We start from the raw sequence: 230,686 nt of genomic DNA, 5'->3' as shown, positions 1-230,686 counted from the left end.
TTCTGAAGGCTTTGTATCAGGATTTACCAATGCTTGGATCGTTTTAGAACGGTCACTAGCAGAAATACCCGTTGTACATCCGTGTCCAATAAGGTCTACAGATACGGTAAATGGTGTCTCATAAGTAGCCGTGTTTTTTCCGACCATAAGCTCAAGACCAAGTTCTTCACAACGGTCTTCGACAATGGCTGCACAGATCAATCCACGACCTTCCTTTGACATGAAGTTGATGATTTCTGGTGTCACTTTTTCTGCAGCACAAATGAAGTCTCCCTCATTTTCACGGTCCTCATCATCTACTACAATGATAATTTCGCCATTTCTAATGGCTTCAATTGCGTCCTCTATTTTGTCGAGTTTGAATGTTTCTTCAGACATTGAGATGCGTATTTAAAAGGTAGTTATATTCGTCAGCTAACTGACATAACTTTGATTCTGAACAAATGTTTGTTGCAAAAGTAAGAGAAAATTTTACACAAACGAACCTTTCCACTATGGATTAATAAGGAAGTAAGCCACATATAAGTTTACAAAATGAGTATTTTTTTAGATTTTTTTTGTTGATATTAATGTAAATGTGACATTTATTAACTGTACTAATGTTCAGCATAAAGTGTGAATGTACTTCAGGTGCCGAAAATTTCGGATGATTTGTATGCTATTATTCTCAATCTCACTCTAAAAAATACACGCATATGCACAAAATTGGTGACCCTTCTACTATCGAGCTCTACGTAAGAAAAGATGAGTACAAAGACAAGCAAACCATAGCTCTAGCAAAGTCTTTGGGAAGAAATGTACATGTCCATGATATAGGGACAGATGCTTTTACGAAAACGATTTGGAAAGACATTCTGAAAAAATTGAATCTTACCCCCAAAGAGTTGATGAACAAAGCCAACCCTTATTATCAGAAAAATATACGAGGAAAAGATTTTGATAGTGAAGGATGGTTAGATGTTTTAATGCACCATCCTTTCTTGATAAAAGCTCCGATCGCGGTTTGGAAGAACAAAGTAAAACTATTGAACAGTCCTCAAGATTTACTTAAAATATAGTTTACTGAAAGTAAATTCCAAGCCTCAAGTTCAATGACTGAGCTTCAAAAGCTAAGTTTTCCCCTTCCGGATCGGATGGGGATTTTATTTTAGCATAGACCTCGCCACCATATTCTAAGCCAATATATAAAGTCTGACTCAAATAATAATCAAAGCCAGTGAGAAGAGAAGTTCGTATAAATTCTTGGTTTACCTTCTCTTTCAAGGTAAAACCTTGGTCATCTCTGTAGTTGATTTGATCTTGATTTAGGTAGCTTCCTTGCAAAGCTGAATACATAATAAACTGCTTTTTTCTCCATAAGACTCTTTCTAATCCTAAAGATATAGCCGTAGAACTCAATGTCTGTATTCGCTTCTTATCCTTATACTTTTCAGTATCATAAAGTTCTACACTTGTCCTTACGCCCCAATTTTTATGAAAAGTTGTGCGAAACTTTACACCTGTAATGAACATCGGAATTCTGCTGTTTTTCTTGAAATCAAATTGGTGTAGTGTTTCTAACCGCCATTGGAGAATACTGCCTTTAGACTGAGCATTGGCATAAAATGATAGAATAGTAAATAGGGTAGAAAGAGCTATTAGTTTCATTTGTTCTAGGGTTTAGAAGAAGTTATTCATTTTCTATCAGCTATTGCATAGTCTATATTATTGTCGATTCTTCTGCATGTAAGTTTTAAAGCTTAACTAACTAAAAGTGTTAGATTGATATTTTTTGTAGGTGAAAAATGAAAAGTATGTTAAATTGGTAGACTAAATAGTGTAAATAAATAAGTTGATGTGAAATGATTGGTTTTTTGTCCTTATTTGTTTTTGTTTTAAATAAATTCAGTTAGATATTTGTAGCGTAAAGGAAATGACACTTCTTAAGTGAAAGGAATTTCTTTTTATGTTTTCATTTAGGATACGACCAACAATTAAACGTTAGCACATATGGCAATTATGATTACGGACGAATGCATCAACTGTGGTGCATGCGAACCAGAATGTCCAAATACTGCAATTTACGAAGGAGGAGTTGAATGGACTTGGGCTGGCGGTACGTCTCTTAATTCAGTAGAATTAGAAGATGGCTCATCAATTGATGGTGAGGCAGAACAAGAACCATACAGCGAAGAATTTTACTATATCGTTTCTGATAAATGTACAGAGTGTGTAGGTTTCCATGAGGAGCCGCAATGTGCAGCAGTTTGTCCAGTAGACTGTTGTGTAGATGACCCTGATTACAGAGAGTCAGAAGATGAGCTTGTAGCTAAAAAAGACTGGTTACACGGGGCTTAATAGTAACTATCTTTCAAAAGATTGTTAAGGAGGCTGTTTTTCTGAGGGAAAACAGCCTTTACTATTTAGAACTAAATGGAAACAAGCAATATGTGGTGGAAAAACTTAATAGATAAGACAAAGAATATTTTTCAGAGTGAAGAGGAAGATGTAGTAGTTTGGGAGGAAGGGTTGAATGCTGAGAATGTAGCCGAACGTTTTGAATTGATAAAGCAAAGCTATCTTTCAGCATACGATCATTACAACAAAGATATTTTCAAGTCTCATATCAAAATAGCGCCAGAATTAGTAAAAGGAAATTATGCGGTAGAAGGGCATAACCCTGTAGAAGCTGAAAATAGTTATTTTGGGCATATCTCGATTAGAGTGTATGATCATAATCTGGTGGATGCTACTTGGAAAATAGGATTCTCTGAACAAGGACAGTATGGTTCTGGTTTTATGACTGATGAGTATATAGCGATGAACTTTAGTAGTTCTCCGATAGCAGAATCGGCTGATGGTTTTGTCATCTTTAAAATGAAAGATCGTGAAACACTGGAAGGTTTGTGGCTCGAATCAGGTTGTTTTTTACCGGGTTATGAAATCTGTAAATTGAAAAATAGATTAGAAGATTAAAAATTCGAATGAGAATCGATAAATGTTTGTGGGCTTTACGCCTTTTTAAATCAAGAACAATAGCTACGGAAGCTTGTAAAAATGGACAAGTGAAGCTGAATGGTGCTTTTGTAAAACCTTCAGCAAAAGTAAGTGAGGGTGATCATGTAGAAATCTTTAAGAAGCCTATATGGAGAGAGTACTTGCTTAAAGAGCTTGTTGAAAAGCGTGTTGCAGCATCTATAGCTGTGGAATGTTATGAGGAAATGACAAGTGAAGAAGAGTTGAAAAAGCTTCAAGATTTTATAGATGAAAAACAGTTTTATCTGGGCAGATAGTAATTTTCTTACTATCTGTTTTTTTATACAATGATTCTTCGAAATATAAGGCTAATGCTATTATGATAGATGATGTATTTGAAACTTGAGATTCACTTTTCTGAGAAGACTAATTCTTGAAGTATTTAAATGGATGTGAATTCTTTTAATCTGAATTACGGTTAAGGAAATAGGTAAAAGTCAGATTAAAAGAAACTTCTATGGGATTAAATAGAAAAGAAGTATTTGAATACATCATCAATACGCTAGATAAAAACTTGATAGAACGTAGAGAATTGAATAAAAAGTCTATTCAAGATATGGTAGAAGATGATGATAATAACTTAAATCATTTTGAAAGTAACACCGAAAATGAAATAGCAGACCTTTCGAGAGAAACCATGAGTCTCGATTATTTAGCCTCTTGTTTAGATGCCATGAATGAACTTGTGTTGTATGAAAATACGGGTGAAAAGATCGGGAAAGGTACAATAGTAGACACGAATGGTTTTATTTTTATAGTAGGAACAAGTTTGCCGAGTTTGAATTACGAACAAAAGAAAGTGGTAGGTGTAGCTCCTGATGCTCCAGTTTATGAGACATTGCTTTCTAAAGGTGTAGGAGAAAACTTACAATTAGGAAATACACAAGAAGCTATTTTAGGTATTTATTGATATAGAAAATGAATTCTGATTCAGAACCCTACAGCTCAATTGTTGTAGGGTATTTTTTGTTCGGTTATTTTTTGAAATAAAGTTGGTATTATTTTCTATACTTGCCACAGTAAACTTCCCATCAAGCTTAATTTCACTAAATCTTATCCGTCAAGCTCAAGTATTTAATTTTATTGATTAAATAAAATTCAATTAGCAAGAGGCTTAGTGATATTTTTGCGTTAGGGGAGATGTTACTTCTTTTGCAAATGATCTACTAATGTATATAAAATCCTTTCTTCTGACTTGAAGAAAACTGTGGAGAACAGAAAAGTACTATAAAATAAAATTTTATGAATAGTTGCTTTAATATCTCCCTAATTATAGAGAAATTTGAAGAGGTGTGGTAAAGGTTCTGTGAAAACTAACTTTAAGGGCTCACTCTGGTAACCTTCCTATATAGATAGAATATAAGACATTTAACATATAAACTGAACTGTTGTAATGGGTCTGTTTGACTTTTTATCAAGCGATTTGGCAATCGATCTTGGAACTGCCAATACTCTTATCCTTCAAAAAGGGAAAATTGTTGTAGATGAGCCTTCAATCATTGCTTTGGATCGTGCCACTGGAAAAACGATTGCAGTAGGTGCTAAGGCAATGCAAATGCATGAGAAAACGCACGAAAATATCAAGACAATTCGTCCGCTTCGTGATGGTGTAATTGCCGATTTCCATGCTGCTGAACATATGATCAGAGGATTGATCAAAATGATAGATGGAGGTAATCGTTTTATGACACCTTCTCACCGTATGGTGATTTGTATTCCTTCAGGGATTACTGAGGTAGAAAAAAGAGCGGTTCGTGACTCTGCCGAACACGCAGGGGCAAAAGAAGTTTATATGATTCCTGAGCCACTAGCTGCAGCTATTGGTATCGGTATTGATATTGAACAACCAATGGGTTCAATGATTGTCGATATCGGGGGTGGTACAACTGAGATTGCAGTAATTGCACTTTCTGGTATTGTATGTGATCAGTCGGTAAGAACGGCAGGTGATGTATTTACTCGTGATATCTTAGATTATATGAGACGTCAGCATAACCTTTTAATTGGTGAAAGAACGGCTGAACGTATCAAAATTTCTGTCGGTGCGGCAATCTCTGAGCTTGATACTGAACTTGAGCCAGAAGATATGGAAGTACGTGGTCGTGATTTGATGACTGGTATTCCTAAGGTAATCAAGATTTCTTATACTGAAATTGCTTTTGCAATTGATAAGTCGATCTCTAAGATTGAGGAAGCGGTACTAAGAGCATTGGAAACTGCTCCACCAGAGCTTTCAGCGGATATTTATGACAATGGTATTCACTTAACAGGTGGAGGAGCCTTGTTGAGAGGTTTAGACAGACGTCTTTCGATGAAGACTAAACTACCAGTTCACGTTGCAGAAGACCCATTAAGAGCGGTTGTTCGTGGTACAGGACAAGCATTGAAGAATTTAGATAGTTATAAATCGGTATTGATGATTTGATCAATTTCGTAAGTCATCAGACCATTTAACATACAAAAAGCAAGATCTTAGCAATTTTTTAAAAGATCTTGCTTTTTATTGTTTCAATATCCCCTTACTTTGCAATTTCCAAAGATTTATTGGTAAATAATAAACGGCATTGAGTTGCCCACTTGTCCTCTTCGTCAAATGATAAATTCTTGTTCATTTCCGAAAAGCCCTGATGAGTGTTAAATACTCAGTGCGCAAAACAAAAAACAATGGCAAATCAAAACAATCAGGAAAATCTCTTCCAAAAAGTAGTAGCTCATGCTAAAGAGTATGGCTTTGTTTTCCCTTCATCAGACATTTATGGAGGTCTTCAAGCAGTGTATGACTATGGTTCAAACGGTGCTGAACTAAAAAACAACATCAAGAAGTATTGGTGGGCTGCTATGGTTCAAATGCATGAAAATATTGTAGGGCTTGACTCTTCAATTTTCATGGACTCAAAAACATGGAAAGCTTCTGGACACGTTGACGCCTTCAACGATCCATTGATCGATAACAAAGACTCTAAGAAAAGATACAGAGCCGATGTATTGATTGAAGACCACATGGCAAAATACGAGGCTAAAATTGAGAAGGAAGTAGCAAAAGGGAAGAAGCGTTTCGGAGATGACTTCGACACAGAGCAATTTTTGGCTACAAACCCTAATGTGCTTCGTAATAAAGCGAAGATCGAGGAAATTGAGACTCGTTTCAAAAAAGCTTTGGAAGCAGAAGATTTAGCTGATATTAAGCAAATCATTCTTGACAACAATATCGTTTGCCCGATCAGTGGAACGGCAAACTGGACTGATGTTCGTCAGTTCAACTTGATGTTCTCTACAGAAATGGGATCATTGGCAGACGATTCTAATAGAATTTACCTTCGTCCAGAAACAGCACAGGGTATCTTCGTGAACTTCTTGAACGTATTGAAGACTTCACGTATGAAAGTGCCTTTCGGTATTGCTCAAATTGGTAAGGCATTCCGTAACGAGATTGTTGCTCGTCAGTTCATTTTCCGTATGAAGGAATTCGAACAAATGGAGATGCAATTCTTCGTGAAGCCAGGTACTGAAATGAAATGGTACAACTACTGGAAAGATGCACGTATGAAGTGGCACCATGCCATTGCAAATGATAATGAGGATTATAGATACCACGATCATTTGAAGTGTGCTCACTATGCAAATGCGGCAGTTGATATCGAGTTCAAATTCCCATTTGGTATCAAAGAGCTTGAAGGTATTCACTCACGTACAGATTACGATTTAGGGGCTCACCAAGACCTTTCTGGTAAGAAGTTACAGTACTTCGATACAGAGGAGAACAAAAACTTGGTTCCTTATGTAGTAGAAACTTCAGTTGGTTTGGATCGTATGTTCTTGTCAGTTCTTACTGCGGCTTACACAGAAGAAACTGTAAAAGACGGAGACAAAGAAAAACAACGTACATACTTGAAAATCCATCCTGCTTTAGCACCTACAAAAGCAGCGATCTTCCCATTGACGAAGAAAGATGGTTTACCAGACAAAGCTCGTGAAGTAATGAAAGAGTTGAAGTATGACTTCAATGTTTCTTACGAAGAAAAAGATGCTATTGGTAAGCGTTATACACGTCAAGATTTGATCGGTACACCTTACTGTATAACTGTTGATCACCAAACATTGGAGGATAACACAGTAACAGTTCGTGAGCGTGATACAATGGATCAATTCCGTATGCCAATCGCAGAACTACATAGCTTCTTAGATAAGAAAGCTTCGCTAAGACACTTGTTGAAAGAGTTGGAGGCTTAATTGTTTCTAATTTTGTAGCTATAAAACTCCCTCACATTACTTTTAAAAGTGAATTGTGAGGGAGTTTTTTATTCTGTTTTGTTTAGTAAACCCCATTCGCATTTGCTACTTTTCCACCAGTCAACCAAAAGAAAAATCGCATGAAACCATTCATTGGTTGAAGAGTGTCCCAGTGTTCAACAATGAGGTTGTTCTGTATCTTCCAAGTATCACTTACATTAATCCCTTTTTTATCATTTCCTCTATCTTTTTTGCTAGTCGTGATTTGTGAGTGAAAAATGACATAGTCTCCATCGGCATGAACGTGTTTCACATCATAAGAATAATCAGGAAATCTTTTCACAAAGCCTTTTACATAATCAATCAGCGCTTCCATACCATCAGGAATACTTCTGTTGTGTTGAGTATAGTATGAATTTCCAAATTCTTTAAGTACATGATCAAACTCATGGTTGTTCATGAGTTTCTGCATAAAATCGATGACAAGCTGAACATTTTGAGTTTCTGTCGTTGACCAGCTGTCTTTTCTGAGTTTATCAAAGTCAATTTTTGGTGTATCCATTGTTTCAGTTTTTTATTGTTTTTATTTAACTTGCTTTTTGCAAGCGAATGTAAAATTATTCATTTACTTGCAAAAAGCAAGTAAGTAAAATAAAAAAGTTATGAGATCAGACTGCCCAATTAGTTATGCATTAGATTTTTTCGGTGATAAATGGACTTTATTAGTGATTCGGGATCTGATACAAGGCAAAAAATTTTATAAAGATTTCTTGAGTTCAAAGGAGGGGATAGCAACAAATATTCTGTCCAACAGATTAAAGCAATTGGAAAGTAACGGGGTTATTACATCAAAAGTGTATGAGAAACTTAGAACCAAGAAAGAATATTCTTTGACAGAAAAAGGCTTAGACCTTATTCCAATCATAGTGGAAATGATGGTTTGGTCAAATAAATATCAAGCAGACTTAGATATCCCTGAAGGTTTTATGGAGAAAGTGGATCAGGATAGAGAAAAAGTGATAGCTGCTATTAGGTCAAATTTAGAAAGTTAGTTTTCTATTGATCTTCTGTATTTATACAGTATTTATGGATTAGTCTTTTGATGAAAACTTCTTCAAAAGATCGTTCTTTAAGGTCTTTATTACCTGCTAGACGTTCTTTATTCGAGTATCGATTTGCAGGTAATATACGACTTAAAAGAAGAGATATTTGAGGATTATAAGAGATGATTGAATCATTGATCGTCCATGGTAATGAAAGATCATAAGGATAATCTGTGACTACTTTTATGGTATCCTTTGAAGTGATGAATTCTAGTTTCACATTAGGATAATCATATGTGTTTTTGAGAGAAATGAAAGCAAGACTTGAACGAACAGCTTTCAAGCTGTCTTTAATACAGGAAATACAATAAGCTTTGTCTATGGCGTCATCTTGATGATTAGGTTTATATGTATCAAATAACCTTTCAGCATTCTTATCAATCCATACAGAATCCATTCCAAGTCGATTTAGGATCATAAATGGATGTCTAGTGTCGTTGTTGTTTATTTCATCTATCAATTTATAAATGATAGACTTATCGATGTTATCCACTTTTACCCTTTTATCAGATGGTTTAAATTCAATTATATCAAACCACTCTTTTCGTTGTCTACTAATAACGCTATTAGCTAATTTAATATAACCTAATTGACTGAAAGTACTGTCATACCCGAATGGATAACTTTTCTTTGCCTGTAAAAATAACTCAAACGTTTCCTCTGATTTAAGAATTTCATATGAATATTCACAAACCCATTCATAATTAAAGTTCTGCTGATCAATAATATTGATTTTGACTAGATTAGCTTCATCGATCAATTTTGATTCTTGAGCAAATAAAAAAGAAGAATAACTAATCGATAAGGTTAGAGTTAAAAAAAATTTCATAAAGATTAGACTTAAGCATTTGATAAGAACTTTAGGCAAGAAAAAAGATGAAATGACTATTCTACTTCTTATTAAGATTAAAGTTTAGTTTCAATATATAAATAACAGACTAATTTATTGGCGAGTAGTATATTTTTGATTTAATTATATTTATACTTTAACTTTTTAATGTCTCATTTATTTTTTCATTTCTTACGATTATGTTAAAAGATCAAGTGCAAGTTTCTGAGACCTTCAAGAAACAAGCTTCCAAATCAATTGTCTCTATTGCTCTTTTCGTTATAGTGTATTTATTTCTTATCGTATTAGCTGTTGGTCTTACTGCGCTTTGTGTGACAGGAGGGTTCATGTTAATAGCGGTTCGTCCAGGACTTCTAACGATACTTTTAGGATTAGGATTGGCAAGTGTGGGTCTGATGGTCTTGATTTTTCTCCTAAAATTTATATTTAAATCTCATAAAGTAGACCGGTCTCATTTGGTCAGAATTACAGCAAAGCAAGAGCCTAAGCTTTTTGAGGTTCTTCAAGAGATTGTGACCGAAGTAGGAACGACCTTTCCTAAGAAAGTCTATCTATCCTCAGATGTAAATGCCTCTGTATTTTATGATTCTAGTTTTTGGAGTATGTTTCTACCAATCCGAAAGAATTTACAAATAGGGTTAGGGCTAGTGAATACCGTAACGGAAACAGAGTTGAAAGCGATTCTTGCGCATGAGTTTGGACATTTTTCACAAAGAACCATGAAAGTGGGGAGCTATGTGTTTAATGTTAATCAAGTAATTTATAATATGCTCTATGAAAATGAATCATTTGATCGTATGATTCAGACTTGGGCAGAGATTAGTAACTACTTCTCCATCTTTGTGCTCATTGCCGTTAAGATTGTGAATGGAATTCAGTGGGTGCTTCAAAAGATGTATACTTTTGTGAACTTGAATTACATGGCACTTTCAAGAGAAATGGAGTTTCATGCAGATGAAATTGCAGCACATGTTTGTGGTGGAGAACCTTTGCAAAATTCCTTGATGCGAATGTCTTTGGCTGAACATGCCTATACTGAAGTGTTCAACTATTATGAACGACATTTTAAAGACAATTTCAAGAGTCAGAATATTTATCAGGAACAAAGGGCACTTGTACATTTTTATGCAAAAGAGAGTCAGCTGAGTTTTGTGAAGAACTTACCACAAGTGCATTTATCTGATATGAATAAATACAATAAATCAAAATTGGTTATCAAGGATCAGTGGGCTTCACATCCTAGCTTAGAAGAACGTGTGGAGCGTTTACAACACTTAGGAATTCAATATGATAATGCCTTAGATCGTGACGCTGAAGTATTGTTTGTTGATATCGAAAAGACACAGAAAGAACTGACAAAACGTATTTTTGAAACTGTAGCATATCAAGGTAGTGTAAAAGTACTTGATCTTAACGAGTTCAAAACTTCCTTTGAAAAAGAGTTTTTGGAGAGTTCATTCGATAAACGCTATAATGGCTATTATGATGATAAAAATCCGACAGCTTTTGATTTAGATGATATTTCCAAAAGACAGGAAGTTATTGAAGATCTGTTTAGTCAAGATAACTGTAATTTGGTCTATCACTTTATTGGACTTTCAAATGATCTTGAAGGTATCAGACAAATTTCACTAGGGGGTATAGACATTAAATCTTTTGATTATGATGGAATAAAGTATACCAAGAAGGATTGTGAATCCTTGATCGTAATTCTGTCTCAAGAATTGGAGGATTTAAAAACGAAAATCGAGCAAATTGATAAAAATGTATATAGTTACTTTAGGTCATTAGAAGCAGAGGATAACTCGTCTTCAGTATTAAAGGAGAAGTATACACGTTATTTTGAGTTTGATAAGTCGTTAGAAGCAAAAGAGGATATTTATAATAGATTGAGTGAAGCTGTTCAGTTTATCAATTATACAACTCCATTTGAGGAAATAGAAAGTAATTTCAGAGGCATCAAGCCTTTAGAGAAAATTTTGAAAGCTAATATTGAAGAATTGTTAGCTGATGAAAGTCTTAAGGGAATTCTTACTGAAGAAGTAAAAACAGATCTTGAAAAGTATATTTCCAAAAATTGGATTTATTTTATCGGTGAACAATATCGAGATGATCATTTACAAATCTTGTTTACAGCAATGCATCAGTATATGTATGTTCTATCTCGAGCATTTTTTACTTTGAAGCAAGATTTATTGACCTACCAAATTGGCTTAGAAAAAGATAAGGTAGTAAATGCCTAACCTGAAATATGATTTAAGTAAAAGCCGGCTCTCTTTGGAATAAGGAGATCCGGTTTTTTATACTTGAGGAGAAGTACAACTCATATAGAATATATCGTTTGAGGTTATATCCTTTTGATGATGGGTAGGTGAGGTTTCAAAAGGAATCTAAATATTCCTTATCAAGATTAAACAGATTGCACTCATTTAACTATAAAATTCAACTTTTGGGCAGCTGATTATAAGCTTTGAAATCAGTGTAGAGGGTCCTGCGTAGAGGACTGAATTTTTAATCATATTGAATTATAGTTTGAGAGTATTGCGATGACTGCTTTAGAAAGAGTAAAGAAAGATTTCATAAAGAACCGTAGATATGAGGCGTTTATTTTTTTGATTGTATTTTTTGGTGTGTTTGGCTTTTTAGCAAACAAAATGGGAGCCGCCAATCTTTTACAGACCTTGATGAATTCCGCATGGGATTTACTTACCAATACCGTGTTCTATATTATGGGGATTACGGTATTGTCTGGAGCCTTAGGTAAGTTGTTCGTAGAGTTTGGAGTAATACGATTATTGGAATTAGTTCTTGCCCCACTTATGCGTCCTTTATTTGGACTTCCTGGAGTTGCCGCATTGGCTGGGGTGATGACTTTCCTTTCAGATAATCCTGCAATTATTAGCCTAGCAAAGGATAAAAGTTTTAGCAAGTATTTCACCAAGTCTGAGTTGCTTTCATTGACAAACTTTGGTACTGCGTTTGGAATGGGATTGATCGTGATAACTTACATGATTGGTTTTGGTTATTTTGGAGCAGCCATGATTGGTTTGGTAGGAGCTGTTTTTGGTTCGATCATTTCAACGAGGTTAGTGCAATATCTATTGAGAGATGTTTTTAGCAAAGATGAAACAACTCAAGAAAATGGAGCTACACCAGAGCATGTAAAAGCATTACCTGTTTCTTTCAAGTCTGAAGGAGGAGTTTTTTTGAGAACCATAAATGCAATCTTAGACGGTGGGAAGAATGGTGTTGATCTGGGCTTGGCTATCATACCGGGAGTTTTGGTGATTAGTACAATGGTTATGATGTTTACGAATGGTCCACAAGATAGTGCCATTGGTTATCAAGGGTTAGCTTATGAAGGCGTTCCTGTTTTACCTTGGATAGCAGGTAAGTTTTCCTTCTTATTTAAGTTCTTGTTTGGTTTTGAACATGGGGAATTAATCGCCTTTCCTATAACAAGTTTGGGTGCTGTTGGTGCTGCATTATCTATTCTGAAGTCATTTGTAGCTCAAAATATGATTACAGGAAACGAAATTGCGGTCTTTACTGCGATGGGAATGTGCTGGAGTGGCTATTTGAGTACACATACCGCTATGTTAGATACTTTAGGACATAGAGAACTGACCTCAAAAGCATTGATTGCTCATACTGTTGGAGGATTGTGTGCGGGAGTTATTGCACATTACTTATTTCTAGTTTCTCAATTTATTTAGAATAAAACAGCCCAATAGATTCCATTTTTAGTGGGCTGTTTTTTTTATAATTGGAGGCCAATGAATAGTACATCATCTGTTTGGGCTTTTCCTCCTTTCCAACTGAAGAATTGGTATCTGATGACATTTTCTTGCATCTTCATATCTCTAAATTCCATTTCCTTCAGCATATTAATCATTTTGCTCTTTTGAAAACGACTATCATCTACGCCTCCAAACTGGTCTTGATATCCATCGCTGAATAGGTAGATTTGGTCTCCTTTTTGGAATGGAATGTTTTGTTTGGTGAAAGACTTATTTTCTTTTTTAGGGATATAACCAATCGTGGTAAGACTTCCTTTATGGACTTCTATTTCATTTTTTTGATTACGAATAACAAGTGGCCTTTTAGCCCCTGAAAATCGTATCTTTTTAGCTTCTTCATCTATCCTCACAACCGCAATGTCCATTCCGTCTCTTAGTTTCTCATGACTTTTGGTATTGAGGAATTCATATAGTTTCTGATCCAATGCTTTAAGAATAAGATCAGGTTCATGGATTTGATTGCTAATGATGATTTCATTCAGCATTGCGTTACCGATAACCGTCATAAAAGCTGCTGGTACACCATGTCCTGTACAATCTGACAGAATAATGAATTTGTATTGTGGTGTTTGATGGAACCAATAAAAATCTCCAGAGATAATATCCCTAGCTTCATTCATAATAAAGCCATCATCAAATTCAGAAATAACACGATCTCGGTTGAGTACCGTAGCCTGCTGAATCTTTTTGGCATAATTGATACTCTGAGTTACTTTCTTGTAGAGTTTTCCGAGTTGTTGATTCTGTTCTGTAATTTTTTCATTCTGCTGTTCAAGCGCTTCACTTTTCTGAACAATATCATGATGTTGTTCTCTGATTTGCTCAGTTCGAGCTAGAATTTCCTCTTCAAGACGTTGGTTGGCGTGTAGTTGTAAATTATGGTTTTCTCTTAATGTTTTGATAAGGTCATCTTGTACTTTTTTCTTTTGCTCATTGCTCAATATCACTTCCTGATGTGCTTCTTCAAGTTCTTTATTTTGATCTTGAAGTAAGGTCATGTAGCGAGAAATAGCATTTACAGCTGGTCTAAATATTACAAGGGCTTCAAGAAATAAGCAGAAGATAGTTATGGAAAGGAGAATCAGTTCTAGGTTCTCTACTTCTTTTACTCTGAGTGCCGATTCTTTATCATATTGGAAAGTAATGGTATTCATGATGGTTAGGAAGCGATCTTCATGAGCTAAGATATTTTGTACAGCTTCCGAAATGTCATCGCCAAATTTACTCTCAGCGATTTGAGTAGTGGCTTGATCAAAAACGATGTAATGTGGTTCTAACTCTTCAAAGTATTTCAAGATAACGGGGCTGTTATCTCCACCCAGATTGAGTAAGGAATCTCTATGGAGTAGCCCTAAGTGAGATGATTTCCAAAGGTGAATGATATTATTAAATGTATCGAGAAGGCTTGCATAGTCTGCTTCATTTTTGGCAGTATGAAGTTGTAAGACAAGCTTACTGATTTTTTGGCTCAACATTCGTTGTCTACCAGATATATTGATAACACGGCTATCTTCTTTCTGATCTCCCAATACATTTCTTATGATAAGTTGAGAGGAAATACTAAGAATAGCGACAAAGCTCAGTGCGACTACGTAAGAGAGAGTAAGTTTTTTCTTAGGGTTATTAACTAGGTTATTCATACTAAGGTCGATTTCTACTAACTACAAAATTAAAGTAGAACAGACTTAGATTTTTTTACTATGTAGAAGTTAACTTACACAAAAAAGGAATTCAGCAAATCTATTTGATTAAAAGTAAAGCTCCCCGAATTTGATCGAAGAGCTTTAGCTGTTGTTTAGTCTTCACATTCGTATTCAAATGTGGTGATTATTGTAGTGACAGAGTCAATGTCAAAAATACTGCTTTCAAGAACCGTCTCTTTACTAGGTAGTCCTTTATCATTGAATTCATATTCATAATCAGTAGTGAACACTAAGGTGTCTATAAAATTGATACTATTTGTTTCACTTCTGATTAATAGGTTTTTACTCAAGTTGGGAGTTGAAAGGGCTTCTACCGCGAAGTCGCTACCAAAGGTAAAGTTTAAGGAGTCCGAATAAGTGTAGAAAGTTTCGGAAGAAAGATTTGTACCTCCAATGATGGGGATGTTTGTAAACTCTCTTTCTGTAATAACATTTCCATCTAACCACTCCAATTCAATAAAACTACTTTCAGTAAGAGAATCTGTGAAAAGTGAATCAAGAGTAGAGATTCGAGTGACACGATCTTCTGTATACTCGTAATTCTGTTTTGTGAGAAGTAATCGATTATCTAGACTATCAATGATGAAGCTAGTTGACATAATTAGGCGTGAGCTGTCATACATATACTCTCTTTCTATAAAACCGACAGTGTCACCTTCTATCGTAGTGGTTATTCTTTGTAATTGGAGTCTGTTTTCCGCATCATAGAAATATTCTACAAAGACATCATCTGTAGGATCGTCTAAAGTTGAGGAATCTGACACAATTGTTAGGACAAGCAGACTGTCCATATATTCAAAAGTAGAAATAATAGAATCGGTTTGTGTACTGATTAGAAAGCAACCGCTATCGTTTATTGTATTGGGTGTGGGAGTATTAGTAACATTTACATTCTCATCATCGTCACAAGCCATAAAGCCAATTAATAGAAAAGTTGAGATTAGTAGTTTTAGAAGTTTAGTCATGAGCTTAGCATTTGTTTTCGTGCTCAAAAACATGAATCCAAGTGCTTAGATTCAAGAAATAAGAATGAGTGTAAGTTGTGTTGCTAAAATAGAGGATTAAACAGCGAATCGAGCATTCGTCTTTCCCCTCGATTTTTCCTAATTTGAGAAGAAACTAACTCAATTTTTTATGTCAGCACAAGAGTCCAAAAAACTAACAATAAAGCCTGTACCACATTCGGCTGCAGGAATGAACGCGGTTTTTATTGCCTTAAAAATGGCGAATAAAGCCATGTCTCCTTCTAAAGCATTTAAGATATTAAATAAACTCAACCAGAAAGATGGTGTAGACTGTCCAGGTTGTGCTTGGCCAGATCCTAAAGACCGTTCAAAACTAGGAGAATATTGTGAGAATGGTGTAAAAGCAATAGCAGAAGAAGCACAGGATAAAAAAGCAAATGAGGGCTTTTTTGAGAAATATTCAGTAGCCGAACTGTTGGATAAAGGTGATTATTGGCTTGGGCATCAAGGTCGATTGACTCACCCAATGGTCATCAGAAAAGGTGAATCGCATTACCAACCTATAAGTTGGGAAAAGGCTTTTCAAATGATTGCAACCGAGTTGAAATCTTTACCAAATCCTGATGAGGCTATATTTTATACTTCGGGGCGAACTAGTAATGAGGCTGCTTTTTTATATCAGCTTTTTGTGAGGATGTATGGCACGAATAATTTGCCAGACTGCTCAAATATGTGTCACGAATCTAGCGGTGTAGCACTTTCAGAAACGCTTGGGATTGGGAAAGGCTCTGTAACTCTTGATGACCTTTACCATGCTGAAGTTATTTTGATCGTTGGACAAAACCCAGGAACTAATCATCCGAGAATGCTTTCTGCATTAGAAAAAGCAAAGAAAAATGGCGCAAAAATAGTAACGATAAATCCTTTAAAAGAGGTTGGTCTTCTCAACTTTAAAAATCCGCAAACTGTAAAAGGTGTTCTTCAAGGCGGAACAGATTTGACAGACTTATATCTTCAAATTAATATTAATGAAGATGTCGCTTTATTGAAAGCATTGTTGATTGGTTTATTAGAAAAATCAAAAATAGAACCTTCAGTCATCGATCAAGAATTTATCAATTCCAAAACAAGTGGTTTTGAAGAATTGGAAAAAGAGCTTTCAAACTATGATTATCATGAATTGATAGAAAGAACAGGTTTAGAGTTAGAGATGGTAGAACAACTATTGGATTTACTTTCTTCTTCCAACAAAATAATTGCTTGTTGGGCAATGGGGCTGACTCAACATGTAAATGCTGTAGATAATATTCGGGAAATAGTTAACCTTTTACTTCTGAAAGGTAGTGTGGGTAAAAAAGGGGCAGGTACTTGTCCGGTGAGAGGGCATAGTAATGTTCAAGGAGATCGGACAATGGGAATCCACGAAAGGCCCTCAAAAGCATTACTTGATAAACTAGCTGAGCGTTTTGGTTTTATACCTCCTAAACAAGCAGGTTATAATGTAGTGGAGGCAATTGAAGCAATGCACGAAGAGAAAGGAAAAGTATTTTTTGCAATGGGAGGGAATTTTTTACCAGCAGCACCAGATACGGCATTTACAGCTCAAGCTCTCCAAAATTGTAAAATGACGGTGCATGTATCTAACAAACTTAATCGTTCTCACTTGGTGCATGGCGATATCGGAGTCATTCTACCGACGCTAGGACGTACCGATAAATTATTAGAGCAAGGAAAACCACAGTTGGTCACTGTTGAGAATTCGATGGGTGTGGTTCATACTTCTCAAGGGATGATTAATCCACCTTCTGATACTTTGATGAGTGAACCCGCAATCATTGCTCGGCTTGCTAAGAAAACGCTTGGTAGTGAAAAACTAGATTGGGATGAATTGATTCGGGACTATAATAATATACGAAAGTTGATTTCTCAAACGATCAAAGGCTTTGAGGAATACAATGAAAAGATCGAACGATCGAGTGGATTTGCCTTACCAAATGGCGCTAGAGAAGGCGTGTTCAATACCGATACCAAAAAAGCAAAATTCACGATCAACGCATTGTCAGAAGTCAAGTTATCAGCTGATGAATTTATGATGATGACTATCCGATCACATGACCAATTCAATACCACGATCTATGGTCTTAATGATCGATATAGAGGTGTACACAATAGTCGTAAAATTATCTTTATGAATAAAGAAGATATGAATGAGCTTGGTCTGAAAAAGGAACAAAAAATCACTTTATTCAACGAATACGAAGGGAAAAGAAGAGAAGTAGATAGCCTTAGTATCATACCTTATGATATTCCGAGAAAGTGTTTGGCAACTTATTTTCCAGAATGCAATCCTCTAATTCCAATTACTGAAATAGCAAGAGCAAGTCATACACCGGCTTCAAAGTCAGTAAAGGTGAAAATAAAAGCTTAATAGCACACCTGTCAACTCTGAAATTAAAAGCTAAGGAAAACTTCATCCTTAGCTTTTAATTTATGTATTTAACAATACCCACTTTTTCATCGTTTTTATATTATGACTTGCTACTCAGATTGATATGAAAATTCTGTTGACAGGAGCTACTGGCTATATTGGAAAAAGAGTTTTGCCCACTCTTATCAAAAAAGGACACGAAATTATCTGTTTGGTTCGAGACCCAAGACGTCTATATGATGATAGCATGTATCATCATCCGAATGTATTTTTAATGAAGGGCGATTTATTGAATTTAGAAAGCCTTGAAGCTATTCCCAAAGATATAGATGCTGCATATTACTTTGTACATTCTATGACTAATTCTCCGACGGGTTTTAGTGAAATGGAGGAAAAGTGTGCTAAGAATTTTTCGGTAGCTATTAAAAATACTTCCTGCAAACAAATTATCTATCTAGGCGGGATATCCAATTCAGCAGAATTATCAAAGCATTTGTCTTCTCGTCAGCACGTTGAATGTATCTTGAAAGAGTCGGGAGTGCCGTTGACAGTACTCAGAGCTGCAATTATTATAGGTTCGGGAAGTGCCTCTTTTGAAATCATAAGAGATTTGTGTGAAAAATTACCAGTTATGGTAGCTCCTAAATGGTTAAAGACCAAGTGTCAGCCCATTGGAATTCGGAATGTGATATGTTATTTGGAAGGTGTTTTAGGGAATGAAAAAGCTTACAATCAGATTTTTGATATTGGCGGTCCTGATATTTTGACATACAGAGAAATGTTGATGCAGTATGCAAAGGTTAGAAAGCTAAAAAGATATATCATTTCAGTACCTGTGTTAACCCCGAAGTTATCTTCTTATTGGTTGTATTTCATTACATCTACCTCGTATAGCTTAGCAAGCAGTTTAGTGGATAGTCTGAAAAATGAAGTGATCTGTGAGAAGAAAGGAATTGAAGAGATTGTACCTCAAAAGCTATTGACCTATGAAGAATCTTTGGAGCTCGCATTTATGCGTATCCGTCAGAATGAAGTAGTATCATCTTGGATTGAAGCTTTAAGAGGACCAATTGAGAAAAACTTCATGGATTACATCCAAGTACCAGAATATGGCTGTTTGAAAGATCATCGGGAATTTGCCTTTAAACGACCAGTAAAAGAAGTGATTGACAATGTATGGCAGATTGGAGGAGAGCGAGGTTGGTATTATGGGAATTTTCTTTGGGAAATTCGTGGATTGATTGATAAAATGGTAGGAGGTGTTGGGGTAAGAAGAGGACGCCGATCTCCTTATGATTTACAGGCAGGGGATGCCTTGGATTTTTGGAGAGTCTTGGTAGCAGATAAAGAGAATGGACGATTACTTTTATTTGCTGAGATGAAGTTACCGGGAGAAGCGTGGCTTGAGTTTAAAATCACGCCATCAAAACAAGGTACACACAAGCTTACTCAAAATGCGACTTTCAGACCATTGGGGATTTGGGGAAGATTGTATTGGTATATCGTATTACCATTTCATGGTTTTATTTTCCCTGGAATGGTTAGAGGGTTAATTGATTTTGAAAAGAATCAACCTGAAGTGAAGAAGGAAAAAGTATGAGGGGATTAAACCACCCATACTTTGATTTTATCTTCCGCAACATTTCTTGTATTTCTTACCACTGCCGCAAGGACATGGATCGTTTCTACCTATGGTTTTATTAGATGCTCTCTGAGGATTGAAATCGCCATCAGTATAAAGCCATTGATCGCCTTCTTTTACAAAGTTAGAACGCTCATGTAAGTTTTGTTCTTTACCATTTTCATTAAAGAAAGCCTTGAATTCAACAATGGCAGTTGTACTATTTTCTGTCCATTGATGGTCTAAAACGTCAAGTCTAGTCCAGTCTGTATTTTTAGCGGAATGGCTAATTGCTTCTTTCGTAAGTCCAGCTCTATAATTGGGGTGATGTGTTTCCCATAAGTAATCAACCTCATTTAGTGTATATGCGCTGAAACGAGAACGCATCAATTGTTCTGCCGTATGTGGTTTAGAAGTTCTACGAATAAAAGGTTCACAACATTCTGAGAATGCTTTACCCGAACCACAAGGGCATGTATCCATACTTTCTTTCATACTGCAAACTTCAGAAAAGGAATTTGATTGGGCAAGAAGTTTGGTCTATGATTGCTGTTCTATCTGATGTAGGCTGAGAATATCCTTACATGTGTAAGATTCGGCTATGAATGATAGCCCTTCCTTCTCTTTAATTTATCTTAATTTATGAATCTGTCCATTGCGCAGTTTGTGCTTTTGGTACAGAATTTTCTGACATACTCTTCGGATTAGATTAGCGTATTAAAGACTACATATAACTTGCGGATGAAGACATTTACCTCTAGAGCCCTTCTTTTTTTTAGTATCAGTTTTTTATGGCTGTTTACCCCGTCTTTCGGACAATCTAAGAAGGCAGAGAAGTTGGTGAAAAAGGCAGAAGAAGCGTTTAATGAAAGAGATATGGCTTCTACGGAAAAGTACCTATCACAATCTATTCAACTAGACCCTAATCTTCCCGATGCCAATTACTTTTTGGGGAAGCTCAATTATATCAAAAGGAATAAACCGAAGACTGCTTTTCATTTCCAAAAAACGGTACAGTATGCGTCTGAAAATCCAAAGTTCAAATTGGCACACATCTTTTTAGCCAAATATGAGCTGTCAACAGGGAATTACAATCAAGCCGTAAAATATGCCAATAGTTTTCTAAGTGTAGCAACAGATGAAAAGTTAGATCACAGAGATCGTAAATCAGCAAAGCATATTATTGAAATTTGTGAGTTTGCTAAATCTCATATGGAAAATCCTTTGGAGATAAAACCTGAGCCATTGGAGGGTGAGGTCAACTTTATGCCACAACAATACTTTCCTGTGATTACCGCAGATCAGCGAGAAATGTATTTTACAGGCAGACCAGATGGTTATGGGGAAGAAATCTATGTGAGTCGTTTTGAAGAGGGGAAATGGCAAAAGCCCGAAGCTGTAGAAGAGTTGAATACTCCTTTTAATGAAGGAACTTGTACAATTTCGGCAGATGGTAGAATCATGATTTTTACTGCCTGTGAGTCTTTTGAAGGACGACAAACTTTAGGTGGATGTGATCTTTTTATGTCTAAAAAAGTTGGTGATAAATGGACTCCAGCAGTAAATCTAGGCCCTAATGTGAATACTAAAGCATGGGAGTCTCAACCTTCATTATCGGCAGACGGTAGAACACTTTACTTTGTTTCAGATCGACAGGGTGGAGTTGGGAAAAAAGATATTTGGGTGACTAAATTGGAAGGCGATGTTTGGGCTCCTGCACAAAATTTAGGAGCAGAGATCAATACTTCATATGATGATATTTCTCCTCACTTGCATGTAAACGGCAGAGACTTGTTTTTTGCATCTGAAGGTCACTTAGGTTTTGGTGGTTTAGATTTGTTTGTGTCACATAGAACAGAAGATGGTAAGGGGTGGACGACAGCAGAAAATCTTGGGTATCCTATCAATAACTATTCAGACCAAGTATCGTTATTTGTCACTGCAGATGGGAAGAAGGCTTATTTTGCTAGTAATATCAATGAAAAAGGAGAGGAGAGCCAATTCAATAAACTGATGACTTTTAGTTTACCGAGTGATTTCATTGAAGAACGCAGTGGCTTTGTCACAGGAACGGTCTATGATGCAGTAACGAAAGAAAGAATCAGTGCACATATAGAATTGAAGGAATTAACTACAGGGAACTCTATTTCAGTTGTAGATTCTGATCCTGTAAACGGGAAGTACCTAATTGTACTTTCTCAAGGGCATGAATATGGTCTTTTTGTTTCTAAACCAGACTATCTTTTCCATACTCTTTCTTTTGATTATCGTAATGTATCGGCAGGGAAGCAGATTTATATCGATGTATATCTAGACCCAATTAAAAAGGGCGTTTATACACAGCTCAATAATATCTTCTTTGAGAGTGGTTCTTATGAACTTCAGTCTAAGTCAAGAACTGAACTTATTGGCATTGCAAATTACTTAAAACGCTATCAGAAGCTTAAAATTGAGATAAGCGGACATACCGATGATGTCGGGAGTCATGATGCTAATGTGGCACTTTCAAATAATAGAGCGAAAGCAGTTGTTGATTATTTGGAGGAATTGGGTATCGCAAGGGCAAGAATGGAACATAAAGGCTATGGAGAAGAAAAACCAATTGTTCCTAACGATAACAACCAAAATAGGGCGCAGAATAGAAGAATTGAATTTAGGGTTTTATAAAGAATTCTTTTTTCCTACTCTTTGATTTTTAGATGATCAGAATATCTTTGTGAATTAAATTTTATTAGCAGATTTTTGTTGTCTAATTACTCACTATTATGAGAAAACATTCTTCATCGCACATTTTGATGGTGCGTCCTAACTTTTTTGCATTTAATGCTGAAACTGCGAAAGACAATGCTTTTCAGTCTGAGCCTTCAATGACCCAAAATGAAATTACCTCAAAAGCTGTAGCCGAATTTGATGAATTTGTAAGCCGATTGAGAGCAAAAGGCATTCAGATTACGGTAATTGAAGATACACCAGAACCACTAACACCAGATGCCGTTTTTCCTAACAACTGGTTTACCACTCATCCAGAAGGTAAGGTAGTTTTGTATCCAATGAAGGCTGAAAACAGACGATTAGAACGTAGAACAGATATTCTAGATCAATTGGCGGAGTCTTTAAAGTTGGACGAAGTTCAAGATTTCAGTAAGTACGAAGCTGAGAACCGCTTCATGGAAGGGACTGGAAGTATGATTTTTGATCATGATAATAAGATCTGTTATGCGGCAAAATCAGAACGTACAGATAAAGGAGTACTTGAAGAAATAACAGCATCATTAGGATATGAAACGGTTTTCTTTTCTTCATTTGACCAAAATGGAGGTTCGATTTATCACACCAATGTGATGCTTTCTGTCGGAAGTAAATTTGCAGTTCTCTGTGATCAATCTGTAACTGATGCAGAGGAATTGGCAACGCTAAAAGCTTCATTTGAGAAAACAGGTCGTACTTTGATCTGTGTAAACTTTGAGCAAATGAATAGCTTCTGTTGTAATATCCTTGAGGTACGAAATGAGAAGGACGAGCTATTTGTAGCTATGTCCGATACAGCATTCAATGCTTTTACTGAGGAGCAAAAAGCAGTAATTAATCAAAGTGCTGAGATTATTCATGCACCTTTAGCAACAATCGAGTCTATTGGTGGTGGCGGTGCTCGCTGTATGATGGCTGAAATATTCTTACCAAAAAAGTAGAATATCAATCTGATTATAGACAAGAAAAGGAAAAAACTAAGCTAGTTTTTTCCTTTTTTATTTGGTCATAATTGTTAGTAACAATGAGAGCTATCTTTCCTTTCCCAAGAAAGATGTATCCATGAATAATAATTTCCCTTTTGGGTTATCTAGGTCTTTGTGCGGTTAATACTTGTGAATAGTTTAGTTCTTCTTCAAGATTTTTTTCGTTAAAAGATAAAATGATCGTTTAGCGCCTTTATTGTATGGTTTTAGTTGAAAAAAATAGAGAAAGATAATCGATCATTTAAAAGCACCAAATCCATCAATAATTATTAGGAAAGTTCATATTTAGGAAACATTAGAATGGAAAAGGTCTATTTTAAGACCGATTTAACATTTCTCTCTCAAAAACTCCGATATAATCATAAATTATGTTTCGTTTTTTTATCTACTAACTACTTATAAGTGTGTATTTTACGTTGGGTTGTGAGTGAATATTATATAGCGCTTCTGGATAATCTTCAATTGTATTAATCTTCATTTTCCTTCATTTAAAATTGTTATGGTTTTTATCGTAAAATTCAAATAAAAGACTGTTTTCGTAACATTGAAACTTTTTGTTTTGTAGAAAATTATGCCCCACAAAGGTGTGGTTGTGAATTAGTATCATTCAAACTATCAACAAACAAACTTAATTAATCTACTAATGAAAAAGTTTCTCTTGTTCACAGCATGGATGTTTGCAGCAATGTCATTTTCATATGCGCAAACGACCATTACTGGTAAGGTGATCGATGAAGATTCTCAAGAAGAAATTATTGGTGCTGCCGTTATTCTAAAGGGTACCACTATTGGTTCTTCTACGGATATTGCAGGTGAATTTGCAATCCAAACCAATAATGAAGGGCCTACTACTTTGGTTGTTTCATTCATCGGAATGAAAACAAAAGAAGTTGAAGTGGTATTGGAAGGAGAAAAAGTAAACGCAGGTACTATCGCTTTAGCAAGTGATGTAATGAACTTGAAAGAGATTCAAGTACTTGCAGACGTTGCCATTGACCGTAAAACGCCTGTTGCGGTATCTACAGTTACTCCAGAAATCATTGAGACAAAGCTGGGTAACCAAGAATTCCCAGAAATCATGAAATCTACTCCTGGTGTATATACTACCAAACAAGGTGGTGGATGGGGTGACTCTCGTATCACTATTCGTGGTTTTGGAGACGATAACACTGCGGTTATGATTAATGGTATTCCTGTAAACGACATGGAAAACTCTAGAGTTTATTGGTCAAACTGGGCTGGTCTTTCAGATGTTACTCGTAACATTCAGATTCAGAGAGGTATGGGAGCATCTAAATTGGCTCTACCAACTGCTGGTGGTACAATGAACATCCTTACTCGTTCTTCTGATGCCGAGAAAGGAGGAAGTATTTCATCTACAATTGGTAACGACGGATACGCAAAATTTGCATTTGATGTGTCTACAGGTTTGAATGATAAAGGATGGGCTTTGACAATCGCAGCCTCTCAGACATCAGGTAATGGTTTCGTAGATGGAACATCTTTCGAGGGGTACTCATACTTTGCGAACATTACAAAAGTGATTAACTCAAATCACACACTTTCATTGAATGCTTTTGGTGCTTCACAGACTCACGGACAGAGAAGAACAAGACATACAATTGAAGATGCTGAGAAAGTAGGGAACAGACATAACTATGACTGGGGTTACTTACAAGGTGAAGAGTTTCATGCCAATGAAAACTACTACTCTAAGCCTTTATTCTCATTGAATCACTACTGGACAATCAATGACAGAACTAGTTTGAATACTTCTGCTTATGCGTCATTTGGTAGAGGTGGCGGATCATCAGTTTATGGTGATGTTGATAGAATTGGTGGAGACAAATATGCGCCTTTAGATTTTGATGCTGTTTATGAGCGAAATGCACAACAAGGACAGTCATCAACAATTATGAGAGCAGGTGTAAATAACCATGACTGGTATGGTGTTATTTCAACTTTAACTCATGAGTTGAATAGTGATTTCACGTTGACTGGAGGTATTGACGGACGTTACTACTATGGTGAGCACTATCAAGAAGTGGATAACCTAATTGGTGGTCAGTATTTTATTACTGAAAGAACGATTGGTGGTGAGAAGCAAAGAGTTGTAGCAAGAGAAGGAGACAAAGTAGGTTATGACAATGATGGTCAAGTAATTTGGGCTTCTGCTTTCGGTCAGGTGGAATATGACAAGAATGATCTTTCAGCTTTCCTTAATGCAGCAGTTTCAAATGTAAACTACCAACGTATTGATTATTCTGCAGCAAACCCTTATTCAGAGCATGTAAATGCACTAACTTATAGTTTGAAAGGGGGAGCAAATTACAGACTTACTGAAAAACACAACGTATTTGCTAACGCAGGTTACTTCCAACGTCCTCCAATGTTCAATGCCGTTTATCAAAACCACACAAACAACATTAATACTGACGCAGTGAATGAAAGTATTATGAGTTTTGAACTTGGTTATGGTTATAGATCAGCAAAATTTGCAGCTAATGCAAACATCTACTACACAAAGTGGATGGACAAATCAATGACAAAATCTCACCGTCCTGAAGATGGAAACCCTGATGGTTCTGATGATTTGTATGCTAACATTTTGGGTATTGATGCAGTCCACAAAGGTATTGAAGTTGACTTTGAATACCGTCCTACACTAAGATGGACAATCACAGGTATGATCTCAGTTGGTGACTGGAGATGGGCAAACAATGTAGATGCAACATTCTTTGACCAAGACCAAAACCAAATTGGAGATGAAGAAACACTTTATATCAAAGACTTGAAAGTAGGTAACTCAGCGCAAACAACTGCAGCATTGGGTACAAACTACGAAGTGTTGAAAGACTTTAAAATTGGTGTTGACTACGTATTTGCAGGAAATAACTACTCTGATTATGATCCTACAAAGAGAACTGACTCAGCTACAGAAGGAGTACAGTCATACAAATTACCAAACTTTGGTCTTGTTGATATTTACGCGAACTACAACTTCAAAATGGGTAAGCTAGATGCTTCTTTGTTCGGTAAAATCAACAACGTAGGAAATACTTCTTACATCGCTGATGCTACTGACTTCAATGGTACTTGGCAAGGCGCTCAAGTTTACTATGCAATTGGTAGAACTTGGTCAGGAGGTTTGAAAGTTAAATTCTAATCTAGTTTAGCACCTATAACATTAATCAAGAAATGAAAAATCTAAGTTTATATACGCTGTTAGCTCTTTTGGTAGGACTTTTTGCATGTGATCCTTTATCAGAGTATTCTGATGCAGTAGATAAAATCAAAGAGGAAGAAGCAGATTGGTATCTATTTATTGAAGGTAAAACAGCAATTTCTGGTTCAGAATATACAGAAGATGCTCCTTATACATTAACTGAAGATGATTATGCATTAGACTCTCTTGCATCTAAGTATAATAATTTTTCAGCATCAGTACCTGTAGATGAACATTTGCCAAATACACTAGGTAACTTCTATGGTTCTCAAAGTGCAGGAATGTGGGTTGAGTATGACTTCTACACAGGAAGTGCTACAGTTCAAGATACTTCTTTAGCAGTTTATGACCTAGATAATAGAACTTGGACAATTGTACCAAACTTCGTTATTGTAGAAACTGAAGCATCTGATCTTGCAATTGAGTACACGCTTACTCCTGCTGATTATGCAGCAGTAGAAGGTACTGGTTATAACAACTTCAATATGTATGACAACAGCCGTGAGAGTGCTGTTCAAAAGATTGTTGAAGCATTGAAGATTAATTTCTTATTAGAAATGGAAGAAGGACAAATTTACAAAGTGAACTTTGCAACATATCCTAGTCCATCAGATAAGATTTCTTCTCCACTATACTTTGAAGTAACACTTTAAGTATTTCGTGTTTGAAGGCAAATATAAAGGCCATCCAATTAGTGGATGGCCTTTTTTTATACGGTATCTTTTTTTAAAATCATTCTTTTGTGAGAAGCAACGTAACCATACTCATTTTTGAGTTTGGAAGAAATAGTCTTGATTGACTTAAAGCCTTTTCGAAGGTATAGTGATTCTGCTTTTGGGTTTTTAACCGAAACATCAAGGCCTATAGGCGCAGAAGAATCACTTTCTTCAATCAGTTGATCTATGAGTTTAGACCCAATTCCTTTTCCTCTAAAATCTGGAGTAACACCTAAATGAGCTAAAAGTTGCTCTTTTCCTTTCGGTGGTTTGATGATATTTTCAGTACGAAGTCCTCTTAACAGTACTCCGAAACCATTCCAAAAACCATAAAAGGAAAAGATAAGCTGAACGGCATCGAGGGTGTTTTTTACGAGATTTTCTGCTTTTAAAACAGTTCCTGTGGCTACAACTTCACCATCTATTTCTCCGATAAGATGATTTTTATGTGAGAAATTGCTCTTTTCAGATTTAAATGCAAATCGTAAGAAGTCGAGTGCACTGATTTCTTTTCGACCAAAAACATATTCAAAAGACTTTGGTCCAGAGCTATAAATAAGACAAACCGTCTTTTTGTAGTCTTCTGGCGTAGCAGTTCTGAATGTCAATGGTTGAATTGCGGTAATTTCAGCATTCATAGTAAATGAAAAAATATTCCTTTTTAGACTTGGGCAAAATAAGAAGAAGGAATAAGAATGAAAAGAATAAATGTTTTATTCAAACATGTGTTAAGGTAGGAGTAATCCCGTATTTCTACGGGATTGTATTGTATCGTTTTACTTTTTATCTAGTTCAAAAGGGTAGATCGTATTCCAGTCCTTCTGCATATCGATGACTGTCCAATTTCTTTTTAAAGCCTCATCTAAACCTTTATCAAGTCTACCAATAGGAGAGTTGCGATCGTAAGCATATTCTCTTTCTTTATCTGTGTGGTGTAGGTAAATGGCTAAATGAGGATTACTATTTGAGGCCGCCCATTGTAGCATTTCTAAATCGCCATCAGAATTACCTACTGCTATCACAGGTTTTCTACCAATGTGTTTATGGATGGCAAGAGGTTTCCCTTCATGATCATCAATAAAGTCAATTTCAGGAATCTTTTGAATGTATGCTTTTCCTTTATCATAAAAGAACTCAGACTTAATGCTGCTGCCTATAATCTGATGTTTAGGAATGTCGTAAGTATCTTCACCCCAAACTCTGATAAAATCAATACCTCCTCCAGACACAATAAAAGTTTGAAATTCATTATCTCTGAGGTAATCTAGAAGTTCTAACATCGGTTGATAAACCAATTGATTGTAAGGTTTTTGAAATTTAGGATGCAAGCTGTTTTCTAACCAATCTCTGATGATTTTATTAAACTCTTTTGTTGTCACATTTGCATGAGTGGTCATGACAAGCTGTAAAAGCTCTTTTTTACTCAGTTTGGTAAGTTTTTCATGGTCATTTTCCAAAATGGTTTTATAAGGTTCTTCATTTTTCCATTCGGGATTGTCCTTTGCTAATTCTTTGATACGGTCAATAGTGAAGAACAATTGAAAGTAAAGTGGTTGCTCTGTCCAAAGTGTACCATCATTGTCAAATGTAGCGATCCGTTCTTTTACAGGGATAAAGTTGATGTTATTAGGATCAATGGCTTCTGTTACAAAATTAATGATGTCGCTTTTTGCTTTTCCATCTTCCCAAGATGGCAGAGGATCAAATATTTCATTCCTTTCGGAAGTATTTTCTTTTTGGCAAGAGAAAATGAAAATGGCCAAAATGATTAATAAATGAGGGGTTTTAATTTGATTTTTCATGGATTAAGTAGGTTAATATAGGTTGATTCTACAAAACTATAGATAGTTCTCATTCCCAACCTATACTTTCACACATATTAAAAAATAGATCCTCTTCCGCATTATTTTTATACCTAATAATAATTTCTACTAGCGTAAGACAGCCCCAACCTTGATAGCTGACTTTAAAGCCATCGGATAAATCTGTACCCGTACGTCCTTTAATTTCAAAAGAGCCGTGATTGAACACATAATGTACACTCTCAATCTCTTCCATAACATCTGGGTCTGAAGAAACCCAAATTGAAAATAAGTACAATTCCTTTTCTGCATCTATTACCCTAAAATTGGCATGAGGTGTGATTTCTAAGTTTCTGAAATTATTGACTTTACTTGCAAGCTTGTCAAGTAATCTATTTTTATTATTCAATTCAGACTCTAATCGACTAAGAGAGTCTCGTAATGAATTATGTTTTTCCTTAGCAGCATTCATACTTATGATAGACGGTCTGATTTGGTTGTATAAAACGAGGATTGCAATACATGAAATGGAAAGCAGACTGACTTGAAAAAGCGTGATGTACTTCAAGTGTGATTTCATTTCTTAACTATTAAATGGGTTGTACTTTTGTAGGCTATGTGTAAACAAATAGTGACTGGAATGATCACTTTTGCAATGTTTAGGTTATCGAGTTTAAGAAATAGTTCAGGAGATATATTTCCATTCAGACTACCTATCATGAGTTGAGCGTATATAAAAATGAGTAAAATGAAGACGCTAGTACAAATACACAGAGTGTATACAATATGGATTGCTAATTTCACAGGTTAATGAGCTTGTTATAATGGGTTTATTGTAGAATTTTAATCTGTATTCAAATTAATCATCTTGAATGATCTGCAATGATTTTCAGAAAATAACATTGTAGAGACGATTTCTAAAGTAGAAAAAATACTATCTGTTGAAGTCAAAAAACTATTTAGCTATGATGAAAAAAGACAAAGCCACTTGATCAACTAAGTCAAGTGGCTTTGTCATTTATTGAATAATCAGATACTGATTTAGTTCTTTACTTTAAGACTGTCAGAGGCAATTGAATCGGTATTTGTGAAAATATCATCAAAAGTTTCTTCTATCTCCTCCTTGATATCAGAAAGGCTAGACCAACTATTCCAATCTGATTTGAGTGAATCAATATCATTCCATATCAGTTCTAAAGAGTCACTTTTTGGGTGAAGTTCAAAGTTGGTTCTTTCAAAATTGGAGGCCATTCGGATACGACTTTCTAAATCTGGATGAGAACTTAAGTATTCAAGGATATCATTTCCTTCAACCTCTTCCATCAAATCTTCAAATATAGTAGTTGTGGTATCGTTGTCTTCGAGCTCTACATTTTCTTGATAAAGTGAGTCTGTAGAACTAATTTCTTCGATATCTGAATGATCTACTGATTGAAGTGTTTGAAAGAGATCTGTCATTCCTTGAGGATCAATTCCTTTTTCATTCAATAAACTTAATCCAAATAGGTCCGCTTCTTCTTCTAATTTTCTACTATAAGAAAGTCTTTTAAGCTGCTGTCCTTGTTCTGTAATTACTGATGTGATACCATTGATGTCATTGAAAACAAGCGAAATAATGATATATCCTGCAAGGCTCTCAAGGGTAGATTTTGTTGAATGTCTTAATTCTATATGAGCCAACTCATGACCAAATAAAGCAGTGAGTTCTTCTTTCGACTCCATTTCGTTTAGCAGCCCAGTAAAAAAGACCATGTTTCCTCCAGGAACAGCAAAAGCATTTTTGATAGGAGATTTTACGACTGTAATATTGATTGGGTATTCAGATTCAACATCTAGTGTTTTTATATATCTATTGAGCAGTTCAGAGGCTTCCTCATCTACATTCATGTTTTTAATATAGCTCACATAGATCGAATTACCCCACATGACATCGTAGTTGGTCGGAAGTACATTTACCACTTTATCAACGAGAAATGGAATGCCTTTAAAGTAGGCAAGTGCCATCACTCCCATGAAAATAACTCCGAGCGAAATTGATTTCCATAACGAACTAAATTTATAGCCAGGATGATCTCCTTTTATGTCTAGGTCAGAATACTTGAGTTGTTCTACAAAATGGGCGTCATCTACTTCAAGAGTTGGGTGTGGAAAATCATTAAATTTGACTTGTACTTTAGTAGTGGTTACTCTTTCAATTTCGTAGATACCTTCATACTCAAATGGGACTAATACAAGTTCTCCATCATCGTCTAAATCTTCGTAAGAAAAAACAAGCTGATTTCGGTTAAGTTGGATTTTTGCCTTGTATTGCTTGCTTGATTTACCTGTGTAAAAAATTCCAGAATACATGATTAGTTTTTAGATATAAAAAAATACTACCCCAAATTTCCTTTAAGGTAGTATTTAAAATCATATTAAGCTACACGATTAGAATGCATCAATTTCTAACATGTCTGCAAGGTCTTCGCCTGTAGCATCTTTGTATTGCTCTTCTGTTTGCTCAATTGCATCTAGGTTTAGAGTTCCTCTAATACCCGTGTTTTCGATTACAAATGAAAGCATACGAATAATCGCAATTGGAGTACCTAGACCAAAAGTGAAAACAACGATTAAGAAGTTACCGATAAGCGTTTTGAAGAAACCACCTGCTGTACCTGTAAATTCCATCTTGATTTCACGACCATCTTGAATAACATAAGTGTTATCCCAGAAGAAACGGTACAAGTCTCTCATCCACCAGAAAGAGTAAATACCTAAAGTAACTGTTGATAGGATATATCCGAGGAAGAAGGTTCCAAAGTAAGTAGAACCATCACCTTTGAATTCCATCTCAAGATTACCAAGTCTTACATTTTTGAGAATGTATTTTCTCAATTCAACCTCAAACCAGAAAGAGTAGATACCTAGTGTAACTATTGAAAGAAGTATACCTTTTACATATATCTTCATAAGGTCAGATAGTTTTCCTCTGTAGCCCATGTGAACAGTTCTCCATGTTGTACGAGACAAACGATATTTTAGACCTCCGTGAATGGCTACAGGAACAAGGAAAATTACTCCTAATAACATGATTAATGCCCCAGCTAAAATAAGAGATGGTTCTTGAGAAAAGATTCCTGCAATATAGACTGCATACAAAGCTCCGATGATAAGAACAGCTTTGATAAATCCTTTGAACATTTCTTTACCTGTACCAAGAAAAGCAAATGAAGAACCTGCAAATTCAGTATTCCCATAAATATACTTTAGTCGGTTAGCTTTAGCCCAAGGGTAGTAAAGCCCCAAAGTGATGAATGTGAATACAATGTTTAGAATTTCAATCCCGAAAAACTCTCCTTTTTTACCAACAAATCGGAATTTTTGATCTGTATTTTCCATAAAAAATGATGATTAAAAAAATTACTAATTAAAGAATGAAATGTAAAATAGAGTTAATTATAGTAAATACAAAAGTAATCGTTTAGTTCTCAATTGATTTAATAGTTGATTAACGAATGTTATACAGTTTAACAGTGATTCTAGGACTTTTCCATAAGACTATTGAGTAGATTGGAAGTATGGAATAAGACTCTGAATTCGTTGAGAATTAGGTAAAGTACGTAAGGCAGAATCAAGGATTTTTTTAGCATCAATTCTCTGATTATTCTTCATGAGGGTGACAATCAAATTGTAGGTATAGGTTTCATTTTGAGGAGCTATTATAGCAGCTTTTTTTAGATGCTTGATAGACATTGGAAAGTCATTAAGTTCACCGTATAGGAGTCCTAAGTAATAATGTGCCGTTTCATTGTTTTCTTGAATTTCTACTGCTGGTTTGAGTACTTCCAATGCATCATATGAACGACCTTGATTACTAAGAATGATCGCAAGATTCAATCTGACAGGAATTTGTAGGCTATCCATTTTCAATGAGTACTGATAAGCTTTAATAGCTTTTTGTGGTTCTCCCATTCTTTGGTGATAATCTCCTTTCTGAACTTGACCATTTACCATGTCTGCATTAGCAAACAGCATTTCTTCATATTCTTTTTGTACTTTGTTATAGTCTTCTTGATAAGAAGTAGGAATATTTAAATCAGCAATAAGGCGGAAACTTGCAATACGTACGGCTCGAATAGAATCTTTAAGACCTTGCCAAGCTGTTTCTGTTTGTCTGAGTTGTGGTACTTGAAGCGAATGCGTATACGCAGCTTGTCTGAGTAAAGGTGTGTTGGGCTTGGTCATAGCCTCAATAAAGATTGGTAAATGCGCTTCTGTCATTATGTATGAAAGGTATTGCAATGCTGTAGCCCTTACCAAATCAGTTTGAGTGGAATCAGCAATTAACTTGACCAAATGTGGAGCTGATTTTTCATCAAGTTTACTTCCCGGAAGTAAGTCATCTGAAAAGTGATATTTTCTTTCTTTCCCAAAATGCTTTTCGATGGCTTCCTTAGCCCATTTGTCACTTTTATCTTCATGACAACTCGTACATGCGTTAGGTGTACCGTATGTTATACTTTGGTCTGGTCTCGGGATTCTAAAACTATGATCTCTTCTGTAGTCATTTCCCATATATTTTTTCCCATCCATATGACAGTTTATACATTGCGCCCCTTCACTATCCATAGGGTGAAAGTGATGCTCTTCTAGTGCATATGACTGTTCATGGCATTGCGTACAAAGTCGATTGTCATTGAATTTTAGTTTTGTGGTATGAGGGTTATGACAACTTGTACATCTCACATTGTTTTGGGACATTTTACTAGACAGAAATGAACTAAGCACATAGTCTTCATTGTCAATTTGCCCATCAGGATGGTAATTGTCTTTTGTAATAAGTGCAGGGAAGAAGCGACTTAAATATTCTGGGTGAGGGTTATTGTCATTGGTTAGCATTGTTCTTCTAGCATGGCATGAGCCACAGACGCTTACTTGAGTTTGTTGAGCAGATAAATTCCATAGCTTTTCATCGTACTTTTCTCCGTTTTTCATTGCATTAGCATGCTTTTCTCCTGGGCCATGGCAAGCTTCACAAGCTACATTAATTTCAGAAAATGTAGTGTTATAGGCAAACTGATCTTCATTGAAATTTTTTTCTAGATTAGTACTGTGACAAGAAGCACACATGTTATTCCAATTCTGAGCATTTTCGGTCCAGTGTAGCCAATCTCCTTGTGGAATGATTGTGTCTGGGTACTGATGAAACCACTTTTTCTCCTCTGTATCCCATGAAGCTCTTAAAGTTTGGTATTTTCCATTAGGGAATTCAATAAGGTATTGTTGAAGAGGTTCCCATCCAAATGTGTATTTGATAGGGTAGTTGTTCGTTGAGTTTTCTTCCGTAATCTGTACAAAGTAAGTTGAGTCTTTTTTATAAAAGAGATATTTCATACTATCTTCTTCCCACTGTACATCATTGAAATCTCCTCTTATAAATTGGCTATTTGCTTCTTTCATTGCTAAATCATGATGAGAATTCATCCATTCATCATGCTGTTCTTTATGGCAATCGATACAGTTTTTACTACCTATATATCCGTGTTGAGAAAGTGTTTCTGAAGAATGAACGTAGGTTGTTTCAGTTTGCTCTTCTGGTTTTTCGCATCTGAGAAGAAAAATGCTTACGCCTAAATACATGCAGCAGACTGAAAGAAAAACTAAAAAGTTACGTTTCATTTGGATGAATTTAAAAATGAATGCCTTTACAGAAATAGGCTTTATATGTATAAAATGTAAAAGTGATCTGAAGCTTTAATAGCTCTATCTTCAATTTAACTTTAAAATATTCGCATCGCAATTCGCTCTTTTGATTTTTAAAGTAAAATGCTCTTTAAGTTTAGTTTGATACAGTTTGCTACCTCTCTTTAGTTTGTGAATATTTACATAAATGACTGAATTATAGATATTTTTAAAATAAGTGTTTCAATGGTAAAATAAGTTAAGTCTAAAAAAACGCTCCAACCTTTTTCAACAGAATGCCCTCTTATATATCGAAAGCAAGTAAAAAACTTTAATAATCAAATAAACTAAGAGATATGAAAAAGGTATTCAAATTAATCATCGCACTTTCAGCATTGGTAGCATTTTCTTCATGTGACAAAGACGACAATGACGAAGTAGGACCAGATCCAGTAGTAGGACTTTGGGTTCAAACAGAACTAGAAGTTTCACCAGCTGAAGAGGAGGCAAAAGTTGAATTAAGATTTAATGCTGATGGTAGTGTAACTGCCAATTTTGATGACGAAAGAAACGGAATCGCTTTTGGTACTTGGGAAAGAGCAGGTGAGCAAGTTATCGCTGACTTCAAAGGTATCAAAGAGCCAAGAGATGTAAATGAGTCTGTAGAATTGGTATTCGAGTTTGAAGGAAACTCTCTAATCTATACTGACCTTTCAGCAATCTCACCTCTAGATGTGATTTCTAACAAAGTATACTTTACGAACAAATTACCTAAATAAGCATATATATTCATTTTCCCTTATCACTTACTTATAAATCCTCGGCAATAGCTGAGGATTTTTTTTGTGCGAATAGTGTATAGGTAAATAAAAAAGCGGAACATAGGTTTTGGCCTAAGTTCCGCTTTTTATATTGTTAGAGAAATAAATTATAGTTGTTTCTCTTCATATTTAGAAGGACATTTCATCAGAATTTCGCTAGCAACAAAATCACCTTTATCTCCAGCTCGTCCGATAACAACTACTTTCTCTGATTTTTCAAAATCTCTCATTGATGGAGGAGGGTTGTAACATACCACTCTTCTTACAATCTTATCTTCATCTTCCAGCATAAATGCCAAGAAGTTAGGATCTTTTGCTGGGTTGTACTCAATTCCTGTAACAACTCCACCTTCTTTTGTAAGTTCTCCAATTACGTGAATTTTTGCATTGTCACCATCGGCAGCAAGTGCTTCTGCTTTCGAGAATGTTACATACTGACTTGCATTTCCCGCTGTCGAAACAATCAATCCGATACCAATAGCAATAATTGCTAAGAAAAATATGTGTAATTTTTTCATGATATTAAGCCTCTTGTTCGTTCACCATTTCTTCTAACTTTGCAACTTTTTTGTCGATTGCATAAAGATAGACAAACATTCCTCCCAAAATAGTTGCTACAACAGCTACAACCACATAGATTTTTCCGTTGTCACGCATTTGATCGGCCATTTCAACAGATTGGTTGGAATAATCTTCTTCAGTAATCGCAATTTTATCTTGCGAAAATACAGGTAATGTAACTAAAAAGGTAAAAACGAATTGTAATATAATTAGTAATTTTTTCATGACTTCAGATTAATTGCTTGAGTTCTCCAATAGTTTTAATTCTAGTAGGCGTAGGCGAATACGAGCATTGGCCATCCAAACCCCTAATAAAGTCCAACCAATAACAGCAGGATAAAATACTTTACGTAAAGATACGTCAAGTTCGTAGGCGTTAAAGCCTGGGTTTCCACCATTTCCTGGGTGAAGAGAATCGGTCAATCTTGGTAAAACAAAGATGAGAACAAGGAAATTGACAAAGGCAAAGATATTATAAATCGCACTGATTCTAGCTCTTCGGTTTTCGTCTTGGAAAGCCCCTCTAAGTAAAAGATATGCGAAATAAATCATCATACCGATAGCTGTAGAGTTCAATTTTGGATCACCTGTCCATGGTGTTCCCCAAGTATAATTTGCCCAAATCATTCCAGTAAGTAATCCTAGAATACCAAAGAAAACTCCAGCGTTTACAAACTCAACGGCTTTAATATCATTTTCAGGACGTTGATGTCTGAGGTATTTAATTGAATGGATTACTCCTACAAGCAATAGAATGACCATTCCAAACCACATTGGAACATGGAAAAATAAGTTCCTAATTGTTTCGTTTAGAATATTCAATCTAGGGACTTCAAAAATTAGTCCTCCAACCACTACATACAGAAGAATAAAGACTGTAAGTAGTTTCCAACCTTTTTTTATCATTATCAGAAGATTATAAAAACAAAGTGCTGTAACTTCCCTCAAATTGGGAACTATTTATTAATCGACATAAATTTAACAAATCAAAGGGAGAATAGTTATTTTTTGTAGCCTATTAACTTCTCCATAAGTAGGGAAAAAGTAGTATTGATATGGCTACTACTATAAAATCAACCCCAATTAGCGTGACTACTTCATCTTGACTCGCACTCCAAGCCAAACCATCAATGGCATTTTTTGAGGCTTTTACCAATAATAAGATCATTGGGAGAATTACAGGGAATCCGAGTACAGCCATTAAACTACTGCTGTTACTGGCTTTTGATGCAATACCAGCAATCAAAGTTAAACTTGTTGAAAAGCCAATGGCCCCTAGTAGTAATACAAAGCTAAAGAGTGTCAGATCCTGCACAGGGTTATCCATCACAAATGAGTAAAGTACAAAACCAACCAATGCAATGATGGAACTTAAGAATGCATTATAAATGATCTTTGACAAGATGAGTGCTTGTGGACTTACCAAACTATAATAAAAGAAATAGCGTCCTCCTTTTTCTTGGTCAAAGCATTTTGCAATGGCATTTGTGACCGTGAAGAGTTGTATGATCCAGAATAATGTATTCCAAGTAATCTGATGAAGATGTACTTTTTGTTGGTTAAAACTTAGGTAACACACAAATACAGTACTGAAAGTATAGAGTAAAATACCATTGAGCGATGAGCGATCTCTCCACTCTAAGGTCATTTCTTTTTGAACTAATACTCGTACTTCTTTTAATAAGTGATTCATAGGTGAATTTGGAAACGAACTTCCTTTAGAATAATGCTCTATTTTGCTGTGAAGTAAATAAGAAAATTTTGAATTAAAAAGAGAGTGATTTGTGTTATTCTAATGACAGGGCAGATTTTAATATAATATCGTTAACAGACATATTAATTTTTATTAGCAATATAAATTCTACCTTGTCTTAGAAGATTACTACTTTTGAGTATCGAAAAAAAACAAAGATATAAAGAGGCTTTAAGCCCACAAGATATATAAGATTATAGTAGAAAGTAGCAATGAGTAATAGTTAGTTTTTGGGTTACAAAAGAAGTTCACCTTTGGTGGGCTTTTTTTTTGCATTAAACTAAAAATCCCTTTGACTTATTTTTATGTGTTTTTATAATATTCTAAGAAGTTAGTTTGATTGAATGTCAAATCATTAGGAGTGCTTGTCGTATAGAAGAATCTAATGATGATGTGCTATGAAACTTTATAAAAAACTACTCTACTTACTTTTTTTTAGTTCAACACTTACTTCCTGCTACATCGATATGGGTGAGGAGGAAGATGATGTAGTAGTTGACCAATGGGGTGGAGATTACTCAGAATACGAACCTATTTACATGACAAGAACGGAATTGGAAAGTTCAGTCAAGAAGATGGGCCCTCAAGAAATTATTCAACCTGGTAAGCTGTATATTTTTGGAGATTATATTTTTCTAAATGAAAAGTATAAAGGAATCCATATTATCAACAATACCGACCCAATTAACCCTCAAAGAACAGGCTTCCTCAAAATCCCTGGAAATGTTGATATAGCTGTAAAAGGAAATGTAATCTATGCAGATAATGCGGTGGATATGGTTAGTGTAAGTCTGAATATAGATGGTTCAATTGCTGAAATAAATAGGGTCAGAAATATTTTTCCTGGGCTAACTCCTCCAGACTTGGATTATGTCCCTTACAATTATGACCGATCTCAATCAAAAGAGCCTGAATATATTGTTGCTTGGGCTAGTAATAATCCTGCCAGTTAAAAACTAACATCATGAAAAAATACATTTTATACTTTTCAGCTTTTTTGTTAGCTACACTTATTTCTTGTGAAGGTTCTGAAGATGCTTCACTGTCTCCTTCAGGAGATTTAGTCTCAAGCGGAAAAGGCGGTTCTTTAGCTCGTTTTGCAATCACTGGAAATCATCTGTATACTGTTGATCAATACGATATGCAGGTATACAGCCTAGAAGATCCTGCAAAACCAGTACTGACCAATTCGATTTATATCGGAAATGATATCGAAACTATTTTTCCATTAGGAGATCAACTTTATATTGGCTCTCAGTCAGGGATGTATATCTATGATATTTCTAATCGAGAAATTCCATCTTTCTTAGGTGTCTATCATCATATTGTAAGCTGTGATCCTGTAGTTTCTGATGGTGTCTATGCTTATGTGACGCTAAGAAGTAGTGAAACGTGGTGTAATAGAGGGCTTAATCAACTAGATATAGTGAATGTTTCTGACCCAACCAATATTCAGTTAGTTTCTGAAGTAAATATGGATGGCCCCAAAGGTTTGGGCGTAAGTGGGAATACACTCATGGTTTGCGATCAAAGTTTTATTAGAGTTTTGGATGTAGAAAATAGAAAACAGCCAAAGCATAAATTTACCATTGATTTGGTGGCAAATGATGTAATACCTAATAATGGTAACTGGATAGTTTCTTCACCAGAAGGCTTATTCCAGTATAGGTTAAATGGTGAGAGTTTTGAGAAACTCAGCGCCATCTACTAATAGTTAAATGATGGGAAATTGTATCACTTCAGAATATTATTCTGAAGTGATTTTTTTTGCTCTTAATAAGAGTAGAAGGAGTTGATGTAGAAAAAAAATATTGTTTTTAAGTGCAATTACTTGAATCCCTTTAAGACTCAATGTTTTATTAAGTGTTTGAATAACAGTTGTATTTTTTTGCTTTTTATCTGATAGGCAATCTTTTTCAGCTTCTATAGATTTTTTTCAGTACCTAAAAAACTTTTTAAATTTCAAGTCAAGGGTTCGCTCAAATCACTAGATCTTATTTCATAGACTTAACGAATATGTCCTTAAATGATTGAAATGACCTAAAAGAAACATTAGACCTTCTCAATTGAAATAATATTCATCTAGCTTATTCAGCGAACTTCCTAACTTTATTCATTATCCTAATTCAAACTTGTTTACTTATAAATTCTATTTGGTATTGAAAATGGATATAGCACTATAAAACTGAAAACAATAACATACTCATATATAAAAGGAAATATCTCTGTCTAAGATGAATTCCTTTATTACCATTTTTAACTATGAACAAAGACAGCAACAAATCAATCTTAATGATTATTACAGCCCTATTTTTTATGTGGGGTTTCTTGACTTGTATGAATGATATTCTCATTCCATACTTAAAAGATTTATTCGATTTGAAGTACTGGCAAGCGATGCTAGTACAGTTCGCATTTTTTGGGGCTTATTTTATTGGTTCTCTTATTTACTTTTTATTGTCACTCAAATTTGGAGACCCAATCAATAAAATTGGTTACCAGAATGGAATTGTAATCGGTTTAGTGATTTCTAGTGTAGGCTGTTTCTTATTTTATCCTGCAGCTCAATATGCCATGTATGGATTCTTTCTTTCTGCACTATTTATTTTAGGACTTGGGTTCACGATGCTACAAATTGCGGCAAACCCTTATGTTTCTATTCTTGGCCCTGCTGAAACGGCTTCATCAAGATTAAATATGTCACAAGCATTCAATTCGTTAGGAACTACTATTGCTCCTATTCTTGGTGGATATTTGATTTTTGACCTCTTTTTTTCGGAAGCAATGTCAGGTGATGCGGTAAAAGTCCCTTACTTGGTTTTTGGAGCGTTATTTCTTCTGATGGCTATTGTTTTCAAATTGATTAAGCTACCTAATTTTGTGAATGACTCTGAGATTGTAAAAGGAATTGGAGCTTTGAAATTCCCAAATCTTTCGTTGGGTACAATTGCTATTTTCACTTATGTAGGCGGTGAAGTTGCGATTGGTAGTTTTCTAATCAATTTCATTGGCCTTGAAAATATCATGGGATTAGAAGAAGCTACAGCTAAGAACTTTCTTGCTTATTATTGGGGTGGTGCAATGATTGGTCGTTTTTCGGGTGCAATATCTTTGAGTGATATGCCACAAAGTAAGAAATACCTTTATATGGTTTTGGCTTCTAGCTTATCATTTGGGTTAATCTTTGCAATTGCAGATGTTAGCTTCGAAACTGTTATTCCGTATTTATTTATTATAGGAATAAACTTTGTTGCTTTTATTTTGGGTAAAAGTGTGGCAGGTAGAACACTTGGGATTTTTGCATCGGTAAGTGTGATTCTTATTCTTGTAGCGATGTTTACAAATGGAAATATTGCAATGTGGGCATTAATTGGAGTTGGGATTTTTAATAGTATCATGTGGCCAAATATTTTTACATTGGCTATTAAAGGACTCGGGAAATATACAGGTCAGGCATCTTCACTTTTGGTAATGGCAATCTTGGGTGGAGCACTTATTCCTTTGGTTCAAGGTTATTTGGCTGATATAATTGGTGTGCAAATGTCCTTTATCATTCCTGTAGTTTGTTATCTTTATATTCTTTTCTACGGCTTTTATAATTCTAGAAAAGAAGAAGAAACAAGTGAAGAGGAACAGGAGGAGCAAGCTGTCGGTATGATGCACTAAGCATAATTTATACATAAAAAAAAGTCTCAGACAGAGCTAACTGTTTGAGGCTTTTTTTTATTTCTGATAATTCCTTTCAATAAAGTCAATGACCCAATCTTGAACTTCGGATCGTTGTGTTTCGGTAATCCCTCTAAAAGTATGATCAACACTATCAAGCAAATGAATTTCATTTTGTATACCAATGCTATCAAGTAAATGTTGAAAATCTAGACTTTGAGAAACGGGTACCACTTGGTCATTTTTTCCATGAATAATGAGTACAGGAGGACAGTTTTCATCAGTATATCTGATCGGAGAATATTTCTCCATAAAGAGTTTTGTTTTCTCTGGATCTACTTTTGGGTCAAATCCAAATAAATGCTTTGTGATATCGAAGTTAGAGCGAAATGATGCAGGAACACTTTCAAGCATTTTGTAGGCAGAATCAACAAGTGGCATATGGTATAAAGCATCAAGGTTGTTCGGGCCGTAAATATCTACAATGTACTGAGCTTTCAATTTTGTATCGTGAAAACCTTTCCCTTGCGCAAGAGCAGTCATCATTGCAATCTGTGCTCCAGCAGATTCACCAAATACACCAATATTGTTTAGGTCAAAGGTGTAGTTTTCTGCATTATTTTTTATCCATTGTAGAGCATCAATCCCATCGTTAATACAATTTGGAAAAGGTGAATGCCCATTTTGAGCGAGTGTGTATTCAGGGCTTACAACCGCATATCCTTTATCTCTTAACTTATTGATCGCACCATGAAATCTGTTAAGGTTTATGGTTTCTTTTCTCCCAACCATCCAAGCACCACCATGTATAAATAAAATAACAGGACTTTTGGAGTAAACTTTATTTGTTGGGAGGTATAAATCTAAGGTTAAATCTTTTTTGTATTTGATATGATGAATGACCTCGCCTTTTAGAATTGGAGCATCTTTTGATTTGAAAAAGTAGAATAAGCCTAGCGTAAAGGAGATTGTAAGGATGAAAAGGAGAATAAATGTCTTTTTGAAGAATAGTTTGGCGGCTCTCATTGAAATGAACAGAAGATGATTGATACGGACATAAAAAATCCTCTAGGAAAGATTTAACTTAAATAGAGGATTAGACTAAATGTTTTATTAGTTGTTTTCTTTAATTCCGAAAGCATCAAAGATAAAACCTTGGGCAATGCTGTAGAAAATACTAAACCCAAGTGCAGCCCACATACTTTGAACATCAAAACCATCTACCAATGAGCCTGTCCAATAAAACATCAAGGTGTTGATGAAAATTAGAAACAGACCAAATGTCAAGATTGTGACAGGGATGGTAAGTATTGTTAAGATTGGTTTTACAATGGCATTAAGGAAGCCTATAATAATGGCAGCGATTAGAGCCGTCCAGTAGTTATCAATTGATACACCCCAGTTAAAATAGTCCATAAGCCATGCTCCAGCATAAACGGCTAAACCTGAGGCTAAATATTTTGCAATCATCTTTTGTTTCGTATTTTGATTTTCTTTGAATAAGAATTACAATATGGTTTAACGCTTAATGATGAATTCAGGTTTCATATTTTAATCTTCAAAACGATTAGGGTTGTAGAGCAGGTATCCAAAATTAATGTAGAAAGACCATTCCATCTGAGGGTCACTTGAGTAGTTTGTACTCAGTGACAAAGGTCCCACAGGGGTTTGTGCAACAAAAGAAAAGTCTATAGCAGTATCGGAGTTATTGTTGTTGTATTCTATAATTGGAATTTCACTGAATTCTCCATCTTCTTCCACTCTTCCCCAACCTGTAAAAGAATGGACAGATGCTCTTAATTGGGTCGTCTTTGATAATTTGTAATAAAGAGTAAGTGATCCTGCTAAATACGAGGAAGCTCTAAATGCTTTAGAAAAGTTGAAGAAGCTGTTTTTCAAGGGGTAGTAAACAGGTGTGTGTAAAAGTGTCGCAGAGTAAGTACCAAATTCGGGTACTGTAGAGAATAGCGCTTCTGCTGAAAATCCCCATCCCCATTTTACCTTTTCATAATACTTTTCTGCTCGACCTTTTACTTGAAACCAATTCCTACTAGCATCAGTGTCTATTTGTACGCTATCATCAGTGACTTTTGAATCTTCGTGACCAATGATCAGTTTACCTTCTGCTAAATATTTAGCACCATTTGTAGGGTAGTTGGGGTCGTTGAGTTTATCATATAGATAGCCGACTGCAAATAAGCCGGCATTGTATCTTACATTTCCACTGATATCTAAAGCAAAGTTTTCAGAAGGCTGTGTATTATCTCTGAAAAATGTATTCTTGGCATTGTAGCTACTAACTCTAAAATAAAGAATATCTCTTTTTTCTAATTCTTTGTCTATGCTAGCATTTATAAAGTTTTCACTTCTTTCAACCAACGTGCTTTGGCTAATATTACTTGTTAATAAGTTATCGGTTCGGGTGTAATCTCTTTCGATATGGGTGAAATCAAGTGTGAGTTTTAGACTCTTTTTATCGGGAAAAAGAGCAGAGCCTTCAAACTTACTCGATTTGTAGAAAATGCCTGCAAAAAGGTTAAGACCTAGATTATAGAGGTTTTGGCTTAGGAAATCCATATTGATATCAAAGTAAACCTGACTATTGGCAAAAGTAGCCACATTACCACCAAGGTTTAAGTTCAGTTTGCTTTCGGGATTAAAGTCTAAATAAAATTTTGGTAGTCCTGTACTTATATCCGTTATGAAATATGGATTTATGTCCTTAAAGTATGTTGTTGAAATCAGTTTATTATATCTGTCATTTGTTTGTTGAAGAGAAATCAGGTCTTCATTTTTATCTTTAATGATTCTTCGAACAAAACGTTGTTGTCTTTTTGTCATTCTTAAGTCTGTGACAACTTTTTGTACGATTTCCTTATCATGGTCATAATCTACTAAAGACTCTCGATAACGTGATCGGTCTTCGGGAAGTGGACCTACTTTTTCTAGAATTTCATCAATGTAGCTCTCGGTCTGTTCTGTCCCTATTTTGATAAGTGAATCTACAGGGGAAAAATCTAGCTGAAAATAATCATCTACAGGAAGCGGAATGTAAATATCTTTCTCTTTGAGATATTTGGTGGGTTTGGACTTATCTGACATCAAGAAGGTAATGACATTCATACTGTTCTTGATTAATTCTTCATCTTGTCCTTCGGGATAGCCTTCAAAACCTTCTTCTGTACCTAGGTTCACGCCAATAATCACATCAGGGTTGAATTCATCAATCATCACACTTACTGGAAAGTTATTGTAGACTAATCCATCAAATAAATATCGATTATCGATTTTCACAGGTCTATAAACCAAAGGGACAGCCATTGATGCTCGTATAGACTGTGCTAAATCTCCTTCTTTTAGGATGACCTGTTTTTTGGAAAAAACATTTGATGCAACACATCGGAATGGGATGGGCAGACTATCAAAGTTGTAATTCGATTTGTCACTTGCTTCAAATAAGAATGATGATAAAGCAAAATTTAGAGAAGCATCACTTAGAAAACTACGTTGGAAAGTGGTTTGAAGAGATGAATCTAATGAAACTTGTAAATCCACCCAACCAGGAGATGGAGGTTTGCTCCAAAATAAATTTCGTTCTTGTAAAGGAAGGTCGCCACTTGTCCAAATTTGAAAATCTTCAGAACGAATTATACTGTCTAATTCATGGGCGTTATAGCCTGCGGCATAAAATCCTCCAATGATAGCACCCATTGAGGTTCCTGTGATGTAGTCGATAGGGATTCCATTCTCTTCTAGCACTTTTAGTACTCCAACAAGGGCAATGCCTTTTGCGCCTCCACCACTGAATACCACACCAACAGATTTTCTTTTTTGTGGGAGCTCTGTTTGAGCATTCAAATTTGCAGAGAATAATAAAGATAAAAGGATGGTGGTAAGGGTCAGATAGATCTTCATGCCACTTGTAAGTAACTTTTCTTGGTTTAGTAAATTAGCTGATTTGATTCACTCTTAATAAAGAGCTGAAGTAAAACTATTGAAATCATACAATCTGCTAAAGAGAAAAGTCTTAAAGCGACTTAATATGAAGTTAAAGTATCGTTTTTAGAGGATGGAAAGATGGATATCTCAGAAATAAAAACTGTCAATTCCCTTAAATAGTCTAAGGAAATTGACAGCTAGTTTTAAAAAGTAGAACTGTTGTTCTCAGCTTATTTGGTATTTTCTCCAATGGCTTTTATCACATCTTGAATTTTGTCATTCGGTACAGTGACCGTAAGATTGTATTGTTCGATGAGCCATTCTCCGTTTTCAAACTTCAAAACTCCTGAACCTCTACAAGTTCCCATCCATGTATCCAGAAGTTCATCAAACCAAGCATATTTATTGTTTTCACCAAAGACAATATCTCTTTTTGTCGCTTTAAAGTCCCATGCTTTTCCTTTGTCAAAGTAGGGTTTTGCAAAGCTCCAAAATTTTTCTTTTGTCCAACGCTCAGTTTTATCTGTTCCTAGGTAAATTCCAGACTCAGCAATTTTTCCAAAATATGCATCAGCATCAGCTTTCGCAGCAGCTTTATGCCAATTGTCCAATAGAAGATCAAGTTCTTTGGTTAGTTGCGAATTGTTAGTAGGCTCAGTTTTACAATCGTATTTTTTTCTTGTGTCTGTAATCTGCAGAATAAGCCATTCTTCATCTGCTTTGTATAGTTGGAATGCATTTACACCACAATGACTCATGTGCTCTCCAAGAAAGAATGTATATTCTGTCCATGCTGTAGCCAACATCCCATCGGTTTCTATTTTGTAAGACCAGATTCTTTCATCAAAAACTAGCTCGTGAGGGGCTGCGATTGCATTTAAAAAATCTTCAAGCTTTCCTTTTCTTACATTGGTTTCACCTTCTCCACCAACTATTGTGAATAATTGAGCATTTGGTGCAAAAACATTTTCAACAGCCGTTTTATCACTTGCTCTCATCCCATCAAAAAGCTTTTGTATTGTTGCTTTGATTTCTTGTTTGTCGATATCTTGTGCTGAGACAAAGAAAGAAGTGGAGAGTAATAGTGTGATTATTGCTATGAATTTTTTCATATTTGACACGATATAGTTTAGTCTGTTGACAATTAAATATTTATGATAAAAAGTGAATTTCAGTTTGATCTGAGTTCTCTTTTAAGGCTATATAAAAGTAGTTCTTCAGTTTCGGTTGGAAGAATTTGAGTACCTATTTGCTTTAGCCCTAACCTTTCTAATAACTTTTGAGAGGCAAAATTCTCTTTTGTAGTAATTCCACTTATTGTAGTAATTCCAAATGCTTCAAAAGCCACTTCCTTTAGTTTAGAGGCAGCTTCGAAAGCATAACCTTGCTTTTCGAATTGGGGTAAAAATCCAAAACCAATATCTATTCCTTCAATCCCGATTCGGTCATACAATCCGCAAGTACCTATTTTTTTACCATCCGATTTTCTGATTACCGTATAAGCGGAGTACCCCAATCGTTCATACTGCGGATAGATTTTTTCTCTGATATAATCAATAGCATCTGAAACAGACCTTACATTACGATCACCAATAAATTCAATGTACTTTGGTGAATTCATCAGTTCAAGGTAAAAAGTTGCATCCTCTTCGTTTGCAGGTCTGAGAAAAAGTCGCTCCGTTTCAAAAATGGTTTGTACTTGCATAGCCTATTATGTAAAAGAAAAACGGTTGGAGTATAAAGAAAGCTTTAAAAATCCAACCGTAATATATCCTAGAATTTAGAAAGTTACTAGCAAATAATTAGGCTTCAACAACTTCTGAAACAGGTTCTGTAGTACGTTCTTCTTTTAGCCTTTTGATCTTTATTTTGAAAGTTATGAAAAGCATTGTCATAATAGGACTCATCATATTAAAGAAGCAATAATAGAAATATTCTAGTGTAGGTACTCCTAAAACTCCTGCTTGTGTTGCTCCACATGTATTCCAAGGTACAAGAACTGAAGTTACAGTACCCGTGTCTTCTAAGGTTCTACTCAAGTTTTCTGGTGCTAAACCTTTTTCTTTGAAGGCATCAGCATACATCTTTCCTGGTACCACAATAGACATATACTGATCTGAGGTTGTAACATTTAGAAAAATACAACTAAAAGCAGTGCTTCCTACTAATGAAGTCTCTGAACTTACAAGCGTAAGAAGACTATCTGTAAGTTTTTTAAGTAAGCCTCCTGCATCCATTACCCCACCAAATGCCATAGCCATCAAGATTAGCCAAACGGTGTTTAGCATACCTGCCATACCACCAGCAGAGAGAAGATCATTGACCATGTCACTTTCTGTAACCAATGAAATATCTCCGAATAAGGCTTGCATTCCACCTCTGAAATAAGCGTGGTCTACATTTTCACCGGCAACTTCTAAAAGGCTATCTCCTTGAAAAATAAAAGCCCAAACAATCCCTAGTAAAGAGCCGATCAAAAGCACAGGAGCTGCAGGCATTTTTTTCAGAATTAGTATAAATACAATTACAGGAACTAGAAATAGGGCAGGAGTAAGGTTAAATTTATTTTCTATGGCAGAAAGAACGCCACTTACTTGAGCTGTAGGATCAATATCTCCATTTCCATTTAAGCCAAGTACCAAGAAAATTATTAAGGTTATGATAAATGTAGGCACTGTTGTGTAGATCATGTATCGGATATGTGTAAAAAGATCAGTGCCCGATACAGCAGGTGCTAAATTCGTTGTATCTGATAGTGGAGAGATTTTGTCTCCGAAATAAGCTCCAGAAATGATTGCTCCAGCTATCAATCCTTCACTAAAACCCAATGCTTTTCCGATACCTAAAAGAGCAATTCCGACAGTGGCAACAGTAGACCATGAGCTTCCTGATACAACAGATACCAATGCACAAATCAAGCAACTTGCAACAAGGAAAATGGTAGGGTTCAATACTTTAAGGCCATAATAAATCATGGCAGGAACTATACCACTCACCATCCAAGAACCAGCTAAGGCCCCGATTAGTAAAAGAATGAGGATAGAAGGATAAGCAGACATAGTGCTTTTGACAATTCCACTTTGTAATTCTTCCCATGAATACCCTCTTCTTAATAAAATTATAGAGGCAATTGCGGTTGAAAAAATCAGGATAATCTGAATGGAACCATCCATTCCTGCATCTCCAAAAGTAAGTACATTGAGAATGAGCATTCCAATTAGGAAAACAATCGGAATGAGTGCTTCCCATATTGTTGGTTTCCTTTTAGTTTCTGGTTTGTTAAATGTGTTCATCGTTTTTAGTTAGATCGCAAGTCGTAATTTCATAAAGAATTAAAATTTAAGATAAAGAAAGTACAAAAACAAAAGTGGAATATAAACGGGTAGTTCTGTATAATGGATTTTTAAAGACTTTATAGGAAGATAGGATGAAAGTGAATCTATTCTCGAATTAAAAGGGTATAGATTTACTTTATAGAGATGAAAGAAAAGGTACTACTGTACTAAAAAAACTAACTCAGCTAAAAAATCATTTAACAAACAACTTCTCTATGAGCTTTAATAATATACCCCTTGATTTTAGAATTGAATTACTTTTAGATTATGGTTATTTTTTGGCAGAAACTAAGTACGGAGATCGAAGAAAAGTTCTTTTTTCATTGAACAATTCGTATATAGAGGTTACATATCGTAATATGCTAAAAATCGAAAGTGTATTAGAAGTAAAAGAAGACCAACAACTGCTACGCTATTTGGAGAATGTAAGTTTTCCACTTAAAGCTCTGAGTATGCGATCAAACAAAAGTTGAGGGTCCGCTTAAACCATTTAAGACTCCTTTATTTTCCTTAACTATTATGTTCGTATCATCTATTGAGTACTTCAACAAACAGCCCATAGAAAGTAAATATCTATGTGTATCAAGCTACGGTGAGAAATTAATAGAGATCGTATGCAAAACTAACAAAAAAGCGCTCTATTATATGAGACAGATTTTCGTAGAAGTAATTTATGATCATAACTCTGAAGAACCAGATGAAGTACATGAAGTTACTTTCAAAGAATTGACTCCTTATATCAAAGCGATTCGATTGCCTAAAGAAATTTAATTGTAAAAAGAAATCCTCATACAACAACGTGTATGAGGATTTTTTAATGTTGAAAATCTATATTCAATTACAAGATATCTTCATCTTCATCATCTACATCAGATGGAATAAAGTACTCTTGCTTTTGAGAATCTACTTCTTGCACTAGAGAATCATTTTCTACTAAAGCAGAATCTGGAGCAACAATCAATTCATCAATACAATCTAAACGTACGCTTAAAGGTCTTGAAGGTTTTGCAAAGTCTGCTCTTGTATAATTTAAGTCTGAGCATAAAGCTGAATCAGCATAAACTTTGTCCATAAAGATTGCTGCAGCAGGCATAGCTTGTCTAGCACCTTGACCATAAGTGATTGATCTGAAGTGAATACTTCTGTTTTCTCCACCACTCCATACACCAGTCATAAAGTCACTTGTAGCTCCAACAAACCAAGCATCCGAGAAGTTTGAGGTGGTACCTGTTTTTCCTCCTACTTGATATACCTGACCAGTTTCTTTATCCTTTTTGAAGTTGTAACGGTGCAAACCAAGTGTTGTACCACCTGATTCTTCGTTAGATCCTCTTAGCATATAAGTCATCAAGTACGCTTTTTCTTCCGAAAGAGCTTCAATCTTTTGAGGAGTAAACTCGGCAATTACACGTCCATGTTTATCTTCTATTCTCGTAATGAAAAGCGGTTCAGTCCAAACTCCTTTATTGAAGAAAGTACCGTAAGCAGCTGTTAGTTCATAGATAGAAACATCTTCAGTACCCAAACATAGTGCAGGGACAGCATTGATTGGCTTTTTATTATATCCAGAAACACCATCAGCTCTTTCAGATTTACTCAACATGAAGTTAAAGTGCTTATCTCTCATGTATTTGAATCCGAATTTATCTCTAGCGTAAGAAACTAGCCTTTGTGGTGTTAATTCTTTTACCAATTTAGCCGCAGCTGTATTCACTGATCGAGCCATTGCTTGACGAAGAGTCATTTCTTCTCCAGAATAAGGACCCGCATTTTTAGGTGTCCAGCTTTCTCCACTACCTGTTTCACTTGGTTCAAATGTTACAGGAACATCCAAAACTTTTGTACAAGGATTGTATCTCTGAAGGTTGATGTCCATGGCTGCAGAGTACAACAAAGGTTTAAAGGTCGAACCTGGTTGTCTGTAACCTTGTTTTACTTGGTCGTATTTGAAGTATTTGAAATCAACACCACCTACCCAAGCTTTAATTTTACCAGTTCCAGGTTCCATACTCATCATACCCATATGAAGCATCTGCTTATAGTAATTGAGTGAATCCCAAGAACTGAACAGGGTGTCTGTTTCATTTCCATCAGCAGTCCATGAAAAGACAGTCATTTCTCTTTTCTTAGTAAGTTCATTCCACATTTTTACAGAATCACCATCGTATTTTCTACGCATGTTTCTGTAAGCCTGTGTTTTCTTCATTTCATACTTTAGAAAACCTTCAATTTGTTTCCCTTCTCTATCAATCCAAGGCCCCCAGTTGTAATCATTGGCTTTGATATGGCTAGGTCTTTTCCAGTGATCTTTGAACAGTTTGTTCTGATGCTTCATATGCTGATTTACGGCTTCTTCAGCATATTTCTGCATTCTTGAATCAATCGTCGTATAAATTTTTAGACCATCGGAGAACAAATCTAAGTTTTGCTGACGACAGAAGTCAAGCAGTACTTTTCTGATTTCGGCTCTAAAGTATGGCGCAAGACCTTTTACGTGATTTTCTACATTGTATTGCAGTCCTAAGTCTGCACTTTTCAATGAATCAGCCTCTACTTTATCAATTTCTTTGTATTTAGCCATCTGATTTAGCACCACATTTCTAGCTTCTTTCGCTTTTTCTGGGTGATAAACAGGGCTATATTTTGTAGGGTTTCTGAGCATAGCAACAAGCATTGCTGATTGAGAAACCGTAAGTTGGCTCGGAGTCGTATCAAAGAAAGTTTTACTTGCTACATCAATACCAAAGGCATTACTACCAAATTCGAACGTATTCATATACATTTCGATGATCTCTTCTTTGGTATAAGCTTTTTCCAGTTCATAGGCTAGAACCCATTCTTTGAACTTATTGATTACGGTTGGCAAAAAACCGTAGCCACTGTTTAAAAGTCCTTGCAGACCTTCATCTCTACGCGTTCTAAAAAGAATTTTAGCAAGCTGTTGTGTAATCGTACTTGATCCACGCTTATTTCCTTTAAGCAAATAATAAGGGGCTGCAAATGTACCGATCATATCGATACCACTATGATCAAAGTATCGGATATCTTCAGATGAGATCAGTGCATCAATCAAATTAGTGGAAAGTGAGTCATAAGGTACCTTTGTACGGTTATAACGAAAATATTTTCCCAATAAAACTCCGTCGGCTGAATACAGTTCGGATGCTAAGTCATTTTTAGGATTCTCCAATACCTTTGGGTCAGGCATTTTTCCTACCAGATTTCCCCAGTTGTTTTTGATGGCAAATGGCCATAAAACAAGACAGAGCAAACCTATACCAAAAATTACCCAAAGTACTTTGACAATTCTCTGATACATATATGTTATATAATTTGATAGTCAGAAATAGATTCTAAGCTAACCGCAAAGGTCGGGATTTTTATTGGAAGAGACTAACCCAAGCTTGTTATATAAATAAAAATCTGAGGAGAAATTGAATAATTCCGTTATAGGGGAATTATTCAATTTGTAAGGAATGAGAGTGAAAGTACATTTAGAGAAAAAGAACGTACCCAATAGATAATTCTAGACCTCTTGTACGATAAATATAATTACTATCGTTTGGTGCGATATCACTTAACCCTAGATTATAGCGAAGTTCAACCAAGATGTTCTTCACAATGACACCACCACCAAATAGTAGAGATACATTGTAGGCATCTAAAGTGTTTTTAACGCTTCTATTGAGGTTTTCTTGAGGTGCTAAACTGCCATCAGAAATTGCGATGCTTCCTTCCTCTTTTGCCTCCATTAAAAGATTGATAGCAGGGCCTCCATTTACAAACCATCTTAGATTAGAACCTTTTGAAAGTTTAAATAGGATAGGAATCTGCGAATAGGATAATTTTAGCTTTGTACCTTTTGCTTCCATGCTAGAGAATGAATAATTCCATTCTGGTTGTATGGAAAATAAGTCACTAGAGGCAACATTTAAAAGTACACCACCAGTAAAGCCTACGCCTTGTGAAAATTTGAAGCCTGCTTTAGGTGCACTCATACCTGTCATACTGATATTTCCTCTGGCACCCACCATAATTCCTTGGGCATTTGAAATGGAAGGAGATAAAAGAAGAATGGCGACTACGAACTGTAGACCTAAAAAGGCTTTCAGCATTTTATGTGGATTGGATATTAGTTTCATTAGTTTTAGTATTAATCTATTTACACTGAAATAATATCCAAAATAATTAACTATTGTACTTTTCTGCTAATTTCTTCTATTATTATTTCAGCATGAACACGTGAATTCTCAATAAACCATGTGTTGGTTTGCATACCTCCACAAATAACCCCAGCTAAATATATACCTTCTACATTAGTTTCATGAGTATCTTCATTGTAACTAGGAGTCATCAACTCATCCTCTGCTAAAATGATACCCATTTTTTCTAAAAGGCTAAAATCGGGTTTATAGCCTGTCATTGCTAAAACGAAATCATTCTCTATCTCAAAAGAACCTTCAGGTGTTTCAATGATGACGTTTTGTTCTGAAATAGAATTTAAACTAGAATTGAAGTAAGCTTTTATACTTCCTTCTTTTATACGATTTATGATATCGGGTCTTACCCAATATTTTACACGCTGACTTATTTCTTCTTCCCTGATGACTAAAGTGACTTCGGCTCCTTTTCTGTAAGTTTCTAAAGCTGCATCAATTGCTGAATTGGCAGCTCCGACAACTACAATCTTCTGAAAAGAATATAGATGCGGATCATCATAATAGTGTTTTACCTTTGGAAGATCTTCCCCTTCTATGTTCATTAAGTTTGGTAAACCATAGAAACCTGTAGCTACAATTATATTTTTACTAAAGTATTCCACTTTATTGGTCTTAACCTCAAACTGTTCTGGGCCAAGTTTCTGTACTTCGTTTACCTCTTCAAATAAATGGATATTAAGATTCCATTTTGTTTGAACTCTTCTATAGTATTCTAACGCCTCTCTTCTTGTTGGTCTTGGGTTATGTGAGATAAAAGGAACACCTCCAATCTCCAATTTTTCGGAAGTGGAAAAGAAGGTCATATTCGCAGGGTAATTGAATAAAGAGTTAACTAAACATCCTTTTTCAATAATTAGATAGTTTAGTCCTTTCTTTTGAGCTTCAATACCGGCAGCCATCCCGATAGGTCCTCCACCTATTATGATTACATCTAAAGTCATATTTTCACAATTTGTCATTATACCAACCTTCTATTTTACGAGATTGTTGGATAAAATAGTGAAAAGTAATTCTTGGTTTAGTGTTATTAGCAAAAAAGCCATGCTATCACTTCTGATAACATGGCTTTTTCATTTAAGAAGATTGTAAATCTTATATCTGTTCTCTTTTGGCAAGCGTCTCTTCTTGTGTATTTCTAGAAACATCATAAGTTCCAAACTCTTCTGATGTAGCATAAATCAATGAGAAAGGAATCAAGAAAAAGACGACCAAAATATAGACTAAGCCTATAAAACGATATTTTTCAGATAATTTACCAAGACGTTCTGCCAAGAAAATAGGTATGTTTCTAATGAATTGAATAGGGAATAGAATACCAACCCCAAGGCAATTGAATAATAAGTGACAACATGCTATGGCAAGTGCTGCTTCGTTTTGTGAAAGAGCAGCAAGCAATGCTGTAACCGTTGTTCCAATATTTGCCCCCATCAAAAATGGAAATACTTGTTTCAAATTGACTTTTCCTGCTGCAACTAAAGGTACAGCAAGAGCTGTAGTTACAGAACTAGATTGAACTCCAGCAGTAATGAGAGTTCCCCATGTTAATGATTTTATAGGGCTTCCAAAGACGATTTGTTCCATTTTCTCTTGAGATGTACCCACAAAGAATGACTTTAGCAAAGTGGTGAAAACTCTTAAAGAAATGAACAAGATCACGACACCAAGACCAATCATTAGAAAGTGGTTATACTCGATGAGTCCTCCGAGAAAACCTGCTGCTGGTTTTACAGTGACAGAAAGAATATTAAATACTTCTCCAGAACCACTAAGACCTATATCATAGAAGAAATCTGCTAAAGAACCTCCAAGATTAGATAAGAAGTGTGTTGTGATTTGGAGTGGAAAAAGAATTGTAACTACAATCAGATTAAAGAAATCATGTACGGTGGCTGCACTGATTGCATTCCTAAATTCTTTTTTGTCACCCATGTGACCAAGAGCAACAATGGTACTCGTAACGCTCGTACCAATATTGGCTCCCATAATCATAGGAACCGCTTGATGAAGCGTGAGTGAACCAGAAGCTACAATAGCAACAATCATAGAAGTAGAAGTTGAGCTACTTTGAATAATAGCAGTAGACAACATTCCAATAAGTAATCCAATAAATGGATTGTCAGTTACACTAAAAATGTCTTTGGCCGTATCACCTCCCAAAAGTTTAAAACCTTTGCTCATCAGTTCTAGGGCAACTAAAAAGACAAATAATACTACAAGCACTTTAAACAGTCTTCCAATAAATTGAACTGCTCTGTTATTTACCATTCTATTAAAGCATTAGATGGAACTCAAAGTTTAAAAAATTTATTGTGAGGCAAAAGTATGACTTAAAGTGTATAATATGATAATCTTAGATGTTACCATTGTATTAATTATGAACTTTTTAGTATAAAGAATTGGATATGTTTTCTGTGAAAAAATAAGGGTAAGGAAATCGCTTTTCCTTACCCTTAAATCATTATTAGTATAATTTTTTATGCTTTCGAGGTTAAAATTTTCTCCAAAATCTTCAGAGTGATTGCATAAGTTGGTTTTACACCTGTCATACCTAAGCTTCCTGAAGCTAATGTATGTCCTGTCTGAAGAGGATTATCAGAAGCATAATAGGCATACCTTAGCGTCACATCTGGTTTTATATTTTTCCTAATTTTTGATGCGGCTTGTATCGCTTTTTGGTAATGAGCACCTTCCATTTCTAGACCAATAGCTCCCCAAGATGAATTTCTAAGAAAAGCTAAAATGTCTTTGTTCTGAAGTGAGGTTCCTAGCACCGTAATCATTGGCCCTTCAAAAGCTTGTAAATCACTTACATCTTTGAAATCATCTTTCGTGAGATCATTTTCAAAAGGATAGTTATCAGCAGTTCCTTCAAAAATATGAGCAGTCGGAATCATAAGATCTCCTTTACCACCATGAAGTATACCTGCTTTCCCCATGATTGAGATCGACTCTACATTCATTTTGAGTTTTTTGCTATCCTCAAAAGGTTTTAAGAGTTCATCCATAGTCTCGAAGGCTTGCTCACCAAAGGCGTAATCCATCAGAATGATGACAGGTTTCAGTTTTTTGAGGCTTGTTTTATTAGCCGTAATTCCTTCGGGTAATAAGTCTACATTTACTTTTTCAAGATCAAATATTTGAGCCGTAATATGTGTTCCATTATCATCGTCAACTACGTACATTCCGTATTGGAGTGCATAATTCTCGATCTCTTTTCGAAGTTTTGCCGATTGAGTTTTACTTAGCTCAGAAACTATCTCAATTAAATCTTTATTATCTCCAAAGTGCTCTTTAAGTGCTGCATAAGCATAAAGGCTATTCATCACAGAATGTAAATTTGCACTTACAATATGGATTGGTCGCTCTAATAAGTTATGTTCATGAAGTAGACCTTTAATCTTATTTGCCCATTGTTCTCCATAAATATGATGTCCAATTCTAGCTCTTAGGGTTGGTGAGAATGTAATTTCACGATCTTCCTCATTCTGAAACTCGTTTAGAGCTACTTTTCCTAACCAATATACAATGTGGAAAAGCCCATTATTTTTATCATCATTTGCGACAAGTCTAGCGTGAGCTCTTTTGGTTTCATCAAAAGTACGACCAAGAATTGTACTTAAATAGGTGAATGCTATCTCCTCATTTTGAGTTGTTATTTTCTCTTTTCCAGTAACAATCTCTTCAAGTTTTTGCCATTCTCTCAACAATCTTTTCTTAGAATCTTGAGCATTTCTGACAATTTTATCAGCTTCTAGATATAAAAAAGTAAGGTGGGTAAGGACGTCATAGATTTCACTGCGTCCTCTAGTGACTTCAATAAGCATATTTTCTCGATCAACTCGATAGCAATTACGTCTTCTTGCTGATGGAATAATTTTATTGAATGTGGATTTTTCATAGCCTTCTTCAGAAACGAGTTTAATAAATCGACACTCTTCTATGCCTTTTGGTAATCTATCGATCACATAAACCAAGCCATCAAGTTCTACTTTGGTCTGATCTTTCATTGAGCCATATATTTCAGGAGACAAAACCAATAAATCATTTTTTATGGCTTGTCCTGAAGCTCCTCCGGGTTTATAGTATCCTCTATTGAAGAGGTGTCTCATCACGACATATAGTCTTTCAATTGCCGCTCGCGATTCTTGCGCTCTTGTTAGTTCTAGCATAGGTTTTCTGATTTAATGGTTAAAAAAAATCTGGGCGAAATAATGCGTTGATTCTTTCAGCACAATTCCCACCCAGATTTCAAAGAAGATATTTTTAGATGATTGACTCTACTTTTTTAGGGTCAGTCTTACTGTAAATTCATCATGTTCGCCAACATAAAGGGCTTCAAGATTATATCCTAGTCTTTCGGTATATTCTTCCAAAACAGGATAACTGACATAAAGCCAACCAAATTCATCTCCCTCAATATCTTTGTATTTCATTTTATATTTAAGCTGGCCGTAGTAATCTCCAGCTAAGTCAACCACAAATGATCCGTCATCATCTTGATAGAGGTAAAGAATATCTGATGAGTCAAAGATAATCTGACCATCTTCTTTCAATATTTTTTTACAATGCTTCAAAAATGACTCTAGGCCTTCAAGGTTTTCAACTAAGCCAATACCATTCATCATGAGAAGAAGCGTGTCGTATTTTTTTGCTTCGTAAGTGAATATGTTTTGGTGTAGGGTTTTCTTTACTCCTCTCTTCTTGGCTACTTCTAGTGCTGGGCCTGAAATATCCATTGCAGTTACCTCTAAACCCATTTTTTGTAATTCGAGTGCATGAGAACCGGCACCAGCTCCAATGTCTAAAACCTCTCCTTTACAATGTTCTAAGGCAACTTGTTCTGCTTTAGGCATTTTGGCTTTTGAACGAAATAACAACTCACATGGAATTACATCAGGATCACTGAAGTCTGAAAGGACTGTCACCTCAATGGATTTATCTTTTTTCTCAAAATAATCTTTGATTGCAAAGCCCATAGGGTCTTTTTCTGGTAACAAACCATTCAAATTTGCCTTCATTTCATTTCCCATCTCCCTTCATTTTGGATTAAATAAAATTTCGCAAACATATCATTAATACAAATTAAAATCAAAAAATAGTCCATTTATAACTTGGTTCATTATAAATGTGAATTTAATGTAAACTAAATATTACTTAGTAAAGTGCAATGAAATCTGACTTTTATCAATCATAATTAATGATTCTGATGTAAAAAAGTACAACAAACACTTTTTCATTTTGCTTAATGTTAATTTAATGTTACATTTGTGTTACATCAAAATAACAATTGAACTAAACATTAAGTAGCCTATTGAAAACTCTCGTATCCATATTGATCTTCATCGTTTTAAACATGGCATTAAGCACAAATGCTCAAGAAGTATTCCCACGTACAGCTACAAATTCACCTCTTGAACATTTTGTTTTAAATCACCCTGAGCAGATCAATACAGGCGAGAATATTCTTTATTTAGGTTTAGCTCCAAGTACTTCTATTAGAGGTAGCAGAATCAAAGTGATTGAAAATGAGATTGACTCAATCAGTGATGAATTTGCTACTTGGAAATCTAAAAAAGGTGAGTTTAGAGCAATCAGAAAATTGTTCAACCAATTGCATAGAACTCATTTGGTACATTACAATCGAGAAAGTCTTTTCGCTGATATGTTTGAAACGAAAGAGTTCGGTTGTTTGTCAGGTTCATTATTGTTTGCCCATATCTTTGAGAGAAACGGTATTGAATATCAACTTTATTCTAGTGACGTTCATGCTTTTATCACGGTCCAGACCAAAGAAGGGAAAAAGCTCTTCCTAGAAACGACAGATCCTGTAAATGGATTCATTTATAAGAAAAGTCAAGTTGAAAGAAGAATGTCTAAGCATTTGAATGCGAATAGTACAAGAGGGATACGTACAATTTCAGCTCCACTTCCTTTAGAAGGCGAAGGGCTTGCTGAAAAAGTAGATATAAAGGAATTATCAGCTTTACAATATTACAACTTGGCTGTGAGTGCTATCAAGTCAGGGGAAATTGAAGAAGGTAATATGCAGTCTAAAAAACTGAATGTCTTTTATAAAAGAGGAAAGACACTGAAGTTGAATACAATTTTAGAGGCTGTTAAAGATAACTATCAAATTACATTTAGTACTAAATAACGCTTGTATAGTACAATGTGATACAAAAATGCCCTTAACATCAATTGTTAAGGGCTCATTTATTTTTAGAAGTTTAGCACTTCTTATTTAAATCTTTCGTAGTTCAATGCTACAATTCTACAGATAACCTCCACAGATTTCTCCATTGTTTCTAAAGGAACGAATTCGTAGCGAGAGTGCATATTATGACCTCCAGCAAAGATATTCGGACAAGGTAATCCCATGTATGAAAGTCTTGCGCCGTCAGTTCCTCCACGAATAGCTTTTACATCTTTTGGCACTCCAAGCTCGTCGTAAGCTTGTAAAGCCAATTCTACAATCTGCATATTCGGTACTACTTTTTCTTTCATGTTGTAGTACTGATCTTTGATCACCAATTCAATCATTGGTTCAGCAAAAGATGCATTCATTTCTTTCACGATTTCTTTCATCAATGTTTTGCGGTCTTCGAACAATTGACGATCGTGATCACGAATGATATATTTTAGAGTAGTCTTCTCTACACCACCTTCCATTTGAAGTAAGTGGAAGAAACCTTCGTATTTTTCAGTATGTTCTGGTACTTCATTGGCCGGCAAAGCATTGATAAAACGAGCCGCGGTCATCATGGAGTTGATCATTGTGTCTTTAGCTGTACCTGGGTGTACATTATGACCAATGAAAGTTAGCTCTGCATAAGCCGCATTGAAGTTTTCATATTCGAATTCCCCAAGTGGGCCTCCATCAAGAGTATAAGCCCAATCAGCACCAAACTTTTCAACATCAAATAAGTCTGCACCTCTACCTACTTCTTCGTCAGGAGTGAAGCAAACTTTGATATCTCCGTGTTTAATTTCAGGATGCTGAATCAAGTAATCCATTGCTGTTACAATTTCTGCAACACCTGCTTTATCATCTGCACCAAGGAGGGTAGTTCCATCAGTAGTGATGATCGTTTGACCTACATAATTCTTCAATAAAGGAGAATCTTCTACTGAAAGGACAATGTTTTGTTCTTTGTTCAAGACAATATCCTTACCATCGTAGTTTTCCCAAACTTGTGGCTTTACATCTTTACCTGTAAGATCTGGAGATGTATCAACGTGAGCGACAAAGCCGATAGTTGGTACTTTCTCTTCTACATTGGCGGGAAGCGTAGCCATAACGTAACAGTTGTCATCAATTGAAACATCTGTCATTCCAATTTCTTTCAACTCTTCAGCAAGGTCTTTTGCTAGGTTAAATTGTTTAGCTGTACTTGGAATTTGCTCAACTCCAGGTACAGATTCAGTATCATACTGAACGTATTTTATAAATCTTTCTTTCAGTTTACTCATTGCTCAATGTTTATATTTCTAGCCTCTCAAGCTTGTTTTCGTTGATTATTTCTGATGATTCAGTTCGTAGATTTCATCTTTCAAACGCTCAATGGTCTGATTCAAATCATCTCTATCCATCACATCTTCAGGGAAACTAGAAGCGATGTGCGCAGAATATCTCCAAACTTCTTGAATTTCATCAATAGGAAGTTCAAAGTGAGGATATTGAGGGTTATTTGATTTCAATAGGAAGCTGTTACGCTCTTTCAGCTTGTCGTATACTTTTTTCAAAACGACGCCTTCTGATTTTGCGATGACTACACAGATTTCACCTTCACGAAGCTCATTCCAATCCAAAACCAATTCTCCAATCACAATACTTCCGGGTAGAAGCGGTAACATGGAATCCCCTTTTACTTCAAAAGCACGATAGGTTTTATTGGCAGAAAGGAATGGTAATTGAAATTTTGGCAGTTCTTTCAAAAATTCTGGATCAGCAAAACCACTTGCGTAACCAGCAGAAGCTTTCTGAGGAACTAGCTCAATGTTTTCGTTATTGTCATGATCTACGGTGATACTTAGGACTCTGAGATTTGTTCCAGAAGTGAATTTTTCATTTTCTTCAACGACAGAACTCGCTTTGATGGCTTCTTCACCCAAGTTTCGAGTAAGAAGATGATCTACAGAGACATTAAAATGTTGTGCTATTTTTAGAAGAACATTCAACTTAGGTTGAGAGCGGTCTTCGTAGGCACTTATATTTTTTCTACTTAAGCCAATTTCTTTCGCCAATTCAGCTTGGGTTAATTGGTGAAGTTTGCGTAAGTAACGGATATTCTGATTAAAAAACATATGCTTCTTTTCAATTCAATCACTCATAAAGGGATATGAAAATCGCCTTTTTCCAATAGTCCTGCAATTTAGCAGAATTGTACTAAAAAGCACAGCTGTAAGTCCTTAGATGATTGAGATAAATGTGTGTAGAAGTATTAAAAAAAGGAAACATGTCTTGCTTCCTTATACTTCATCATCTTTTTCTACCAACATGAAGTAATCACTCATTTCACCAGGTATCACTTCAAGTACATTTGAAATAGTCAGTTGTACAAAAAGCATTGCAGCTTCTTTTAGAGGGATATTTTCTGACTTGCTAAACTCTTCAACGGTGGTTTTCGGGTTGTTTTCCATAAACTGCATAAGTTTACGTTCTTTCTCGCCAAAGGAAAATAAGCCTTCGTCGCCTCGCCATCTTGCTTTCATGATGGACCTTAGCTCAGGACTCATTTGTACACTTCGGTCTTCAACTCTGATATATGCTTTGCCGATCTTCTTATTTTTGTTGTATAGCAAGAAAACGGGCTTTCGTTCATTTTCATGAATTTTGAAAACCACTACCTGTTTGTGGGCATTTATATTTACGGTAAAAGCATCGTAATTGACAACGGGTTTGCAATAAGATGCAATTGTTTGCTCTAAAACAAACATCTCTTCCATAGCATCTTTTACACCTTTTATTCCTCCGTCATCTGTGACGCCCACGATCAAGTATCCACCCGATTTATTAGCAAAAGCAACAACCTCTTTCATGATTTTGACAGGGTCTGCTGCTTTATTCTTGAACTCGATATGTTCCCCTTCACCTTGTGCGACCAGTTCTTTTAACCTTCCTAAATTTAAAGCCATGGTCTTCAACGTTATATGTTATACAATAGTCTAAAAAGCAATAAGCTCCAATAGCAAGATAACCATTGGAGCTTATTCAAGATATAATTTTTTGAGAAAGAAACATACTTCTTTCTCTGACTTGCTTTATTCTTTAACGATTAAAATCTCGTCGATGTTTCTTCCTAATTCGTCGTAGTCTAAGCCATAGCCTACTACAAATAGGTTGTCGATTTCGAAACCAACATAGTCAACTGGTACTTCTACAACTCTTGCATCAGGTTTAGAAAGCAAAGTTACTACTTTGATAGAAGCAGGCTCTAAAGCCTCAATATCTTCAATCATTTTCTTCATTGTACGACCCGTATCAACAATGTCTTCTACAATGATTACGTGCTTTCCTTTGATATTATTATCAACACCGATCAGAGTACGAACTGTCCCTGTACTTTCAGTTCCTTCGTAAGAAGACATTTTAGCGAAAGTAACTTCACACTCCAATTTAGTTTCCTTCAACAAGTCTGAAGTAAACATAAATGCACCGTTAAGGATACTGATGAAAACAGGCTTTTCTCCTTCATAATCAGCAGTAAGCTGTTTTCCCATTTCTTGGACACGGTTATGAAGTTTTTCTTTACTGATATACGGAACAAATTCCTTATCCCAAACTCTCATGGTCTCTCTATAATTCGTATAAAATGATTTTTCTGTTTTGGACTTGCAAAAGTAACAAAATTGCCTTTCGGTCACTATCTCTTAACATTAAAACATCGTCTTTTTCTCATTTTCAATTGTGAAAATTTGTAAAGCCACTTTATAGAAAATGTTATCTATTTGATAATCAATCGAGAGATTCCGATTATCAGAAATTGTATTATTTAACATTGATTAATACAAGAACTAGGAGAGGTGGAAATTTATGATTCTGAACTGAATTTATTGGTATACTTTAGTAAAGAGGCATAAAAAAGTCACTCATTTGGACTTGAGTGACTTAGGTGTTTTTTAACGTGTATGATTTAGACTGAATGAATCTTAGCGAGTGTAAAAACACTATCTAATTCATAAACCAATAATTTTTTATCTGTAGGTACTTTTAAGCTATTGATCATGGCTTGAGCAACGGTTTCGCCTCTGATTGGTTTGTATTTGGCTATTGGAGGAAGAATGGCAGAAAGAACTTTCCCCAATTTAATTCCAATCATTTCTCCAAATCTTCTTTCTTCACGTTCACCTACCAAGACTGATGGTCGGATGATCGCTACCTTTTCAAAATTGAGTTTGATTACCGCTTCATCTAATTCACCTTTCATGCGAGCATAAAAAATTGGAGATTTAGCATTAGCGCCAGAAGATGAGACCAATACATATTGATTGACTCCTTGTTCTGATGCCGCTTTTGCTACATCATACTGATAAGTGTAATCTATTTTGTACTGCACGTCTTTGCTTCCTGCTTTTTTGATTGTAGTCCCCATTGCCGAAAAAAGTACATCACCTTTTAGTAATTCTTTCCAACTCTCAATATGGTCAAAATCTACAATGTGCTCTTGCAGCTTAGAATGTCCAATGTTAGTAGACCTTCTTGCAAAAACTATTACTTTATCATATGCTGCGTCATGCAATAATAGTTGAACAAGATTTTTTCCAACCAAACCCGTAGCACCAATCACCAAGGCTGTTTTTTTCAATTCTTCCATGGTTTCTAACTTCTTAAATAGCTAAGTCTTTTTTCTTCTTTTGTGATTGATTACAAAACGATTTTCAGAAAAAAAAGTTTTATATCCAAAGACTCATAAAAGATAGTCAATCTTCGTGTTTTTTGTTAATGTATGGCAAGTGAATCTGCGAGAATACACAGATTATTGTTTCAAAAGCGGTAAAGTTTCCAAAAGCAAATTGGAATCCTTAATTTTGCACTCCGAAATTTAAAATAGGTTAGCCTTGAAAACCAAGACACTTAAAAAGAATAAAGTCAATATCATTACTTTAGGTTGTTCTAAAAACTTAGTAGACTCTGAAGTAATCATGACACAGTTGAAAGGAAACAACATTGAAGTAGAGCACGAATCTACCGATGATGATTCTGGAATTGTATTGATTAATACTTGTGGTTTTATTGATGCCGCAAAACAAGAGTCAATTGATACAATTCTTCGTTATGCCGATGCGAAAAGAGAAGGTTTAGTAGATAAACTTTATGTTTCAGGTTGTTTGTCAGAACGCTATAAAGCTGATTTGGTAAATGAGATTCCTGAAGTTGATGCTTTCTTTGGTACAAGAGATGTTCCTAATCTTCTTCGTGCCCTAAATGCAGATTATAAAAAAGAACTTTTAGGAGAACGTCTTTTGGCTACAGATCACCATTATGCATATTTGAAGATTGCAGAAGGCTGTGATAGACCATGTTCTTTCTGTGCAATTCCTATCATGAGAGGTAAGCACATTTCTAAGCCAATCGAAGAATTGGTTTCTGAAACAAAGAGCTTAGTGGTTAAAGGAACGAAAGAAATTCTTCTGATTGCACAAGACTTGACATACTACGGTCTAGATATTTACAAAGAGCGTAAACTAGCAGATTTGATGCGTGCCCTTTCAGATATTGAAGGTTTGGAATGGATCAGATTGCATTATGCTTATCCTTCAGGTTTCCCGATGGATGTCTTGGATGTGATGAACGAGCGAGACAATGTATGTAACTATTTGGATATTCCACTTCAAACAGGTTCTAACAATGTGTTAAAACTGATGAGAAGAGGTATCACCAGAGAGAAAACAGAAGAGTTGGTTGCGGCTATTCGTGAGAAAGTGCCAAATATCACACTTCGTACAACATTGATTGCTGGTCACCCAGGTGAAACAGAGGAAGATCATCAAGAAACAATCGAGTTTGTTCGTAAGATGCGTTTCGATCGTTTGGGTGTTTTCCCTTATTCTCATGAAGATGGAACACATTCATTTACTTATGAGGATAAGTTGACAGGCGAAGAAAAACAAGCTCGTGCCAATGAAATCATGGATGTTCAAGAAGAAATTTCTCGTGAAATCAATGAAAGTAAAGTTGGTAATCGTTACAAAGTCCTTTTCGATAAAATAGAAGGAGGATATTTTGTAGGAAGAACAGAAGCTGATTCTCCAGAAGTTGATAATGAAGTTTTGGTAGAAGTGAATGATGACACTTTTATCAGAATCGGTGATTTTGCTGAGGTAGAAATCGTTGATGCTTCTGAGTTTGACCTTTACGGTGAATTAGTGAAGTAATTCTTATTGAGAAATATATAAGCCCAATTCAGGTATTGAATTGGGCTTTTTTCATTTTAATAAGAAAATTCATTTCAAACGGAAGAACTTTCGAATGTGAAAGTTTTACACTGAACTCATAAATTAGGTATTAGGTTGAAGGTTTTAGAATTAGCATAGTGTAAGAATATTGGAGAGTATTCTGAACTACTATCTACTTTAGTTACAAATCAAGAACAGAAATACATCAAGCTGCCAAGCATGATGTAAACCTAAAACCTACAATGAGAAAAAACTATATATTTCTACTTGCGCTAGCAGGTGGCATTGTGGCCTGTGAACCACAACTAGACTATAATCCAGACCTTCAAGATGAAGGAACTTCTTTTGAAGATTTAAGAGTGGATTCAAACTTTAATTTTGAAACAGCTTCAGGAGTTCAGCTTTATTTCACAGAAGAAAATCCAACAATTAGTGCAAGTTATACTATCTATATCCTCGATGAAGCACGTCAGATGATAGAGATTGGTGGCGGTACCGCTGTAAATGGTGTTTTGGATATAAACATGACTTTGCCAACGTCTACTACTGAAATTTATGTAGAAAGAAATCAAATGGGTATTGTGAGAGGGCAAACTCTCGATGTATTAAATCGAAGAGTAGAACACGTATTTGAGGCAGATGAAATTCCAAACAACGTAAGAATAAGAACAAACTCAAATGCTAGAGCTGCTACAGCAGGTTGCTCTGAGGTACTTTATGGCGTAAACGGTAATGGTGAATTTTTTACGATTGCGAGTGGTGATGACACCTATGATTCTTCAATGTTGCCTGATTTAGTAGGTGGAGGTTCAATAGCTTGTGCTGTAGATCGTGCAAACCGATTGGTGTATTATAATACAAATACAACGCTTCGTACCTATGATATTGATGCAGGTACTTTCCAAGAAATTCATCAAGGAAACCCATTCGGGAAGCAATATCCGAGAATGGAATTCAATAATACCAATGGGCTTCTGTATATCGCCCACAACCAAAAAATGCATTTAATCAATCCCATAAATAATGAAGTTGTAAGTTCATACGATATTGTCGGTTTGCAAGACCCTGTAAGTGGTGGTGATGTTGCGATTTCATTAGATGGAACAATTTATATGTGTTGTTTCTCTGGGCTTTATCGAATTGATGAATTGAATGATAGTGAAGGAAAAGCTTATACAACCCGTATTAGTGCAGAAAATCTTCCTTTCCAACCAACATCGATGGCTATAGACCGTAATGATCGATTGTACATGGGGACAAACGATAGCAATTCTCAATTAATTGAGATGGATAAAGCTGATGGGGCTTGGACAGTTAGAAAAACTTACAATCATAAAATCAATGATCTAGGTTCATTGCCATGTACTGAAGATGAGTTAGATCAAACGGATTCAGATGGAGATGGCGTTTTGGATGTTAATGATGATTATCCGAATGACCCAGATAGAGCAACAGATATTTATGGGCCAAGTAAATTGGGATGGGGTTCGTATGGTTTTGAAGATTTATGGCCTAAGAAAGGAGATTATGATTTCAATGATTTGGTGGTGAATTATAGATATACGCTTGTTGCAAATGCACAAAACCAAGTAAAAGAGCTTTGGGGTAAATTTAGAGTGAAATCATTAGTGGGCGATCTTCATAATGGTTTTGGAGTTGAGATACCTGTAGATGCAAGTTTAGTAGAATCTGTGACAGGCTCAAGAAGAACAAGAAGTCTAACTACCTTGAATGATAAGGGTATGGAAGATGGTCAAGGAAGCCGAACCGTTGTAATTGTTTTTGAGGATGCTTATAGCCATGCTACACAAGACAATTGTAATCAGGAAGGAGAGGAGATTGATATTAGAATTATCTTCACAGAACCAATAGATGGGACACCGCTTACCATTGCTAATATGAATCCATTTATGTTTATCAATGCCGACCGTTCTAAAGAGGTCCATCTTGCAGATAAACTGCCGACTGCTTTAGCTGATAATAGCTTCTTTGGCACAGATGATGATGACTCAGATGAGAATGCCTCACGATATTATAAAACGGCAAATAATCACCCTTGGGCTATTGATATTATTCATAGCTTTAAACCGCCAAGAGAAAATCGAGATATAACAAACAGTTATCACCGATTTAAAAATTGGGCTGAATCTAGCGGTATAGATACCCCTGATTGGTATAAAGACAATCAAGGATATCGAAATGAAGAGAACTTGTGTGATTAGTAGAATCTATATTTGTAGAAACGCATCTTTTTTGTGGATGCGTTTCTTTTTTTATATCGTACTTTCAAGCATCATGTTCATTTTATCATGAATGGTCTGAACACCTCTGAGTGGCCTTACCATTACTTTAAAGTCAGTTATTTTTCCTTCCTCATTCCATTCAATCACATCTATTCCATTTACAAAAGTACCATCAATAACTACTTCAAATTCAAGAAAGGCAGTATTGCCATTTCTTACTTCGCGAACATATTTGAAACTGTCATTGATAAAGGTGTAGAATGACGCTGTAAGGTACATCATTACTTTATGTTTGCCTTGTATAGGTCTGTAAGCTACAGGAGAGTGGAGCATGACATTTTCAGAGAGTAATTCAGAAATACCTACCACTTTTTGAGATGAGATAAGGGTATGCCAAGTGTCGATCATTGTCAGTTGGGTTAAAGTAAAAACAAAGAATTAGGTAATCGATTTTCGAGTTTTGGTATTGGTCTTGAAGGTAAAAAATTACCTTTCTACTAAGGTTTTAATGCTTGAGTTTTTAGGTTTATTTGATTTAAAAATAGAACTCTAAATCGGGTAGTTATTTTTAATCCTACTTTACTCAAAAAATCTGTTAGTTTTCCCTAATAGACTCAACAAATAATCCTAAGTTTGGTTGTTTAAACGGTATAACAAACAAGGCTTTTATTTATATGCTTGAATTTCTAAATCATCCTACGAAGTTTTATTTTTTTACAGGTAAAGGTGGTGTTGGTAAGACATCTTTGTCGTGTGCTACTGCTTTGAAATTAGCAAGAGAAGGAAAAAAGACTCTTCTTATTAGCACTGACCCCGCGAGTAACTTAGGGCAAGTTTTTCAACAAAAAATAGATGGCCATATTGTTGAAATTTCTCAAGTACCTAACCTATCGGCTGTAAATATTGACCCAGAGTTAGCTTCTGAAAATTATCGAGAGCATATTTTAAAGCCTTTTGAAGATAAAATATCTGAAGCACAACTTAGACGTATGAGGGAAAAACTCTCAGGAACTTGTACTACAGAAATAGCTTCATTTGACCGTTTTACTCAATTTTTGGCAGACCCTGAAATGAGTAAAACTTACGATCACATTATCTTTGATACAGCTCCAACAGGGCATACCTTACGATTGCTGGAATTACCAGCTGCTTGGGATAATTTTATCACAGACAATCCTGATACAAATACTTGTGCTGGGCCAACCTCAGGCTTGAAAGTGAACCAACAATGGTACAAGCAAAGTATTTCAACTTTAAAAAATAGCGACTTAACCACTCTAGTTTTAGTGACTAGACCAGATAGAGCCGCAAACTTTGAGGCTGAAAAGACAAGTATAGCTTTAGCTGAAAGAGGGATAGAAAATCAATATCTGATAGTGAATGGTGTTTTTGAGTCTGAAAATAAAATGGATTCTCTAGCTGTTCAATACCATGATGTTGTAGCTCAGCAGTTAGATGATATGCCTTCGCATTTGAAGACACTATCTTCTGAACAAACACCACTTTTGGCCTATGATATTGTTGGTGTTCCTCAGATTGAGGCCTTTTTATACCATCAGGTTAGTATGACTGACCATATCCAAGAACATGATAAAAACGAAATGCCTAAGGTTACAGAACTTGTGGAAGAATTAGCTTCTCAAGATCATGGATTGGTCATGATGATGGGTAAAGGTGGTGTCGGAAAAACAAGTATGGCAGTTGAATTAGCTACTTCTTTGGCCGAAAAAGGTATTAAAGTTCATCTTTCTACTACTGATCCTGCTTCACATATTCATTTGATGTTAGATCGTCAATATGAGAATCTTGAAGTATCATCGGTGAATCCGAAAGAAGAAGTTGAAAGACATATTCAAAAAGAGCTGAAAATAAAAGGACGAGGGCTATCTGAAGATCAATTGGCTTTGCTTGAAGAAGATTTAAGGTCTCCTTGTACAGAAGAAGTGGCTGTATTTAATGCTTTTAGCGCTCTGATCAGAGAAGCTAGAAGAAAAGTAGTAATACTTGATACAGCTCCGACAGGTCATACTTTACTTCTGATGGAGCAGACGCGTGATTATCATCAGATGGTGAAAAAGAGTAGGACAGGTAATACGGATAAAATCACGACTCCTTTTATGCGTCTTCAAGACAAAAACTATACAAAAGTAGTCGTAGTTACTTTGGCTGAAAACACTCCAGTTCAAGAAGCAATACAGTTAACGAAAGATTTAAAAAGAGCAGCTATTACACCTTATGCATGTATTATCAATAAGAGTTTATTGAATTTAGATACTTCAGAAAAGGTCTTATTGGCAAGAGCAGAAAGTGAAAATGAAAAAATTCTAATGATTCAAGAAGGAATTTCTGATCACGTTTTCACTAATGATTGGCAGCCTATGCTTATAGCTAAGTAAAAACTCGATTATCTTAAAATAAAAAAGGAAATGAACTGACAGCTCATTTCCTTTTTATATTTCCGATCGAATTTAATTCTTAGATAGAAAGAACGTTTACCATTTTCACAAGGTCATCATTCAATGGCTTGCTCTTAGAAATTGCATCAGAGAATGGAGTAAATACGATTTTATCATCGATGATACCAACCATTTCATTCTTACGTCCGTTCAATAGTGCTTCTGCAGCAGCAACACCCATACGAGAAGCCAAAATACGGTCTAGTGCAGATGGCTTGCCACCTCTTTGGATGTGACCAAGCGTAGACACACGAATATCGAAGTGAGGAAGTGCTTCTTTCACATCTTTAGCGATATCATGAACACGTCCAGCTACTTTACCTTCAGCCACAACTACGATAGATGAAGCTTTCTTATTTTCTTTACCTTTCGATAAAGCATGGATTACTTCCTCTGAAGTAGTTTGGTATTCAGGGATCATTACGAGCTCAGCTCCACCACCAATACCAGATTGAACAGCGATGTAACCTGAGTTACGTCCCATAACTTCAATCATGAATACACGGTCGTGAGAGTCAGCCGTATCTCTAATTTTATCGATAGCATCTAAGGCTGTGTTTACAGCTGTATCGAATCCAATCGTATAATCAGTACCGTAAAGGTCATTGTCAATCGTACCAGGACATCCAATTGTAGGAATGTCGAAATCTTTCAAGAATAGATCAGCACCAGTGAAAGAACCATCTCCACCAATAGCAATCAATCCCTCGATTCCATTTTTTACTAATTGGTCATAAGCTTTCGCTCTTCCTTCTTTCGTTTTGAATTCTTCGCAACGCGCAGATTTCAAAATAGTACCACCTTTCTGAATAATGTTACTTACTGAGTGAGAAGATAGAGGTTGAAAATCTCCTTCGATCATCCCTTTGTATCCTCTAATGATACCCACAACCTCAACACCATTATAAATAGCACTTCTTACCGCAGCTCTAACACATGCGTTCATACCAGGTGCATCACCACCTGAAGTAAATACAGCAATCTTTTTCAAGGTTACAAGAATTTATATATTACACACAAACCAATATCTGACGTTAAATTTAACTTCACATCCTTCAGATAAATTAAGGTGTGAACTGTTAAAATACAGCGTGAAGTTAAATAATTAGCCTTCAGCTTAAAAGGCTCAAGAATTAATTAATTACAAATAAAAGTAAACTAAACTAATTCCAATATTAACAAATTAAACATCTTCTTCAATATCACTAATTTTATTGAAAGAGGTCTTCACTCCTTTGATCAGAGATGAACTAAAGCCTTGGTGTTCCATTTCATTTAAGCCTGCTATGGTACAACCCTGTGGCGTAGTTACTTTATCAATCTCTTGTTCTGGGTGTAGTCCAGATTCCAATAATAATGATGCGGCACCTTTTACTGTTTGAGAGGCAATCAATTGAGAGATTTCAGCTCCAAAACCAATTTCTATACCTCCTTGTGAAGCAGCTCTGATAAATCGCATGGCATAAGCGATACCACAAGCTCCTAAAACCGTAGCGGCTGCCATAAGCGAATCATCAATGATAACCGCTTTACCTAATTGAGAGAACAAATCTACTACAGTGGCTTGTTCCTCAGGACTCGTATTGTTGGTAGAGATACAAGTCATAGATTCACTAATGGCAATCGCCGTATTGGGCATTGCTCTGAATAAACCAATCTCTTTTCCAACTACAGACTGCATGTCTTCAAGACTTGCTCCTGTAACTACAGATACCAAAACATGCTTTTTGGGGTCAAGAACAGTATTAAGCTCCGTCAATACGTCTTTAATTTGAAAGGGCTTGATTGCCAAAATAATGAGATTAGCTTGTTGAGCAGCAAAAACATTATCATTTGTCGTATTAACGCCTCTTTCTTTTAGGTCATTTAGTTTTTCAAGCTTTCTACGAGTCACATAAAGGTTCTCTGCAGAAAGAAACTCACTGTTTAGTAGTCCATTAGCTATCGATTTCCCTAAATTCCCTCCACCAATAATTGCAATGTTTGATATTTCCATAGTTAGTTAGTCTGAATTTTTCCCAAAATTTCAATTTTAGATTAAGAAGATCAATGACATTTATCTCCTAATTGATACGATTTTATATCATGTCTTTAAATTAGTCAAAAAATAGTATTAATTTTTATTAAGTATTTTGTCTATTTATGAATTAGCTTTTTTCAAATCGGACATCTACTTTTGTATCACAAAATGCGAGAATAGCTCAGTTGGTAGAGCACAACCTTGCCAAGGTTGGGGTCGCGAGTTCGAGTCTCGTTTCTCGCTCAAGAGTTAAAGCGGTTTTCTGAAAAGAGAAAATCGCTTTTTTTATACCCAAAAACTTACACACAACATTATCCTCTCCAAAAAGAGAAACATTTAGCCTCTCTAAAGCCTTAAATTTGTAGAACTAACGAATAAAAATAACCTAATACTATCATTGTTCTTATGAAAAAAGCATTACTCATTGGTGTTGCTAGCTTATGTTTCCAAATTGATTTACTTCTTGAATTAGAAACTGTCTTTGCATCACCTACCATTACCTTTTCTATCGCATTAATTATCGCAATTGCCTCTTTTGGAGCTGGAGTATTGATGAAGTTGGTAAAGAAGTTTGAGCGAATGCTGCATTGTTTTGCCTATTCCTTTTCAAGTTTTTTAGCGATTGGTTGTGCTGTTTTTATTTTAGATTATGAAGGGGAATTAACGCACGAAAGAGCTGAGGATATCATTCAGCACATTGAAACTTTTCATCATGAAAAAGGAGAATATCCACATAAGTTAAAGTATTGCTTAGAGGAAGTTCCTAGTACGGCTTTAGGAGGTATTCTAATCAGAGGAAAATACCTTTACACAAGACTGGGAAATCACTTCAATCTAGACTATGTAGATAGTTATGGTGAAGTTATAACTTATGATAGTGAAAGTCATATGTGGATTCATAGACATTAAGTAATAATCGGATGAAAAGTCTAGTTCACCTCTGTCTTAACAAATGATTAAGAAGGCTATATATCGTGTTTTTTCTTGTTTTTTCTCCAATATTCTCGTAACTCAAAAGAACGTTTATGTTTAATTTATCATAGTTACCTTAACCTTGGAACTTTTTACTACTCACGATACACTTGTACGGTATCTAGAAATTCGAAATTATACTGAGTCGCTTTGTGAACCACTCCATACCGAAGATTACATTCCTCAACCAGCTGTTTTTGTTAGTCCTCCAAAATGGCATTTAGGACATACAACATGGTTTTTTGAGGAGTTTATTTTGAAGAAGCATTTGGGGGGTTATAAAGTTTTTCACCCTAAATTCTCTTTTTTATTCAATAGTTACTACAACCTTGTTGGCGATAGAGTCGAGAGAGCTAATAGAGGTGTGTTGACTCGCCCAAGCGTAAAAGAAGTCTTTGAATACAGAAAATACGTTGACCAGAAAATAACCGAGTTATTCCAATCTAACCCCGAAAATATAAACGAATTAGAAACGCTTTTAGAGCTTGGTTTAAATCATGAACAACAACACCAAGAGCTTTTTATCACAGATACAAAATATACACTTAGTCTCAATCCTTTAAAACCAGAAGTCTATCCGAATACAAAAATCAACAAGCCTTTAGAGGCTAAAAAGCAATGGTTGAAGCTCGATGAAGGAATTTATGATATCGGATTTGAAGGTGACGGATTTTGTTATGATAATGAGTTAGGAAGGCATAAAGTTTTTCTTCATTCTTATGAAATAACTGATTGGTTGGTGACGAATCGTGAATACGTTCAGTTTATAGAAGATGATGGTTATGAACGATTTGATTTGTGGTTGGATGAAGGATGGGCGTGGCGCAAGGAAAGTGAGGTAGATGCTCCTTTGTATTGGAAGAAGATAGAAGGGAAGTGGTTTACTTACACGCTAGCAGGTATGAAAGAATTGGATTTGGATGCTACCTTATCTCATGTGAGTTATTATGAAGCTGCTGCTTTTGCAGAATGGAAAGGCATGAGACTTCCAACAGAGTTTGAATGGGAAGCGGCTTCTGACCAATTTAACTGGGGTACTCGTTGGGAATGGACTAACAGTGCTTACTTACCTTATCCTAAATTTGCTAAAGCTGAAGGCGCAATAGGCGAATACAATGGGAAATTCATGATAAATCAAATGGTACTTAGGGGCGCTTCAGTTGCTACTTCTCCTAACCATAGTAGAAAAACATATAGAAACTTTTTTCACCCACATTACCAATGGCAATTTACAGGAATAAGATTAGCGAGATCAATTTAAGCGAATTCGGAAAAGAAGTTTTAGAAGGGTTTTCTCAAAGTCCTAAGTCTATTTCATCCAAATTTTTCTATAATGACAAAGGCAGTCAAATTTTTAGAGAAATTATGGATATGCCTGAATATTACCTTACCAACTGTGAGTTTGAAATTCTTCAAAATAAAGGGAATACAATTTTTGAAGCTTGTCAATTTGATCAAACTTATCGAGTTGTAGAGCTAGGGGCAGGGGATGGTCTTAAAACAACAGAGCTTTTGCGTCATTTTTTAACACAGGATCTTTCATTCAACTTTAGCCCGATAGATATTTCAAGCGGAGCAATTCAAACTTTGGAAGCAAAACTAAAAAAGAGTCTTCCAAAACTTAAGTTTGATTCTCTAATAGGAGACTATTACAAAGAACTGCATAAACTTTCACAGACAGGTACGCCTACTTTATTATTATTCTTGGGTAGTAATATTGGTAATTATAAGGATAGTGAAGTGATAGACTTGTTAAAGTTATTTGCTAGCAATCTAAAGAAAGGAGATAAGTTGCTAACAGGTTTTGACCTCAAGAAAAATCCACAAACGATTAAGCTTGCTTATGATGACCCAAAAGGAATAACTAGGGCATTTAACATGAATCTTTTAGATCGTATGCAAGAAGAATTAGGGGCGGAAATAGATCAATCAAAATTTGACTTTTATAGTCACTACGATCCAATTTCGGGAGAAGTCAAAAGTTATTTGGTAAGTATTGAGAAGCAAGATATCTTCTTTAGAAATTTACAACAACATATCAGCTTTGAGAAAAATGAGTTAATCTATACAGAGTTATCCAAAAAATACGACCTAGAACAGATCGAGAAATTAGCAGCTCAAACAGGTTTTGAAGTTGTTGAACATTTTTTTGATTCAAAAGGTTATTTTGTAGATAGCTTATGGAAAAGAAGCTAGTATTTATTTCATAGTAAATACTGCAAAAGACTACTCAATATGAGTAGTCTTTTTGTTTTGGGGCAATTAGGATTGAATTGTTAATAGTTTTTAGATATGTCAATTTGGAGATAAAAACCTCCCAAATCCTAAGATTTAGGAGGGAAATTAACCTCAAATGAAACAATACTAAATGGACTATTTTTTAAGTACTTCTCTCTCCTTTACTGTTGGGATACTTTTGAAAACATCATCAATAGTGAAAGAACCAGGACGCTGTCTTGGAGGGTACTCTTGGAATGTCATCAATAACTTCTGAACATTCTTTTGAGAAGGAGCAAACATAAATACATGCTCATACATCCACTTATTGTAAGACATGCCTTCTTCCATTGCTCTTTCAAATGGATCTTGACGCAAATTAACTAAGTATGGTGCTCTGAAAGTAGTGAATGGACGAGCCCAAACATCTAATCCTTTTGATTCTTGTGCTGAGAAAATGGCTTTCCAGTCACCTGTACGGATAGCAGATAAAGAACCATCATCAGAGAAGTAGTAGAATTCGTTTCGTGGACCTTCTTCTTCTTTTCCTTCAAAATATGGTAAGAAGTTATATCCATCTAAATGAACTTTGTAGTTCATATCTCCAGCTTGATGGCCTTTCAATAATTTTCCTTTGATGTTTGTATCACCAGCAGCGGCCATTAGTGTAGGAACCCAGTCTTCTAGTGAAATGATGTCGTTTGAAATTTGTCCACCTTTAATTTTTGCAGGCCATTTTACCATCATCGGAACACGGAAAGCACCTTCCCAAGTTGTATTTTTCTCTCCTCTAAATGGAATAGTACCTCCGTCAGGCCATGAACAAACTTGTGCACCATTGTCTGTTGCGTATACTACAATTGTATTTTCTTCAATGCCTAATTCTTTAAGTAATTGAAGCAATTCACCAACATGGTTGTCATGTTCAACCATACCATCTGCATAAACTCCTTGTCCTGTTACTCCTTGAGATTCTTTTTTCAAGTGCGTCCAAACGTGCATTCTTGATGTATTTACCCAAGTAAAGAATGGTTTTTCTTCTTTTACGGCCTTGTTGATAAAGTCTTTAGCATGATCTAAAACTTCTTCATCAATAGTTTCCATACGCTTTTTGGTCAATGGTCCTGTATCACGGATTGGGCCATCGGCTGTAGAATGAATGACTCCTCTCGGACCAAATTGTTCTCTAAATGCTGGATCAGAAGGATAGTCTGGGTGCTCTGGCTCTTCTTCAGCATTCAAGTGATAAAGGTTTCCATAGAATTCATCAAATCCGTGGTTAGTTGGTAAGAATTCGTCTTTATCTCCTAAGTGGTTTTTACCAAACTGTCCTGAAGTATAACCTAGTGGTTTTAATAATTCAGCCAAAGTAGGGTCTTCTTTTTGTATTCCTAGTTCAGCACCAGGCAATCCTACTTTCAATAAACCTGTACGGAAAGGCATTTGTCCTGTAATGAAGGCAGAACGACCAGCGGTAGAGGATTGTTGAGCATAAGCATCTGTAAAACGAATTCCTTCATTGGCTATTTTATCGATATTTGGTGTTTTATAGCCCATCATTCCGTCATTGTATGCGCTGATATTGAACCATCCAATATCATCTCCCATAATAACTAGAATGTTAGGTTTTTCATCCTGTTTTACATTAGGTTTTAGGGCATCTTCTGCGATAGAAGGTACGGCAGCTCCGAGGAGCGTAGAGCCAAGACCAAGTCCTTTTAAAAGGTCAATTGTTTTCATTTTTACTTGATATAGTGTTAATAAATTAGGTTACAACTCCTATAGTCTAGCTATGTGAGTTGTACGTCATAATGGTAAGTGTATGTCTACTCTACAAAGGTGGTGACTTGAATTTTTAAATAGCTAAATAAAAACGTCAAAAAGTTCAATATTCACGACAAGTAAAGATTCTTTACTTATCAAGTCTTAATTTTTGTTGGTACGCTCTGGGGGTGAGTTGGAAATATTTTTTAAAAGTAGATGAAAAATGTCCAACACTCGCAAAACCTAGTTTCATAGCAATGTCTGTGATTGAGCTTTTCCCATTGGATAGCATTTCGATTGCATTTTCCATTCTTTTTTTCTGAATATAGTCAGTCACAGTCATCCCAAATACTTGTTTAAACTGTCGTTGAAGTTTTCGTAAGCTTAAGTTAACCGCCTTCGCTAAATTATAGACTAATGGAAAATGGTTTTCACTTTGATCTATGAGCTGTTTAGCTTTCAGCAAAGCTTTGTAATCGTTAGTATTAATAAGTTGGTATTTAACATCTGAATTTTTAATAATTCTAGCATAGAATGATTTTATTGTGAGGGATAAAACTTGTAAGGCTAGACCTTTCATTTCCAGTTCAAGCCACTTGTCGTCTTCTTGGAGCTGGGCTTGAATTTTTTTGGTGAGTAGTTCAATTTCTAGAGGAAGAGATTCAACGAGCATTAAGTATTCTTCTTTTTTATTGTGGTTTATCCATTTTTTTAATGAAAGAGGGAAATCATAAGATTCCATTATGGTATTAGATACAAAAAATGTCAGCCATGAAGATTTACCTTTAGGAGCAATGCCAGAGGTGAAGTCATTATGGCCAATCCATAAAGAAATACCTGATGAGAATTCTATTCCATGGTGAAAGTATCCTTCGTTATTTTCTTTGGGGAGGAAAACATTGAATTTTACTTTGTCATTGGTACTGCCATGATTGAGTTTGAAAGGAAGTTCCTCTTTTTTATTGAAAGAATAAATAACAACATCTATTCCTTCAGATAGATTGAGTTCGTATATAATTCCCTTCCCAGACCCAAATTCAAACTTTAGGAAGTTTCGATGTTTATCAATTTTCGTCTGAAATGTTTTTTCATAAATGTCCCTGTGTTCGCTAAATAAACCTATAGGGAGTTCTAAAACCTCTTTCTTTTCGCTCATACCTTTAAAACAAGATGTTTGTAGATTTACATCCTTTACTGAAGAATGAGACACAATTTTGATGACTTAAAGTAAACCTATGGGAATGGGTTTGTAAAGATTTAACTTAGTTTGATTTGAACAATACCTTCATTCCTTAAATACAAAAGCATAAAAAAATCCGAACTGATGAAGTTAATGTTCAGTTCGGATTCAATATGAATGTAGATAAATTCTTTTTCTAAAATTTATTTTTCCAAAGCATAGATTCAACTGGTTTTACACTCGGTGAACTATATTTTGCATTTTCTTTTAGATGGTAATAGTTTCTGATTTCTCCTTCTACATTGAAGTAAATCATTTGACCGATTGGCATTCCTTTGTAGATACGAACAGGCTGTGATACAGAGATTTCTAATGTCCAAGTGTTACAATAGCCAACATCTCCTTTACCTGCACTCGCATTTATTCCAAGTCTGCCTACACTTGATTTTCCCTCTAAAACAGGGACATGATAAAGTGTTTCCGTATACTCCTTAGTTACACCAAGGTACAATTTGTTAGGTTGCATTACGAAGCCTTCATCAGGAATCTCAAAAGTCTTGATTTGATTATGACTACGTGCATCCAAAACTTCATTTTCATATACGGCCAAGTATCTTCCCAGATGAACATCATAGGAATTAGTGCCTAAACAATTCTCATCGAAAGGTTCAATGAGTATGTTTCCCTTCTTGATTTCTTCCAATATTTGAGAATCGGATAAAATCATAATAACAGTTTTCTTTTTTAAAGTAGTATTAAATAGGTTGACAAACTTAATAGAATTTATTTAAATATTTCTAAGAACTTGTAGTTTGTCTCCTTGTAGTTCATTTTCTGAAATGAATTTAGCGTTTTTTAAGCTTGGAGCTTTTATACCATCTCCAAAAGTTGTCTTTGCCATAAACACTCGAGCTTCATCCCAGAAATTTTCATCTATACATTTCTGTAGTAGATAACTTCCACCTTCAATAATGATGGATTGAAGCTTTCGCTCAAATAAATCAGTAAAAATAGCTGACAAGTAATTTTCTTTCTCAACTTTTATATAAGTAACAAGGCCATCTTCTAGATCTTGCTTTAAGTTATAACATAGGGTAGGTATTGTTTGATCGAATAAGTTAAGGTCTTTGCTCAGTTTCAGCTCTGAGTCTATTACTACCCGAACAGGGTCTTTACCTTGCCAGTCTCGTACATTAAGACTAGGGTTGTCGTATTGAGCTGTATTTCTCCCGACCATTATACTGTCTTCTTCTGCACGCCATTTGTGCACCATTTTTCTAGAAAAAGAATTACTGATCCACTTAGAATCAAAGTTTTTTCTAGCCACATAGCCATCAGCTGTTTGTGCCCATTTTAGAATAATATAAGGTCGCTTTTCTTGCATGAATGTAAAAAAGCGGCGATTAATTTCTAGACCTTTATCTTCAAGAACACCTACTTCTGTCTCTATCCCTGCGTCTTCTAACTTTTTCATTCCCCTTCCAGCTACTAAAGGATTGGGGTCAAGGTTACAGACAATAACTTTTTTAGGAAGGTGTTTAACTAATAAATCTGCACAGGGAGGTGTTTTACCGTAGTGGCTACAAGGTTCTAAGGTGACGTAAACATCAGATCCTTTGATGTCTTCTTTGTTGATTACACTGTTTACCGCATTTACTTCTGCATGAGGACCACCGTATACTTTGTGGTAACCTTCTCCTATGATTTTTCCATCTTTAACAATAACACATCCAACTATTGGGTTAGGACTTACTTTGCCAAAACCTAGAAGCGCTAGTTCTAACGCCCTGTTCATAAAAGATTCTTTTGTTTGCATACAGTTTTAAAATGTAAATAGTGAAATGTAAAGCAAGTAACAAAAAAACGAAGACATGGTCTTAATAGAGTTTCAATAACTCTATAAAATTATATTTTAAACTTACCGTATATACCTATTAAGTGATTCTTTTTTTCATCTAAAAACTGCCCTAAAAAGATTTTCTTTTCAAAGCACTCTTTTATAGATTAGACTACTTCAACATAATTTTATTGATGCTAAGAATAATTGTTATATCTATTTGTCTAATCTTGTCTTCTTGCTCAAACTCAAATCAGATGTCAGAAAATTATTTAGAAAAGCAATTAGGAGAAATCTATGAATACATCCCTTTAATGGATACTATTAATACGGAAGTTTCTGAGGTTAATGTAGCGTGGCATCTAGATCACACATTGAAAGTTGTCAATAAGATTTATAGAGCATTAGAGCTTTCTCATCCAGAAAACTATAAGTCTAATTTCAATTTGATGCGTAGTTTTGTTTTTATGACAGGGAAAATCCCAAGAGGGAAGGCAAAATCTCCTCAAGCTGTTTTGCCTCCGAGTGAGATAAATAAGGAAGATTTGTTCACGCAGTTTGATTCAGCGAAAGTCTTTGTAGAAAAAATAGATGAATTACCTCCCAATTCTTATTTTGAGCATCCTGTTTTTAATCTTCTGAATAGAGATCAAGCCAAACGATTTATAGAAATTCATACAAATCATCATTTGGCTATTGTCCGTGATATTCTTGAAAAAGAAAAGATACAGTAACTAATGACCGATTCTAACTAACTTACAGGTATTAGATTTTACAGTGATTGTACCTGACCAAATAGAGCCTTTTTTGCTTTTAGCTTCGAGTTGATAATATCCAATTTCTTTGTCTACTACTAAAGCGTTGATATTTCTGCATTCAGGCTTTTGATCAAAAGAAATATCAAGCTTCCCTATTTGAGTATTGTTTAGAAAAACCTCTATTTCTCCCTCATCTTTAATATCTGTCCAAAAAGTAATGCTTCCTGTGTGAATGAAATGCTCTGAGTGTTCTACAGAAGTTTTTCTTTGTAGCTCTTTACCAATTGAAATTGATACGATTTCCTTAATCGGACCATGTTCTTTCCCTTTTTTACCCAAAGGTAGCCTGATGGGGCCTGTAGGTTCTGCTATCACAAATTCTTCATCTCCAATTTTAATAAACTCATCATTTTCAATGACGGGAAGTTTTATGGCAACGCCAAGATGATTTGGCATGTAGAGAAGTACAGTATTTATTTCATCAAAAAAAGATAATATAGAAGTGAAAAGAACTACTTTCGAGTCACAATCTCCGTATCCATTAACCAATAAGTGAGGAGGAGTTAGTAATCCTCCAATATGCAAATTTTGATTATAACTAGGAGGGACTCCGAAAGGAATATCTTGGCAGAATTTTAAGACAAAATCTACTATTTCTCTTTTTGTGGCATTTGTTCCTAAAGTCTTAGCTGTAAAGGCTGCAATAGGCTTGGCAAAGTCTCTGTACGCTTTTACTAACTTATTAATATTTGGACGAACCTTATTTTTTGCAGAATATTCCCAAGCGGTTAAGCCTTTTATTTCATTATCTGTTGACTGAAATCCCGCGGTAACATACTGAGGTCTGAATAACTGTTTAGGAAGTCCAAAATCATTGATTGCTTTCTGAACCGAATTAATATTTAATTGAGTATTAAATGTCTGAATTTGTTCATTGTGATCAGCAAACTTGTAGGCAATTCGGTATTTGTTCCCTTTTTGCGTCATATTATAGGAAACATGAGGGTTTTTAGAATATGTATTGGCTTTATTCCCGAGGAAAACAGCGGTTTCAATTTTAGGGATTTCCAATGAACTCTTACATGCTTGTACTAAACCACTCATTAGAATACAATAAGATAGTATGACAAAGACATGTAGACTCTGATGATTGGGCTTTTTCAAGTTAACCCAATTAAATAGTTTAAAAAAATAGTACGACAAAATCGCAATCATAATTCCTGTGGACAGGTATGAAAAAGTATTTGTAAAGAAATCAGAAGTCAAGAGTATGAGTATAAGTTATGAGATAAGATAGTGCCTAAAGTGACTTATTTTATAAAGTTCCAATTAGGATTAATTTAAGTGTTAATAAATCTAAAGTACTTAAAAAGTAGTAACTTTCAAAAAATGATTTGAGGTATAAAAAGCCGCTATCAGACGAAAAGCTTTAGAATTCGTAAACAAATCACTCTAAATTCAATTAGTATCTATTGCCAAGAATGTAATAAAAAAATCATTTTATATCTTTGTAGAATAATATTTATAGCATGAGCAAAACTATTCAATACCAATACGACCAAAATCATCTAACGAATTCTGCTCCTACATTTTACAAAGAGAGTGACTTAAAGGATGGTGAAATGCTGCTTAATATTGGGCCGCATCACCCGTCTACGCATGGGGTTCTTCGTTTGGAAGTACTTTCTGATGGAGAGTATATCAAAGAAGTTGTTCCTCATTTGGGATACTTACACCGCTGTTTTGAAAAACATGCAGAGTCTGTGGGATTTCCTAAAGTCATTCCTTTCGTAGACCGTATGGACTATGCTGCTGCAATGAATTCAGAGCACGCATATGCAATGGGAGTTGAAAAGATGTTGGGTATTGATGATAAGATACCTCCTAGAGTGGAGTATATCAGAGTATTGGTAGCCGAATTGAATCGTATAGCCTCTCATTTTCTAGCTATAGGTACCTTTGGTATCGATATTGGAGCTACAACGCCATTTTTATGGGTGATGAGAGACCGTGAGCATATTCTAAGGTTATTGGAATGGATTACGGGCGCTCGAATGCTATATAATTATATCTGGATTGGTGGTTTATATTATGACCTTCCTGTTGGTTTTGAAGAAAAGTGCGGTGAATTTGTGCAATATCTGAAACCAAAATTGGATGAGTTCAAGGAACTGCTGATGGAGAATAAGATCTTTATTGAGAGAACGGCTAATATTGGCGTAATTTCAAGAGATCTTGCCATAAATTATGGTCTTTCTGGTCCAATGTTAAGAGGTTCTGGTTTGAAATATGATCTTAGAAAAGTAGATGCATATTCAGTTTATCCAGAATTGGAATTCAATATTCCAGTAGGAGAAGGTAAGATGGGACAAGTTGGAGACTGTTGGGATAGAACAGATGTAAGACTTCAAGAATGTTACGAGTCTCTACATATTATTTCTCAATGTTTAGACGTTCTAACTAAGAAGCATAAACGAGATAAAGATTTTGATCCTCAAGCTTTAGTTCCTAAAAAGATTAGACCAGTAAAAATGGATTACTACGCTAGGGCTGAAAACCCTAAAGGTGAATTGGGCTTTTATTTCAGAAGTTCTGGAAAGTCTGATCAGCCTTTGAGAGTAAAAGCTAGAGCTTGTAGTTATGTGAATTTATCTATTTTACCAGAAATAGCTAAAGGGGTTCCACTAGCTGACTTAATTGCAATTATGGGATCTTTTGATGTCGTGATGGGAGAGGTTGATCGTTAAAGATCAGCTTGTGTTGAGAAGAATAAAACCAAAGAGAAGTTGGCTAAAGTTAATATCGTTATACATAGTTATCCCCCAGATTTTGGGGCTGCACCTTTTTTTTTCCAAGATATTGCATGGGCACTCAAAAAGGATGGACATGATGTCGAAATCATGACTGCACACCCTTTTTACCCTACAAATCGTATCCAGAAAGAATACAGAGGAAAATGGATTGTAGAAGAAGAGGTGAATGGTATTAAAGTAAGACGACATTGGTTTTCTACAGGTCAAAATGCAAGTAAAATTGCCCGACTCTTCGGAATGATTTCCTTGGGCTTAAGTTTTTTAGGATCATTTCCGCATTTGCTAAAGCGTAAACCTGAGGTTTTTCTTATTCAGACACCTCCTTTACTTCAACCTTTTACAGCTTTAATCTTTGCTAAACTCTTAGGGGCAAAGGTTTATTTGAATGTTTCTGATCTTTGGCCTTCAGCAATTGCCGATTTAGGCTTGTTGTCCAAGAAGAGTTTGACATATTCTCTTCTGAGTAAGTTTGAGCGATTTTTTTACAGAAGCAGCGATAAACTATTTGCTCAGTCTGAAGAAATTCGAGACCATATATTAGCCGCAACTTCACTTCCTAGTACCTTATGCCGTACTGGTGTAGATACCTCAAAGTTTGAAAAGAAATTATCTTATTCTAGAAGTAATGGTGAACCATTAAAGTTAGTCTATACTGGGGTTTTGGGAGTAGCCCACGGCTTATTTAATCTATGTCAAAGAACGGATTTCAAAAGTTTCAATTGTGAATTACATATTTATGGCGATGGCTTTGAAGCTAAGGCTATAAAGAATTACATAGATGCAAACCCTGATTCGGGGATATTTTTACACCCGACTGTTTCATTTTCAGAAATTCCTCAACTACTTCAATCTTTTGATGCAGCTCTCATTTGTCAAAGAGCGCATGTGTATGGAACTGTTCCTGCTAAAATGTATGAGAGTTTAGCTGTTGGTTTACCTATCTTGTTTAATGGAGCAGGGGAAGGTGCTGAAATGATAAAAAAATATGAATGTGGATTGGTTTCCTGTCCTGAAAGTATCGAAGAGTTTCAAAAAAATCTTTGTACATTACAAGACAAACCAATAGATGAGTTGATGAAAATGGGAGATAATGGGCGAAAGCTTGCGGTTTCCCAACTTGAACGAGAAGTACATATTCATGAGATTGCTAAATCTTTGAAGACGGTATTTCATGTTGAGGTCAACTCGAAACCAATACATAAACATTCAACATATGCTAACTATTACAACTCAAAATAATAACACTTTTGAAGTTGATTCACAAAATGGACAAACCCTTATTAATTCTGAAATTTTAGATTGGGACGTTCAGAAAATTAAAGAAAACTCTTACCATATTCTCTATAAAAATAAAGGCTATCATGTCGATGTAGTCAAGACAGACTGGAATGAGAACTCTGTAACTCTTCTTGTAAATAATAGAGAATATACCTTGAATATCACAACAGAGATGGATCAGCTTCTGAAAAAAATGGGCTTAAATTCAACTCAATCTAAGAGGGTGAAAAATCTAAAAGCTCCAATGCCTGGCTTAATATTAGAAATAGCCGTAGAAGAAGGGCAAGAAGTTAAGAAAGGAGAGAAGCTATTGATTCTTGAGGCGATGAAGATGGAGAATGTGATCAAAGCTTCTTCTGATGTCACAGTCACAAAAATACTATTATCCGAAGGTGATAATGTTGAAAAGAATCAAGTTTTAATAGATTTTGAATAAGCAATAAAAAATCCTGTATCGAGCTAATCGGTACAGGATTTTTTCATTCGTTATATTTAAATGATTAATACTTTCGCCAGAAGCTAGGAGTAAATATAATCAAGACTGTAAATAGCTCTAATCGACCTAAGAGCATCAAGAATGATAATATCCATTTAGATGCAGCAGGAAGGTGTGCAAAGTTATCTACAGGTCCTACAGAACCAATACCTGGCCCAATATTTCCTAAGCTTGTAGCTACAGCTCCTAAACTCGTATTAAAGTCTAAACCTAATCCTGATAAAATAAGTACGCCAATGCCAAATACAAAGATATAAGCTACGATAAAGGCTAATACATTGTAAATGATATTTTCAGTTACTGCATTATTATTAAATCTTACAGGAATGATCGCTGAAGGGTGAAGTTGTCTTTTTAACTCCAAAGTTGTGTTTTTGAATAGTAAAATATGTCTTACCAATTTTACTCCACCAGCAGTAGAACCAGCCATCGCACCAATAAACATGAGGATAAATACCCACATTATGGCTAAAGAAGGCCATTCCATATAGTTTGCAGAAACATATCCTGTTGTTGTAATAATAGATACAATTTGGAATAAAGAGTCTCTGAAAATCTTTTCGTTAGAGTTAAATGATGTCGAGTAAACAACTCCTGCTACAATCACGGTTGAGAAAATAACAAGAGCTAAGTATGCTTTAAACTCTTCATTCTCCCATATTTCACGAAACTTTCTCTTGAAAAGAAAATAGTTGAGTGTGAAGTTCATACCGGCCAAGAACATAAACACAATCATTACATATTGAATGTAAGGACTCATATCTGCAGCACTTGTGTTCTTAGTCGAGAATCCGCCAGTCGCCATAGTAGTTAATGCATGGTTTAAAGCATCGTAAAGGTCCATTCCTCCAAACATGAGAAGAACCATTTCTACCATGGTTAAACCTAAATATACCCACCAAAGTCTTTTGGCTGTTTCTTTGATTCTAGGCTGTAATTTGTCAGGAGAGATACCAGGTGCTTCAGCTACAAAAAGCTGCATACCTCCAATTCCCAAAATTGGTAAGATAGCAACTGTAAGTACAATGATTCCCATACCCCCGATCCACTGTGTCAAACTTCTCCAGAATAGGATTCCTTTGTCTACAGCTTCTATGTCTGTAAGAATGGATGCTCCAGTTGTTGAGTAGCCTGAAATTGTTTCAAAGAAAGCATCTGTGAGTGATGGAATTTCACCACTGATGACATATGGAAGGCATCCGAAGAAAGACATTAAAACCCAACCAAGGGTTACAATCATGAATCCATCTTTCTTTTTAAGTTCTTCTTTCTTGCTGCTTTTGTCTTGCTTTCTTAGTTCATGCCCTTTGCCTAAGTAAAATGCAAGGCTACCGCAAGAAACGGCGATTAATCCTGATATAAGCAGTGCATCCCAGTGCTCTGTTTTATAGTACCAAGAAATAAGTAATGAAATCAGCATGAAAATACCATTCAAAATGAGTAGTACTCCCATCAGACTTGCAATTACTTTATAGTTTAATAAAGGTGTCTTTCGATTAAATTCTCTATTTCCCATTTCCGTTACTGACGTAAAAAGTGTCAGTTATGTGAATCTATCAATGTTAATTAAAAAAAGCTTCAATTTTTGGAATACATCCAGGACGACCAAGAACAACAACACGGTCGTAAGGTCTGAACTCAAAGTCTCCAAGCGGAATATGAGATTGATTACCTCTGATCACTCCTCCAATGATGGCTGTTTTAGGGAAATCTAGTTCCTTCAGTTTACCTTCAGTAATTCTTGAATTTTCATGTACTACAAACTCAAGTACCTCGGCGTCTACACCATGAATACTTGTAAGTGAAAGTACTTGACCTTTACGAATGTATCTGAAGATAAAGTTGGCCGCAATAAGCTTTTTATTAATTAGTGTATCCACACCAATGTTTTGAGAAAGGTGGATGTAATCCATGTTCTCAACAAGGGCAATGGTTTTCTGTACGCCGTGAGTTTTGGCTACTAAACTTGTAATGATATTTGTTTCAGAATCACCAGTTACAGCAATGAAAGCATCCATTTCTTCAATACCTTCTTGCTCCAATAGTTCTACATCTCTACCATCCCCATTGATAACAAGCGTATTTTGAAGCTTGTCGGCTAATTCAAAACAACGGTCTTTATCTTTTTCAATAAGGGTGATGTTGTATTTGTAACTTAATGAGCGAGCAGCATAATAACCTACTTGTGAACCACCTAAAATCATGATTCGACGTATCTTTTTTCGCTGTTTTTTACCCGTAAGTTTTAAAACTCTATCAACTCCTTCTGGTTTAGCGATATAGTAAACGTGATCTTTCATTTTAAAACGAGTACTTCCTCTCGGAATAATCGTTTTATTGTCTCGAAGGATCGCAACTGTTAGGAAGTTTAAGTCTGGATTCAGAACAGACGTTTCGTTCAGCGTACGATTGTGAAGTGGATCTTCTTCATCAATTGTAATACCGATTAGTGATAAAAGACCTCTTTCAAATTCGAAGGTGTCTGTGATTGCAGCTTCTTTTAAGAGTCGCTTAATTTCTTTTGTAGCCAAAAGTTGTGGCGAAATTAATTCATCAACCCCCATTTTTCGAAGGTCCAGAATATCTCTTTTCTGAAGAAACTCACTATTTCTAATACGCGCGATTGTTTTCTTAGCTCCTAATCTTTTTCCGATTGTAGCTGTAAGAATGTTGTTTGCCTCATCTGTGGTGACAGCAATCAGCATATCGCATTTATGTACCCCTGCTTGATCTAATACTTTAAATGACGTAGACTCTCCTTTTGTGATGGCTACATCCAAATGTGAATTTGCGTAGTTTAGTCGACTCTCATCTACATCGATCAGCGTAATATCATGTTCTTCATTTGCTAATAATTTAGCAAGATGAAACCCTACATCTCCAGCGCCAGCTATAATGACTTTCACTTTCTTGGTTCTTTTAGTTGCTTAAGGAAAAGGAAAAACAGAGAATTTCAGCCCCTTTTCGCTCTTAAAAAAAACAAAATTACAGTATAATAATCTCAGTTGAGATTAGAATCACCTAGCGAAGGTAAGGAATTCCTTATTTCTAGGATGCATATAAAAGTGATTTATTTTAGAATAAATTGCACATCATCTGATTTTTAGCAATAAAAACTGGGTTTCAGTTCATTTTATTATCTCTTAATAAATCTTAACTAAAGAAGAGTCGAATAAACATTTTTGATGGATATTACGTTTCAAGCGTTCATTCTAGGCATTATTCAGTGTTCATTAAGAATGTCAAAAATGTAATTCAACTATAGGAAAGGGCGCATTGTTTTTTCTTTAAATAGAATACACCTAATTTTGCAGTATGCGATTTAACAGATTTAAACTAGACGACAGAATCATCCGAGCGTTGGAAGATGCAGGTATGAGAAAGCCTACTCAAATTCAAGATAAAGCTATTCCAGCAATCTTGAAGGGCGAAGACTTGCTCGGGATTGCACAAACGGGTACTGGAAAAACAGCAGCTTTTGCAATACCAGTTCTTCAGTTGATGACAAAACCAGCTTTTCAAAAAGCGAAAGGCGTGAAGGCCATTGTAATGGCTCCCACGAGAGAATTGTCAGAACAATCAACTGAAGTATTTAAAAGTCTAGGGAAATATCTTAAAGTAAGAACTACGGCAGTTTACGGAGGTGTTTCTAATCAAAAACAAATTGAAAGTCTGAAAAAGACTGATATTCTTGTAACAACCCCTGGTCGTTTGTTTGATTTACAAAGTCAAGGCTTTGTGAAACTTGATGATTGTAAAATCTTAGTAGTTGATGAAGCTGACCGAATGCTTGAAGCTGGTTTTATCAAAGATATTCAACGTCTTATTCGCTTCTTACCTAAAAAGAGACAAACGCTGTTTTTCTCAGCAACGATTGAAAAGCAGATTAAGAAGTTAGCTTATACATTGGTAAGTCAAAACGCATTGCGTATCGAGATTTCTCCTAAGAATCCAATCTCTAAAAATGTAGAGCATTGTAAAATGGAGATTGAAATGGATGATAAACGTTTCTATTTGGAGAAGCTAATTCGTGCGAATGAGCAATCGAAAATTATCGTTTTTGCAAGAACCAAAGTTAGAGCAGATCGTGTAGTGAAGGCTATGGAACGTGTAGATATTCATGCTGAATCTTTACATGGAGATAAAGAACAAAAAGAGCGTTTAGATACGCTTAAAAGGTTTAGATCTGGAGAAAACAAGATATTGGTAGCAACAGATATTGCAGCACGTGGACTTGATGTATCAGGTGTAGAATTTGTTGTCAACTATGATCTTCCAGAAAAAGCAGAGCACTATGTTCATAGAATTGGACGTACAGGTAGAGGAAATCAGAAAGGTGTAGCCGTGTCTTTTGTTTCTTCGGGCGAAAAAGAAATGTTGAAAGAAATTGAAAAATTCATCAATCAACAGATTCCAATTCTCATTGACGATTCTTTAGACTATGACCCAATCATTACCCAGACGAAGAGTAAGAAGGCTGATTGGCAAAACTTGGTTAAGGAGATTGAAGTTAATGAAGAAGTTGCTCGTAAGAAAACAAAGACGAAGCAAGCAAGAAAGAAAAAGTAATACGTTTATAAAAAGTAAGAAAGTCATCCTTGTTAAATTGAGGATGACTTTTTCTTTGGGTAGAATTTCTATTCGTAGCCTAATTGGCAACTTAGGCAAGCATTGGCGTAACTGTCATATTCTTCATAAGCAGGTCCAGGACGACCATTAATAGTGATCATTTTGTCTAGCCTTACTTTTTGATCTCCAACTTGAGCAAATTCTTCCTTCTGAAGTGTGAGGATATCGGTCAATAAGCCCTTTGCTTCATCCACTTCATTTTTCTCGTTGAAGAAAAAGATTTTCAAATTTTCTTTTTTGAATGAAAGTGCTGTAAGTTCATCATAAAAGTCGCAACCTACAGGCAGGTAAGATTCTTTGTACATAACTACTACATAAAAGGGTTACAATTAACTAACAATGCTAAAGGCAAACTGTTTCCCTGTATTTAAGTATTATGTAAACTATTCTCCTTTTATTGTTTTTAAAATATCTTTACTGAGGTCAGGTAGTACATTTTCTAAAGCCAACCTGCCTGCATTCTGATATGAACGCCCGACTCCTCTGATTTCTGGGTATTTATTTTGGTAAAGTTCTAATCCGTTTTCTGAATCTTCTACACTTACACTCACATCGGCATAGCTCACATAACGTCCGTACATACTACGTCCTTTTTCGCTTTCAGCATTAATTGTAATCACATAGTCCGCAGATTGAGGAGAATCGGTAAAAACATAGCCTTTAAGTGCTAGTAAGTCTTTAAGGTGAGCTTCTATTAATGACTGTGATTGCTTTTCTCCCAAACTATATTCGATACTTTTGATATAGACTTGAGCCTCAATAACCCTAATTTCTTTATGAAGGCTTTGGAATGATAGTGATTTGGCTTTACTGTGGTAACGGTTTTGGAGTTTTTCAGGGAGCTCTGCCCAAATGTCTATTTCTGCATGGAGTTGGAAAATGTTCTGAACTGGAACATGCTTTTTAGGAATGACAGCATTTCCCTCATTATTTGTGAGAAACGATCTCGTGCTATCTAGTAGATTCTGAAATTTAATTTTTACCCCTTCAACCTTTTCACCTTCATAATTAAGTTGAGCACCTAGGTGATTTTGAGTGTTTGTTTTTGGAATAGAAGTCAGTTTTAACCTTTTTGAAAAGAATGAATGAAGGCTAAATAATTCTTGTTCGAAGACGTCAAATTCGGAAGTGGGTAAGAGTTCTCCAAATACACCAAGACCATTTAAAATGGAAGTGTATTCTTTATTTTTGATATAAATGGCTACATTTTCACTATACCATTTTAAGGCTGTACCAACTTCACCATCAACCAAATTCATACGAATTTCATTATTATTTGTACTTCCTTTTTTTAATCCTCGGTTTAGTAGTCCGCTGTAAAAGTCTATAAGTTTTTTACGCTCTACATAGGCTAGAGCATAGGCTTCTTTGTCAAACTTATTGAAATAACTTTCAATTTGAAGGCCACTTAATTCTAGTTCAGCATTTACTCTGCTGTCACTGCCAAAATAAGTGTCTAGTTCATCATTAAAACTTCTTTCTTTGAGTGTACTCACACTTTGAACATTTACTCTAACATTTTCTATAAGTGCAGTTTTCGCCAATTGCTCTAATGACTGCATTTTCTCTTGTTCAAAAGTTTCCATTGGTACTTGATAAAAGCCTATCAGAAACTTTGCTTTTGGAAACAGCTTTTCTCTCTGATGATGGTAACTCCAATTTGGTCTTTGAGCAAATGATGTAAAATATAGACTCAATAAGAAGAAGCATGCAATGAATCGTTTCATAAGACTTAAATTTTAATGATGAGTCCAAGATTTAAATAGAAAGAAGATAAATCGATTTCTGGGTAAGGGACAAAGTTATCGGGAAGATTATAAGTCCTAATTTTATCTTCATCATCGTCACCAGAAGAGTAGATTGTTTCAGAATAAGAATATTTCCAAGATTTGAAACTTGTAAAACGGTATGAAGCATCTGCAAATAGAGAAATATGTCCAAATTTCACTTGGCATTCAACACCTGCTTCTCCACTAAATGATACACTGTACATTCTGTTGGTCTCATTGGATGTGATATCATTGAGAATATCATCGGGAAGCCTGTGAGAAATCCATCCAATTCCAGCATTTGCTTTTGGATACAAGAATAAAAATTCGGGAATGAGACCATAACGTCTTTTTAAACTAAGTGCAACAGACCATGATCTAAAATCAGTACTACTATTTTGACCAATCTGATACATATCTGTAACCAGTCCAAAAGCATTTCTAGATTTTAGAGATTCCCAATAAAAAAACAACCTGTAGTTCGAAACTTGGGTTTCATCTAGCGCTTCATAGTCTTCAATAAAGTCATTGGTAACAACTATATTATCGTTTTTAGTATTACTGAAAGTGTATTCTGTTACTTGAGTAGGATTCGCATTTACTGAAATATTTAATGGTATCCCATATGAAAAACCAATGTTCCATCTGTGCATAGGGAAATCAGCTTGAATGAGTTTCATCCCTTTTTTCACTCTGTAAATACCTTCAATAATTCTCCCTTCAGCATAATCTTCACCGACCTTTTCGATGTGAATTTTGCCAATATTTTTCTGAACACTAAACTCTCTGTTGAGTCCTTTTTTTACAATTTCTTTCTGAACTACAAACTTGTCTCCAGCTCTTATACCCAGATCTTTCCCTGCATCCATATAGATTTTATCAAAAGATTTTTTCTCCACAAAACCTCGCTCTTTTTCTACTACATGGATACTTTCCTTCAGAATGTAATCCCCTTTTTTATTTATGACACCCTCTCTAAGTTTTACTAATGAGGTCTGACTTTCGCTACTGATTACTTTTACTTTTGCTTTTACTTTTGGGTAGGCTTCTACATCTGAAGCTTCATAGATATCAAACCACATATGTTGATGCACACCCGACTGACTCCCCTTGTCGATCACTAATTTCTGACCGTCAAGATGATGAAGAATTTGAGCTGTAATCAAGAACTTCTTACTTAATTTGACACTCAAATCATTTACCAAAATATTGAGCGCATTTTGTAATGCAGCGCTTCTTGATCTCGCATTTGCAGATGCTGTGGCATCAATGGAAGTTAAGTAAGTACCTTTTTCTATATCTAAGATTTGTAATGAAGCCCCAACATTGGCTCTGTATGAAGATGGGTAAACGATGTTATTTGATTGATCTTTCTCTGCTGGAATATATTGTGTTTGTTCTTTTGTGATGTTTGTTTCTATAAAATGAGAAGCTCCTACAAGTTTTGAGAGTTCTATTTGAGTAGTCTGATCAACAAATTCTTGTAAAGCAATTTCTTCTTCTATTTTCTCCCAAGTAGCTTTATCTCGGTTTAGAACCTCAAATTTGCCGGTGCTAATCAAGTTTTCAGTTAGCTGTGCTGTAAGCTGCTGATATTTTTGAGCATTTGAAGATTTTAAACCTTTAAAAGGCTGTACAACAACTCTTAATTCTTGTTGTTGGGCAAGAAGAATGATAGGTGTAAAAAGTATGAGCCATATACTGAGCAGAAACGATTTCATAAAGAATAGTGAGTTGTGGGTTTAGCAATAGCATTTTGTTTCTTTCTAAGACAATGAAAAGATAAAAAATGGCAGTATCATTCACTGAAGAGATTAGAAAAAACACATTATATCTTTCTATGGATCAAAGACATTCTTAGAATAATATTACATGTTAGTAAGTCGCTAGAAAGCGAAAAATATAAAATCATAAAGATTGTAGATTTTATCTTCATCTCAGAGAATAGAAGTATATAAATATCTTATGTAACCCCTTTCAGTATTATTCTATTTATTGAAGCTATTTATCAATCGTTTATCTACATTCAATAAATGAGTATTTAACCGATTAACCCTTTTTATGCGACCACTCTTTCTTACTATTTTTCTTTTGTGGTCTTCTTACATTTTCGCTCAACAATATGAAATAAATGCAGGTGCAGAGAGTAGTGGAATGGGATTTTCAGCTTTGAGTAATAAAAATGTTTGGGCTGTTTTCCACAATTTATCTCAAGTATCTAGGCTAAATGGAGTACAAATAGGTGTTTCTACCTCTCTGTTGTATCAGCAACTAGGGTTTCAGAGTTCTCAACTTTCAATCATTTATCCACTCAAGGACAATGCGATAGGTGTGGGGCTTCACAGGTTTGGTGATGGCTTATATAATGAACAGCTGATTACAATAGGGTGGTCTCAACTGCTTGGAAATGTTTCAATTGGTATTCAGTCTAATTTGGTACAATTTCATGTTAGAGAATGGATTAATCAACTCTCGTATAGTTTTGATGCCTCTGTTAGCTTACCACTTTCTTCATTTGTAGAGGCTCAACTTCTTGTTAAGAATTTCACTTTTAATACACCCAAAGCAAATTTAGATTCTTTTATTCAAAGTGAATTCTATTCATCAATTCATTTTGGATTGGGACTAAAGCCAACTGATAATATCATTTTACAACCCAAGATTGCTTACCGTTCAGACCAACAAATGTTCTTCAATTTTGGAGGAGAGTTTCAACTTTCAGAAGCTGTTATCATAAGAACTGGTTATTCTAATAAGCCTTCGAAGTATCATTTTGGCTGGAGTATTTTTTTGAAGAAAGTAAATGTTGCTTATGCTTTAATCACTCATCCTTTTTTGAAAACAAGCCACCAACTTAGCCTATCTACTTCTTTTTCTAAACTCAAATTCTAAATGAAATATACTAGAATACTTCTGTTAACCATTTCATTTTTATTTCCTAGTTTCCTGATAGCACAAAGTCTAGAGCACTCATTTGAAGATTTAAGTGAAAATATCGAGAATGAAGAAGGTGTTTTAAATGTCGAAATCTTGATGAATGAATTGGCTGACCTAAAAGAGCATCCAATTCAAATCAATTATGCAACAAAAGAAGAATTGTCAAAACTCTTTTTTCTGGATAATGAACAAATTGAAGAGATTCTAAACCATCGAAAAAAGTATGGATTTTATAACTCAATTTATGAGCTTCAGCAACTTTCATCTTTTGATTTACAAGTGTTGAGACGTATTAGACCTTATCTAGCATTTGAACAAAAAGTAAGTTTACAGAAAGTGAATGTAAAGGAGCAAGGGAATCATTATGTGGTAGCAAGAGCAGGCATTGTCTTTCCTAAGGCAAAGGGTTATGAAAGTAATTCCGAGACTGATGCAAAGTACATAGGAAGTCCTTGGAAGTGGCAAACGAGATTTAGAAGCCAAGTTTCTGAAAAATATAAGTTACATCTACTTTTTGAAAAAGATGCTGGTGAAAAAGGTTTTGATTTTGCATCTGGGGGAGTACAACTAGATAGGATTGGTGCTTTTAAGAATGTGACTTTTGGGAATTATCAACTCAGATTTGGTCAAGGCTTGGTGATGGGAGGTGGTTTCAGATTATCACCTTCCGCAGACCCTATTCAAGCGATTTTTCCTAATGATCAGAAAATATATCCATTTACAAGTGCCTTAGAATATAATTATTTAAGTGGTGTTACAAGTAATTTCAAATGGAAAGGAGTCGAATTCATACCATTTGTTTCTATAAGGAAGCTAGATGCTGTAGAATATGATTTGGGTTTCCGAATTTCAGATAATGGATTGCATAGGACTGAAGGTGAACTTGATAAAAAAGATAAATTAACCGAGAGGATTTTTGGGGTTCATTTTGAGAAGGGGTTTGTTGAAGATAAGCTTACACTTGGAGGAACATATTTGTACCAATCATTTTCAGACTCTCTAGTTGTTGCTAAAGATTTTTCAGATACAAAAGATTTTAGTGGTATCAATAATCATTTAGGGAGCGTAGACTTAAAAGGGAATTATCAAAGTATGAGTTTAAAAGCTGAGGTAGCTTACTCATCTTCAAATGCATGGGCTTTTTCTGGTAGTTTGATTCATAGTTTTTCTAGAAGCTTTCAATTGGGCGTTTTACATAGGGATTATTCTCCATCATTTCATTCCTTTTATGGTGGGAGTCTGTCTAAAAATTCAAGTATTCAGAATGAACAAGGAACATATACGACCTTATTTTGGAGGCCTCGTAAGCATTTAGAGGGTTTTCTTTACTTTGATCTTTATAAATTTCCTTGGCTTAAAAAATATGACCTACAAACAGAAAATGGCTCAGACTTTTTCTTAAAAGTGAATTGGGAAGTGCAGACAAATCACCTTCTTCAATTTCGTTTGAGCTATCAAGAATTCAATGAATATTTATCGGAAGTGTCCTCTTTAGTGTTCAGGGAAAGGTTATATATTAGGTTAAATTACAGGAATGAGAGTAGAGAAAATCTCATTCTTAATTCTCATTTAGCAGGGAAATGGCAATCTCAGCAAGAAAATATTTATGGAGTACTTTTAGCTCAGGATGTCAGATATAAATGGCGAAAATTTCAGTTCGATCTTAGGTTGGCTTATTATAATTCTGAAGCTTATGATGTTCGTTTCTATTTGTGGGAGCCAAGTATGCTTTATCAATATAGTTTTGAGAATTATTATGGGAATGGGTTTCGCACGGCTCTAGTAGTTTGTTATAAATTCAATAAAAAATTTCGATGCTGGTTGAAGTATGCCAACACAAATTTCTTTGATAGAACTGAAATAGGGACTGGAAATGAATTGAGGGAAGGAAGCAATAAACACTCATTCGATTTCCAAGTCATGTATAAATTATAGATTTAAGCCTGAAATGCTCTATAAAATCGTTGATTCTTCTTTGATTTATGAACCCAAAGTCTTCCTTGTCGACTCAACTGATCTAAAACTTCTCTGAAGAAACAGGCATCTCCTTCATAATTTTCTAATAGCTCCGATTCAGATATCGAAATAGAAGAATCATTTCCAAAACGGTTTAAGATATATTTTTTTATTCTTTCCTTTTCTATTCTTTCCAAGCCACAAACTTTTTGATAGGTACGATGTAAAAGTTTAGTTGCACCAAAAAATAAAGTACCGCCTACAATAGAAAGACTACCAACAGTAAATGGGTCCGTCGTTTCAGCAATAAAGGCAAATGAGAAAAATAAAATACCGATCATGCTCAAGTGTGAGCCAATGAACATATCGAAAGTAGGGTCGTATGAGTTGTTTTTTCTGTTAGCTTCCATTACTTAGAAACAACAGAATACTAAAAAAGGGTTTCTCTGTAAGCAGAGAAACCCTTTGAATATATCTTTAGAATAACTATTTCTTATCCTACTGAACCTTCTAAGCTAAGTGCTAGAAGTTTTTGAGCTTCAACAGCAAACTCCATTGGAAGTTTGTTCAATACTTCTTTACAATAACCATTTACGATAAGTGCAACTGCTTGCTCTGTATCGATACCTCTTTGGTTACAGTAGAAGATTTGGTCTTCTCCAATTTTTGAAGTTGTAGCCTCGTGCTCTACTTGAGCTGTTTTGTTGTCAATCTCGATATAAGGGAAGGTATGTGCTCCACATTGATCACCCATTAGAAGAGAATCACATTGTGAGAAGTTACGAGCTCCTTCAGCTCTCTTTGAAACTTTCACTAGACCTCTGTATGAGTTTTGAGATTTACCAGCTGAAACCCCTTTAGATACAATTCTTGACTTTGTATTCTTACCAAGGTGAATCATTTTAGTACCTGTATCTGCTTGCTGCATGTTGTTTGTAACAGCAACTGAGTAGAATTCTCCAATAGAGTTATCTCCTTTTAAGATACATGATGGGTACTTCCAAGTTACGGCAGAACCTGTTTCTACTTGAGTCCAAGAAAGTTTTGCATTGTCTCCAGCACAAATACCTCTCTTAGTCACAAAGTTATATACACCACCTTTTCCTTCAGCATCACCAGGATACCAGTTTTGTACCGTAGAGTATTTTACTTCAGCATCTTTGTGTACGTAGATTTCCACAACTGCTGCGTGAAGTTGGTTTTCATCTCTTTGAGGTGCTGTACATCCTTCCAAGTAAGAAACGTAAGACTCTTCTTCGGCAACAATAAGCGTACGCTCAAATTGTCCAGTACCTGCTGCGTTAATACGGAAGTAAGTAGACAATTCCATCGGACATTTCACTCCTTTAGGAATGTAACAGAATGAACCGTCTGAGAATACTGCTGAGTTTAAAGCTGAGAAGAAGTTATCTGCTACAGGAACTACAGAACCCAAGTATTTTTTTACTAGTTCTGGGTGTTCTTGAACTGCTTCGCTGAATGAACAGAAAACAATTCCTAGCTCTCCTAATTTATCTTTAAATGTAGTCGCTACAGAAACCGAGTCAATTACGGCATCAACGGCTACACCAGTTAGTCTTTTTTGTTCTTCTAAAGAGATACCTAATTTCTTGAATGTTTCTCTTAACTCAGGATCAACCTCGTCTAAAGACTTAGGTGCTATCTTTTGCTTAGGAGCAGAATAATAGATGATGTCTTGGTAGTTGATGTCTTCAAAATCAACGTTAGCCCATTCAGGAGTTTCTAGGGTTTTCCAGTGACGGAATGCTTTCAATCTCCATTCAAGCATCCATTCTGGCTCATTTTTCTTAGCAGAAATAAAACGAATAATTTCCTCATTAAGTCCTTTAGGCGCTTCGTCTGTCTCAAAGTCAACAGACCAACCGTGCTCATATTCTTTTGAGGTAAATTCTTCTAAGATTGCTGTATCTTTATCTGCACTCATTTTATGTCTCTTTATTTAGTATCTTTCTAAATTACAAAGCTATAACTTTTTTTGATTCGAATTGTTCACAGACTTTAAAAAATAGTGAAGCAAATCGTGTTTTTTTTCGTTTCTCAAGCCTTAATGTAAGTCAAAAATTTTTCTTTTCCTCTCTTACATGTTCTTTCTGTCAGCTTGATAACACTAAACCCTATCAAATCCAGTATATCAACATTTTTATGGGAAAAAAATGCTATCATATCTCTTAATGATTACAAATTTACACTGTAAACATTTAATAATAAAAATGTATTTTATACCTTTGTTCCCATACAACAACAAAATCACAGATAGATAATGACTATTTTATCAGTGAAAAGCAGTCCTTCAGAGCTGCTACACAAGAATTTTAAGCCATCCCATTTATTGGCCTTCTCATAGGTCAAAATTCTACCTACAAGGTCAGTTCTTGACTTTGTCTTAACATCATACACTTTACTTTCTTGGAATAATAGCTTTGTGGTCACCCGATCAACAGATCTAGTTTTATGTCTTTTTCAGTTTTGAAATAGAGTATAGACTATCTCTATTATTCCTAATTATTAATTTTCATCAACACAAAAAATTACACAATGGAAAAGAATATCCAGTTACTAAAAGTGCGTTCTGAAATTGCAGCAGGAACTAGAGGTGCTCGTATGGGCGTAGATGCTTTGGAAGTTGCAAGTATTTTAAAAGGTTCGTCTTTATTTGCCTCTTTACCTTCAATTGAGATTAAAGATGTAAATGAGTTGCTTCTGAAACAAAATAAATATCCGAATGCGAAATACATTGATGGAGTCGCTACAATGTTGGAGCGTGTTTCAAATGGAGTAAATTCAATTTTTGAAGAAGGAAACTTTCCTGTTATTCTTGCTGGAGATCATTCTACGGCAGCTGGAACAATTTGTGGTATCAAAAAACAGTATCCGAATAAAAGAATTGGAGCAATTTGGATTGATGCTCACGCTGACTTGCATACTCCTTACACTACACCAAGTGGAAATATGCATGGTATGCCTTTGTCGATGGTAACAGATACCAATAATTTGGAATGTAAAGTAAACTCGCCTTCAGAGGAGACTATTGACCATTGGAATCATATCAAAAACATTGGGGTAGAAGGTGCTAAAATGAATTTAGAAGATATTGTATTTATCGCAGTGCGAGATACAGAATCTCCTGAAGATCACTTGATGAAGAAGCACGGTATTCGTAATTTCACCGTAGCTGAAGTACGTGAGCTAGGCACAAGAGCAATTGTCGATAAAGTATTAGAAAAGTTGACAGATTGTGATTTGATTTATGTTTCTTTTGATGTAGATAGTATGGATTCGGCTATATCTGCTGGTACAGGAACACCTGTTCCAAATGGGTTGAGTGTTGAAGAGGCTAGAGAAATTAATCAGTACCTAGTAGAGTCTCCAAAAGTTTGTGCTTGGGAAATGGTAGAAGTTAATCCTACATTGGATAGACTGAATACGATGGCTGAAAATGCTTTTAGTATCTTAGAAAATACAATTGATCACCTCCATAATTCGGAGTTGGTATAATAAATGAGAATAAAAACTTTGGTTTAAATATATAGAGTTCTTTGTGTTAAAGGGGGGGTCTTTGATCTCCTCTTTCATTTTTTCAAAGAATTTAGAAAACTAGAAATAGGAGAGACTAAAGATATTATCTCTGATTGAGCTAGTATTACTCCCCTCAAAATAGATTAATACTTTAGGTCTTTTTATTTAGAAGGGTTTGGGTAGTATTGAATCAGTCGTTTCAAATAGATAACACATTAATGCAGTCCAATTCCTTTGAGCACTTTACTTTTAGCTTCCCAATTAAAACGACGTCCAACAGCTATTCTTAGATAGCCTGAACGATATCTAGGGTCTTGATTTTCCCAAAAGATTACATTACTCTGATAAATACCTTGAATGCCTGCAAAGTAAATATCACTATTATATCCTATTCCTATTCGACCTATAGACATGAGGCTTGGACGAAGAAAATGATCGTTTCGGTCGCCATTTATTAGATCAGACTGAAAAACATTACTTACACTAGGGCCAGCCATAAATGTTCCACCTACATAAAAGTGTTTCTTAAAAACAAAAGTATGTCCGTATCCTCCTGTTACGCCAATTGAAAGGTAATGATTATTTCGGAGGTTCAATTGTTTTAGGTCATCAGAGCTTGTTGTAGAATGATTCCAAAGGATGTGGTAATCCCATAAGCCACCAACTAACCACGATCCAGAACTCTGTTTCTGCCATTGGGTTTGAGTGATACTTCCCATATATGAATATGTAGTCTGATTGAATACATACATGGCATTACCTGTTACGAAAATACTGTTGAAAAATGGTATTCCAGATAGGTTTATGTCTTGTTGATTCTCGAGAGGGGATATTATTGCTTTGTGTTTATTGAAGTATTGAATACGGAATTCACCTCCAATTTTTCTACCGTAGATTCGAGTAATTAAATCAAGCTGTTTACTTGTATCTTTTAATCCATCCTGTCCTTCGGATAGCGTAAAACTAGCATTGAAGCCAATCCATTTGTGATTTAAACCTATACCTACACTGTAAGGTGCAACAGGACTATATTTTATGCGATACATTGCCCCTTCGGTGTTCCGATTTAAAACCTCGAAAGAATTGTTTTTGTAGGTGCTAATCAGACGAACAGTCCAATGTTGGGAGTAATCTTCAACGTACAGAGGATCGTATCCCACCCACTTGATCGTGTCATTAACTCCAATGACGTTCCCTAACCATGTCTGTTCAAGTTTCTGAGCTTGTAAGTTTTGAATAGAAAGTAAAAAAGTGATTAAAATGAAAGTGAAATTCTTCATTCAGTCAAAGAATTTTTGGTTATGTACAATAGGTATATGTAAAGTAATAGAAATTAGCAAAGACAAATACACTGTTTGTAAATCAATTAGAGAGCTAATTGTTTAAAATGATAATATAGATCTTTTTGTAATTATAATTACCCTTTCAATTTAATCAAAGATATTACAAGGTATGAGGTGTTACAAGAATTGGGTATGTCAAATGAAGTTTTATATCACTCAACAGGTTATAATCTTTACTTAATTGTGGTTTTGAACAATATATGAAGTATGGTTTACATCGATTCAGCTAATCGGATGCCATTGAAAATCCATCGTTTTTCAGGAAATGAGTAGTTTCTATACGTAAGTCTGATGTGTGATTTAGGTGTAAGACAAGAACCTCCTCTTAAAACAATTTTATTGCCCAATTGACGTGAAGGATTCTCAGTTGAGGTCAATTCTTTATTTTCTTTAAATGGGTAAGCCAGAAAAGCACTATTTGTCCACTCCCAAGCATCTCCCCAAAAGTGAGCGTGCCCGTTTTCTCCTACTGGAATAAATCTTTTATGATCTAAAAAATTAGTATTGCTTGGGCAAGAAGGAGTGTGTAACTGACAAGCAACCTCCCATTCGAATTCGGACGGAAGTCTTAGCCCTTTCCATCGTGCAAATGCCTCTGCTTCGTAGAAACTGATATGTGTAACTGGTAGATCAAGATCAATATTTCTGAGCCCATACATGGTGTAATATTTCCACTTGTCATGCATTTTTAACCAGTATAATGGTGCTTTTACCTTGTATTTTGTCACCCAACTCCAACCGTCTTTTAACCAAAGGTCTTCCCTTTTGTAACCATCGTCAGCCATAAATTCTAGATATTCTCTGTTAGTTACAAGGCGGTCTTGAATTCTGTAAGCATGTAAAAAAGTTTTATGAACCCCTGTTTCATTATCATAAGAGAAGTCATCGCTTTGATGTCCAATTTGATAAACACCTTCTGGTACTTCAATCCACTTGATATCGTAATTAGCTCTTTTTTCCCAAGTAGGAATCATTTCCGAATATTCGGGCAATAGAGGGTTTGAAGCCATGATCGTCTTCAAGTTCGTCATCATTAGCTCCTGATGTTTCAACTCATGATGTATCGCTTCATTTAGAATATGCTTAAAGTGCTTGTCTTCTGCATATTCCAGAATTAACCCACTCATATGCAGTTCTACATACTTTCTGTATTGTAAGACATTTTCGAGGGTAGGTCGATTACTTGCACTTTCTTGAATTTCTTGGTCTTGAGCAAATATAGTTTTTGGCGTATCTCTAAAAGTATATTCAAATAAAGGATGATAAGGTTTATAGTTTTCTATATAATTTGTCAAAAGATATTTTTCAAAATACCACGTAGTATGTCCTAAATGCCATTTGGGTGAGCGAACTTCTTCCGACAGTTGCATAACAAGGTCTTCAATCTTTAATGATTGACAAAGGCCCACTGATTGCTTTCTAATCCTCTTAAACGTCTCTAACATGAATCTAAATTCTTATTCGATAGCAGGTTTAATTGAAAATTAGGAGGTGTTTCTCATAAAAAAATTCAAAAACCTGTGAAAATCTATCATAAGCGGTATTTTTAGAAAAAAGGAGCAAAAATATTGATTCAACCTTTGCTCATGAGCTAATCTTTTTTTGAGCTATGACATATTTAAAAGTAACCGAAAACGTATATAAAGAAGCTGCTGAAAATCCGCAAATAGGATTGTGCTGTACGACAACACCAATCTGGAAGTTACCAGAATTAGAAATCCCGACTCGTATGCTCGAAATGAACTACGGTTGCGGTTCTACTGTCCATCCACGAGATTTAGTAAATACACCTAACATTTTGTATGTAGGTGTAGGTGGTGGAATGGAGTTACTCCAATTCTCATATTTCAGTAGAAAAAAAGGAGGGGTAATCGGAGTGGATGTAGTTGATGAAATGCTAGAAGCTTCTGCAAAAAACTTTGAAGAAGCAGAAAAGCAAAACTCTTGGTTTGAAAAAGATTTCGTTGATCTTCGAAAAGGGGATGCTTTAGCTTTACCCATTGAAGATGCCTCTATTGATGTTGCTGCTCAAAATTGTCTTTTCAATATTTTTAAGGAAGAGGATTTGAAAAAAGCACTTCAAGAAATGTATCGTGTATTGAAACCCCACGGAAGGTTGGTGCTTTCAGACCCTATTTGTGAGCAGAAAATGCCAGAGAATTTAAAGGAAGATGAACGCTTGAGAGCTCTTTGTTTGAGTGGTTCTTTACCTTTGAAAGACTACCTTAAGATGATAACAGATTGTGGTTTCGGCACTGTAGAAGTAAGAGCTAAACGTCCGTACCGTATTTTGAGTCCAAATCATTATGATACTCAAGAGAATATTTTCATAGAAAGTGTAGAAATCTGTGCGATAAAAGATCCTATGCCTTCTGATGGTCCATGTATTTTTACGGGTAAGACCGCTATTTATTATGGAAATGAAGACTTTTTCGATGATAAAAAAGGACATGTGTTACTTCAAAACCAACCGTTGTCAGTTTGTGATAAAACAGCACAAGCACTTAAAGATTTAAACCATCAAGAAATTCATATTTCAGACTCTACTTTTTTCTATGATGGAGGTGGTTGTTGTTAGTTGTTTTTCAATGAAAATATTACTCAAGGCTTATTTCAACTTTTAAAGCTGTAACCTTAGATTTTTTGAATAAAAATAAGATACTTTTAAATGTTAATAAGCTGATGTAGCACAAGTATAAGTTTTAAGAAGAGAAGAGAAATTGAAGCAATTCATTTTCTCTTTTTTTTATTACATCGACTAAACGGACTTATCGAAATGCTCCAATTTTCTTTTCGACTGTCTTCGTATCTTTTAGCTTATTAATTCATTTCACCCAAAATCTAAAGTCAAAAAATGAAAGGCATTGTTTTTACAGAATTCATCGAAATGGTAGAGGAAAAGTTCGGTTTTGATATTGCTGATAGAGTTATTCAAACCTCTGCATTACCATCAAATGGAGTTTATACAGCAGTGGGTACATATTCTCATGCCGAAATGGTTAGCCTTTTGATGAATTTGAGTAAAGAAGTTGGCATGGAGGTCGATCAATTGCTTCGTATTTTTGGAAGACATTTGTTTGAAGTTTTTACAAAAGTCTATCCTCACTTTTTTACAGGAGAAACAAACCTATTTTCATTTCTCACCCAAATTGAAATCTACATTCATAGAGAAGTACAAAAGCTATATCCTGACGCGGAGCTTCCTACTTTTACTTCCAATTATCTTGATGATGGCACATTTGAATTAGTTTATTTTTCAGATCGAAGAATGTCAGCATTGGCAGAGGGATTAATCACTGGGGCATCTGAGTTCTTTAATACTGAAATTGATTTAAAAACAGAAGTATTTGAAGATGGAAGTCGAGTGCGATTTTTAATCAAGATGGTCTAATACATAGATATTAGTCAACTTTATTGATTTTCACTGCAATTAAATTAACCCAAAATAATCTGTACACGATGGACTGGAAAGCAAAGTATGAGTCACTACAAAATACCTTGAAAAGAGAGCGGTTGGCGCGTAAGAAAGCCGAACAGATCATCGAAATGAAATCATTAGAGCTATATGAGTTAAACCAAGAACTTGTAGAAGCAAATACAAACCTTGAGAAGAAAGTTAGGGAGCGTACCAACGAATTGGAGAGTACTCTTGGTAAAATGCGTATTCTCAATCAGCAGTTAATGACAGCTAAAGACAATGCAGAAAAAGCTATGCGTGCTAAAACAGACTTTCTTTCTGCTATGTCACATGAAATTAGAACTCCTTTAAATGGGGTTGTAGGTATCGTGAATCTATTGATTCAGAGTGAACCATTGGAAAGGCAAATGAGAAATCTTCGAACCCTGAAGTTTTCTTCTGAAAATTTGATGGCGATTATTAATGATATCCTAGACTACAATAGAATTGAGGCTGGGAAGCTTGATCTAGAGGAAGTTGATTTTGATTTGGCAGAGGTTGTTGACAATCTGATGAATACTTGGCTGACAAAAGCCAATGAAAAAGGGGTGAATATGGAGTTACAGGTAGATGATAATGAGTTGGAGATTTTGAAAGGTGATTCCACAAGGCTTGTACAAGTTCTTAATAACTTGATAGGAAATGCCATCAAGTTTACTGAAAAAGGGACGGTGACTTTAGGGATTGAAAAAGTAAAAGATTTAGAGAATATCTTAGTTTATCACTTCAGGGTGAAAGATACAGGTATTGGAATTCCAGAGAATAAATTGGGGAAAATATTTGATAGCTTTTCACAGGCAGATAGTAGTACAAGTAGAAAGTATGGTGGCTCTGGGCTAGGTTTGGCTATCTGTATGCACATTTTGAAGGCGCAAGGAAGTCAGATATATGTAGAAAGTATCGAAGGAGAAGGATCAACATTCTATTTTACGATCAGATTTAAGAAGAGTAATAAGACCGTTGAAGAACTCAAGAATAATGAAAGTATAGATTTTAAGGGCTTAGACGGAACAGAGGTTTTGTTAGTAGAAGACAATCCTTTCAATACAGACATAGCCACACAATTTCTTCAAGTTTGGGGTTGCAATGTTTCTCATGCAGAGAATGGTATTCAGGCGGTAGAGCGAATTCAAGAGAGACCTTACGATATTGTACTGATGGATTTACAGATGCCAGAAATGGATGGCTATGAAGCAACTCAGAGAATTAGAGGATTGGATGGTAAGTACAAAGAGATACCTGTCTTAGCGTTGACTGCTTCTGCATTATTGGAAGTTCGTAAAAAAGTATATGAATATGGTATGAATGGATACATCACGAAACCATTCGATCCGAGTAATCTTTTCTATACTATCTATGAAAAAATTGTAGAAGGGAAGAGTTTATAAAAAAAGTCCCACTGTAAAACAGATAGGACTTTCGAAAATACTGCTTGTATATAAAATCTTTTTTGACCTTACTTTCTCCATTTATTCGCTAAGTATACTAGCGAAAGCATTACTGGAACTTCTGTAAGTACTCCGACTACTGTTGTTAGAGCCGCTCCTGAGTTTAAGCCAAACAATGCAATAGCAACAGCCACGGCTAACTCAAAGAAGTTACTTGCTCCAATCATAGTTGATGGTGCTAAAAGCTCATGTGATAAATTTGCTTTCTTACCTGCAAACCAACTCAAGAAGAAGATAAAGTACGTTTGAATTGTCAATGGTACAGCAATCAATAAAATGACCATTGGGTTTGCTAAGATTGTTTTACCTTGGAATGCAAAAAGTAATACCAAAGTTGAAAGCAAAGCGATGATAGAGAAAGGTTTTAGTTTTGGAAGGAAAACTTCTTTAAACCATGTTTCTCCATGTTTCTTGATCAAGACTTTATTTGAGATATATCCTGCGATAAGAGGGATTACTACAAATAAAGCAACAGAAGTAAATAATGTATTGTAAGGGATTTCTATTCCTGATACGCCTAACAACAAGCCGACGATTGGAATAAATAGAATCAAAATCAATAAGTCGTTTATAGAAACTTGAACCAAGGTATATGCTGGGTTACCATCAGTAAGGTAAGACCAAACAAATACCATAGCTGTACAAGGTGCTGCACCTAGCAAAATTGCACCCGCAATATATTGTTCTGCATCAGCAGGAGTAATCCATGCACTATATAAGTTGTCAAAGAATATCCATGCAAAGAATGCCATACTAAATGGCTTAATTACCCAGTTTACGATCAATGTTAGCGCTAAACCTTTCTTGAATTCTCCAAGATTTTTCACACTGTCAAAGTCGATTTGTACCATCATTGGGTAAATCATCAACCAAACAAGGATGGCTACAGGCAAGTTAATTCCGAATAAGTTGAGATCACTTAATACTTGGATAGAGTCACCTGCTACTTCTCCAATCAAAATACCTCCAATAATGCCCAAAGCTACCCATATACTAAGGTATCTTTCGAAAAATGCCATCTTCTTTTTGGCAGGGGCTGCTACAGATTTTGTAGTTCTCATATTTTTAGTTGTTTGCTACGTTTTTAAATACAAATGCGATTTCAGTGGCGATTTGAAAACATCTCTCCGCATATTTTTCTGCTTGTTGAGGTGTATTGTCAAATGCTTTTGGGTCATCATAAGTTGTTGCCATTCTTAGATCCGAACCAAAGACTATTGGACATCCTTGATCGGCTGAAGAACAAGTCATTATCGCGACAAACTCTTTATTTGGGTTATGTTCTGAATCATATACTTTTGAAAAAGCAACAATAGGAGTTACTTCATCATCAAATGAAACATGGTAGATTGGATTATCACCTTCCGTAGTTGCTTCAACTTTGAATCCAACTTCTTTTACAGCGGCAATTGCATTAGGATTGAAAGCTGTAGCTTCTGTACCTCCAGAAAATGATTTTACGTTTGGAACACCGTAGAAGTCAGCCATTGTTTGTGCCCATATTTGCCCAAAGTGACTTCTTCTTGAGTTGTGTGTACAGATATAGATCAAATTTGTGGTCTTATTTTCTGCTACTCTTCCTTTGATATACTCGCTGATTTGAAGAAGCATTCCTTTTCTTTCATCAGAGATTGAATCGAAATTCTTTTCAGTCTCTTGGATGTAGTTTTTAATAGAGGTGTACATATATATTATTTGTTAGGTAGTTCACAATTACAATCATTATACTGATCCATGAAGAGGTTAAATACCGATTTTATCTCATCCCATTTTTCTTCATTAATACAGTAATAAGCAGATCCACCGTTTAGCTTGCTTTGAATAATTCCTGCATTTTTCAATTCTTTCAAATGCTGAGAAATAGTAGGTTGAGCTAATGGCATTGTTTCGACCAAGTCTCCACAAATACATTGTTTTGAAGTTATAAGGTGTTCCAATATTGCTATTCGAGCAGGATGTCCTAAAACTTTCAAAACTGAAGCAAGCTCATTCTGCTTGTCTGTAAAATATTCGCTCTTCGTAATTCCCATATCTGATCATTTTCTTATTGCAATATTGCGATAACTCAATTAGAATAACAAGGAAGTTTTATTTATTCATGATTTATTAACGAATGTTGGGGACTCAATAAGTAAAAGGATGGGATTCCTTACAAGGATTATCAGACTTAGTCTGTGTTAGTTATATTCTGACTCATTTAACGTGAAGAATATGGTTAAGGCAGCTAGTTTTGAATCAGGCTACTTAAAAGTTTCATCAACACACCAAATTTATTTTGAAGAAGTAGGTAATCCATTAGGCACACCAGTACTGTATTTGCATGGAGGTCCGGGGGCGGGATTACCCAACAATTACCATAGTTATTTCGATCTGAAAAGGTGCAGAGTTATAGGGATGGATCAACGGGGTTCGGGTAGAAGTGAGCCTTTAGGTTGTTTGGAGGAAAATACAATTCAGCATTTGGTAGAAGATATCAATGTCTTGCGTGAATATTTAGGGTTGACAGATTGGGTGTTATTTGGAGGAAGTTGGGGGTGTACTTTAGCACTTGCTTATGCATTAAAATATCCAGAGAATGTAAGGGGGCTATTTCTAAGAGGAGTATTCCTTGGTACCAATAAAGAAATCCAATGGTTTTACCATAAAGGCGCCAATCTATTTTATCCAGAAGAATGGAAATATTTCGATATCAGGAGTGAGGAAGCTATTAACTCTTCGAGCAATTTAATTTCACAATATTATTATGATTTGTGCTTGAGTGATAAACCCATCTATGAGAAAAAAGAAATTGCAAGAAGGTGGATATTTTGGGAAGTACGTTTAGCAATGTTTGAAGGCTCTGAATGTGCCAAAGAGGAATGGATTATTACTGATGAACTCTTGGCTTTTGCACAATTGGAAGTCCATTACTTTTATCATTCTTGTTTTTTCCCATATCAGAATTACATTTTAGAACGCTTATCGCTTTCTGATTTGAAAGAAGTTCCTACAACTATAGTGCAAGGTCGTTATGATTTGGTATGCCCTCCAAGATATGCATTTGATCTACATCAAAAAATGACAGCATCTAAGTTAGTTTGGATAGAAAAGGGTGGTCATGCATCCTATGAAAAACATACTAAATTTAAGATGATTGAAGAGTTTAAGCTACTCCTTGATAAAGTCCAGTATCAAGATGAATATAAATGATATAAGATGTTAATTGATAATGCTATAAAGTTTTCACTTTGTTTAGCCTTCAATTTTTTGTGATATTGCTTTCTGAAATCCTCAATTTTAGAATTCAATGGCAATGAGAATACTTTTTATTCTGACATTATTAGTCTTTCCATTCATGAGTAATGGACAGGCTTCAAATTATATTCAGCTATCAGAAAAAGCACAAATAAGTTTGGTCACCTGTGGGAGTGGGGAAGATTTATATGCGCTTTTCGGGCACAGTGCAGTGCGAGTTTATGACCCCGAACGTAAGTTTGATATAGTTTATAATTATGGTGTTTTTGATTTTGATACACCTAATTTCTACTTGAAATTTACTGCAGGAAAACTACCTTATAAAGTTGCTCCAAATCATTACTCAAGGTTTGTTAAAGCTTATATAAGAAGAGACCGTTCTGTTTCTGAGCAAGAATTGAATCTTAGTCAAGAAGAAAAGCAGGCTGTTTTTGAGTATTTAGAAAACAATTTGAAGCCCGAAAACAGATACTATCAGTATGATTTCTTTTTTGACAATTGTGCAACTAAAATCAGAGATATATTTCAAGATGTGTTGGGTGATAAGCTAAAGTTTTATGAAGATCCTGCTGATGAAGGCAAAACGTTTAGAAACTTAATAGATGAATACCTCATTTACTCTCCTTGGGCTGATTTCGGGATAGATTTAGCATTGGGTTCAAAGACTGATGATATCGTTCAATTGGATGATTTTATGTTTTTACCAGAATACATGGAAAAGGCATTTGGTATGGCAACCTTGTCTAATGACGAGAATGGTACAATACCATTTGTGAAGTCTAAGAAAGTCTTATATGAAGCTTCTCCCTTAAAAAAGCCTACAGGAATTATAGCTTATCCTTTTAGATTGATTGGGTTGTTGTGTTTGGTTTTAGTATCGATTGAAGCTTTGTTGTTCAAAAAAGGAAGTCAAAGATATATTCTAGAAGGTACTTTATTCTTGGTAATTGGAATAGTGGGGTTAATATTAACTCTTTTATGGTTTGCCACAGATCACAATATTACCGTTACAAACTGGAATTTACTTTGGGCAAATCCTCTTTATCTTTTAGCTGCATTTTGGGCTTTCAAGGGAAAATCAAAACCAAAATTCTTTGCAGGTTTAGCAGTCTCTGAGGCTCTGGTTCTTATTTCTTTTATATTCTTGCCTCAGGCATTACACATAGCATGTATCCCGATTATCATTTTGTTGGCTGTATGTAATTTAAGAATTGCTTATCAAGGACAAAGACTGAGATAACATACTATCATAAATTATAAAAATAAAGCTCTTCAATTAATCGAATTGAAGAGCTTTATTTTTAGATTAATCCTTCATTTTTTACAGAAACAAATCCTCTGAAGAGGGAGGTGAATTCTGTGACTTTAAGCATATTGCTTGCCTTTACTTTACCTGTAAACATAGCCGTGACAGGGTTAAGAACACCTGTTTCGAGTTGAATATAGTTTTCAGCAGTAGCAGACATTACACAGTCAGCGTTCCCTTCTAGTCCTTCAATTGTTTCTAAAGTACCATTCTGAATTTGTAAGGTAAAAGCCTTTCCACCTTCGCCACTAATATCAAATTGAATGCAAAGCGTTTTTCCTTCCGCTTTATCTTTTAGGAATCGTACTTGGTACGATTTCATGATTTCTTCTACCGTTACGTTTTCCATCTTTTATAATTTTAAGCAAAGATAATCATCTCAATTGAAATACGCTTAACACGAATTTGAAGCCTTTAAAGCAGATCTTAAGAAATTTTTGTTTTTGAATTGAAGGAAAAAACGGCATTTAGAAAGCAAGTAGATTGTCATTTTTAGGAAAAATGTAGAAATTTGATCTTTTAAAATTTAGTCAATAAGATTCTAAACATATAAGTTAAAAATAATGGGAAGAGCATTTGAATATCGTCGTGCAGCAAAGGAGAAACGCTGGGATAAGATGTCTAAGTTGTTTCCTAAGTTAGGACACGCCATTACTGTAGCTGCTAAAGAAGGTGGTGAAGATCCTGACATGAACTCGAAACTTCGTACGGCAATCCAAAATGCGAAGGCTGAAAACATGCCTAAAGACAAGATTGAGGCAGCAATCAAGAGAGCTTCAGGAAAGGATGCCGCTAACTTCGTAGAGTTGAACTATGAAGGAAAAGGCCCTCATGGTGTTTTGGTATTTGTAGAGTGTGCTACTGACAACTCGAATAGAACTGTAGCAAACGTAAAATCTTACTTCAATAAAGCTGGAGGCGGATTGGTTCCTTCGGGTTCTCTAGAGTTTATGTTCTCTAGAAAAGCTGTTTTTGAATTTGAAAAAACAGAAGAAATGGACCTTGAAGAATTAGAGCTTGAGCTTATCGACGCAGGTCTTGACGAGATTGAAGAGGGAGAAGAAGGTTTGGTGATTATCTATGGTGATTATACAAACTTCAATAACCTTCAGAAAGCATTGGAAGAGTTAAGTATCGAGGTAAAGAAAGCTAACCTTCAAAGAATTCCAACTTCACCAGTTTCTTTCACTGAAGAGCAATTGGTTGATATTGAGAAAATGCTTGACAAAATTGAGGATGATGAAGATGTACAAAACGTGTTTACAAACATTGAATAGTACTTTTTGTATCTAAAATAAAGAAGCCATTTCTGTCAAAAACGGAAATGGCTTTTTCTTTATCTATGATTTAACCTTGTTATTGCAATTGTTGGATTGTATTGTTTACATCATCTATAAAAGGGTGTAGATACTCGGGGATGTTATTTTTCATTTGATCTATTAACCAATAACGTCTTTTACCGCCTTGAATGACTTCAATATAAATACCTCCTCCATCGGCAGCATCTGGTGCTCCAATTATTGTATCGGTTTCATCGAGTAATTCGGTTGGAAAAGATAAGAATAAATCATTTGCAATTTGGTACTTTTCATTGCTTAGGACAGTGTATTCACCGTCATATGGAGAACTAGAGTTTGGATAAAGGTCTAAAGAATCTTCAAACAATAATCCGTTTTGAAGTTTGAAAATTTCAATACAAGATTCACCAATACAGAAACCAAAGAAATGTCCGAAGATGAGAGTACTTCCTTCTTCTGAAGGACCAAACAATTCAATCTCGTTGTCATCGTCATCTAAGTCACAAGCAAATAAACTAATGCAGAATAGTAGAGAAACAATTTGAAAGCGCTTTTGCATTTGAGTTTTGATTTGAAATGAAGAGTAAGTGTATATCCTTAAGACAATATTAGGTTGTGAATGGTTGTAAACAAGGTCCAAAATTGTAGAATTTGTGTTTTGTATATGTAACAGGCAGGGTATTTTAATAAAAAAAGGTATTGGAAGAACTTTCATCTTCCAATACCTTTCAATTCTTTGAGTAATGGTATCTTAGTTTTGGTTAATCCAAAGGTTAGCATTTCCCTTCGAAATTAAGTTTAGAAGACTAGGAGGGTAATTTACCCAATTTACGTGCTTTACAATTTTTTGATCTTCATCAAAAGTCAAAATTGTAGTAAAGTACATCGCTTCTATATTTTGGTCATGCCACTTAAATGGATTAAAATACCCTGTGATAGTTGCCTGATTGTTTTGAATGATCAAATCTTCCACTTCATATGGTTTAGAAGTTAAGAGTACCAAGTGAGGATTTTCCCAATCAAAATTCAGCTTGAAGTTATCTTTCCCGATAGCTCTGTTTCCATTTAGGATATCTTCAAATACAATTTCGTCTGAGTAAAAACTTAAGAACTTTTTATAGTTTTTACGCTCTTGATAGGTTTTAATATAGTCTCTTACAGTGTTTTCAATATTTGATTCACTTGGTTTTACATCACAATTTGCAAGCGTTAGTCCTATTAGAGTAATAAGTAAAAGGAAGGTTCGTTGGTTTGTCATATTCAAATACTGGTTCTAGTACCCCTTATCTAGTACTGCAATATCTGAAATTTCAAATGAAAGTTAATGTGTGTTTAGGATTTTTTCTATAGAAATAACTTATAGGCTATTGTATTTGCTTATAGAGTTTGTATTTTTCTCCTTGTTCATTCGATAAGACTAGCTTTCCTTTTCTTAATTCAGCTTTCCATGCACCTTCCAATGCCAACTTAGGATTACTTTCATTATTGGATAAATATGAATGGACATGAAACTCCATCTGATTTTTATTCAATCGGAATTCACCTCGTGATGTAGATAATTCAGAGCGTTGAATCGAATTTTCAGTAAAACTCCCATCCTTAAGAGTCAATGATATTTCGGAGTTTTCTTTTTTTGATTGATAAGTTCCTATATAAATACCATCTATATTGTTCATAAGTGAGAGCTTGCTATCGTTCTGACAACTAGCGAATATGAAAATAGATAACAAGAGATATAATAGCTTTTTCATTGTACGTTTGTTAGTTAATTGAAGTTAGTATTAATGATTATTTCAATATAAAGACACTGAAAAATTAGAAATGGTTGTAAAGTTCCCTTAATAAAGATTAATACATGTGTTTTTCTTCATAACATGCTTATTTAGCCCGTATAGGCGTGTTTTACCTTAAAAAATATTGATTAATTTTTTCTTAACTAATATTTTTTAAGGGTTTGTATTACGTTTTTTAGTCTGATGATAATCTTTTTAGCGAAGTCTACTTACATTTCACTTTTGTTGTCAGTTAAATTAAATTTGAGGCATATTTATTTTTTAAGAGCGTAACTTTTAGTCTAAATGGAAACAAACGAACTTTACTTACTTCTTTTCTCAGCTATTTTTTTAGGATTAGCTTATCTTATTTATTCAAAACTTTTAGGAAAGACAGAAAAGAAATTAGATACAAGCGCTCCATTTCGATCAGATTGGAGAAAAATTCTATTAGCTGAAGTATCATATTATCAAGAATTGACAGAGGAGGAAAAGAAAAGATTTGAGCAAGAAGTAAAATACTTTCTAAGCCATGTAAAAATAAAAGGAGTAGATACTACTGTTGAAGACTTAGACAGAATGTTAGTCGCTTCTAGTGCAGTAATCCCAATTTTTGGTTATCCAGATTGGCAATACCCTAACCTAAAAGAGGTTTTAATTCATGAATCTGCTTTGAATGAGACAGAGTTTGTCGGAGATATAGATGGACATGTTTTAGGTATGGTGGGAACTGGTAAGTTGAAAAATAAGATGCTACTTTCTAAAGGTGCATTAAGAGAAGGTTTCAGAAACGATAGAGATAAAAAGAATGTCGGTATCCATGAGTTTGTACATTTAATAGATATGGCTGATGGAAATACAGATGGAGTGCCAGAAGTTTTTCTACAAAAATCTTACGCTATACCTTGGGTCAATTTGATGCATCAGAAAACTAGTGAAATTCATTCTAATGAATCTGATATAAATCCATACGGAGGGACTAGTCAAATTGAGTTTTTGACCGTTGCTTCAGAATATTTCTTTGAACGTCCGATGCTTTTAGAGAAAAAACACCCGAAGTTATATCAGCGAATGGAGCAAATTTTCAATCAGAGACTTTCTACGCGTTATAAAAAACGAAAAGCAAAAGGTTCGAGTAAGAAGGTCGGTAGAAATGACCCTTGTATTTGTGGTAGTGGGAAAAAGTATAAGGCTTGCTGTATGAAAAAAGGGGCTTAAAAAAAATCATCCTACTATATAAATAGTAGGATGATTTTTTTCTAATGGATTTTATTCTGACTATTCAAACTTTAAAGTACCACCTTTCATGATATCTTTATAGTCAATAAATATTTGATCAAGAATGCTATCATTGAGTGTGATCTTTGAGCTATACTCGCCTTCTTGCAACTTATTATTTTCGATTATGAAGGTTTTCCCCTCAGGTAAGTTAATTGTAGCTTTTTCTACTTGTGGAACCCCAAAAATAAATTCACCATTGGCTGGGTTAACAGGGTAGAAGCCTAATGTACTGAAAATATACCAAGCACTCATTTGACCACAATCATCATTTCCTGTGATACCTGTTGGTGTGTTGTCATAAAACTGAGAATAGATTTGTCTGATGTAATCTTGCGATTTGTGAGGTTCGCTTGAGTAAGCGTAGAGATAGGCGATATGATGACTTGGTTCGTTGCCATGTGCATATTGACCGATCAGGGCTTCTTGCCCTAGGTGTTTACTAACTCCTTCTCCTTGAATAGTGAAGAATTTATCTAAATGTTTTGTGAATTTTTCTTTTCCACCAACCAAGTCTACTAATCCTTCTGGATCGAATTGAGTAGAGGCAAAAGAGTATTGCCAAGCGTTAGCCTCGGTATAGTCTCCAGGGTTATTCATTGGTGAAGTCGGCATGATTGGGTCAAAAGGAACGCGAAACTTTCCTTTGGTGCTTTTTCCTCTCATCAGGTTTGTAGACGGATCAAACAGATTTTTGTAATAACTAGCACGGGTATAATACGTCTGAGCAAGTGCCTTTTCACCAAGCTCTTCAGCCAAAAGTCCAACACAATAGTCATCAAAGCCACTTTCTAGCGTTCTTGAAACAGATTCGTTATCGATGAGATCATAAGGATAATATCCATATTTGTTATACATCTGCCAATCTGAGTTGAGGTGGTTTTCAGATGTAGATTTAACCATAGCATCTAGAGCTTCATTTGGGTCAAATCCTTTAAACCCTTTTATGTATGCATCGGTAATTACTGGTATAGCATGATTTCCGATCATACAAAAGTTTTCTTGTCCCCAAGCTGTCCAGATTGGTAAAAAGCCTTTTGCCTTGTGATGGGCAAGCATAGTTTGTACAAATCCATCAACTTTTTGAGGTGTGATAATTGTGTATAGCGGATGTGCAGCTCTATAAGTATCCCAAAGGGATAAGGTTGAAAAATACTCCCCGTTTTGAGCAATCGCGATGGAGTCATTGGCCCCTCTATATTTACTATCTATATCAACAATATTGTTAGGCTGAGTGAAAAGATGATACATGCCTGTGTAGAATATCTCTTTTTGTTCTTGGCCTGCTTCTATATCAATTGTACTGAGGTATTTATTCCACTCTTTTTTAGTATCTTGGTGTACAAGTTCAAAATCCCAATGGTTTAGTTCAGCCTCCAAATTTCGTTTTGCTCCTTCAACGCTTACGGTAGATAAGGCAATACGTGCTCTAAGTTGTTTTGCCTCCCCCAATTCAAAGTTGAGGATAAATCTTGGTGCAGCTTCTTTTGGTTGTTTTGGTAATTTGGTGTATTCATTAAAGTCTCTATCAAACTCAATGACAAAGAAGTACTTTCTTTCCACCCAATTTTTAGTATGTGTGTAGCCTGAAATTGTATGGTTGTTCTCTACATTTGTTTCATTTTCTAGCACTAATGAGTCTGTGATAAAACGAAGACCATGTTGTAGGTCTACTAATACTTTAGTGTTATTGTTTGAGGGGAATGTATATCGATGCAGAGCAACTCGGTTGGTTGCTGTAAGCTCAACTTGTGTAGAGTCGTCAAGTAAAACAGAATAAAAGCCAACTTCAGCTTCTTCTTTAATTTTTTTAGATTTCAACTCTTTTTTATCACCTACAAAAGGTAGCAAGAGGATATCTCCAAATTCACTAATGCCTGTGCCACTAGCTCTTGTTTGAGAAAACCCTAGGATTGTAGAATCCTTTAATTGATAACCAGATGTATAATCCCAACCCGTATTTACGTTGTCAGGTCCAGGTTGAACCATCCCAAAAGGCATAGTAGGGCCTGGGAAAGTATGGCCAGTACCATCAGTTCCAATAAATGGGTTGACAAATTGTGTGTAATCTGTCTTTACACCAAATTGCTCTTTTAAGCTTTTGGTATGGCAGCTAAATAAGGCGATTGATATGATGAAATACAGAAAGTATATTCTAATTTTTACTCTCATTGTCGTTTGTGCTAAGTTTAGTTTAAAGTAATTAATACTCACTGAAAAGTATAACAGATGTCTTTTTTCAAGTGAAATTCAAAATAAATTAGGGTAGAAGTAAAATGTGACTCTAGTGAAGAATCAAGCATTGTTCGAGAGGAGCTTGGTTTTGGATTTATAGAAAAAGTCTCAGTGATCTTTTAATAAAAATACACTGAGACTTTTAGTGGTTAGAAAGTTTGATAGTAAGGATTATGTTTTAAAAGAGTTGAATTAATATCCCCTCTTTTTCTTTGCTATCTTCTTCTTTTTTACGAGTAGTTTTGAGTGCTTTTTCATCGCTCGATCTCTAGTATTGATATCATAAAACTCTTTACCTGGTTTTGTAATCGTACATGATGAAAGAAATAAAGAGAAAATAAGGAAAAAAGCTGTTACGGTAAATTTCGAAATAGGTCTTAGAGAATTCATAATTTAATTGGTCTAATTGGTATAGTTTTATACTTTGTTATTATGCAAAAACCATGATCATTTTGACCAATTCTCCTAATAAATAGGATTATTTGTATGTATTAACAGTGTGTGCGTTGATCTACGATTAAAATAAAATTTGGAATATTCTAAATGAGTGAATAATGTTATGGGTATGTTTCACTCTTCTTTAATGAATGAGGATATTTAGTTAAAAAACAGAATTTTATTTCATTTAAAATAAATTGTTAATAGGCTACAAATAATCTGTAGCCTAAGCTATTTTTTATTGCTGAGTCATATTATGAAGTAAACTAAAAGTTCTGTTTACATCTTTCTGATCTATGATTAGCGTGAACTCATTTGTTGTCGATACAACTTCAGAAATGTTTATTCCTTCCCAAGCAATCTTCTTTAAGATATAGTAATAAATACCCGGTACAGTAATGTTATCTGCAGGCAAGCGCATGGTTATCGCTCCTAGCTTTTCTGTTTTATGGAGGAGTTCTTCACTTCCAAAAATATTTTCAACAATATCTTCTATCTTTTTAGAGCTAACTATATTCGTTTCATAAACTCCTTTAGATGAAGCATGGAAAATATCCTTCATATTTTCAATCTCACGAAGTAGCTTTTGCTGTTTCTGTATAAGTGTTACAGAATTTTTAAAAGTAAAGTCAATGAGGTCTGAACGGACAATAATTTCTCCCATCTTATTTACATAAGATAAAACCTCATCTTGTATATTAAGGCGATTGAGTTTTGGCTTAAGTCGTTTTAGAGCCATCACAATTGCACCAACTTGAATATCCTTATGTAATTCTTCTTCAATTTCATCTTTTATTTTACGAGCAAGGGCTGTATAGTTGATGATATCATCAGTTATAGCCTCTAGCAAATAAGGGGATTGATGAATGTAATTTTCGACTGCTTCTGAGACTGTTATCATTTTATTTGATTATAGCGTTATAATTATTCTTACTTTTGTATTACTACGTATAAACAAATATAAGTTATAAATATAACAAAATGTTGTATTTGTGTTTTCTTTCTCTGAAAACTTGAAGAGGAAGACTGATTCAAATACTTTTACCACAGTAATACAAGAGATAAACAATTATAAAATGAGAACATTTACAGGAACTGCCGCTGCTTTAGTAACACCTTTTACAGAGAATGGTCAAGTTGACTTTGATGCATTGGGTGGCTTATTAGAACATACATCTTCTCACTTAGACTTTCTAGTAGTTAGTGGAACTACTGCTGAAAGTGCTACTCTTTCATTTGAGGAGAAACAAGCAGTTCTTAAATATGTTGTCAATAACAATCCTCATAACAGACCAATCATGTTTGGGGTAGGAGGTAATGATACCAATTCTGTTATCGAAAGAATTGAAAAATTTGACCTAGAAGGAGTTGATGGTATCTTATCTGTTTGTCCGTATTATGTGAGACCTACTCAAGAAGGAATTAAAGCACATTATAGAGCTATTGCAGATGCTTCAGAACTTCCGATTATGTTGTACAATGTACCTAGCCGTACAGGTGTGAATATGGAAGCTGAAACTGTTATTGATCTATCTTCTCATCCAAATATTATAGGAATTAAAGATGCAGCAGGTGATCTTACCCAAGCAATGCGAATTATTCATGGTACACATGAGAGCTTTATTTTCCTTTCGGGTGAAGATACGCTTACAGTTCCAATTATCTCAGTAGGTGGTGATGGTGTGATCTCTGTAATCGGAAATGTAATGCCAGAACAATACTCTAGAGTTATTAATAGTGCATTGGAAGGTAGGTATAAAGAAGCTTCAGCTTCTATGTATCCACTGTTAGATTTCAATGAAGCATTATTTGCTGAAGGTAACCCTGTAGGAGTTAAAACAGCTTTAGCTAACATTGGACTTTGTCGTAAAGATGTGAGATTACCATTGGTAGCAGGTTCAGAAACTTTACAGAACAGACTGAATTCATTGTATGAAGATGCTGTAAAAAACTTTGAAATCGGGCAAGTTGCAAGACAAGCTACAGAAGCTAAAAAGAACTTAGCGATATAGATATAAAGAATTGATTGTAAATGAATAAGGCTACCAAAATGGTAGCCTTATCTTTTTAAAGAGTATATGCAATGTTGTGATCCTTTATTGTACTATACTGATTATAAAATATTAGGTTACAAATAGAGCTTTTTTTAACAAATTATCTTTTGGCAGAATAATTTGGCGCTTCTCGAGTAATCATGATATCATGCGGGTGAGACTCCTTCACTCCAGCAGATGTTATTTTCACAAACTTAGCTTGTTGCAAATCTTTAATTGTTCTCGAACCGCAATAGCCCATCCCTGCTTTTAGTCCTCCAGTAAGCTGATAGATAACTTCATGTACTTTTCCTTTGTAAGGAACTCTTCCCGAAATCCCTTCTGGAACAAGCTTTTTTATATCATCTTCTACATCTTGAAAGTATCGATCTTTAGAGCCTTTATCCATTGCTTCTAAAGAGCCCATTCCTCGGTAACTTTTGAATTTTCTTCCTTCATAAATAATTACTTCTCCTGGGGCTTCTTCTGTGCCTGCTAAAATAGATCCGATCATTACTGTATTTGCACCACCCGCAATTGCTTTTACAGCGTCTCCAGAGAAACGAATACCTCCATCTGCTATAAATGGTATTTTTGAGCCTTTTAATCCTTTAGCAGTTTCAAATACAGCTGATAATTGAGGGACGCCAACTCCAGCAATCACCCTTGTTGTACAAATTGAGCCAGGCCCAACACCAACTTTTACAGCATCAGCACCTGCTTTTGCTAAGGCTTTGGCTGCTTCAGAAGTAGCTATGTTTCCAACAATCGTATCTAGCTCTGGATATTTCTTCTTCACTTTTTTGAGTGTATCAATAACTCCCTTTGAATGTCCATGGGCAGTATCTATTGTGATTACATCAACACCAGCAGCTTTTAATTCATCAATCCGATCTATGACATCATAAGTAACTCCTACCGCAGCTCCGACCCTTAATCTCCCATATTCATCTTTACAAGCATTCGGACGGTTCTGATTCTTTAAGATATCTTTATATGTAATTAGACCAATAAGTTTATTGTCTTTACTAACGATTGGGAGCTTTTCAATTTTATGTTCTTTCAGTATTCCTTCAGCTACTTCAAGTGTAATTCCATCGTCAGCAGTGATCAGTTGCTCTTTAGTCATCACATCTTTTATCTTTAAATCAAGATCGTGCTGAAAACGCATATCTCTATTTGTCAATATTCCCACTAAAAGTCCTTTTTTATTTACAATAGGAATACCTCCAATATTGAATTCTTGCATAAGATGATTGGCTTCAGCAAGTGATTTATTCGGAGATAAAGTAATCGGGTCTAAGATCATCCCACTTTGAGAGCGTTTCACTTTTCTTACCTGTTTGGCTTGCTCAGCAATACTCATATTTTTATGAATGAAACCAATTCCTCCTTCATTGGCCATTGCAATAGCAAGTTCTGCTTCCGTAACAGTGTCCATTGCTGCTGAAATAAATGGGATATTCAGTTTTATATTTTGGGTAAGTAGACTACTTGTATCTGTCTCTCTTGGTAAGATACCAGAGAAAGCAGGTCTAAGTAAAACATCATCATAGGTGAGAGCTTCATAGAGCACTTTATCAGCTTTGTACATGGGTTTATTCTCTTGTTAAGTCTTAAAAGTAGAAGCTTTTTGATGGGGATGAAAAACTTTCGAATGCTTTTAGCAGAATTAGGTTGTCTAGGTTTTTAAAGTACAATTTGTTACAAAAAAAGGCTATCAAAATGTGATAGCCTTCTCTTTATCTTAATTAAATAAGTGATCTTCTAGTTCTTTTATTTTTTTCCAATTCGGGTTTTTACTCATCCAAATGGATTTAATTCTTAGTAGTAGATGTAGATACTTTTCTTCTAATGAAAATGTAATGATTCCACTTAGAGGAATACTGATCAAGTATGCCAGCTGAAGTGTTGAATCTGGAATAATAAACGAAACTCCTAAAAATATGAGGTAGACTATAGGCAAAACGAATACCGCTGCAGCGAGCTTAAACGTACTCGTAAACTCTTTGTCTTTGACTTTCGTATTTAACCAGTTGTGTACAAGGACTAAAGGTGAATGATGAAGATAACCCCATACCGCAATAGGAAGAGAAAGAACCGTTAGGAGAATATCTCCAAAACCAATCTTTGTATTGAACATATTCCAATGCTGAGGAATTTCTCCAAGTTTTTTGAATGAGTTTTCAATCTCTTTTACTTTTTGTTGGAGTTGATCATCTTCATTCTTTTCAAGTACTGAAGAATATCTTTCTACAGCCTCTTCAAAAGCGGCTTCACGTTGTGCTAAGTTCAGTTTATTCGGAGCATACTTTAGGTCTACTTCTAAAGATGAAACTCTGTGTACCTCTTGATTTGGAAGGTTAATGATGACTGATTTTAGTCGATCACTCAAATCGGATGTCAATTTAGTTGTAGCTTTATCAGGACTTTCTTCCCAAATATTCTCGTACTCACTAACAGATAATGGTTTTCCGTATTTGATGTAAAGCTTGGAACGAGTTTTTGTATATGAACTGTACTCTAGTCCCATTGGGATGACTTTGATATTTAGATCAAAATTATTTTCCGATTCAGCTTTAAATGCAATTCTAGCAAATCCTTTTTTTAGAGGTCTAAGCTTTCTTACAGCTGCATTATTCCCCTCGGGCATAATGACCATAGATTTACCAGCAGAAAGTACTTGACTCAAAAGCTCAAATATCTCTTCGTTTTTTTCCTTAGTATTTACCTTGTCTCTCTGACGGTAAATTGGAAGAATCTTTAATGTATTGAGTAGTTTTCTAAATAAAGGCTTTTTAAATATATCAGCTCTAGCCAAACTCACAGGTTGTCCTGGTGCTGTCAGTACAACAGCTAAAGGATCCATGAGAGCATTTTGATGGTTAGAAACGAAAATCATCGGTCCATCTTTTGGCAAATTTTCTTCTCCAATAATCTCAATCTTACGGTAGTGAACATACTTATGAATAAAATTTACATAAGCTTTGAATACCGCATACCCCCAAGAAAATTTTATAAGCTTTTCGATCATTTTGCAGTGATAAGTGATTGTAGTTTTTGATTGTTTGACCAGAACCAGGCAATTGTTAATCCTGAAATGATATGCCAAATTCCCCACCAAGCAGTAATTGTTGCCATTCCGCCAAGTGGAAGATCAGCTGGGAAAATATTAGGGTTGAATAGAAGAACAAGTCCTAGACCTGAGTTTTGAATTCCTGTTTCGATCGTGATCGTTCTACGGTCGTGTCTTGGTACTTTGAACAAAGTACTCACTGAGAATCCTGAGAACAAAGCCACAAGATTATGTAGGAGAACTAACAAGAATACATAATGAATATGATCTAAGAAATGTTGGTAGTTATTTTTGAACGCAATCAGAACAATAACAGCAAAAATTACTACTGAAAGTTGTTTGATTGGCTTAATGATTTTTTGTGTCAGCTTAGGGTATTTGTATGAAATGAACATTCCTAAAACTAATGGAATACCCAAAATGATAGCTACTGTTTGGAATACATCAAATGTACTAATTTCCAAAGGTCTTAACAGCGTATTTGCATCTTGACTTTGGATGAATTGGATATATAATTTACCCCAAAATGCAAAGTTGAAAGGAGTAAAAACTGTAGCAGTAAAAGTAGCAAATGCAGTTAAACTAACTGATAAAGCTACATTTCCTTTAGCCATATTTGACATAAAGTTTGATATATTTCCCCCAGGGCAAGAAGCTACAAGAATCATCCCCAATGCAATTGATGGAGTGATGTATTCATGCAGGGCAATGGTGATCAAAAATGTCAAAGATGGTAGCAATATAAATTGCGAAAGTATTCCTGTTAATACCGATTTTGGTCGTTTCGATAATTCTTTAAAATGCTCTGTTTTGATCTCAAGAGCTACACCAAACATGATAAATGCCAAAGCAATATTCAGTATGAATAGCGTGTCTTGAGAAAAGTTTAGTCGAATAAAATCCAACGCCTTCAATGCCTCTAACATGGTCAATTAATTTTTTGTCCTCCTAAAAAAGTTCAACAAAATAGTTATTTAATTACATTTATAAAAAGAAGAAAGTCAATATGTGCCTAGCATTCACGAAATAATAACATCTAAGGATGTAAACCAGTGAATTAAGGTCAAATGGAGCGTTTTTCAGTGTGTTAACAACTGTAATTGCTTGTGGCGCTTTATTGTGAATTTTAGAATAAAGTGTTGTCGAATTTAGGTTTTTGTGGCCTGTTACTAAATGGTGTATAACCATTACTGAAGATTTTACCCAAGTACATTCCTTCTTTAGCTACTAATTTCTGTAGGTTATCAACACCTCTTTTTTCAGCCATTCTAAGTGCCAAAACAGCACAAGCATAAGCATCACTACCAGCGTCGTGATGATTCAGCGGAATCTCTAGATGATGAGCTAAAGTATTTAACTTATGGTTTATTAAAGTAGGATAGGAGAACTTAGCCAATCTTACTGTACAAGCATAAGACATATCTGGGCTTACAATACCGTATTGTTTCATAGAAGCCCTTAGTACACTCATGTCAAATGGTGCATTGTGAGCAATCAGTAGTTGATTATTTAGGTAAGGAAGCATTGTTTCCCAATATTCAGCAAAAGTTGGTGCTTCTGCTACCATTTCTGGCTTTATGCCATGAACTGTGATATTGATCAGATCAAATTTACAGGGTTCAGGTCGAATGAGCTGACTGAAAGAATCTGTGATATTTCCATTTTCTACTCTAGTGATACCAACTGCACAAACACTGTTTCTTTGAGCGTTAGCCGTCTCAAAATCGATAGCTGTAAAATTCATCTGATCAATTAAAATAATTATCTATTATCTAGAGCTGTATTAATTTCTAAGTCTATTGGAATTGGAGCATCTAACATAGGTTTTTTCTCCTCTTGCATTGGGAATTTGATATTAATCTGCGGCTCTTTCCCTTTGTCTGTATCCAACTCTTTTCGAACACGAACTCTGTCTACAATATCCTTTTTTTCAGGGATTTCATCAAAACGGTTATCGTAACCAGGTAAGAAACGGTCTGGTTTACGAATACTACTTGGGTTTAAGAAAACCGAGTTGTGTTTTGTATTATGAGATACATACTGAAGTTTATTTTCATCATTGAAAAAAACGGACATATCAGGACAGGCACTTCTGTTCAAACCATCAAGGTTTCCTGTTTCTTGATCATAGGCATAGTAGAGGATTGTTCCATTACCTTTAATGTCAATTTTCTCCATGCGTTGCCCGTCAAGATAAGAAGTGATGACTTTACCCGAGGTTTGGTTGTAGTTACCCATCGAGTCGGCTTGAATTACAAATGCTTTTTTATTTAAAACCATCTGATCCATACCGCCATCTTTCATTCTTGTGTGAATGACTTCCGCAGTCATTTGACTTTCTTGTGCCCAAATGATAGGGTCTGTGAAGAAGTACATTAATGAATCTGTCATGTAATAAACCAAAGAATCACACTTTCCCTGCATATCTTCTGAAGTGAATTTCACTTTGTGATATGCATGCATTGTTCTTTCTTCAGCTAATGTATCTTCTTCTGAAAATAGCGTATCTGCAGCTAAATAGAACATATTATTCCAATCTCCATCAACAGGTTTACTCATCAAAGCATCTCCGTAGGCAAGAGTTTGGTTGTCTACATTTTCTAGATAATCTGCATAGATGATAACTGAATCTTTCTTACTAAAGAAAATAACATCACCATCGGCATAACTTTCAGCTGTTTCTTTATTACTTATGATATGATCTCCTGATAAGATATAATCTTCGTTTTCAATGAGAGCACTGCTTGTAAAGTTTACTTTTCCATCAGCAGCATTGTAGGTTCCTTCTGTTGCAGCAACTTTTCCATCAGGAGATAGAATGAATGTTTCTGTGTCAAAAGAGGCAAGCTCAGTTACTTTATTATAGATCAACTTTTCTGTACGAAGGTGTTCATCCTTTTCTTCATCATCCATTTCTACATCATAGTAGAATTCCATGACATCGCCTTTCAAAAAGCCTTCTCTACTTTTTAGTGTCTGATTTTTTTCAAGATCGTAAATAGTACCTCCTGTAAGGTATTTTGCAGTTTTTGTTTCTGCGTAGTAGTATAATTTATCTGTAACAAGTTTTGAGTCACCATCAAGCAAAACAACTTCATCACCTGTAATGATTACTTCGTCATCTTCTTGGTCATAATCAAGTCTGTCGCCACCAGTAATTTTAGTAGTTTTATCGATAATAATGATATTTCCCCAAGCTACAACTTCGTTTGTTTTACGGTGCTGACGAGCTCTATCACACCAAATTGTACTTGTTCCCTGTTTAATCTTTACACGTTTCCCGTTTTTGGAATTGAACAGAGTGTAAGATTCTCCGTTAATCTTAGTACCCTTTGCAGAACCTGCCGAGATTCTAGCTTTACTTCCCTTTTTCTTCTGTGCATATGTGCTAGTCACGCAGAATGAAAGCAGTAAAAAAATCAATATTTTGAGAAGTTTCTTCGTCATTTTCAAGAATTCAATTTTCCAAGGCCTAAATTTACGCCTATTTTCCAAACACCCATAAGTACTAGAATGTAAAAAAGCTTAGGGTTTATTGACAGTCCAAATGCAATAATAGGAAGTATAAGTCAGAAATCTTTTCCATATGATAATAACAAAAAGATGCTACAAGACTTTTTAACGTTTATTAATTTAAAAAAACTCTTTTCACAGGAGCATAGGCTACTTGTAGCTGTAAGTGGAGGGGTAGATTCTGTCGTATTGGTCCATTTACTACAAATGGCAAACTTCAACTTTTCGATAGCCCATTGTAATTTTTCTTTGAGAGCAGAGGAGTCTGATAAAGATGAAAAGTTTGTAGAATCTTTAGCCGAAGAATTAAATGTTCCTTTTCATTCCATTCGTTTCGATACAAATTCTTACGCAGAAAAGCATCAAAAATCGATTCAGATGGCAGCCCGTGATTTGAGGTACGATTGGTTTGATAAGTTAGTGGAAGAACATCAGTTTGATTTTCTGTTGACAGCTCACCATACATCAGATGTTCTGGAAACCATGATTTTTAATTTGACTAAAGGTACTGGAATTGAGGGGTTACATGGAATATTGCCTCAGAAAGACAAGCTGATTCGTCCACTTTTATTTACGGATAAAGATAGCTTGACCGCTTTCGCAATTCAGAATAATTGGAAATGGAGAGAAGATCAGTCGAATGCATCGAATAAATATGCTCGTAATATGATCAGAAATCAAGTGACGCCACTGCTCCAGAAAATAAACCCGACAGTCACTTTAGGAATAAAAGAAACGGCAGATAGGATTAGAGGCGTTGAGAAAATTTTCTTTAGAGAAGTTGAAAGAGTAAAGTCTCAAGGAATCAGGTGGCAAGGAGAAACGTTTTTCTTTTCTCTCAGAACTTTGGTAGACTATGATACCGAAGAACAAGAAACATTTCTCTATTATATTTTGAGAGAGTATGGTTTTAGCTATGCTCAAATAAAACAGGTGGTATCTGTTCTTGAAAAACATTCTGGTAAAGAGTTTTTTAATGAAAAGTATTCACTAGTAAAAGACCGAGACTTTTTGGTGATGACTCCAAAAGAGTTAGGGAATGATTTTGAATTGGAAATCAGTAAAGAACTACAAAATGTGAAACTTTCAGATGAGGAATTAACATTTGAAGTCTTACCAAAAGAAAGATGGAAATTAGATACATCTCCTTATATTGCGGCTTTAGACTATGATCGTCTCACTTTCCCTCTGCGAATTCGAAATTGGCAAGCTGGAGAAAAAATGAAACCTCTAGGCTTTAAGAATCGAAAGAAAGTAAGTGATGTACTTACAGATTTGAAGGTTCCGAGAAATTTAAAACAAAAAGTGAAGGTTTTGGAAAGTGGGGGAGATATTTGTTGGGTGATCGGTCACCGAATGGATGATCGTTTTAAAGTAAAAAGTGAGACCAAAACTGTTTTGCAGATTCGCTTGAAAAAGCAATAAAGATAAATCAATAAGATGCTATTCCCTTTTAAGAAAACATATTCAAAACATGAACGTCGTTTGTTCAGATTTCTTCAGAAGAACTACTTGTTCAGGAAGTTGAATGAAAATGAACTTGCGGAGTTTCTTCCATACATGTACCCGAGACATTATGAAAAGGGAGAAGTGATTTTCTTTAGAAATGACCCGAGCCAAGCATTGTATTTAGTGAACAAGGGCGTAGTAGCCCTCAATTTGGATGTTTCTGATAAGTTTGAAGAGTTGACTCGTTTGAAAACAGCAGATGCTTTCGGTGATAATGCGTTGTTGGAAGATAAAAAAAGAGTTTACAATGCTATTTGTTTTTCAGATCAATGTGAGTTGTATGTGATCCCAACAGTGAATATCTATGATATTTTTGAGCATAATGCCAAGATCAGAGCAAAGGTGATGACTTCAATGGCTGAGAATTATGATCGTTACATGAGTAATTTGTTTAGGTCATATCAAGATGCTTATGGGTTTTTCGATTTGGGAATGGCTTTCAATGCAACCAATCAGTAATTGTAGCATATTAATTTCAATATAAAATAAAGGACTCTTTTCAGTTAGATTCAGACTGAAAAGAGTTTTTTGTGCTTTATGGCACTTTATGCTTTCCAAAAACTAAAAAAGTAGTAAGAAATACACCGCTTTCGTTAAACAATTCGTCTCTTTTTCAATTCTATTTTTATCAACATTAATGAAAGCGAAAATGAGGGTTTTGAATAAAAAGGAAACTTTTGTCATTCTTTTCAATAAGTTTCCTCGCTTTTTACAATACCCTTCTCTAATTTTACAACATAACAAACATTTTCAAACATGAGAGAAGTCAATTCAGATCCAAAAGGGAGACGTTTTAGGAGAATGGCTTTAATAACATTAGGCGCAGTTTTCTTCCTGTTTTTGGTAGGGAGTATAGTTAGAACAACGGGTTCTGGTATGGGCTGTCCTGATTGGCCAAAGTGTTTTGGCGAATACATTCCACCAACAGATATTAGCCAATTACCATCCGATTATAAAACAAAGTTTGCAGTACAAGGAAAAGAGATCGCAGACTTCTCAGCATTTAAAACTTGGACAGAGTTTATTAACCGATTAGTAGGTGCTACTATCGGAATCTTAATATTCATCACACTTATTTTCTCAACTTCTTACCTCAAAAAAGATAAGGTAGTATTCTTCTTTACACTATTAGCTTTCTTTTTGATTGGATTCAATGCTTGGTTAGGTTCAGTGGTTGTGGCAAACAATCTAAAGCCTGTCATCATAAGTGGACACATGATTGGAGCAATAGGTGTAGTACTATCTTTGATCTATGCGCTTTACAGATCTTACAAACCAAATTGGAAAGCAGAGGAATTGAAAGGATACAAGAAGCTAAACTCATTCTTACTTGTAGCGGGTGTATTGTCTGCAATTCAAATTTCATTAGGTATTGAAGTTCGAGAGCTAGTAGATGTAGTAGCTGAGAATATGGGAACTGAAAACAGAAATATGTGGATAGAAGAGCTTGGTGTTCCATTCTATATTCATAGGTCTTTCAGTATTCTATTACTAATTGTAAATGTATTGTTGATCAGAGGTCTTTTTAAGAATACAAATGATCAAAGAATCTTAGTTGTCGCTAAGGCTATTGGTGTATTGCTCTTTTTAGAGATCGCGACAGGTGTTGCACTTACATATTTAGGAATGCCAAAATTTGCACAACCATTACACCTTTTGATGGCTGTAATGATTTTAAGTGCACAATTCTATATGAAACTGCTATTCAATTTCTCTCAACAGAAAGTGAGTCAAGTTTCAAATCGAGTAGCTGAAACGGTATAAGCCAATTCAACTATTCAATCAGAAGTTATTTGTTAACCAAAAGAGCTTTAATCAGTTATTTCTAATAAATGTCGATGGGAATTTGAAAGTCATAGCTGAGACTGAAAGAACATTTATATGGTAACGTTAAATGAAGAACATATTATAGAGGAGCAAATCGTAAAAGACACATCTTCATCTTCAGGTGTGTGGAAAGCGTATTGGCAAATCTTAAAATTTAGACTGACAACTACGGTAGTGTTTTCGGGTGCTTTCGGCTACTTGTTTGCCTACCAAAGTGGTGATTTTTCCTTGACAGCATTTTTAGGGCTTATCATTGGTAGTTTCTTAGTTGTATCAAGCGCGAATATCTTTAATCAAGTTTATGAGAAAGATACAGACGCTTTGATGAAGAGAACCAAAGATCGTCCGATTCCTTCAGGTAAAATGAGTGCTAATCAGGCTCGTATTTATGCTGTTTTATTATTGGTTGTGGGTTCTGCGGTGTTGTGGTTTTTGACAAACCCTCTGACTATGCAACTATCAGTATTATCGCATATCCTTTATTCATTTGTCTATACACCTATGAAAAGAGTTTCTCCTTTCTGTGTATTGATTGGTGCATTTCCGGGTGCATTACCACCTATGATCGGATGGGTAGCGTATTCAAATGAAATTACTGCTGCAGCTTGGATTCTGTTTGGCTTCCAATTTATCTGGCAGTTTCCTCATTTCTGGGCTATCGCTTGGATGGGAGATGACGATTACAAAAGAGTGGGAATTCAAATGCTTCCTTACGATGGTAAAAAAGGTTTTAATGTAGCCTTTTACATCACGATTTACACCATGGTACTTATTCCTTTGGCTATCATGCCATATACGATTGGTATCAGTGGCCCAATTTCGGCTTTAGTTGCTGCCGTTGGCGTATTCGGAATCCTTTATTTTGATATAAAGCTGATGTTGAAGCAAGGCTTCAAAGATGCTCGAAATATTATGTTGGCATCGGTATTTTACCTGCCACTCGTACAAATTATTTATGTACTTGATAAAGTATAAACAAAAAAGAAATCACAATGACAACTGATAATATGACTGCAACGACAACATCTCAAGGAGTACATCCTAAAAAGTTTGTACTATGGCTTCTTATTGTAAGTATCGTGATGCTTTTTGCCGCCTTTATTTCAGCGTATATCGTGAGACAGGCAGAAGGTGAATGGTTAGTTTTTGATTTACCAAATATATTATACGCTAGTACAGCTGTAATTGCATTGAGTAGTCTTTCCATGCAATGGAGTGTTGCACAAGCAAAGAAAAATGATGCAAAGAAAACAGCTTTAGGAGTTGGTGTTACTTTCTTACTTGGGGCATTGTTCCTTGCTCTTCAATGGATGGGTTGGACTGATCTAGTAAATATTGAAGTTCACTTCTCATTTGCCAATCCAGCAGGATCGTTTGTTTATGTTCTTACAGGCGTTCATGCTTTTCACTTGATCACTGGACTGATTTATTTGTTAATTGTCTTCTTCCAGGTAAGATCAGTAGTAAAATCTAATAATGTTAATGCCAAAAGAATCCTAAACATCGAGATGTGTGCAACTTACTGGCATTTCTTGGGTGGACTTTGGGTGCTTTTATATGTCTTTTTGTTGCTCAAACGATAATTTTTTTGGGCCAAATCGAAAAAAAGATAATAAAAGTCATTAAAAAATATTGACAATTACCTAAAAGCCTCGTTCTTTTGTAGCATTGAGATAAGCTTTTAGTTAAAACCAATAGATATCTCTAATTCTCATAACTCTAAAACTTTTTTTTATATGTCGACGGTTACTGTTGGAAAGAAGCCTAAAGTGACACATTGGGATGGTGCGGCTGAGCCATTTAAGGCAAGCTACGGAAAATTGATGATGTGGTGGTTTCTAGTATCGGATGCTTTTACGTTTTCTGCACTTTTGATTACGTACGGAATTATCCGTTATATGCATCCAGCTTATGAAGGTGCTTATTCTGCTTTTGAATTTGCGACTTCTTCACAAGACTTATACTGGCCAATTCCTGAAAAGGTATTTAACGCATTTCCATTCTTCCATGGAGTAGATATGCCATTGGTATTTGTAGGTTTAATGACCTTTATCTTGATTCTTAGTAGTGTGACTATGGTATTGGCTGTAGAGGCTGGTAACAGAAACGCTCATAAAGAAGTTGAGAAATGGATGCTTTGGACTATCGTAGGTGGTGCTACATTCTTAGGATGTCAGGCTTGGGAGTGGTCTCACTTCATTCATGGTTCTGATGCAGGTGTAATGCGTGATGGTATCCAAATTTTTGGAGCAAACCTTTTAGAAAACCAATATGGACCACAGCTTTTCGCTGATTTATTCTTCTTCATTACAGGATTCCACGGATTGCACGTTACTTCTGGTGTGATCATCAATATCATTATTTTCTATAATGTAGTAGTGGGTACTTACAAGAGAAGAGGTCATTACGAAATGGTTGAGAAAGTAGGTCTTTACTGGCACTTTGTAGACCTTGTTTGGGTATTCGTATTTACATTCTTCTACTTAGTCTAACAAAACTAACGCACCTTATATTATGGCAAATGTTGATTCTACGCTTTCAATGGAAGAGCAAAAGAAAGCAAACGTACGTAAAATTTGGAAAGTAGCTGGTTATCTAGCCGTAATCACAGCTATCGAATTCTTGTTCGCTTTTATATATCCTGATTCTTGGGATAGATTGTTCTTAAACATCACTTTTGTGATTATGACATTGGTGAAAGCTTACTATATCATGAGTGAGTTCATGCACTTAGGTCATGAAGTTAAATTCTTGCAAAGAACAGTTGTTTATCCTTTAGCATTTTTGATTTGGTTACTTGTAGCTCTTTTCTTGGAAGGTGGTGCAGTACTAAAAGCAATTGCTTCTATCTGGGGATAAGCAAATGAAAAGATAAAAAGATTAGGTTTAGTTGCATTGTCTGTAGCTAAACCTTTTTTTGTGAAAAAATACAGAATTTTAGGGAAGGTTTTCTTTTTTTTGAGTTGTATTTAAGAGAGAATTTCAAACATACTGTATAAACTGAACTGATTAAAACTGTCTTATGAAAAATAAGTGGATTTTCTTATTCATATTGCTGGGTTTACCCGCTTTGATTTTTTTATTCTTGAATCAATTTGGCGAGAGTGAATTTCGTTTACAGAATCCTGCTGAGTTGCAGGTTTACAAAATGAAAAGCGTGAATTGTGAGCCAAATGAGATTGATGGAGTTCCAAGAATTCCTAATTACAAATTGATCAATCAAGAAGGAGATACTGTTACCCAAGCTATCACTGAAGGGAAAATCTATGTGGCAGATTTCTTTTTCGCAAACTGTCCAGACATTTGTATTGCTATGTCGTCTGAGATGTTGCGAATTCAGGATAAATTCAAAAATAACCCTGATGTCAAAATTATTTCACATACAGTAGACCCTAAACGAGATACACCAGAAGCGATGAAAGCTTATGCTGAACGTATAGGAGCTGATACCGATATGTGGACTTTCCTGACCGGAACAAAAGAAGACCTTTATGATTTGGCAAGCTGTGGATATTTCATCTCAGCACAGAATGTCAAAGAAGACCCAAATGCATTTATTCATAAAGACACCTTTGTCTTGGTGGATAAAGAGAAGAGAATAAGAGGTATTTATAGCGGAACAGATAGAGAGGATGTAGACCGCTTAATTAATGAGATTCAAATTCTGATGTTAGAATACAAATAATTAACAAGACGATGAGTACGATAAACGCAACACAGGAAAAGAAATACCTTTGGATTATCGGAGTTCTTTCGGTAGCAATTCCACTGGCTGTAGCATTTCTATTATTTATACCTCAAACAGGTAAATTAGGAGATTTGGATGTGTCTTTTCTACCAAGACTGAATGCAATGATGAACACAGGTTGTGCGATCTCATTGATGGTAGGTTTTTGGGCGATAAAGACAGGGAAGCAAGATTTGCACAGAATCATGATGATGTCGGCTTTTGTCCTTAGTTCAATTTTCTTGATATCTTATGTTGTATTTCACTTTCAAGGAGCTCCTACATTATTTGGTGACATTGACCATAATGGTGTAGTTACAGATGCTGAAAAGGCTCAAGTAGGAACGATGAGAGTAGTTTATTTAGTAATTCTTCTATCACATATTCTGCTTTCTACAGTTGTAGTGCCATTAGTTCTTTTAGCTATATATTTCGCTTTCACTAATCAATTAAAAAGACATACCAAAATAGTAAAGTGGACTTTTCCAATTTGGTTATATGTTGCTATTACAGGGGTGGTTGTTTACTTGATGATTAGTCCTTATTACCATTAAGCCCAAGTTTACTATGAAAACATTATACAGATTAATCGCATTAACTATTTTATTTCTCTTTGGGCAAGCTCAGACTTTTGCACAATGTGCAATGTGTAGAGCAACAGTAGAAACTAATTTAAGCTCAGGAGAAAGCTCTGTAGGTGCAGGATTAAATACTGGTATTCTTTATCTAATGATGATGCCTTACATTTTGATTGCTACCATCGCATGGTTTTGGTATAAGAGCTACCAAAAAAATAAGAAGCGTACATCTCAAATTAATGATATGCTAAATCCTTCCGTATAACTCAGAGAATACATCAAACATATAATTGGCTTTCAGTCTTAGTGACTGGAAGCCTTTTTTATTTCGATTCTAGATCAAAATCTTATACCTCAAAGTGTAAATTCTATAATTGAAGTATGTCAAAATATCCTCAACTTTGTAGCATTATAGATATTATTAAAATGAATTTGATATGAAAACATACCAATTTAAGACGAATATTAACTGTGGAAACTGTATTAAGAAAGTTAGTCCATTCCTAAATGAAGAGTTTAGTATAGTAGAATGGAAAGTAAATACAGACGTTGACGATAAATTATTAGATGTAACTGTAGAAGATGATCTAAATATAGAAGGTGTACTTTCTATATTGGAAAATGCAGGATTCAAAGCCTCTTTTGTGGCAGAACTCTAAGCTGTAATAACTCTAAACCGAGAATGAAAAAGATGACTAAACAAACGATTTCAGTTAGCGGAATGACTTGTGCAGCTTGCGCTAATACGATTGAGAAGAATTTGAAAAAGGAGTTAGGAGTAAAAAGTGTACAGGCAAGTTTTGCTACTGATTCAGTTTATGTTGAGTTTGATGAAAATATCTTTCCTGTAGAGAAAATAGAACGCAGCATTCAAGGTTTAGGTTATGTAATTGGGGAGGGGAAAAAAAATACAAAAAAAGATCAGATTTTATCTGATGAGATGGTACTCATACTTTCACTTTTCTCCTCTCTTCTTATGATGTTTATCAGTATGGGGCCAATTTCTATTCCCCATAAAGAATATATTTTACTTGTTATGAGTGCTCCAATTGTATTTGGAGCCGGTAGAGGATTTTTTAGCAGAGCAATAAAGCAAGCCAAGAACTTAAGTACCAATATGGATACTTTAGTCGCTTTAGGTGCTTTCACTGCATTTTTCTACAGTCTTTTACTGACAGTTTTCCCGACCTACTTTCAAGAGGTAAATAATGGCTATTATTACGAAGCCTCAGCAATGATCATCAGTTTGATCTTAGTTGGAAAGTATTTAGAAAAACGAGCAAAGACGAAAACTTCAAATGCTATCCAGAAATTACTTCAACTCAACCCTAGTACAACAACTGTAATACTAAATGGAGAAGAAGTTGAAATGGCGATTGAAGATATTCAGAAAGGATACAGAATACAGATTAGACCTGGTGAGAAGATTCCTGTTGATGGGAGAGTGGTCAGAGGAGAAAGTACAATTGATGAAAGTATGCTTACAGGTGAGCCTGTGCCTGTTTATAAAGAACGAGGAGAGGTTCTGTTTGCAGGTACCTTAAATCAAGAAGGAGCCTTTATGATGATTGCTGATAAAGTTGGTAAAGATACTTTTCTATCTAGTATTATCGAAATGGTGAAAAATGCACAAGGAAGTAAAGCTCCTATTCAAAAATTAGCTGATAGAATATCGAGTGTTTTTGTACCAACTGTAATTAGTCTTGCCACATTAGCATTTGTAATCTGGTTCTTCATCATGGGAGAAAGCTTTGCTTTTGCGCTCTCAACATTTGTGACAACTTTGATTATATCATGTCCATGTGCTTTAGGGTTAGCAACTCCTACAGCTGTTTCTGTGGGGATTGGTTTAGGTGCTGAAAACGGAATTCTTTTTAAGGATGCAGAAAGTCTTCAGAAATTAAGAGAAGTCGATTCGATTGTTTTTGACAAAACAGGGACTTTGACAAAAGGTGTTCCAGTTGTTAAAAGTATTGATTGGGAATCCAATATTAAGTCTGATGATATTTCAACTCTATTAGATGTTATTTTTAGTATTGAAAAGCAATCTGAACATCCTTACGGAAAGGCCATTGTTTCTTTTTTGGAAGGGAAATCTAATGAACTAATATTAGATCAGTTTAAAGTAGTAGTAGGGAAAGGCGTTAAGGCTGAGTATAAAGGTGATTATTATCTAATCGGGAATAAGCGTTTATTTGAAGAATATAGAATCTCATATGCTAATTATGATAGTGCCTCTATTTTTATAGCTAAGAATGATCATATTATAGGTACTGTAAGTGTTGAAGATGAAATTAGGCAGGAGAGTAAAGTTCTAGTGTCAGAATTAAAAAGCTTAGATAAAGCTCAATGGATGCTGACAGGGGATAGTCGTCAAAATGCTGAAATTATTGCAAATAAAATTGGTCTCGATCAGATTGTAGCAGAAGTGCTACCACAGGAAAAACTTTCTTTTATAGAGAAATTGCAAGAACAAAAAAAAGTTGTTGCTATGGTGGGGGATGGTTTAAATGATGCACCGTCTTTAGCTCAAGCAGATGTCGGAATATCTCTTTCTTCAGGAACTGATATTGCTATTGAAACTGCATCAATTTCAATGATGCACGGTGATATTTCAAAATTACCTTATGCTTTCAGAATCTCGGAGGAAAGTATGAGTACTGTAAAACAAAACCTCTTTTTTGCCTTTTTGTATAATAGCATTGCAATTCCAATAGCAATGGGCTTATTATATCTCCCAATTGGTTATATCATAAGCCCAATGATTGGCGCTTTAGCAATGTCTCTTAGTTCAATCTCAGTTGTAAGTAATAGTTTGAGGTTTAAATATAAATTAAAACAAAACTAGAATACTTTTAGCGTAGGAGATGGGCAGATGACCTCATAGAAATGGTAAGAAAAATAGAAACCTAAATACATGTTCTTATCATTTCTATTAGATTGGAAGTTTAATAAAGGAGTATCGGGTGTTGAAGAACCATTGATTCCATCACTTCTATCACTCATAATTAGATGAGTCATGATTTCTACACCAAAATCCCAATGAGTGTTCAGTTTTCGTTTTACTCCAAAACCTAATGGGATATAAGGAACAAAAGCATTTCCTTCAAAAGGTACATCTCCCGTGGCGCTGCTTTGATTTAAAGGCCAAACATAACTAAAACCCAAACCTAGAAAAGCATAGGGTGTCGTCATATCTCTTTTTTTTCGAGTAGTTCTAAAGGGTAGGAAATGATATTCTATAGCGGAGCTTAAGTCAATAGAAAGGTTATCGAAAGACGCTTGACGAATTTGACTTATAGGATCATCAATTCCTGATTCATCTCCATGAATCCAATTGATACCAAATGTATTTCTGAGATTGGTGTATTTGTTCAAATAATACCTTCCATAGAAAGTACCACCAAATCGAGTATTACCAAAGTCAAAGGTTGGGGCAAGGTCTCCTGTGTAGTTTGTAGCGCCTAGTCCTCCTCCTACTTCCCATCTATTTTGAGCATTTGAATGATAAAAGCTACTGCAAAGTAATATTACAGTTAAAATAGAAGTATATCTTAATAGTTTGATAGACATGTAAAAAAGATAGTTTAGATAAAGTAGAAAGCTATCATAGGCATCTGTAAGTATTAAACAAGATATTTAAGGTGTATGAATATTGGCTATTCTAGAGATTGGTTTTCTACAGCAGCCATTTTTCTAAGCTCATCGTATTGTTCAGGAGTAAGATCTTTTGTAAAGAAGTTTACTGGATCGATCTTCTTGTTTTTGTAAATCACTTCATAATGAAGGTGAGGAGCAGTTGAGCGTCCTGTGTTACCCACAGCACCAATTCTTTGGCCACGTTTAATTTTATCACCTTTCTTCACATCAAAACGAGACATGTGAGCATATCTAGTTCTGTAGCCAAATCCATGATCTATTTCAATAAGCCAACCATATCCTCCAGAAGATTTTCTAGCAGTTTTTACAACGCCATCACCTGTTGAATAAATAGGAGTACCTCTTTCTGCTGAGAAGTCAACACCTTCATGCTTTTTCCATGTTTTAAGAATTGGGTGAAGTCTTCTACCAAAGCCAGATGAGAGTCTTTTAAGGTCTTTGTTGGAAACAGGTTGAATAGCAGGGATAGATGCTAGCATTTTAGATTTGTTAGCTGCTAACTTAGCGATTTCATCGTAGGACTTAGTTTGCCCATACATTTGTTTTTTAAGATCGTCTAGTTTTTTCTGTGCATCTATTATAAGATCTTCTCTGCCTGATTCATTTTTTAGCAGGTTTTTATATTTCTCACTTCCTCCTGTACCACCTTTGCGAATGTTTGAAGGGATTGGTTCTGCCTCAAAAATAACTCTATAAATATTATCATCACGATCTTGTAATGTATTCATCATGTTTAGAGCCCCTTCAAGATCTTTGTGCATACGTTCGTAATGGTATGCCATCTCCTCATTTTCTTTTATAAGCTGAACTTCTTTAGCAGAAGGGAAATATGAAGAGTGTATTGCAGAAAAGAGAATACCAAATAATGAACACAGGAATAAAATTCCTATCGTGTTGAGAACAATGTCACCTGTAGATGTTTTTACTCTCTCATATCTACAAGTTTCAGTATCGTAATAATATTTAATCTTTGCCATTTCAAACGAGCCCTATTCCTATCCGTCCTAATCTATATAAAAAGGATCTTATTACAATGAAGTAACGAACGAATCATAATTTTAATATAAATCTACAGAAATAAAAAAAATAATCCATGTTGGGATAATAGTTTAGCCTTACAAAAGTACTTTTAACATGGATTCTTAAATGAGTTTTAATAAATATTAAACTTTATCATAAGTATTAACTACCAGTCTTCTTCATTTTCTGAAGAAGGAACTTTTACGGGTTCTTCTTCTTCACCAGAGTTATTGAATAGACCAGAGCCAAATTTGTTTTCATCAACACCTTCGGTAGTGATACTATCTGATAAGTTTGTATTTGAAATACTGTCTGGTTGAATATATTTTGGTTTCCAGAATTGCCATTTTTTACGATTTGGATTAAGTATTAATGAATCTGGAGATGTATTATTCTTAGCGGCCAAACTATCGGCTTTAGCGGCTTGTCTTAAAGAATCAGCTTCAAGTAATGCTAAGCCATAGTTTTTCATGTAATAATATTGGTCATATCGCATTGGAGGACCAGAATTAATATCTAATGAATCTGCATTTTCTACAATAATGCTATTTGATTCATCCTCATCAGTAGCGATTTCTTTGCTTTCTTCTTCAGATACGAAGTCATCCAAAGGAAGCTCATCTATTGTTACATCATCACCTTCACTACTAGAGTTCAGATAAAAGGTACTATCTTTTATCACTTCTAGTGCTGTGTCAGGTATAATCCTTAGTTTTTTCTGTAAAATAACTTTTGGGTAGTTCTGATTTCGAGATGGTCTCACGGGTGGTAGACCAATAGCATACGGCCTTGCCTGTACAAGCCCATTCCATGATTTATCTCTACTAGCCATTAAATCGTTCTGAAATAATATACTATCATCTTGATAATAGCTAAAGAAGTAATCAGCATCTTCTTGTGTAGCTAAAAATGCACTCTGATAAGCAGGGCACACATATTGTGTACATCCACATATACCTATAGAGGTGAGTAGGAAAATCAAGTTGAGTATAAAAGTCCGATCTAAATTCATTTTTTTAACCATAAAAACATCTCTTTCTTTGATGCCTTAGATGTTTGGTATAATTACAAAGGAGTAAAATGACAAATTTTGTGCAAAATGTAAGCTAACAAAAGTAATACTTCTATAAAATCTTACGATGATTATTTTAAATTTTATTTTTCCTTTAATAGTCACTTTAAAACACTACAAAGTCTAACTCAAAAAAGACAACTTTCGTATAGGAACAGCTTAAAATCTTAAAATATCAGATTGGAATTTTTTAATTTTGTAAGCTATGTTTTATAATTGACTGCTTTTTATTACGTTACTCATTTGTACATATGCTGAATGGGTAAAAACTTACTTTTAAGATGACAATTCTTATTCCGATTTTATTAATCACATTTTGTTGTGTAATTATTTGGAGAGCCTGTGATGGTTTTGAAATTGCTTCCGATTATTTAGGAAGAAACATGAGTGATGGTGTGAAAGGAGGTACGATCAACGCAATAGCGAGTTCTATTCCAGAATTATTCACAACATTATTTTTTCTATTAGTACTCAAAGACGCTGAAGGATTTGCTAGTGGACTAGGGACAACAGCTGGTAGTGCAATTTTCAATAGTATGGTCATTCCTGCTGTTTCTATTTTAGGAGTATTAGGCGCTGGGCTTGCTACACGAATTTCTGTTTCTAAAAATGTGATTGCAAGAGATGGAATATCTTTGATTTTAGCTGAGCTAATTCTATTGATTTTTGTAAGTGGTACAGAATTAAATTGGCAACATGGTTTGCTTTTGATGAGTTTGTACTTCTTTTATTTGGTGTATATGCTTTACAATATGAGAAACAGTAGTAATGAAGCTGCTGGTTTTCAACATGAGTTAGAACCACATGAAGGCGCGGGAACTGTTACTGGTGTATTGAAAGCTATTATTACACTTGACCTTGAAGTATTATTCTTAGGCGATGGGAAAATCAATACAGCTAGAGCTTGGGCTTTATTATTAGTTTCTACGGCTTTTGTAGGGGCTTCTTGTTACTTATTGGTAGAGGCATGTATTGAACTTGGTGATGGACTTGATTGGCCTATCTATTTTGTCTCAGTTATCATCGCATCAGCAGCTACAAGTGTTCCTGATACTATTATGTCTTACAAAGATGCAATGAAGGGGAATTATGATGATGCTTTGGCAAATGCACTAGGAAGTAACATTTTTGATATTTGTTTCGCACTAGGAATGCCATTATTCTTCTTTACGCTCGTAAATGGACCAATTCATATTCCTAACGTGGAAATAAATGATGGAATTGGGGAGTTAAGAGTAATGCTTTTATTTATGACAATTGGTGCTTTCCTAATTTTCTATATTGGTCAGTACATGGGTAGGTTAAAAGCTTATGCGCTACTTACGCTCTATGTATTATTTATAGTGTACATTTTAGGAACTGCTACTGGAAATGTAATAGCTAAGACTTTAGCGGATCAGTTTGTGATTATAAGTCATTGGTTTGCCCAATTGATCTAAAGTAAAAATACCTCAAAAAAAATAAGCCTTATGAAATCAATCATAAGGCTTATTTTTTAGCTTTTTTCACAACACATAAACAAAGTTCATTTATCAGATGAACTCGTGCGGATGGAGGGAGTCGAACCCCCACGCCTTGCGGCGCTAGATCCTAAGTCTAGTGCGTCTACCAATTTCGCCACATCCGCAAAACGGCTCATTTGCCGAAAAGCGATGCAAAAGTATGATCAATATTTTTACTTTCAAAATTATATGAAGAAATAATTGAATTTTTTCAATAATAATTGAAGGTTGTATTTCTGATTAGGTAAAAAAAATGAATTAGTACGATTGTGTACTAATTTATTTTTTTGTTTAGGTTTTTATTATTTTCATTAAAATTGGAAATAAATAAAAGGCTGTATTTCTGATGATTTACTTTGGAAGAGAAAAATAATTAGTAATAGAATGATAAATGCTTTACTGATATCAGGTAAATAGATAAAGTTCTTTTCTAGTTTTTCTTTCCAGCTTGTAGGCCTAAAGTGAAGTATATATCCAATAAGAATAACTAAGAATACTTTATGATAACCTACTATTACATCTGTGATTGAAGCAAAATCAAAGGCAAAAACAATTTGATCTAGCATAGTCCAAACAACTTCCAAGTTATCTGCCCTAAAGAAAATCCAACAGAACATGACAAAGTGAAAAGTGAATAACCAAGCAAAGAATCGATATACACCATTTTGTCTCTGACTACTTTTTCCAAACATTTCCATCCACATTTTATGAATAGCAAGCGCTACACCATGTAATGCTCCCCAGATTATAAAACGCCAATGTGCTCCATGCCAAAGTCCACCTAAAAGCATTGTAATGGCTAAATGTAAGTACGTTCTGATTCTTCCTTTACGATTTCCTCCCATAGAAATATAGAGGTAATCTCTAAGCCAAGAAGAAAGTGATATATGCCACCTACGCCAAAAGTCTGTGATATTTTGAGATTTATAAGGCGAATTGAAGTTTAGAGGAAGTCTGAATCCTAGGAGTAAAGCAATACCTATAGCTATATCTGTGTATCCAGAGAAATCACAATAAATCTGTAAACCATAACCATAAGTAGCCATTAGGTTTTCAAAACCAGTGTAAGCTTCTGGACTAGTAAAAACTCGATCAACAAAGTTTATTGAGATGTAATCTGAAATAAATATCTTTTTTACAAGACCACCCATTATCATGAAAATAGCTTTACCAAATTCATCATTTGTAAGTCTGTATTTTTGATAAATCTGAGGTACAAAATCAGAGGCTCTGACAATAGGGCCTGCTACCAGTTGAGGGAAGAAGCTCACAAAGAAAGCAAAGTCCCAAATGCTCTTAACAGGTTCTAGCTTTCGCCTATATATATCTACCGTATAACTAATAGTTTGGAAGGTATAAAATGAAATACCTACAGGTAAAATAATTTTACCAATTTCTACATCAGCATTGAATAAATGCATGAATGAGGCGACATAGTTTGTGGCTTCAAATGAGGTTCCAAAGAAGTCATTTACAGCAGAAACAATGAAATATGCATATTTGAAATATCCCAGTAATCCTAGATTTATAACGACACTAAGCGCTACAAGCCATTTCCGTTCTTTTTGATTGTCGGATTCGAATACCCTATTTCCAATATGATAATCTACAAAGGTAGAGAAGAGCAGGAGAAGGAAATAAAACCCACTAGACAGGTAGTAAAAATATAGACTAAAAATACAGAGAAATAAATTTCGAGCATTGATATGCTTGTAAAGTCTCTGATAAAATAAAATTACAAAGCCAAAAAGCACCCAAAAGAAACTTTGAGTAAATAATAAAGGCTCGTTCTCTGAATAAATAAACCAATCCACCATTCCGCTCGCTACTGTTTGTCAATTTGTATTATTCCTATTGGAATTTATTTATAGCATCTTTTTTGATCGGGTAACGATATACTTCCTTTTCAGTATTTTGTCCCGCTTTATCCTCTTTTCCGAGTTGGTATTTGAAGTTCTTGTTTTCTAAAGGCTGATATCCTTCAAATTGTTGAAACGCTTCAACCTTAGTGTTAGATTTTTCCGATTCGAAAGTAAACTTTCGATAATAGAAGGCTACTCCAGCACCCATGATAGCACCAAGTAAGTGTGACTCCCAAGATACACCGACTTGATTAGGGATCAATCCATATAGCATTCCGTTGTAGAGAATGGCAACAACCAATGAAATGGTTAAAGTCTCTGGATTTTTTCGGAATATCCCTGTAAAGAATAGAAATGAAGCGAAGCCGTAAATTAATCCACTTGCTCCAATGTGATAGGCTCTCCTAGCCAATAACCATACCCCAATCCCTGTAAGGATATAAATTATGAAAATTATATTTTTTCCAATTTTAGGGTATAGGAATAAGATAGAGGCAGATAAAATAACCAATGATACAGAATTTGACATAAGATGTTTGAAGCTTCCATGTAGGAATGGGTGGAATAAAATTCCAGACAATCCTGTAGCTTGTCTTGGCATAATACCAAGGAAATTGAGATTGATTCCAGTGAAATATTCTAGAAACTCAATACACCAAAGAAAGCCAATAAACAACAAAGGGTATTTTATACTCTGACCTATACTCATAATTTATATGATATAAGAAAGGAGAAGAACTTTTTGGTAAACGTCTGTTTTGTAGTTCTTCTCCTTGATATTAGGAATTATTTGTCCTTGTTAGCAGCGGATGCCGCTTTGGTCTTGTTTACCTCATCTTTGTCATAAGCAGCGATTATACTTTTCACAAGCTTATGTCTGATTACATCTTTCCCTTCAAGTCTAATGATACCTATTCCTGATACGTTATCAAGAATATTTATAGCATCTTTCAGACCCGATTTTTGCCCTCTTGGTAAATCAATTTGTGAATGGTCACCTGTAATAATCATTTTAGAATCAGGTCCCATACGAGTCAAAAACATTTTCATTTGCATTTGAGTGGTATTTTGAGCTTCATCTAAAAGAATGAAAGCGTTATTTAAGGTTCTACCACGCATATATGCCAATGGAGCAATTTCTATAATTCTATTTTCTAGATAAAATTTTAGTTTTTCAGAAGGAACCATATCATCTAGCGCATCATAGATCGGACGTAAATATGGGTCTACCTTTTCTTTCAAATCTCCGGGTAGGAATCCCAAATTTTCTCCTGCTTCTACAGCCGGTCTTGTGATAATGATTCTTTTAACTTGTTTATTTTTTAAAGCTCTTACAGCCATTGCTACAGCAACATAGGTTTTACCTGTTCCTGCAGGACCAATAGCGAAGACCAAGTCATTTTTATTAACTGAAGTGACAAGTTTTTTCTGATTAGGCGTTTTAGGTCTGATGGCAACTCCTTTTGCACCATAAACCAATACTTCTTCCTCGGAATCTAATTGATCTTTTTGTCCTTCTGCTTCTATATAACTCTGAACGTTTTCCTTCGTTACTTTTCCATATTTACGGTAATGTGCCAGAAGTTCATTGAATGCTTTATTAATTTTAATGATTTCCGGTCCAGTACCCTGGATTCTAATCTCGTTTCCTCTTGAAATAATCTTACTTTTAGGGAAAGCTGTAGAGATTTCTTTAATGTTTGCATTCTCTACACCCAAGAAATCTATAAGGGAAACTCCTTCAAGGCTGATTACTTTTTCTATCAAATGCCAATTGTTTTATTAATTCAGAATATAGTTCGAATATCTGTGAGTAAATCACTCTACTTACATTATACGCAAAGTAATATTTTTCGTCAAAAAAAGTATTCAAATCTTTCGCTATTCCATATTCTTTCATTGAATTAATCGACATTCTTGAATCAGAAACATTATTTGTTTGTGATATAAAATTCGACTCTTCTGTTTACTTCTCTTCCTCCCTCTTCGTCATCGTTGGATGCAATAGGTAGTTTGGCTCCATATCCTTTACTAATTATTCGTTCTTCAGATATTCCATTTTCTTTAAGGTAATTGGCTACTGTTTTAGCCCTTTTTTGAGAAAGAGAAAATCCTTTCTTCTTATATTCTAAATTATCAGTATGTCCTGCTATTTCCAATGTGACGTCTTGATGCTTTTTAAGGAAATTAATCATTTTCAATAACTCGGTAATACTCTCATTATCTAGAGCTACATCATTAATTGAAAAATATAAGTTATGGAGAAGTTCATCAGGAGTTAAAGACTTTTTATTTTCCTCCAAGTCAACGCTAGAAGGTTCAGTGGAGACTTCATTAGATGCTAATTCGTCCATCTTTTGTTCTTCATGTTTAATGGACTCTTTAATCTCAGAAGTATTTTCTTCAATTTCTATGTTTTGAAATTCCTCTTTAACTTCTTCTTTTTTTGCTGCGATATGATTTTCTACAGTATTGGTATTATTCCTCTTGCTAGGGTCTGGGATAGTATGAATACCATTTACACCTTTGGAGTTTACCAAAACCATATCTAAAGGCTTCGAGCTTCCTTTAACAAAAACTTTCCCTTCAAATAATTCGATAGCTGATGGCATTTCGGGAAATACATCTGGATTAATAATTGGAGTGATAATCGTTTTTTCTTTTGTGATTTCTTGTTCGTAGACATAATAAATGGTCTGAGTGCTGTCATAGAAAAGTGTATCACTTAATTGTAAAGGAATTTTATGATGGAAAATATGGGTTGACAAACGTGCTTCAAATAAATCTCCCTTTTCTTGTTCTTCACTTCTCGTGAATAGCATTTGTTCTTTATCAAGAGACATTGAAAAGTCTGATTCATCAAGTTCTGAATTAATGATATCTCCGAGGTTCTTGGGTTTGGTCCATCGGCCCCATTTGTCGTCAAGTCGATAACTCACGAAAATATCTTTTCCTCCTAATCCTTCATGACCATCGGATGAGAAAAATAATGTTTTATTATCTGCTAAAAGGAAAGGAGTAATTTCTTCTTCTTTTGAATTGATTTCTCTCCCTAAGTTTTTGGGTTTGCTCCAACCTTTTTTAGTTCTGAAACTGACGTACAGATCACTTTTACCTTTGCTGAAATCAGTTTCTATAGACATGATCAATATTTGTTGATCGAATGACATAAAGAAATTGGCGTGTTCAGCGTAGTTATAGTAATCTTTAATTTTGATAGGTAATGGTTCTTCCCATTTGTCATCTACATTTTTTGCTATTGAAAATCCTTCATGACTGTTTAGTTTACCATAATGATTTCCAAGTAATAATGCTCTTTCTCCATCTTTTTCACTTACACCACTTAAGATATTTATTCCTCTGGTATTAATAGGTTCTGGTAATTTGGAAGAACTTCCCCATAAACCAGTATCAGGATCTTTATAACTTTCCCAAATATCTCCTTTGTCTGTTACTCCTCCTGTGTTCAATGGATGATTTCTTCTTAAAAAATAAATATGATTTCCATCTTGGCTTACAAATGATTGTACTTCGTGACTATTACTGTTGACCATGTGGTCTAACTTTGTTAAAGTAATATCTGCGCTTGTAGGAATATATTGAGTTGAAGAAAATATAGGTTCATTTTTAAAATTGGTAATACCAATTGCATCTATATAGATTAATTTCTTCTTTTCTTGAAGGAATTCAACTTTTACAGCCTTTACATTTTGAGTTTCAGTATTGAAAACAACAGAGCCAAAACCTTTTTCAGCTAAAGATTTGTAATCGAAAGAAGAAACATCAGTACCATTTCCGTCTTTATTATAGATCGTGATGTTCGATATAGCTCCGGGAGGAAGGTTAGGGGATACAATAAGTTGATTGATATCAAATTCCTCTGAGAACTCAATTTTTACACTAGGGTTTTCATCTGAAGGGCTAGGCATCCACATATTCCCTCTCGATAAATCTTCTTGGAAAGCATCTGGCGCCTTTAGAATAGCACTTACAGGATGGTCTTTCATTTCTGAAGATTTTTCCAAGATTTTATTAGCCCAAAGTATCTGCTGAGCAAATAATTCGGTTTGAGTACAGATTAGAACTAATGCGAATAATATATACTTTTTGAAAAGTTGGTACATCATGACATGATTCTAAATTCGAAAAACGAACACACAAGAAAGTCTGAATGCATCTCCTGTACGATCATTATTATTTACTCTTCTTCCGTAAAGACCTTCCATACCAAAGTCTACAATTTTGGAAGGAAAGAAGAAGTAGGTGAGGGCATAGTATTCACTATGGTCAAGGTCTTGAGGACCAAAGGCATCTGTAGGGTTTAATTGATATCTACTGAAGGTGAATGTTGCTTGGTGTTTTTTACTGAAATTATATTCGAATGCTCCCATACCACTTAATGAGAATAATCCTCTGAGATCTCCGGCAGAAGTTGGTACAAGGTCTGCATCACGTCCAGTAACCCCATTCAAGTATTTTGAGATTCCTTCACCGACAGTGGCCTGAAACATAAACCTGAAGTTACTTCTAAAGAAGATATGGCCAGATAAGGCTACACCCCAACCAGAAGCATCTCTGATGACATCATTTTGTTCGTAGTAGAGTTTTCTATAGACATATGCTACTCGTAAATGGCTTCTATCATCAATCCCAAAAGAATATTGAGTTTTTGCTACCAAATCAGGAACTCGCTGAGGAACAAAGCTCAAACTGTCTTCAGCTAAAATTCCAGGGAAAATATTATCTGTTGGGTTTTCTACGGCCGCACCAAAAATCCAATTCTTAACCTTTTTCTCGTATCTAATTTGAGCAGGTCTAAGCCAAACAATTCCATTTGGTCCTTCAAAGTCTACGTTGTTAGGATAAACTTCTACATCAGAGAATGTTGTCCATGTTTGACCAATCGTAAAGCCTAATGCTTGTCCGTATGCATGACGAAGCCTGAAATTGTCATTTCCATCCGCACTACTAAAATCGCCTTCTATATATATTCTTAGAGGTCCAGAGACTTTTCCTTTTCCTAGTACTTCAAAAGCAAGACGAGATGCATTAGATAAAATCCCAAATCGATCTTCCTTTGCTTTTTGTTCAACAGGAATATCAATGACTACAAAGTTGTCATTTTGTTGTGAGCCTTCGAAATCGTAAATAGGTTGTATTCTGGCATAACCACCTAATCCGAATCTGTAATTCCCTTTTTGAAGTCTTAAAACAGTAGATTCTGCATTTATACTTTGAGGGTGCGTTTTTTGGTAAGGTCCTTCAAACTCAAGAGAGTCAACAGCTTGATCAGTTTCTTCTTGGGTGACTTCATCTTCTATTTGAGCATAGCTTATCTGTAAGCTACCTAATGAGATGATTAGGAGTATGAGTAATTGTTTTGCCATAAATATCCGATTACTTAGTACTTAAGTTAATTCGGACTAGTGTCAAAAATCAAAATTCTTATTTTTGATGAGAAGAGTTTCACGTAAGATTTTAATCAATTCTAATCATATTGAAATGAGGTTTATTAAAGTTGTCCTATTTTTTTGGCTTACAGTGTTTTATTATTCAAGTGGATGGAGTCAAAGTATTTCAAAAAGTGCTTTCTCAGAAAGTGTCAAAAAGATCTTAAATCACCCTCAATTATCTAATGCAAGTGTATCTATTCATGTCATTAAGACGGAAAACAATGAAGAAGTTTTTAGTTATGAAGAGAATAAAACACTCTGTCCAGCATCTACAATGAAATTATTTACAACTTCTTCAGCCTTGTTACTTTTAGGTGAAAATTTCACTTTTTCAACTCAACTGAAGTACTCAGGAACTTGGCGTGATGGCGTTCTAAATGGGGATTTGTATTTAATCGGTTCGGGCGACCCATCACTTACCACTGATGATTTTTCTAAAATAAAATTAGAGAAACCTCTTAATCGAATTACTGGAAATGTGATTGGAGTTGATGCCGCTTTTGATTCTCAGCTTATTCCTAGAGGATGGATTTGGGAAGATATTGGAAATTATTATGCTGCACCAATTTCAAGTTTGAATATAAATCAGAATAAGTATGAGCTTTATTTTCAAAGCTTTGAAGAAGGAAAGGAAACTAAATTTTTAGGCTCTTCTCCTGACTTAAGTTCTCTAGTTAATTTCAATAATGAAGTTGTATCTGGCGCAAAAGGTTCTGGTGATCAGGCTTATATTTTTGGAAGCCCTCGAAGTAATCAAAGGTTTATAAGAGGGTCAATTCCTCCCCATCGAAATCGTTTTAAAATCAAGGGTGCATTACCTTTTCCAAGTCTTCAGACAACTCATTCTATGGTGGATTATATGAAAGGTTTAGGGGTTGAAATTCAAGGAGAAACATTAGTATCTAATCTTGAAGAGAAGAATCTTAATCTTATAAGTGTAATTCAATCAGAGACATTGTCAAATTTGATTACAGAGGTCAACCATAAGAGTAATAATTTGTATGCTGAATGTCTGGCTAAAGCAATTTCTCATCAAAAACTTGGAGTAAAGGGGAGTACTGAAAAAGGGATTGAAAGGATTCGTAATGAATGGGAGAATCGAGGTTTGCCAATGTCAGGATTTAATATGGAGGATGGTAGTGGTCTATCAAGATTTAACAGTGTTACTAGTCGTCAAATGACTTTGATGTTATCTAAAATGACCCGTACGAATGTCTTTAATTCATTCAAAAAATCAATCCCGATTGTAGGGAAGTCAGGGACGGTGAAATACATGTGTAGGTCTTCTATTGCAAATGGAAAAATCCATGCAAAGAGTGGAAGTATGAAGCGCGTTTTAGCTTATTCTGGTTATGCTGAAAATATGGATTCGGAAGAGTTTGCTTTTGCTATTATCATAAATAATTATGACGATTCTAAAACTATTCGTCCTCTCATCGAAAAATTCTTTGATCAATTAGTTCAAGTTTCTTTGGTTGACTAAAGTTGTTGATTTTCAGTTTGTTTGATTTTGCTTTTTAAATAGTTGATGGAATTGAAAATGTTTAAATGTTTTCAGTGATTTATTTAGATTATTTGAAAAAAATCGAATGATTATTTGGATACTAAAAAAAAGTGCCGTTGTTTTGAGGTATCAATTCTCGATCAACCGCACTTTTTTAGTGTCTGGGTTTATAGGGAAGAGGCGAGAGACAAGGCTCAATGACCCTCTAGCAACCTGTCCTTCCAAAGTGAAGAAACGATAAGGTGCTAAATCCTTGCCTAAATCAAGTTTTAGGATATATAAATCGAAACAATAATGAAAACAACTACAACAAAAACTTCCGTTCTTGCGGGATCACATCATCATCTGATAGGTACAATTTTTATTTCTACAAAGTACCGAATGCGCTTGCGAATGCGAATGTGCTAGTCACATACATACCCTTTCTAAAATTCCCTATTCTATTCGATTAATAGCTAGAATAATCATATACAATTTGCTGTATATCACATCGGCATATCTGTATCTGGGAATTCTCGACACATCTGTGTCAACCTATTTTCTTATTTAACACCTTCAAAATCATTACTACTATGTCAAATGCAAGTTTACATTTCGATACTTTACAAGTACACGCAGGTCAAGATATAGACCCTACTACAGGATCAAGAGCTGTGCCTATTTATCAGACGACTTCATACGGGTTTAAGGATGCCGACCATGGTGCTAACTTATTTGCACTGAAGGAATTCGGGAATATCTATACTCGTATCATGAACCCAACTACGGATGTTTTTGAAAAAAGAATTGCTGCCCTAGAAGGTGGCGTAGCTGCTGTAGCTGTCGCTTCAGGACAAGCTGCCCAGTTCATTGCATTAAATAACTTATGCCAAGCAGGTGATAATATCGTTAGCTCGACTTACCTCTATGGCGGAACTTACAATCAATTCAAAATTGCTTTTCAACGTTTAGGAATTGAAGTCAACTTTGTTGATGGTGATCAACCTCAAGCTTTTGATGAAGCAATTAATGAAAAGACAAAAGCAATTTACCTTGAAACCATCGGGAACCCAGGTTTCAATATTCCAGATTTTGAAAAAATAGCAGCGATAGCCAAAAAGCATGATATTCCATTAGTTGTGGATAATACTTTTGGTGCAGGAGGTTATTTATTCAAGCCGCTACAACACGGCGCTAATATCGTAACTGCTTCTGCTACCAAGTGGATTGGTGGCCATGGAACCTCGATTGGCGGTGTAATCGTAGATGGGGGAAATTATAATTGGGGAAATGGAAAATTCCCTCAATTCTCGGAACCTTCAGAGGGCTATCATGGATTGAATTTTTGGGAGACTTTCGGTTCTGAAAGTCCTTTTGGAAACATTGCGTTTGCAATCCGTGCAAGAGTAGAGGGCTTAAGAGATTTTGGACCATCACTTAGTCCTTTCAACTCATTCCAACTATTACAAGGTTTAGAGACTCTTTCTTTGAGAGTGGACAGACATGTGAGCAATGCGCTAAAGTTAGCGGAGTGGTTGGATGAAAAAGGAATTGTTGCTAAAGTAAATTACCCTGGATTGAAAGATAATCCTCACCATGAGTTGGCTAAGAAATACTTAACCAATGGATTTGGTGCAGTACTTTCTTTTGAATTGAAAGGCGGGTTAGAAGAAGCTAAGACATTTGTAAACTCTTTGGAATTAGTGAGTCATTTGGCAAATGTAGGGGATGCTAAAACATTAATTATTCATCCGGCTTCAACGACTCACCAACAATTGAGTGAAGAAGAACAAGCTGCCGCAGGTGTAACTCCAGCATTGTTGAGAGTATCTGTAGGTATTGAACATATTGAAGATATCAAATCTGATTTTGAAAAAGCATTTGCAGCCGCATTTGCTAATGAAGAACTAGCAGTCTAAACAAAACCAAGGCAGTCCTTCGGGACTGCTTTTCAACATTTACACAGAATTATGCACACACAAGTCTTTACATATCAGCAGGAATTTGAACTGGAGTCGGGAGAAATACTTCCTGAATTTCAATTGGAATACCAAACCGCAGGTAAAATCAATGAAGATGGCTCAAATATTATTTGGGCTTGTCATGCTTTAACTGGAAATGCCGATGTCATGGACTGGTGGAGTGGTTTGTTTGGGGATAATAAAATCTTTAATCCAGACGAACATTTCATTATTTGTGCAAATGTGTTGGGTTCTTGTTACGGTTCTACAGGACCACTTTCAGTAAATCCTAGAACTAATAAACCTTATTATCATTCTTTTCCAAGTATCACAATTCGTGATATGGTCAATGCGCTAGATCTCCTGAGAGTAGATTTGGGGATTTCAAAGATTCATACTTTAATAGGTGGTTCTTTAGGAGGACAACAAGCTTTAGAGTGGGCAGTAAAACACCCTACTTTAGCTGAGAATCTGATCATCGTAGCTTCAAATGCAAAACATTCTCCTTGGGGAATTGCATTTAATGAAACACAAAGAATAGCCATTAATGCAGACCCAACTTGGAAAGAAGAAAGAGATGATGCAGGGATTAATGGCTTGATAGCCGCACGTTCAATTGCGATGCTTTCATATAGAAATTATGAGACTTATGAAACTACACAAATGGATGATGATGAAGATAAGGTTAATAACTTTAGAGCTTCTAGCTATCAGCAATATCAAGGAGAAAAATTGACAAAACGTTTTAATGCCTATTCTTACTGGACTCTCTCTAAGGCAATGGATAGTCATAACTTAGGAAGAAACAGAGGAGGATTGAAAGAAGCATTGAAACTTATCAAATCATATACGCAAGTAATAGGGGTAAATACAGATGTATTATTCCCAGTTTCCGAGCAACGATTTATCGCAAGATATGTCGAAAATGTAACCTATGAAGAAATCAATTCCACTTATGGGCACGATGGCTTCTTGGTCGAATTTAATAAACTAGCAAAGGCGATCGATGCCTTCTTTAAACAAAAGAATAGAAAGAAATTGATTTATGACACGGGATGTTAAAATAGGACTTTTTGGTTTTGGATGCGTAGGGCAAGGACTTTATGATGTATTAAATAACAGTAAGAACTTCCGTGCCGACATCAGTAAAATTGTGGTAAAGAATAAAGACAAAGAACGTCCTTTACCTTCAAAATATTTCTCATTTGATAAAGATGAGGTACTCAAAAACCCTGAAATCAACCTTATTACAGAGTTGATTGATGATGTTGATCAAGCTTACGACATTGTAACGAATGCCCTTAAGAATGGGAAAAATGTAGTAAGTGCGAATAAAAAGATGATCGCAGAAAACTTGGAAGAGTTAGTCAGCCTTCAAAAAGAATATGATACTTCTCTTCTATATGAAGCTTCAGCTTGTGCAAGTATTCCAATCATCCGTACACTGGAGGAGTATTATGATAATGAGCTTCTTTATAGTGTAAGAGGTATTTTTAATGGTTCCTCTAATTTCATCTTATCAAAGATGTTTAATGAAGGATTGGAGTACCAAGATGTGTTGAAAGAAGCGCAAGATTTAGGTTTTGCTGAAACTGATCCAACATTAGATGTAGGAGGTTTTGATGCAAAATACAAACTAGTAATCATCATCTGTCACTCATACGGTTTGTTTGTTGATCCTAAGGAGATTTTCAATTATGGTATTCAAAATCTGACTGCTTTTGATATGCAATATGCAAAAGAGAAAGGTTTGAAAATCAAGCAAATTGCGAGAGTATATAAAACACCAGAAGACGAAGTTGTTGGATACGTAATGCCTCAATTTGTGAAACCAACAGATGACCTCTATAAAGTAGATAACGAATACAATGGTGTAGTAGTTGAAGCGGCTTTCTCTGATAAGCAATTTTTCAAAGGAAAAGGAGCAGGAGGACACCCAACAGGTTCAGCGGTACTTTCAGATATTTCTGCAAATCGTTATGATTACAAATACGAATACCGAAAACGTAAAACGGATGCATTTATGCGTTTTACAAATGATGCTACTTTGGATGTGTATTTTAGATATGATAAAGGAGTTGCTTTAGATGAAAGTAAGTTCATAGAAATAAATGAGCGATACCAAGGAGCTGAGAATGCTTTTGTTATTGGTAAAGTAAACTTAGCTGATTTTAAAGAAGACGAATACTTCCATCAGAAAGGAACATTTGCAATAGAGCTACCAGTTGAATAGTAGCTTTTAATCGAAAAAAGGGACAAAGATTTTAGTGATCTTTGTCCCTTTTTTATTAGACTTTTTCTAATTGAGAAGGATAGAAGTCTGCATTTGTAGCATCATCGTCAAATGTAACATTGATGCGACCAAACTTACTTACTTTGATATACTTGTTGAATTGGTGAGAGAAAATGTCAACAAGCTCTTTTCCGTAAACGACTTTTACTTGTCCAAGACGATCGTCTTGTGAATGTACTTTGATTTTATCTCCTACTTTGAACATATCTATAGTTATTTATTGGTAATAGTTTACTAGTTTAAACGAGTACTGTTGATATTTGTTTTAAAACAAGATGATTTTTGTCATAAAAATATTTCAAACCTTCATTTCGGAGGAGAAACCTTAAATGATTGACTCTCAAAGTAACATTTAAGTTTATGCTTCAAATAGTTCATTCCTTTTGAACACAATTAGCTCAAACATGATATTGATCTGTTTGGGCTTTTTTATTGTTTATAAGGTGTTCATATGAATGATTTAAAAATGTAGGAGTATCTATCTCTATTGATTTTGATTCTCAAGTAGTAATAAACCCAAGATATTATGAAGAAATATATCAACTTATCTTTTCTAGCAAGTTTTTTTGTAGCATTAATATTAGCTTCATGTAGTAGTGGTACAAATCAATCTAGTGAGGCTAATGCACACAATGAGATGATGGCTTATCATCAGAAAATGATCAAAGCTCATGCTGATATGGTGCAGAGTCATAAAGATATGATTAAACAACATGATGCTATGAAAGAAGAGCATGAAGCTGTTGCAAAACCTGTGAATGAGGAACATGTTCAAATGGAGGCTCAGCATGATGAAACAATCAATGAGCATAAAGATGTGATGAAAGCTCATGATGAGTTAATTGCAAAGCATCAAAAGTTAGCTGATCAGCATGCATCGGGTGAGATTGATGATGAAACTATGAAAACAGAACATGAAAAGATGAAAACGGATCATGATCGGATGAATCAAGAACATCAACAATCTGAAAAAGAGCATGAAATGATTATTGAAGATCATAAACAAATGCTAGAAGATCATGCTGAAGAAGAGAAGTAGTAAGATTAAAAACTGAATAAGGTAATTTTTAAATTTAACCCTAGTTTCTATTATTAGAAACTAGGGTTAAATTTAATGTTTATTGTGTGACTTAAAGTGTTGCTTGATCAATCAAATTTTGTATTTCATTGATCATCCTTTTTTCAGCTTTTTCTCCATGGATACCACCTTTAAATGCGATTATTTCACCGTCTTTATCAAGGAAAATAATTTCAGGCATGCCATCTATAAATAGTCCTTTTGTAATGAATTTTCTAGCATCAACCACATGATCAAAGTTGAACTCTCTTTTCTTTAAGAATTCTCTTACCTTTTTTGAACTGTTGTGGGTGACAGCAATAAAGTTTACTTGATCTTTGAACTGATTTTTGATTCTGTTTAGAGCAGGCATTTCTTGAATACATGGAGCGCAGCTTGTGAACCAAAAATTCATAACAGTTGGTTTCCCTTTCAAGTCTTCCAGTTTTAGCTCAGAACCATCTAAACGCTTTAAAGAAGTGAAAGGAATAGTTTGTCCAATTAAATTGTCTTGTGAATAATCAACTTCAAAGTCATCTTTCAAGCGCCATAGTCCCGAGAAATTATATGATAAACTTAAAATGGTCGTGTCACCTGTGACTTTTTCTTCTACAGCTTTGTAGTTCATTCTCATCCCAAACCGATCTTCGACTTCGTCACGATGAAATTCTAATTGTTCTTTTTTTAGTAGTTCTTTAGAGCTAGGCACTTTGTAAAGAGTCGTTTGGGAAAAGACATAGCTACTTAGTAGAGAGAGTGTAATAGTAAATAGTAGTTTCATAAGATTAAAAATTTGAGTTTCTGAATGACACTAAATATAGTTTCAAATAAAGTTAATTGTCTAAGTTTAAAGATAAATTAAAAATAGAATAAATCAATTTTTCTTGTGACAAAAAGTATTTGTGTAAAGTGCTGATACTTATTGATTACTTCGTACTTATTTATCAAGAATTCCTAAGTAGAAAGACAGAAAAGGCAATAGGTTCAAAGGCTTTTCTTAACTTTGCATATTCTTTAGGTCTTTAAGGTGATGAGAGACACTAAGGAGCACAGATACAGAAGGATTAAAGAACAATGAAAAAGAATATAAATTGTACAGTATCTCCTAACATTGCTTTTGATGAGCAGAAGTTTCGAGAGTTTACACTCAAGAAATTAAAACTGACAGATTCTGAGGAAGTATATGTTCGTATGACAAGGCGATCTGTCGATGCCAGAACTAAGAATATTAAGGTTAATACAGCCGCTGAGGTTTTTATTAACGAAGAGCCAAGTAATCCGTTAAGCTACGATAAAGCATATAAAGATGTCAGAGATAGCAAAAGAGCTATCATTGTTGGAGCGGGACCTGGAGGATTATTTGCTGCTTTAAGATTTTTAGAATTGGGAGTCAAGCCAATTATCTTGGAACGTGGTAAGGATGTGAGAGCTCGAAGAAGAGATTTGGCAGCCATAAATAAGGATAATGTAGTAAACCCAGATTCGAATTATTGTTTTGGAGAAGGTGGGGCAGGTACGTATTCAGATGGTAAACTTTATACGCGTTCGAAAAAAAGAGGTGACTTCAGACGTATTCTTGAGATTTTTGTAGCTCATGGAGCAGATGAAAAAATCTTGGTTGATGCACATCCACATATCGGAACAAATAAGCTACCGAAAGTAATTGCTGAAATCAGAGAGAGTATCATTGAAGCGGGTGGTGAAATTCATTTCGATTCAAGAGTAGTTGATATTCTACTAGAGAAAGACCAAGTAAAGGGTGTGCGTACGCAAAATGGATTTACCTATGAAGGTGATACAATTATTTTAGCAACAGGACACTCTGCTAGAGATATTTTTGAGCTTTTGGCAGAAAAGAAAATTGAAATAGAAACGAAGCCTTTTGCTCTTGGTGTTCGTATTGAGCATCCTCAACCACTTATTGATAGCATTCAGTACCATGGAGGAAGAGATAGAGGACCATATTTGCCAGCAGCTGCTTATTCTTTAGTAAGTCAAGTTAGATTTGAAGGAAAGGAAAAAGGTGTATTTTCTTTCTGTATGTGCCCAGGAGGGTTTATTGTTCCTTCTGCTACAGCTCAAGATGAGATTGTAGTAAACGGTATGTCTCCTTCAAGACGAGATTCTAAATATGCCAATTCAGGTATTGTAGTTTCCGTAGATCATGAAGACTTCAAACCCTATGTAAAAGAACATGGAGTTTTGGCAGGGATGGCTTTCCAAAGAGCGATTGAGCATAAAGCGTGGTTGAGTTCAGACAAAACTCAAGTAGCTCCTGCACAACGTTTAGCTGATTTTGTAAATGATAAAGTTTCCAATTCTCTAAATGAAACTTCATATCAACCAGGTTTGAATTCTATTGATATGAGAGAAGTTTTACCTCCACAGGTAGCACACCGTTTGAAATACGGATTCAAATCATTTGGTAGAAAAATGAAGGGTTATCTTACAAATGAAGCTCAACTGATTGGTATCGAGAGTAGGACATCATCTCCTGTTCGTATTCCAAGAGATAGGGAAAGCTATCAGCATACACAAATTAAAGGACTATTTCCTTGTGGTGAAGGTGCTGGTTATGCTGGTGGTATTGCTTCAGCTGCAATGGATGGTGAAAAATGTGCAGAAAAAGCGTTCGAGCAGTTTTATGTATAAAATGATTATATGAAAAATATATAAGCCTCAGACTATTTTTAGTTTGAGGCTTTTTTCTTGTAAAGAATTTAGTTGCTATAAAACTGCATATTTATAGAAGAGAAGATCTGAAAGGCAGGTTGTCCAACTCCGTCATGTAAAATTGTGTACTGAGGTTCAATAAAAATATTGAATACTGTTTTTCCCATTTTTACAACTTTTCCAGCTCCAATTCCTAATGGTACACTAAAGTCATTAGTCTCAAGGTTAAATTGCCAAATGGGTGCTCCTCTTATATAGTTACCTTGTCCTAATTGCAGAAAAGTAAAGGGCTGAACAGCTAAGAAGTTTACATCTTGATTCGGATTGTTGTCTCCCACCTCTGTTCTCCAAATGATTAATCCACCTGTCTGAAGTTGTGCACTTATTACCTTAAATACAACAAATGCTGCTCCTAGTTGCCACTCGTCTGGTGCTAGTTTATCTGAAGATGCAGTAGGGAATAAAACTGAAGGACCAATACCAATAGTTAAGTCTGGTTTACTCACAGCTAAGTAAGCTGCAAATAAATCGATTTCACCAAACCCTGATCGTGTTATTCCATCACCTACACTAGATGAATTATAATTAGAGATTGAAGTGAAAGGGAAACTTGCTCTCCATAGAACTCTACCTGTAGGCATTGCAGCTCTAACTACAAATGAGTTTGCTTGAGATGGATCAGGTAAGCCATATAATCTTGAGATATAATTATTCTGCAAATTTAATGCTCTTACATCAGCCAAAGGGTTATTTGCTTGAGCCTTTTTGAGTGCGGCTTTTTCTGCTTCAGTTTTATCATCTTGAGCAAATACTTCGGTTTGAAAGAAAAGAAATGTGAGTGTTGTGATGAAACAAATTTGGAAGAAACTATTTGAGCGGAATTTAATCATGGTTGTGTCTTAAAAACAGGCTTTTTAAGTGAAAACTGTCATTACAATTCTAATAGTTATTTCTTCTGTATTGGGATATTTAGTTCAAACTCAATTCTAAAACATTAAATGTTACAATCAGAAAGCTTTTTCTTGTAAATAGAGTATTCGATTATAAAAAAACACCCAAGCCTAAGAAGGCAAGGGTGTACATATAACATATTACATTATGAAGCTCGAATGGGTTTAGAGTTCGATAATTACTCCAATAGATGGTTGAAGTAAACCGTTCTCATTTTCTAAATATTTTGGTACATAATTTCCATTGCCGTCAACGAGATTGTTGCCATTCTCATCTGTTGCCATAATTAAAGTAGGTTGTCCTTTTGACTTGAAGTTGTAGATGTTCTGAATGTCTAAGAACATGCTCAAACTCCATTTGTCAAAGAAGTATTTTTTATCTACACGGATGTCCAATTGGTGGTAAGCATCTAAACGCTCAGAGTTTACTCTTGAATAATCTAGAATTGCTCTTTTCTGTGTGTTCCAAATTTCAGGATTGATTGATGCTTGCTCATCGTATGGTGTGTAAGGGTTTCCACCAGAGTATAGCCATCTACCTCCAATTTCCCATCCTTTACCAAGTTTTTTACCAGAAGTAATACTTACGATGTGTCTGTTATCCCAAGAAGATGGCGCAAAGTTGCCATCAGCATCGGTAAACTCACTTCTAACATAAGTATAAGCCAAGATTCCGTAGAAGCCTCTGAAGAACTTTTGTTGTACTAAGAATTCAAGACCATAACTTCTTCCTTCAGAAGCTGAAAGAACTTCTTCATTTCCAATCACACCAAAGTCTCCACCAAGGTTTGCCAATGAAACCTGATTTGCAACTGAGAATGGATAGTTGTCATATTTTTTATGGAAACCTTCAAGAGATGCTCTGAAGTTTTTAGAATCTACTTTGTATTCAATTCCACCGACAACATGTCTGTTTTTGATGTAAGTAAGGTCATTTTCTCTATTTACAAATTCTCCATCAGCTTTGTATCCCAATACCGTATAAGGTGGTAATTGGTAGTAAATACCTGTATTGAAGTTCAAACTCCATCTCGGATGTAAATCATAAGAAGCTGAGAATCTTGGAGAGAATTGGTCGAACATGTTCTCCATTGAAGAAGAGTAGTCGTTACCATCAGCCCTGAAACCTACAGATAAGCTTAATTTATTGAAGAATTTCTTACCAATATTGGCAAATACACCCCATTTATTAAGATCTAACTCACTAGAGAATTGCGTAGGAACTACTTCTCCAAGCTCAGGATTGTAGATTCTTGTATCTGTAGCATTTGTATATTTTGCTAACTCGTAATTTACACCATAACTCAAGTTGAAATTCTTAGGAAGGTAAGTGATCGCTTCCCAACGTAGTTTGTTTTCTATTTCTTGAGAGGTATAATCTAAAGTTTTTGGTAAACTCTCATCGTTGTTTTCATGCTTGAACTGATCATTGTTAAGCATATTTCTACTTACTACAAAGGTATGAGTAGTGTTTTCGCCAAAGTGTTCCCACTTAGCTCCAATAGTATAGTTCCACTGAGTCTGAACAGGAATGTAGTCTAAGATATATTTATTGCTCTCGTAATCTTCAGCTGTAGGATCACTAACAGCATCCTCATTTAGACTAAAGTCGTCAATAGCACCAAGACCAATGATTGAGATTTTGTTTTTCTTATTAATCTTGTGTGTGTACTTAAACTGGAAGTCGTTGTAAGTAGGAAGGAATGGCAGTCCAAGTGCACTAAATAAGAATTGTAGATAAGAACGTCTCGCAGAGAAAATTAATGATGAATTTTGAGAAATAGGACCATCTAGCGTAACGCCAAAGTCCGATGTTCCTAATACAAGGTTTGTAGCCCAGTTGTCTGATCTACCTTCTTTTTGTTTGAATTCCATTACGGAAGAAAGTGCATTTCCTCTTGATACTGGGAATGCTCCAGAGTAAAAGTCTACATTTTGGATAAAATCAACGTTGATCATTCCTACAGGTCCACCCGAAGCTCCTTGAGTGGCAAAGTGATTGATATTGGGAACTTCAATTCCGTCTAGGTAAAAACGGTTTTCATTAGGAGATCCACCACGGATCAAAATGTCATTTCTAAATGCTGCTGTAGAAGCCACACCAGGTAGTGATCGAATCACTCTTGATATATCTCGGTTACCTCCAGGATTCTTTTTTACTTCACTAGCTCCGATTGTTCTTACAGAAACAGGGCTTTCTTCGGTTTTTAGGAAGCCTGTAGCTCTAACTTCAACCTCTTCTAATTCACTAATACTTGGTTTAAGTTGTATGTCTGCAATAGCAGAACGAGCATTGGTTACTTCAATCTCGAAAATTGTGATAGGATCATATCCAACATATGACACTTCAATATTGTAAAGTCCGGGTTTTAGGTTTTTAATTTCATAATACCCGTCCATGTTTGTTGAAGCTCCTCTCGTTTCTCCTTGAATGACTACATTCACGAAAGGAAGTTTTTCATTTGAGCTTTTATCACTTACAGTACCCTTTATGATACCGTTTTGAGCAAAAGATGTGATTGGTGTTAAAAATACAGAGAAAAGAAAAAGCACAAAAAACTGATTCTTCATGTTTATTACTTGTTTAGATTTTGTTTGCATTTATTAAACATTACAACTTTAAACTGCAAATGTATTTAAATGTTTAGTCGTGCGTGAAATAATTTTTATTTTTTTTCAGAGAGGCTTGTGAATGATTGCAAAAAGAAAAACCACACCCATCGGGTGTGGTATTTGTTATTCTGAGTATGAAACTGTTCTGGCATCCAGTTATAATTCAGTTCCTATCTCCCAACCACTTTCTGTTGAAGACACTCTTGAGACACATTTAAGAGTATTCGAAAGTAAAATAGGTTAACTATCTAAGGCTAAATCAAGACTTCTTTCCTGTAGAGAAAGGTTTTTTTAATTGGTTTTAGGTTTTGAAAGTGGTTTTAGCTTTTTAGCTATTACAAAAGTAGGGGATAGGAGCTGAGGATATATGCGTATTATGCCTATTTTCAGAAATAGGTATTTTACCTAGAAGTTGAAAAACTCGGAATAGTGTTAAAAGAGGTCTTGAAAAATACCATTTCGGATAGCAAATAAGACTAAGCCCGCAACATTTTTAGATTGCGTCTTTTCTAACAGATTTCGTTTGTGGGCATCTACGGTACGAGGACTGATAAATAACTCTTCAGCAATTTCTTTATTTGTCTTTTCTTCTAAAATCAGTCTAAGAATTTCCATTTCTCTTTGAGTGATGTCAATTTCTGTAGCTTGACTAGATTTTTTTTGTTTTAAACTCTGAATAACAATTTGAGTAATTTCAGGGGTATAATAGTTATCACCTTCATAAACAGTTTGGATCGCTTTAATCAATTCGTTTCTGCTACAATTCTTTAAAATGTACCCGTGTACACCGGCTTCAATCATTTGCTTTACGGTCTGGCTGTCGTTTAGCATAGAAAGGGCTATTACTTTTGTGTCTATTTTACTCTCTGCAATTTTCTTCATGGTCGTTATACCGTCCATATTTTTCATATTTACATCTAATAAAACGATATCAACCACTTCTTTTTCGAGTAACAAGAAACCCTGAATCCCATCAGAAGCCTCTCCGATAACATTGATGCCTTCAGCGTCAGATAAATAAAGTTTTATACCGTCTCTCACTATCCGATGATCATCTATTAGTGCAATATTAATCATAGCCTTTGTTTAATTTTGAGGTGGAATTGCTTGGGAAAATAAAATTTTATCTCAATAGGGGTTGAAAAAATAGTCGGATAAAACTTTTTTTTTTATAAAAGTGAAATAAGGCATTAAAATAAGCCCATAATATTCGATTTTTTGTGCATTTTATTAGGTGATGGTTCGAATAAAATCATAGATTTGCAGCGCAAAGTTTATGTTGTAGCATTTCTAAAACTTCTGGCTACACATTTATTTAATCTTTTCAAGAAATCACAATGATTTTATTCTATCAAGGCACTCATGAAAACTTCTTTGTTGTAGATGCACACAAAGAGTTGAAGGATCAGGAATTGTTGAAGCTAAAATGGCTTTTTGGTGAAGCAGAGCAAGTTTCAGCTGAAAGTATCGATGGATTTTTCATCGGTCCAAGAAAAGAAATGTTGACTCCTTGGAGTACAAATGCAGTGGAGATCACGCAAAACATGGGACTTGAAGGGATTGTTAGAATTGAAGAGTTTACAAAAGTAGACTCGGATAAAACAGACTTTGATCCTATGCTTCAAGCAATGTATGAAGGCTTGGATCAGACGGTTTTTTTAATTGAAAAAGAGCCAGAGCCAGTTCTAGCTATTGAAGACATTGCCTCATACAACAAAAAAGAAGGCTTAGCCCTTAGTGATGAGGAAATCACTTATTTGGATAGCGTAGCTGAGCGTATCGGACGAAAACTAACAGACTCTGAGGTGTTCGGTTTCTCTCAAGTAAACTCTGAACACTGTCGTCACAAAATCTTCAACGGAGTATTCGTAATTGATGGAGAGGAAAAACCAACTTCTCTTTTCAAACTAATCCGTAAAACTTCTGAGACGAATCCTAATCGTCTAGTTTCTGCTTATAAAGATAACGTAGCATTTATCGAAGGACCAAAAGCAGAGCAATTTGCTCCAGCTTCCCACGATAAAGCTGATTTCTTTGAGACTAAAGAAATTGAAACCGTAATTTCTTTGAAAGCTGAAACACATAACTTCCCTACAACAGTAGAACCTTTCAACGGAGCAGCAACTGGTTCGGGTGGAGAAATCCGTGATCGTATGGCTGGTGGTAAAGCTTCTGTTCCTTTGGCAGGTACTGCAGTTTATATGACTTCGTATTCTCGTTTGGAAGAAGGTCGTCGTTGGGAAAACAACATGGAAGAAAGACCATGGTTATACCAAACACCAATGGAAATCTTGATCAAAGCATCAAATGGTGCATCAGATTTCGGTAACAAATTTGGTCAGCCTTTGATCTGTGGTTCAGTTCTTACTTTTGAGCATATGGAAAATGCGAAGAAGTACGGTTTTGACAAAGTGATTATGATGGCAGGTGGTGTTGGTTTCGGTAAGAAATCTGACGCTTTGAAAAACACGCCAGAACCAGGAGATAAAATCGTGGTAATGGGTGGTGATAACTATCGTATTGGTATGGGCGGTGGAGCCGTTTCTTCAGTAGATACAGGCGAGTTTGAGTCTGCTGTAGAATTGAATGCAGTTCAACGTTCTAACCCAGAAATGCAAAAGAGAGTTAGCAACGCTGTTCGTGCAATGGCTGAAGCAGATGAAAACCTAATTGTTTCTATCCACGATCACGGTGCAGGTGGACACTTGAACTGTCTTTCTGAGCTTGTAGAAGATACAGGAGGAACAATTGATTTAAGATCATTACCAGTGGGAGATCCTACACTTTCTGGAAAAGAAATCGTAGGTAACGAATCTCAAGAGCGTATGGGATTGGTAATGAAAGCTGAGAATGTAGACAAATTGAAAGCAATCGCAGAGCGTGAGCGTGCTCCTATGTATGTAGTAGGAGAGGTGACTGGTGATATGCATTTCAAATTTGAAGATAAAACAGGAGCGCAAAACCCTATCGACTGGAAACTGTCAGATATGTTCGGTAATCCTCCTAAAACGATCATGAATGATGCTTCTAAAGATGAAAAATTCGAAGAAGTAGCATATGATAAAGCTAAAATCTACGAATACCTAGAAGATGTTCTTCAGTTAGAAGCTGTAGCTTCAAAAGATTGGTTGACAAACAAAGTTGACCGTTCGGTAACTGGTCGTGTAGCACAGCAACAATGTGTGGGTGAGCTTCAATTGCCACTTTCAGATGTTTCTGCAATGGCTATCGATTACAGAGGAACTGGTGGTATTGCAACTTCTGTTGGTCATGCACCTGTTGCGGCTATGATTGATCCTGCTGCAGGTTCAAGAATGGCTATCGCTGAAGCATTGACTAACCTTGTTTTTGCTCCAATCGATGATAAATTGGCAGGGGTTTCACTTTCAGCAAACTGGATGTGGCCTTGTAAAAACGAAGGCGAAGATGCGCGTTTGTATAAAGCTGTTGAAGCTGTTTCTGATTTTGCATGTGAATTAGGAATCAATATCCCAACGGGTAAAGATTCACTTTCAATGACTCAGAAATATGAAGGTGATACGGTTTATTCTCCGGGTACAGTGATCATTTCATCAGTAGGTGAAGTAACTGACCTTAAGAAAATCGTTACTCCAGATGCAAAAGAAGGAGCTACATTAGTTTATGTAGATTTCTCACAAGACGGATTTAAACTTGGCGGTTCTTCATTCGCTCAAGTTGTAAATAAAATTGGTCAAGAAGTTCCGACAGTAAATAGTGCTGCTTATTTCAAATCGGCATTCAATACTGTTCAAGCTTTGATCGAGGAAGGAAATGTAGTGGCTGGTCACGATATCTCAGCAGGTGGTTTGATTACTGCTTTGTTGGAAATGTGTTTCCCATCTACAAACGTAGGTATGGAGCTTGATCTTTCAGAAATGGGAGAAGCTGATATCATCAAATTGTTATTTGCTGAAAAAGCGGGTATCGTACTTCAAGTGAATGATGTGAAAGCTACTGAAGCGGCTCTTTCTGCAAATGGCGTTGACTTTACAGTAATTGGTAAAGCTGTTGCTTCTGACGATGTGAAAATTGCATTGAATGGTGAGACGCTTGACTTCAACATCCCAATGCTTCGTGATACTTGGTTCAAAACATCTTATTTCCTTGACCAACAACAATCAGGTGAAGAGAAAGCAAGAGAGCGTTTTGATAACTACAAGCACCAAGCACTTCACTATACTTTCCCAGAAGGATTCTCTGGTAAGTTGAAAGATTTGGGCATTGATCCTGATCGTAAAACGAAAACAGGTGCTAAAGCAGCTATTATTCGTGAAAAAGGAGTAAATGGTGATCGTGAGATGGCTTACTCTTTACACCTTGCAGGATTTGATGTAAAAGACGTTCATATGACAGATTTGATCTCTGGTAGAGAAGACTTGTCAGATGTAAACATGATTGTCTTTGTAGGTGGATTCTCGAACTCAGATGTTCTTGGTTCAGCAAAAGGTTGGGCTGGAGCCTTCTTGTTCAATGAGAAAGCTAAAGCAGCACTAGACAACTTCTATGCTCGTCCTGATACATTGAGTTTGGGTGTATGTAACGGTTGTCAAGTTATGGTAGAGCTTGGTTTGGTAACGCCAGACCATGATGAGAAGCCTAAGATGTTACATAACGAATCGTACAAATTCGAGTCTAATTTCTTGAACATGGAAATCCCAGAAAATAATTCTGTGATGTTCAATTCATTGAGTGGTACTCGTCTAGGTGTTTGGATTGCACACGGTGAAGGTAAATTCCAATTGCCAAAAGAGGCTAGCGAATACAACATTGTTGGTACTTATGGTTATGAAGCATATCCTGCAAACCCTAACGGTTCTGACTACAATGCAGCAGCTCTTTGTTCGGCAGACGGACGTCACTTGGTAATGATGCCACACTTGGAAAGAGCAATCTTCCCTTGGAACTGGGCACATTATCCATCAGATAGACAAGATGAAGTTTCTCCATGGATCGAAGCATTCGTAAATGCTCGTAAATGGGTGGAAGCTCAAAAATAAATTTAGATTCTCTTTGAGTCTTAAGGCAAGTCAATTTTTATTGACTTGCCTTTTTTGTGAATTATACATAATAAGCTGTAATGAAAACTAGTAATGAGTTCATTTTCAGTATTTTTGTCTTTGAAATAGAATGAACTACGTTCATCTTTACTTTGATCTACTAGTGTTGTGTTATTAACCTTTTTAAGGATTTTTTATCGGTTAAAATGTTGATTAGTAGTTTTTTAAACTTAGTGTGTTTAAAATATTCAAAAAAATGTAAATAATATTTGTAGAATATTTGACTTTATTAACTCGAATTCTATATATTTGTAATGTACAAAAACGAGAAAGAATAATACAATAAAGATATATATGCAACGATTCGTTGCGCAAGAATTTTTTGATTGATAATGGGTTAATAAATTAGGTTAAATGAGAAAAGGCTGACACTTTGTGTTGGTCTTTTTTTCTTTGTAATTGTTTGTGAAAACAACCGTTTCAGATTTTAATAAATTTTAATCAGTGTCTTCATTTTCTAATTGATGAAGTGAAGTTTGTATTTGATCTGAAAAATATTTCTCAATTTGTATCATCTTTTTCAATGAGAAATGTAGTTTTGAAACTGTATTACTTTAATGATAAAAAGATGAGCAAGATAGATTGGAAAACCGTAAAGGAATTCGAAGATATTACCTATAAGAAAGCAAACGGGGTAGCTCGTATTGCTTTTAACCGTCCGAACGTGCGTAATGCATTCCGTCCTAAAACAGTAGCAGAACTTTATCAAGCTTTTCTAGATGCTAGAGAAGATACTTCTATTGGTGTAGTTTTGCTTTCAGCAGAAGGCCCTTCTACAAAAGATGGTGGATATTCATTCTGTAGTGGTGGAGATCAAAATGCAAGAGGACACCAAGGTTATGTTGATGATGACGGAATGCCTCGTCTTAACATTCTTGAGGTACAACGTCTGATTCGTTTTATGCCTAAAGTAGTTATTGCTGTTGTTCCTGGTTGGGCAGTAGGTGGTGGTCATAGTTTGCATGTAGTATGTGATATGACTTTGGCGAGTAAAGAACATGCAATCTTTAAGCAGACAGATGCTGATGTAGCAAGTTTCGATGGTGGTTATGGTTCTGCATATTTGGCTAAAATGGTTGGTCAGAAGCGTGCTCGTGAAATTTTCTTCTTAGGTAGAAATTACTCTGCTCAAGAGGCTTACGAAATGGGTATGGTAAATGCTGTTATTCCACACGAAGAACTTGAAGATACCGCTTATGAGTGGGCGCAAGAAATCTTGATGAAGTCCCCAACAGCTATCAAAATGTTGAAGTTTGCATTCAACGCTACAGATGATGGTATGGTTGGTCAGCAAGTGTTTGCAGGAGAAGCAACTCGTTTGGCTTATATGACTGATGAAGCGAAAGAAGGTAGAGATGCTTTCCTTGAAAAGAGAAAACCGAAATTCAATGAAATCAAATGGATTCCATAGGTTTTTTTAAATAAAAAGAATAGAGTCATCTTAATGCGTTTTAAGGTGACTCTTTTTTTATAATCAAATTGTTAATTCATGCTTAATGAATACGATCGAATCGCTTTCATCTATGATAAATTAGTCTCTTTAGTTTTTGGGAAATCTATCCATAAAGCACAAGTAGCTTTTCTAGATAAATTAGAGGATGGTGATAAAGTTTTAATAGTTGGAGGTGGTACAGGTTGGATATTAGAAGAGATTTTCAAAAGAATAAAACCTTCTAAATTAATTTATGTCGAAGCCTCTTCTGAGATGATAAAATTGTCTGAACAACGAAATGTTTCAAAATTGAATCATGAATATATTGAATTTATACATTCAGATTCTTTGTTATTTGCCTCCAATGTTCAGTTTGATGTAATTATAACTAACTTTTTTCTTGACCTTTTTACAAATGAAGAACTTCAAGGCTGGAAAAGTCAAATTCTAAATTTATTGAAACCTAGAGGATTTTGGTTCGTATCAGATTTTCAACTAGTCTACAGTTCTTTAGATTCATACTGGCAAAGAGTATTTTCATTATTTATGCATCGTTTTTTTAAACTTTTTACAAGTTTAAGACGAAATCAATTTCCTAATTGGGAGTCGCTTTTTGATGATGTAAACTTACAAATCATTGCGAGTCAATCCTTTTTCAGAGGAATGATTTTCTCTAAGGTTTATTCTTATAAAGATTCGATAACTTAGTACTCATTTCGGTTGGCAATAAGTTTATCATCTGCTAATTTTATCTGCATTTTATTGTGATTTTTAAGTATGGATATTGGAAAAAAAATAATATTAGCTTCAAACTCTCCTAGAAGAAAACAATTGCTTCAAGAAATGGGATTTACCTTTGAAGTGAGAACAAAACCAACAGAAGAAGTTTACCCTAAAGATTTAGAGGCAGCTAAGGTTGCAGAATATTTGGCTGTGTTGAAAGCATCTCCTTTTAAAAATGAGTTAGAGGAAATTGAGTTAGTAGTTACTTCAGATACGACGGTTATTGTAGAAGACGAAATTTTGGGAAAGCCAAAAGATGCGGAAGAAGCTTTTGAAATGATACAAAAACTTTCGGGTAAATCTCATGATGTAACTACAGGGGTTTGTTTGATGTCTAAAGATAAAGAAGTAAGTTTTTCCGATTCAACGACAGTAACCTTTAGATCGCTTTCAGAGGACGAGATCAAATATTATATTGAAAACTACAAGCCATATGATAAAGCGGGAGCTTATGGTATACAAGAGTGGATTGGTTTAACAGGAATTACTGAAATTAAAGGCTCATATTTTACAGTAATGGGATTACCTACAGTGAAGTTATATGAAGCTTTAAAATCTTTTTAGTCAAGAGAAAATACAAATACAATGAATTTTACAATATATATTATTCCTTTTATTTCAGCAGCTATTGGTTGGGTGACAAATTATGTAGCCATTAAGATGTTATTTAGACCAAGAAAAGCAGTTTATGTTCTTGGATACCCTGTACAAGGTATTTTTCCTAAAAGAAAGCCAACATTGGCTAAAAGGTTAGGAGGAATTGTCGCGAGAGACTTATTCTCTCCAGAAATGATAGCTGATAAATTAGATACTCCTGAGAATAGAGCCAGCCTCAAAAAATCAATATTAGAGCGTATAATGGAATACATCGATGAAATGGTTACACAAAATGGTGGAGGAGCTCTTCTAATGATGTTTGGAGGCGATAAGATTAAAGATCAGATACATGAGCGCCTAGAGACTATGCTTGATGAGATGATTCCTCAAATGATGAATTCGGTTACTCAGAAAGTAGAAGAGGTTGATATTGAAGATATGGTAGAGAAGAGAGTTCTTGATTTCTCAGATCAAAAGTTGGAAGACCTTCTGATGTCTGTGATTAAGAAAGAACTTAAGTTTATTGAGTTGATGGGAGCTATTCTAGGTTTTATTATCGGGTTTGTTCAAATCGGAATTGTTGCTTTGACAGCTTAAACTAAAAGCTCTAGAAATTAAAGAAGGATTACTTCATTGAATGAAGTAATCCTTTTTTATTATTCAGCATATTCAATTCTATATCCTATTGCTTGTACACCGTTTAGTGAATCTGGACGCATATAGTGTTTTAAATTAAGTTGATATGTTCCAGTGTCTAATTTAATGTTTTGTTGAAGGGGAAGTTGAAGAGTGTAAATGGCTATGCCATTTCCTAATACTTCACTACTTTCTCCAAATGGAGCTCCTTTCTGAGGGTGCATTAAGTTAAACTCCGTCATTTCATTATTACTTAGAGTATCTTGCCCTTTTATGAGATCATAAATTACAAAGAGGTTGTAATGAGGGTACTCAAGTGAATAACGGATGTTGAATAAAAGATTATGGCTTCTGTTGACTTCATTTACCTTAAACTCAAATGAAGAAATAGAGTCATATTCCCAAATGTTATTATCAAAGTTTGTGTATTCTTCTTTTTCAATAGTGGAATCACATGCATAAAGAAAAGGAAGAAGTGCTAGGCTTAGGAAATAAAAAAGTTTCATGTTTTTATATGATAAAGCAAGCAGACTACTTTTTGATAAGTAGTCTGCAAGTATTATTATTTTGAATCTGTTGGTTTTCGATTAGATGGCTTCCTTCTACGATTAGGTCTGTTTGGAGCCTTCTTTTCCGGAGTTTGCTTTTGAGGATTACCCTTAGCTTGAGTAGGTTTTTGTCCTTGTTTTTGACTATTACCTTTACCTCCCCATTTCTTAGGTCTGGATTTTGATTCGGGCTGTTGTTCTACCTTTTTAGGAGTGTTCTTGTTTTCAACTTTTTCCTTCGGTAATGCTCTTCTTTTATGATGTGGAGTTGCTTCAGCACCTTTATTGTCTGTAGAAGTTACTTGATCATTCGGCTTTCGTCTATTTGGACGTTTAGAATTTTGATCTTGTCTAGTACTTCTGTCTCCACGTCTATTTGTTCCTTGTCTTTCAGTAGAACCAGATACATTCCCTCTTTGGCGTCGTCCTCTTTGTCGATCAGACTTTTGAGGCTTATCCTCTTCTGTCGGTTCGTTAGAAGCTTTTCGAATCGCTTTCTGACGAATTAGACGTTTTCTTTCGAGTTTCTCTACTGCTTCTCCTAATTTACTCTTGTGTTCCTTTGTAAATACTTCATCATCTTGAAGGGAAGTGATTTTTACTCCCTTATCGATTAGAGATAGAATTTCTTTAACTCTTTCAGCAGAAACAGGAACCCAAGTTGTTTCATTCTCATAGCTAAACCAAAGAACTTTTTTAAAGATGTCAACTTTTTGAAGAGATGCATCTCCTCTTTGAGTACGAATTGGTTTGTCAATTTGAGGAATATCAATAAGTGCGTCTAGGTAAGTTTCTAATTCGTAATTTAAACAACACTTAAGTCGACCACATTGCCCAGAAAGTTTACTAGGGTTTAATGACAAGTTCTGATAACGAGCAGCCATTGTTGTAACACTCTTGAACTCTGAGAGCCAAGTAGAACAACATAACTCTCTACCACAAGACCCAATACCGCCTAATCTACTAGCTTCTTGTCTTAAACTAATCTGACGCATTTCTACTCGGATTTTAAATTCCGAAGCAAGAATCTTAATTAGTTCTCTAAAGTCTACACGATCATCGGCAGAATAGTAGAATGTTGCTTTTGTATTATCAGCCTGATATTCTACATCAGAAAGCTTCATTTGAAGCTTTGTATCTTGTATAATTTGTCTAGTACGGTAAAGAGTAGGCATCTCACGTTGTTTAACGCGAGCAAATTTCTCTAGATCTTTATTCGTAGCTTTTCGAAGAATTTCTTTTACTTCTGGATCTTCTTCTTCTATATTTTTCTTTAGCATTTGAAGGCGAACAATTTCACCTTGTAAAGAAACATGACCGATATGGTGGCCGTTTTGCATATCAACCACTACTGGGTCTCCAGCGTAAAGTTCAAGGTTCTGAGTATTTTTGAAATAGCCTTTTTTACCACCTTTAAACTTTATTTCTGTAATATTAAAACGTTCATGACTAGGTAGATCCATGTCTCCTAACCAATCATAAACGCTCATTTTTCCACAAGCAAGTCCGCAGTTTCCATTGCTTTTACAGCCTGGAGCTGCTCCGTCACCTGTCCCGCAAGATCCACAACCCATATATTTTTAGCTATTTAAATTCTAAATTTATAAATAAGCTTCTCTATCGAAGCTGTCAATTGTTTAGATCTGAATTTTAAAATCAAATCTTTTACAAATTAAAAAAAGAATATGAATTACAAAGAGGCTACAGCTTCAAGGAAGTCATATCATTTTTAGAGACCTATTTTGAGAATTAAAATAAGTTTCTTCTCTAAGATAGGATTATTTTTAAAAACAAAGTTAATGAATTCTTACCCCATAGCCTTATTTACCTAATTTTAATTGTTTGGAATACTCGTTTTAAACTAAGGAATAAGTTTGTTAATTTATTGTCTTTCCAAAATCATGAAATTCTAACTGATTTTAGGTGAATAAGTTTGAAACTCTTTCGCTCTTTGAGACGTAAGCAAACTATAATTATACTAACTTAAGTGTCAAATCAATTTTTTTTAAAATGAAATCAACATTCATTACCTACGTATTATGGTTTTTCTTTGGTGTATTTGGTTTTCACAAGTTTTATCTTGGTAAAAACGGCTGGGGAATTATCTATTTACTTACTGGAGGATTGTTAGGGATTGGTTGGGTGATAGACCTATTTACTATTCCTGGACAGGTAGAAAATGCAAACCTTAAGTTTGCAATGAGATATGGTCATCCAAATTCAGGTCACATTCCTTCACAGCCTAGACAACAGCCCTTTGTGAATAGAGGAGATACACCTGAAAAGCAGCTACTAGATTTGGCGTCAAATCGAAAAGTAGTTTCTATGAGGGAAGTACTTAGTAAAACATCATTGAGTACAGAAGAGGCCGAGTATACAATTAGAAAATTGGCGGATAGAGGTGTCGTAGAGGAATCAATAGATCATCAAGGTAGAATTTGTTATTCAGTTATTTAAACCATGAGTCATCAATCACATATTAATCGACTAAAAAAAAAGGCGAGAAGTTTCTTTATTGCAGGTGTAGTCTTGATGGGAATCGCCCCTGTAGTAGAAAATGAGTTAATGTTAATCGGAGGGATGGTGTTTGTTGGTTCTAGTGCTGTTTTGTATTTCAAGTCGCGAAGAAAACCAAAACAAATCATCACTAAAGCTCAAATAGAAGCTTTGTTGAGAAGATCTAATAATAGAATAACTGTACAGAGTCTCGCTCAATTGACTAAAACGACTCCAGATTTTGCAGAACAAAAACTTCAGGAATATGTGATGGATAACATTCTTGATGTGGATGTTGAAGGTACTGATGTCGTTTATCGTAGAAAAGAACTTTATTGATATAAAAAACGCTTTTCAATTCTGAAAAGCGTTTTTTTATTAGACTTTATTATTTATTCTGTTTCAATACTTTCTTCTAACTTTTTCTCTTTTGCTTTTTGTTTTTCTTCAAGTAATTCATCAATTGAAATGACAGCTTTCTCAATAGCCCAAACATATGTGGCTAGAATTAATATTGTCAATTGAATATTGAAAAGCATGTAAGAAATGATCGAAACGATCGCAAAGTATGCTAGATAAAATAAGGCATCAGAAGCCATTTCGATCATAAAGTGGTCTGATGGTAACTTCCTTCTTAAATAATTCGTTACAGGGTCTTTTATGGTTAGAGCCTTGTAAGAAATGATAAAGAAGCTTGCAAAAAGGAAGATTAAAAAGCCCCACGAAATGACATTATAACCTCTTTCTAAGGCAAGGAAAGCATTTAGTAATATAAGTGGTCCATGCATTTCTCCTTTCGAAGTTTTATGCATATCGGTATCCTCAAAGTCACCCACAATTACAATTCTATCTTCAAAGTATTCTGCAATTGTACCTGGCGAAAACTCTTCAAGCATTAGAAGTTCTCCCAGTTGATAGTAGTTGTATGCCTTTGCTTGGAATAGGTCATAGTCCCATATCAAATAGTCCATGACAAAGGTGTTTAAGACCATGTTTCCATCTAAATTGCCAAAAACAAGTCCACTCTGATACCCTTTTTTATGGATGCCTTCATAGATGACTAAAGGCGTAGTCTTTAAACTGTCATTTTGAATGATATTATATTTCAAAATGATATCATCAATATTAGAACGAACTTGAGACTCCATATCAGATAAACCGACATTGCATTCAAAAATTGGATAATGCGGTTTGTCATCAGCTCCTTTATGATAAGAAACAACTAATTTTTCAGCCTTTTTAAGTTCTGCAGACAGTAAAGAATCGGTTGGTGCAGGATCGTAAAAGCGAACATCAATTAGCATATATTCATGACCAGGATTGTCATTGACAGCTTTTACTAACTTTCCTAAGGATTTTCTATTAGTAATGTCCATTTGACCAATTTTAAAGTCATTGGAATCTAATTTGTCAATAAGCTCTTTTTCCCAAGACACATTTACAAAAGCATATCGATCTCGCGGAGGTTTTTCCTCTATTCCAAAGAGTGCGTGTTTAATCGCAGATGTGATTTCTACTAAAGTGATTTCATCTGCCATAGAATAAGGCAGAGAAAAGTAGAAAATTAACCCACCAATCATGATTAATGCATGAATTGCTGAAAGCAGTGCCATTTGAGGTCTGCTTCGTTGAGTTTTTTGTATAAAGTTCAAGGCAAGAATATTTTAGGTAAAATAAACCCCTTTAATGTTAAATAATTAAAGGGGCTTAAGTAAAAATTATTTTGAAATAGGATTATCTGAAATCCATGAAGAAAACTGATCCTTACTTATTTTTCCGTATACATCTTGAACATAAGCAATTAACTCTTCTTCAAGTTGCTGTTGATCGACGAGCTCATTGTCAACCATGAAACTAGCAAGGTTATTCAATTCTTCTTTAAGTTGATTTTCATCTACAAAAGTTGGATAGAATTCCGCTACTTTTTGTTTCTGCCTTGTCTTCGTATTGTAATAGAAGATTTGAGCTTTTCCTGTTTGCTCAGGGCTGTAGGTATTTCCTTTGTGAATATAAAGGCTCTTGTTAAAGATCAATTCATTTTCATTTCTAGGGATTTTTTTACTTACAGAAGATGACCCTTCAGGAAGATACCAATATGCAAAAATCCACTCAGGCTTATTCGGATAAATAGCATTGTCTAGTTTGAAACGAAGTTCATTTCCTATGATCGCAAATTTCTCATTCCCAAAGAAGTTCTGAAAGTTATGATCATCATCACCTCTTGTGCTTAGGTTTCTGCTTCTTTTCATAGGTACCACAATACGCTTTAAAAGAGAAACAAATTCACCTGAAAGAGTAGGTTGTGTTTTTGAACCATCCAATAAAATACGACCTTCTTCTTTACTCATCGCGATTGCCTTGGCACTTTGGTCGCCAAATAGAAGTTCTGTTTCGGCAGAAATCTTATCACCACTTTTAATTGGAGTAGCCGTTTCTTTGACTTTAATGTCTCCAGTAACGTGTAAAATGAAATAGGTTTGTGCCTGAACTTGAAGGCTTAGACTAAAAAAGGCAATCAGACAAAATAATGTCTTCATAGTTTTAATTTTTACTTGACTTCAATAATCAATTTGTGATGAGCAAAATAGTACGATTATTAGCTCAACCTTTAAATATATAAATATATAATAATACTCTTTGAATTATTGCAAAGTTAATGCCCTAATCTTAAAACCATAAATCAACCGATTTAAAAAAATAAAAAACCTTGAATGATTCATATAACCCAAACTATCAATATTTGATTTTTTAGCATTAACGAGTGGTTATAAAAAAATAGTTAAAATTAAGGAATGTTAGAAAAGTGCAATAAATACAATTATCGAAATCGGTTGCGGTACACTTATTGATGATTTATTTTATTTTAAATGTACATTAAAGATTGTTGATAAAAGAAATTATATTCTGTTTAAAAATATTATGTGCGATATAAATATCATATAATTGCATTTATAAGAAATAAAATTTCAAATATTGGTTTCTGTTGAAAAAGTGTAATTTAATTAGCGTAAACTGTACAATTGCTAATAAATTTATATTCGCTAAAATTTTGCTTTAAAAAATCTAATACTTAGCTTCACGTCATTGATACACTTAAGAGATGTTTGCAGAAGTTTTTTTTACATCTTTTTAACAGTACCTCTTTTTTTAATTATAAACTAAGCTGTTCTCGACGGAGTAAATCAATTTTTGTTTGAACCGTCTAGCTATTACTAAAAGATCGAATACAATTTGTCCCTTTTTGGGATTTAACTATAAGTGTTCTGATAATTTTTTATGAAAATGAAACACAGACTATTACTTATTGGGACTTCATTACTGATGATGGTGATGAGTTTTTCCCTAGCTAATGCTCAAGAAAGGAGTATTAGTGGTACAGTAAATGATGAAAATGGATTGCCGTTACCAGGTGTGTCGGTTATTATCAAAGGTACAACAACTGGTGGTACAACTGACTTTGATGGTAATTTTAAGGTATCTGCTCCAAATGAAAATGTAACATTACAGTTAAGTTACATTGGTTATGAAATGAAAGAAGTAGTTGTCACTAACCAAAGTAATTTAGGTGTTATTACACTAGACCCTTCCGCAGAAGAATTAGACGAAGTTATTGTTATTGGTTATGGTACTCAGAAAAAGTCTGATAAGACTGGTGCTGTAGCTTCTGTTGCTACAGAAGAAATGAACCAAGGGGTTATGACAGATCCGATAGCAATGATTGCTGGTAAAGTTGCGGGTGTTACTATTACTAAAAAAGGTGGTGACCCTAACGGTGGGTTCTCAGTGAAGATTAGAGGTTCTTCTGGTTTGAGTTCAGGTACAGATCCATTGTATGTAGTAGATGGTGTACCAGGTGTAGACCCTACAACCATCGCAAATGAAGATATTCAATCAATGAACGTATTGAAAGATGCGTCTTCTACTGCAATTTATGGTTCTAGAGGTGCTAATGGTGTAATTATCATCACTACTAAATCAGGAAAAGGTCAAAAAGGATCAAATATCAATGTTAGTGCATTCAGATCATTTGATCAAGTGGCTAACCGTTTGGACTTAATGACTGCTGATGAGGTAAGAGCATTCGCTCAAGAAAATAGTCTAAATATTGTTGACGGTGGAGCAAATACTGATTGGCAAGATGCAATTTACAGAATGGGTGCAAACTCAAATGTAAATGTTTCAGCATCTGGAGCTAGTGAAGATGCTGACTATCGTTTATCAGTTTCTCATAATGACTTCCAAGGGGTAATTAAAGGTTCAAGTAAGCAAAGAACACTTGCTAGAATTAGTGTGAATCAAAAGACTTTGGATGGTAAACTTCAATTGGGTGGTTTTGTGTCTGGTATGATCGAGAATAATGATTATATCTCTTATAGCGGTAATGGTCCAAGAGATGTGTTGTACCAAGCATTCCAAAGAAACCCTACTGATCCTCTTTATGATGAAGATGGTAATTTATACCAAATCCAAAGAGATTTTAATTATAACAACCCTCTAGCTACAATAGAAGAGGTTCAAAACGAAAGACAAGCAAGAAACATGACTGTTAGCTTTAATACAAGCTTGAATATAGTTGATGGTCTTACTTGGAAAACGAATACTTCATATTTCAGAAATGATAATGAGACATTCTATTTCGAGCCTACTTATTCTTGGCCTATAAGTGATGGTTTTGCTAGACGAGCTTCAAATAATTCAGCTACTTCAGTTTTAGAAACTACTTTGAATTATGATAAAAAGCTTGGTGCTCATAGCTTAAACTTGATTGGTGGTTATTCTTATCAATTTGATGAAACTACTGGTTTGTCAGCGCAAGGTAGAGGTGCTTCTTCAGACTATGTGAAATCATACAACTTAGGTTTCTTAAATACAGTAACTTCTGATGATATTTCTTCATGGAAGAACTCTAGTAAATTGATTTCTTTCTTTGGTAGAGCAACATATAATTATAACTCAAAATATTTTGTTACTGCTACTGTAAGACGAGATGGTTCTTCAAAATTTGGAGATAACAACAAGTGGGGTATTTTCCCTTCTGCTTCTGTAGCATGGGCAGTCAAAGACGAGTTTTTCTTGAAAAACGTTGATTGGTTGTCAGAGTTGAAATTAAGAGCTGGATATGGTCTGGTAGGTAACCAAGAAATTCCTCCATACTTATCTCAAGACTTAAATATGGTTAGTGGTAGTGCTATTGACCCTATTACGGGACAGCCAGTTAGAAATATCACTGGTACAAGAAACCCTAACCCAGACTTGAAATGGGAGGAAAATTCAGAATTGAACATTGGTCTTGATTTTGGTCTTTTCTCTGACAAAGTAAATGGATCTCTTGAAGTTTATAATAAAAGAACATACGATCTAATCTACAACTATGCTGTTCCAGTACCTCCTAATAAGTATGCAACTACTTATGCCAATGGTGGTGATATTGAGAATAGAGGTATCGAATTATTCTTAGAGTGGTATGCTTTAGATACTGAAAACTTAGATTGGACTACAAATATTGTTTTCTCTAAAAATGAGCAAAAAGTACTTTCATTAGCTAGTGCTGACGGTTCTTACAGATCAGATCCACTAGAAACGGGTTGGGTTTCTGGACGTGGATTGGTAGGAACTAGTACTCAACGAGTACAACCTGGTTATGCAGTAGGTACATTCTATATGCCTGAGTTTGCAGGATTCTCTGAAGATGGTAAATTCTTGTTCTACACTGAAGCTGGTGGGGTAACTAGAGATGAAACTAAAGCTGCTAAGAAAGTTGTGGGTAATGCTCAACCAGATTTCGAGTTGGCATGGTCTAACTTCTTCAAAATTGGAAAAGGCTTTGATATCAGTTTCAACTTACGAGCAGTTGTTGGTTTCGATGTCTTGAACGTTACAAAAATGGTTCTTGGAAACCCTAACGTATTACCTTCATTGAATGCTTTAGCTTCTGCAAGAGATGAATATGCAGCTGGAATGAGAGATAATGCGAAAGTTAGTGATTACTACCTAGAGGATGGATCATTCATCCGTATGGATAACTTCACTCTTGGCTATACTTTCCAAACAGCCAATGTTGAATGGTTGAAACAATGCAGAGTATATACGACAGTGAACAACATGTTCTTGATCACTGACTATTCTGGTATTGATCCTGAAGTTGGCTACAGTGGATTATCTTTCGGTATTGATCAATACAATACATATCCAAAGACTCGCTCTATCACTGTTGGTATGAATGTAACCTTTTAATTGAGCTATTGAAAATGAAAAAGATATATTTATTATTCCTATTGAATATAGCATTTGCGACGTCTTGTACAGACTTGTCGGAAGATATTTATGATGCTATACCCGTAGAAAAGTTTCCAGAGAATGATAAGCAGGCTGCTTTAATTTCAGTACCTGTTTATTCTCCAATGAAAGATCTACTTGACTGGGGTGGATGGTGGTTCTCTCAAGAATTACCAGGAGATGATGTTGTTTGTCCTACAAGATTAACTGACTGGGATGATGGAGGAAAATGGAGAGTACTTCACACTCATGAGTGGACAAACGAAACTGAGGCTGTTACAGGGATGTGGGGTAAGTTCTATGAAGGAATTGTGGAAGCAAACCAAATCATAGAAAGCCTTGCTAGTGCAGAGCAAAACTCAACTACACTTCAAGTTATCTCTGAAGTGAAAACTATGAGAGCGTTCTATTATTATCTATTGATTGATAATTATGGAGATGTTCCTTATGTAACGTCTTTTGCAGATGCCGATCCAGAACCAATGAAAAATACAAGAGCTGAGGTATACACTAGCTTAGTTCAAGATTTGGAAGAGGCAGTTCTTTACTTGAAAAATGAGAACATTAAAACTTTGGCAACTAAGCAGATGGCTAACTCTTTGTTAGCAAAGTTATATCTTAATGCTGAAGTGTATTCAGGACAAGCAGAGTGGGCAAAGGCTGAAGCAAAATGTGATTCAATCATCGCTTCAGGTTTCTACTCGCTGGAAGCGAATGCTTTAGCTCCATTTGTGACAAACAATGAAAAGTCTTCTGAGAATATCTTTACCATTCCTTTTGATAGAGATAATTTGAAAGGTTTTAACCTTCACATGAGAACACTTCACTATAATCATAATGAAACATTTGATTTGACTGTAGGTACTTGGAATGGATTTGCAGTTACTGAAGATCATTTCAACAGTTTCTCAGATGATGATGCACGTAAAGAAGGGTTCCTTTATGGACCTCAGTTCTCTAGTAGTGGGGCAGCTCTTATTGATGGAACAACAGGTACTCCTGTAGTGATCAATCCAGTTATTCCAGCATTGGTAATGGATGCTTCTTATACTTCAGAAGAAATTAGAATGTCTGGTGCTCGTGTAGCAAAATTTGAAATTGCTTCAGGTGCAAATGACAACTTAAGTAATGATTTCCCTGTATTCAGATACGCAGATGTCCTTTTGATGAAAGCTGAAGCAATGATTCGCCAAGGTAAAAATGGAGATGAATATGTGAACATGGTAAGAGAGAGAGCAGGTGTTGATGCATGGACAAACACTTCGCTTGATCAATTACTTGAAGAGAGAAGTAGAGAATTGTATTGGGAAGGTCACCGTCGTCAAGACTTGATCCGTTTTGGAAAGTTTGGAGATAGCTGGTGGGAAAAAGCAGCTTCATCAGCTGATCGTGAAACTTACCCTATTCCGCTTTGGGCTACTCAAGGTAATCCAAACTTAGAATTGTAATATAAAAGATGGTGCTGAGGATTTTTTAACCTCAGCACTTATCAACCTCACATAAAATAACTGTCTTAACTTTTTAAAAAGTAAACATTATGGAATTGAAAAAACAATTTAGCATTCTATCTATGCTATTTGCTATGGTTATTGGTCTTACAATGACTGCTTGTGATGAAACTGAAGATCCAACTGATGGAGGTGGAGATGGACCATTAATTGAAGATGGTGTTTATTTAACAGGTGATGCTACTGGTTTAGAATTTAGTAGAACTGGTTTCTTAAATCCAGGTAGAGCAGAAGGAGAAGGATTCTCAAATGCTTTGAGAGAAGGAATGACTGAGCGTTTCATTTATTTGTCTGCAGGTAAATTGCAAATCGCAAATGTAGAAGGTGGACAAGTTTTCTATTATGCTAAAGCTGATGACCACCAAGAAGTAGAGCCAGATCCAACTACTGATCATATTCAAACTTCTTATTTTACTGGTACTTTACAGCAAACTGAAGATGAAACTGCTGGTTTTGATATCGTAGAAGAAGGTGTGTATCACGTAATTCTTGATGCAACTACTAATCAATATATTTATACTAAAGTTGAGTCTTTAGGTGCTATCGGTGATGCTACTGAACTAGGATGGAGTGGTGAAGTTGATTTAGCAATGGTTGATGCGAAAACTTTCAGAGCTGAGAACGTTGTTCTTCGTACTCCTGGTGGTGTGAAATTCCGTTACAATGATGGATGGAAGATTCAAAGAAGTGAAGATTTCGTTGTTTTCTCTAACTTCGGTTTCAGAGATGGCGCTCTAGAAATGGGTGACCCAACTGTTAAGCCTGATGTAGATGGAGAATATACTGTTGAAGTAGCTTATAGCGATGAGACTGGTACTTTTGGTTATTCATTGACTAAAACTGGTGATGTTGAAGCTTTAGATTATCCTGAGTCTCTATACGTAATTGGTTCTGCATTGACTGGTGACGATGATGGTTGGAACTGGGATTTGATGGATTCACCATTGAAAGCTGTAGCTAACAATAACGCTCACTTGTTCTGGACAATCGTATGGTTAGAAGAAGGTGGAGAATTTAAATTTGCTCCTCAAAGAGAGTGGAATGGTGACTTCGGTGGATCAGGTGACTTGGCTGACGGTAAAACTGCAAAAGGTTCAGATAATATCACAACTCCAGGAGCTTCTGGATACTACATGGTTGTAGTTGATCTTGAAAATGAAGAAATTCATGTATCTGACTCTCCAGAGGTTTACTTAATCGGTGATGCTATCGGATCATGGGATAAAGCTACTGAAGCTGGTAAATTTATGGTAGAGGGTGAAGAAATGGTATTCACTGGAGACCTTACTGAAACTGCTGAATTGAGAATGTATGCTTCTCACCCAGCTCTAACTGCAACTGCAGCTTGGGATTGGTGGACTTCAGAATTCATCGTTCTTGATGGAATGATTGAGTACAGAGGTGCTGGTGGAGATCAAGATAGAGTAGCTGTTTCTACAGGAAACTATACAATCAGCTTGAACTTCAAGTCTGGTGCTGGTTCTGTAACTATGAACAACTAATTATCTAATCAATTAGATTAGTATAAAAATATCAAAAGGTCATCTCTGAAAAGAGGTGGCCTTTTTTTATACCCAAAATTTAGCCTTTAAAAATTAGTCATTCGGATACTCTAGCTGAACATGTGTAGATATTCAGTATAAAATTCTTAATGTATATCTAAACATTTAATAATTAAGTGAGTAATATTTATTAAGTGTCTTCTAAACTTTTTAACTTTAGACACAGAAAGTACTTTTTTAGCTTAAAATATTAATAAGCTAAAATCAATTAACGCCTTTTTTACCAGGTAACTATATGAAAATGAGAAAAAAAATACTATCACTTGGTAGTGGGGTCTTGTATGGCTTAAATGGTCATAACAATGGTCACACTTTTAAAAAACACTTGTTGTGTCTTTTTGGAATGCTACTAGTTAGCAATTTTTCTTTTGCACAAACTATAACAGCCTCAGTTGATCCAATTATTGCAGATCAGCCTGTTACTTTTACTGCAGACCTTTCCAACTCTGATTTAAATCTAAATGAGGCTTGGGCTTGGGTATGGGTAGAACAACCTCAAAATTCCTCTGCTAGTGTTCCAACAAATGTGAATCCTGCAGATGCATCTGCGGATGATGCGAAGTGGACAAATACTTCTGGGGATCTTTGGGAGTTAACATTCACACCAACTGAGTTTATGAATGTTCCAGTCTCAGAAATTGAAGAATTAGGTATCCTACTTAAAGGTAAAGATTGGGGTGATGGACAAACTGGAGACTTTAAGTTTAAAGTAATTCCTTCAGAAGGCTCTCTTCAAATCACTTTAAATAGCCCAACTCAAACAGATCTCAACAGCGTTCAAATTGAGGATGATGTAGTATTTGATCTTACTACTAATAAAGTGGCAGATTTGAGTGTAGTCGTAAATGGAGATACACTTATTCAAGAAACTGGAGAAGCATTAGCATACACTTGGACAGTTACGACTGGTGGTTTGCTAGAAATCGAAGTGTTAGCTTCTGCCGAAGAAGATGGAAAGACTGAGACTGATAGAAAAGAGTTAAAGGTATTTATTGAGCCTAATGTGGTTGCTAAGCAGAGACCAGCATACGCTACAAACTTTGGCCCGAACTATAATGGGACAGAAGTTACTTTAGTAATGCATGACCCTAAAAAGCTTAAGAAAAATGTATATGCTATAGGTGATTTTTCTGATTGGAAAACAGACCAAGATTTCTTGATGTATAAAGATGAAGAAGCTTATGGAAATTATTGGTGGATTACAATCTCTGACCTAGATCCAGATAAAGAATATATTTATCAATATTTGATAGATGGTGAAATTAAAATAGCCGATCCTTATACGGAGAAAGTTTCTGACTATGATGATAAATACATTAATCAAGGAATTGTTCGTTACCCAGATCTAATTGCTTATCCTGAGGGTAAAACATCATTTAGAGCTTCAGTTTTTCAAATTAATCAGCCTACATATGAGTGGGAGGTTACTGATTTTGAAAGACCAGCTCAAGAAGATTTGGTTGTATATGAAATGCATATCCGTGATTTCACTGAAGAGGATACTTATCAAGCATCTATTGAGCGATTAGATTATATCCAAGAGCTAGGAGCTAACTGTATTCACCTAATGCCAATCAATGAATTCGAAGGAAATGATTCATGGGGATATAATCCTAACTTCTATTTTGCTCCAGATAAATACTACGGAACAAAAAATGATTTAAAGCAATTTATTGATGAATCTCATAAAAGAGGAATTGCAGTAATTATTGATATGGTACTTAACCATTCTTATCATTCATCTCCATTAGTTCGAATGTATAATGATGGTGATTTTGGGGATCCAACTTCAGATAATCCTTGGTATAATGTAGAATCTCCTAACAATGAATATTTCTGGGGAGCAGATTTAAATCACGAGAGTATTCATACTCAAACATTAGTGGATAGTGTGAACTTACACTGGGTTAAACACTATAATATTGATGGTTATCGTTTTGACTTTACTAAAGGATTTACACAAACTCCAGGGCCAGGACATGGATATGATGCAGCTCGTATTGTTCTACTAAACAGAATGGCAAATGAGTTGTGGAAAAACGAAGAAGCAGAAGGAGCTTATGTTATTTTGGAGCATTTAGCTGACAACCAAGAAGAAAAAGAATTGGCTGCTAATGATATTATTCTTTGGGGTAATATAAACCATAATTTCAGAGGTACTGGAAATGGTGGTACAGATGATTTAGGTTGGCAATACCATAAGAATAGAGGTTATGAGAAAATGGGAGTAATGTCTTACATGGAGTCTCATGATGAGGAACGTCTTGTTTATGATGCTTTAAATTATGGTGCTTCTGAAGGTACTTATAACCTACAAGAATTACCTAATGCACTAGAACGTCAAAAATTAAATGCTGCCTTCTTCTTTACAGTTCCAGGTCCAAAATTGATTTGGCAATTTGGAGAACTAGGTTATGATTATAGCATTAACTATAACGATAGAGTGGGTAGAAAGCCTGTGAGATGGGATTATGCTGAAAATCCATTGAGGTTTAATCTATACAAAACATATCAAGCACTGATTTCACTTCGTAATCAACTTCAAATTTCAAGTTATAGCTATGAGTCTGTAAACCTAGGAGGAGCTACAAAAGAAGTATCTATTGAAACGCCTGTTGCAAAAATGTATGCAATAGGAAACTTCTCAATTACTGAAAAAGAAGTAACGATTAAATTCCCTAATACAGGAACATGGTATAATTACTTTACAGGAGAAGAAATTAATGTAACAGAAGCGAATCAAACGGTAACATTTGCTCCAAGTGAATTTAGAATTTTTGTAGACCAACAAATGGATTTTCCTGAAGAGGGTATCGTGAAGGCATATACACCTATGGTACAAGTAAATCCATTTGAGTTTGATGAAGATACTGAAATTAAAATCATCTTTGATCCTGCAGAAGGTAATGCAGCTTTACTAGGTGAGGAGAAAGTATACGTTCAGGCTGGTTTAATTTTAGAAGATATTGGTTCTGAAAAAGTAGAGAAGCTAACAAGATCAGAAATGACAAAGGTTGAAGATAAGTGGGAGTTAACGATGACTCCAAGAGCTTATTTTGAACTAACAGCATCTGAAAAGCCATTCCATTTTGTTCTTTATTTTGAAAATGAAAGTGGGGATAAAAAAGGGCTTACTTTAGAAGAAAAAGAAGTTGTTTTAGACTTTAAACAAAATATTGAAGATGGGAAAATAGTATTCTCGCCAGCCAATTGGTTGCCATCAGAAGAAGTGACTATCACTATTAATGTTTCTGGTACATCATTAGAAGGAGATCAAGATGCATATCTTTGGGCTTGGATTGACCCAAGTTCAGTTTCTTCAGATATTGATAATGGCGCTTGGGAAAACTCTTCAGAAGGTGCTAAAATGGTGAGAGTTTCATCTACAAAAGTAAAGATCACAATGACTCCAACTTCATATTATGGGGCTTCTTCAGCTGACATTTTTGCTAACGGGATTAAATTCTTGATTAAAACTAAAGATGGAGGTTCTCAAACTGCAGATATGGGGCCTTTTAAACCTAATGTAACTACAGGTGTTGAAGATGATTATAAATCACAGTCAATGTATTTAGCACCTAATCCTGCAACAGGGTCAGTTGAGATTGGTTTTAAAGACCAAATCACAGAGCCTGTAGCTGTAGATTTCTTTAATATCCAAGGTCAACATATTTTCTCAGGGCTTTATAGAGCATCTGACAGTAAAATTGCCTTAGATATTTCAAATCTAACATCAGGGATTTATGTAGTTAGAACTGTCTCAAATTTAGGCGTTCAGACACAAAAGTTAGTAGTGAGATAATATTTCTTGAACCATAGATTAGAAAACCCCAGTATGATACTGGGGTTTTTTATTTTATATTTAGTACGAATTAAAATAAATATACTAATGAGAAGATTTTTTACGTTTTGCGGAGCCGCTCTAATGATGGCTTCTTGTGCAGCTGATAAACAAGAAATGGTATTGAATGGTACTGTTGAAAACTATGAAGGAACAGAAGTAGTGATCACAATGCCAGAAGGTGAGGAGTGGAAGTCTGACACTGTTAAAATTGAGAATGGGAAATTTCAATATACTAAAGCGCTAACGTCTCCAGAAGTGATGCGTATTTCCTTTGGTGACAAAGGAGGTGTTGTAGCTTTTGCTGAAGATACTGTCTTAAACTTTACGGTTAATACTGACAGTGTGATGGGCTATTCTTTGGAAGGTTCAAAAACACAAGATGAGTATAAAGTTGCATCTAAGATTGATGAAAAGTATAGACCTCAGTTCATGAATCTAAGAGAGGAGTATGAAAAAGCAAATGCAGAGGAGAACAAAGAAGAGGTGGAGAAGATCATTGCGAAGTATGATGAACTAGATGCTCAGATTAGTAAAGAGAAGACTGCTTTTATCCAAGAAAACCCGAATTCATATGCTTCAGCTTATGTATTTAGTAGAAATGTTTATTACATGGATTTGGAGCAAATGGATAAGACTTTCCAACTACTATCTCCAGCGGTACAATCATCTTTCTATGGTAAAAATATCAAAGAATATATTGATGCCAATAAACGTACAGCAATTGGACAAAAAGCTCCTGACTTTAAGCTAGCAACACCTGAAGGAGGAGAGTTGGCTTTATCAGAAATTAAAGGACAGAAGTTATTACTAATTGATTTCTGGGCATCTTGGTGTGGACCTTGTAGAAGAGAAAATCCAAATGTGGTAAAGATGTATGAGGAGTATAAAGGCAAAGGCTTAGAAATCTTAGGTGTTTCATTGGATAATAAGGATGAAAACTGGAAGAAAGCAATTGAGAAAGACCAACTGTCTTGGAAGCATGTTTCTGACCTGAAAGGTTGGTCAGCAGCTCCAGCTAAGCTTTATGGTGTGAGAAGTATTCCGAATACTTTTTTAATCAATGAGAAAGGAGAAATCATTGCGAAAGGTTTACACGGGGAAGAACTAAGAGAAACAATCAAAGCATATTTAAACTAATCGGTTATACATTAGTTTAAGAGAGAGTCACTGGTAAGTGACTCTTTTTTTTATGTCCTCACTTCAAAATTTAATATTTTGGGTGTAGATATTTTAAAGAACTATTACTTAAAATCATTTGAGGGAAACCTCTTTTAAATGTTATGACTAACCAATTCAAAAATTTATGGGCATATCTGCTAATCGGTGGTATGTCTTTTTCAGCTTGTCAAAATCTAGATCAAACGAATGCAACAACAGCTAGCGTAGAAGAGTCTCAAAAAGCAAATATGTTTTTTGAACGCGTTTATGAAGAAGGAGTAGAGCGTTCGCCTATGCAACAGACTTACCTTGGCCGTAAGACAAATAATGACAAATGGGATGATCTTTCAGAAGCCTCTGAACTTGAAGAACAACAAATCAGAAAGGCATATTTATCTTTTCTCAAAGACTCAATAGATGCATCATTACTTGATGAACAAACACAGTTGAGCTATCGATTGATGAAAGAAAAGTTGAAACGTCAAATTGAAGGCTTTAAATACAAAGATTATTCATACCCAGTAAATCAGATGTTTGGGCTTCATGCACAAGTTCCTGCTTTTTTATTGTCATTTCATAAAATTGATACACCCACAGATGCTCAGGCCTACATAAGTAGATTGAATGCTGTAAAACCAATGTTTAAACAGCTAGAGGAAAATTTAAATAGACGTGCTAAAGTGGGGATTTTACTGCCTACCTTCCTTTACCCGAAAGTATTAGATGCTAGTAAAAATGTGATCAAAGGTTATCCTATGGATGACTCTCAAACGCCGAACCTCTTCCTTAAGAACTTTGAAGAAAAAGTGGCAAAACTAGATCTGACAGATGAGGAAGTTGGAAAGTTGAAAAATGAATGTATTTCAGCTTTAAAAGAATCTGTAAAGCCTGCATACGAGAGTTTGATTCAATTATTAGAAGAGCAGCAGAAGCAAACAAATAATGATGCAGGAGTTTGGAAGTTGAAAGATGGGGATAAATTCTATGATTTTGCTTTGGCGGGAACCACAACAACAAGCCTGACTGCCGATGAAATTCATCAGATTGGATTGAATGAGGTTGATAGAATTCATGGAGAAATGAAAGCAATCATGAAACAGCTTGGTTTTAAAGGAACACTACAAGAGTTCTTTGTATTTATGAAAGAAGACCAACAATTCTATTACCCGAATACGGAAGAAGGAAAGCAAGCCTATTTAGACTCAGCAACCAAGATTGTAGATGCTTTTAAGTTGAGACTAGACGAGTTATTCATCACAAAGCCTAAAGCAGATATGCTTGTAAAACGTGTAGAAGCTTTTCGTGAGAAAACAGCAGGTAAAGCATTTTATAATAGTCCTGCAATTGATGGATCACGTCCTGGTTTTTATTATGCAAATCTTTATGATATGAATAATATGCCTAAATATGAAATGGAAGCTCTAGCATTTCATGAAGGGATCCCAGGTCACCATATGCAGTTGTCTATTGCTCAAGAGTTAGAAGGTATTCCTGAGTTTAGAAAACATGGGAGATACACAGCTTATATAGAAGGTTGGGGGTTGTACTGTGAGTTTATTCCTAAAGAGATGGGATTCTATAAAGATCCTTATTCGGATTTTGGTAGACTTTCTATGGAAATTTGGAGGGCTTGTCGTTTGGTTGTTGACACAGGAATTCATGCAAAAAAATGGACAAGAGAAGAAGGTATTGCTTATTATCAAAAGAACACGCCTGCGTCTTACTTAAACTGTGAGCAAATGGTAGATCGTCATATCGTAATGCCATCTCAAGCTACAGCCTATAAAATAGGAATGCTTAAGATTTTAGAGTTAAGAGAAAAAGCTAAAATAGCATTGGAAGATCAGTTTGATATTAGAAAGTTTCACGACATCGTCTTGACGAGTGGTCCAGTTCCTTTAAATATATTGGAAGAAATGATTGATAACTGGATAAACGAAGAGCAAAAATTAGAAATGTAAGATTGGTCTTATACTAACTTCTTCAACACCTCTTAATTTAAATTAGGAGGTGTTTTTTATTTTAAATCTCATTTTTTGAAATCTGAGTAAAATAAAATATTAGTGGTTTATCGATAGGTCTTACGAAATATTCTCAAACTGCTAAAAATAAATTCTGAATTGTGAATAAAAGTCACAAAGTTAAAATTAATAAATCGGGAAAGGCCTGAAATAACATATCTGAAGATTTGTTTTTACATCTATTTTTTAATTATGGTAAAGGTTGTTGTGTAAATAATAAGTGTATAATCTTACGCTAATAACATTGTTTTCATGTTAAAATAAGCCCGTTTACCTTGGTTTGATTTTATTAACAATAAAAAATGAATTATTTATTCCTATAACACTGTGCATCGAAACGGGTTGCGGAACCAGTTGCATGAGTGTAGAGTGAATAAGTGTATTTTAGAAGATTATAGCTTATTATCTTAAATACCTATGGAATAATTTTTAAACGATAGAATAACACTTAATAATATTTGGTGTAAATGACACTTAAAGTGAAACATTATTTTGTAAATCTTGCTTAACTCAGCTGATTATAGAGTATTTAACACTGTTTTGATCTTTTTTAATAGTTTTTTTACTTGCACTCATTATCAGACAAACAAACAGTTCAAGAGACGACGAAGCGGCTAATTTATTCTAGTGTGTAGTCTAATAATTAACAGTTAACCACTAGTTTTTTTAGTTATTCAACTATCAAACACTGTTATCCCCTTGGGGAAAATGTTTTTTTATTCTTGAATACCAAACGAGAAACGCTAAGTATGAAAATGACGAAAAACCTATCCTTGTTGGCAGGGATTTGGGTACTGAGCCTTCTAGTACCTTTTATGTCTTTTGCCCAAGAAAGAACCTTGACAGGTACGGTGCTCGATGAGACTGGAACACCACTTCCAGGTGTATCTGTAATTTTTGTAGGTACGACTACAGGTGCTGCCACAAATTTTGATGGTCAGTATAAACTAAACATCCCTGAAGATGCTAGCCAAGTTAAGTTCTCTTACATTGGTTACATAGAGCAAGTAGTAGAACTAGGAGCTCAATCAATCATAGATGTAACATTGCAGCCAGATGCAGATCAATTAGAAGAAGTTGTTGTAATTGGTTATGGTTCTGCTAAGAAAGATGATTTGACTGGTTCTGTAGAATCAATTGATACATCTAAGTTTAACCAAGGTGCAATTTCATCTCCACAAGATCTTTTGACGGGTAAAATTGCCGGTGTGAATATTACGAATGGTGGTGGTGCTCCAGGTGCTGGTGCAACTATCCGTATTCGTGGAGGGTCTTCGTTATCAGCTTCTAATGATCCACTTATCGTAATTGACGGTGTACCAGTAGATTCTGATGGTGTAGCAGGTATGCGTAACCCGCTTAACACGATTAACCCTAACGATATTGAAACATTTACAGTATTGAAAGATGCTTCAGCAACTGCAATCTACGGTTCTAGAGCATCTAATGGTGTAATCATCATTACTACTAAGAAAGGTACTAGAGACGGTATCCAAGTAGAATATAACGGTACTGTTTCAGTAGGTACTCCTACAGGTCAAATTGATGTGCTTTCAGCTGACCAATACAGAGACTTAATGATCAAACAATATGGTGAGGCTTCACCAGAAGTTGCTTTGTTAGGCTCTTCAAATACTGATTGGCAAGAGGAGTTGATGAGAAATGCAATCTCTACTGACCAAAACATTAGTGTTGCAGGTCGTACAGGTATCCTTCCTTACCGTGTATCATTTGGTTATAACAACTCAAATGGTATTTTGGAAACTTCTAATATGGAGCGTTACACTACTTCTGTTAACTTGAACCCTAAGTTTTTCGACGATCACTTAGCTGTAAACGTTTCTGCTAAATATGTAAACGTAAGCAACCGTTTCGCTGATACAGGTTCTTTAGGTTCTGCAATCGCTTATGATCCAACACAATCAGTAAAAGGATCAGGAGATCAATACGATGCATTTGGTGGGTATTATACTTGGTTAGATGCGGATTATAATCCAATTACAATCGCACCTTCTAACCCAGTTGCGATGCTTAACCAAACTGAAAATACTTCTACAGTAAACAGATTCATTGGTAACTTGCAATTTGATTACAAATTCCACTTCCTTCCAGAATTGAAAGCGAACTTGAACTTAGGTTATGACCATTCAGCTTCAAAAGGTGGAACTTACAACCCTATCACTTCAGCTTGGAACTATAACATTACAGATCCTACAATGGGTGGTAGCTTAAGTCACTATGATCAAAATAAAACAAATGAGCTTTTAGACTTTACTTTACAGTATGATAAAGAACTAGGAGATCATAGATTCAACGTATTAGGAGGTTATTCATGGCAACACTTCCACCAAGAGCAAGATGACTGGTGGACTAACGCTAGAGGAGATAGCCAAGCTGATAACCCTAACGCTGGTACTTACGCTTTCGCAACAGAGTATTACTTAGTATCATTCTTTGGTCGTGCAAACTATACATTGAAAGATAAATATATGGTAACTGCTACTGTTCGTTCAGATGGTACTTCTCGTTTCTCTGAAAACAACAGATGGGGTATCTTCCCTTCAGCAGCTTTTGCTTGGAATATTGGTAAAGAAGACTTCATTCAAAATTCAGCAGTTGTTTCTAGCATGAAACTACGTGCAGGATGGGGTATCACTGGTCAGCAAAATATTGGTGGTGGTAACTACCCATATATGCCAACTTATATTTATGGTGATGAGCGTTCTCAGTATGTTTATTACGATCCGAACACAGGTAAAATGATTTACCCTACAATCAGACCTAATGGATACGATGAGAACATTAAGTGGGAAGAAACAACTACTTATAACATTGGTTTAGATTTCGGATTCTTCGATGATAAGTTAACTGGTAACATTGATGCTTACCACCGTGTTACAAACGATCTATTGAATACAGTTCCTGTTGCTTCAGGTTCTAACTTGACAAACCAATTGCTTACAAACGTAGGTAGCTTGCAAAACCAAGGTGTTGAATTGACTTTGAACTCTAAACTAGTTCAAACAGGAGACTTCTTCTTAGATTTCGGAGTAAACTTCACATATAACAGAACAGAAATCACACAACTTACTTTGGTAGATGATCCTGATTATGCAGGTGTGAAAGTAGGTGGTATTGCAGGTGGTACAGGACAAACAATCCAGATTCACCAAGTAGGTTATGCTCCTTCGTCTTTCCTAGTGTATGAGCAAATCTATGATGACAAAGGAATGCCAATCGAAGGTGCTTATGTAGACAGAAACGGTGATGGTCAAATTACTGAAGCTGATAAGTACATCGCTGGTGATCCAAACCCAGACTTCATGATCGGTGTGAACATGAGAGCAACTTATAAGAACTGGGATTTCAGCATGTCAGGTAGAGCAAACTTTGGACAGCAAGTTTACAACAACGTAAATTCTGCAAACTCTAACTTAAACGGAATGTCTGTTTCAGGATTCAACTCAAACAGAACTGCAGATGTGTATAACACAATGTTCCAAACGATGCAGCAACATTCTGATTACTATGTTCAAGATGCAAACTACTTCCGTATGGATAACATCATGTTAGGTTACAACTTCAATAACTTAGCTGGTGGTAAATACAATGCTAGAGTTTACGGTACAGTAAACAACGCATTCGTAATTACAGGATATGATGGTCTTGATCCAGAGGTTTCAGGTGGTATTGATAACAACCTTTATCCTCGTCCAAGAACTTACATGTTGGGTGTTAACTTGTCATTCTAAAAGCGAATTAATCCATGAAAATTCAAAAATATATCATGAAAGGTGCAGTAGTAGCTACTGCTGCACTTTCACTAACATTCTCTTCTTGTATAAACGATTTGAATGTTGATCCAATCGATCCAAACTTAGATAGTAAAGATAAAATCTATACAGATTTAAATAGCTATGAGCAAGGATTGGCTAAAATTTATGCAGGTTTAGCAGTTTCAGGACAAAAAGGTCCTGCAGGTGCTCCTGACTTGGGAGGTTTGGATGAAGGAGCCAGCCAATACCTAAGAAAATACTGGGAATTCCAAGAGCTTCCAACAGATGAAGCAATCAATGGATGGGGTGACCCAGGACAACCAGAATTAAGCCAAGCAACTTGGGCTGCATCAAACGTTTTGGTTGAGATTCTTTACTACCGTATGACTTACCAAATCACTTTGGCTAACCAGTTCATCCGTGATACTGAAGGTGCTGATTTTGGAGAGGATGATCCTACGGATAGAATGAATCAAATGAGAGCAGAGGCTCGCTACCTAAGAGCAATGAGTTACTGGCATGCGCTAGATTTCTACGGAAATGGTATTCCATTTACAGATGAAAACTCAGCAATTGGTTCAACTCCTCCAGCTCCTCCAGCAAGCGGATTCGGAGGTACAGAAATCTTTGAATTCATCGAAAGTGAATTGATGGAGATTACTTCTGAGGATGCAGTACAACAATTGAAAGCAGCAAAAGCTGGCTTTGTTGGTCAAGCAGATAAAGCAGCAGCTTATATGTTATTGGCTAAGCTTTATATGAATGCAGAAGTTTACACTGGAACTCCAAGATGGGAGGATGCTAAAGTTTATTTAGAGAAAGTAATCAATGCAGGTTACTCATTGGAGGGTGATTATGCAAATAACTTCATGGCAGATAACTACTTGTCTCAAGAGATTATCTTCTCAGTAAACTATGATGGTCTTTACACACAATCTTACGGTGGTACTACATTCTTAATTCACGGTGCTGTAGGTGGAGACATGAGTGCTGAAGAATATGGTATCGATTCAGGATGGGGTGGACACCGTTCTACAACAGCTCTAGTAGAGAAGTTTGAAGATGGAAACGAAGTACAAGTAGACCCAAGAGGTATGTTCTACAGAGAGCATGACAGAGCAAATACAGACTTGACTAAATTTACAGATGGATATGCTGTAGTTAAATATACTAACAAATCTCGTCTAGGTTATAACGGATCAGACCCTAACTTGACTTTTGTAGATACTAACTTCCCTGTATTCCGTTTAGCAGATGCTTACTTGATGTTAGCTGAAGCAGAAATGAGAATGGGTGGTGTTTCAGGAACGTCAATGGCAAACCTTGAAGAAATTTGGACAAGAGGAAATGTTTCTTCTGATCTTCAAACGGCTTACAAAGCAGAATTGTCATCAAATCCTGAAGGATTCCTTTTAGATGAGCGTGCAAGAGAGCTATACTGGGAAGGACACCGTAGAACTGACCTAGTTCGTTTCGGTCAATTCTCAACTTCAGAATATGTATGGCCTTGGAAAGGTGGAGATGTAAACGGTAAAGGACTTGAGTCAAAGTTCGATCTATTGCCATTGCCTTCATCAGAAATCAACGCTAACCCTAAGTTGAAACAAAATCCAGCTTGGATGTAATCATAACTCTTGCCTAGGTTTAGGCTTAGGCAAGATCTAATCATTTTTTAATAGGATTTTTGTTGTAAATACTACGGAAATGAAAACAAACTTTGTTAAATATATTCTTTTCTTCTTGGCTTCTTTTGCCTTTGTGTCTTGTCAAGAGGATGACCAAGTGAAGTTTACTGAAGATACTGCTACAGTTCCAGTTTTAACTAACCCTGAGTTTGAGTCGCTTTACAATCTTGATAAAGCACAAGCAGATGATGTGTTTAAAACATTTACATGGACGGCAACTAAGACTGACTTCCCTTCAAAAATTGTTTATGCATTAGAGTTGATCTCAGAAGAAGGTCTTTCAACAGTAATTGAAGAGACTGCATCTTTAACTTCTGAAGTAACAATTGGAGAGTTAAACTCGGCTTTGGGTGCTGTAGAAGCAGATACATTAACTGCTGCAAACTATGAATTTAGAGTTGTATCTAAATTGGCGAATGACTCTGGTAACAGTACAGGTGTAGGTCTAGCGTCTGAGTCATTCAATACTTCGATCAAACCTTACGCATCTCACTACAAGTTATTTGTAGTTGCAGCTTCAGAAGGTGGTAAAGTTGTAGATTCAGAGAGATACATTATCTCATCTGCTGCAGATCATGAGTATGCAGGAGCTGTGGAGCTTTTAGCAACAGAAACTTACGAATTCTACACAAATGACTTTAATGACGGATCAGCTATCGTTTATGGTGTTGTTGATGGAGCATTTGTAGAAGGTGGAGATGCCTTGGTATTGGAAGAAGACGGGAAATATAACTTTACAGCTAGTCTTAACGATGATCAAGCTGTATCATTTGTAAAAGCTCAACCTATCCTTTGGGTACCTGGTGCTCACAACGGTTGGTCACATGATATTGTAGAGCCGGTAGAAGGTGATATTCAAAGTTATACAAATGTAAATCTAGTATCTGTACAAAATAATGGAGTTTATACTGGTAAAGTATGGTTAACTTCAGAATTTAAGTTCTCTGCTCAAGCAGGATGGGATGGTACTAACTACGGTGCTGGTTCTAGCAAAGGTCAGTTAGATACAGATCCAGGAGCAGGAAACCACAATGCTGCAGATTTCGAAGGTCCAGGTCTATATGAGTTAGAGGTAAACACAAACTCTAATATTTTCAAAGTACTTTCTGTTGAAAAACTTCCGATTGAAGTACCAGAAGAAAATGCATTATGGATTGTAGGTGATCAAAGTGCTTGGGGATTGAACGTAAATGATATCATTCTTGAAACTAAAGAAGGTTCTGGAATCTATGAAGGTGTTGTTGATCTTGTAGGTGCATTTGACTTGAGAACTACTCAAGACGGTATCAAGGTAGACAAAACATATCGTTCACCAGTAATCACTGAAGGTCAGGTATCAGGTAATGTTGAAGAGAATGCAACTTATACTTTCCGTGTACCTAAGAAAGATAAATACTTATTGAAAGTTGATCTTAATGAAGGAACATACGAATTAGGAGAAGCTATCAACTATGTTTATAAAGTAGGTGATGCAAACGGTTGGAACAACCCTGATGATGCAAATTACTTCGAAATCAAAATCCCAGAGATTTACGTTCGTGGTTCAAAAGTTTATGAAACTACATTGACAATGACTCCTGGTGAAGGATTTAAAATTGTTGGTGTACCAGGTTCATGGGCTGACTCAGATGGAAACTGGGGATTTGATAACTTCCCATCAAATAGTTCATTGATCAATAATGATGGAGGAAACTTCAAGTTTGTTGGAGAAGAAGCGAAAGAGTACAAAGTAACTCTTGACTTTAACAACAACACTATGGCATTTGGTGAGCGTATTTATAAAGTAGGTTCAGCAAACGGATGGAATGATACTGCAAACTCAAACAGACAAAGAGCTGAGTGGGTAAGCGACCAAGTTTATGTTCTTGAAACTGCTCTAGTAGCAAACGAAGAATTTAAGTTTGTAGGTATCTTAGGATCATGGGATGATGGAAACTATGGTTGGGGTGATGTAGAAAATACTACTTCTGAATTGCTTCAAGATAAAGATGGAAACATCCAATTCGTAGGAACTGATGGAACTTATAAATTGACAATTGACCTAGCTTCAAAATCAATTGAGATTGAAGCAGCTCAATAATCGATAAGATTTCTGATATAAAAATCCTCACTTGGCCTAGCTAAGTGAGGATTTTTTTGTTCCATAATTTTGGAATTGTTCTACCAAATTTGGTTAACTAAATTAAATGCTATAAAAACTTAAAAGACACTTAAATCATATTAACATTAAAAAATCAGCCCCTCGTTATTTAACATTAGAAAAGGCATCGGTTGCGATTCCCGTTGTTGCTGTTAATTATAAGAAGTGTAGATTAGAATATTATTGTGCGTTGTTAGGTAGAAAGAAATAATAATTTCTTAACAGGAAACAGAATACTTAAGGATATTTCGTGAAAATGACTTTTATACCCTTAAAATATTCTGAGTATCCCTCATATGACCGATGATTATTTACCCTTTAACAGCGTTTTGATAGATTTTAATAATTTTTTTACTTGCGGCGCAAATAATCAGACAGAGTAATTAAGAAGGCGGGAGAGAAACAGTTGGGAGTGAAAAAGGGTAAGTTTAAACAAATACAATAACTTCAATTTCTAATAAACTCAAGACCTAATTTAATCCAGTCCACTTGATAAAACTAAACACTTTTCCCCTCGGGGGATGATTAAAATCGAGCAAATACCAAACGAGAATGCTAAGTATGAAAATGACGAAAAACCTTTCCCTATTTACGGGGTTGTGGGTACTAAGCCTCTTAGTCCCTTTCGTATCTTTCGCTCAAGAAAGAACTCTTACAGGTACAGTAGTCGATGAATTCGGAACACCTCTACCAGGGGTTTCTGTAATTTTTGTCGGAACAACTACTGGAGCAGCAACAGACTTCAATGGTCAATATAGATTGACAGTTCCTAATGATGTAAATGAGGTGAAATTCTCATACATCGGTTACCTTGATCAAGTGTTAGAGGTAGGTGCTCAATCAATAATCGACGTGACATTACAACCTGATTCTGAGCAATTAGAAGAAGTTGTCGTTATCGGTTATGGTTCAGCTAAAAAAGAAGATTTAACAGGTTCGGTTACAGCAATTAATGCTTCTGACTTTAACCAAGGAGCTATTACTTCTCCTCAAGATCTTTTAAACGGTAAAGTATCAGGGGTACAAATTACTACAGGTGGTGGTGCTCCGGGTGCAGGTTCTACTATTCGTATTCGTGGTGGTGCTTCTTTGAATGCTAGTAACGACCCACTTATCATTATTGATGGTGTACCTTTGGACAACGATGGTGTTTCAGGTATGCGTAACCCATTGAACACGATTAACCCAAATGATATTGAAACATTTAACGTATTGAAAGATGCTTCAGCTACAGCTATTTATGGATCTAGAGCATCTAACGGGGTTATCTTGATTACTACGAAAAAAGGACAGAAAGGTAAACTTTCAGTAGACTATACAGGTACGGTTTCAGTTGCGAAAGTAAACGAAACAGTAGATGTTTTGACAGCAGATGAGTACAGAAGTTTTATGTCTCAAAACTTCCCACAATATGCAGAAGGTGGTTCTAGTCAACTATTGGGATCTGCGAATACAGATTGGCAAGATCAAGTTTTCAGAACAGCAGTTTCTACAGATCACAATGTAGCAGTTTCAGGTGCTGTAAAAGACATGATTCCTTTCCGTTTGTCAGTTGGTTATAACAATAGCCAAGGGGTTTTGGAACAGTCTGATATGGAGCGTACTACAGTAGCACTGAACTTGACTCCAAAATTCTTTGATGATCACCTTTCTACAAATGCAAGTATCAAATTTGTAGACATCAACAACAGTTTCTCAAACGAAGGCGCAATCGGTTCTGCAACTGCATTTGACCCAACACAACCAGTAAAATCAAGTGATGCAGCTTATGCTCCTTACGGTGGATATTATACTTGGTTAGACGCGCAAGGAACTCCAATGTACTCAATCGCTCCTGGTAACCCAGTAGCTATGATTGACCAACGTACAGATGTTTCTGACGTAATGCGTTCAATTGGTAACATTCAGTTGGATTATAAATTCCACTTCTTACCAAAAATGAGAGCGAACTTGAATATGGGTTATGACTACTCAAAATCAAGAGGTAACATTGCTGTTTCTCCAGAAGCAGGTTTCGATGCAGGTGCTGTAGATAGAGATGGTAGTTTCAGTAGATACGAGCAAATTAAGCGTAACGAACTATTGGATTTCTACTTACAATATGCGGATGAAATTTCTGGTCTTGATTTGAAATATGACGTAATGGGAGGTTACTCTTACCAATATTTCAGAAACGAGAATGAAAACTGGTCTACATTTGGTAACGGTGAGCAATTAGAAAACTGGCATACACTTTACAAACAGCATAACAACCTACAGTCATTCTTTGGTCGTGCAAACTTCAACTTGAAAGAGAAGTACTTGGTAACAGCTACTCTTCGTGCCGATGGTTCTTCTAAATTCAACGAAGATAACAGATGGGGTATCTTCCCAGCAGTTGCTTTGGGTTGGAAACTAGATAAAGAAAACTTCATGGCTGGTGCTACTGCCGTTTCTCAATTGAAACTACGTGCAGGTTGGGGAATTACTGGTCAGCAAGATATCGGACCTAATTTTGGTTACATGCCTATCTATGTTGGTTCTCAGCCAGATGCAGATTATTCATTCTACAACCCTAATACAGGAGAGTGGGTAACTGTTCCTACAAACCGTCCTTCAGGTTATGATCAAAACTTGAAATGGGAAGAGACTACAACTTGGAACGTAGGTTTTGACTTTGGTTTCTTTGACGATAAAATCACAGGTACATTGGAAGGTTACTACCGTAACACAAAAGACTTGTTGAACTACATTCCTGTACCAGCTGGTTCAAACTTGACAAATATGTTGACAACAAACGTTGGTAACATGACAAACAAAGGGGTTGAATTTAACATCAACACTAAGTTAGTTCAAACAAAAGATTTCTTCTGGGATTTAGGTTTGAACGCTACATATAACGAAAACGAGATTACTAAACTTACTTTGACAGATGATCCTAACTACGAAGGTGTAAGAACTGGAGGCGTTGCTGGTGGTATGGATATCTATGCTCAAAGACACAAAGTAGGTTACCCTGCTAGTTCATTCTTCTTGTATGAGCAAGTATATGATGAGTCTGGTAAACCAATGGAAGGTATTTATAAAGACCAAAACGGTGATGGTAAAATTGATGAGTCTGACTTAGTATATAGCGGAAACCCTGCTCCAAAATGGATGTTTGGTTTTACTTCTAAAATGACTTATAAAAACTGGGATTTCTCTGTAGCAGGACGTGCTTACCTAGGAGGTATGGTTTATAACAACGTAGCTTCAGAAAAAGGACATGCTCAAGCAGCACACACTTCAGGTCAGGTTGCTACAAACGTTCACTACTCAGCAATGGAGACTGATTTCCAATCACCTCAGTTGCTTTCAGATTACTACCTAGAGAGCGGAAACTTCTTCCGTCTAGACAACATCATGGTGGGTTACAATTTCTTCAACTTGTTTGATAAAGACATCAACGCAAGGGTTTACGGTACTGTAAACAACGTGTATTTAGGTACGCAATATTCAGGAATTGACCCAGAAATCTTTGGTGGTATGGATCAAAACATGTATCCAAGACCAACTACTTACATGATGGGTGTAAACTTAAGCTTCTAATAATTATTGATTCGATTATCATGAAAGTCATCTATAAATCAATCTATATAGTAGCGTTATTCTCAGCTACACTATTAACGTCTTGTTTGAACAGATTGGATTTAGATCCAATCGATCCAAATGAGGATACAAATATCTCGACACCAGAAGATTACTTCGCTTATTTGACAAAGCTTTATGCAGGTTTGTCAAATACGGGGCAGAATGGCGGAGATGGAGACCTTGGTGGAGCAGACCCAGGAGCAACGCAATACTGGCGTGTATTCTGGAATGCCCAAGAATTCCCTACTGATGAGGTAGTTAACTCATGGACAGATGAAGGTGCTCCAGATATGAGTTACATGACTTGGTCTGCAAACAACCCATTTGTATTGGGTATGTACAACCGTATTTATTACCAAATTTCAGCAACAAACGAATTCCTTCGTAAGTCTGCAGATTTGAAATTGGAAGACCTTCCAGATTGGAAAGAAGATGAAAACGGTGATAAGCCAGTTTATGCTACTGAAGAGCAAGAGCAGTGGATTGCGGAAGCAAGATACCTTAGAGCTTACTCTTACTGGCATGCACTTGATTTCTTTGGTAACAAAGTTCCTTTTGTAACTGAAGAAGACCCAATTGGTAGTTTCATGCCAATGCCAGCAGGTACAGATGAAAGAGGTCCAGAGTTATTCAACTATGTAATGGAAGAGTTGGAATACTTAGTTTCAGCTGAAAGTAAACTTCCTGCTATCCGTCAGGCATGGTTAGGTCGTGCTGATAAAGGTGCTGCTTTAATGCTTCTTTCGAAATTGTACTTGAACCACGAAGTATACTTAGGAAACAAAGTTGCTGGTTATTACGAGAAAGGTCGTGAGCACTTATCAAGATTGATTAACGAAGGTGGTTACAGCCTTTATACTCAAGCTGAAACAGAAAACTATTCGGCTTACCAAAGTTTGTTCATGGCAGATAATGAGAAAACTGCAAGTGAAGTAATCTTTATGATCATGTCAGACAGTAGAAGCATGCGTCACTGGGGTGGTACTACTTACTTGATCGCTGCAGGTATTGGTGGAGATATGGATGCGCAAGCACAAGGAATCAACTCAGGTTGGGGTGGTAACAGAGCGACTCCTACTATGGTAGATAATATGGAATTAAGAGGTGGTGATGATCGTGTGATGTTCGCTCGTGAAGACGAAGGACAATCTAAAGAGATCGATAACTCTGCTGAATTCCAACAAGGATACGGAGTGAAGAAGTGGAATAACTTGCAACAAAACGGAACGAAGAAGAATGAAACAGAAGGTGTATTTACAGATACAAACATTCCTGTTTTCCGTTTGGCAGATGCTTATTTGATGCTTGCTGAATTCGATTTGAGAATTGAAGGATCAGTATCAGGAGTTGCGAAAACGTATGTAGATGCAATCTTGGAAAGAGCAGATGCAAACCCTGTTTCTTCAATCAACCTAGACTTCATCTTGGATGAGCGTGGTCGTGAGTTGTACTGGGAAGGTCACCGTCGTACTGACTTGATCCGTTTCGGAAAATATACTAAAGATATGAACTGGTCTTTCAAAGGTGGTTCACCTTCAGGAGTTCCAAACTTGTCAGATCACTTGGAGTTATATCCTATTCCAGCGGCAGACCTTGGTGCTAACACGAACTTATCACAAAACGCTGGTTATTAATCCAACAGTTATTTCACAACAAAGGGAGGTGTTAATCATCTCCCAAATGCAATCTTAAAATTGTAGATGAAATGAAAACAACTTTCTTAAAAAATATACTCCTTCTTTTAGGAATGGTATCGCTTTTTGCGTGTTCAGATGATGACAACATCACATTGAAAAATGGCGATATCACAGCTCCAAACTTTGATATAGAATTTCAATCGTCTTATGTCCTTGATAAAGAAGAGGCTGATGATGTTTGGGAAAATGTAACATGGTCTCCAATTAAGTATTCACAGGATGTTCCTACGGGTTATCACATCCAAGTATCAGGAACTGAAGACTTCGCTACTTTTGGAGATGTAAAAACAGTTTTGGCAGATACAGCTTCTAATGTTTTAGTGAAAGAGTTGAACAACGCTGCAACTGAGTTTGTAGCTGCAGGTACTACTGGTGATATCTACTTAAGAATTGTCGGAGGACTTGTGGATGCTAACGGACAAATTAAAGCAGATTCGTCGTGGATGGCTACAGATGAAGTAGTGAAATTTGTACTAACAACTTACGAAGATGTACCTGGATTTATTTTCAAGGTTGGTTCTGAGTCAGACTGGGATGCAGGTAATGATCAAGCTTTCCAATTGTATGAGTTAGAAAGAAATATCTTTATCGGTAACTTCCATATGGAAAATGGTGAAGAATTTAAATTCTTATCAGAAGCTGGAAATTGGGATACTCAGCTAAATGGGGCTAGTTTCAACGCTATGGGACCTGAATTCTCTGGAAGTGATAACATTACATTCTCAGGTGAATCTGGAAATTACCAAGTAGTTGTAGATCGAAATGCAGGTACTTTAATGCTAGGTGACGAAGTGCACGCAATGTATAAAGTAGGTTCTCAAAATGGTTGGAATGACCTTGGTAGCCCAGAGTATTTCGAAATTCCTCTATTCCACCTTTATGGTACAGTTTATAAAGGTGCTGTAGATATGGTAGCTGATGAAGAATTCAAGTTCATTGAAACTCCAGGAAGCTGGAATGGTGAGATTTCTGGTGGTGCTTTACCAAACAAATCTTCAGACTTTGAAGGTGATGGAAATATCAAATTTATTGGTACTGAAGGATCTTACGAAATGATTCTTGATATCGATAAAGGAGAACTATCAGTTCAATAGAATTATCCATTTTTAGATGATATAAAGGCAATCTCATACTGTTGAGATTGCCTTTTGTTTTTATGAATAGTATTCTTTTATTTTCTATACTTTTTAAAAATTTGGATACTCTCAAACATGCTATGATAAGCCGCATTTCCATGAATATTTCTTCCAGACAGATTAGAATATTCGGAGAGCTCAATCAGTTCAATTTCAGTAGCACCTAAACTTTTCATTTTAGCATATGCTGTTTGACTGCTTTCATAAGGCACTGTTTGATCGTCTTTATGATGAAGAAGGTAAACAGGAGATTTAGGAAGCCAATCGTGAACTGAATTTTCAATGAGTTGTCCTTCTATGAATGAGATATTTTGCTTTTCCCTGAGGTCTAAAAGAAAATCTTCATTGAAAAACTCAGAAAGGGTGTCATTTAATGCATTATTGAGATCACTCATGCTCCTTGCTCCATCCACTAGATTTGGTAAGATTAGAGCATATTTCTCTTGAAAGTAAGCCGATAAATCAGCTTTATTTCCTAATCTGTTATAAGTAAGAATAGGCATAGAAATAAGGATTGGTGATTCATAAATATCTCCTTGAACAATGTTTGTCATGGTTTCTGTCAAGTCATACCCTCCGGCACCTGCAGCCGTTGCTACAACATCAATATTCAAGTTATGATCTTCGATATATTTCAGTGTAGCCATAGCAGAATATCCTCCTTGAGAATACCCCAAAATATAGAGTTGGTCTTGGTAAGAAACTTCCATTTGTGCTAGCGCTTCCTTTACAGCTTTATACATATCAATTGATGCTTGAGCTGTATATTCGGCATGGTAGTATGCTTGAGGATATGCTTTTGAGCTACCTAGCCCTAATAGATCAGGAGTGAAGCTAATAAACTCCAAACCGGCAAAGATATCATAAAGTGGAACGGTTAATTCAGTAGGTGCAAGCAAGTGCTCAACTGTTGTACCTCTGTGTACCATCATAAGAGGGTAGTCGGTCGTCTGATAATCTGAAGGTAAGGTCAATACACCGGACATTCTGACTCTTTCATTTTCGTAGTCAGAATAATATGTTACTCTAAAAGATTTAAATCCTTTCGTGAACATGGTGGACAGAGAATCATCAAAAGCAAGGCTGATTAATTGGATTACTTGCTGTTGGCTTGCTTCATTTTTATCCTCCAAAGAAATTAGTGTTTGAGTACTGGGCGCAGAGTTTGAGTCATCATCATCTGAACATGATGAAAAAAATACAAAAGAACTTAGAAGTAGTGGTAAAATTAGGTTTTTCATAAATAGGGTTTTAGTTCATTTACAAAACACCTTTTTTTAATTGCTTTATGACTGATGTACTTTATCCAATTAAATTTTAGTAAAACCTAGTCCAAAACAAGTACATTTTATCGTTTATCCTCTTTTTTTAAAAAAAAAGTATGATTTGTTACGACTAAATGTAAAAATAGTTTGTCTTCATATTAAAGTGTAGCTGTTACGGCTTATTAGAGTTTGTAAACTCCTATTAAGTAACCTTACAAGGTTTATTGGAGTAAAAATTCTTATCTATACTTATTGTTCATTATTATTTCAGAGAGGTTTGAAGTACTTATTATTAACTTTTGTGCTCTCATTTCCAGTTGGGAGTGTATTTTCATTCAACAAAGCTCAATTAGTAAAAGCTGAAAAGTTACAGCAGGAAGATCAAAAAGAAGTTTCTGCAATACATCAAGATCCTAGTGGAAGAAGCTCATTTATTAAATTGCGAATTTCAGTACTGAGATATTCTTATTTGGTGAAGGTCAATGCAATTAAAGCAGAAAGTGGCACATGGGAATATTTAGATGAAGTAGTAGCTTCAGAGACAAAGGATTATTCCGATGGTGATTTGTCCGTGTATTACAAGTTTAAATATGAGCATTCAGGAAAAACGTATTATTTTAACGCCTAAACAAAAAGGACACTTTTCATTTTAAAGTGTCCTTTTTCATTATGCAGATAAAAATGTATTCTTGTCTATTTCGTACAAAACACATTCTTCTAAATCCGGCTCATTTTTGAGTCTAGGATGTTTGAAGGTTTGAACAGGATGCATTCCGATTTTCTTCATTACTCGGATTGATCTTTCATTGGCTAAAGGAGCAGTAGATTTAACACTTTGGATGTTTAGCTCTTCAAAAGCGAATTGTAAGCATCTCTTGGCGCCTTCAGTAGCATAACCCTTATCCCACGCGTTTTGAGCTAGTCTCCATCCAATATCTACAAAAGGAGAGAATTCTGCTTCAAAATTTTGATAGCATAGCCCTAAAAAGCCAATGAATTCACCACTGTCTAATCGGTCGACAGCAAAGTAACAGTAGCCTTTTTCTTTAAATAGGCGTTGCATTCGAGCTATGAAGTTCTCAGTTTGTAAAATACTAGTTGTACAAGGGAAGTATTTCATCACACTAGGGTCTTCATTGATAAATGCCATCTTTTGGATATCAGCAACTTGCCAATTTCTAAACCCTAGACGTTCTGAAGTAAATAAATAAGATTTCTCCATAGAATAAATTAATAGACTATTGCTCAGTTTGGGCAGCCCAAACCAAACGAATCATTTCGTAGAAATTTCCTTTATGAAATTGATAATCGGTTTCAGTATTAACTCGGTGTACTAAAACAAGTTTTGATGCTGGATAAATTCCTAACATATGAATTCCGACACCTGTATGGTAGAAAGAACGACTTTTTCGTGTTTCAGTTTCAGTGAGTACATTCCAAAGCATTCCGTATGCTAAACCGTATTTCTCGTTATAAAGCGAGTAGGGAGTTGTACTTTTTTCAATCCATTCTTCAGAAATCAATTGTTTACCTTTCCATTTTCCTTTATTGAGGTAGAGCAAACCATACAAGGCTAAATCTCTTGCTGATAACCTAAAATGATAGGCAGGGTATTTTGACTTACTTTTTTCGAAAGAATAAAAACCATCAGTTTGAGGGATTTGAGCTTCATCATCATCCATATTTACAGAGGTGAAATCCCCTTTGAAGTCAAGCATTCCTAGTGGTTTCGCAATTCGATTTTCAAAAAGCTTATAAATACTTTCTCCCGTTTTTTCCTCTAGTATGGCACCTAACACATTGAAATCCCAATTATTGTAATAGTAAACTTCATTTGCTTGATAGCTTCCCCTTTGAGGCATTCCTCTTAGCATCCCTTCTGATACAGCGGCGGCATGATGGTAAACACCAGATCGTGACTTGAGCAAATCAGCTATTCTAGCTTGCTTTTCATTTTCAGTCAACGGATTTGGAATATCATCGATACCTAAAGACAGCAGGTTTTGAGTCGTATCAATGATACCTTCCTCTATCTTTATACCGTACAAAGAATTCAGTAAAGCTTTACGAATAGAGTGAACAAGATGTTTTTCTTTGGTATTTCCCCATTCAAAAATGACTGCTCCATCCACTAAAATAAGCATAGAAGAGGAACCTGCTTTTCCTAAAAAGTTAGCTAAACTATCTAGTCTATCAGCTGAAAAACCTTTGCTTTCAGGTGTCGCATATTTAAATGCAGAGGTTTGTTGTCCAATACAAAAAGATGTAAAGGAGAGTTGGAGATAGAGTGAAACTAAGAGTAAGTATTGAGCTCGCATAAGTAGAAAAAGTTAGAGCGTAAAGCTATTTATCCTTTTAAGGTAATAGATTTTTTTCAATCTCGATTAACTTTTTTCAGAAGTTCTTAATCGCTTGATTCTCTATTTACTTTTTCTTTAATCTGTATTTATGAGTACTTAATATAGTCCAATAAGATTTTTAGCAATTATCTTTCAATCCTAAACTTATTACCTTTGCAGTATGGAAATTTCAAACAATTTGGAGCAAGCCTTAAAAGCTCTTGGAATTCAAGAACTGAATGCAATGCAAGAAGCAACGCTAAAGGCAACGAATGGAGATGAAGACTTGGTTTTACTTTCGCCAACAGGCTCAGGAAAAACCATTGGGTTTCTTTTGCCATTACTGAAGCGATTGAAAAAAGAAGAAAAAGATATTCAAGCTTTGGTGATGGTTCCTTCAAGAGAACTAGCACTCCAAATTGAACAAGTATTCCGTAAAATGAGTACAGGTTTCAAGGTCCTAAGTGTGTACGGAGGACATTCCGTTCATGTTGAATTGAAAAGCTTGGTTGAGCCACCAGCAGTGCTTGTGGGTACTCCAGGAAGGTTAAAAGAACTTCTGAGAAGAGAAAGCTTATCTTTTGATCATCTTCAAGTTTTAGTCTTTGATGAATTTGATAAGTCGCTGGAATTTGGTTTTTGGGAAGATATCGAAGAGATTTTATATGATGTACCAAGCGATGTCTATAAAATTTTAACCTCAGCTACAAAGGCTGTTGATATTCCTGATTTTGTGAACTTATACAAATCTCAGACACTAAATTTTCTAAGTGATACACTACCAAAAGGGCTTACACTTCATGCCCTTAAAGCAGAAAAGAATGACAAGCTAGATGCATTACTTCGTCTGATTGGTACTTTTAACAATGAACAAGCAATTATCTTCTGTAATCACAGAGCTGCGGTTGATAGAATAGGAGAACACCTAGAAGAAAATGAGATTCATTTTGATAGTTTTCATGGCGGATTAGCTCAAGATGTTCGAGAAAGGTCACTCTTGAAATTCAGAAACGGAAGTATCCAGTATTTGCTCACGACAGACCTAGCTGCTAGAGGTTTAGATATTCCAGAAATTAAACATATTGTGCATTATCAGTTGCCTCAAACTGAAGATGCATACATTCATAGAAACGGACGTACTGCTCGTATGCATGCGGAAGGAAAAGCATATTTGGTTTGTTCTGAAGATGAAGAAATGCCAAAATATGTAAAGCAGCAACTTACATGGATTGATATGCCCCAAGCGATTATTTTACCAGATGATCCTGAGTGGGCTACCTTATATTTTTCAGGTGGAAAGAAGCACAAGATCAATAAAATTGATATTGTTGGTCTGCTTTCTAAAAAAGGAAAATTGGGCAGAGATGAAGTAGGCTTGATTGAAGTAAAAGACTTTTCATCTTATGCAGCAGTGAAAAGAGACAAGGTTCAAAAAGTGATGAAGTTGATCAGAAACGAAAAGGTCAAAAAACAGAAGTTGAAGATTGAAATCGCGAAATAATAGGGAGGTAAAGGAGCATGAAAAATAGATGGCTAATCGTATTCTTTTTAGGGTGTTTCTATACTATTTACCCTAGCTATGGGCAAGATGTATCTTTAGAGAAAGCACTTGAAGATTTGGATGAAAGGTTAGATCGGAGAGAAGATTATATCCAACAGAAAAAAGGGCAGCTTAAGGAGCTTAAAAAACAAGCCAATAGTGAGAAGAGTACTTCTGAGCGTTTCAAGAAATTTCGATATATAAGTGAAGTCTATCTTCCTTTCAATGCAGATTCGGCACTTTTTTATGCTGAAAATGCATTTGCGGAAGCAGAAAAACTGCATAGTACTAAAATACTAGTTGATGCAAAGTTGCAATTGGTTCAGACCTACCGATTGCAAGGAATGTATATTGAGTCTTTGGAAACTTTAGAAGGTATCCGGAAAGAGCATTTAGCGCAAGATCAGCGAGCATTCTATTATATGGTTTATTCTTCTTTGTATGGAAGTATGTCTGCGCATCGTAGCAATCTTACCCGAAAAGAAGAGTTTATGCAAAAGAGTAATCGTTATCAAGATTCTCTACTCTTACATCTTGATAAAAATGACAATGTATACAGGGTTGTAAATGCAGAAAAGAAGTTAAGAAACGGTGAGAAAGAAGAAGCCATAACTATACTGAAAAAGGCAATTTCACAACTTCCGATGGAAGATAGGGCTTATGCTTTTACTGCATATGCACTTTCTTCTTGCTTCAATAATGCGTCAGAGATTGATAAAAAAATGTATTATCTGTCTCTTTCTGCTCAGTCGGATATTATCTGTGCTATTCAAGAAAATGTTTCATTGCGAGAGTTAGCCTTGCTACTCTTTGAGGCAGGGAATATCGAAAAAGCATACAAATATATCAGAATAGCCTTAGATGACGCTCTTGCGAGTAATACAAGTTTACGTACCTATGAAGTCTTAGAGATTTTACCTGTCATTGATCATGCCTACGAAGATATGCGAGAACGAAGACGCCAGAACCTTCTTTATTTTACGTGGGTAGGAGGAATGTTATCGCTCTTACTTCTTTTTGCATTTATGCATATCAGAAAACAAAAGAGAAAGTTAGAAGATGCAAATCAGGAGATTTCAGAAAAACACGAACAAATGCATCTGCTAAACGAACAACTTTTAGCTAGTAATGAAAAGGTGGCAGCAACCAATCAACAGCTAAAAGCTGCTAATAATCTCCAAGAAGAGTATATCGCGAGGTACCTGAAGTTATGTTCAACATATATCGGAAAAATTGATAACTACCGCCTGTCCCTTTCTCGAAAGGCGGCTAAGAGTTCAAAAGAAGAACTGGTGAAGCAGCTCAAATCTAAAGATATTGTAGATAAAGAGCTTCAGAGTTTCTATGCAGATTTCGATCAATCCTTCCTTGATCTGCATCCAAATTTTGTAGTGGCTTACAATCAGCTTCTGAAGGAGGATGAGCAAATTGTACTGAAACCTCATGAACGATTGAATACAGAATTGAGAATTTTTGCCCTAATTCGATTGGGAATTACAGAGAGTTCGCAGATTGCGGAGTTCTTAAGGTATTCTGTTACAACGATTTATAACTATAGGACCAAAGCTCGTAATAAGGCAAAAGTTACCCGTGATGAGTTTGAAGATCATGTGATGAGAATAGATTAAGAAACAAGTCAAAAAGGTTACGATTTTAACGAATTATAATTAATTTAAATTTTAATTTTTTCAACGAATCTGTAATCTATGAAGATCTTTAACAAAACTATACTCATTACTGGTGGTGGAACAGGCATTGGACTAGAACTCACTAAAGGCTTCTTAAAACGAAATAACAAAGTCATTATCTGTGGCAGACGTTTAGCTCCTTTGGAGGCAGTACAAAAAGACTATCCAGAAGTTGTAATTCGTCAATGTGATGTCAGTAAAGAAAATGATATTCTTACTTTGGTAGAGAACCTTAAAACAGAGTTTGGAGGGATAGATGTACTGATCAATAATGCAGGGAAAATGCAGCCTATTGATTACACCAACTACGAAAATGTAATTTCGATAGATCAGCATTTGTCTGAGGTAGATATCAATATGAGTGGCCCTATTCGTATGACACATCATTTTTTACCGCAACTTATGGAGAAGACTGAGCCCGTAATTGTCAATGTTTCTTCGGCTCTTGCTTTTTTACCGCTAGCATCCACTCCTGTTTACTCCGCTACAAAAGCAGCGCTTCATGCCTGGACACAATCTTTAAGGTGGCAGATGCGAAAGACGAAACTTAGAGTAATAGAATTAATGCCTCCTATGATAGAAACCGATTTGGTAGACCATATGGAAGGTGGAGTAAGAATGTCTCCCGAAAAATTAGGAAAGCTGTTTTTTAAAGATTTGGAAAGAGGGAAAGAAGAGATTAAACCAGGACAAACAAAGCAAGTAAGATTTGCGAGTAAGTTTATGTCTGGATTAGTTTTTAAGCTTGTAAATAGCAGATTTTAGCTATAAAAAGACTTCAATTCTTATGAGTTGAAGTCTTTTTTAATTCCCTTATTAGAGACTTTGGCTACAATTACAATTGTAAAAGTTTTTTAGTTTAAGATCTTCCAAAAGGATGAAATTCAAGTACTCTGGATTTTTCCATAAATTACACCATTCTTGCTCACCCAAATAAGGGAATTGTTCAATGAGATAATTGGCAAAATCATGTTCTGAGTCAAACTCATCGAATTTTAAACAGACATATAATTGTAGGCCTTTTACATGTGGTTCAGCTCGTGTTGCTATTGGTTCAATTAATTTTTTAGCGGTCTTAAATTTATCAATAGCACAATAGAATAGAGCGTATTTAAGTCTTTCTTGATCACTTAATTTCGAATCATCAGGATGGAAATATCTTTTAAAGTCATCCGTAAGCCCATTGATTTTGGAGTTGGGAGGAATCTGAAAATTATAGTATTTAATCAGGTTCAAATAAAAGTATCGCCAAAGGTCATCAGTATGCTTATTCCCATTAATACTTCGATCGAAAGAAACGAGTTTTTGAATGGCTTTTAGGGTTAGAAAATCATTATCAACCCAGTTATTTCTTTTGCAATTAATCTTTTTGTACTGCTTGAAAAAGTAATCTCTATTGACCATTTGAGGGCAATAAGGATCTTCAAGTAAATCTCTCAGTTTATCCTGTTGATACTGACTGAAAATGATGACCAAGTTGTTATAAATCAGATCAGACTTCAACCGACTAGGGAAATTGTCTGAAGTGCCGATTGTGTGTAGCCTTCTAAAGAATTGTTCTTCATTTATGTTTTTGTAATGGGTGAATTGAAATACCAATTCATGATATCTAAATTCAGGATGCTTCTCAAAGAAAGGAACTTCGAGAAGGGTTTGAGGATAGGATTTGTTTTGATATAATTCTTTATAGTAAGCCAATTGAGCTTTTTCTAATGCAGAAAATAGATTTTTTGTAGGCTTAGCAGCGGTCTTTATTACGTGTAGTAATGAATCGAATACAGACTCAGGACTAGGTCTATGGATAAATTCTTTATATTCTTGCTCCCAAATCAATTCAAAATCTGTATATCGTTGCTGATTCAGTAGATTCGCGATATAAGGGTCTTCTTTATTTGTATTTACATAAGCCCGAACTTCATCCATTTTCATTTTACCCAAATGTTCCAATGGACTGTCTTGAATTTGTTGATGAAACAACTTCCATTGTTCTTTATACTTGAGTATAGATTTTACAGACTTTTGATCAATCCAAGGCTGAATGTATTGAATGAAGTATTCCTTCCTTTTGAGTGCTAATTGGTTATTCGCTATTCTGTCACCTTCAATACTCGCATAGGAGGTAGCTTTGACACGCTTTATCCTTCCATCTAAGTTTTTGAATTTATTTAGCAGTTGTTTTACCGTATCAGGATGGACTTCAACTTCACCAGTTTTGTAATAAGCCCTAAAATTTAGGGTGTCGAAAGAAGTTAGAACCCTGTATTTGGGTAGCGAGTCAAGTGTATAGAAGTGATTAGTAACTTTTAAATCGGGGAAAGGAGTGTCAAAATACGACCAAGGGACAGAGATGTAACTTCTTAAAGTCGTTATTTTTTTCTTCTTAAGCAGAATAATGTTGTATTCATACTGACTCGAATTTGTAGGCAGAGGGAAAATGAAAGTTTGTGGACGTTTCTTAATTTTTAGAAACCTAGTATAAATGAAATAATCGTCATTTACGAGTCTGCTGTATTTTAATAATTTATGTCGATAAATAGGCTCATTTAATTTTCCATTCAATTCAAATAAACCATTTCTTCGGTTCGGTATGTCAGTATAAGTTTTTGAATTTACATCATACTGACTTAGAGGAATAAACTCCATCACTATACCGCTCTTTTTACCTTTAAAGATTTTTTTAGCGCTTTTGAAGCTTCCTGTCAAGTACCCTTTTTCTAATTTTAGCTTAGAAAAGTCTTTGACTGCTTCAAGCTCTCTCTTTTTATATTGGTATTTCTTTAGACCGTAAGGTAATTGTGGTTTTCCAAGATTTGGAATTTTAGTAGAGATATCTTCGAGTTTCGGGATACTTAGAGGTGTATTGCTAAATCCGAAAACTTGTACAGCAACAAGTCTTTGGCTAGAAGAATCATATGCGACTGCCGTTGCTGAATAATTATAGTGATCGGAAAAGGTATTTCTTCTAGTTGATTTCGATTTAGTAAAAAGTTTGGTTAAAGCTTGACTGGTTGAGGCGTATGTGATCGTATTTTTGATGAGTCCATTTTCTTGAAATCGGATGCCTAGACTGAGATCGATGACATTTTCTGAAACTTTTGAAAAATCAACTCCACCATGCAAGCGTACACGAGTGACGGGGTTTCTCTTTTCTTTCGAATGCTGATTGTGGCTAAGTTTAGTTTTTGTTAGCAAGTATGTCGCATGATCTTTGGCTGCTCTGTAGAGTACATCATCCCAATCTAAATTTGGTAGATTTTCATTCTGCCTTAGCCGATTTATTTCAAGAAATGAAAGTAGTTCAAGTGTCCTTATGTTTGGCGTTTTAAGGTCAATGGGAGCGTGGGCCATTTGAGCACTTGTCAAGTGAAAAGTAAGTGTAGAAAAAGCGAATAGAATTATAGTTTTTAAGCTAGTTATTCTGCGTATAGATATAAAAAATAGTCGGAACATCACTGCTTGCTGTTACTAGTAGCTTTGCTAAAAAAATGAGATATTAAGGATAACGCACTAAACTGTTAACATAGTATGCTCCATTTAAATATTTCCTAATAAAATATAACTGTTTCAATTTATATGATTTGTGTTCGTATAAAATTCTCATAAGAAATACACTTCAATTTGAAGTCGATACTAGTTTGAATGTTATCAAGTGTTGTAAATACATTTTTTAGTCTTTTTTGTTGAATTCTATTAAATAATTATGGATATTCAATGCATTAGATTGTTCTGTTGAAGAATAATACAATAGCTTGATGAGACGATCAATTTACCTAACCTAAACCGCTTTTCGTATGGACTTTTTTAATGAGAATAACCATCAGTATTCAGCAAGAGCTATTAAAGTTGTTGGCATAGGAGAGAATGCTGGAAGAACGCTAGAATCTATTCAAGGTATCTTATCAAAAGAAATCGAAAGTTGGGTGATCAATGATGATCCAAATTTCTTATCAAAGACGACGATAAAGCGTAAAATCAATTTTTCAAATACAGAAAATCAAGATTTAGCAAGTCAGCAGCTCGCTTTCATTGAAAATGAAATTCAGTTATCCCAAATCTTTGATGAGGAAACAAAACTGATCTTTATTGTTGTGAATGCTGCAAATGAAAATGTGAGAAGTATTGCCCTTCAGCTTTCTCAATTGGCTCGTGAAAAAGATGTGCTTAATATTGGAATGGCAATTCTGCCTTCTAAAGACCTTTCAATAGATCTTCGTAAAAAAGCCGAAATCAGTTTAACTGCTTTGATGACGACATGTAACGGCATGATGGTATTAGACCCTGACGTATTCGCAGATGAGAATCCTTCTTTTTCAGCATACATGATCGACTCCCAAATGAAGTGTTTATTGGCTTCAACAATCTGTTCGATTGAAAAATTGATGACGAGTAAGGGGGTAGTGAATATGGACTTCGAAGACTTGAAACAAAATATTCAAGATGCCATATTTATTAAACATGCTTCGGGCGTAGGTTATGGCGTACAGCGCTCATTGGAGGCCATTAAAGAAGTGCTTTCTAAAATGGACACGCAGTATGCCCATAATGAAGATATGAAAACAGTGCTATTAAGTTTGATTGTAAAAGATGTTAATCACTTTAGAATAGATGATATTGATTGCATTACGGACTACTTGAAGAAGGAGTTGAAGCACGATATTGATGTGAGCTTTGGCGTGTATGAAAATCCCTCTTTTTTAGAAGATGACGTTCTAAAGATTCAAGTAATTATGGCTTAAGTAAATCAATAAATATTCAGTTTTATTTCGCCCTTCTTTTCATTGAAAGAAGGGCGATTTTTTTAGGCCAAAACAACTTTTTTAGCAACAGACTTTCTTGTAATGAGGTAATCTAATCCAAATTTACCAGAACCTAGTACAAGGCAATACATGCTCATCCATAAGAATCCCATGGCAGGGAGCATTCCCCAAGTACCTTGTTCCCATTTTTGAAAGAAGATGGCGACTAGCATTGTACATGCAATGAAAAACGCAGAGATTCTAGTGCCAAGCCCTAACGCAATGAATAATCCGCCAATAGCTTCACTTGCCGCCCCAAGCCAAGCAAATAACCAAGGAGCTAAACTAAATGGGATACCAAATTTAGCCACATCTTCAGGGAACCAAGCTGCGACTTCAAACAGTGAAAGATTTTGTTCTTGATCTGTCCACGGCATTCCAAATTTACTAGCACCAAAGTCTATGGTGAGTAAAAGACCGCAAATAATTCTTGGTATAGCAATCAGAAATTGAGCAGCAGTATTTATCCCTTCTGCTGGTGTAAGGATTTGTTGAAAGAGATTTTTGAATTTTTCCATAATAAAAAAATGACCAAAGGGTCCATTACTTTGTGATGGGTAATGTTATAGAGCACTGAAGCAAGACACGTTTCAATGTACTTTGCTTGCTGTTGTGTTTATGTTTTAATTACTTTTAAAATATAATGTAAACCTTTAAATATTTAAAATGAGACTTTTTATAATCATTTGCACCATTTTTCTATATAGTTGTGAGTCATCAATCAATAAATCAGTTCTAGAACCTTTGAGTACTTCTGAACAGAGAGATATTTTGTCTAACCGACCAGAGCTAAAAGAGTATTATCCCTTTATTGAAAAGGTAAGGGATAGTATCCTTGTATCAGATTTAGATAAAGAACCTTTTGTGAATTTGAGTTATGAAAAAGTTTTAGATTTTATGAATAGAGCAACAGATACTAGTAAATTTAATCTCATGTCTATTCGTAATGAAAAAATATGGATAAAAAATAATGCAGAGACCGTAGCAAAAATAGACTCTATCATCTCATATTGGGAGCCTTTTAAAGGAACTAATAAAGCTCCCGAAGTCATTAAGACATTTTGGAAATATGGAAAGTTTGATACTGACTATCGAAAAGCAGAAATAGGTAGAGACCTTATTGATAGTAATTTTAGATCAAAAAAAGAATATTGTTTAGGTAAAGTGATTAAAATTTTATCAGAGTATGATTCTTTATCTTTTGATTATATTCTCAGAAATGATGATTTTTTTAATGGTGAACCTATGAGATACGTGTTAGACCGTAATTATAAAGTTGGGGATACCCCTGTTTCAGTACAACTTGTTTTTTAATATCTAAAGACAAAATAATTTCATTAAATTATTTTGTAATTGACACAATTTGAGCTTATTAATTTATGAAGGCTCAAACCAAAACAGAATAGAAAGGTGTTTCATTGTTGATAACCCTAAACTCTAATCTGATGAAAAAGAAAGTTTTTTGCAGAAAAAGAAGGAAACGAATTTTGAAAATGGGATTACTTCTGATGTATTGTATGTACAAGAGAAGAAAAAACAAATGCTAATTTAGGTTGAAGTCTGATACTTATGTTTTGAGCTATTAAGAAGAAAAGTTCTGATCGTACTATTGGAACTTTTTTTCTTAGCTAAAAAAGCGATATTTTCGAGAGAAAATAGGATTTTTTATTATTTACAGACTTATGAATTATCGTTTGAATTTGATTTGGTGGGCATTTGCAATCCTTTTTTTGAATAGTTGTGGATCGGTACCAAAATATAAAGCAAAAGAAGTACAAGACTTTTCGGTTAAAAACAGACAAACTTGGCCTCAATTAAGCCTTGCTGAACAAAGTATCAGATTTGGTCTTTTTGAAGACAAAGAGTCATTTCAGATCTTAGCTGAGACAAGTGATCCTGCACCAATTCTTAAAGCATTGGATAATGGTATCGGAGTATTGTTTGATGAAGATGGAAAGAAATCAAGGTCAAACGGATACATTTTACCTGTAATACCAAATGACAATATTGAATCAAAGCTTTTGTCTCCTTCAGAATCAAAAAGGGAAGAAGCGGTTTTGAAGTTTAACCAACATTTTAAGAGCATTAATGCTGCTTTGGAATATGGTGAAGACGATGCATATGTGACTCTAGATAAAACAGGGAAAGAAGGTTTGAGTATCAATGTATATATGACTGATGAGTGTCATATGTATGTAAGTATCAGACTTCCTAAAAACTTGATCGGAGAAAATGTATCAAACACAAGCTTATGTCTATTTATCCCTAAATTCGATACCGATGGATTTAAGGAATTGAACAAAAAGTTTGAAGCGAATAGAATTAAGGTTGGTCAAAATACACACAGCTCTTATTTAGGAACTGATTGGCAACAACTTTATAAGGATACTCAGATTTGGATGATTGCAGAATAATCATTTTTTACGAGTGTTTTTAATCAAGCAATATTTGAATAAATATGAAAAAGCACCGAGTTTACACTCGGTGCTTTTTCTTTATCTACCCTTATTCCAATAGCCATTTTTTAGTACTTATTCAGAATGCCAACATTCAGAACGTCAAGTAAATCTCACTTTCACTTACCGTTTAAAGATGTCGCGAATCCTAGTAGAGATGAAGGAGAAGATGATGATTAAGCAGTTGGGCATATTTTCGAGTCTGAAGACTCTAACCCCCATTTATTAATTCGAAGATCGTTACACTAACTCTTCAAATAGTTTGTGTTTTTTATCTAAAAAATCATTTGTCTATCTTCTTCAGTACTTGGACAAAAGAAAACGAGTAATACTATCCTTAGAGTTAGCGGAGCGATCTGAGGATTTATCTATGAAAGCAAGAGTCTTTAGACTCGAAAAATGTACGCAAAATCGAGTCTGAAGACTCTGGTATTCATTTATGAGTTCTCAGAGTAACTCTAAGAACAGTAAAGTTTTATCTCGAAAATATATGTACTAGTACTTATATACACATTCATCATTATCTCAGAATTCTTTCTTCAATTTACCCCCTTAAACTTATCTGAATCGTTTTTTTACGGCTTCTCTTATCGGATTGAGTTTAATGTTGTTATTCCAATTTTCTCTTAGTGATGGCGGTACATGGAGCTGTATTTTTTGAGAGTTATTCATAAAATACAATGAGTCTTCCAAAAAGATACGGTTGAAATAAAGTGCTAGACGTTCTAAGGTTTTGAAATTATTGATAGAGCTATCGTAGATATTGAAGAAGATATATGAGGTCAGTTTGAAGAATTTATTGAATCCATCATTTTTTTCTTTGATACCTACAATATCTGCCAGTTCATCTCCAATCATGTAGCGAACAAGTAGGCTCGGAAAAGCTTTGAAGAAATTACTTGGATTCATATTCTGAATGAAATTGACACAAGTATTGGTTAGCACTTTTCCAGCCTCAGACGGTTCTTTCTGATGATTTATGATTTGATTGGCTAATCGATACCCTTGAATAAATTTTTGAGGCATCATTTCTTCTTCTAACCCTAAAATATGCCCAACTACTCGCCAAGTATAGTAGTAATTTTCCTTTTCTTCATAGCTTAGGTTTTTACCTATTTGTTCTAAGCCCAAAAGAGGGATGATCGAAAAAGAGAGAAGTGTTCCCGCCATATCTTCTTGATTGATTGGAACACCGTATGTTTTATGATCCCATTCATGCTGATGCATAAGGTAATAACGAATTGCGGCATGAATCAAACGTACTTTCTGAGCTGAACGAATGCCTCTTCCATAAGGTCCTAAACCACCTTCTGACATCACATCTACTACAAACTGAGAAGTTTCGATCAATCGTTTTGTGAAGTTATCCATGTCTCCATTTTTGGAAGCATGAAAACGCCCAGTCATGTAAAGTACTTCAGCTCCTTTTCCACAAGCGTAGGTTGTGGGTAAGGCTTTACATAAGAGTAAGAGCGAGAGCTGAATACCATATTTCTGATGAAATTTGGAGGCTGCATCAAGCTTTTTGTAATCAACCCAATCAGGTAACTTTGCAGTCTCTTCAAAATAATCTCTCAAGACTTTAGGCATCTCTATTTTGGGTAAAGATTTATTCTGAGAAACCATCTCAAATATCATTCGAATAGACTCTAGACCATTTTCTTCAATTAGTGTCTGAATGACTTTGTCGGCTAGAGGATCACCTAATTGTCTTTTTTTCTCAAGAATCTCAAAAGTTGGAGTCGTGTACATAAGCTAGTTCTTTTTGGGTTAGATTCTCTTTTTTCTAGTAAAGCAGTACGATGTAAGGATAACTCAATAGTAGAACAATCAGTTTAGTCATTCTATCGAAAATAAATCAACTGAAGTAGAGAAAGTTATACGAATAGCCCAATGACCTCCTTAAAAAACAAAAGAGACAGCCTTTTTACAGACTGTCTCTTAAAAAAATATATAGGAGGAAATAATTATCTCAATCTTACAAGGGTAACACCTGCGCCACCTCTATCAGGATGTTCATCAGATACACTTTTGATTCCCGAGAAGTTTTTCAAGTGATTGCGAACGACTTCTCTTAAAGCTCCAGTCCCTTTACCATGAACAATTCTTAGTTCTGTACCATGGCTAAGCATAATTGCCGTGTCCAAGAAATCATCTAAAACGCCCATTACTTCTTCCGCTCTTTTACCTCTGAGGTCTAGGTTAGGAGAGAATTCAATGTGTTTGGTGTTCATGTTTGAACTTGCAGAAAGTGTAGAATAACGGTCTTTCTGTTTGTTTTCCTTTCTGAATTCTTTACGACTTACACGCTCCAAACGATTTCGTTTTATGTTCGATTGCAAAGCACCCATCGCGACACGGATATCATTATTTTTGATTTCCATAACTTCACCAATGGTTTCTTGCCCTTTGATTCGTACATAATCTCCAAGCTTGATTTCACCACTAATAACCTCAATAACCTCTTTAGGTTCTTTTTGCTCTTGACCTACTTTGACTTTGTCTTTGTATTTGCCAAGTTCTTCTCGAAGTTTCTTGGTTTTTTCTTTTTCAGCTTTCCCTTCACGAATTTCTTTGATAGTCAATTCGATCTGACGATTGGCATCATCTAAGATGGTGTTTGCTTCACGCTTTGCTTTGTCAATCAGTTTTTCACGTCTTTCTTCAATACGTTGTGTCAGACGTTCGTACTTTTCGAGCTGTTGCTTCAGCTTATTTTCTTTATGCTTAAGTTCTCTCGTTTTTTCGGTCAGAACTTTCTTTTCGTTCTCCAAGTCACGAAGAAGCTCTTCCATACTAATTTTCTTACGACCAGCTTTATGACGAGCGATGTTCACTACTTTTTTAGGAAGTCCTATTTTACCCGCAATTTCTAAGGCAAAAGAGCTACCTGGCTGCCCTTGTTCGAGTTTGTAAAGTGGTTGAAGGTTTTCAACATCATAACGCATTGCTCCATTTTGCAATCCATCATATTTATCCGCATAAAACTTCAAGTTTGCATAGTGAGTCGTGATTACGCCCCAAGCTTGTTGACGGTTCAGTTGTTCAAGGATAGCTTCTGCAATTGCTCCACCAAGCTCGGGTTCTGTACCTGCGCCAAATTCATCAATCAAGCAGAGCGATTTTTCACCCGATTTCTTCAAGAAGTGACGCATATTGGTCAAGTGAGAAGAATAGGTTGAAAGATCATTTTCTAAAGATTGATCATCCCCGTAGTCCATGAAGATATCATCGAAGATACCCATTCGAGAACCTTCAACCATTGGTACTAACAAACCACATTGATACATATATTGTACCAAGCCGACTGTTTTCATAGCAACAGATTTACCCCCTGCATTAGGCCCAGAAATAAGAAGCATACGTCCTCGCTCATGATCCAATCGGATATTCTGAGGAATAACTTCTTTTTCTAGTTTCTTATGATGAAGAATCAGTAGTGGATGCTTTACATTATACCACTCTACATGAGGTTCATCAATGGCATCTGGCATGATTGCCTCCATTTCTTGTGCTAAAAGCGCTTTTGAGCGAATGAAATCAATCATTCCCAAGAAATTATTTGAACGCATCAAATCTGAAATGTAAGGACGCACCTGATCGGTAAGTGCTGTGAGGATACGTACAATCTCTTGTCTTTCCTTTAAGGCTAAATCCTTGATTTCATTATTGGCATTCAATACTGTTTCTGGCTCAATGAAAATGGTTTGTCCAGTAGCTGAGGCATCATGAACAAAACCTTTTACATGCTTTTTATGCTCTGCAACAACTGGAATAACCATACGTCCTTCACGCATAGTTTGCAGTGCATCTTCTTTTACCATGCCTTTTCCTTTCAAGTCTTTCAGAATACTATCCATTTTCTGACGAAGACTTGACGAAATTTGTGCAATTCTAGCTCTGATTCTTTGTAGTTCAGCAGAGGCAGAGTTACTTACTTTTCCTCTGTCATCAATCACTCGTTCAAACTCACGAAGTAACCACGCTGGGAAATCAATTTGAGCGGCGAGTTTATATAATTCAGGAAATTCTTCCTCTTTACGAGTTCTAAAAAATGAGAGACAAGCATTCAAGGTTGTGAATGCTCTTTTGAGGTCATAGGCTTCTTCTTCAGTGAAGAATGTACCTTCAACCTGTGCTTTCTTCAGAAAGCTGTATATGTCAATAAAATTGCTGGCAGGGAAATTCGCCCCTTCAGACAAAATGTATAAATATTCTGATACTTGTTGGTTATGTTTTCGTATAACCTCTGCGTTATTTGTAAACTTAATTCGTTCTACATAAGATTTACCTACCGCACCGTTACATTTTTCAATCAAATAGCTTCGAATCTGATCAAAGCCTAGTTTTTCTTCTAAATTTCGAGGATATAACATTCAGTATTACGCTATGTCTATGGGCAAATTAGTAATGAAAGTGGTTTGCCCCTTCTTTGTAACTGCAAAGGTACAAAGTATTGTACAATTTTGAATAACAATACGGTTTAAACAAAAGAGAGGTTTCTGTCTTTCCATAAAGCGATACATTGCAGCGTATGTAGGAACAACTGAATGTATGTGAATGTTTTAGGAGAGCCTGTGAAGTCTCACTTAAATTTAGGGCGAAATCAGTAAGAAATATTGATTAGACAAACTGCTAAACTGACATTCAATGAATAAAGACGAAATACCTCAATTAATGTATGGCATTTACCTCAAAGGACATGGGGATTATGATATGTTGGAATACAGAGAAGATATTCCTGTACCAGAACTAGGAGCTGATGAGGTACTTATTAAAGTAAGTGCGGCAGGGGTAAACAATACCGATCTGAATACAAGAATAGGTTGGTATTCTAAGGGTGATGCCAACAGTGAGGATGCAAGTTGGTCTGGTAGTGCTATTGGTTTTCCACGTATTCAAGGAGCTGATGTTTGCGGACGAATTGTAGCTGTGGGTAAAAATGTCAGTGAAGATAGGTTAAATGAAAGAGTACTTATCGAACCTTGTATTCGTGAAGTAAAAGGAGAGTTGTTGGAGCAAGCTTGGTATTACGGTTCGGAGTGTAATGGAGGTTTTGCTCAATTTACAACAGTAGCTTCTCGTCATGCTCATGCAGTAAACAGTACGATGTCAGATATTGAATTGGCTTCTTTTCCATGTTCTTATTCTACAGCTGAAAACCTACTGACAAGATCAAGAGTGACGGAGAATGACACGGTCTTCATAACGGGGGCGTCTGGAGGTGTAGGGTCTGCGGCTATTCAATTGGCAAAAGCAAGAGGAGCACAAGTGATTGCGGTTACGAGTCCTTCAAAAGTAGATGAACTGAAAGATTTAGGAGCCGATAAAGTGGTGCTCAGAGATGAAGATTGGCTAACTACATTAGGTGAAAATAGTGTAGAAGTGGTTATTGACTTGGTTGCAGGAGATAAATTTCCTCTTCTTCTTGATCTTCTAAAGCCATTCGGAAGGTATGCGGTATCTGGGGCGATAGGTGGGGCACATGTAAATTTGGATGTGCGAACACTGTACCTTAAGGATTTAGATTTGCTTGGTTGTACAATTTTTAAGGAAGAAGTGTTTATAAATCTGATTAAGAGAATTGAAAATGGAGATGTAAAACCGCTAGTAGCTGCTTCATATCCTTTAAAAAATATTGTAGACGCTCAGAAAGCATTTACAGAGAAAAAACATACAGGGAAAATAGTACTCAGACTAGACTAGGAAGCTAATTGTATAGGTTTTCTTATAGAGTTAAAATACCTCACAACAATCCTTGTGAGGTATTTTTATGCTGTATGGATTTAGAAATAATATCCGAAGTTGATATTGAATCGTAAATGCCATTCAGCACCTTCTGAACCATAAGCCAAAGCTGTATTATAATCAGGTCCTAGCCATGGTTGGTTCTTTCCTAATGCGGCATCTATGTAGGTATAAATTGGACCAGCAAAGACTAAACAGCCTGTTACATTCTGATATGAATCATAGAAACTATCTTCTGCTTTATCCATATAGCCAAAATCGTTGTAGAACATCAAGCAAGAAATTGGTCCCCAATCTACAGCTTGGGTAAAACTTAAGCCTACAGTATAAGTGGTCGCTTCTGCGGCTACTAAGTAAGGCGCCCCGAAAGCAGTCATTGCCACTACATCGGTTCTTTCTCCTTCGGGTGTATTAGGTGAATTTTTGTAATATGAAACCTGTGTTTTTAGTTTCCATTTTCGGTAGCTTGTTTCGTAGTGAATTGCTGTCGCAAAATGAGAACCCATTCCTTCTGTATCTAGGTTGTATAATCCTCCGAACTCTCCAGAAACACCCATATTGTGTATTAATTCTCCTTCTTTGATTTGGCGATTGAGGTGAATATTCAATTGATTGACCTCTTTGTTTCGGTATTGAAGTTCTCCATCGCCATTTTCATCAATAGAACCTACGTCATATGAGTATCGACTATTTGAGGCATCAGAATTACTACCAAAAGTGAGTTCTTCTGCATTCTTGAAAAATGCAATGGCATAAGACCATTTATCGTCTTTATGCTGATACTTAATACCCATATCATGATCGTCTTCTAGTCCGATGTAGTAATTCAGACTGAAGAAAAAACTATTGGAATTGTAATGTGTGATTCCGAATGGAACTTGAGTTAAACCTAGTTGTATTTGATCTTGTGCCGTAAAATCGTAATCGAACCAGCCCTGTTTTAATATTATTCCTCCAAAACCATCGGTGTACAATCGGACATCAGCATTTACTCCAATTCCTTTGTAAGAGGCTTGTGGACGTAAGGAAAGGACGTCATAGCCAAAGTCTCCACCTCTTTTTTTATGTCCATCTTTCCAAGATGAATAATTGTAGTTGAATCTTAGCGCCCCACCAAAGTGAAACTCTGGAACATCTTTATCTTGTGCCTTGAGCCAAGACGTTGATGCGATAACCAAAAGGATTATTAAAGGTAAGTTTGTTTGTTTAGTTCTGTTCATCTGAAATTTCATTATCAAGAAATGCCTCCACCTAGGATTGATCTAATGAATCCTTGGGAGAGGCATTTTCACGAAATTTAGGTGAATTTTATATAATGATAAGAACCTGTTAAGTGTTGTTGGCTATGGGCTTTGTGTAATAGAAAACGTTGATTAATAAGAGGTGTATTTTTAGTTTATAAAAAAAACAACCCTACTTACTTTCAATTTCATGAAAATAGGCAGGGTTGGTTTAACATATATCGTAGGGGTAGAAGCCTTATTCTGCAGGTGTTTCTTCCTCTTCTGTTACTTCTTCAAAATATCCTTCAGTTCTAACAGGTTTAAGCATGTATTTGCCTTGTCCTGTGCCGTGAATCATTTCTTCAATTGGCCCCATATTAAGGATGAGTTTGTAAGATTTATCTCCTTCAACTACATTCTCACCTTCAATCATGTCAATTTTCATCTTGTTTGAAGGAGTCTGAAGAAACTCTTTTTTTCCGCCTTCTTCAATGACATAACTGTTTCCTCCAAGTTTGACTTCAAGTTCGTCCACAGTTCCAGCTAACCATTCATCATTCCAAAGGTACATAGTAGAATCTTGGTAATCCATGATATTGAAGTTGATGGTTGTGTCTCCTTCAGATACTTCATAACCAGCACTGTCATTTCCTGTAAGTACAGAACCTTTAATGTAGAGTGCGACTACATCTAGGTAAATAGAATCAAAGCTAGGAGTTTCTTTCGCCAAAGAGATTAAATTCATGTCTTGAGCAGTCATGCGTAAATCAACTTTTACCTTTTGGTTTGAGCTATTCACTTCATCATCATTACATGCTGTAGATAACATTGTAAATGCTACTGCTACACCTAATAAGAATTTCTTCATTTTTATTTTTTTTGTATTCTCTGTGTTATAGACAGTAAAAATACTTGGTAGTTAAGTGAGAAGTTTAGTCTATTAAGGATAATTAGTATTAGAATTTGGTAGTGTAATATGATGCTATTTTTTACTGTTTAATATTAATAAATGAATATTCTAAAGGGTGTCGCGAATAACAATCTTATAATTAGTATATCGTAAAATATAGTAAAACTATGTGTGTGTTGTGTTAATGAAATTTTTGGTATAAACGATGAATTGTATTTTTTAGTGAAAAATTCACATTGGCATGAAATTTTCATTACAGCTTCAAACAATTAAGACCAAAGATAAAGATCCTCGATAGGATGTCAATCAGCTATAAACCAAACCAATTTCAAAGAACGATATTTCTAGTTATCGCTCTCATAACAGCCTATACACAGAGTTTGCATGCACAAGATGTGCAGTATTCTCAGTTTTATGCGGCACCTTTGTATTTAAATCCTGCAATGACAGGTACCACTTATGATGGTAGAGCTGCTGTGAACTACAGGAATCAGTGGATTGGTTTGCCTGTTAATTATCAGACCTTTCTTGCCTCATACGATCAATATTTACCCAATAAAGGAATTTCATACGGTGCCATGATCAAACAAGATATCGTGAGCACTGGGCAGTTTCAAGACCTAACAGAAACAGCATTAGATTTTACTGGAGCTTACCTCTTGAGGGTGAATAAAAATCTAAATTTTAATTTTGGTTTACAGTTAGGATTGAATCAAACTTCTTTAGCCTTACAACGTTTTTTATTTAACGATCAAATTAATTCAGATGGCGTTGGTGGCCCTTCACAAGAGAATTTTTCGACAGATAATATTATTGTTCCAGAGATTGCTTTGGGTGCTTTAATGATTGGTAAAGGCTATTGGTTTGGACTTTCCGCACATCATGTCAATGAACCTTCAAAGAGTTTTTTAGGTGGAAAACAGTATTATCCTGCTAAGTTTTCAGTGATGGGAGGATACGTCATACCGCTTGAATTTCATAAGCGATACTTTGTAGGTAACTACGGTAATAAAACCATCTCCCCAGTCTTTCTTTTTACACAACAAGACAAAGCTAGCCAACTAAGTATGGGGGCGTATCTGACCTATAGTCCAGTGATGTTTGGGATGTGGTATAGAGGTATACCCGTAGTCAAACAAAATGAGAAAAATACAATGAACCAAGATGCTCTCATCTTCATGATGGGAATGAAATATAAGCAATATAAAATAGGATATAGTTTCGATTGGACGATTTCAGATTTACCGCAAGACAGAGCCATATCGCATGAAATCTCAATTACCTATCAATTTGAATTCTATAAAAATTATCGAAAAAAGCCTAAGAAAAAGGCTGAACCACTTCCATGCCCAATTCCATGGAATTTAATGTAGAAATAAGGAGCAACTAAGCCAGGTATATATCATGATTAGGGTGAATCACTTTAAAGCATTTTTTTTAATAACAATTTTCCATCTCTTTTTCGGAAATGCTGCGCAAGCTCAACAGCCTCCGATTGATATCGATGAAATATTGATATGTTTCCCTCAGATCAATAATCGTGTACAGAAATACGATCTGTATGATACTGATATGAGTGGGGTTTATGATTTTCGTTGGACAATTGTAAGTCAGGATGTTGGGACATTTACGATAAATGGTAACAATAGAAAACAAGAAGTGTTTTTTAAGGCTTCTGAAGATGCGACAGAAGGCTATGCCCAAGCTACGGTAAGGGTTGAGGTTTGGGAAAAAGGTTGTGCAACTCAAAGCGGTTGCGTACCTGATGGATGCTATAACTGTAAAGAAATTCCTGTAATATTTTACAGACTACCTGAAATCACCTTAGTAATCGACCCCGATGCTTCCCCTTATTGTATTGCTCCTGGAGGAAGTCAAACCGTAAATATTGAAGCACAAGTAACCGATAACTCTGGAGGGAAAGTTCAAGTTACTCCAGAATGGGCGATTACAACGACTGGTGCTTCGGCTGCTGCAGATGCTATTTATCAGCAATTAGCACAAGATGCTACAAATGCAGGTTCTTATGAGTTGGATATAACAGTTGATAATTCTCATTTTGATGCAAGCTCAAATAAAATCACACTTGAAATTACGGGTTTAGCACAATGTCAGGGGGATAGCGGAGAAGAAGAAGATATAGATGTCATTACCCTAGAGTTTGAAAGAAACCCTGAATTTACGGGAGTATCAGACTACGCTGACTGTGTGATTAATGGAGGTAACCTTGGTGAAATTATTCCAGCTCAAACAGACAGCTTTTTTAGCTACACATGGTCAAAAACCTCAAATACAGGTGGAGATATAAGTTTCTCTACTACGGGTACTAATAACAGCGGTCTTTCTATTGACCAAATTGATTTTGACAATGGTTCATCTGCTGTCACTATAGAAATGAACCTAAATGCTGTAGGAGGATGTAATGTTAGTGATCAATCTGTTACGCTTACTTTTTATCGTATACCAGACCCTGTCACGATTACGGATATTTCATTGTGTGAGTTAAATAATGCGAGTGCTGTTATTGCTGTAGCTGAGAAAACCGATGAAAATATTGCCACATTTGAATATCAGTGGACACTAGCAATCAATACTGGAGGTAGTTTTTCAATCACGCCTTTTGGAAATATGTATTCTGGAGTTCAGTTTGATAATATTCAATTTTCAAATGGAAGTGCACAAATTTCTGCTGATTTGGAGCTGACAATCTCAGGCTCAGATTCTAGTTGTAGTGTTCAAACTGCAACAATTCCTGTTGTAATCAATCGACTTCCAGATGCTATGGGAGTAACAGCTCTTACATTCTGTGAATTAGATGGAACGACAAACTTAGAAGTTATCAGTGCTTCTTCTGAGAATATCACAGCTTATCAATACAATTGGTCGGTATCTTCTCTTTCCAATGGGAGCTTTTCTTTGGAAGAGTTTGGGAATATGGATTCAGGTCTTCGTTTGAATGGCATTAGTTTCAATGCAGGGGAAACGACCATTACAGCGAATATCGATTTGACCGTTGATGGAGTTGATGCTAGTTGTACGAATACCCATACGATTCCCCTTACAATTCACCGTTTACCTGATCAACTCAGTCTGACAGCTCAAGAGTTCTGTACCTTAAATGGCGCAGACAATTTACAGGTAGTTGCAGAGAATGGGACAAGCCTTTCAGGTTATAGTTATAGCTGGACGATGAATAGCATCAGTGGCGGGACGGTAAGTATGTCTGCCACCGGCACAGACGGTTCGGGTCTTGAGTTTGATGCGATTACATTTGGAACAGGAAGTAGTGAAATTACAGCCAATGTACGTTTGGAAATCACAGGAATGGATGCGAGCTGTGGGACAAATACCGTAGATATTCCAGTAACACTTTACCGCATTCCCGATCAGTTAAGTTTGACCTCGATCGAGAATTGTATCTTGGATGGCACAACAGACTTGGAAGTGGTCACGGCAAATACTGAAGTGATTTCAGGTTATACTTACACCTATACCTTGAGTGCTTTGAGTGGTGGTACATTCAATTTAGAAGCGCAAGGTTCAGACGGTTCAGGTTTGGAATTGGATAATATCAGCTTTGCGACAGGCAGTGCTAGTATTACAGCAAATATCAACTTAAGTGTTGGCGGATTGAATGCGAGCTGTACGACAAGTTCAATAGAAATCCCTGTAACGCTTTATCGACAAGTCGATCAGTTAAGCTTATCAGCGATAGAAGAGTGTTTGCAAGATGGTTCGACAGGTTTATTAATTGCAACAGAGAATACGAATCCTGTTGATAGTTATACCTATACTTGGAGTCTCACAGGTCTTTCGGGAGGAAGCATTGACTTGAGAACAAGTGGAACAGATGACTCGGGTTTATACTTTGACAATATCAGCTTTACAGGCAGTTCAACAGAGATTACAGCTGATTTGAGCTTGACGGTATCTGGAATGGATGCGAGCTGTGGCACAAATACAGTGACTGTATCTGTAAATATTCACCGTTTACCCGATCAACTTAGCTTGACAGCTCTAGAGTTCTGTACCTTAAATGGCGCAGACAATCTAGAGGTAGTCGCAGAGAATGGGACAAGCCTTTCAGGTTATAGCTATAGCTGGACAATGAATAGCATCAGTGGGGGAACAGTCAGCATGTCTGCTACAGGCACAGACGGTTCGGGTCTTGAGTTTGATGCGATTACATTTGGAACAGGAAGTAGTGAAATTACAGCCAATGTACGTTTGGAAATCACAGGAATGGATGCGAGCTGTGGGACAAATACCGTAGATATTCCAGTAACACTTTACCGCATTCCCGATCAGTTGAGTTTGACCTCGATCGAGAATTGTATCTTGGATGGCACAACAGACTTAGAAGTGATCACGGCAAATACCGAAGTGATTTCAGGTTATACTTACACCTATAGCTTGAGTGCTTTGAGTGGAGGTACATTCAGTTTAGATGCACAAGGTTCAGACGGTTCAGGTTTGGAATTGGATAATATCAGCTTTGCGACAGGCAGTGCTAGTATAACGGCAAATATCAACTTAAGTGTTGGCGGTTTGAATGCGAGCTGTACGACAAGTTCAATAGATATCCCTGTAACACTTTATCGACAAGTCGATCAATTAACTTTAACTGCAATAGAAGAATGTTTGCAAGATGGTTCGACAGG

Annotated in this window: 185 protein-coding genes, 2 tRNA genes and 1 riboswitch (1 of these 188 cut by a window edge); of the genes, 94 read left to right on the top strand and 93 right to left on the bottom strand. The window is 35.5% G+C overall.

The features are described 5' to 3' along the window. Positions 1-378, bottom strand: the 5' end (the start) of a protein-coding gene (locus tag BC781_RS08325; protein WP_109616782.1) for a bifunctional 3,4-dihydroxy-2-butanone-4-phosphate synthase/GTP cyclohydrolase II. 849 nt of this gene lie to the left of the window's left edge; only the first 378 of its 1,227 coding nucleotides appear in the window; the start codon lies at positions 376-378; the stop codon falls past the left edge of the window. A gap of 317 nt (positions 379-695) precedes the next feature. On the opposite strand from BC781_RS08325, the gene BC781_RS08320 reads away from it, so the two are divergent. Then, on the top strand, positions 696-1,058 hold the full coding sequence (locus tag BC781_RS08320) for an arsenate reductase family protein (protein ID WP_109616781.1): 363 nt from the start codon (positions 696-698) through the stop codon (positions 1,056-1,058). A gap of 1 nt (position 1,059) precedes the next feature. Here the strand turns inward: BC781_RS08320 and BC781_RS08315 are convergent, their stop codons facing one another. Then, positions 1,060-1,647 (bottom strand): hypothetical protein, encoded by a 588-nt coding sequence (locus BC781_RS08315; protein WP_146201650.1) that lies wholly within the window; start codon positions 1,645-1,647, stop codon positions 1,060-1,062. 342 nt (positions 1,648-1,989) lie between these two features. Here BC781_RS08315 and BC781_RS08310 point away from each other — a divergent pair, with 342 nt between their 5' ends. From BC781_RS08310 to BC781_RS08285, 6 genes are all read left to right on the top strand, one after another. Then, entirely contained in the window at positions 1,990-2,337 is a 348-nt protein-coding gene (locus tag BC781_RS08310; protein WP_109616779.1) for a 4Fe-4S dicluster domain-containing protein, read from the top strand. Positions 2,338-2,412: 75 nt separating this feature from the next. After that, a complete protein-coding gene (locus tag BC781_RS08305; protein WP_109616778.1) occupies positions 2,413-2,955 on the top strand; it encodes a hypothetical protein in 543 nt (180 codons plus the stop codon). 8 nt (positions 2,956-2,963) lie between these two features. Next, positions 2,964-3,272, top strand: coding sequence for an RNA-binding S4 domain-containing protein (locus tag BC781_RS08300; protein WP_109616777.1), 309 nt, complete (start codon positions 2,964-2,966; stop codon positions 3,270-3,272). Positions 3,273-3,472: 200 nt separating this feature from the next. Beyond that, a complete protein-coding gene (locus tag BC781_RS08295) occupies positions 3,473-3,925 on the top strand; it encodes a hypothetical protein (RefSeq protein WP_109616776.1) in 453 nt (150 codons plus the stop codon). 483 nt (positions 3,926-4,408) lie between these two features. Continuing rightward, on the top strand, positions 4,409-5,440 hold the full coding sequence (locus BC781_RS08290) for a rod shape-determining protein (protein WP_109616775.1): 1,032 nt from the start codon (positions 4,409-4,411) through the stop codon (positions 5,438-5,440). Between the two features lie 239 nt (positions 5,441-5,679). Beyond that, positions 5,680-7,245, top strand: a complete 1,566-nt coding sequence (locus tag BC781_RS08285) for a glycine--tRNA ligase (protein ID WP_109616774.1) — start codon at positions 5,680-5,682, stop codon at positions 7,243-7,245. An 82-nt stretch (positions 7,246-7,327) separates the two neighbouring features. On the opposite strand, the gene BC781_RS08280 is transcribed toward BC781_RS08285, so the two are convergent. Continuing rightward, on the bottom strand, positions 7,328-7,807 hold the full coding sequence (locus BC781_RS08280; protein ID WP_109616773.1) for a nuclear transport factor 2 family protein: 480 nt from the start codon (positions 7,805-7,807) through the stop codon (positions 7,328-7,330). A gap of 100 nt (positions 7,808-7,907) precedes the next feature. On the opposite strand from BC781_RS08280, the gene BC781_RS08275 reads away from it, so the two are divergent. After that, positions 7,908-8,297, top strand: coding sequence for a winged helix-turn-helix transcriptional regulator (locus BC781_RS08275; protein ID WP_109616772.1), 390 nt, complete (start codon positions 7,908-7,910; stop codon positions 8,295-8,297). Positions 8,298-8,301: 4 nt separating this feature from the next. Here BC781_RS08275 and BC781_RS08270 read toward each other — a convergent pair whose 3' ends face one another. Beyond that, positions 8,302-9,177 (bottom strand): hypothetical protein, encoded by an 876-nt coding sequence (locus tag BC781_RS08270; RefSeq protein WP_109616771.1) that lies wholly within the window; start codon positions 9,175-9,177, stop codon positions 8,302-8,304. 200 nt (positions 9,178-9,377) lie between these two features. On the opposite strand from BC781_RS08270, the gene BC781_RS08265 reads away from it, so the two are divergent. Together BC781_RS08265 and BC781_RS08260 are read left to right on the top strand one after the other, a co-directional pair. Continuing rightward, complete coding sequence (locus BC781_RS08265) at positions 9,378-11,441, top strand: M48 family metallopeptidase (protein WP_109616770.1); 2,064 nt, start codon at positions 9,378-9,380, stop codon at positions 11,439-11,441. Positions 11,442-11,744: 303 nt separating this feature from the next. Beyond that, positions 11,745-12,914, top strand: coding sequence for a CD0519/CD1768 family membrane protein (locus BC781_RS08260; RefSeq protein WP_109616769.1), 1,170 nt, complete (start codon positions 11,745-11,747; stop codon positions 12,912-12,914). A gap of 44 nt (positions 12,915-12,958) precedes the next feature. Here the strand turns inward: BC781_RS08260 and BC781_RS08255 are convergent, their stop codons facing one another. Together BC781_RS08255 and BC781_RS08250 are read right to left on the bottom strand one after the other, a co-directional pair. After that, positions 12,959-14,638, bottom strand: coding sequence for a SpoIIE family protein phosphatase (locus BC781_RS08255; protein ID WP_109616768.1), 1,680 nt, complete (start codon positions 14,636-14,638; stop codon positions 12,959-12,961). A 155-nt stretch (positions 14,639-14,793) separates the two neighbouring features. Then, entirely contained in the window at positions 14,794-15,666 is an 873-nt protein-coding gene (locus BC781_RS08250) for a hypothetical protein (protein ID WP_146201649.1), read from the bottom strand. 169 nt (positions 15,667-15,835) lie between these two features. Between BC781_RS08250 and BC781_RS08245 the strand changes: the two genes are divergently transcribed. Together BC781_RS08245 and BC781_RS08240 are read left to right on the top strand one after the other, a co-directional pair. Then, positions 15,836-18,094, top strand: a complete 2,259-nt coding sequence (locus BC781_RS08245) for an FdhF/YdeP family oxidoreductase (RefSeq protein ID WP_109616766.1) — start codon at positions 15,836-15,838, stop codon at positions 18,092-18,094. 124 nt (positions 18,095-18,218) lie between these two features. Continuing rightward, on the top strand, positions 18,219-19,694 hold the full coding sequence (locus BC781_RS08240; protein WP_109616765.1) for an SDR family oxidoreductase: 1,476 nt from the start codon (positions 18,219-18,221) through the stop codon (positions 19,692-19,694). A gap of 27 nt (positions 19,695-19,721) precedes the next feature. Here BC781_RS08240 and BC781_RS08235 read toward each other — a convergent pair whose 3' ends face one another. Further along, a complete protein-coding gene (locus BC781_RS08235; RefSeq protein ID WP_211323712.1) occupies positions 19,722-20,210 on the bottom strand; it encodes a YchJ family protein in 489 nt (162 codons plus the stop codon). A gap of 246 nt (positions 20,211-20,456) precedes the next feature. On the opposite strand from BC781_RS08235, the gene BC781_RS08230 reads away from it, so the two are divergent. The 4 genes from BC781_RS08230 (at position 20,457) to BC781_RS08215 (ending at position 27,328) form a co-directional block, all read left to right on the top strand. Beyond that, positions 20,457-22,382: an OmpA family protein gene (locus BC781_RS08230; RefSeq protein ID WP_109616764.1), complete on the top strand. Its 1,926-nt coding sequence runs from the start codon at positions 20,457-20,459 to the stop codon at positions 22,380-22,382. Positions 22,383-22,480: 98 nt separating this feature from the next. After that, entirely contained in the window at positions 22,481-23,404 is a 924-nt protein-coding gene (ctlX, locus tag BC781_RS08225; RefSeq protein ID WP_109616763.1) for a citrulline utilization hydrolase CtlX, read from the top strand. Positions 23,405-24,092: 688 nt separating this feature from the next. Next, positions 24,093-26,615 (top strand): TonB-dependent receptor, encoded by a 2,523-nt coding sequence (locus BC781_RS08220; RefSeq protein ID WP_109616762.1) that lies wholly within the window; start codon positions 24,093-24,095, stop codon positions 26,613-26,615. A gap of 32 nt (positions 26,616-26,647) precedes the next feature. Then, the gene (locus BC781_RS08215) at positions 26,648-27,328 is read left to right on the top strand and encodes a hypothetical protein (protein ID WP_109616761.1); all 681 of its coding nucleotides are present in this window, start codon (positions 26,648-26,650) and stop codon (positions 27,326-27,328) included. Positions 27,329-27,384: 56 nt separating this feature from the next. Here BC781_RS08215 and BC781_RS08210 read toward each other — a convergent pair whose 3' ends face one another. From BC781_RS08210 to BC781_RS08185, 6 genes are all read right to left on the bottom strand, one after another. Beyond that, positions 27,385-28,029, bottom strand: coding sequence for a GNAT family N-acetyltransferase (locus BC781_RS08210; RefSeq protein ID WP_109616760.1), 645 nt, complete (start codon positions 28,027-28,029; stop codon positions 27,385-27,387). A gap of 138 nt (positions 28,030-28,167) precedes the next feature. After that, positions 28,168-29,193 (bottom strand): HAD family hydrolase, encoded by a 1,026-nt coding sequence (locus tag BC781_RS08205; protein ID WP_109616759.1) that lies wholly within the window; start codon positions 29,191-29,193, stop codon positions 28,168-28,170. Between the two features lie 49 nt (positions 29,194-29,242). Next, on the bottom strand, positions 29,243-29,773 hold the full coding sequence (locus BC781_RS08200) for a pYEATS domain-containing protein (RefSeq protein ID WP_146201648.1): 531 nt from the start codon (positions 29,771-29,773) through the stop codon (positions 29,243-29,245). A 461-nt stretch (positions 29,774-30,234) separates the two neighbouring features. Then, entirely contained in the window at positions 30,235-31,542 is a 1,308-nt protein-coding gene (locus BC781_RS08195) for a M48 family metallopeptidase (RefSeq protein WP_109616757.1), read from the bottom strand. A gap of 78 nt (positions 31,543-31,620) precedes the next feature. Beyond that, positions 31,621-32,571: a YjgN family protein gene (locus tag BC781_RS08190; RefSeq protein WP_109616756.1), complete on the bottom strand. Its 951-nt coding sequence runs from the start codon at positions 32,569-32,571 to the stop codon at positions 31,621-31,623. A 159-nt stretch (positions 32,572-32,730) separates the two neighbouring features. Further along, a complete protein-coding gene (locus BC781_RS08185; protein WP_109616755.1) occupies positions 32,731-34,851 on the bottom strand; it encodes a HEAT repeat domain-containing protein in 2,121 nt (706 codons plus the stop codon). A gap of 359 nt (positions 34,852-35,210) precedes the next feature. On the opposite strand from BC781_RS08185, the gene BC781_RS08180 reads away from it, so the two are divergent. Further along, positions 35,211-35,633, top strand: coding sequence for a hypothetical protein (locus tag BC781_RS08180; RefSeq protein ID WP_109616754.1), 423 nt, complete (start codon positions 35,211-35,213; stop codon positions 35,631-35,633). A 149-nt stretch (positions 35,634-35,782) separates the two neighbouring features. Here BC781_RS08180 and BC781_RS08175 read toward each other — a convergent pair whose 3' ends face one another. From BC781_RS08175 to BC781_RS08160, 4 genes are all read right to left on the bottom strand, one after another. Further along, positions 35,783-36,193: a cytochrome c maturation protein CcmE domain-containing protein gene (locus tag BC781_RS08175; protein WP_109616753.1), complete on the bottom strand. Its 411-nt coding sequence runs from the start codon at positions 36,191-36,193 to the stop codon at positions 35,783-35,785. A gap of 4 nt (positions 36,194-36,197) precedes the next feature. Continuing rightward, positions 36,198-36,461 carry a CcmD family protein gene (locus tag BC781_RS08170; RefSeq protein WP_109616752.1) on the bottom strand — a complete coding sequence of 88 codons (264 nt, stop codon included), beginning with the start codon at positions 36,459-36,461 and terminating at the stop codon, positions 36,198-36,200. Between the two features lie 9 nt (positions 36,462-36,470). After that, the gene (gene ccsA, locus BC781_RS08165) at positions 36,471-37,142 is read right to left on the bottom strand and encodes a cytochrome c biogenesis protein (protein ID WP_109616751.1); all 672 of its coding nucleotides are present in this window, start codon (positions 37,140-37,142) and stop codon (positions 36,471-36,473) included. A 112-nt stretch (positions 37,143-37,254) separates the two neighbouring features. Then, positions 37,255-37,929 carry a heme exporter protein CcmB gene (locus BC781_RS08160; RefSeq protein WP_109616750.1) on the bottom strand — a complete coding sequence of 225 codons (675 nt, stop codon included), beginning with the start codon at positions 37,927-37,929 and terminating at the stop codon, positions 37,255-37,257. A gap of 458 nt (positions 37,930-38,387) precedes the next feature. Between BC781_RS08160 and BC781_RS08155 the strand changes: the two genes are divergently transcribed. The 3 genes from BC781_RS08155 (at position 38,388) to BC781_RS08145 (ending at position 41,655) form a co-directional block, all read left to right on the top strand. Continuing rightward, positions 38,388-38,942, top strand: coding sequence for a hypothetical protein (locus BC781_RS08155; RefSeq protein ID WP_109616749.1), 555 nt, complete (start codon positions 38,388-38,390; stop codon positions 38,940-38,942). 11 nt (positions 38,943-38,953) lie between these two features. Then, entirely contained in the window at positions 38,954-39,700 is a 747-nt protein-coding gene (locus BC781_RS08150; RefSeq protein WP_109616748.1) for an LVIVD repeat-containing protein, read from the top strand. A 551-nt stretch (positions 39,701-40,251) separates the two neighbouring features. After that, positions 40,252-41,655 (top strand): sugar MFS transporter, encoded by a 1,404-nt coding sequence (locus BC781_RS08145; RefSeq protein ID WP_109616747.1) that lies wholly within the window; start codon positions 40,252-40,254, stop codon positions 41,653-41,655. 57 nt (positions 41,656-41,712) lie between these two features. Here BC781_RS08145 and BC781_RS08140 read toward each other — a convergent pair whose 3' ends face one another. The 6 genes from BC781_RS08140 to nhaC form a co-directional block, all read right to left on the bottom strand. Further along, positions 41,713-42,681 (bottom strand): alpha/beta hydrolase, encoded by a 969-nt coding sequence (locus BC781_RS08140; RefSeq protein WP_109616746.1) that lies wholly within the window; start codon positions 42,679-42,681, stop codon positions 41,713-41,715. A gap of 87 nt (positions 42,682-42,768) precedes the next feature. Beyond that, positions 42,769-43,125, bottom strand: coding sequence for a phage holin family protein (locus BC781_RS08135; RefSeq protein ID WP_109616745.1), 357 nt, complete (start codon positions 43,123-43,125; stop codon positions 42,769-42,771). 81 nt (positions 43,126-43,206) lie between these two features. After that, positions 43,207-45,570, bottom strand: coding sequence for a patatin-like phospholipase family protein (locus BC781_RS08130; protein WP_109616744.1), 2,364 nt, complete (start codon positions 45,568-45,570; stop codon positions 43,207-43,209). 254 nt (positions 45,571-45,824) lie between these two features. After that, a complete protein-coding gene (locus BC781_RS25635; protein WP_109616743.1) occupies positions 45,825-46,706 on the bottom strand; it encodes a nuclear transport factor 2 family protein in 882 nt (293 codons plus the stop codon). A gap of 59 nt (positions 46,707-46,765) precedes the next feature. Next, the gene (locus tag BC781_RS08120) at positions 46,766-47,299 is read right to left on the bottom strand and encodes a GNAT family N-acetyltransferase (protein ID WP_109616742.1); all 534 of its coding nucleotides are present in this window, start codon (positions 47,297-47,299) and stop codon (positions 46,766-46,768) included. Positions 47,300-47,396: 97 nt separating this feature from the next. After that, complete coding sequence (gene nhaC / locus BC781_RS08115; protein WP_109616741.1) at positions 47,397-48,887, bottom strand: Na+/H+ antiporter NhaC; 1,491 nt, start codon at positions 48,885-48,887, stop codon at positions 47,397-47,399. Between the two features lie 257 nt (positions 48,888-49,144). On the opposite strand from nhaC, the gene BC781_RS08110 reads away from it, so the two are divergent. Together BC781_RS08110 and BC781_RS25800 are read left to right on the top strand one after the other, a co-directional pair. Beyond that, complete coding sequence (locus BC781_RS08110) at positions 49,145-49,402, top strand: hypothetical protein (RefSeq protein ID WP_109616740.1); 258 nt, start codon at positions 49,145-49,147, stop codon at positions 49,400-49,402. Positions 49,403-49,574: 172 nt separating this feature from the next. After that, positions 49,575-49,700, top strand: coding sequence for a hypothetical protein (locus tag BC781_RS25800; protein WP_262510260.1), 126 nt, complete (start codon positions 49,575-49,577; stop codon positions 49,698-49,700). A 67-nt stretch (positions 49,701-49,767) separates the two neighbouring features. On the opposite strand, the gene BC781_RS08100 is transcribed toward BC781_RS25800, so the two are convergent. The 6 genes from BC781_RS08100 to BC781_RS08075 all read right to left on the bottom strand — a co-directional run bounded on the left by BC781_RS08100 (position 49,768) and on the right by BC781_RS08075 (position 58,179). After that, positions 49,768-52,248 (bottom strand): transglycosylase domain-containing protein, encoded by a 2,481-nt coding sequence (locus tag BC781_RS08100; protein ID WP_109616738.1) that lies wholly within the window; start codon positions 52,246-52,248, stop codon positions 49,768-49,770. 175 nt (positions 52,249-52,423) lie between these two features. Further along, positions 52,424-53,071: a porin family protein gene (locus BC781_RS08095; protein WP_109616737.1), complete on the bottom strand. Its 648-nt coding sequence runs from the start codon at positions 53,069-53,071 to the stop codon at positions 52,424-52,426. Between the two features lie 50 nt (positions 53,072-53,121). Next, complete coding sequence (locus BC781_RS08090; RefSeq protein ID WP_245935597.1) at positions 53,122-54,108, bottom strand: YpdA family putative bacillithiol disulfide reductase; 987 nt, start codon at positions 54,106-54,108, stop codon at positions 53,122-53,124. Between the two features lie 133 nt (positions 54,109-54,241). After that, a complete protein-coding gene (locus BC781_RS08085; RefSeq protein WP_109616736.1) occupies positions 54,242-55,414 on the bottom strand; it encodes a Na/Pi symporter in 1,173 nt (390 codons plus the stop codon). 209 nt (positions 55,415-55,623) lie between these two features. Continuing rightward, positions 55,624-57,318, bottom strand: coding sequence for a DUF6909 family protein (locus BC781_RS08080; protein ID WP_109616735.1), 1,695 nt, complete (start codon positions 57,316-57,318; stop codon positions 55,624-55,626). A 108-nt stretch (positions 57,319-57,426) separates the two neighbouring features. Beyond that, on the bottom strand, positions 57,427-58,179 hold the full coding sequence (locus tag BC781_RS08075; protein ID WP_109616734.1) for a class I SAM-dependent methyltransferase: 753 nt from the start codon (positions 58,177-58,179) through the stop codon (positions 57,427-57,429). A gap of 323 nt (positions 58,180-58,502) precedes the next feature. On the opposite strand from BC781_RS08075, the gene BC781_RS08070 reads away from it, so the two are divergent. After that, positions 58,503-59,303 (top strand): hypothetical protein, encoded by an 801-nt coding sequence (locus tag BC781_RS08070; RefSeq protein WP_109616733.1) that lies wholly within the window; start codon positions 58,503-58,505, stop codon positions 59,301-59,303. Positions 59,304-59,386: 83 nt separating this feature from the next. Here the strand turns inward: BC781_RS08070 and pepT are convergent, their stop codons facing one another. The 5 genes from pepT to BC781_RS08045 form a co-directional block, all read right to left on the bottom strand. Beyond that, on the bottom strand, positions 59,387-60,619 hold the full coding sequence (gene pepT / locus BC781_RS08065) for a peptidase T (RefSeq protein ID WP_109616732.1): 1,233 nt from the start codon (positions 60,617-60,619) through the stop codon (positions 59,387-59,389). Positions 60,620-60,664: 45 nt separating this feature from the next. Continuing rightward, positions 60,665-61,453, bottom strand: a complete 789-nt coding sequence (locus BC781_RS08060; protein WP_109616731.1) for an XRE family transcriptional regulator — start codon at positions 61,451-61,453, stop codon at positions 60,665-60,667. 165 nt (positions 61,454-61,618) lie between these two features. Continuing rightward, complete coding sequence (locus BC781_RS08055) at positions 61,619-62,284, bottom strand: AlbA family DNA-binding domain-containing protein (RefSeq protein ID WP_109616730.1); 666 nt, start codon at positions 62,282-62,284, stop codon at positions 61,619-61,621. A 126-nt stretch (positions 62,285-62,410) separates the two neighbouring features. After that, positions 62,411-62,938 (bottom strand): hypoxanthine phosphoribosyltransferase, encoded by a 528-nt coding sequence (gene hpt, locus BC781_RS08050; RefSeq protein ID WP_109616729.1) that lies wholly within the window; start codon positions 62,936-62,938, stop codon positions 62,411-62,413. A gap of 344 nt (positions 62,939-63,282) precedes the next feature. After that, positions 63,283-63,963 carry an NAD-dependent epimerase/dehydratase family protein gene (locus BC781_RS08045; protein ID WP_109616728.1) on the bottom strand — a complete coding sequence of 227 codons (681 nt, stop codon included), beginning with the start codon at positions 63,961-63,963 and terminating at the stop codon, positions 63,283-63,285. Positions 63,964-64,207: 244 nt separating this feature from the next. Here BC781_RS08045 and rimO point away from each other — a divergent pair, with 244 nt between their 5' ends. Further along, complete coding sequence (gene rimO, locus BC781_RS08040; protein WP_109616727.1) at positions 64,208-65,524, top strand: 30S ribosomal protein S12 methylthiotransferase RimO; 1,317 nt, start codon at positions 64,208-64,210, stop codon at positions 65,522-65,524. A 263-nt stretch (positions 65,525-65,787) separates the two neighbouring features. After that, the gene (locus BC781_RS08035; RefSeq protein WP_109616726.1) at positions 65,788-67,767 is read left to right on the top strand and encodes an LruC domain-containing protein; all 1,980 of its coding nucleotides are present in this window, start codon (positions 65,788-65,790) and stop codon (positions 67,765-67,767) included. A 51-nt stretch (positions 67,768-67,818) separates the two neighbouring features. Here the strand turns inward: BC781_RS08035 and BC781_RS08030 are convergent, their stop codons facing one another. Then, the gene (locus BC781_RS08030) at positions 67,819-68,196 is read right to left on the bottom strand and encodes a nuclear transport factor 2 family protein (protein ID WP_109616725.1); all 378 of its coding nucleotides are present in this window, start codon (positions 68,194-68,196) and stop codon (positions 67,819-67,821) included. Between the two features lie 266 nt (positions 68,197-68,462). Here BC781_RS08030 and arsA point away from each other — a divergent pair, with 266 nt between their 5' ends. After that, on the top strand, positions 68,463-70,184 hold the full coding sequence (gene arsA / locus BC781_RS08025; protein WP_109616724.1) for an arsenical pump-driving ATPase: 1,722 nt from the start codon (positions 68,463-68,465) through the stop codon (positions 70,182-70,184). A 79-nt stretch (positions 70,185-70,263) separates the two neighbouring features. On the opposite strand, the gene pfkA is transcribed toward arsA, so the two are convergent. Together pfkA and proC are read right to left on the bottom strand one after the other, a co-directional pair. Beyond that, a complete protein-coding gene (gene pfkA, locus BC781_RS08020) occupies positions 70,264-71,235 on the bottom strand; it encodes a 6-phosphofructokinase (protein ID WP_109616723.1) in 972 nt (323 codons plus the stop codon). Between the two features lie 192 nt (positions 71,236-71,427). Further along, positions 71,428-72,240, bottom strand: a complete 813-nt coding sequence (proC, locus tag BC781_RS08015) for a pyrroline-5-carboxylate reductase (RefSeq protein ID WP_109616722.1) — start codon at positions 72,238-72,240, stop codon at positions 71,428-71,430. A 194-nt stretch (positions 72,241-72,434) separates the two neighbouring features. Between proC and BC781_RS08010 the strand changes: the two genes are divergently transcribed. The 4 genes from BC781_RS08010 to BC781_RS07995 all read left to right on the top strand — a co-directional run bounded on the left by BC781_RS08010 (position 72,435) and on the right by BC781_RS07995 (position 75,432). After that, positions 72,435-72,507 (top strand) — tRNA-Gly (locus BC781_RS08010). Positions 72,508-72,669: 162 nt separating this feature from the next. Then, positions 72,670-73,173, top strand: coding sequence for a hypothetical protein (locus BC781_RS08005; RefSeq protein ID WP_109616721.1), 504 nt, complete (start codon positions 72,670-72,672; stop codon positions 73,171-73,173). Positions 73,174-73,318: 145 nt separating this feature from the next. Beyond that, positions 73,319-74,497, top strand: coding sequence for an ergothioneine biosynthesis protein EgtB (egtB, locus tag BC781_RS08000; protein WP_109616720.1), 1,179 nt, complete (start codon positions 73,319-73,321; stop codon positions 74,495-74,497). Beyond that, positions 74,458-75,432 carry an L-histidine N(alpha)-methyltransferase gene (locus BC781_RS07995; RefSeq protein ID WP_109616719.1) on the top strand — a complete coding sequence of 325 codons (975 nt, stop codon included), beginning with the start codon at positions 74,458-74,460 and terminating at the stop codon, positions 75,430-75,432. Before egtB (BC781_RS08000) ends, BC781_RS07995 begins: the two co-directional genes overlap by 40 nt. A gap of 177 nt (positions 75,433-75,609) precedes the next feature. On the opposite strand, the gene BC781_RS07990 is transcribed toward BC781_RS07995, so the two are convergent. From BC781_RS07990 to ribD, 4 genes are all read right to left on the bottom strand, one after another. After that, positions 75,610-77,193, bottom strand: a complete 1,584-nt coding sequence (locus BC781_RS07990; RefSeq protein ID WP_109616718.1) for an arylsulfatase — start codon at positions 77,191-77,193, stop codon at positions 75,610-75,612. Between the two features lie 172 nt (positions 77,194-77,365). Continuing rightward, positions 77,366-78,373, bottom strand: a complete 1,008-nt coding sequence (locus BC781_RS07985; protein ID WP_109616717.1) for an AraC family transcriptional regulator — start codon at positions 78,371-78,373, stop codon at positions 77,366-77,368. 220 nt (positions 78,374-78,593) lie between these two features. Beyond that, a complete protein-coding gene (gene dcd / locus BC781_RS07980; RefSeq protein WP_109616716.1) occupies positions 78,594-79,124 on the bottom strand; it encodes a dCTP deaminase in 531 nt (176 codons plus the stop codon). 60 nt (positions 79,125-79,184) lie between these two features. After that, positions 79,185-80,213, bottom strand: coding sequence for a bifunctional diaminohydroxyphosphoribosylaminopyrimidine deaminase/5-amino-6-(5-phosphoribosylamino)uracil reductase RibD (gene ribD, locus BC781_RS07975; RefSeq protein WP_109616715.1), 1,029 nt, complete (start codon positions 80,211-80,213; stop codon positions 79,185-79,187). A gap of 278 nt (positions 80,214-80,491) precedes the next feature. Here ribD and BC781_RS07970 point away from each other — a divergent pair, with 278 nt between their 5' ends. Beyond that, positions 80,492-80,968 (top strand): hypothetical protein, encoded by a 477-nt coding sequence (locus BC781_RS07970; protein WP_109616714.1) that lies wholly within the window; start codon positions 80,492-80,494, stop codon positions 80,966-80,968. On the opposite strand, the gene BC781_RS07965 is transcribed toward BC781_RS07970, so the two are convergent. Beyond that, complete coding sequence (locus BC781_RS07965; RefSeq protein WP_109616713.1) at positions 80,969-82,096, bottom strand: hypothetical protein; 1,128 nt, start codon at positions 82,094-82,096, stop codon at positions 80,969-80,971. It lies immediately after the preceding gene. 425 nt (positions 82,097-82,521) lie between these two features. Between BC781_RS07965 and BC781_RS07960 the strand changes: the two genes are divergently transcribed. Genes BC781_RS07960 through BC781_RS07950 form a run of 3 tightly spaced genes read left to right on the top strand, consistent with a single transcriptional unit; the run spans position 82,522 to position 85,519 of the window. Next, complete coding sequence (locus tag BC781_RS07960; RefSeq protein WP_109616712.1) at positions 82,522-83,739, top strand: NADH-quinone oxidoreductase subunit D; 1,218 nt, start codon at positions 82,522-82,524, stop codon at positions 83,737-83,739. Between the two features lie 39 nt (positions 83,740-83,778). Beyond that, a complete protein-coding gene (locus tag BC781_RS07955) occupies positions 83,779-85,044 on the top strand; it encodes a glycosyltransferase family 4 protein (RefSeq protein ID WP_109616711.1) in 1,266 nt (421 codons plus the stop codon). Beyond that, positions 85,019-85,519, top strand: a complete 501-nt coding sequence (locus tag BC781_RS07950) for an acetyl-CoA carboxylase biotin carboxyl carrier protein subunit (RefSeq protein ID WP_158281422.1) — start codon at positions 85,019-85,021, stop codon at positions 85,517-85,519. The genes BC781_RS07955 and BC781_RS07950 overlap by 26 nt, the downstream gene beginning before the upstream one ends. A 64-nt stretch (positions 85,520-85,583) precedes the next feature. Here the strand turns inward: BC781_RS07950 and BC781_RS07945 are convergent, their stop codons facing one another. Beyond that, positions 85,584-87,095 (bottom strand): TrkH family potassium uptake protein, encoded by a 1,512-nt coding sequence (locus tag BC781_RS07945; protein ID WP_109616709.1) that lies wholly within the window; start codon positions 87,093-87,095, stop codon positions 85,584-85,586. Between the two features lie 46 nt (positions 87,096-87,141). Beyond that, complete coding sequence (trkA, locus tag BC781_RS07940) at positions 87,142-88,485, bottom strand: Trk system potassium transporter TrkA (protein ID WP_109616708.1); 1,344 nt, start codon at positions 88,483-88,485, stop codon at positions 87,142-87,144. Positions 88,486-88,894: 409 nt separating this feature from the next. Between trkA and BC781_RS07935 the strand changes: the two genes are divergently transcribed. Next, positions 88,895-90,148 carry a DEAD/DEAH box helicase gene (locus BC781_RS07935; protein WP_109616707.1) on the top strand — a complete coding sequence of 418 codons (1,254 nt, stop codon included), beginning with the start codon at positions 88,895-88,897 and terminating at the stop codon, positions 90,146-90,148. 68 nt (positions 90,149-90,216) lie between these two features. Here BC781_RS07935 and BC781_RS07930 read toward each other — a convergent pair whose 3' ends face one another. The 3 genes from BC781_RS07930 to BC781_RS07920 all read right to left on the bottom strand — a co-directional run bounded on the left by BC781_RS07930 (position 90,217) and on the right by BC781_RS07920 (position 93,698). After that, entirely contained in the window at positions 90,217-90,513 is a 297-nt protein-coding gene (locus tag BC781_RS07930; RefSeq protein ID WP_109616706.1) for a hypothetical protein, read from the bottom strand. A 78-nt stretch (positions 90,514-90,591) separates the two neighbouring features. Then, positions 90,592-91,935 (bottom strand): hypothetical protein, encoded by a 1,344-nt coding sequence (locus tag BC781_RS07925; RefSeq protein ID WP_109616705.1) that lies wholly within the window; start codon positions 91,933-91,935, stop codon positions 90,592-90,594. A gap of 5 nt (positions 91,936-91,940) precedes the next feature. Beyond that, positions 91,941-93,698, bottom strand: a complete 1,758-nt coding sequence (locus tag BC781_RS07920) for a hypothetical protein (RefSeq protein WP_109616704.1) — start codon at positions 93,696-93,698, stop codon at positions 91,941-91,943. Positions 93,699-94,038: 340 nt separating this feature from the next. On the opposite strand from BC781_RS07920, the gene BC781_RS07915 reads away from it, so the two are divergent. Both BC781_RS07915 and BC781_RS07910 read left to right on the top strand, forming a co-directional pair. After that, positions 94,039-94,869, top strand: coding sequence for a hypothetical protein (locus BC781_RS07915; RefSeq protein ID WP_109616703.1), 831 nt, complete (start codon positions 94,039-94,041; stop codon positions 94,867-94,869). Beyond that, entirely contained in the window at positions 94,870-96,849 is a 1,980-nt protein-coding gene (locus BC781_RS07910; RefSeq protein ID WP_109616702.1) for a ComEA family DNA-binding protein, read from the top strand. A 2-nt stretch (positions 96,850-96,851) separates the two neighbouring features. Here the strand turns inward: BC781_RS07910 and BC781_RS07905 are convergent, their stop codons facing one another. Continuing rightward, positions 96,852-97,280 (bottom strand): hypothetical protein, encoded by a 429-nt coding sequence (locus BC781_RS07905; RefSeq protein ID WP_109616701.1) that lies wholly within the window; start codon positions 97,278-97,280, stop codon positions 96,852-96,854. An 83-nt stretch (positions 97,281-97,363) separates the two neighbouring features. After that, positions 97,364-98,815, bottom strand: a complete 1,452-nt coding sequence (sufB, locus tag BC781_RS07900) for a Fe-S cluster assembly protein SufB (protein ID WP_109616700.1) — start codon at positions 98,813-98,815, stop codon at positions 97,364-97,366. Positions 98,816-99,426: 611 nt separating this feature from the next. On the opposite strand from sufB, the gene rocF reads away from it, so the two are divergent. Beyond that, on the top strand, positions 99,427-100,386 hold the full coding sequence (rocF, locus tag BC781_RS07895) for an arginase (RefSeq protein WP_109616699.1): 960 nt from the start codon (positions 99,427-99,429) through the stop codon (positions 100,384-100,386). Between the two features lie 236 nt (positions 100,387-100,622). Here rocF and BC781_RS07890 read toward each other — a convergent pair whose 3' ends face one another. Both BC781_RS07890 and egtB (BC781_RS07885) read right to left on the bottom strand, forming a co-directional pair. Then, a complete protein-coding gene (locus BC781_RS07890) occupies positions 100,623-101,687 on the bottom strand; it encodes a DUF4421 family protein (protein ID WP_109616698.1) in 1,065 nt (354 codons plus the stop codon). Positions 101,688-101,962: 275 nt separating this feature from the next. After that, positions 101,963-103,195 carry an ergothioneine biosynthesis protein EgtB gene (egtB, locus tag BC781_RS07885; protein WP_109616697.1) on the bottom strand — a complete coding sequence of 411 codons (1,233 nt, stop codon included), beginning with the start codon at positions 103,193-103,195 and terminating at the stop codon, positions 101,963-101,965. 164 nt (positions 103,196-103,359) lie between these two features. On the opposite strand from egtB (BC781_RS07885), the gene arsM reads away from it, so the two are divergent. The 3 genes from arsM to BC781_RS07870 all read left to right on the top strand — a co-directional run bounded on the left by arsM (position 103,360) and on the right by BC781_RS07870 (position 106,595). Continuing rightward, positions 103,360-104,328 (top strand): arsenosugar biosynthesis arsenite methyltransferase ArsM, encoded by a 969-nt coding sequence (arsM, locus tag BC781_RS07880; protein WP_109616696.1) that lies wholly within the window; start codon positions 103,360-103,362, stop codon positions 104,326-104,328. A gap of 276 nt (positions 104,329-104,604) precedes the next feature. Next, the gene (locus BC781_RS07875; protein WP_109616695.1) at positions 104,605-105,141 is read left to right on the top strand and encodes a heme NO-binding domain-containing protein; all 537 of its coding nucleotides are present in this window, start codon (positions 104,605-104,607) and stop codon (positions 105,139-105,141) included. Positions 105,142-105,209: 68 nt separating this feature from the next. Next, entirely contained in the window at positions 105,210-106,595 is a 1,386-nt protein-coding gene (locus tag BC781_RS07870) for a response regulator (protein WP_109616694.1), read from the top strand. Between the two features lie 68 nt (positions 106,596-106,663). Here BC781_RS07870 and arsB read toward each other — a convergent pair whose 3' ends face one another. The 3 genes from arsB to BC781_RS07855 are packed head-to-tail and all read right to left on the bottom strand — an operon-like array spanning position 106,664 to position 108,685. Continuing rightward, entirely contained in the window at positions 106,664-107,716 is a 1,053-nt protein-coding gene (gene arsB, locus BC781_RS07865; RefSeq protein WP_109616693.1) for an ACR3 family arsenite efflux transporter, read from the bottom strand. 4 nt (positions 107,717-107,720) lie between these two features. Continuing rightward, positions 107,721-108,341 (bottom strand): arsenate-mycothiol transferase ArsC, encoded by a 621-nt coding sequence (locus tag BC781_RS07860; RefSeq protein ID WP_109616692.1) that lies wholly within the window; start codon positions 108,339-108,341, stop codon positions 107,721-107,723. A gap of 5 nt (positions 108,342-108,346) precedes the next feature. Further along, positions 108,347-108,685: an ArsR/SmtB family transcription factor gene (locus tag BC781_RS07855; protein ID WP_109616691.1), complete on the bottom strand. Its 339-nt coding sequence runs from the start codon at positions 108,683-108,685 to the stop codon at positions 108,347-108,349. Positions 108,686-108,866: 181 nt separating this feature from the next. On the opposite strand from BC781_RS07855, the gene pip reads away from it, so the two are divergent. Next, a complete protein-coding gene (gene pip, locus BC781_RS07850) occupies positions 108,867-109,844 on the top strand; it encodes a prolyl aminopeptidase (RefSeq protein ID WP_109616690.1) in 978 nt (325 codons plus the stop codon). A 103-nt stretch (positions 109,845-109,947) separates the two neighbouring features. Continuing rightward, positions 109,948-111,129, top strand: coding sequence for an Lnb N-terminal periplasmic domain-containing protein (locus tag BC781_RS07845; RefSeq protein ID WP_158281421.1), 1,182 nt, complete (start codon positions 109,948-109,950; stop codon positions 111,127-111,129). A gap of 61 nt (positions 111,130-111,190) precedes the next feature. Here BC781_RS07845 and BC781_RS07840 read toward each other — a convergent pair whose 3' ends face one another. Further along, a complete protein-coding gene (locus BC781_RS07840; RefSeq protein ID WP_109616688.1) occupies positions 111,191-111,544 on the bottom strand; it encodes an SCP2 sterol-binding domain-containing protein in 354 nt (117 codons plus the stop codon). 214 nt (positions 111,545-111,758) lie between these two features. Between BC781_RS07840 and BC781_RS07835 the strand changes: the two genes are divergently transcribed. Next, positions 111,759-112,472 carry a YebC/PmpR family DNA-binding transcriptional regulator gene (locus BC781_RS07835; RefSeq protein WP_109616687.1) on the top strand — a complete coding sequence of 238 codons (714 nt, stop codon included), beginning with the start codon at positions 111,759-111,761 and terminating at the stop codon, positions 112,470-112,472. Between the two features lie 79 nt (positions 112,473-112,551). Here BC781_RS07835 and BC781_RS07830 read toward each other — a convergent pair whose 3' ends face one another. The 3 genes from BC781_RS07830 to BC781_RS07820 all read right to left on the bottom strand — a co-directional run bounded on the left by BC781_RS07830 (position 112,552) and on the right by BC781_RS07820 (position 114,244). Then, complete coding sequence (locus BC781_RS07830) at positions 112,552-113,052, bottom strand: hypothetical protein (protein WP_109616686.1); 501 nt, start codon at positions 113,050-113,052, stop codon at positions 112,552-112,554. A 192-nt stretch (positions 113,053-113,244) separates the two neighbouring features. After that, positions 113,245-113,751: a nuclear transport factor 2 family protein gene (locus BC781_RS07825; RefSeq protein ID WP_109616685.1), complete on the bottom strand. Its 507-nt coding sequence runs from the start codon at positions 113,749-113,751 to the stop codon at positions 113,245-113,247. A gap of 106 nt (positions 113,752-113,857) precedes the next feature. Further along, a complete protein-coding gene (locus BC781_RS07820) occupies positions 113,858-114,244 on the bottom strand; it encodes a hypothetical protein (protein WP_146201647.1) in 387 nt (128 codons plus the stop codon). Between the two features lie 327 nt (positions 114,245-114,571). On the opposite strand from BC781_RS07820, the gene BC781_RS25720 reads away from it, so the two are divergent. Next, positions 114,572-115,483: a M90 family metallopeptidase gene (locus tag BC781_RS25720; RefSeq protein ID WP_109617959.1), complete on the top strand. Its 912-nt coding sequence runs from the start codon at positions 114,572-114,574 to the stop codon at positions 115,481-115,483. Between the two features lie 60 nt (positions 115,484-115,543). On the opposite strand, the gene BC781_RS07810 is transcribed toward BC781_RS25720, so the two are convergent. The 3 genes from BC781_RS07810 to BC781_RS07800 form a co-directional block, all read right to left on the bottom strand. Next, entirely contained in the window at positions 115,544-117,715 is a 2,172-nt protein-coding gene (locus tag BC781_RS07810; RefSeq protein WP_109616683.1) for a GH92 family glycosyl hydrolase, read from the bottom strand. Between the two features lie 255 nt (positions 117,716-117,970). Next, a complete protein-coding gene (locus BC781_RS07805; protein ID WP_109616682.1) occupies positions 117,971-118,168 on the bottom strand; it encodes a hypothetical protein in 198 nt (65 codons plus the stop codon). A gap of 286 nt (positions 118,169-118,454) precedes the next feature. Beyond that, entirely contained in the window at positions 118,455-119,117 is a 663-nt protein-coding gene (locus tag BC781_RS07800) for an aspartate kinase (RefSeq protein WP_109616681.1), read from the bottom strand. Between the two features lie 175 nt (positions 119,118-119,292). On the opposite strand from BC781_RS07800, the gene dapA reads away from it, so the two are divergent. Next, positions 119,293-120,228, top strand: coding sequence for a 4-hydroxy-tetrahydrodipicolinate synthase (gene dapA / locus BC781_RS07795; RefSeq protein WP_109617958.1), 936 nt, complete (start codon positions 119,293-119,295; stop codon positions 120,226-120,228). Positions 120,229-120,370: 142 nt separating this feature from the next. Here dapA and guaB read toward each other — a convergent pair whose 3' ends face one another. The 5 genes from guaB to BC781_RS07770 form a co-directional block, all read right to left on the bottom strand. Continuing rightward, positions 120,371-121,843: an IMP dehydrogenase gene (guaB, locus tag BC781_RS07790; RefSeq protein WP_109616680.1), complete on the bottom strand. Its 1,473-nt coding sequence runs from the start codon at positions 121,841-121,843 to the stop codon at positions 120,371-120,373. Between the two features lie 153 nt (positions 121,844-121,996). After that, entirely contained in the window at positions 121,997-123,283 is a 1,287-nt protein-coding gene (locus tag BC781_RS07785) for a lysophospholipid acyltransferase family protein (RefSeq protein WP_109616679.1), read from the bottom strand. After that, complete coding sequence (locus tag BC781_RS07780) at positions 123,280-124,251, bottom strand: bile acid:sodium symporter family protein (protein WP_109616678.1); 972 nt, start codon at positions 124,249-124,251, stop codon at positions 123,280-123,282. Before BC781_RS07780 ends, BC781_RS07785 begins: the two co-directional genes overlap by 4 nt. A gap of 200 nt (positions 124,252-124,451) precedes the next feature. Beyond that, complete coding sequence (locus BC781_RS07775; RefSeq protein ID WP_109616677.1) at positions 124,452-125,069, bottom strand: 3'-5' exonuclease; 618 nt, start codon at positions 125,067-125,069, stop codon at positions 124,452-124,454. A gap of 17 nt (positions 125,070-125,086) precedes the next feature. Continuing rightward, positions 125,087-126,772 (bottom strand): OstA-like protein, encoded by a 1,686-nt coding sequence (locus BC781_RS07770; protein WP_109616676.1) that lies wholly within the window; start codon positions 126,770-126,772, stop codon positions 125,087-125,089. A 156-nt stretch (positions 126,773-126,928) separates the two neighbouring features. On the opposite strand from BC781_RS07770, the gene tilS reads away from it, so the two are divergent. From tilS to BC781_RS07710, 12 genes are all read left to right on the top strand, one after another. Continuing rightward, positions 126,929-128,263: a tRNA lysidine(34) synthetase TilS gene (gene tilS / locus BC781_RS07765; protein WP_109616675.1), complete on the top strand. Its 1,335-nt coding sequence runs from the start codon at positions 126,929-126,931 to the stop codon at positions 128,261-128,263. 15 nt (positions 128,264-128,278) lie between these two features. Then, a complete protein-coding gene (locus BC781_RS07760; protein WP_109616674.1) occupies positions 128,279-128,806 on the top strand; it encodes a cyclic nucleotide-binding domain-containing protein in 528 nt (175 codons plus the stop codon). Between the two features lie 297 nt (positions 128,807-129,103). Continuing rightward, complete coding sequence (locus BC781_RS07755; protein ID WP_109616673.1) at positions 129,104-130,111, top strand: COX15/CtaA family protein; 1,008 nt, start codon at positions 129,104-129,106, stop codon at positions 130,109-130,111. Positions 130,112-130,228: 117 nt separating this feature from the next. Next, positions 130,229-131,149, top strand: a complete 921-nt coding sequence (gene cyoE, locus BC781_RS07750) for a heme o synthase (protein WP_109616672.1) — start codon at positions 130,229-130,231, stop codon at positions 131,147-131,149. Positions 131,150-131,166: 17 nt separating this feature from the next. Further along, complete coding sequence (locus tag BC781_RS07745) at positions 131,167-131,757, top strand: cytochrome c oxidase subunit 3 (RefSeq protein ID WP_109616671.1); 591 nt, start codon at positions 131,167-131,169, stop codon at positions 131,755-131,757. Positions 131,758-131,910: 153 nt separating this feature from the next. Further along, on the top strand, positions 131,911-132,666 hold the full coding sequence (locus BC781_RS07740; RefSeq protein WP_109616670.1) for a cytochrome c oxidase subunit 3: 756 nt from the start codon (positions 131,911-131,913) through the stop codon (positions 132,664-132,666). Positions 132,667-132,688: 22 nt separating this feature from the next. Beyond that, positions 132,689-133,033, top strand: a complete 345-nt coding sequence (locus BC781_RS07735) for a cytochrome C oxidase subunit IV family protein (RefSeq protein ID WP_109616669.1) — start codon at positions 132,689-132,691, stop codon at positions 133,031-133,033. A 163-nt stretch (positions 133,034-133,196) separates the two neighbouring features. Then, positions 133,197-133,859, top strand: a complete 663-nt coding sequence (locus BC781_RS07730) for an SCO family protein (RefSeq protein ID WP_245935595.1) — start codon at positions 133,197-133,199, stop codon at positions 133,857-133,859. An 11-nt stretch (positions 133,860-133,870) separates the two neighbouring features. Next, positions 133,871-134,455 (top strand): DUF420 domain-containing protein, encoded by a 585-nt coding sequence (locus tag BC781_RS07725; protein ID WP_109616668.1) that lies wholly within the window; start codon positions 133,871-133,873, stop codon positions 134,453-134,455. Between the two features lie 13 nt (positions 134,456-134,468). Beyond that, positions 134,469-134,744: a hypothetical protein gene (locus BC781_RS07720; protein WP_109616667.1), complete on the top strand. Its 276-nt coding sequence runs from the start codon at positions 134,469-134,471 to the stop codon at positions 134,742-134,744. Positions 134,745-134,916: 172 nt separating this feature from the next. Continuing rightward, entirely contained in the window at positions 134,917-135,138 is a 222-nt protein-coding gene (locus tag BC781_RS07715; RefSeq protein ID WP_109616666.1) for a heavy-metal-associated domain-containing protein, read from the top strand. A 23-nt stretch (positions 135,139-135,161) separates the two neighbouring features. Continuing rightward, on the top strand, positions 135,162-137,327 hold the full coding sequence (locus BC781_RS07710; protein WP_109616665.1) for a heavy metal translocating P-type ATPase: 2,166 nt from the start codon (positions 135,162-135,164) through the stop codon (positions 137,325-137,327). On the opposite strand, the gene porG is transcribed toward BC781_RS07710, so the two are convergent. From porG to BC781_RS07695, 3 genes are all read right to left on the bottom strand, one after another. Continuing rightward, positions 137,324-138,052, bottom strand: coding sequence for a type IX secretion system protein PorG (porG, locus tag BC781_RS07705; protein ID WP_109616664.1), 729 nt, complete (start codon positions 138,050-138,052; stop codon positions 137,324-137,326). The two genes, BC781_RS07710 and porG, sit on opposite strands and share 4 nt — an antisense overlap. 86 nt (positions 138,053-138,138) lie before the next feature. Beyond that, positions 138,139-139,116, bottom strand: a complete 978-nt coding sequence (locus BC781_RS07700) for a M23 family metallopeptidase (protein WP_109616663.1) — start codon at positions 139,114-139,116, stop codon at positions 138,139-138,141. A gap of 209 nt (positions 139,117-139,325) precedes the next feature. Continuing rightward, complete coding sequence (locus BC781_RS07695) at positions 139,326-140,171, bottom strand: hypothetical protein (RefSeq protein ID WP_146201646.1); 846 nt, start codon at positions 140,169-140,171, stop codon at positions 139,326-139,328. A 341-nt stretch (positions 140,172-140,512) separates the two neighbouring features. On the opposite strand from BC781_RS07695, the gene BC781_RS07690 reads away from it, so the two are divergent. Then, complete coding sequence (locus BC781_RS07690; protein WP_109616661.1) at positions 140,513-141,670, top strand: sodium:calcium antiporter; 1,158 nt, start codon at positions 140,513-140,515, stop codon at positions 141,668-141,670. Between the two features lie 106 nt (positions 141,671-141,776). Here BC781_RS07690 and BC781_RS07685 read toward each other — a convergent pair. The 6 genes from BC781_RS07685 to BC781_RS07660 all read right to left on the bottom strand — a co-directional run bounded on the left by BC781_RS07685 (position 141,777) and on the right by BC781_RS07660 (position 148,982). After that, a tRNA-Leu gene (locus BC781_RS07685) sits at positions 141,777-141,858 on the bottom strand. A 186-nt stretch (positions 141,859-142,044) separates the two neighbouring features. Further along, positions 142,045-143,550, bottom strand: a complete 1,506-nt coding sequence (locus BC781_RS07680; protein ID WP_109616660.1) for an MBOAT family O-acyltransferase — start codon at positions 143,548-143,550, stop codon at positions 142,045-142,047. A gap of 34 nt (positions 143,551-143,584) precedes the next feature. Beyond that, on the bottom strand, positions 143,585-144,304 hold the full coding sequence (locus BC781_RS07675) for a rhomboid family intramembrane serine protease (RefSeq protein ID WP_109616659.1): 720 nt from the start codon (positions 144,302-144,304) through the stop codon (positions 143,585-143,587). Between the two features lie 77 nt (positions 144,305-144,381). After that, entirely contained in the window at positions 144,382-145,362 is a 981-nt protein-coding gene (locus BC781_RS07670; protein WP_109616658.1) for a PhoH family protein, read from the bottom strand. Positions 145,363-145,526: 164 nt separating this feature from the next. Then, positions 145,527-147,722, bottom strand: coding sequence for an OmpA family protein (locus BC781_RS07665; RefSeq protein ID WP_109616657.1), 2,196 nt, complete (start codon positions 147,720-147,722; stop codon positions 145,527-145,529). 9 nt (positions 147,723-147,731) lie between these two features. Next, a complete protein-coding gene (locus BC781_RS07660; protein WP_109616656.1) occupies positions 147,732-148,982 on the bottom strand; it encodes a DcaP family trimeric outer membrane transporter in 1,251 nt (416 codons plus the stop codon). Between the two features lie 67 nt (positions 148,983-149,049). Here BC781_RS07660 and dacB point away from each other — a divergent pair, with 67 nt between their 5' ends. From dacB to BC781_RS07640, 4 genes are all read left to right on the top strand, one after another. Continuing rightward, on the top strand, positions 149,050-150,531 hold the full coding sequence (gene dacB / locus BC781_RS07655; RefSeq protein WP_109616655.1) for a D-alanyl-D-alanine carboxypeptidase/D-alanyl-D-alanine endopeptidase: 1,482 nt from the start codon (positions 149,050-149,052) through the stop codon (positions 150,529-150,531). Positions 150,532-150,716: 185 nt separating this feature from the next. Beyond that, a riboswitch (SAM riboswitch) is annotated at positions 150,717-150,837 on the top strand. Between the two features lie 287 nt (positions 150,838-151,124). After that, entirely contained in the window at positions 151,125-152,450 is a 1,326-nt protein-coding gene (locus tag BC781_RS07650; protein ID WP_109616654.1) for an O-acetylhomoserine aminocarboxypropyltransferase/cysteine synthase family protein, read from the top strand. Positions 152,451-152,501: 51 nt separating this feature from the next. Beyond that, positions 152,502-153,554 carry a homoserine O-acetyltransferase MetX gene (gene metX, locus BC781_RS07645; protein ID WP_109616653.1) on the top strand — a complete coding sequence of 351 codons (1,053 nt, stop codon included), beginning with the start codon at positions 152,502-152,504 and terminating at the stop codon, positions 153,552-153,554. Continuing rightward, positions 153,538-154,725 carry a homoserine dehydrogenase gene (locus BC781_RS07640; RefSeq protein WP_109616652.1) on the top strand — a complete coding sequence of 396 codons (1,188 nt, stop codon included), beginning with the start codon at positions 153,538-153,540 and terminating at the stop codon, positions 154,723-154,725. The genes metX and BC781_RS07640 overlap by 17 nt, the downstream gene beginning before the upstream one ends. Before the next feature lie 55 nt (positions 154,726-154,780). On the opposite strand, the gene BC781_RS07635 is transcribed toward BC781_RS07640, so the two are convergent. Next, entirely contained in the window at positions 154,781-154,990 is a 210-nt protein-coding gene (locus BC781_RS07635; RefSeq protein ID WP_109616651.1) for a hypothetical protein, read from the bottom strand. A gap of 321 nt (positions 154,991-155,311) precedes the next feature. Here BC781_RS07635 and BC781_RS07630 point away from each other — a divergent pair, with 321 nt between their 5' ends. Beyond that, positions 155,312-155,824 carry a hypothetical protein gene (locus tag BC781_RS07630; RefSeq protein ID WP_109616650.1) on the top strand — a complete coding sequence of 171 codons (513 nt, stop codon included), beginning with the start codon at positions 155,312-155,314 and terminating at the stop codon, positions 155,822-155,824. A 91-nt stretch (positions 155,825-155,915) separates the two neighbouring features. Here BC781_RS07630 and BC781_RS07625 read toward each other — a convergent pair whose 3' ends face one another. Then, a complete protein-coding gene (locus BC781_RS07625; protein ID WP_109616649.1) occupies positions 155,916-156,623 on the bottom strand; it encodes a TlpA family protein disulfide reductase in 708 nt (235 codons plus the stop codon). A 293-nt stretch (positions 156,624-156,916) separates the two neighbouring features. Here BC781_RS07625 and BC781_RS07620 point away from each other — a divergent pair, with 293 nt between their 5' ends. Next, entirely contained in the window at positions 156,917-158,494 is a 1,578-nt protein-coding gene (locus BC781_RS07620; protein WP_109616648.1) for an NAD(P)/FAD-dependent oxidoreductase, read from the top strand. A 68-nt stretch (positions 158,495-158,562) separates the two neighbouring features. On the opposite strand, the gene BC781_RS07615 is transcribed toward BC781_RS07620, so the two are convergent. The 3 genes from BC781_RS07615 to BC781_RS07605 form a co-directional block, all read right to left on the bottom strand. Continuing rightward, positions 158,563-159,405 (bottom strand): hypothetical protein, encoded by an 843-nt coding sequence (locus BC781_RS07615; protein WP_109616647.1) that lies wholly within the window; start codon positions 159,403-159,405, stop codon positions 158,563-158,565. 225 nt (positions 159,406-159,630) lie between these two features. Next, a complete protein-coding gene (locus BC781_RS07610; protein WP_109616646.1) occupies positions 159,631-162,036 on the bottom strand; it encodes a TonB-dependent receptor in 2,406 nt (801 codons plus the stop codon). Positions 162,037-162,510: 474 nt separating this feature from the next. Then, entirely contained in the window at positions 162,511-163,155 is a 645-nt protein-coding gene (locus tag BC781_RS07605; RefSeq protein ID WP_109616645.1) for a response regulator, read from the bottom strand. A gap of 260 nt (positions 163,156-163,415) precedes the next feature. On the opposite strand from BC781_RS07605, the gene purL reads away from it, so the two are divergent. The 5 genes from purL (at position 163,416) to BC781_RS07580 (ending at position 170,565) form a co-directional block, all read left to right on the top strand. Then, entirely contained in the window at positions 163,416-167,096 is a 3,681-nt protein-coding gene (purL, locus tag BC781_RS07600; RefSeq protein ID WP_109616644.1) for a phosphoribosylformylglycinamidine synthase, read from the top strand. A gap of 628 nt (positions 167,097-167,724) precedes the next feature. Further along, complete coding sequence (locus tag BC781_RS07595) at positions 167,725-168,567, top strand: 1,4-dihydroxy-2-naphthoyl-CoA synthase (RefSeq protein WP_109617954.1); 843 nt, start codon at positions 167,725-167,727, stop codon at positions 168,565-168,567. Positions 168,568-168,645: 78 nt separating this feature from the next. Next, positions 168,646-169,296, top strand: a complete 651-nt coding sequence (locus BC781_RS07590; RefSeq protein ID WP_109616643.1) for a class I SAM-dependent methyltransferase — start codon at positions 168,646-168,648, stop codon at positions 169,294-169,296. A gap of 69 nt (positions 169,297-169,365) precedes the next feature. Next, on the top strand, positions 169,366-169,935 hold the full coding sequence (locus BC781_RS07585; protein WP_109616642.1) for a Maf family nucleotide pyrophosphatase: 570 nt from the start codon (positions 169,366-169,368) through the stop codon (positions 169,933-169,935). 21 nt (positions 169,936-169,956) lie between these two features. After that, positions 169,957-170,565 (top strand): DUF445 domain-containing protein, encoded by a 609-nt coding sequence (locus BC781_RS07580; RefSeq protein ID WP_109616641.1) that lies wholly within the window; start codon positions 169,957-169,959, stop codon positions 170,563-170,565. A 59-nt stretch (positions 170,566-170,624) separates the two neighbouring features. On the opposite strand, the gene BC781_RS07575 is transcribed toward BC781_RS07580, so the two are convergent. Both BC781_RS07575 and BC781_RS07570 read right to left on the bottom strand, forming a co-directional pair. Continuing rightward, entirely contained in the window at positions 170,625-171,110 is a 486-nt protein-coding gene (locus BC781_RS07575; protein WP_109616640.1) for a gliding motility lipoprotein GldH, read from the bottom strand. A 56-nt stretch (positions 171,111-171,166) separates the two neighbouring features. Next, the gene (locus tag BC781_RS07570; RefSeq protein WP_245935594.1) at positions 171,167-172,726 is read right to left on the bottom strand and encodes a PSP1 domain-containing protein; all 1,560 of its coding nucleotides are present in this window, start codon (positions 172,724-172,726) and stop codon (positions 171,167-171,169) included. Positions 172,727-173,162: 436 nt separating this feature from the next. On the opposite strand from BC781_RS07570, the gene BC781_RS07565 reads away from it, so the two are divergent. Beyond that, positions 173,163-173,609 (top strand): TM2 domain-containing protein, encoded by a 447-nt coding sequence (locus BC781_RS07565; RefSeq protein ID WP_109616639.1) that lies wholly within the window; start codon positions 173,163-173,165, stop codon positions 173,607-173,609. A 3-nt stretch (positions 173,610-173,612) separates the two neighbouring features. Further along, positions 173,613-173,987: a hypothetical protein gene (locus tag BC781_RS07560; protein WP_109616638.1), complete on the top strand. Its 375-nt coding sequence runs from the start codon at positions 173,613-173,615 to the stop codon at positions 173,985-173,987. 53 nt (positions 173,988-174,040) lie between these two features. On the opposite strand, the gene BC781_RS07555 is transcribed toward BC781_RS07560, so the two are convergent. Next, on the bottom strand, positions 174,041-175,300 hold the full coding sequence (locus BC781_RS07555) for a CHASE2 domain-containing protein (RefSeq protein WP_146201645.1): 1,260 nt from the start codon (positions 175,298-175,300) through the stop codon (positions 174,041-174,043). Positions 175,301-175,366: 66 nt separating this feature from the next. After that, positions 175,367-176,185: a hypothetical protein gene (locus tag BC781_RS07550; RefSeq protein ID WP_109616636.1), complete on the bottom strand. Its 819-nt coding sequence runs from the start codon at positions 176,183-176,185 to the stop codon at positions 175,367-175,369. A gap of 745 nt (positions 176,186-176,930) precedes the next feature. Between BC781_RS07550 and BC781_RS07545 the strand changes: the two genes are divergently transcribed. From BC781_RS07545 to BC781_RS07490, 12 genes are all read left to right on the top strand, one after another. Then, on the top strand, positions 176,931-179,882 hold the full coding sequence (locus BC781_RS07545) for a SusC/RagA family TonB-linked outer membrane protein (protein ID WP_158281419.1): 2,952 nt from the start codon (positions 176,931-176,933) through the stop codon (positions 179,880-179,882). Between the two features lie 14 nt (positions 179,883-179,896). Continuing rightward, positions 179,897-181,372 carry a RagB/SusD family nutrient uptake outer membrane protein gene (locus BC781_RS07540; protein ID WP_109616634.1) on the top strand — a complete coding sequence of 492 codons (1,476 nt, stop codon included), beginning with the start codon at positions 179,897-179,899 and terminating at the stop codon, positions 181,370-181,372. Positions 181,373-181,461: 89 nt separating this feature from the next. Next, positions 181,462-182,934: a SusF/SusE family outer membrane protein gene (locus tag BC781_RS07535; RefSeq protein ID WP_109616633.1), complete on the top strand. Its 1,473-nt coding sequence runs from the start codon at positions 181,462-181,464 to the stop codon at positions 182,932-182,934. A gap of 295 nt (positions 182,935-183,229) precedes the next feature. After that, positions 183,230-186,796, top strand: a complete 3,567-nt coding sequence (locus BC781_RS07530) for a DUF4961 domain-containing protein (RefSeq protein WP_109616632.1) — start codon at positions 183,230-183,232, stop codon at positions 186,794-186,796. 87 nt (positions 186,797-186,883) lie between these two features. Continuing rightward, on the top strand, positions 186,884-187,975 hold the full coding sequence (locus tag BC781_RS07525; RefSeq protein ID WP_245935593.1) for a TlpA disulfide reductase family protein: 1,092 nt from the start codon (positions 186,884-186,886) through the stop codon (positions 187,973-187,975). A 143-nt stretch (positions 187,976-188,118) separates the two neighbouring features. Beyond that, positions 188,119-189,957 carry a DUF885 domain-containing protein gene (locus BC781_RS07520; protein ID WP_109616631.1) on the top strand — a complete coding sequence of 613 codons (1,839 nt, stop codon included), beginning with the start codon at positions 188,119-188,121 and terminating at the stop codon, positions 189,955-189,957. Between the two features lie 809 nt (positions 189,958-190,766). Next, positions 190,767-193,769, top strand: coding sequence for a SusC/RagA family TonB-linked outer membrane protein (locus BC781_RS07515; protein WP_109616630.1), 3,003 nt, complete (start codon positions 190,767-190,769; stop codon positions 193,767-193,769). 14 nt (positions 193,770-193,783) lie between these two features. Beyond that, entirely contained in the window at positions 193,784-195,418 is a 1,635-nt protein-coding gene (locus tag BC781_RS07510; RefSeq protein WP_245935592.1) for a RagB/SusD family nutrient uptake outer membrane protein, read from the top strand. Positions 195,419-195,497: 79 nt separating this feature from the next. Then, complete coding sequence (locus tag BC781_RS07505; protein ID WP_109616629.1) at positions 195,498-197,558, top strand: SusE domain-containing protein; 2,061 nt, start codon at positions 195,498-195,500, stop codon at positions 197,556-197,558. Positions 197,559-198,179: 621 nt separating this feature from the next. Next, a complete protein-coding gene (locus BC781_RS07500) occupies positions 198,180-201,185 on the top strand; it encodes a SusC/RagA family TonB-linked outer membrane protein (RefSeq protein WP_211323710.1) in 3,006 nt (1,001 codons plus the stop codon). Between the two features lie 20 nt (positions 201,186-201,205). Continuing rightward, a complete protein-coding gene (locus tag BC781_RS07495; protein WP_109616628.1) occupies positions 201,206-202,861 on the top strand; it encodes a RagB/SusD family nutrient uptake outer membrane protein in 1,656 nt (551 codons plus the stop codon). A 71-nt stretch (positions 202,862-202,932) separates the two neighbouring features. Further along, on the top strand, positions 202,933-204,018 hold the full coding sequence (locus BC781_RS07490) for a SusE domain-containing protein (protein ID WP_109616627.1): 1,086 nt from the start codon (positions 202,933-202,935) through the stop codon (positions 204,016-204,018). Positions 204,019-204,095: 77 nt separating this feature from the next. Here the strand turns inward: BC781_RS07490 and BC781_RS07485 are convergent, their stop codons facing one another. Then, entirely contained in the window at positions 204,096-205,301 is a 1,206-nt protein-coding gene (locus tag BC781_RS07485; protein WP_109616626.1) for a lipase family protein, read from the bottom strand. A 325-nt stretch (positions 205,302-205,626) separates the two neighbouring features. Here BC781_RS07485 and BC781_RS07480 point away from each other — a divergent pair, with 325 nt between their 5' ends. Further along, a complete protein-coding gene (locus BC781_RS07480) occupies positions 205,627-205,953 on the top strand; it encodes a hypothetical protein (RefSeq protein WP_109616625.1) in 327 nt (108 codons plus the stop codon). A gap of 39 nt (positions 205,954-205,992) precedes the next feature. Here BC781_RS07480 and BC781_RS07475 read toward each other — a convergent pair whose 3' ends face one another. Together BC781_RS07475 and BC781_RS07470 are read right to left on the bottom strand one after the other, a co-directional pair. Next, positions 205,993-206,547 carry a GNAT family N-acetyltransferase gene (locus BC781_RS07475; protein ID WP_109616624.1) on the bottom strand — a complete coding sequence of 185 codons (555 nt, stop codon included), beginning with the start codon at positions 206,545-206,547 and terminating at the stop codon, positions 205,993-205,995. Between the two features lie 16 nt (positions 206,548-206,563). After that, positions 206,564-207,643, bottom strand: coding sequence for a serine hydrolase domain-containing protein (locus tag BC781_RS07470; protein ID WP_109616623.1), 1,080 nt, complete (start codon positions 207,641-207,643; stop codon positions 206,564-206,566). Between the two features lie 202 nt (positions 207,644-207,845). On the opposite strand from BC781_RS07470, the gene BC781_RS07465 reads away from it, so the two are divergent. From BC781_RS07465 to BC781_RS07455, 3 genes are all read left to right on the top strand, one after another. Further along, positions 207,846-209,165 (top strand): DEAD/DEAH box helicase, encoded by a 1,320-nt coding sequence (locus BC781_RS07465; RefSeq protein ID WP_109616622.1) that lies wholly within the window; start codon positions 207,846-207,848, stop codon positions 209,163-209,165. Positions 209,166-209,182: 17 nt separating this feature from the next. Next, positions 209,183-210,832, top strand: coding sequence for a DUF6377 domain-containing protein (locus BC781_RS07460; RefSeq protein WP_109616621.1), 1,650 nt, complete (start codon positions 209,183-209,185; stop codon positions 210,830-210,832). Between the two features lie 78 nt (positions 210,833-210,910). Then, on the top strand, positions 210,911-211,657 hold the full coding sequence (locus BC781_RS07455) for an SDR family oxidoreductase (RefSeq protein ID WP_109616620.1): 747 nt from the start codon (positions 210,911-210,913) through the stop codon (positions 211,655-211,657). A 51-nt stretch (positions 211,658-211,708) separates the two neighbouring features. Here the strand turns inward: BC781_RS07455 and BC781_RS07450 are convergent, their stop codons facing one another. Continuing rightward, positions 211,709-214,240, bottom strand: a complete 2,532-nt coding sequence (locus BC781_RS07450; RefSeq protein WP_158281418.1) for a CAP domain-containing protein — start codon at positions 214,238-214,240, stop codon at positions 211,709-211,711. A 443-nt stretch (positions 214,241-214,683) separates the two neighbouring features. Between BC781_RS07450 and BC781_RS07445 the strand changes: the two genes are divergently transcribed. Further along, positions 214,684-215,628 carry an FtsZ/tubulin family protein gene (locus BC781_RS07445; protein WP_109616618.1) on the top strand — a complete coding sequence of 315 codons (945 nt, stop codon included), beginning with the start codon at positions 214,684-214,686 and terminating at the stop codon, positions 215,626-215,628. Between the two features lie 62 nt (positions 215,629-215,690). Here the strand turns inward: BC781_RS07445 and BC781_RS07440 are convergent, their stop codons facing one another. Next, positions 215,691-216,206 (bottom strand): DoxX family protein, encoded by a 516-nt coding sequence (locus BC781_RS07440; protein WP_109616617.1) that lies wholly within the window; start codon positions 216,204-216,206, stop codon positions 215,691-215,693. A 226-nt stretch (positions 216,207-216,432) separates the two neighbouring features. Between BC781_RS07440 and BC781_RS07435 the strand changes: the two genes are divergently transcribed. Both BC781_RS07435 and BC781_RS07430 read left to right on the top strand, forming a co-directional pair. Next, on the top strand, positions 216,433-217,002 hold the full coding sequence (locus BC781_RS07435; protein ID WP_146201644.1) for a hypothetical protein: 570 nt from the start codon (positions 216,433-216,435) through the stop codon (positions 217,000-217,002). Positions 217,003-217,370: 368 nt separating this feature from the next. Beyond that, positions 217,371-218,102, top strand: coding sequence for a hypothetical protein (locus BC781_RS07430; protein WP_109616615.1), 732 nt, complete (start codon positions 217,371-217,373; stop codon positions 218,100-218,102). 600 nt (positions 218,103-218,702) lie between these two features. Here the strand turns inward: BC781_RS07430 and BC781_RS07425 are convergent. After that, entirely contained in the window at positions 218,703-219,896 is a 1,194-nt protein-coding gene (locus BC781_RS07425) for an oxygenase MpaB family protein (protein WP_109616614.1), read from the bottom strand. A gap of 215 nt (positions 219,897-220,111) precedes the next feature. Next, the gene (locus BC781_RS07420; RefSeq protein ID WP_109616613.1) at positions 220,112-222,520 is read right to left on the bottom strand and encodes an endonuclease MutS2; all 2,409 of its coding nucleotides are present in this window, start codon (positions 222,518-222,520) and stop codon (positions 220,112-220,114) included. Positions 222,521-222,794: 274 nt separating this feature from the next. Here BC781_RS07420 and BC781_RS07415 point away from each other — a divergent pair, with 274 nt between their 5' ends. After that, a complete protein-coding gene (locus BC781_RS07415) occupies positions 222,795-223,850 on the top strand; it encodes an alcohol dehydrogenase family protein (protein ID WP_109616612.1) in 1,056 nt (351 codons plus the stop codon). Positions 223,851-223,930: 80 nt separating this feature from the next. Here BC781_RS07415 and BC781_RS07410 read toward each other — a convergent pair whose 3' ends face one another. After that, entirely contained in the window at positions 223,931-225,112 is a 1,182-nt protein-coding gene (locus BC781_RS07410) for a hypothetical protein (protein ID WP_109617944.1), read from the bottom strand. Positions 225,113-225,371: 259 nt separating this feature from the next. Continuing rightward, entirely contained in the window at positions 225,372-225,983 is a 612-nt protein-coding gene (locus BC781_RS07405; RefSeq protein WP_109616611.1) for a DUF4382 domain-containing protein, read from the bottom strand. Between the two features lie 341 nt (positions 225,984-226,324). Here BC781_RS07405 and BC781_RS07400 point away from each other — a divergent pair, with 341 nt between their 5' ends. Then, positions 226,325-227,398 carry a PorP/SprF family type IX secretion system membrane protein gene (locus tag BC781_RS07400; protein WP_109616610.1) on the top strand — a complete coding sequence of 358 codons (1,074 nt, stop codon included), beginning with the start codon at positions 226,325-226,327 and terminating at the stop codon, positions 227,396-227,398. A gap of 31 nt (positions 227,399-227,429) precedes the next feature. Next, positions 227,430-230,686: hypothetical protein (locus tag BC781_RS07395; protein ID WP_146201643.1), on the top strand; the 3,257-nt coding region annotated here is incomplete at its 3' end.

The organism is Sediminitomix flava (assembly GCF_003149185.1).
Classification (GTDB): Bacteria; Bacteroidota; Bacteroidia; order Cytophagales; family Flammeovirgaceae; genus Sediminitomix; species Sediminitomix flava.
This window is presented reverse-complemented; position numbering and strand designations above follow the sequence as displayed.

Excerpts from the sequence above, each read along its gene's own strand:
- BC781_RS08275 (WP_109616772.1), top strand. The coding sequence starts at position 7,908 with ATGAGATCAGACTGCCCAATTAGTTATGCATTAGATTTTTTCGGTGAT.
- BC781_RS07770 (WP_109616676.1), bottom strand. The coding sequence starts at position 126,772 with ATGACGAAGAAACTTCTCAAAATATTGATTTTTTTACTGCTTTCATTC.
- BC781_RS07470 (WP_109616623.1), bottom strand. The coding sequence starts at position 207,643 with ATGCGAGCTCAATACTTACTCTTAGTTTCACTCTATCTCCAACTCTCC.
- BC781_RS07615 (WP_109616647.1), bottom strand. The coding sequence starts at position 159,405 with ATGATTAAATTCCGCTCAAATAGTTTCTTCCAAATTTGTTTCATCACA.
- BC781_RS07710 (WP_109616665.1), top strand. The coding sequence starts at position 135,162 with ATGAAAAAGATGACTAAACAAACGATTTCAGTTAGCGGAATGACTTGT.
- BC781_RS07510 (WP_245935592.1), top strand. The coding sequence starts at position 193,784 with ATGAAAATTCAAAAATATATCATGAAAGGTGCAGTAGTAGCTACTGCT.
- BC781_RS07860 (WP_109616692.1), bottom strand. The coding sequence starts at position 108,341 with ATGTACACCTCTATTAAAAACTACATCCAAGAGACTGAAAAGAATTTC.
- BC781_RS07535 (WP_109616633.1), top strand. The coding sequence starts at position 181,462 with ATGGAATTGAAAAAACAATTTAGCATTCTATCTATGCTATTTGCTATG.
- BC781_RS08205 (WP_109616759.1), bottom strand. The coding sequence starts at position 29,193 with ATGAAAAATCAAATTAAAACCCCTCATTTATTAATCATTTTGGCCATT.
- BC781_RS07635 (WP_109616651.1), bottom strand. The coding sequence starts at position 154,990 with ATGTTCAAAGTAGGAGATAAAATCAAAGTACATTCACAAGACGATCGT.
- BC781_RS08175 (WP_109616753.1), bottom strand. The coding sequence starts at position 36,193 with ATGAAAAAATTACACATATTTTTCTTAGCAATTATTGCTATTGGTATC.
- BC781_RS25635 (WP_109616743.1), bottom strand. The coding sequence starts at position 46,706 with ATGAAAAAATTCATAGCAATAATCACACTATTACTCTCCACTTCTTTC.
- guaB (WP_109616680.1), bottom strand. The coding sequence starts at position 121,843 with ATGTACAAAGCTGATAAAGTGCTCTATGAAGCTCTCACCTATGATGAT.
- BC781_RS07745 (WP_109616671.1), top strand. The coding sequence starts at position 131,167 with ATGACAACTGATAATATGACTGCAACGACAACATCTCAAGGAGTACAT.
- arsA (WP_109616724.1), top strand. The coding sequence starts at position 68,463 with ATGCTTGAATTTCTAAATCATCCTACGAAGTTTTATTTTTTTACAGGT.
- BC781_RS07465 (WP_109616622.1), top strand. The coding sequence starts at position 207,846 with ATGGAAATTTCAAACAATTTGGAGCAAGCCTTAAAAGCTCTTGGAATT.
- hpt (WP_109616729.1), bottom strand. The coding sequence starts at position 62,938 with ATGAGAGTTTGGGATAAGGAATTTGTTCCGTATATCAGTAAAGAAAAA.
- BC781_RS07595 (WP_109617954.1), top strand. The coding sequence starts at position 167,725 with ATGAGCAAGATAGATTGGAAAACCGTAAAGGAATTCGAAGATATTACC.
- BC781_RS07740 (WP_109616670.1), top strand. The coding sequence starts at position 131,911 with ATGTCGACGGTTACTGTTGGAAAGAAGCCTAAAGTGACACATTGGGAT.
- BC781_RS07455 (WP_109616620.1), top strand. The coding sequence starts at position 210,911 with ATGAAGATCTTTAACAAAACTATACTCATTACTGGTGGTGGAACAGGC.
- ctlX (WP_109616763.1), top strand. The coding sequence starts at position 22,481 with ATGAGAAAACATTCTTCATCGCACATTTTGATGGTGCGTCCTAACTTT.
- proC (WP_109616722.1), bottom strand. The coding sequence starts at position 72,240 with ATGGAAATATCAAACATTGCAATTATTGGTGGAGGGAATTTAGGGAAA.
- BC781_RS07990 (WP_109616718.1), bottom strand. The coding sequence starts at position 77,193 with ATGAAAACAATTGACCTTTTAAAAGGACTTGGTCTTGGCTCTACGCTC.
- BC781_RS07715 (WP_109616666.1), top strand. The coding sequence starts at position 134,917 with ATGAAAACATACCAATTTAAGACGAATATTAACTGTGGAAACTGTATT.
- BC781_RS07680 (WP_109616660.1), bottom strand. The coding sequence starts at position 143,550 with ATGGTGGATTGGTTTATTTATTCAGAGAACGAGCCTTTATTATTTACT.
- BC781_RS08120 (WP_109616742.1), bottom strand. The coding sequence starts at position 47,299 with ATGCAAGTACAAACCATTTTTGAAACGGAGCGACTTTTTCTCAGACCT.
- BC781_RS08005 (WP_109616721.1), top strand. The coding sequence starts at position 72,670 with ATGAAAAAAGCATTACTCATTGGTGTTGCTAGCTTATGTTTCCAAATT.
- dapA (WP_109617958.1), top strand. The coding sequence starts at position 119,293 with ATGAGAACATTTACAGGAACTGCCGCTGCTTTAGTAACACCTTTTACA.
- cyoE (WP_109616672.1), top strand. The coding sequence starts at position 130,229 with ATGGTAACGTTAAATGAAGAACATATTATAGAGGAGCAAATCGTAAAA.
- BC781_RS07565 (WP_109616639.1), top strand. The coding sequence starts at position 173,163 with ATGAAATCAACATTCATTACCTACGTATTATGGTTTTTCTTTGGTGTA.
- BC781_RS08240 (WP_109616765.1), top strand. The coding sequence starts at position 18,219 with ATGAAAATTCTGTTGACAGGAGCTACTGGCTATATTGGAAAAAGAGTT.
- BC781_RS07805 (WP_109616682.1), bottom strand. The coding sequence starts at position 118,168 with ATGAATTCTCTAAGACCTATTTCGAAATTTACCGTAACAGCTTTTTTC.
- BC781_RS07800 (WP_109616681.1), bottom strand. The coding sequence starts at position 119,117 with ATGATAACAGTCTCAGAAGCAGTCGAAAATTACATTCATCAATCCCCT.
- BC781_RS07610 (WP_109616646.1), bottom strand. The coding sequence starts at position 162,036 with ATGAAGAATCAGTTTTTTGTGCTTTTTCTTTTCTCTGTATTTTTAACA.
- BC781_RS07450 (WP_158281418.1), bottom strand. The coding sequence starts at position 214,240 with ATGGCCCACGCTCCCATTGACCTTAAAACGCCAAACATAAGGACACTT.
- BC781_RS07560 (WP_109616638.1), top strand. The coding sequence starts at position 173,613 with ATGAGTCATCAATCACATATTAATCGACTAAAAAAAAAGGCGAGAAGT.
- BC781_RS08200 (WP_146201648.1), bottom strand. The coding sequence starts at position 29,773 with ATGAAATCACACTTGAAGTACATCACGCTTTTTCAAGTCAGTCTGCTT.
- BC781_RS07580 (WP_109616641.1), top strand. The coding sequence starts at position 169,957 with ATGAATTTTACAATATATATTATTCCTTTTATTTCAGCAGCTATTGGT.
- BC781_RS07660 (WP_109616656.1), bottom strand. The coding sequence starts at position 148,982 with ATGGCAAAACAATTACTCATACTCCTAATCATCTCATTAGGTAGCTTA.
- BC781_RS07515 (WP_109616630.1), top strand. The coding sequence starts at position 190,767 with ATGAAAATGACGAAAAACCTATCCTTGTTGGCAGGGATTTGGGTACTG.
- BC781_RS07725 (WP_109616668.1), top strand. The coding sequence starts at position 133,871 with ATGAGTACGATAAACGCAACACAGGAAAAGAAATACCTTTGGATTATC.
- BC781_RS08210 (WP_109616760.1), bottom strand. The coding sequence starts at position 28,029 with ATGAATGCTGAAATTACCGCAATTCAACCATTGACATTCAGAACTGCT.
- ribD (WP_109616715.1), bottom strand. The coding sequence starts at position 80,213 with ATGCAAACAAAAGAATCTTTTATGAACAGGGCGTTAGAACTAGCGCTT.
- BC781_RS07720 (WP_109616667.1), top strand. The coding sequence starts at position 134,469 with ATGAAAACATTATACAGATTAATCGCATTAACTATTTTATTTCTCTTT.
- BC781_RS07855 (WP_109616691.1), bottom strand. The coding sequence starts at position 108,685 with ATGGGAATTACGAAGAGCGAATATTTTACAGACAAGCAGAATGAGCTT.
- BC781_RS07630 (WP_109616650.1), top strand. The coding sequence starts at position 155,312 with ATGAAGAAATATATCAACTTATCTTTTCTAGCAAGTTTTTTTGTAGCA.
- BC781_RS07550 (WP_109616636.1), bottom strand. The coding sequence starts at position 176,185 with ATGAAGACATTATTTTGTCTGATTGCCTTTTTTAGTCTAAGCCTTCAA.
- BC781_RS07830 (WP_109616686.1), bottom strand. The coding sequence starts at position 113,052 with ATGCAAAAGCGCTTTCAAATTGTTTCTCTACTATTCTGCATTAGTTTA.
- BC781_RS08160 (WP_109616750.1), bottom strand. The coding sequence starts at position 37,929 with ATGAATCACTTATTAAAAGAAGTACGAGTATTAGTTCAAAAAGAAATG.
- BC781_RS07995 (WP_109616719.1), top strand. The coding sequence starts at position 74,458 with ATGGCAATTTACAGGAATAAGATTAGCGAGATCAATTTAAGCGAATTC.
- BC781_RS08180 (WP_109616754.1), top strand. The coding sequence starts at position 35,211 with ATGAAAAAGGTATTCAAATTAATCATCGCACTTTCAGCATTGGTAGCA.
- BC781_RS07875 (WP_109616695.1), top strand. The coding sequence starts at position 104,605 with ATGAAAGGCATTGTTTTTACAGAATTCATCGAAATGGTAGAGGAAAAG.
- BC781_RS07545 (WP_158281419.1), top strand. The coding sequence starts at position 176,931 with ATGAAACACAGACTATTACTTATTGGGACTTCATTACTGATGATGGTG.
- BC781_RS08045 (WP_109616728.1), bottom strand. The coding sequence starts at position 63,963 with ATGGAAGAATTGAAAAAAACAGCCTTGGTGATTGGTGCTACGGGTTTG.
- BC781_RS07695 (WP_146201646.1), bottom strand. The coding sequence starts at position 140,171 with ATGAATTTAGATCGGACTTTTATACTCAACTTGATTTTCCTACTCACC.
- BC781_RS07575 (WP_109616640.1), bottom strand. The coding sequence starts at position 171,110 with ATGAAACTTTTTTATTTCCTAAGCCTAGCACTTCTTCCTTTTCTTTAT.
- tilS (WP_109616675.1), top strand. The coding sequence starts at position 126,929 with ATGCTACAAGACTTTTTAACGTTTATTAATTTAAAAAAACTCTTTTCA.
- BC781_RS08055 (WP_109616730.1), bottom strand. The coding sequence starts at position 62,284 with ATGGCTTTAAATTTAGGAAGGTTAAAAGAACTGGTCGCACAAGGTGAA.
- BC781_RS07440 (WP_109616617.1), bottom strand. The coding sequence starts at position 216,206 with ATGGAAAAATTCAAAAATCTCTTTCAACAAATCCTTACACCAGCAGAA.
- ccsA (WP_109616751.1), bottom strand. The coding sequence starts at position 37,142 with ATGATAAAAAAAGGTTGGAAACTACTTACAGTCTTTATTCTTCTGTAT.
- BC781_RS07490 (WP_109616627.1), top strand. The coding sequence starts at position 202,933 with ATGAAAACAACTTTCTTAAAAAATATACTCCTTCTTTTAGGAATGGTA.
- BC781_RS08155 (WP_109616749.1), top strand. The coding sequence starts at position 38,388 with ATGAAACTTTATAAAAAACTACTCTACTTACTTTTTTTTAGTTCAACA.
- BC781_RS08130 (WP_109616744.1), bottom strand. The coding sequence starts at position 45,570 with ATGAAGATCTATCTGACCCTTACCACCATCCTTTTATCTTTATTATTC.
- BC781_RS07755 (WP_109616673.1), top strand. The coding sequence starts at position 129,104 with ATGAGAGAAGTCAATTCAGATCCAAAAGGGAGACGTTTTAGGAGAATG.
- BC781_RS07570 (WP_245935594.1), bottom strand. The coding sequence starts at position 172,726 with ATGGGTTGTGGATCTTGCGGGACAGGTGACGGAGCAGCTCCAGGCTGT.
- BC781_RS07915 (WP_109616703.1), top strand. The coding sequence starts at position 94,039 with ATGCGACCACTCTTTCTTACTATTTTTCTTTTGTGGTCTTCTTACATT.
- BC781_RS08315 (WP_146201650.1), bottom strand. The coding sequence starts at position 1,647 with ATGAAACTAATAGCTCTTTCTACCCTATTTACTATTCTATCATTTTAT.
- BC781_RS08195 (WP_109616757.1), bottom strand. The coding sequence starts at position 31,542 with ATGTATTCTGGAATTTTTTACACAGGTAAATCAAGCAAGCAATACAAG.
- BC781_RS07445 (WP_109616618.1), top strand. The coding sequence starts at position 214,684 with ATGGACTTTTTTAATGAGAATAACCATCAGTATTCAGCAAGAGCTATT.
- BC781_RS08070 (WP_109616733.1), top strand. The coding sequence starts at position 58,503 with ATGGCATTAAGCACAAATGCTCAAGAAGTATTCCCACGTACAGCTACA.
- BC781_RS07960 (WP_109616712.1), top strand. The coding sequence starts at position 82,522 with ATGAGCAAAACTATTCAATACCAATACGACCAAAATCATCTAACGAAT.
- pepT (WP_109616732.1), bottom strand. The coding sequence starts at position 60,619 with ATGAGTAAACTGAAAGAAAGATTTATAAAATACGTTCAGTATGATACT.
- BC781_RS07665 (WP_109616657.1), bottom strand. The coding sequence starts at position 147,722 with ATGATGTACCAACTTTTCAAAAAGTATATATTATTCGCATTAGTTCTA.
- sufB (WP_109616700.1), bottom strand. The coding sequence starts at position 98,815 with ATGAGTGCAGATAAAGATACAGCAATCTTAGAAGAATTTACCTCAAAA.
- BC781_RS07485 (WP_109616626.1), bottom strand. The coding sequence starts at position 205,301 with ATGAAAAACCTAATTTTACCACTACTTCTAAGTTCTTTTGTATTTTTT.
- BC781_RS08150 (WP_109616748.1), top strand. The coding sequence starts at position 38,954 with ATGAAAAAATACATTTTATACTTTTCAGCTTTTTTGTTAGCTACACTT.
- BC781_RS08100 (WP_109616738.1), bottom strand. The coding sequence starts at position 52,248 with ATGTATCAGAGAATTGTCAAAGTACTTTGGGTAATTTTTGGTATAGGT.
- BC781_RS08300 (WP_109616777.1), top strand. The coding sequence starts at position 2,964 with ATGAGAATCGATAAATGTTTGTGGGCTTTACGCCTTTTTAAATCAAGA.
- BC781_RS07520 (WP_109616631.1), top strand. The coding sequence starts at position 188,119 with ATGACTAACCAATTCAAAAATTTATGGGCATATCTGCTAATCGGTGGT.
- BC781_RS08260 (WP_109616769.1), top strand. The coding sequence starts at position 11,745 with ATGACTGCTTTAGAAAGAGTAAAGAAAGATTTCATAAAGAACCGTAGA.
- BC781_RS07675 (WP_109616659.1), bottom strand. The coding sequence starts at position 144,304 with ATGAGTATAGGTCAGAGTATAAAATACCCTTTGTTGTTTATTGGCTTT.
- BC781_RS08090 (WP_245935597.1), bottom strand. The coding sequence starts at position 54,108 with ATGACAAATTGTGAAAATATGACTTTAGATGTAATCATAATAGGTGGA.
- BC781_RS08145 (WP_109616747.1), top strand. The coding sequence starts at position 40,252 with ATGAACAAAGACAGCAACAAATCAATCTTAATGATTATTACAGCCCTA.
- BC781_RS07400 (WP_109616610.1), top strand. The coding sequence starts at position 226,325 with ATGTCAATCAGCTATAAACCAAACCAATTTCAAAGAACGATATTTCTA.
- BC781_RS08270 (WP_109616771.1), bottom strand. The coding sequence starts at position 9,177 with ATGAAATTTTTTTTAACTCTAACCTTATCGATTAGTTATTCTTCTTTT.
- BC781_RS07410 (WP_109617944.1), bottom strand. The coding sequence starts at position 225,112 with ATGAACAGAACTAAACAAACAAACTTACCTTTAATAATCCTTTTGGTT.
- BC781_RS08220 (WP_109616762.1), top strand. The coding sequence starts at position 24,093 with ATGAAAAAGTTTCTCTTGTTCACAGCATGGATGTTTGCAGCAATGTCA.
- BC781_RS07930 (WP_109616706.1), bottom strand. The coding sequence starts at position 90,513 with ATGTACAAAGAATCTTACCTGCCTGTAGGTTGCGACTTTTATGATGAA.
- BC781_RS07890 (WP_109616698.1), bottom strand. The coding sequence starts at position 101,687 with ATGAAGAATTTCACTTTCATTTTAATCACTTTTTTACTTTCTATTCAA.
- BC781_RS07945 (WP_109616709.1), bottom strand. The coding sequence starts at position 87,095 with ATGGGAAATAGAGAATTTAATCGAAAGACACCTTTATTAAACTATAAA.
- BC781_RS08035 (WP_109616726.1), top strand. The coding sequence starts at position 65,788 with ATGAGAAAAAACTATATATTTCTACTTGCGCTAGCAGGTGGCATTGTG.
- BC781_RS07420 (WP_109616613.1), bottom strand. The coding sequence starts at position 222,520 with ATGTTATATCCTCGAAATTTAGAAGAAAAACTAGGCTTTGATCAGATT.
- BC781_RS07405 (WP_109616611.1), bottom strand. The coding sequence starts at position 225,983 with ATGAAGAAATTCTTATTAGGTGTAGCAGTAGCATTTACAATGTTATCT.
- BC781_RS07640 (WP_109616652.1), top strand. The coding sequence starts at position 153,538 with ATGACACGGGATGTTAAAATAGGACTTTTTGGTTTTGGATGCGTAGGG.
- BC781_RS07495 (WP_109616628.1), top strand. The coding sequence starts at position 201,206 with ATGAAAGTCATCTATAAATCAATCTATATAGTAGCGTTATTCTCAGCT.
- BC781_RS07905 (WP_109616701.1), bottom strand. The coding sequence starts at position 97,280 with ATGGAAGCTAACAGAAAAAACAACTCATACGACCCTACTTTCGATATG.
- BC781_RS08230 (WP_109616764.1), top strand. The coding sequence starts at position 20,457 with ATGAAGACATTTACCTCTAGAGCCCTTCTTTTTTTTAGTATCAGTTTT.
- BC781_RS07920 (WP_109616704.1), bottom strand. The coding sequence starts at position 93,698 with ATGAAATCGTTTCTGCTCAGTATATGGCTCATACTTTTTACACCTATC.
- BC781_RS08255 (WP_109616768.1), bottom strand. The coding sequence starts at position 14,638 with ATGAATAACCTAGTTAATAACCCTAAGAAAAAACTTACTCTCTCTTAC.
- BC781_RS07625 (WP_109616649.1), bottom strand. The coding sequence starts at position 156,623 with ATGAAACTACTATTTACTATTACACTCTCTCTACTAAGTAGCTATGTC.
- BC781_RS07760 (WP_109616674.1), top strand. The coding sequence starts at position 128,279 with ATGCTATTCCCTTTTAAGAAAACATATTCAAAACATGAACGTCGTTTG.
- BC781_RS08075 (WP_109616734.1), bottom strand. The coding sequence starts at position 58,179 with ATGGGAAATGAAATGAAGGCAAATTTGAATGGTTTGTTACCAGAAAAA.
- BC781_RS08265 (WP_109616770.1), top strand. The coding sequence starts at position 9,378 with ATGTTAAAAGATCAAGTGCAAGTTTCTGAGACCTTCAAGAAACAAGCT.
- BC781_RS07870 (WP_109616694.1), top strand. The coding sequence starts at position 105,210 with ATGGACTGGAAAGCAAAGTATGAGTCACTACAAAATACCTTGAAAAGA.
- BC781_RS07585 (WP_109616642.1), top strand. The coding sequence starts at position 169,366 with ATGGATATTGGAAAAAAAATAATATTAGCTTCAAACTCTCCTAGAAGA.
- BC781_RS08245 (WP_109616766.1), top strand. The coding sequence starts at position 15,836 with ATGTCAGCACAAGAGTCCAAAAAACTAACAATAAAGCCTGTACCACAT.
- dcd (WP_109616716.1), bottom strand. The coding sequence starts at position 79,124 with ATGATTTTATCCGATTCTCAAATATTGGAAGAAATCAAGAAGGGAAAC.
- BC781_RS08235 (WP_211323712.1), bottom strand. The coding sequence starts at position 20,210 with ATGAAAGAAAGTATGGATACATGCCCTTGTGGTTCGGGTAAAGCATTC.
- BC781_RS08305 (WP_109616778.1), top strand. The coding sequence starts at position 2,413 with ATGGAAACAAGCAATATGTGGTGGAAAAACTTAATAGATAAGACAAAG.
- porG (WP_109616664.1), bottom strand. The coding sequence starts at position 138,052 with ATGTCTATCAAACTATTAAGATATACTTCTATTTTAACTGTAATATTA.
- BC781_RS07775 (WP_109616677.1), bottom strand. The coding sequence starts at position 125,069 with ATGAATTTTACAGCTATCGATTTTGAGACGGCTAACGCTCAAAGAAAC.
- BC781_RS07730 (WP_245935595.1), top strand. The coding sequence starts at position 133,197 with ATGAAAAATAAGTGGATTTTCTTATTCATATTGCTGGGTTTACCCGCT.
- BC781_RS07425 (WP_109616614.1), bottom strand. The coding sequence starts at position 219,896 with ATGTACACGACTCCAACTTTTGAGATTCTTGAGAAAAAAAGACAATTA.
- BC781_RS08250 (WP_146201649.1), bottom strand. The coding sequence starts at position 15,666 with ATGACTAAACTTCTAAAACTACTAATCTCAACTTTTCTATTAATTGGC.
- dacB (WP_109616655.1), top strand. The coding sequence starts at position 149,050 with ATGAGAAGAGTTTCACGTAAGATTTTAATCAATTCTAATCATATTGAA.
- BC781_RS08060 (WP_109616731.1), bottom strand. The coding sequence starts at position 61,453 with ATGTTTTTTAATCAGAATATCCGTTACTTACGCAAACTTCACCAATTA.
- BC781_RS07525 (WP_245935593.1), top strand. The coding sequence starts at position 186,884 with ATGAGAAGATTTTTTACGTTTTGCGGAGCCGCTCTAATGATGGCTTCT.
- BC781_RS07970 (WP_109616714.1), top strand. The coding sequence starts at position 80,492 with ATGTCAGAAAATTATTTAGAAAAGCAATTAGGAGAAATCTATGAATAC.
- BC781_RS08215 (WP_109616761.1), top strand. The coding sequence starts at position 26,648 with ATGAAAAATCTAAGTTTATATACGCTGTTAGCTCTTTTGGTAGGACTT.
- BC781_RS08085 (WP_109616736.1), bottom strand. The coding sequence starts at position 55,414 with ATGGTAAATAACAGAGCAGTTCAATTTATTGGAAGACTGTTTAAAGTG.
- BC781_RS07735 (WP_109616669.1), top strand. The coding sequence starts at position 132,689 with ATGGCAAATGTTGATTCTACGCTTTCAATGGAAGAGCAAAAGAAAGCA.
- rocF (WP_109616699.1), top strand. The coding sequence starts at position 99,427 with ATGGAAAAGAATATCCAGTTACTAAAAGTGCGTTCTGAAATTGCAGCA.
- BC781_RS07935 (WP_109616707.1), top strand. The coding sequence starts at position 88,895 with ATGCGATTTAACAGATTTAAACTAGACGACAGAATCATCCGAGCGTTG.
- BC781_RS07620 (WP_109616648.1), top strand. The coding sequence starts at position 156,917 with ATGAAAAAGAATATAAATTGTACAGTATCTCCTAACATTGCTTTTGAT.
- BC781_RS07500 (WP_211323710.1), top strand. The coding sequence starts at position 198,180 with ATGAAAATGACGAAAAACCTTTCCCTATTTACGGGGTTGTGGGTACTA.
- BC781_RS25800 (WP_262510260.1), top strand. The coding sequence starts at position 49,575 with ATGAGACAGATTTTCGTAGAAGTAATTTATGATCATAACTCTGAAGAA.
- BC781_RS08095 (WP_109616737.1), bottom strand. The coding sequence starts at position 53,071 with ATGAAACTAATATCCAATCCACATAAAATGCTGAAAGCCTTTTTAGGT.
- BC781_RS08030 (WP_109616725.1), bottom strand. The coding sequence starts at position 68,196 with ATGATCGACACTTGGCATACCCTTATCTCATCTCAAAAAGTGGTAGGT.
- arsB (WP_109616693.1), bottom strand. The coding sequence starts at position 107,716 with ATGAGAACTACAAAATCTGTAGCAGCCCCTGCCAAAAAGAAGATGGCA.
- BC781_RS07605 (WP_109616645.1), bottom strand. The coding sequence starts at position 163,155 with ATGATTAATATTGCACTAATAGATGATCATCGGATAGTGAGAGACGGT.
- BC781_RS07950 (WP_158281422.1), top strand. The coding sequence starts at position 85,019 with ATGCTAACTATTACAACTCAAAATAATAACACTTTTGAAGTTGATTCA.
- egtB (WP_109616697.1), bottom strand. The coding sequence starts at position 103,195 with ATGTTAGAGACGTTTAAGAGGATTAGAAAGCAATCAGTGGGCCTTTGT.
- BC781_RS07985 (WP_109616717.1), bottom strand. The coding sequence starts at position 78,373 with ATGAGCGAAAAGAAAGAGGTTTTAGAACTCCCTATAGGTTTATTTAGC.
- BC781_RS07650 (WP_109616654.1), top strand. The coding sequence starts at position 151,125 with ATGTCAAATGCAAGTTTACATTTCGATACTTTACAAGTACACGCAGGT.
- BC781_RS07530 (WP_109616632.1), top strand. The coding sequence starts at position 183,230 with ATGAAAATGAGAAAAAAAATACTATCACTTGGTAGTGGGGTCTTGTAT.
- BC781_RS08135 (WP_109616745.1), bottom strand. The coding sequence starts at position 43,125 with ATGATTGCAAAATATTTAGCCTCAGGTTTAGCCGTTTATGCTGGAGCA.
- BC781_RS08290 (WP_109616775.1), top strand. The coding sequence starts at position 4,409 with ATGGGTCTGTTTGACTTTTTATCAAGCGATTTGGCAATCGATCTTGGA.
- purL (WP_109616644.1), top strand. The coding sequence starts at position 163,416 with ATGATTTTATTCTATCAAGGCACTCATGAAAACTTCTTTGTTGTAGAT.
- BC781_RS07785 (WP_109616679.1), bottom strand. The coding sequence starts at position 123,283 with ATGATCGAAAAGCTTATAAAATTTTCTTGGGGGTATGCGGTATTCAAA.
- BC781_RS07820 (WP_146201647.1), bottom strand. The coding sequence starts at position 114,244 with ATGAAAAAGCTATTATATCTCTTGTTATCTATTTTCATATTCGCTAGT.
- BC781_RS07590 (WP_109616643.1), top strand. The coding sequence starts at position 168,646 with ATGCTTAATGAATACGATCGAATCGCTTTCATCTATGATAAATTAGTC.
- pip (WP_109616690.1), top strand. The coding sequence starts at position 108,867 with ATGGTTAAGGCAGCTAGTTTTGAATCAGGCTACTTAAAAGTTTCATCA.
- BC781_RS07835 (WP_109616687.1), top strand. The coding sequence starts at position 111,759 with ATGGGAAGAGCATTTGAATATCGTCGTGCAGCAAAGGAGAAACGCTGG.
- BC781_RS07505 (WP_109616629.1), top strand. The coding sequence starts at position 195,498 with ATGAAAACAAACTTTGTTAAATATATTCTTTTCTTCTTGGCTTCTTTT.
- BC781_RS08080 (WP_109616735.1), bottom strand. The coding sequence starts at position 57,318 with ATGCTAGAACTAACAAGAGCGCAAGAATCGCGAGCGGCAATTGAAAGA.
- BC781_RS08285 (WP_109616774.1), top strand. The coding sequence starts at position 5,680 with ATGGCAAATCAAAACAATCAGGAAAATCTCTTCCAAAAAGTAGTAGCT.
- BC781_RS07965 (WP_109616713.1), bottom strand. The coding sequence starts at position 82,096 with ATGAGTGGTTTAGTACAAGCATGTAAGAGTTCATTGGAAATCCCTAAA.
- BC781_RS07430 (WP_109616615.1), top strand. The coding sequence starts at position 217,371 with ATGAATTATCGTTTGAATTTGATTTGGTGGGCATTTGCAATCCTTTTT.
- BC781_RS07415 (WP_109616612.1), top strand. The coding sequence starts at position 222,795 with ATGAATAAAGACGAAATACCTCAATTAATGTATGGCATTTACCTCAAA.
- BC781_RS07925 (WP_109616705.1), bottom strand. The coding sequence starts at position 91,935 with ATGAAACGATTCATTGCATGCTTCTTCTTATTGAGTCTATATTTTACA.
- arsM (WP_109616696.1), top strand. The coding sequence starts at position 103,360 with ATGACATATTTAAAAGTAACCGAAAACGTATATAAAGAAGCTGCTGAA.
- BC781_RS08320 (WP_109616781.1), top strand. The coding sequence starts at position 696 with ATGCACAAAATTGGTGACCCTTCTACTATCGAGCTCTACGTAAGAAAA.
- BC781_RS07700 (WP_109616663.1), bottom strand. The coding sequence starts at position 139,116 with ATGGCAAAGATTAAATATTATTACGATACTGAAACTTGTAGATATGAG.
- BC781_RS08110 (WP_109616740.1), top strand. The coding sequence starts at position 49,145 with ATGAGCTTTAATAATATACCCCTTGATTTTAGAATTGAATTACTTTTA.
- BC781_RS07910 (WP_109616702.1), top strand. The coding sequence starts at position 94,870 with ATGAAATATACTAGAATACTTCTGTTAACCATTTCATTTTTATTTCCT.
- BC781_RS07690 (WP_109616661.1), top strand. The coding sequence starts at position 140,513 with ATGACAATTCTTATTCCGATTTTATTAATCACATTTTGTTGTGTAATT.
- BC781_RS07540 (WP_109616634.1), top strand. The coding sequence starts at position 179,897 with ATGAAAAAGATATATTTATTATTCCTATTGAATATAGCATTTGCGACG.
- BC781_RS07780 (WP_109616678.1), bottom strand. The coding sequence starts at position 124,251 with ATGTTAGAGGCATTGAAGGCGTTGGATTTTATTCGACTAAACTTTTCT.
- BC781_RS08185 (WP_109616755.1), bottom strand. The coding sequence starts at position 34,851 with ATGAAACGTAACTTTTTAGTTTTTCTTTCAGTCTGCTGCATGTATTTA.
- BC781_RS08310 (WP_109616779.1), top strand. The coding sequence starts at position 1,990 with ATGGCAATTATGATTACGGACGAATGCATCAACTGTGGTGCATGCGAA.
- BC781_RS07475 (WP_109616624.1), bottom strand. The coding sequence starts at position 206,547 with ATGGAGAAATCTTATTTATTTACTTCAGAACGTCTAGGGTTTAGAAAT.
- metX (WP_109616653.1), top strand. The coding sequence starts at position 152,502 with ATGCACACACAAGTCTTTACATATCAGCAGGAATTTGAACTGGAGTCG.
- BC781_RS07810 (WP_109616683.1), bottom strand. The coding sequence starts at position 117,715 with ATGAGAGTAAAAATTAGAATATACTTTCTGTATTTCATCATATCAATC.
- BC781_RS08170 (WP_109616752.1), bottom strand. The coding sequence starts at position 36,461 with ATGAAAAAATTACTAATTATATTACAATTCGTTTTTACCTTTTTAGTT.
- BC781_RS08280 (WP_109616773.1), bottom strand. The coding sequence starts at position 7,807 with ATGGATACACCAAAAATTGACTTTGATAAACTCAGAAAAGACAGCTGG.
- BC781_RS08295 (WP_109616776.1), top strand. The coding sequence starts at position 3,473 with ATGGGATTAAATAGAAAAGAAGTATTTGAATACATCATCAATACGCTA.
- BC781_RS07825 (WP_109616685.1), bottom strand. The coding sequence starts at position 113,751 with ATGACAAACCAACGAACCTTCCTTTTACTTATTACTCTAATAGGACTA.
- BC781_RS07460 (WP_109616621.1), top strand. The coding sequence starts at position 209,183 with ATGAAAAATAGATGGCTAATCGTATTCTTTTTAGGGTGTTTCTATACT.
- nhaC (WP_109616741.1), bottom strand. The coding sequence starts at position 48,887 with ATGAACACATTTAACAAACCAGAAACTAAAAGGAAACCAACAATATGG.
- BC781_RS07845 (WP_158281421.1), top strand. The coding sequence starts at position 109,948 with ATGAGAATACTTTTTATTCTGACATTATTAGTCTTTCCATTCATGAGT.
- BC781_RS25720 (WP_109617959.1), top strand. The coding sequence starts at position 114,572 with ATGGAAACAAACGAACTTTACTTACTTCTTTTCTCAGCTATTTTTTTA.
- BC781_RS08190 (WP_109616756.1), bottom strand. The coding sequence starts at position 32,571 with ATGGAAAATACAGATCAAAAATTCCGATTTGTTGGTAAAAAAGGAGAG.
- BC781_RS08140 (WP_109616746.1), bottom strand. The coding sequence starts at position 42,681 with ATGAGAGCCGCCAAACTATTCTTCAAAAAGACATTTATTCTCCTTTTC.
- BC781_RS07840 (WP_109616688.1), bottom strand. The coding sequence starts at position 111,544 with ATGGAAAACGTAACGGTAGAAGAAATCATGAAATCGTACCAAGTACGA.